This is a genomic window from Pseudomonas sp. R1-18 (assembly GCF_051132095.1).
Taxonomy (GTDB): Bacteria; Pseudomonadota; Gammaproteobacteria; order Pseudomonadales; family Pseudomonadaceae; genus Aquipseudomonas.
Map to the genome: position 1 here is coordinate 3,152,672 of NZ_CP071658.1, position 230,686 is coordinate 3,383,357.

Here is a 230,686-nt window from a genome sequence, read left to right on the forward strand (position 1 = left end):
GACCATGTGGTAGTAGGTCTTTTCCAGAACCGCCTCGCCGGGCAAGTCTTCAGGATCGAGCAGGCTGGGCGGCAACCCCGACGAGTGTCCCGACGGCGTGCGGACTTCCACGACCAGCAATGAATGGGCAGGCTCGGTGTCCGGCAGGATGTCACACACATAGCGCGTACTGGCCCCCTTGCCCCGCACCCCGCGGCGCATGCTGTCCGGTGTGATCAGCCGGGCCGGCACCCGCTTGCTGCTGTCACCGGGAGCCGAACAGACGGCAAGGTGCGCGGGCCCGAGCGCCGTGAAGCTGGCCTGGCTGTGGGGAGGCAGATACACCGCGAATGGCGCGGCGTCCTCGAACACCGAATGGCGATCGCCGACGTTCTCCCAGTTGAATGCGCCCTGTCCGAGCGCTTCTCCATTGATGCGCGCGTGCCCGGTAAGCAGCACTACGCATAGCTCCTTGTCATCGGCGTTGAGCGCGAGCCGCTCGCCGGTTTCCAGACGGTACGCGGCAAACCCGACGTAGGTCAGCAGGTCATCGTGCAGAGCCACGATATCGCGGCCCTTGGGGTTGCTCCTGGTGAGCAGGTTCATGATCAAATCCTCGCCCATCGGGCGGCGGCCGACTGTCGGTGCGAGCCGTGACCGTCTTGCCGCTGCGGATCTGCAAAGCCGGCGTGGGCATGGCTGCGCCTTCCTGTCAGTGAGTGATGTAGGTTCTGACTGCGGCCGCGCGACGATTTCATACCCGGCTGTCGGGTGCGGGCCAACCGAGCCACGGTGATGGCCCGATCCAACCTTTCCTTTTGCAGAATAGATGGTTGCAACACGCCGACGTTGGCTTGACCTGTACAGCACGTCGGAACATTCAAGACAGGCGTTCGAATTCACGGTGCCCGACATGCGGCACAGGCTACCGCCCCACGCGCGCAAGTTTTTTATACAAAACTTGTACAAATTACATGCGAATGTACATATAGTGCCATCATTGCTCAGGACGGGCACGACCTCGAGTGGAGTTCAAGACCAGGGATCCGGACGTTCTATTCGCATTCCCTTCAGCCAGGCCATCATCGTGCTATTCAATTCCGGTAAAAAAGAAATTTCCAGATTGCAGCAAGTCATCGAAGACCAGACCCGGCTGCTGGCTGCCATTGACCGTTCGATGGCCGTCATCGAATTCGACTTGAACGGCATTGTCCTCGACGCCAATGACAATTTTCTGAAAACCATGCGCTACCGCCGGGAGGCCATCATCGGCAAGGAGCACAAGATGTTCTGCCCGGCGAACTATGTGCGCAGCAGCGAATATGACCGGCTCTGGTCGCGCCTCAAGGCTGGGGAATACGTCGCCGAGACCTTTTGCAGAATTGCCGCGGACGGTCGGACGGTATGGTTGGAAGCCAGTTATAACCCGGTGAAGGATGACTCGGGTCGCCCCGTGAAGATCATCAAGTATGCGCTGGACGTGACGGACAGAGTCGAGGCCGACAACGAGGCGCAGAACAAGCTGCAGGCCATCGACCGCGCAATGGGCGTCATCGAATTCGATCTGAACGGCAATGTTCTGTGTGCCAATGACAACCTCACGCGGCTGGTGGGTTACAAGGAAGCGGAACTGGTCGGCAAACATCACCGCATGCTCTGTCCGCCAGACGTGGCCGGCAGCCAGGAGTACGCCGAATTCTGGCGTCGCCTCAACAAGGGCGAGTTCTTCAGCGGCCAGTTCAAACGCATTGACCGAAACGGCCGCGTCATCTGGCTCGAAGCAAGCTACAACCCGGTATATGACGCCAACGGCACGCTGTGGAAAATCATCAAGTTTGCCTCGGACATCACCGCCAGAATCGTCAAGCACGAGCAGGATGCGAGCAGCGCGGCCCAGGCGTATCACATCTCGGTACAGACCCAGAACATCACCGCGCGCGGCACTGAGGTGATTCAACAGGCAGCGTCGGAAATGCGCCAGATCTCGGTGGACATCGAAGACTCTTCACGGATCGTCGCACAGCTGGGCGAGCGCTCCGAGCAGATAACCGCCATCGTCAACACCATCCGCAGCATCGCCGAACAGACCAATCTGCTGGCACTGAACGCCGCCATCGAAGCCGCCCGTGCCGGTGATCAGGGTCGCGGCTTCGCCGTGGTCGCGGATGAAGTGCGCCAACTGGCCGGTCGCACCAGTCGTTCCACTGCGGAGATTTCGGAGATGATCGGCGTGATCCAGAACGAAACGCGTCAGGCCATCGAAAGCATGGACAACACTCGCTCGACAGCTACCCGAGGCGTAGAACTGGCCGATCAGGCCGGCTCGGTGATCGTGCAGATCAGCGAAGGCACCCGCGATGCGGTAGACGCGGTGAAGACCTTCGCTCATCAAGGCCACACAGGCTAGTCACGCATCTGGCTTCCCGCCCGCGCGGAGCGCCCGATCAGGACGCTCCGTGGTGGTGGGAGCCAGCTCCTTCGTTTGCTCGCTGCTGGTTTTTCTGCCCCATCTTCTTGGCGCGTTTTTCCAGCACCAGGTAGACCACCACGGCAATCAGCAGCGGCAGCAGGAAGTAGATCGCCCGGTAGCCGATCAGCGCAGCGAGCATGCTGCCCTTGGAAAACTGATGAGCCATCAGGGTGATGAAAACTGTCTCCAGAACCCCCAGACCTGCCGGAATGTGAGTCACGACCCCGGCGATGCTACTGATCAGCAGCACGCCAAGAACGGCCGGGTAGAAAGCTTCCTTGGGTAGCAGCGTAAAAATCACCAGCGCCATCAGTGACCAGTTCAGCGCGCCCAGGCAGGCCTGTATCAGCGCTTGTTTGAGCGATGGCAGAGCGATTTCCTGATCGCGAATGGTCCACGACCGACGCTTGGAAAACCGACACGCCAGCAGGTAGGCAAAACATGCCGCCAAGAGCGCAAAGCCTATGAGTTGCAGCGTCGTGGTGCCAATCGACCACTCCTTCGGCAATTCGACAAAACGCATGGAAAACACCGAACCCGCCAGCAGCATATAGCCCAGCCAGTTGGTGATCAGGCTCAGGCTGAGGATGCGGGTAATGGTCGATACGTCGAGCCCGAGGCGCGAGTAGAGCCGGTATCGCAACGCGATGCCGCCGACCCAGGAACTCAAGTTGAGGTTGAACGCGTAACACACGAACGTCACAGGAACGATCTGCTTGATCGACAGTTTGTGGCGCGTGTAATAGCGCGCCAGGATGTCGAATCCGCAATAAGTCAGGTAGCTGGCACAGGCAACAGCGCCCGCGATCAGCAGGGTACTGAGCTTGTAGGATTGCAGCGCGTGCTTGACCTCCTGCCAGTCAAGATTCTTGACCAGCATGAACAACAGCACTGGCACGGCGATGAAGAAGAACGCGTTGAATACGCGCTTGGCCCATTTCCACTTGGTACCGTGACCGCGTTGCGCGGATGCATCTGCGACCTGGGTCATGACAGTTTCTCCTGATCCGGCAGCTCGCGCCGGGCTTGTTGCGCCTCGATGACACTGGCTTCGGGTACGACATCGCCAGCGCGGATCGGCTTCAGCCGCATGCCATGCACCGGGAACAACCCGGCGATGGCCGGGAAGTGACGCAGGAAGTGGAAGCACAGAAAGATCATGGGCGCGCGCCACCATTGCCCTCGGGCCGCACCCTTGAGGCTGATCTGAGTGCTGTGCGCTGCGGCCAGATCGCGTAGATGCTCATGCAGGTGCTGGTTCAGCGCGGGGTCGCGGATGAACAGGTTGGCTTCAAGATTGAGCGCCAGACTGAGCGGGTCCAGGTTGCTGGAACCGACGGTGGACCATTCGTTGTCCATCAGCGCGACCTTGCCATGCAACGCCCGCTGTTTGTATTCATGGATGATCACGCCGTCGCGCAGCAGGTAGGTGTAGGTCAGCCGCGAACAGACCCGAACGAACGGCATGTCCGGTTGGCCCTGAAGAATCAGCGTGACCTTGACCCCGCGACGCGACGCATTGCGCAATTCGCGCAGAAAACGATAACTGGGGAAGAAATAGGCATTGGCAATGGTGATCCGGTGATTCGCCTTGCGAATCGCTTCCAGATAGCACTCCTCGATATCGGTGGTGTGCTCGGCGTTGTCCCGTTCGGCCAGCATCATGCGCGCACTGCCCGCGCGGTCGAGCTTGAGTGGAATCGGCTCCAGCTTGGCGCGCACGCCGGCACTGAGCATGCGTAGCGCGCTGCGGTGAATGTCGGCGATGATCGGACCGCGTACCAACACCGCGTAATCCTGCTTGGCGGTCAGACCGGTGTCGGTCATGTGATCAACGCTGTAGTTGATCCCGCCAATGAATCCCAGCTCGCCATCGATCACTACCACCTTGCGGTGCAAGCGACGGAACAGGTTGGTACGCATGCCCATCAGCCGAGGACGCGGGTCGAACAACTGGATCTGCACGCCGGCATCGATCATGGCCCGCACGAATGCCGAACTCAGGTCGGAGGTGCCATAGTCGTCGACGGTCACCACCACCCGCGCGCCATTGTTGGCGGCCTGGATCAGCGCTTTCTGCAGGCCCTCGCCGATACGGTCCTCGAAAATGATGAAGGTCTCGACCAGCACTTCCTTGCGTGCCGCTCGAATGCATTCGAAGACACGGGTGTAGAAATCCTCGCCATTGATCAATAGCTCGACGGAATTACCGTCGACCCACTGTCCCTGTCGGTCGGCATTGTTTGTCATAAGGTCACCTCCACCGCCAGCGGTGCATGATCGGAAAGATGGGACCACGGACGATTGCACAGCACTCTGGGCCGATGAGTCGTCGCGTTGCGTACGTAAATCCGGTCGAGCCGTAATAAAGGCCAGCGCGCCGGAAAGCTTTTGGCTGGTGCGCCAAAGCGCTGGACGAAGACCTCGTGCAGGCCAGTGCCCTGCAGGTACTTGTCAGCACGCTGCCGCCAGTCGTTGAAATCACCAGCAACGATCACCGGCGCGTCGGCAGGCAGACGTGCCATCAGGTCCGCCAGTAACTTGAGCTGTTCGCGACGGTGATTTTCCATCAATCCCAGATGCACACATATCGCATGGACCTCACCAGAATCCGGGACGTCCAGCACGCAATGCAGCAGGCCGCGCTCTTCCGTACCGTGAATGGAAATATCAAGATTTTCGTGACGCAGGATCGTGTACTTGGACAGCACGGCGTTGCCGTGATCGCCTTCCGGATAGACCGCATTGCGGCCGTAGGCGAAGTCGCTCCACATGCTGTCGGCAAGAAACTCGTACTGGGAAATGGTCGGCCAACCCTGGACTCGTGCCGCGTGACTCTGGTGCTCGCCATGTACTTCCTGCAGGAACACCACATCGGCCGAAACGCTTCGCACCGCTTCGCGCAGCTCGGGCAAGATGAAACGGCGATTGAAGATGCCAAAGCCCATGTGCATGTTCATGGTCAGGATATTCATCGAAACACCGGCCGATACCGGCTTGATCTCGCCGACAGGCGTATTGGCACTGGTCAAGACTCGCTCCTTCATCACTGTTCACGTCATATGAAGCCTGCGGCGCGTACAGGTTCCATTACAGCGCGTCGCCCGGGCGCTGGCAGTGCCGCGCCACGCCGAACCTGGCAGCACATCTCGGTCCGTTCGTCATCTGCGCCGGAACTTCGACCCGGCGCGCCATTCCGACTTACCAACAGCGGTTCTATAACAACCGGGGACCAACCCGATGAACCTCAAAACCTGCATTGCCTTGACCAGTTGCCTAAGTTGCACATTTGCCTACGGTGAAGCCTGTGACGTGACGACCCGGCCTGCCAGCCAGCAACTGCCAGTGATCCAGCCCCACACCTGTTACGAATACAAAGGCATCGCGCCAGGCGCCATTGACTGGTCGTGCAGTAACGAGGACAAGGGCGCCACCCCCACCGAGAAACGCAAAGTCGACTCCTGCCCGTCGGGCGCGGTTGCATCATGCACGGCCACTTTGACTCAGGAGACGCTTGCCAACGAGCGCTCGGCGAGCAAGGACTCGGGCCAGAACACCGTGCAAGTGCCGGACGGCGCGCAGTTGATCACCTGGTATTACGAGCTGCAGGAACAGGCGCAGGCGCGAATCGACTGCGAACAGGCAGGCGGCAGGTTCAACTACCCGCTCAAGTGACTCAGCCAGCAGATCACGTTCGAAAGACCATCCGATAACCGTTGTTCCCTTCCGGAGAGCAGTACCATGAAGCAGCTCACTCCACTGTTGCGCTCTACAGCCCTCGCACTGGTCATCGGCATCACCGCCGCCAATGCCTATGCGGTCTCGCCACGAGCTTTCGTTGAAAACGCATCCGAAAAAGGCATGGCCGAGATCGAGAACGGCAAGCTTGCGGTGCAGAAAAGCCAGTCCGCCGATATCAGGAAATTTGCCCAGATGATGATCGATGATCATCAGGCTACCAACGACGAACTCATGCAGCTGGCAAGTCAGCTCAGACTGCCGCCCTCGGACGAAGCGGCCATGATGGACCGGGTCAAGAAAATGGTTCTGGAGTATCGCGAGAGTTCATTCGACAAGGCTTACGCCAATAATCAGGTCAGCGCCCACGAGCAGACAGTCGAGTTGTTCAAGGAGCAGGCCGAAGACCCGGACGTCCCTCCTCTGCAGGAGTTCGCGAAGAAACATCTCCCCAGGCTCGAAGCCCATCTTGAGGAGGCAAAGAAGCTGCAGGCGGCTCATCCTTGAGGATGGCGCTGATACGGGGTCAGCGGTCACATATCGCAATGCGCTCTGCTTGACGCCTGACAGGCAAGCGCTGCGTCACTAGACTAGGTGCGCAGCGCCGGCCCGACGTCGTCTGGAGCCAGGCAAGACCAGAGACAAGGATATCGACCGTGGATTCGCCTCATCTTCAACGCTATAGCCCTAAAGCACGCAGGCTTCACTGGATCATGGCGGTGCTCATCGTGCTCGCCTATGCCCTGATACTCAGCCGCACCCAATTCAGCCGTGGCTCGGATTACCGGATACTGGTCGTGCAGAGTCACTTCTGGGTGGGAATACTCATACTGCTGATGACATTCATGCGGGTGTCCGAGCGCCGCAAACATACGCCCCCAGGCATCACGCCGCCACTGCAAGGCATTCTGCAGAAAGTGGCAACGCTGTCCCATTACGCGCTCTATGCATTCCTTTTCGTTCAGCCCGTGCTCGGGCTGCTCACGGTACTGGTCGAAAAAGGAGCGTTGCCGATTCCGCTGACATCATGGCAAATACCTTCGCCCTTCCAGACTTCGGACCGTGTGGCGGAGTCATTCGAGGATCTGCATAAACTGCTGGCCACGATCTTCTATTACGTGATCGGCCTGCATGTGGTGGCCGCGCTGTGGCATCACTGGATACGCAAGGACAATGCGCTCCAGCGGATGCTCTGACAGCGCCGGCTCAGCCGATCAGTTCGGCGCCGCGTAACGCCTGAAGCGCGGCGAGCCAGCGCGGGTACTGACGATATTCGGTCGAGGCATCTGCCTGTCCGCGCATGCGGGCGATACGCGCCGACGGTTTGACCTTCAATCGTTGCGCGGCGCTGAGCGCCAGCTCGGCCGCGGCGCGGTCATTGCACACCAGCCCCATGTCACAACCGGCAGACAGCGCGGCTTCGATTCGGCTTGCGGCGTCGCCGACCACATGTGCGCCGGCCATGGACAGATCGTCGCTGAAGATCACGCCTTCGAATTTCAGTTCATTGCGCAGAATGTCCTGCAGCCAGCGGCGAGAAAAGCCGGCCGGTTGCGCATCAACCTGCGGGTAGATGACATGTGCGGGCATGACGGCCGCCAACTGCTTGCTCAACCGGGCAAAAGGCACCAGGTCGTGTGCGCGGATCTGCTCCAGACTGCGTTCGTCGGTGGGGATGGCTACGTGGGAGTCAGCTTCCGCCCAGCCGTGTCCGGGGAAGTGCTTGCCGGTTGCGGCCATGCCAGCGGCGTTCATACCCTTGATGAACGCCCCGGCCAACTGCGCGGCGCGCTCCGGATCGCCCTCGAATGCTCGCGTGCCGACCACAGCGCTGCGCTCGTGATCCAGGTCCAGAACGGGAGCAAAGCTCAAATCAAGGCCCACTGCGAGGACTTCAGTCGCCATCAGCCAGCCGCAATGCTCAGCCAGCACAAGCGCGTCCTTTCGATCAGCGATGGCGCGCATCGCCGGCAAACGGACGAACCCCTGACGCAGGCGCTGAACCCGCCCGCCTTCCTGATCCACCGCCAGCAGAAGGTCCGGCCGAATGGCGCGAATTGATGCGCTCAGCTCCCTCACCTGACGGGGATGCTCGATGTTACGGGCAAAAATGATCAGGCCGCCCACCTCGGGCTGGCGCAGTAGCTGACGATCTTCCGCAGTCAACCACGTGCCGGCCACGTCGACCATCAGCGAACCTTGAAGGCCATAACTCATAGATAAACCCTTACACCAGAGGCGAACCAAATGCGCGCATGGTGCTTGATCATGACGCCGGGTGCAATGCGGCTCGGCGAGGCCAGGTCAGGCCTTTGCCACCTGTGGCGCAGCCGGGCTGGTTTTGCTGCGCGGCTTAAGCTGAGCCGTGATCATTGCGCTATCGGTCACGCCGGTCTCGGCGCGCATGCCCGCGGCGAGAAACGGCACCATCAGCCGCATGACCTGCTCGATGGAAGTGTTGACGCCAAAATCGTTCTCGGCGATGGCGCGCAGGGCCTTGATGCCGGACATGCTGAACGCCGCCGCGCCAAGCATGAAATGCACGCGCCAGAACAGTTCTATGGGAGGAATGCGCGGTGCTGCTTCGTTGACCAGAACCATGTAGCGACGGAAAACCTTGCCGTACATGTCTTCCAGATAACGGCGCAAATGGCCCTGGCTCTGGCTGAATGCCAAGCCAAGCAGACGCATGAAAATGGACAGGTCATTGCCACTGCGAGGCTGCACCACCAGAGCCTGCTCGACGAGAATCTCCAGCAGTTCTTCAAGCGAAGGCTTGTGCTCGGGGCGGGCCTGACGGCGTTCCAGCTCACGGTCGAGACTGATACAGAAAGGGCCAAGGAACCGGGAAAACACGGCTTGAATCAGCGCCTTCTTGGAGCCGAAATGGTAATTCACGGCCGCCAGATTGACCGATGCCTTGCTGGTGATCAAACGCAAGGATGTTTCAGCAAAACCTTTCTCCGCGAACAACTGCTCGGCGGCATCAAGGATGCGTTCAACCGTTTCTGACTGTGCCATGGCTCTCTGCCTAACAAACGAACGTTTGAAACATACGTATCAGCCGGGTTGATTGTCAAGCAAACCCGTTCATTTCGTGGCCGTACAGTCACTGTATCAACCGGTGACTGCCGGACTGCAATCACAAGACCGTTATTCCAGACGTCTGCGGCGATTCGGGGTGTGACCGCCCGGCGGCAAAAATGAAAACGTCGATTGCCAATGCGCCTTCACTGTATATAATCCCAGTCACTGTATAAAAAGACAGAGCGCTCGACATGATCAAACTGACGCCACGCCAGGCCGAAATCCTCGGCTTCATCAAACGCTGTCTTGAAGACAACGGCTATCCGCCGACTCGTGCGGAAATTGCCCAGGAACTGGGCTTCAAATCGCCCAATGCCGCGGAAGAACATCTCAAGGCTCTCGCTCGCAAGGGCGCCATCGAAATGACTCCCGGTGCGTCACGCGGCATCCGAATCCCCGGCTTCGAGCCCAAGCCCGACGACAGCAGCCTGCCCGTCATTGGCCGGGTCGCTGCCGGTGCGCCGATTCTGGCTCAGCAGCATATCGAAGAATCCTGCAACATCAATCCGGCGTTTTTTCATCCCAACGCCGACTACCTGCTGCGCGTGCACGGCATGAGCATGAAGGATATCGGCATCCTGGACGGTGATCTACTGGCGGTCCACACCACTCGCGAGGCGCGCAACGGCCAGATCGTGGTAGCTCGCATCGGCGACGAGGTGACGGTCAAGCGCTTCAAGCGTGAGGGAAGCAAGGTGTGGCTGCTGGCTGAGAACAAGGATTTCGCACCTATAGAGGTGGACCTCAAGGACCAGGAATTTGTCATCGAAGGGTTGAGCGTTGGCGTCATTCGTCGCTAAGGAGACGTTTATGCAGTTTCACCAGACACCGCAAGCGCAGTTACCGCTGTTCGAAGCGTTCATGGCTCAGCCAATCGCTCCGATCATCAATGAAATCGCTGAAAATCCCTGGGGTTACGAACCGGATGCGTTCAGCGAGCTGTCGTTTCGCGGTGCGCCGGGGAACTGCCTGAACCTGCTGGCACCCATCCTGCGAGAGTTGAGCGAAGAAGCCGACGCCCGTTGGCTGACGCTTATCGCCCCACCTGCGAGTCTCACCCAGGCGCGGCTGAGAGCAGCCGGAGTGAATCGTGAGCGAATTCTTGTGTTGCAGCCTCGCGGCACGCAAAGCGCGCTGGAGCTGACACGAGAAGCGCTTCGATTGGGCCGTAGCCATACGGTGGTGAGCTGGATCAATCCGCTGACATCCGCTGCGCGCCAGCAGCTGATCAGCGCCGCACGGATCGGGGATGCGCAAAGCCTGAACATCCGGCTGGGCTGAAAGCCCGCCGGGCGTCAGTGCAGAATGCGCGGCCCGGTTTCGTCCTTGTCGATTTCGCCGTCCGCCAGGCGGCCGGCCATTTGCACACCCACGCTCAACATGGCCTTCGCCACTTCAACGTGCTGGCCCTGCATGAATGCTTTGGCATCGTCGGAAAAATCCAGAGTCACGAGTGACCCCTCATCGTCCGCGCGGCGCAGCTCGATACGGCCATCGGGTAATTCGACAATTTCAAGAAAAGAGGTAGGCATCAGGACAGGTACTCCACGAAAGACGAGCATTGTACCAGCCTGTACACGAATTGATCAGAGCTTTTGGGCCAATGAAACCGGGTTTCAGACGAACCTTAACATTCGCTCAGACCTTCGCGGAATCGAACCGCCAGGCTTTTGAGTTGCTGGCGCCAGCTTTCCAATTCGTCACGCGTGAGGCCTGCCTGCGGCGGCTCGTCATCCAGATTGACCGCGACGATCATTGGCTGGGTAACATCGCCTTTGGGCGGCTTGGGCGCACGAGGCGGCTGGAAAAGGGCGTTGTAAGCCGTAAGCAGCTGCGCCAGCCAGGTTTCGCGGTTCTGCGCCAGCTCTACAAGCTCAGCAAGCTCTGGAATCGCGACAGTATCGAGCACGTCCCGATTCAGCAGCATTTCCGCACGAGGCGCGCCCGCCTGCGGCAGGCGATAGAAACCCGCGATCTCGTGGCATAGCCCCAGCAGTGCGCCATACAGATGAAAGAGCGCTGACTCGCGCTCGGCCTGCAATAGCGCCTGAGCATTCATCGCCAGACCTTTTTCAGCCCTGCCCAGCGCGTCAAGGGCAAGCCCGGCGAAATAGATCTTCTGATTGGTACGGGTGTAGAGCTCATGAGCCATGACGAGTCCCTCCAAAGCAAACAGATACAACAACCAGCGTGGAATTTCCGGCCCGCCTGACGAGGCGTCCGACATGAGTGCCGGACGCCTGGCGATCAGCGCTTGTCTTCGACCTTCCAGGTGCCGCCGTCATAGAACGCGCGCCAGCCGGTCGGCTTGCCTTCGACCTCGGTCTGCACATATTGCTCTTTGGTCTTGCGGCTGTAACGGATAACCGCCGGCCGACCGTCCGGATCCTTCTGTGGCGCTTCGCACAGGAAGTGATACTTCGGATCGATCTCAGCTTTGTGCGGCAGAATTTCGATGACCAGCGGCGCACGGGTTTCGCGGTTCTTCGGGAACTGGCTTGCGGCCAGAAACAGCCCTGAAGCGCCATCGCGCAGCACGTAGGTGTCGTCGACCTTGTCGCACTTGAGCTCCGGCATTTTTACCGGATCCATCTTCGGCGGCGCGGCATCACCGCTCTTGAGCAGCTTGCGGGTGTTCTTGCAATCCGGATTGGTGCAACCGAAGAACTTGCCGAAACGGCCGGTCTTGAGCTGCATTTCACTGCCGCACTTGTCGCATTCAAGGCTAGGACCTTCGTAGCCCTTGATGCGGTAAGTGCCCTCTTCGATCTCGTAGCCGGTGCAGTCCGGATTGTTGCCGCAGATATGCAGCTTGTGCTTCTCGTCCAGCAGGTACGCGTCCATCGCGGTGCTGCAGATCGGGCAACGGTGCTTGCCACGCAGCACGCGCGACTCGGACTCGCCTTCATCGTCCTCGGCGATCTCGTCGCCGGGGGTGAGATTGATAGTCGCCTTGCAGCGCTCTTTAGGCGGCAGGCTGTAGCCTGAGCAGCCCAGGAACACGCCGGTCGAAGCCGTACGGATCTGCATCGGACGACCACAGACCTTGCATGGAATGTCGGTCATGACCGGCTGGTTGGCGCGCATGCCACCGTCCGCCGCTTCGGCTACTTCCAGCTTCTTGCGGAAATCACCGTAGAACTCGTCCAGCACGCTTTTCCAGTCACGCTCGCCCTGGGCCACGTCGTCGAGATTTTCTTCCATCCCGGCGGTGAAGCCGTAGTCCATCAGATTGGGGAAGCTTTCGCCCAGACGACCGGTGACGATATCGCCCATCTTTTCCGAATAGAAGCGACGGTTGTGCAGCGCCACATAGCCGCGATCCTGGATGGTCGAAATGATCGCCGCATAGGTCGATGGGCGACCGATGCCACGCTTTTCCATCTCCTTGACCAGGCTGGCTTCGGAATAACGCGCAGGCGGCTTGGTGAAATGCTGGCTAGGATCGAGCTTGACCAGGCTGAGTTTTTCGCCCTGCGCCATGTCCGGCAGTACACCGTCGTCGCCCGGCTTGGTCATCTGCGGCAGTACACGGGTGTAGCCGTCAAATTTGAGGATCCGGCCCTTGGCGCGCAGCTCGAAGTCGCCTGCGGCAACGCTCACGGTGGTCGACAAATACTGGGCAGGCGGCATCTGGCAGGCTACGAACTGACGCCAGATCAGTTCGTAGAGACGCTCGGCATCGCGCTCCATACCCGACAGCTTGGCCGGATCGGTGTTGACGTCGGACGGGCGAATGGCTTCGTGAGCCTCTTGTGCGCCTTCCTTGCTGCTGTAGACGATCGGCGCTTCGGGCAGGTACTTCTTGCCGAACTGCGATTCGATGTAGTCGCGCGCCATGCTGACCGCGTCGGCAGACAGGTTCGTCGAGTCGGTACGCATGTAGGTGATGTAACCCGCTTCATACAAGCGCTGGGCCATCATCATGGTCTTTTTCACGCCGAAGCCCAGGCGGTTGCTCGCGGCCTGCTGCAGGGTTGACGTGATGAACGGCGCGGATGGTTTGCTGCTGGTCGGCTTGTCTTCGCGCTTGACGATGCTGTAGCTGGAGGCTTTCAGCTTGTCGAGGGCAGCCATGGCCTGCGCTTCGTTGAGCGGCTTGAAGGCTTCGCCATTCTCGCGGGCAACCTCGAAACGCACATTGGCGCCCTTGGCAGTGCCCAGGTCGGCGTGAATTTCCCAGTACTCTTCAGGATTGAAGGCGCGGATTTCCCGCTCGCGCTCCACGACCAGCTTCACTGCCACCGACTGTACGCGACCGGCGGACAGACCACGCGCGACCTTCTGCCAGAGCAGCGGCGAAACCATGTAACCTACGACGCGATCCAGGAAACGACGTGCCTGCTGGGCGTTGACCCGCGCAATGTCGAGTTCGCCCGGAGTGGAAAACGCTTCCTGGATGGCTTTTTTGGTGATCTCGTTGAACACCACTCGCTTGTAACGGTTGTCGTCGCCGCCAATGGCCTCGCGCAGGTGCCAGGCGATGGCTTCCCCTTCGCGGTCCAAGTCCGTTGCCAGATAAATGGTGTCGGCATCCTTGGCGAGCTTGCGAAGCTCTTCGATCACCTTCTCCTTGCCGGGAAGGATTTCGTACTTGGCCTTCCAGCCGTGCTCGGGGTCGACACCCATACGCGACACCAGCTGACGCTGCGCCTTTTCCTTGGGGGTCAGTACCGGGCCCTCGCCCGCAGCGGCCTTGCCGCGCTTGGCAGGTTCTTTGGCAGCACTGGCCGAACCGCTGGTGGGCAGGTCTCGGATATGGCCGATACTCGACTTCACCACGTATTGGTTGCCCAAATACTTGTTGATGGTCTTGGCCTTAGCCGGGGATTCCACGATGACCAGCGATTTGCCCATGGATCAGAAAATTCCTGAATACTAGATGAAAGACAGAGTGGAGCTTGTAGAGGCCACGCTATATATAGTGGCTACAAGGTGAGGTCAAGCACGAGCTGTTGTGCGGTGCAGCCTCAAGGCCGGGAAAACAGACTGGCTTCGGCCGTGACCAAAGCAAAGCGCGGGACCTGTTCGCCGTCAACCTCGACGGACTCCAGGAACATGCTCAAAGGCCGGACCCACATGCCGTAATCGCCGTAAAGTGCCTGATAGAACACCACTTCCTCTTCAGTCTCCGAATGCCGGGCGATACTGAATACCCGATACTCGGGGCCTTTATAGTGGCGGTAGACTCCAGGTTGAAGTTGCATGCGGTAGACCTCGGACACAGGTTCAAAAACAAATGGTAAAAAATACCGTTTTCCCAAAATACAAAAGCCGGGGCATCGAGCCCCGGCTTGTGTCACCAGAACCTGTCAGACCCGTTCGAAAACGGTGGCGATGCCCTGACCTAGCCCGATGCACATGGTCGAAACCCCGAGGGTCCCGCCGTTCTGTTTCATTACATTGAGCAAGGTACCGGAAATTCTCGCTCCGGAACACCCGAACGGGTGTCCCAGGGCAATCGCGCCGCCATGCAGGTTAACCTTCTCATTCATCTTGTCGAGCACTTTCAGATCCTTGAGCACTGGCAGGGCCTGTGCGGCGAAGGCTTCGTTGAGCTCGAAGAAGTCGATGTCGGAGATGGACAGGCCTGCGCGCTTGAGCGCCTTCTGGGTGGCCGGAACCGGACCGTAACCCATGATTGCAGGGTCGACGCCGGCCACCGCCATCGAGCGAATCACCGCCATCGGCTGGATGCCGAGGTCCTGAGCACGCTGCGCAGACATCACGATCATGCAGGATGCGCCGTCGGTGATCTGCGAAGACGTACCGGCCGTCACGGTCCCGCCTTTGGGGTTGAAGGCGGGCTTGAGCGCGGCGAGGCTTTCCAGCGTGGTGTCCGGACGAATGGTTTCGTCGTAATCGAAGACTTTCAGGAAGCCGTCTTCGTCGTAACCCTGCATCGGGATGATCTCATCCTTGAACTTGCCTTCCAGCGTTGCCTTGTGAGCAAGCTGGTGGGAGCGCAGGCCGAAAGCGTCCTGCTGTTCGCGGGTGATACCGTGCATCTTGCCGAGCATTTCGGCCGTCAGGCCCATCATGCCCGATGCCTTGGCCGCGTACAGGGACAGGTGCGGATTGGGATCCACGCCATGCATCATGCTGACGTGGCCCATGTGCTCGACGCCGCCGATGACGAACACGTCGCCGTTGCCGGTCATGATTGCCTGGGCTGCGGTGTGCAGCGCGCTCATCGACGAACCGCACAGACGGCTAACGGTCTGCGCAGCCGATGTGTGCGGGATCTGGGTCAGCAACGACGCCATGCGCGCGATGTTCCAGCCCTGCTCCAGGGTCTGGTTCACGCAGCCCCAGATCACGTCTTCGACTTCGGCCGGGTCGACCTTGCTGTTGCGCTCCAGCAGTTTGCTGATCAGGTGCGCCGACATGTCTTCGGCGCGGGTGTTGCGGTGCATGCCGCCTTTGGAGCGGCCCATCGGGGTGCGACCGAAGTCGACAATCACGACGTCTCTTGGATTCAAGCTCATACGTTCATTCCTCAGAAAGGCGCTTAACCGAAGAAGCTCCGGCCTTTTTCAGCCATTTCGCGCAGCTTCGCGGTCGGTTGGTACAAGGCGCCCAGCTCGGCATATTGGTCAGCGAGGGCAACGAATTCGGCGACGCCGATCGAATCGATGTAACGCAGCGCGCCACCACGGAACGGAGGGAAACCGATGCCGTAGATCAGGCCCATGTCGGCTTCGGCGGCGGTTTCGACGATGCCGTCTTCAAGGCAGCGCACAGTCTCCATGCACAGCGGGATCATCATCCAGTTGATGATGTCTTCGTCGGTCACTTCGCGCTGCTCGTAGACGATCGGCTTGAGCACATCGAGCACCGCCGGGTCGTTAACCTTTTTAGGTTTGCCCTTCTTGTCCGTCTCGTAGGAATAGAAGCCTTTGCCGTTCTTCTGACCCAGGCGCTTGGCTTCGTACAGCACATCGATGGCGGAGCGGCGGTCATCCTTCATGCGGTCCGGGAAACCTTCCGCCATGACGTCACGGCCGTGGTGGCCGGTGTCGATACCGACAACGTCCATGAGGTACGCCGGGCCCATCGGCCAGCCGAATTTCTCCATCACTTTGTCGATGCGGACAAAGTCCACACCAGCGCTGACCAGTTTGGCGAAACCGCCGAAATACGGGAACAGCACGCGGTTGACCAGAAAGCCCGGGCAGTCGTTGACCACGATCGGGTTCTTGCCCATCTTCTTGGCGTAGGCCACGGTGGTCGCCACCGCCTCTTCGCTGGATTTCTCGCCGCGAATGACTTCGACCAGCGGCATCATGTGCACCGGGTTGAAGAAGTGCATACCAACGAAGTTTTCCGGGCGCTTGAGCGCCTGCGCCAACAGGCTGATGGAAATGGTCGAGGTGTTGGACGCCAGGATCGTGCCTTCGGCAACCTGGGCTTCGACTTCAGCCAGTACCGCCTGCTTGACCTTGGGGTTCTCAACCACGGCTTCGACCACCAGGTCGACGTTGCCGAAATCGCCGTAGGACAGCGTCGGGCGAATCGCGTTGAGCGCTTCAGCCATCTTCGCCGGGGTCAGACGGCCTTTCTCGACACGGTTACCCAGCAATTTGGACGCTTCGTTGAGGCCCAACTGAATGGCTTCCTCGCGAATGTCCTTCATCAGGATCGGCGTGCCCTTGACCGCTGACTGGTAGGCAATGCCGCCGCCCATGATGCCGGCGCCGAGTACTGCGGCCTGCTTCACATCTCGGGCGACTTCGTCGTAAGCCTTGGCCTTGCGCTTGAGCTCCTGGTCGTTGAGAAACAGACCGATCAGGCTCTGGGCGGCCGAAGTCTTGGCCATCTTCACAAAGCCCGCGGCCTCGATTTCGAGCGCCTTGTCACGGCCGAAATTGGCGGCTTTCTGGATGGTCTTGATGGCTTCAACCGGCGCCGGGTAGTTCGGGCCGGCCTGGCCTGCCACGAAACCCTTGGCCGTCTCGAACGTCATCATCTGCTCGATAGGGTTGAGCTTGAGCTTGTCGAGCTTGGGCTGGCGCTTGGCCTTGAAGTCGAATTCGCCGGAGATGGCACGCTTGATCAGGTCCAGCGCCGCGGCGCGAAGCTTCTCGGGGGCGACCACGGCATCCACCGCGCTGACTTTCAGCGCATCTTCAGCGCTGTTTTCCTTGCCCGAAGCAATCCACTCGATGGCGTTATCGGCGCCGATCAGGCGGGGCAGGCGTACGGTGCCGCCAAAGCCGGGGTACAGGCCAAGCTTGACTTCCGGAAGACCGATTTTGGCGGTGCTGGACATGACCCGGTAATCGGCTGCGAGACACATCTCCAGCCCGCCACCCAGCGCGAGGCCGTTGATGGCGACAACGGTAGGCACGCCCAAGTCTTCGAAATCGCTGAAAATGCGATTGGCTTCCAGGTTGCCCGCCGTCAGTTCGGCTTCCGGCAGCTTGAAATTGTCGACGAACTCGGTGATGTCGGCACCGACGATGAACACGTCCTTGCCGCTGCTGACAATCACACCCTTGACGGACGAATCAGCCTTGAGAGTATCCACGACCTGGCGCAATTCGTTGAGGGTGAGACGGTTGAACTTGTTGACGGACTCACCCTTGAGGTCGAAATTCAATTCGACGATGCCACTTTCAAGAGCCTTAACCGTGATGGCTTTACCTTCGTAAATCATCAACTGATCTCCAGTATGGAAGCTGAACAATACTCACCCGACGTGACCGTCGAATGAGACTACGACGTCGCCGTCGATGAACACGCCAAATCACAAGCACACCCGCCGACGTGGTAGCCAGGATTCTGTCAGAGCCGTCTGACGCCCAAACACTCGATTCATACGGCCGTTTGATTTGGTACGCACACCATCCGGCAAAACCGGATGATTGTCAATTCACCGAAATATCAATAAACACGGTCGACTGCCGTTTGCGCCAGACAAATTGCGAGCGTACGGCCAAGTCTGATTCAGCTTCATTCATGGGAGTGATAATGCCAAGCTGGACCCAAAGCCTGCGCTGGCAGCGCACCGTTAAGGGTCAGCAGGAGAAAAAATCGAGGCGCCGCGCGACAAGACGGAGCAGAGCGTCTAGAGTCAGCGCACTGTGCCCGGCGGCATATCCACGCGCCGCGCGTCTGCGCTGGCTCGGCATTGCACCGTCCAGCGACATTGGTTAACGGCCTGCCTGGCCAACCCCGGCCCGATGTTGCTATCGGGCTTTTTAATGCCCGGGTTTCAGTGGCGAGGCTGCGGAGAAACCATCACGCCAGCGCCTTCAGAACGGCGCTGATCCGGTGCAGCACTTCGGGCTCGCCCTTCTCGGCCCAGTACAGAGCGATCATCTGCGCGTCGGCCTCAACCTTGTAAACGTCGCCCGGCAGACTGTCGAAATGCGCCATAAGAAGCGGATCTTCACACGGCTCGCGCCAGCGATTAAGCCACTTGCCCGGCTCGCTCTGCCAGTACGCCCAACTGGCAGGCTGAGCACTCCGGCGCGGCCGGTGGTACTGCGCGCAAGGGTTCGGCGGCTGTCTGGATAGCCAGTGCGGCCACTCCTGAGGAGCCAGCTGCATAGCCAACCCCATGCGCCGCGCCTCCATACGCAAAGCCATTTTTCCGCTCGCATGACGCGAAGGTCGCAGCCAGACCAATGGGCTCAACATCACACAAATGATTGACAGAACTATCCAGACCGTCATATTTCTTGCCCCCGCCCGCAGGCTGCAAACAACATTACAGAAAACAAAGGCTTGCACGAGGCTCTGCCCAGATGCGCGGGAAAGAGCCATACTCATCACCATCGCAATCCTCCCGGAGGACATCCCCATGTCGTATCAACATATTCTGGTTGCCATTGACCTCACCGAAGAGTGTGACCCGGTCATCCGCCGCGCTCGTGAGTTGGCGCAAGCCAGCGACGCGACACTGTCGATGGTGCATATCGTTGAGCCTATGGCCATGGCCTTCGGCGGCGATGTCCCCATGGATCTTTCGCAACTGCAACAGCAGCAGTTCGATCAGGCCAAGGAAAAGCTGGAGAAGCTCAAGCTCAAATACCCTGACATGAAAGCCGGCGAAAGCCACCTGGTGTATGGCCAGCCGCGTCAGGAAATCCACCAGCTGGCCAAAAACCAGCAATGCGACCTGATCGTGGTGGGCAGCCACGGTCGCCACGGCCTGGCCCTGCTGCTCGGTTCGACCGCCAACGACGTGCTGCATGGCGCACCTTGTGACGTGCTGGCCGTACGCCTGAAAAAACCCGAATAAGCCAGCGTCAACAGCGAAAAGCCCGGGCAGGACCCGGGCTTTTGCTGCAGCGCGAAGACGATTACTCGTCCAGTTCTGCCCAACGCTCCATCAGCGCATCCAGCTCGCCCTGAAGGTTTTCGACCTGGGCCAGCACCGCTGTGGTTTGCTCGGCCGGGCGCTGATAGAAGCCCGGCTCGGCCATTTCAGCGGTCAGCGCGGCCATCTTCGCCTCAACAGCGTCGATCTGACCGGGCAGCGCTTCAAGCTCACGTTGCTGCTTGTAGCTGAGTTTCTTTTTCGCCACGGGCATTTCCTGCGCGGCGACCGGAGCGGCCTGAACCACAGCGCTCGCCAGCTCGGCCTTGCCCGACTTGGTGTCGGTCACGCCCAGCAGACGTGGCGAACCGCCCTGACGCAGCCAGTCCTGATAACCGCCGACGTACTCACGTACCTTGCCTTCCCCTTCGAACACCAGGGTGCTGGTGACGACGTTGTCCAGGAATGCCCGGTCGTGGCTGACCATCAGCACAGTGCCTTTGAAGGTCAGCAGCACTTCTTCCAGCAACTCCAGGGTTTCCACGTCCAGGTCGTTGGTGGGTTCGTCGAGCACCAGCAGGTTCGCCGGCTTGCTGAACAGCTTGGCCAGCAGCAGACGCGCGCGCTCACCACCCGACAGCGCCTTGACCGGCGTGCGCGCACGTTGCGGGCTGAACAGGAAATCGCCCAGGTAGCTCAGAACATGGCGGCTCTGACCGTCGATATCGATGAAATCGCGCCCTTCGGCCACGTTGTCGATCACGGTCTTTTCCAGATCGAGCTGGTGACGCAGCTGGTCGAAGTAGGCAACGTCTAGACGTGTCCCGACCTCGACCTTGCCCGAGGTCGGCTGCAGATTGTCGAGCATCAGTTTGAGCAGCGTCGTCTTGCCGGTGCCGTTCGCGCCCAGCAGACCGATGCGGTCCTCGCGTTGCAGGACCATGGAGAAGTCCTTGATCAGCGTCGGCCCGCCCGGATGCGCGAAGCTGACGTTGTCCAGAACCATCACCTGCTTGCCGGATTTTTCCGCCGTGTCAAGCTGAATGTTGGCCTTGCCGGTGCGCTCGCGCCGTTCGCTACGCTCGACGCGCAGCGCCTTCAGGGCGCGGACGCGGCCTTCGTTACGGGTCCGGCGGGCCTTGATGCCCTGACGAATCCAGACTTCTTCCTGGGCCAGACGCTTGTCGAACAGGGCGTTGGCGGTTTCTTCGGCCGCCAGTGCGGCTTCCTTGTGGACGAGGAAGCTGGCGTAGTCACCGTTCCAGTCAATCAGGCCGCCACGGTCCAGTTCCAGAATGCGTGTTGCCAGGTTCTGCAGGAATGCCCGGTCGTGCGTGATGAACAGCACGGCGCCCTGGAAATCCTTGAGCGCTTCTTCGAGCCAGGCAATAGCGCCGATGTCCAGATGGTTGGTCGGTTCGTCGAGCAGCAGCAGATCGGGCTCGGACACCAGTGCCTGGGCCAGCAGTACGCGACGGCGCCAGCCGCCGGACAATTCGGCCAGAGTCTTGTCGGCCGGCAGCTGCAGGCGGCTCAGAGTGCTTTCGACCAACTGCTGCAGGCGCCAGCCGTCGCGGGCTTCGAGATCCTGCTGCACATGCATCAACTTGTTGAGGTCTTCCTCGGTCACGCAGTTCTGGGCGAGATGGTGATACTCGGCAAGCAGCGCGCCGACGCCGTCCAGGCCCTCGGCGACCACGTCGAACACGCTCCGCCCGTCGGCTACCGGCAATTCCTGCGGCAATTCACCGATCTTCAGACCAGGCGCACGCCACACCGCGCCGTCGTCGGGCTTCTGCACACCTTTGACCAGCTTCAACATGCTGGATTTGCCAGTGCCATTGCGGCCGATGATACACACCCGCTCACCACGGGCGATCTGCCAGGACACCTTGTCCAACAACGGCATGGCGCCGAACGCAAGGGACACATCGCTGAATTTGAGCAGGGTCATGAGCTTCTCCAAAAACCGGGCGCGCATTCTACCCGAGATAGCCATCGAATGTCGGGATTCGTCCATGAGTTGGACGCATGGTGTGCTCCCTTATAACGTTCAATTATTTCGACATGAGTCATGCCGACCGCGAGTGCTTTCACCCCGAGCTGGCAAAAGGCTAAGCTAGCGGCACTTTTCACGACCCCTCTGCCCGGAAGTCTCATGCGCAGTCGTTTGTTCAGCTTCATCTCGTGCCTGCTCCTCTCTGCTTCCGCCGTCCAGTACGCTCACGCGGTCGACATCACCCAACAGCGCAGATATTACGACGAAGCCAAACGCGCTTTGGCCAAAGGCGATTCGGGGCCCTACCGGATGTACAGCGCGGCGCTTGCCGATTACCCGCTGGAGCCCTATCTCAAATACGACGAACTGACCGCGCGTCTGAAAACTGCCAGCAATGCGGAGATCGAGCGCTTTCTCGCCGCACACGGCGACCTGCCACAGGCCAACTGGATGAAATTGCGCTGGCTGCGCTGGCTGGCGGAACGCGGCGACTGGCAGACCTTCAATCGTTATTACGATCCGAAGATGAATTTCCTCGAGCTCGATTGCCTGCACGGTCAGTACCTGCTCAGCAACAACAAGCGCGCCGAAGGCTATGCCAGCGCCGAAAAACTCTGGATGACAGGCAAGACGCTGCCTGCCGCGTGCGACGGCTTCTTCGCGCAGTGGGCAGCGGCCGGCCAGTTGACCGAAGAAAAACGCTGGCAGCGCGCCAAGCTGGCGGCCCAGACGCGCAACTTCGGCCTGGCCAACACGCTGGTCAACAGCCTCAATTCCCTTGCGCCGCAAGGCAAACTGCTGCTGGCCGTCGCGCAAAAGCCCGAAATGGTCGAAAACCCGGGGCAATTCACGCCGGTGGACGAAGCGATGTCCGACGTTGTCGGCCTCGGCCTGCGCCGACTGGCCCGACAGGATCCGCAAAAAGCCCTGTCGATGCTCGACAGTTATGCCGCGACCATGCACTTCTCCCGCGAAGAGCAAGTGGAAATTGCCCGTGAGATCGGCCTGACACTGGCGCGCCGTTATGACGGCCGTGCGCTGGAAGTCATGACCCGGTACGACCCGGATCTGCGTGACAACACGGTGACCGAATGGCGCCTGCGTCTGCTGTTGCGCCTGGGTCGCTGGCAGGACGCCTATGAACTTGCCCGCCGCCTGCCGACCGATCTGGCCGGCACCAATCGCTGGAAGTACTGGGAAGCGCGTGCGCTGGAGCTGGCGCAGCCGGGCAATCCGCTGATTCCGGCACTGTACAAGGACGTCGCCAAAGAGCGCGACTTCTACGGATTTCTGGCGGCGGATCGAACCAAGACCTCCTATTCGCTCAACAACAAGCCGCTGGCGCTCAGTCCTGCGCTGATCAATAAGGTGCGCAATACGCCTGGCGTGCGCCGGGCGCTGGAATTTCACAATCGGGGCGAAATCGTCGACGGTCGTCGCGAATGGTATTACGTCAGCCGCCAGTTCAACCGCGATGAGATGGTCGCCCAGGCCAAGATCGCCTATGACCTGAAGTGGTACTTCCCGGCGATCCGCACCATCAGCCAGGCGCAGTACTGGGACGACCTGGATATCCGCTTCCCGATGGCCCACCGCGACACTCTGGTACGCGAGGCCAAGGTGCGCGGTCTGCATTCGAGCTGGGTGTTTGCCATCACCCGCCAGGAAAGCGCATTCATGGACGATGCTCGTTCGGGCGTGGGCGCCAGCGGTCTGATGCAACTAATGCCGGCCACCGCCAAGGAAACCGCGCGCAAGTTCAGCATTCCGCTGGCCTCCCCGCAGCAAGTACTGGACCCGGACACCAATATCCAGCTGGGTGCCGCGTACCTGAGCACGGTTCACGGTCAGTTCAACGGCAACCGGGTGCTCGCTTCGGCGGCATATAACGCCGGGCCCGGCCGGGTTCGCCAGTGGCTCAAGGGCGCCAATCACCTGGCCTTCGATGTATGGGTGGAAAGCATTCCGTTCGATGAGACGCGCCAGTACGTGCAGAACGTCCTGTCGTATTCAGTCATCTACGGCCAGAAGCTCAACTCGCCGCAGCCGCTGGTGGACTGGCACGAGCGCTTCTTCGACGATCTTTGACGAGCCGGCCTCATCGCCAGCAAGCTGGCTCCCACACAAACCAAGCTGCGCGCGAGACGGCAATGCGGCGCGAACTTGTGGGAGGCAGCTTGCTGGCGATGAGGCAGGTACATCCACCCAGGATTAGCTGGCTGCGGTGCCGCCGTCGCGAGCAAGCTCCCTCCCACGGTTATGCGCCGCGCTGACATCTACTCCAGAACCTCCACCGGCATACCCACTTCCAGCTCCCCTGTCCCGTTGCTCACCACGTTCTGCCCGAACATCACGCCGCCTTCGGCTTCGCGATAAGTCCTGAGGGTGGCGAAAGGTTCGCGGTCTTCGCTGCGCTCGCCGGTAGCGGGATCGATGGTAGTGAGGATGCAACGGGCGCACGGCTTGACCAGACGGAATTCGATTGCACCGATGCGGATACGCTTCCAGCCATCCTCGGCGAAGGCGCCAGCGCCTTCCACCACCAGGTTGGGCCTGAAGCGCAGCATCTCCACTGGTCGTCCGATTCGTGCCGACAGGTCGTCGAGCGAGCCCTGACCGATCAACAGCAAGGGAAACCCGTCGGCGAACGCGACTTTGTCATGCACCGTTCCGTATTGATCAGCCAGCGGGCGGGCACGTGGCAAGGGCGCATGTACGACGCGGACAGGCTTGCCGATGAAGTCAGTGGCCCACTGCGCCGCCTCTTCACCTGCATCCGGCACTTGCCAGGTGTCGCGCCACAACGTCACGCCACGCAAAGTGGATTCTTCGTTGGCCGGCACCGCGACATCCAGCGGCTGCATGCCGGGCGCGGAAAATGTCACGCCGCCCGCGGTGTTCCACAGCACGGATAACCGGGACATCTGCGGCAGGACGCGCTGGGTGAGGAATCGACCGTTGCTGGCATCGACCAGCATCCAGCGGCGATCACCCGCCAGCCCCAGTTCGTCGAACGTCGCGCGCTGAAGTACTTCGGGTTTGCAGGATTTGAGGGGAAAGCGATAGAGGGCGCTGAGACGTAGCATGACCGGTTCCTTGGCGACGCGGACAAACGTGGCATGAGTGCCAGAGCTTATACGAGCCGCCGTCGGTCGGCACCCTTGTTCCGGGAGAGAGTCCGGCAGACGCCAGCTTTCGTCAGCTTGTGACCATCAACAGACGCTCACGCACCACTTCGACCAGTTTGTCCGGCTGGAACTTGGAAAGGAAATTGTCGCAGCCAACCTTCTTGACCATCGATTCGTTGAAGCTGCCGGACAGCGACGTATGCAGCACGATGTACAGCGCACGCAACCGAGGATCGTTACGGATCTCGGTGGTCAGACGGTAGCCATCCATCTCGGGCATTTCGGCGTCGGTAAAGACCATCAGCAGTTTCTGATGCACGTCTTCGCCAGCGTCTGCCCACGACTTGAGCAGATTCAGCGCTTTGAGGCCGTCGCTGGCGACATGCAGCTTGAGACCCAGCTGGGACAGGGTATCGCGCAATTGAGCCAGCGCGACCTTGGAATCATCGACCAGCAACACTTCGCGCCCGCGTGCACGCTCCAGCACCGGGTCTTCGAGTTTTTCGCGGGAAACCTTGGCGTTGTAAGGCACGATTTCCGCAAGTACCTTTTCAACGTCGATGATTTCCACCAACTGGTCATCGACCTTACTGATGGCAGTCAGATAATGCTGACGACCGGCGCTTGCCGGCGGTGGCATGATGGCGTCCCAGTTCATGTTGACGATGCGATCGACGCCGCCTACCAGAAATGCCTGCACCGACCGGTTGTATTCGGTGACGATGATGGTGCTGCCAGGGCCGGGCACCAATGGTCGCATGCCAATGGCCTGGGAAAGATCGATTACCGGCAGTGTCTGGCCGCGCAGATTGACCACGCCGCAAACGAAGGAATGTCGCTGAGGCATCAGGGTCAGCTTGGGCAGCTGCAGCACTTCCTGTACCTTGAACACGTTGATCGCAAAAAGCTGCCGACCCGCAAGGCGAAACATGAGGATTTCCAGGCGATTCTCGCCCACCAGCTGTGTGCGTTGGTCTACTGTGTCGAGAATGCCAGCCATTTTAGCTCCAGAAGCGTTTGATCGGTGAGTCAGCCTTTCCTGTATCGGCTGAAACAGGCCGGACCTTAATGACGAAAATGCCGCCGGCGGTCATTGATATCACATTAACATCATGATCTACTGCTGTCGCATCTCATCGGCGTTTCACCAGCGCCGGCAGTCGCTCTTCTGCGCCGGCAAAGCGTTATGCCTCTAAGGGCAACCCTGAGCGCCCATCAGGGCAGTCCTGATATTCTCCCCAAGTATTTGCCACTATTGTGACGCCATTCTCATTTGCATGAATGGAGTCAGGCTTTTGTCCGCTTTACAGAATCCGCCATCGACCTGCCTTTCAGCACGCCCCGCTTTCCGCGGAGGGCCGGATATTGCCCGGCGAAAGTGCGTGGCAGAGTGTTGCGGACCTGACCAAGAATCGGTTGTCCGCACTGCGCAATATCAGTGTGCCATCAGATTTGTAAATTCAGAAACAACCTACAGACAATCGTTTCAAATCAACGTTAACTGTCAGCCGTTCACCGCTAACGAAACTAACTCGCTGCCCTCGATGCGTGGAGAGAAAGGATGTTGAACAGTAACGATTGGCAGAAGACATACGGCCAGTTCTTGATCGAATCCCAGGCGTTGCTGCACAAATCCGAAGAATGCCTCTCGCACCTGGAACTGATCGGCGACGACGAAGACGCCGTCCGCTGCCTGCTCGCCACCCTTGACCGACTTGCCAGCGAGGCGGACCGGGCCTCCATCGAGTGCATCGCCGATTTCTGCCGCAAGCTGGTCCGGGTGCTGGACGCCAGCGCTTCAGCGGGCAGCCTGTGTCAGGACTCACTGCAGACGCTGCGCAGCTGCCTGACGCTGGTGTCGTGGCAGCTGGAGTTTATCGATCCCAATACCGGCGAGCTGTCCATGGACAGTGAAGAGCAGCAGGAACTGCTGGAAAGGCTGGCCGCCATTTCGGAGCTGAACGACGCTTCTCCGGATTGCGCCCTCAAATAAACCCGTGCGCTTTTTTGTCGCATGGCTAAACGACATCCAGGATGGCGAGGCGTCTACCCGGGGAACCGTGATGGGCAATTCCCTCAAAAGCGCAGTTCCAAAAATCTTTTCAACTCAAACAGCAAGTTATTACATCGAAAGTTAGCCGCGGACTGACCTCAACATTAAGGTAAGATTACGGGCCGGGCTGTAGAGCCCCGGTTTTTCTTGACTTCCTTACATGCAGTCCTTAATTGTCTGGCTGTTTTCACTCAACGACGCAGGCATCTAAGTCGATATCTGCTACAGGACCGACGTGAATATCGTCTGGTCGTTGACAAGACTTTCGGTGGCTTCATCCATTTATGCACGCCAGTACATCGTCTCCAAGGCCCAGGCCATTCAACAGCCGGTGCGCCCAATGGCTCACCGCTGCGCTATGCATTGCGACGTGTCTGGGCAACGTCTCGCTGTTTCTGACCGCCGCGCCCATGTCGATGCCGCTGCTGGCGCTCAATCTGATCACCTGCGCGAGCATCTGGCTCGGACAATGGCGGGCACGGCGCCTGATCGAACTCGAACCGCGGGAGCTGGCCGAGCGGATGCTTGAGGTTCAGGAGACCGAGCGCCATCGGCTGAGCCGCGAGCTGCACGATGACATCGGCCAGATGCTGACCGCCGCCAGAATGCAGAACGACTGGTTACAGCGCCGGCTGCCGGTCGAACTGCATTCCCAGGGCGAACAACTGGGCAGCACTCTTGAAGAAACCCTGAACAAGGTCCGCGACCTGTCGGCCATCCTCAACCCGCGCCAGTTGTCCAGCCTGGGCCTGGAAGCCAGCCTGCGGGCGCATCTGCTGACCACGCTGGCCGACAGCGAAATTCGCTGGAGCCTTGAATGCCAACAACGGTTGACGGGCATCCCCGATGAGATGGCCATTGCGGCCTTTCGTATCACTCAGGAAGCCGTGACCAACATGTTGCGTCATGCCCACGCTCGCAACCTGCTGGTCCGCCTGCAGCGCCTTCCGTCCGGCCTGACCTTGTTCATCAGCGATGACGGAGTCGGCTTCGAGCCGGCCAGCGATCCGGGCAAGGAAGGCCACCGCGGAATCGCCGGCATGACCGAGCGCGTTGCCTTGCTGGGCGGTTCCTGGACTTTGCACAGCAGCCCTGGCAACGGCACCCGCATTGACGTCACGCTTCCCTGGCCCGCTCGCGAGCACGAGCGCGCCACCGCCATTAAGAAGTTCCAATGACCTGCAATCTGTTGCTGATCGATGACCACTCGCTGATCAGGGCCGGTGTGCGCGCCATGGTTTCGGACATCCCGGGCTACGCCGTCGTAGGGGAAGCGGCCGATGCCACCGACCTGCCGAGCCTGGTCGCGCAACTGAGCCCGGATATCATTCTGCTGGACATCAGCATGAAGGAGACCAACGGCCTGGACGCCATGGAAAGCCTGCTCAAGGTCTTTCCCCTGAGCAAGGTTCTGATCCTGTCCATGCACACCGATCCGGACATCATCATGCGTGCCCTGGAAATGGGCGCGCATGGTTACCTGCTCAAGGACGCTACCTCGACGGAGCTGGAACAGGCGCTCAACGCCCTGCGAAACGATGAGCGTTATCTGAGCCCGGCCATCGCGCATACCGTGATCAGCCGGGCATTACGCGGCAACCAGCCAACCCGGCCAGTGTCGGTCGAGCGTTATAACCTGACCGCCCGACAGCTGGAAATCCTGCGGCTTATTGTCCGGGGCAAGTCGACCCGGGAAATCGCCAGCGGCCTGAACCTGAGCATCAAGACTGTCGAGACGCATCGCGCGCAGATCATGAAGCGCCTGCAGATTTTCGACGTCGCGGGACTTGTGCTTTTCTGCGTTCGCGAACGCATCATCAGTCTGGATGACTGAGCTGGCGGGCGCTCCCCAGCACCGGTGAATCCGTTGGCAGATGCAGCAGGAGTGCGGCCGGTCGCGCGGTAAAACGCAGGTCTTCGCCAGTGAGCGGTTCGCCATCCAGGTTGATGTCCAGCCCTTGCGCGGACTTGAGCTCGACCCACGGCAACCGCGCGCGAACGAACATGTTGTCGATGCCGAGCCCGCCTTCGAGCAGGCTCTTGAGCGTGCCGACCACTTCCTGAGGTGCCGGCAGAATACTGACGTCCAGCAGGCCGTCGTCCGCCACGGCGGTAGGACAAAGCACATGACCGCCGCCCGCCTGACGTCCGTTACCGATACCCAATGCCAGCAGATCCCCGCGCCAGTGGAAGTCCGGGCCGTGCAGTTCACCATGCGCGGAATGCAGCTCGCTGAACCGTGTCAAGCCGGTAAACAGATACGCCGCGCCGCCCAGCACTTTTTTCAGGTCCTCGGAAGTGTTGGCCGTGACCTGACTGCCGAATCCGCCGGTCGCCATGTTCAGAAACAGCTTGCCGCCAACCTCGCCAAGGTCGACGGCGGTGGGCTCCAGATCCAGCAGATCCAGGGCCTGCGCCACATCCAGCGGCACCCCGGCCGCGCGGGCGAAGTCATTGGCGGTGCCCAGCGGCAGGATAGTCAGGCTGGCCGATTGATCTCCCCGCGCCACCGCTTCGGCGATATCGCGCAATGTTCCGTCGCCGCCGCCTGCGATGATCTTCCGGTGCCCGGCGGCCAATGCCTCAGTGACCAGGCGTTGCGCGTCGCCGCCTTCCCAGGTGAGCCGCACATCAAGCTCCCAGCCCTGTTCGCGCTTTTCGGCCACGGCCGCCCTGACGTCCTCATTGAGCGACTGCTTGCCGTGCAGAATCAAAATTGCCCTGCGTTGTGTCATGACCCCTCCAGAAGTGGACCCGTATGAAAAGCCGGATGAGCAGCGCTCGTATACCTTTGCGTTGACCGACGATCCTGTCGTGACGCAACAGACTTTCCGTACAGCGCTTGAATCTGACCCCCGGCAAACGAAAAAGGCGTTGGGCCCGGCGAGAATTTTTTTCGACAAGGCGATCGGTACAGGCCCCGTAGAACGGGCCAAAGGCCAGCTTTCCGATCAGACGCCGTCCTGTAAGTCCAGACTAATACGATCCTGGCTCTGCTTGATTCGTTTCATGAGCCTTACTGGTGTCAGCACCCTCGTTTGAGGGCACTTACGCGTAAACCGATGAAATATATTCATTAAGTAGCGGCGCTTGTTAGCTAATACTAGCGAGCGCGAAGCAAAAATACCGCACAAAAAAACTTCAAAGTGACAAATTGCTGACTACGCTTGGCCCAGAAATGAAAAAAGCTGTTTTTTTGACAACTTTGCATTTTTAACGAATGAGTCATAAGTCGATGATGGTGGGCCTGCGTCCTCACGCGACGGCAACCAAAGCGGCCGGCATTCTCTTCGAGCATGCGGTGAAGGAGTACACGTCAAGGCATCGCGTCAAACCGGGCATTACGGGCTGGCGCGGATCCATGGCTTTCGTGGTGAAACAGACACCGTGCAAAAAATCGAAAAGCGCGTCGATTTCGATCTTGTGTACATGGAAAACCGGTCCGTCTGGTTTGACCTCTACATCCTTCTGCGCACTGTTGCGGCAGTGCTCTTAACTCGCGAGGCTTACTGATGAGCAATCTCATCCCCTGCATCATCGCCGGCGGTTCCGGCACCCGGCTCTGGCCGGTCTCTCGTGAAGCCATGCCCAAGCCTTTCATGCGCCTTCCCGATGGCGAAAGCCTGCTGCAGAAAACCTTCAAGCGCGCGGCCGGCCTGCCTGCCGTGGAGCGTCTGCTGACTGTCACCAACCGGGAGGTGTACTTCCGGACCGTGGACGATTACCGGCAGTTGAACAAAGGACGGGTCAAGCTCGACTTCCTGCTTGAGCCCTTCGGCCGCAATACCGCCGCCGCCGTGGCGGCTGCCGCGCTGCATGTCGTCCGGCTGTACGGGGAAGACACCCAGTTGCTGATCCTGCCAGCCGATCACCTGATCGAAAACGTACAGGCTTTTTCCCGCGCCGTTGCAGAAGCGCGGGAGCTGGCGGCTCAAGGCTGGCTGGTCACGTTCGGCATCGTGCCGAACAAGCCGGAAACCGGCTTTGGCTACATCGAAAAAGGCCAGGCCCTCAACGGCCAGACCTATCAGGTCGCCCGTTTCGTCGAGAAGCCGGACCTTGCCAGCGCCCAGGCTTACGTGGACGGCGGCCTGCACCTGTGGAACGCCGGCATGTTTTGCATGCGCGCCGATGCCGTGCTGCGCGAGTTCGAGCTCTGGGCACCGGAGGTGCTGATTGCCGTTCGCACCTGCCTGCAACAGAGCCAGAGCAAGGAAGGCAATCACGAGTTGCAGATCGAGCTCGACAGCGAAGCGTTCGAAGCCGTACCGGATATATCCATCGACTACGCGCTGATGGAGCGCTCCGACAAGGTTGCCGTTGTGCCCTGCGAATTGGGCTGGAGCGACATTGGTTCATGGCAGGCGGTGCGCGAGCTGTCCGGCGCCGACGGCCAGGGCAATCAGTGCAACGGCCAGACCGTGCTGCATGACGTCACCAACTGCTACATCGATTCACCCAAGCGCCTGGTCGGCGGTGTCGGCCTCGACAACCTGATCATCATCGATACGCCCGACGCTCTGCTGATCGCCAATGGCAGCCGGAGCCAGGACGTGAAGCTCATTGCCCAGGAACTCAAACGTCAGGACCACGATGCCTATCGGCTGCACCGCACCGTGACCCGTCCCTGGGGCACCTACACCGTGCTGGAGGAAGGCAAGCGCTTCAAGATCAAGCGCATCGTGGTCCGTCCCAAAGCGTCGCTGTCCCTGCAGATGCACCACCATCGCAGCGAACACTGGATCGTCGTAAGCGGCATGGCGCAAGTCACCAATGGCGATAGCGAATTCACGCTCGACACCAATGAATCGACCTTTATCAAACCTGGCTACACCCACCGCCTGGTCAATCCGGGGGTGATTGACCTGGTGATGATAGAGGTGCAGAGCGGCGAGTACCTGGGCGAAGACGACATCGTGCGCTTCACTGACATCTACGGAAGAGTCCCCGTAGAGGCTGTTAAGAGCTGAGCTGAGCTGGGCGTGGCGCGAGCGCTGGACGAACCCGCGAATCGAGTGGGTCGGGTTCGTGCCGGATCTGCTCGCCCTGCCGCTCTGTCAACGGCGCTCTGCCGGCTTGAAACGCGGTGGTTGGGTGGTAAGCCTGCCGCATGCCGATAATTGGGGTGGTATTAAGCGCGGTATCGGTACCGGGTACGGTGCGGGTGATGACTCGATGCCTACAGCACCAGTTTCTGGCGTTGCGAGCAGATTCGCTTGAGCGTCTGGCGCAGCCAGCGATGCGCCGGGTCCTTGTCGAATCGAGGGTGCCAGGCCTGGCTTACCACCACCTCCTCCAGCGTGAGTGGAATCTCGAACGCGCGCATGCGCAGGCCGAGGCTGGCGACGCCCCAGAGCACGGGTTCCGGCAACGGCAGCAACAGGTCGGAACCTGCAACGCTGAAGATGGCCGAATGGAAGTTCGGCGTGATGAGTGCAATGCGTCGTTCCAGCCCCAACTCGGCCAGTGCTGGGTCGATGGGCCCGCGCGCTCGGCCACGACGCGAAACGCTGACCTGATCGTAGGCCGCAAAACGCTCCGGCGTAATCGGTGCATCGAAGATCGGATGCCCTTCCCGGGCAAGTCCGCAGAAACGCGTGGTGAACAGGTTCTGCAACTTGATCTCCGGCCCGAAGTTGCGCCGCGACGCGACATACAAGTCGATCTGGCCGTCCCGCAGCGCATCGTCGTCGCCGGGGCCTTCAGGTACGAACCGCAGCGTGCAGCCTGGCGCCTCGACGCGAATGGCCTCCAGCACCCGCGCACCGAACGAACCGAAAAAAACGTCATTGGAACGCACATTGAAACAGCGCTCCAGTGTGCCCATGTCCACCTCGTCACGGGCCTGAAACACCTGCGCGGCCTGTTCGACGAGCTCGCGAACCTGTGCCTGCATGGCAAGAGCGCGCGGCGTCGGCACCAGCCCACGCCCGGCGCGTACCAGCACCGGGTCGTCCATCGCTTCGCGGATTCTTGTCAAGGTGCGGCTCATGGCGGCCGGGCTCAGGTGCAGGCGTCGCGCAGCGCCCACCACGCTGCCTTCGTCGAGCAGCGCGTCCAGTGCAATCAGGAGATTCAGATCGGGAAGTTGCATGCGATTACGTGTTCAACCACGCCCTGTATTCGAAGCGCAGAATGATATCGCGACTCGCCTGCTGCGAATCAGTTTGCTGCAATACGCCCGGACTGGCCGTTGCTAAGCGCTTCGAGTGAGCGATCAAACTGTTTCAAGGCATCGAGTTGCAGCGCTCGCTGGTAGTCGATCCGGGCGGCGATCTGCTCGGCGGATTTGCCCTGCATCCAGGCAGCGGTCAGGTCTTCGTTGCCGTAACCTTCGGCCTTGCCGATGAACTGCAGGTCCGCATCATAGAACGTCGCCGAGAAGCGCGCTTCAACCTGCGAGTTACGTTGTGTCAGCAGCCGGTTGTAGGTGTCGAGCATTACCACCACGTCCGGCCTGGCTTGCAGCGCGGCGTCGAGGTTTTCATAAACGGTCACCTTGGCGAAACGCTGGTGCAACGCACCTTCCAGGCGGTTGATGGCCAGCCTGGGGTCCGAGCTGTCGATGAACGCCTGGCGAATACGGTCATCGAGCTGACTGTCCCGCGCGTCCCGCGATGCAACCGCGTGGTACTGCTGCAGATACTGCAGGTTGCTGACAGTGTTTTCGCTGTAAAGCACGGCCACCGACTGCGAAGATCGAAGGGCCGTCGTGCTGTCGGCTACCGGCTTGAGGTGGCAATCCTGTGACTGCGCGGCATAGCCGGGCGCGGCGATAGCGATGCCGCCGATCAACACGGCGACCAGAGCCAACAGATTAGAGATTTTCATCACAGGTCTTCCTTCAGCAGCATCGGGCAATGTGGCTATCCTCCTCTTTCCCGAGGAAAACAGAACTTGCATTCCTTGATGGTGACTATCGACTCAAGCAATGGGTTCAGAAGAATCGACCGGGCGGTCAGTCACCAGGCGCTCACACAGCGCTTCACTTTGTCCAGCGCCCGGCGAAGCGCGTCCGGTTCCGGCGAGCCCAGCGCAAGCCTCAGCGCATGGGGAATGTGCGGCGAAACCGCGAACGGCTCGGCTGTGGAAACCGACACCCGGTCGTCTGCAAGCTGCGCGGCAATGCGGTCGGCCCGGGCATCTTCGGCCAGCGGCAGCCAGAGGAAATAGGACGACGGGTGACGAACCAGCGGCAAGCCCGTCAGCGCCTCACTGGCGATGCGTTGGCGCAGCTGCGCATCCACGCGCTTTTCGGCTTCCAGGCGGGTGACCGTGCCATCGTCGAGCCAGGCGGTGGCGATGGCGGTGAGCACACCCGGCGCATTCCAGGTAGTGGCGCGGATCGCACGCTGCAATGCGGCCATGAAAGCGACAGGCGCGGCGATGAAGCCGACCCGAAGTCCCGTGGCGACGCTCTTGGACAGCCCGGACACGTAGACCGTGCGCTCCGGCGCCAGCACCGCCAACGGCGCCGCTGGCGCGTCGGCGAGGAATGCGTAGGCCGCGTCTTCGATGATCAGCAGGTCGTGTTTCCGGGCTATCGCGACCGTCGCCTCGCGCTGCGCCATGTCCAACACCCAGCCCAGCGGATTATGCAGCGTCGGCATGCTGTAGACCGCCCGCACCCGGCGCTGCCGACAAAGCTGTTCAAGTGCGTCCAGGTTCGGCCCTTCAGGAGTTACGGGAACAGGCAACAGCTCAAGGTGCAGCGACTCGGCCAGTACCTTGAAGCCCGAATAGGTCAAGGCGTCGACCGCCACCACGTCACCCGGTTGCAACAGCGCCATCAAGGTGACAGCCAGTCCGTGCTGGGCACCGCTGACGATCGCCACCTGCTCGGCGTCGACTCGCAGGCCGCGCGCCAACAGATGCCGCGCGACACTGGCCCGCTCGTGCAAGCGCCCGGGATGCGGCTGATAGCGCAGCAAGGCTTCAATGTCGCCCGACGCCGCCAACTGGCGCAGCGCGCCGCGCAGCAGTTCTGCCTGACCGGGCAACGCGGGATAGTTGAAGTTGAGGTCGATCATGTCGGCGGCGGGCGCGATCTGATCGACCCCGTGCCCCGGCGGCAAAGATCTTTCGCGAACAAAGGTGCCCCGCCCGGCTTCGCCGCTCACCAGCCCCATGGCTTCAAGCTCGGCATAAACGCGGGTTGCCGTGACCAGTGCGAAGCCGTGGGTGGCAGCAAGCTGGCGATGCGGCGGCAAACGAGTGCCAGGGCTCAACCGCCCGGCACGAATATCCGCGGCCAGGGAGTCGACCAGCAATTTGTAGCGAGCACGAGGCATAAACACCGTATCCATGACGATTTTTTGATTGTATTGGGCAGCCGCCATACGATGCGCTCTACGCGGGCGCACTGGCAAGCCAGCCGGCTCCCTTTGACGAGTGATGCACATGGAACGAACGGCTCACCTGCAACAACGCGCCGCCACCGGTTGGCTCAACGGACTGATCGGCGTGGTGATTTTCAGCGCCTCGTTGCCGGCAACGCGCGTAGCGGTGATGGAATTCGACCCGCTGTTTCTGACCTTCGCCCGCGCCGCCATAGCGGGATTCGTCGCTCTGCTTGCCTTGGTGCTGCTTGAGCAGAAACGCCCTGCCCGGCAGCACCTGCTGTCGCTAGTGATTGTCGCGGCGGGCGTGGTGCTGGGTTTTCCGCTGCTTACGGCACTGGCGTTGCAACATGTCACCGCCGCGCATTCGATCGTGTTTGTCGGCCTGTTGCCACTGGCGACAGCCGCATTCGGGGTACTGCGCGGCGCGGAACGTCCGCGGCCGGTCTTCTGGCTGTTTTCGGGGCTGGGCAGCCTGCTGGTGGTTGGTTTCGCGGCGTCTCGCGGTCTGACCGCTTCCGTCATCGGAGACAGCCTGATGCTCTTGGCGATAGTCGCCTGTGGACTGGGCTACGCGGAAGGCGCCCGACTGTCGCGAACCCTCGGCGGCTGGCAGGTGATCTGTTGGGCGCTTGTGCTTTCGTTGCCAGTGATGATCACCCTCGCCTGGATCGTTGCCCCGCCTTCGCTGTCGGGCATCAGCACGCCGGCCTGGGTCAGCCTTGGCTACGTGTCGCTGTTCAGCATGCTGATCGGTTTCGTCTTCTGGTATCGCGGCCTTGCCCAAGGCGGCATCGCGGCGGTCGGCCAACTGCAATTGCTGCAACCATTCTTTGGCCTGGCGCTGGCGGCGGCCGTGCTGCACGAGCCAGTCAGCCTCGGCATGCTCGGCGTGACGGCCGGTGTCATCCTTTGCGTCGCTGGCGCGCGAAAATTTGCCTGACTGCATGGCAGATTTCAGGTGACTGGCTTTGCGGATCGTGGCTAGACTTCTGGCAAGCTGAATCGATTAACCCGATCAAGCTTGCCCACAATTCCAAGAAGACTCCACAAGGACAGCCCTGCTCATGAAAACCCTGCCTCTGTTTTTCGGCCTCAGTGCATTGGCCGCTTCCACCCACGCCCTGGCCTGGGACTACGTACTGCTCGACGTCGACAAGGCCGCGCAGAATCAGCAGATCACCAGCCAGCAGCTTGGCGTCAAGACCGGCAAGCCCTTCTCGGTGACCGTTCGCACTTTGCACGGCGGTCGACAGGAAGGCGTCAGTGTCATCGAGATCGACAACGGCACGATGAAACTTTCGGTGGTGGCTACCCGCGGTATGAACGTGCTGCAAGCTTCCGTCGGCGACGTGCGCATGGGCTGGGACTCTCCGGTCAAGGAACTGGTCAACCCGGCGTTCATCGAGCTGAACGGTCGCGGCGGGCTCGGCTGGCTGGAAGGTTTCAATGAGCTGGTGACCCGTTGCGGCTATGAGTGGGTCGGCCATCCCGGCGTCGATAACGGCGAGCTGCTGACCTTGCACGGTCGCGCGGCCAACATTCCGGCCAGCAAGGTGGTCCTGCAGATCGACGAGCAGCCGCCGTACGCGATCCGGCTCAAGGGCGAACTGAAGGAGCAGGCGTTCAAGAAGGTCGATTTTTCGGTGCAGACCGAGTTGGTCACCGAGCCTGGCAGCGCAAGCTTTGTGCTTAACGACACGCTGACCAATAACGGGGATTACCCCAAGGAATATCAGGCGCTGTACCACAGTAACTTCAGCACACCGTTTCTGGAGCAAGGCGCGCGGTTCGAAGCGCCGGTCAAGCAAGTATCGCCGTTCAACGAGAAAGCCCGAGGCGACCTGAGCGACTGGCAGACGTACCGCGCGCCGACTGCCGATTACGACGAAACCGTCTATAACGTCGTGCCCTACGCCGACGCTCAGGGCAAGACGGTCACGGTGCTGCACAACAAGGCAGGCAGCCTCGGCGTGGCGGTCGGCTTCGATACCCGGCAACTGCCGGTATTTTCGTTATGGAAGAACACCGATACCAAGGGCCAGGGTTACGTGACCGGGCTGGAACCGGGCACCAGCTTCTCGTATAACCGTCGCTTCCAGCGGCCGCTGAACCTGGTGCCGACCATCGCGCCCAAGGAGCAGCGTCAGTTCCAGATCAGCTACAGCCTGTTGGCCGACAAGCCCGCGGTGGATCAGGCGCTGGGCCAGATCAGGGACATTCAGGCTGGCCGCCCCACTGAGGTCCGTGAGCAGCCACTGGTCGATCTGACCAAGGAGCCTTGAAATTCCTCGCGGGCAAAATACGATCGAATCTTGCGCGCGCTGCGTTGACCAATACCAAGAGAGCCTGACGAACCTGGAGACTGGTAATGGCCCAAGAATCCAAACGCGAGGACCTTGATCACAAGCCGGAAAATGCTGGCAAGGTGGGCGAGGAGCAGAAGAAACTCAACGAGAAGGGCGAACAGCCGCGTCCGCGCACCTCGCCCGACCCCAAGCAGCCTGAGTAACCCGTGCGCCTGACACTCATGAGTTGTCAGGCGTTCTGCTGGCTGCGCGTGCAACGCACGGGTTGCTTGTGCCGCTGCTCGACGGGCTCCGACACTGCGTCTACTTCCAGCCACCAGGCGTGCCCGCGACTGGGATATTGCAGATAGAACGGCTGGCCCATCAGAGGCGTAGTGATCGACACGTTACGTTCCCACGCCAGCGCCACGATACGGTCGAACGGTTCATGCCAGGCATGCATCGCCAGATCGAACGTGCCGTTGTGGATCGGCAGCAACCAGCGGCCACGCAAGTCAATGTGGGCCTGCAGGGTTTCCTCGGGCTGCATGTGCACGTGCGGCCATTCGACGTTATAGGCTCCGGTTTCCATCAGTGTCAGATCGAACGGCCCGTACTGCTCGCCGATGAGCTTGAAGCCGTCGAAATAGCCGCTGTCGCCACTGAAGAAAATCCGCTGTTCGTCGTCAAGAATCACCCACGACGCCCAGAGCGTCTGGTTACTGTCACGCAATGAGCGACCGGAAAAATGCTGCGACGGCGTGGCGACAAACCGTACGCCCGCCACTTCGGTGGATTGCCACCAGTCCAGCTGCTGTACTTTTTCAGCGGGCACGCCCCAGCCGATCAGCGTATCGCCGACGCCCAGCGGCGCGAGGAAGTGTTCGGTCTTGTCGACCAGCGCGGCGATGGCCGTTCGATCAAGATGGTCGTAATGGTTGTGGGACAGGATCACCGCGGTGATCGGCGGCAGCTGGTCGAGGCTGATCGGCGGCTGGTGAAAGCGTTGTGGGCCGGCCCACTGTACCGGCGAGGCACGCTCGGCGAAAACCGGATCAGTGATCCAGAAGCGGTTGCGCAATTTGAGCAGCACGGTCGAATGACCCAGGCGGTACACAGTATTGTTCGGTGCCGCGAGCAATTGCTGACGCGACAGCGGCTGCACCGGAATCTCACCGGCCGGGCGTGTGTGGCTGGGCTTGTTGAACATCTGGTCCCAGAACACGCCGAGGGTGCGCATCAGGCTCAGCGGCTTCATCGGCGCACGGTTACGGTAGCGGCCCTCGTGACGAGACAAGGTGGGCAAGGAAGATACGTCCGTTCGGGTTTGAGTCGTGGCCATGAGATGCTGCCTCCTGAGATCAGGTAGAAGTTACTTACACTACACGGTGTAGTTTTAAGCTTGCATCATCAGCGCCGACAAGTAAACTACCGAGTGTAATTTTCTCTAAACGCACGTTTGAAGCGAGTCCAATGACCACAGCCATGCGCCTTACCGATCAGAAACGCGAAGCCATCGTGATGGCGGCCATCGCCGAGTTTCGCGACCGGGGTTTCGAGATCACCAGCATGGATCGCATTGCGGCGCGGGCCGAGGTCTCCAAACGTACGGTCTATAACCATTTCCCCAGCAAGGAAGAGCTGTTCGCGGAGATCCTGCAGCGGCTTTGGAGCTGCGCGCCGCCATCGGCAGACGCGCCTTATCGCCCCGACTGTACGCTGCGCGAACAACTGCGCGAATTGCTGTGGCAGAAGATGCGCACGCTTAACGACAGCAGTTTTCTGGACCTGGCTCGCGTGGTCGTGGGCGCGACCGTGCACTCCCCGGAGCGCGCGCAGGCGTGGATGGCGCGCATCAATGAGCGCGAAGAGACATTCACGGTATGGATCCGCGCTGCACAGAAAGACCAGCGCCTGAAGCCCATCGACCCCGGCTTTGCGGCCACCCAGATGCACGCTTTGCTCAAGGCGTTCGCCTTCTGGCCGCAGGTGACGTTCAACGCCGAGCTGCTGAGCGCCGAGGAACAGGAAAAAGTGGTGGAATCGACACTCGACATGTTCCTTGGCTGGTACGAAATCCCGGTGGCGTCCTAAGCCGAAGGCGGTGCCGCGCTGACCCGGCCACGGCACTCGCCAAAGCCGATGGACACCTGCCCTTCCCTGTGGCAGCGCGCACGCAGGATCACTTCATCACCGTCTTCGAGAAAACGGCGTTGTTCGCCACTGGGCAGCGCTACCGTCTGTTTGCCACCCTCGGTCATTTCCAGCAGGCTGCCCAGCTGACCGGCCTGTGGCCCCGACAGTGTGCCGGTGCCGAACAGATCGCCGGGTTGCAGTGCGCAACCGTTGACGCTGTGGTGCGCCACCATCTGCGCCACGGTCCAGTACATGTGCAGGCTGTTGCTCAGCGCCAGCCGGTGCGGCGCCATGTTCGCGCTGCGCATCTGTTCGGTCAGGAGCAGCACTTCAAGCTCGATATCCAGCGCGCCGATACGCTGATCGGCGTCATCGAGCAAATACGCCAACGGCTGCGGATCGCCTTCGGGACGCCCGGGTTGAGCGCTGCGAAACGGTTGCAAGGCTTCGGCGGTTATCACCCAGGGTGAAAGGGTGGTGGCGAAGCTCTTGGACAGAAATGGCCCCAGCGGTTGATATTCCCAGGCCTGGATGTCGCGCGCGGACCAGTCGTTGAGCAGGCAGAAACCTGCAACGTGCTGCTGCGCCTGCCCGATGGCAATGGCTTCGCCGCGGGCGTTGCCCGGTCCGATCCAGACGCCAAGCTCCAGTTCATAATCCAGCCGCTTGCACGGACCGAACACTGGCTCCTGCTCGCCAGCCGGCAACGTCTGGCCATTGGGCCGCGTGACGGCCGAGCCCGATACGCAAAGCGTCGAAGCCCGGCCGTGGTAGCCGATCGGCACATATTTGTAATTGGGCAGTAGCGGGTTGTCCGGACGAAACAGTTTGCCGACGTTCATCGCGTGGTGAATGCCTACATAGAAGTCGGTGTAATCCCCGACCCTTGCCGGGAGGTGCATGCGGCACTCACTCATCGGGTGCAGCAACCCTGCCTGCACGCGCCCGGCGTGCGGGCTGTCCTCATCGAGCAATTGCAGCAGCGCATCGCGCAACGTCTGACGTGCGCCTGCGCCGAGAGCGAAGAAGTCATTGAGCTGCTCGCGGGCGGCAACCGAGGCGATATCCCGGGCATTCCCATTCAGCAGATCCGCTTCGATCACCGCTTGCAGGTCGAGAATCATGTCGCCGATAGCCACCCCGCCACGCGGAGTCGAATCGCCGTGACTGAACACGCCCAGCGGCAGGTTCTGCAACGGAAAGTCCGGGTGGCCATTGGCAGACGCCACCCAACTGCGGCGTTGATGAATCGGCTTCATTGTTGCGCTTCCTTGTTGAACGTTCGGGCCATGCCGTTCCAGCAGCCGTCGTAGTCGGCTTGCAGCTCGGGGCACTCAAGGGCATGACGGCTGGCACGCAGCACTTTGCCGGTCTCGAACATGAATGCCATGGTGTTTTCGATCTTGTGTGGTTTGAGGTCGGCAGCCATCGCCTTGACCGCCGTAGCGTTATCCGGCCCGTGAGCGCTCATGCAGTTGTGCAACGAAACGCCGCCTGGTATGAATCCCTCGGCCTTGGCGTCGTATTCGCCCTCGATCAGGCCCATGAACTCGTTCATCAGGTTGCGGTGGAACCACGGCGGTCGAAAGGTGTTTTCCGCCACCATCCAGCGCGGCGGGAAGATCACGAAGTCGACGTTGGCCTGGCCGTGCACTACACCAGGCGAAGTGAGCACGGTGAAGATCGATGGGTCCGGGTGGTCGTAACTGACCGTGCCCAGGGTGTTGAAACGTCGCAGATCATATTTGTACGGCACGTTGTTGCCGTGCCAGGCGACCACATCGAACGGCGAATGAGGCAGTTGCGTCGCCCACAGCTCACCCAGGAATTTTTGGACCAGTTCAACCGGCTCGGTGCTGTCCTCGTACCAGGCCACCGGAGCCAGAAAATCCCGTGGGTTGGCCAATCCGTTGCTGCCGATCGGTCCCAGATCAGGCAAGCGCAACGCACAACCATGGTTTTCGCAGATGTAGCCACGGGCCGTGGCGTCGAGCAGCTCAATGCGGCATTTCATGCCACGCGGCAACACCGCGATCTCCTGCGGGGCCACATCCAGCCGACCCAGCTCGGTAACGATGCGCAGGCGGCCTTGCTGCGGCACGATCAGCCATTCGCCGTCCGCATTGAAAAATGCCCGCCGCATGGACGTGTTGGCGGCATAGACATAAACGCTGACTCCATCCACCTGCTCCGCCGCGGAGGTCGCGGCGAGCGCCACCAGACCATCGAGCAGATCGGCGGGCTCGGCAGGAACGCTGAAGGCATTCCAGCGCAGGCGGTTGGGTGTGACCGGCCCCTGCTCCATGCCGACAATCTGTCGGCTCATGCGCTGATAGCGAGGATGCGCCGCCGACGGTTGAATCCGGTAGAGCCAGCTGCGCCGCGCTTCGTGGCGTGCCACGGTGAAGGCGGTGCCGGACAACTGTTCGGCATACAGACCCAACGGGTGATTCTGGGGAGAGTTGCGGCCCTGTGGCAGCGCATCGGGCAAGGCTTCACTGCTGAACTGGTTGCCGAACCCGGACTGATAGGCCAAGGGCTCGTGGATTGACTGGCTGGGCATCTCGACCTCTTGTTGTCGTTTGAGGGGCATACCGACAATATTCGTAAACAAATTACGGATAACGTAATTTGAGTTTGGAACCCGGTCAAGCTATAAAGCTCGCCTTTCCTGACACGCGCAATCTGCCATGACCGACGAAATCCACAGCCCTGCCGGTGCCCGCCAGCAGAAGGTCCAGGCCGCCGAAGTAGGCCTGGGCGTCCTCAAGGCTCTCGCCGAACTTGCGCCCTCGACGTCGTTGTCGAGGCTGGCCGAGCATCTGGGCATGCCTGCCAGCAAAGCCCACCGCTATCTGCAGGCGCTGATCGCCAGTGGATTCGCCGAGCAAGACACGGTGACCAATCATTACGGGCTGGGACGTGAAGCCCTGCAGGTCGGCCTTGCCGCACTCGGCAAGCTGGACGTGCTCAAGGTGGCGGCGCCACACCTCGCAGAACTGCGCGACGAGCTCAACCAGACGTGCTTTCTGGCGGTCTGGGGCAACAAAGGTCCCACCGTGGTGTACGTCGAGCCTTCACTGGGAGCAGTGACGCTGGTGACCCAGATCGGCTCGGTTCTGCCGCTGCTTGGCTCTTCTACCGGTCTTGTTTTCGAGAGTTTTTTGGGTGCTGCGCAAACGTCGACGTTGCGCGCCGAAGAAGCCGCTCGCTTCGACGATGCGCAGCGCGATAACGTCGCGCAGCATGTCCGGCAGATCCGCGACGAAGGCGTGCACCAGATCCAGGGATTGCTGATGCCCGGCATCAATGCCGCCTCGGCGCCGTTGTTTGCGATGGGCAGCCAGTTGGTGGGAGTTATAACCGTGGTCGGCTCGGGCGCGGTGCTGACCGATCAGGCTCAGGCGCACGCGGCAAAGCGTTTGCACGCGACCGCGTCGGCAATCACCGAGCGCATGGGCGGCGTGATGCCCGGGCGCTAGCTGCCCGGCTCCACCCCGTTCATATGGACTAAGGCTGCATGCGCTCAGGACTGCGCGGCGGGTGCCACCAGCAGCGTTCGCTCATCGACATCCAGCGTCGCGTGCGTCCCCAGCGGCAACGCCTGATTGAGATCACCATGCCCGACCGGGAGACCGCCCAGCACCGGAATGCCCAGGCCGCTCAGGCGTTCGTTCAGCACATCGGCCGGGCGGATCGAGCCGACCGCGTTGGCAGGCTCGCTGAAATCACCCAGGGCGATGCCCGCCAGCTGCTGAAGAATGCCGCAGTTGAGCAAGTGCGTCAGCAATCGATCAACCCGATAGGCCGCCTCGCCGACGTCCTCGATCAGCAGAATCGCGCCCTTGAGATCCGGCATGAACGGGGTGCCGACGCTGGTGCTCAGAATGCTCAGGTTGCCACCCAGCAGAACCCCTTCCGCCCGCCCGCCGGTTCTGACGCTGACTGTCGACACATCGGCATGAGCGGTGAGCACCACCGGCTCCGCACTCATCAGCACCTGACGCAAGCTGCTGGCGAACAGGCCGCCCCGGCCTAGTTGCGTGGCGACAGGGCCGTGAATGGTCGGCAGCCGGGCGCCGCACCACAGCGCGCCGTGCAGCGCCGTGACGTCGGAAAAACCGGACACCAGTTTGGGATCGCGCCTGACCGCGGCCAGGTCCAGACCCTGAACGATGCGTTGCAAGCCGTATCCGCCGCGGTTGCACAGCACGGCACGAATCTCAGGATCCGCCAGCGCGTGGTTCAGATCGGCCAGACGATCCTCATCGGTGCCGGCGTAGAACGAGTGTCTGCCCAGCGCGTGGGGATAGACCCGTGGTTTGAGCCCCCAGCTCGTGAGTACTTCCACGGCCGCATCAACCCTGGCTGCATCGACCGGACCGGCCGGAGAAACGAGCGCGACGGCGTCACCGGCACGCAGCACCGACGGACGACGTCCGGGTGCATGAGGCTGCGGTGCATGAAGGTTTGGCGGACGGATGGCAGACATAGCGGGACCTGGATTTCGTGATGGGTCAATGTAGAGCACTGACGAAAGCGACTCAAGCCGCAATGTGGCGCCAACATCGGGCGAACCGGCCGTTCATCATTGACCGGTATGCAAACACATTCGCCGCGCCTGTCCGACTTGCCGAGCTGGTCAGTCACGTCTTCAATCAATCCGTCTCCCCTTCGCATCATTCCTTGATTCTTCTCTATTCAGAGGCCTGCCATGACCCGTGTTACCAACCGACGTTTCCTGCTCGCCCGGCGCCCCGTAGGCCACGTTACCCGCGAAGACTTCACCTTTGAGCAAGCATCGGTCGAGGACCTGAGCGACGGGCAAGTCCTGATACGCAACAGCTACCTGTCCCTGGATCCGGCGATGCGGGGCTGGATGAACGAAGGCAAGTCGTACATCGCCCCGGTCGGTCTGGGTGAGGTCATGCGCGCTCTGGGCGTGGGCGAAGTGGTCGAATCGAAACATCCGAACTATGCCGAGGGCGATCATGTGCAGGGCGCCGTCGGCGTGCAGAACTATTTCGCCGGGGAGCCCAAAGGCTTCTACAAAGTGGACCCACAGCTTGCCCCGTTGCCGCTCTACCTTTCCGCACTGGGCATGACCGGCATGACCGCCTACTTTGCGCTGCTGGACGTGGGTGCGCCGAAAAGCGGCGAGACCGTCGTGATCTCAGGCGCGGCCGGTGCGGTCGGCAGCGTCGCCGGGCAGATCGCCAGGCTCAAGGGTTGTCGAGTGGTGGGCATCGCCGGTGGCGAGCAGAAATGCCGGACGCTGACCGACGAACTGGGCTTTGACGCCGTCATCGATTACAAGAACGAAGACGTGCTGGAAGGTTTGAAACGCACGTGCCCCAACGGCGTGAACGTGTATTTCGACAACGTGGGGGGCGACATCCTCGACGCAGTGCTAAGCCGACTGGCGCTGCATGCGCGAGTGGTCATCTGCGGCGCCATTAGCCAGTACAACAACACCACGCCTGTGAAGGGGCCGGCCAACTACCTGTCGTTGCTGGTCAACCGCGCGCGCATGGAAGGCTTCGTCGTGCTCGACCACGCCGCGCGCTTCGCCGCCGCAGGCCAGGAAATCGCCGGCTGGATCGCCGAGGGCAAGCTCAAGAGCCGCGAAGATATCGTCGAAGGCCTGGAAACCTTCCCCGAAACCCTGCACCGGCTGTTCACCGGAGAGAATTTCGGGAAACTGATTCTGAAGGTCTAGCGATGCGATCGCAGGAGCGGACCGCTGCTACAAGCGTTTTACGCCAGGTCGGCGACGACTGCTGCCAGGGCCTTGGCCGGATCGGCGGCCTGGCTGATCGGACGGCCGATCACCAGATAATCGGAACCGGCATCCAGCGCCTGACGCGGGGTCAGAATGCGGCGTTGGTCGTCCTGGGCGCTGCCCGCCGGACGGATGCCCGGGGTGACCAGTTGCAGGGATGGATGGGCGGCCTTCAATGCACGGGCTTCAAGCGCCGAGCACACCAGGCCGTCCATACCGGCCTTTTCAGCCAGTGCGGCCAGACGCAGTACCTGCTCCTGCGGGTCGATATCCAGACCGATGCCGGCCAGATCTTCGCGTTCCATGCTGGTCAGCACGGTGACGCCGATCAACAGGGGCTGTGGACCGCTGCGCTGGTCCAGTACTTCACGACAGGCCGCCATCATGCGCAGGCCACCGGAGCAATGCACGTTGACCATCCACACGCCCATCTCCGCAGCCGCCTTGACCGCCATCGCCGTAGTGTTGGGAATGTCGTGGAATTTGAGGTCCAGGAAAACTTCGAAGCCCTTGTCGCGCAGGGTCTCGACGATGTCCGACGCACAGCTGGTGAACAGCTCCTTGCCGACCTTGACGCGGCACAACTTGGGGTCGAGCTGGTCGGCCAGCCTAAGGGCGGCGTCACGGGTCGGGAAATCCAGGGCGACGATGACAGGAGTCTGGCAGGCGGACATGAGCATGTTCTCAGGTAAGTCGAAATCGGCGCGCATTGTAGCCGAACCTTTCAGCCGACGGGACCCGGTGATCGCTAATTGCGCAAACCGGACTTCGCGCTGCACGCCACAGGCCCACCTCGGCACTTCGCTGCACCAAAGCCGCACAGGCTGGCGCCCGGCCTGGCGCCATCGTTCTCTGTGCGACCTCATCGGCACCATTACGACCCGCCCCGCGGCAATGGCATGCCGTCTGCAAGCCATCCGCAGGATGCTGTTTCGACGACCTCAGGAAGAACATGATGAGCACTCAACTCAAGCCGACACTGGGAACGCTTCATTTGTGGGGAATTGCGGTAGGGCTGGTCATATCCGGCGAATACTTCGGCTGGAGCTACGGCTGGGGTGTTGCCGGAACGCTGGGGTTCATGGTGACCGCTCTGATGGTCGCCACGATGTACACCTGCTTCATTTTCAGCTTTACCGAACTGACGACCGCCATCCCGCACGCCGGCGGCCCATTTGCCTACAGCCGACGCGCTTTCGGTGAAAAAGGCGGTCTGATTGCCGGGATGGCGACGCTGATCGAATTCGTCTTCGCGCCGCCCGCCATCGCTCTGGCCATCGGCGCTTACCTGAACGTGCAGTTTCCGACGCTCGACCCCAAGCACGCCGCCGTCGGCGCGTACATCGTGTTCATGACGCTCAATATTCTGGGAGTCAAACTGGCAGCCACCTTCGAGCTTGTCGTCTGCGTCCTGGCCGTGGCCGAATTGCTGGTATTCATGGGCGTTGTGGCACCGGCGTTCAGCTTCAGCACGTTCGCCCTCAACGGCTGGGCGGGCGCGGACACCTTCGGGCCCGGCGCGATTGCCGGAATGTTCGCGGCAATTCCCTTCGCGATCTGGTTCTTTCTGGCCATCGAAGGTGCGGCGATGGCTGCCGAAGAAGCCAAAGACCCGAAGCGCACGATTCCCAAAGCCTACATCAGCGGCATTCTCACGCTGGTGGTGCTGGCGCTTGGCGTGATGTTGTTCGCCGGTGGCGTGGGCGACTGGCGGACCCTATCCAACATCAATGACCCACTGCCGCAGGCGATGAAAGCGGTTGTAGGAGACAGCTCTGGCTGGCTGCATATGCTGGTCTGGATCGGCCTGTTCGGACTGGTCGCCAGCTTTCACGGGATCATCCTCGGCTACTCGCGGCAGTTCTTCGCGCTGGCCCGCGCCGGTTACCTGCCCGCTTCGCTGGCGCGGCTCTCGCGCTTCCAGACCCCGCACCGGGCCATCATCGCCGGGGGACTGATCGGCATCGCCGCGATCTACAGCGATGGTCTGGTCAACCTCGGCGGCATGACGCTGACAGCAGCGATGATCACCATGGCCGTATTCGGCGCCATCGTGATGTACATCATGAGCATGCTCAGCCTGTTTCGGTTGCGTAAAACCGAACCGGGCCTTGAACGCTCATTCCGCGCTCCGGGCTATCCGGCGGTGCCCGGTATCGCGCTGTTGCTGGCGGTGGTATGCCTGGTGGCGATGGTCTGGTTCAACCCGCTGATCAGCCTGATCTTCCTGATCTTCATGGCCGTCGGATTCGTGTATTTCACACTGACGGCAAGGTCGCGCGCCGCCGCGCCGGCAGACGCGATGCTCACCGGTGTGTGATGTCCGGTGCTTGCTGAAACAGGCGTGGGCACGGGCTTGAAGCGGCGCGTACACTTGAACCATTGGGTGGCGCCGCTGCTCAAACCGGTATCACAACAAGGAGCGCACTATGCCCTGGTATGCCTGGTTAATTCTGCTGGTTGCAATCGGCTCGATCGTCGGCGGTTTGATGATGTTGCGCGATACTGCGAAAAAACTGCCGCTGACCGAAGAACAACTCAAGCGCGTCCATGAGCGCAATGCCGAGATGGACGCCAAGGAAGCCAAGGACCGCTGATTCAGGACAGGCGGCGGCCACGCCGCCTGCTCCCCTTCAACTGCCGGCAGGCGCTAGCGGCTGCGGCAATACTTCGATGTGCAACGGCTGAAAAATTCTGCTCAGCGCACCCTCTTCGCGCAATGTCTGCAAGATCCGGCTGAAATGCCTGGCGTCGATAGGCGCGCCCGGGCGCAGCAATGCGTATTGCCGGTAGGTCTGATCCACCCGATCAGACACCAGAAACTGGCGGGCGTCGTTACGATGGCGGGCGGCGAAGTCGATCAGATAGGAACGTGTAACCGGCGCAACATCAGCACGTCCGCGAACGACCATCATCAGGTTGCTGTCGTGGGAATAGGTCAGCGTCACCTTGAATTTTTCCGCCAGGTACCTGGGGTCGGTATTGAAATCGGCGAAGGCATAGTGATAGCCGCTGAACAGCGCCAGGCGTTTGTCCGACAGATCATCGAAATAATCCTGCTCGCGGCCTTCGGCGCGCCGGGCGACGAACACTTCGGCATCTTCCAGCCCCATGTCGACCTTGTTGTAGGCAATGTCCGCCCAACCCCATTCCGGATTCTCGAAGATCGCCATGTCGATGCGGCCCTGAACGAAGTCCCGATACCGGCGCGGTACTGACGTGGGCACCATAACGAACTGAAAATCCTCCTGCGCGGCATTCAGAGCCTCCACCAGCTTGACCAGCAGCCCACTGTCGTCGCCCTTTTCCGGCCGCACCACGTAGGGAGGGAAATGCACGGCTCCGATTTTCACCACCTGCGCCGCCAGCGCCTGGGAACCGGACCACGCGGAAACGACCAGCAGAGTGCCCAGACAAGCGACGCGTTTCAGACCATTGGCTATCAACAGGTACTTCTTCATACAACACGGCATCGCTTAAAACGCTACACGCTATGCAATTTCCGCAGGATAGACAACTGGCAAAAAGGCTTAGGGCCAGTATTTCGCCATCGCAGCGAGCCCGCAGCCTCTCCAGCGTTCAAGGCACCAATGGCCGGAACCGGGGTCGATGTAGCTGCTGCCTGTCGCTGTCGCACGGGCGCAAGCAGCGGGCGTATCCGGGCGAAAGTGGCTACGCTCCATTCATTCAACGCTCAAAGGAAGCCCAAGAATGCCCCATTGGCTGGTGATTGACCTGGAGGCCACTACCGAGGAAGGCGGGTGGCCGGTCGCGGAAATGGAAGTCATCGAAATCGGCGCGACGCTGGTCAACCAGGACGGCCGCGAGCTGGATCACTTCGAGCGCTTCGTACGGCCGTTACGCAGGCCGCTGCTGACCCAGTTCTGCAAGGAACTGACCCATATCAGCCAGAGCAACATCGATAGCGCGGCGCCCATGACTACCGTCTGGCCACAATTCGAGCGCTGGTTGAGTCATCATCGGACGCGGGTGGTGGGATGGGCCAGCTGGGGTGACTACGACCGTCGACAGCTGCTCGAAGAATGGCGTCAGCACCAATTGGACAGCGCCCTGTCCAGCATGCCGTACGTGAACCTCAAACAGCGTTTCGCCCAGGCGCGGCAATTGCAGCGTCCATTGGGTCTCAATGGCGCGCTGCAACTGGCCGGCATGCAATTCAGCGGGCAGCAGCACCGGGCGCTGGTCGACGCACGCAACACCGCGCGCCTGCTGCCACTGACCCTTCCCGGCTGAACGCCTGCGGTTGAGCGCTTGCGGCAAAAACGGGCAGTGCCGGTCAGTGGCGTAATGCGGGTGACGGAAATGGATGCCTTGGGCATACTGGGCGGCCCCTTTTCAGCCCCTTTATCAAGGAATCATCCATGTTCAAGGTAAACGAGTATTTCGACGGCACCGTCAAATCCATCGCTTTCAGCCAGACCGAAGGTCAAGCCACCATTGGCGTGATGGCCGCTGGCGAATATGAGTTCGGCACTGCGCAGCGCGAAATCATGCACGTGATCTCCGGTGAGCTGGCAGTCCGACTGCCAGGCAGCGAAACCTGGGAAACCTACGCCACCGGCAGCCGCTTCGACGTGCCGGCCAACAGCAAATTCCAGCTCAAGGTCAGCGTCGACACCGCTTATCTGTGTGAATACCGATAAGCCTCTGTTGTCCGCGCTACTCGCCCTGAGCATGTCGCAATCAGGGCGAGTCATCCCGATCTGGCGCGCTACCCGATGTCTGCCGTGCTACCCGCCTTGTCCATCCGCGCATTGAATTGCAGCGCCGCCAGCCTGGCATAGAGCGGGTTGTTGGCGATCAGCTGTGCATGGGTGCCGACCGCTACCAGACGGCCCTGATCGATCACCGCAATGCGATCCGCGTTCTGCACCGTGGCCAGCCGATGGGCGATGACCAGCGTGGTGCGGCCTTTCATCAGATCCGGCAGCGCCTGCTGAATCAGGTGCTCGCTCTGTGCATCCAGCGCGCTGGTCGCCTCATCCAGCAGCAGAATCGGCGCGTCGACCAGCAAAGCCCTGGCAATTGCGAGACGTTGACGCTGGCCACCGGATAGCCCCGCGCCGCCCTCGCCCAGTCTTGTCTGATACCCGTCAGCCATTTGCAGGATGAATTCGTGAGCGTGGGCAATCCGCGCTGCCGCCTCGACCTGCTCGAAGGTCGCGTCCGGGTTGCCATAGCGGATGTTGTCCTCGACGCTGCCAATGAACAGTGCGGGGTTTTGTGCAACCTGCGCAAAACAGCGGCGCAGGTCCTGCGGGTCCAGCTGATCAATCGGCGTGTCGTCCACAAGAATGCGGCCCTGTTGCGGATCGTAAAAACGCAGCAGCAGATCGAACAGTGTCGATTTGCCGGCTCCGGACGGCCCCACCAGCGCGAGTGTTTCGCCGGCTGCAACGGTCAGGGTCAGCTCATCCACGGCGTTATGGTCAGGACGCGAAGCATAGGCAAAGCTGACATCCTCGAAGGTCAGGCGCCCGCTGACACGCGGCGGCAGAGTCACGCGATTATCGCGAGGCGCGGTGATCTCGCTGCGCGCCGCGAGCAGCTCGCTGATCCTCTCGGCCGCCCCCGCCGCCCGCTGCAACTCGCCGATGACCTCGCTCAGGGTGCCGAACGCCATGCCGACAATCAGCGCGTAGAACACAAAGGCTGCCAGCTCGCCGCTGGTGATTGTGCCGTTGATCACATCCATGCCGCCAACCCACAGCATTGCTGCCACCGCGCCCAGAACCAGCACGATCACCAGCGTGATCAGCCACGAGCGCTGCAGAATCCGCTTGCGCGCAGTGTCGAAAGCCTGCTCGGCGGTAGCGGCGAAATGTGCCTTGTCCTGCTGTTGATGGTTATAGGCCTGCACGGTCTTGATCTGCCCGAGCGCCTGCGCCACATAACTGCCCACATCGGCGATGCGGTCCTGGCTCTCCCTGGACAGACTGCGCACCCGGCGACCGAACATCAGGATCGGGGCAATGATCAGCGGCAGAGCGACCACCACTATGCTGGTCAGCTTGGGGTTGGTAATGAACAGCAGCACGATGCCGCCTATCACCATCAGGGCATTGCGCAGAAACATTGACAGCGATGAACCAATCACCGACTGCAGCAGCGTGGTGTCGGCGGTCAGCCGCGACTGGATTTCCGAACTGCGGTTGCTCTCATAAAAACCGGGGTGCAAGTCGATCAGGTGATCGAAGACTTTCTTGCGCAGGTCGGCCACCACCCGCTCGCCAATCCAGGACACCAGATAAAAGCGTGCGAAGGTGCCCAGCGCCAGGCCGACGATCAGCAGCATGAACACTCCGATCGAGCGTTCGAGCAGCTCCGCCGACCGGGTCATGAAACCCTGGTCCACCATCATCCTCACGCCCTGCCCGATGGACAGCGTGATCCCGGCGGTCACGACAAGGGCCAGCAAGGCGCCAAGGGCTTGCCAGCGATAAGGCGAAATGAAGCTCCACGCCAGACGAACCGCCTGGCGCTGCCGACGGGAAAAGACCGAAATCATCAAAAAAGCTACCTGCCTGTCGGTAAATGCTTGAGTCGCCAAGCCTACACCTGTACTCATCTGGAATCTGCGCGCAGATGTTCCGTCTGGACAATGAACTTTCCCAAGCGCAGTCGGGTCAGGTGTTATCGCCCAATGACAGCAGTAAGGTGGAGCGACGTCCTTGGGACGCCCGCTGGTTCCACCGCTTGTCTGTCGGGCTGACTTGCGTACGAGCGGTTGAGAAATGTCACGGCACAGTCATCGAGCGCGGGTAATTTCAAAGTGCACCTGAGGAAAGGAGAAGAACCATGAGCCTGCAAGAGCATAGCAATGCCGTCGAGATCGTTCGGGCCACGCCCAACCTGCCGGTTGGCGGTGCGGTGCTGGATCAGGAAGGACGTGAAATCCTGATCACCGAAGAGATGGTGCAGACCGCTTGCCAAGAGTGCGACAAGCAATGGGTCACCCCTGAAAAACAAAACTGAGTAACTCCGGCTTTTGAAACCCGACCCTGGCGTCGGGTTTTTTCTGCCTGCCGATTCGCTCAGACCAGCTCTGCGCCCAGCGCCAGCACCAGTTGGCGCAGCTGTGGAGCCTCGCCTTCCAGCCCGACTTTCAAGCCCTGAATTTCCCGACGCGGCGGGTAATGCTTGCGCAGCGCATCGAAGGCCAGGCGTTGAGCCTGGGTATCACCCACCAGGCTGCGGCGGAAATCCGCGTCATCGCGCCGCGGATCGTAGACGCCACGGCACAGCATGTTCAGCGCCCAGGTCGGGTCTGTCTCGGCATCCAGTATGACTTGCGCGAGCCATGGCCGGGGCAGCAGGTCCTCAAGAAGGATCGAGGCTGGCTGGCCGAGAAACGCGCACAGCGCCTGATAGATCTGCGCGGTCCCCCGCTGGCGTCCGTCCAGACTGTAGCCGGCAATGTGCGGCGTGCCGATCACACACAGATCGGCCAGGGCCATGTTGACTTGCGGCTCGCCTTCCCAGACGTCGAGCACCGCTTGAAGGTCTTCGCGTTCGAGCAGCACGTCGTGCAGCGCCGCGTTGTCGACCACCGCGCCGCGGCTGGCGTTGATCAGCCACGTGCCCTGGCGCAACTGACCCAGGCGCGTTGCATCAAACAGATGATGTGTCCGCTGCGCGCCCGAACGGGTCAGCGGGGTATGAAGACTGATCACGTCGCAGCGCTGCACGATTTCGTCGAGGCTGACGAAGTCGCCGCCCTCGGCTGCCTGTCGCGGCGGGTCGCAGACCAGCACGCTCCAGCCCAGCGCCTTGAGCACCTCGACCAGCCGCCCGCCAACCTGGCCGGCGCCCACGATGCCATAAGTGCGCTGGCGCAGATCGACACCTTCGATTTCCGCCAGCGTCAGCAGGCTGCCGAGCACATAGTCGACCACGCCCCGCGCGTTGCAACCGGGCGCGCTGGACCACCGGATACCCGCCTCGTGCAGATATTCCAGATCCAGATGATCAGTGCCGATGGTGCAGGTGCCGACAAAACGCACCGGGCTGCCTTCAAGCATGGCGGCGGTGACCGGCGTCACAGAACGCACCAGCAGAATATCGGCGTCCGCTACCGCCGCACGGTCGATGGACCGCCCCGGCAGGCGGCGAATCTCGCCGAAGTGGGAGAAAAAGGCATCGAGCAGCGGGATGTTTTCGTCGGCGACGATTCGCATGGGATGTACTCGGTAGTGCTGCGTGAGGGTGTCTGTACGTGGTCTTGGAAGTGGCCCGAAAGACTTTAGTCGGCCTTTTTGCGGATCCAGTACAAAAACGTCGAACCGTCGGCTTGCTGCTCGATCAGTTCATGGCCAAGAAACACACAGAACTTGGGAATGTCTCGCTGAGTCGACGGGTCGGTGGCGATGACCTTGAGCAGACCGCCGCCGTGCAGGTCACGCACCTTCTGGTGAAGCATCATCACCGGTTCCGGGCAGTTGAGCCCGCTGGCGTCCAGAACGGCGTCGACGGGCAGATTTTCGATGGATTCAGACATGTGGCACCTCAGAAAGCTGGCAGGCATTGTTACCCATATTGGAGAACACGCCAAATGCCGCGGGGTGCCGATGTTGAGGTTGCGGGAGCAGCCCTAGCCTTTTTTCTGGCTCCTGGCCGCATCCAGTCGACGCAAGTGGCAGGTGACTTCCTCGCGGTCGTGGTACAGCTGTTTACAACCGATCGAGACACGAACACCGCGCTCCTTGAAGCCTTCTTCTATCCGGTCGAGCAAACGACGCACTTCGGCGTAGCGCTGTTTCATCGGCAGCTTGAGGTTGACCACCGCCTCGCGGCACAGGCCCTCGCCCAGCCAGCTCTCCAGCAGCGCGGCACTTCGGGCTGGTTTCTCGACGATGTCGCAGACCATCCAGTCCACCGGCTGGCGGGGTTTATAGGTAAAGCCGTCGGCCATCAGGTGCTGCACCAGGCCGGTGTCCATCAGGCTTTCGGCCATCGGGCCGTTGTCGATGGCGGTGACCAGCATGCCGCGGCGCACCAGCTGATACGTCCAGCCGCCGGGCGCCGCACCGAGGTCGACGCCGGTCATGTCGCCGGACAGCCGCTCGTCCCACTGATCGCGAGGGATGAAGTGGTGCCAGGCCTCTTCCAGCTTGAGGGTCGAGCGGCTAGGCGCTTCGCGAGGAAATTTCAAACGTGGAATGCCCATAGGCCACATCGCAGAATTGCCGGCATCGGCGAGCCCGAGAAACACTTCGCGTCCGCTTTTGAACGTCAGCAGCAGGCGCGGCCTGAGCGGGTCATCCACCAGCTTGCCGGCCTGGGTCAGCGCCTTGCGCAGCGGTGCCTCGAACTTCTTGCAGAAATTGGACAGTTCCTTGCCTTCATTGGTGTCGACCACTTCCAGCCAGAGGCTGCCGCACACGGGAAAGCCCGTCAGCCGCTCCAGAATCACGCTGATACGGTCGGTTTCCGGCAGCTCGACAAAGGTCCCACGTGCCCACTGTCGCGGGAAAATCAGGCCGGCAAAACGCTGCCCGCTCATCAGCCGCTCGGCGCCATCCGGCTCACTGCAGACAAATTCCGCACAGGCCGTGTCCGGCCGGGCCTTGGCATAACCGGCTACGTCGAGGCGCGCAGCCACATCGGCGATTTCCGAGCACACCTCACCCTCGAAACCGGGTCGGCAGTGCATAAACAGCGTATTCATGGGGACTCCTGGGCAACGGCGACGCAGGCTTGACCCCGCAGATTCAAAAGCCGCGCATGATACCGAAATCAGGAACCACTGGCTCGGCCTGACAGTCCACTAGGCTGAAACCTCCAACGGCGCCCTCGACCTGATGTTTGCCGGCGCCTGATGCATGAAGCCTGCACACATTCCAAAAGGAGCCGTTCATGCCTTCCCTCGATAGCCTGAAAAGTCTCAAGACTCTCCAGATCGACAACCACACTTACCACTATTTCAGCCTGCCCGAAGCGGCGAAGACCCTTGGCGATCTTGACCGCCTGCCAATGTCGCTCAAGGTGTTGCTGGAAAATCTGCTGCGCTGGGAAGACGACAAGACCGTCACCGGCGCAGACCTCAAAGCCCTCGCCGGCTGGCTCGACGAACGCCGTTCCGACCGCGAGATCCAGTACCGCCCCGCGCGCGTACTGATGCAGGATTTCACCGGCGTACCGGCCGTGGTGGATCTGGCGGCGATGCGCGCCGCCGTGGCCAAGGCCGGCGGCGACCCGCAGCGGATCAACCCGCTTTCGCCCGTTGATCTGGTGATCGACCATTCGGTAATGGTAGACCGGTCCGGCGATCAGAAAGCATTCGGCGAAAACGTCGATATCGAGATGCAGCGCAATGGCGAGCGCTACGCGTTTCTGCGCTGGGGCCAGAGCGCTTTCGACAATTTCAGCGTGGTGCCGCCCGGCACGGGCATCTGCCACCAGGTAAATCTTGAGTACCTGGGCCGTACGGTCTGGACCCGGGAGGAAGACGGGCGCACTTACGCTTTCCCCGACACGCTGGTCGGCACCGATTCGCACACCACGATGATCAATGGCCTGGGCGTGCTCGGCTGGGGCGTCGGCGGCATCGAGGCCGAGGCGGCGATGCTCGGCCAGCCGGTGTCGATGCTGGTGCCCGAAGTCATCGGCTTCAAACTCACCGGCAAACTGCGCGAAGGCATCACCGCCACCGACCTCGTACTCACCGTGACCCAGATGCTGCGCAAGAAAGGCGTGGTCGGAAAATTCGTCGAGTTCTATGGCGACGGCCTGGCCGAACTGCCGTTGGCCGACCGCGCTACCATCGCCAACATGGCGCCCGAATATGGCGCTACCTGCGGGTTTTTCCCGGTCGACGACGTGACGCTGGACTACCTGCGCCTGTCCGGTCGCCCTGCGGAAACCGTGAAGCTGGTCGAAGCTTACTGCAAAGCCCAGGGCCTGTGGCGACTGCCCGGCCAGGAACCGGTGTTTACTGACAGCCTGGATCTGGACATGGGTTCGGTTGAGTCCAGCCTCGCCGGCCCCAAGCGGCCGCAGGACCGCGTGCCGTTGCCGGCGGTGGCTCAGGCTTTCGAAGACTTTCTCGGCCTGCAGGTCAAACCGGCCAAGGTCGAAGAAGGTCGGCTGGAAAGCGAAGGCGGTGGCGGCGTGGCCGTCGGCAATGAAGCGCAGGTCGACGGCGAAACGACCTACGAGTACAACGGCCAGAAATATCCCCTGCGCGACGGCGACGTGGTGATTGCCGCGATCACTTCCTGCACCAACACCTCCAACCCCAACGTGATGATGGCGGCGGGTCTGGTGGCCAAGAAAGCCGTGGAGAAAGGCCTGACCCGCAAGCCATGGGTGAAGAGTTCGCTCGCGCCGGGCTCAAAGGTGGTCACCGACTACTATCAGGCCGCCGGCCTGACCCAATACCTCGACGCGCTGGGGTTCGATCTGGTGGGTTACGGCTGCACGACCTGCATCGGCAACTCCGGCCCGTTGCTCGAACCGATCGAGACGGCCATTCAGCAGTCGGATCTGACGGTGGCATCGGTGCTGTCGGGCAACCGCAACTTCGAGGGGCGCGTGCATCCATTGGTCAAGACCAACTGGCTGGCTTCGCCGCCGCTGGTGGTGGCCTATGCGCTGGCCGGCACCGTTCGCCTGGATATCAGCAGCGAACCGCTGGGCCAGGGCTCGGATGGTCAGCCGGTATACCTGCGCGACATCTGGCCGAGTCAGAAGGAAATCGCCGAGGCCGTCGAGAAGGTCAATACCGGCATGTTCCACAAGGAGTACGCCGAGGTCTTCGCCGGTGACGAACAATGGCAAGCCATCGAGGTGCCGCAGGCCGCTACTTACGTGTGGCAGGAGGACTCCACCTATATTCAGCATCCGCCGTTCTTCGAAGACATTGCCGGACCGCTGCCAGTGATCGAGGACATTCGTGGCGCGCGCGTGCTGGCGATGTTGGGAGATTCGGTCACCACCGACCATATTTCCCCTGCGGGCAACATCAAATCCGACAGCCCGGCCGGCCGCTACCTGCGGGGCAAAGGTGTGGAGGCGAAGGACTTCAACTCCTACGGCTCACGCCGGGGAAACCATGAAGTGATGATGCGCGGCACTTTCGCCAACATCCGTATTCGCAACGAGATGCTGGGCGGCGAAGAAGGCGGCTACACCTTGCACGTGCCCACCAACAAGAAACTGTCGATCTACGACGCGGCCATGCAATACCAGACCGAAGGCACGCCGCTGGTGATTATCGCAGGTCAGGAATACGGCACCGGTTCCAGTCGCGACTGGGCGGCCAAGGGCACCAACCTGCTGGGCGTGAAAGCGGTGATCGCCGAAAGCTTCGAGCGTATCCATCGCTCCAATCTGGTCGGCATGGGCGTGTTGCCGCTGCAGTTTACCGGCGGGCAAAGCCGCAAAACTCTGGGCCTTACCGGTCGCGAAACACTGGCCATCAGCGGCCTGACCGACAGTGACATACGGCCGGGCATGCCGCTGCAGCTGGAGATCACACGGGAGGATGGCAGCCAGCAACAGGTCGAACTGCTGTGCCGCATCGACACCCTCAACGAGGTCGAATACTTCAAGTCAGGCGGCATCCTGCACTACGTGCTGCGCCAGCTGATTGCCTGAAATCAGCGAGGCGTCCACCGCGCCATGCAGCCCGTCCGGCCAGCGCCGCACGGGCTGCCCTTCCTGATCGAGAGGCTCAAGCACGAGCCTTTCAGAGCGTTTGCCTACTCCACGCCCGGGCTCTGCGCATTGATATCCGTCAAGGACATTGCCGCCGATTTGCCCCGGGGCGCTTAATAAATGACTGCACCGGCCGATACTCAGCGAAAGCCTCCTGCACCGAAGGACCCATTACCCATGCGTAACAACCAGCCCATCACTCAACGTGAGCGGACATTTCCTGCAGCACAGCGCCTGATTTCAACTACCGATACCAAAGGCGTGATCAGCTACTGCAACGACGCCTTTCAGGAAATCAGTGGTTATACCCATGAAGAACTGGTGGGTGCCGCGCACAACCTGGTGCGTCACCCGGACGTGCCTTCGGCGGTCTTCGCGCACATGTGGACAACGCTCAAGAGCGGTCTGCCGTGGATGGGCATCGTCAAGAACCGTTGCAAGAATGGCGACCATTACTGGGTCAACGCTTACGTCACGCCGATGCTGGACAACGGCAAGGTCGTGGGTTTCGAGTCCGTGCGGGTCAAGCCGACCGCCGAACAGATTCGGCGCGCAGAGGCACTGTATGCCCGCTTGAACAAAGGCCAGGCTGCCGTGCCGAACCGCGACAAATGGTTGCCGGTGTTGCAGGACTGGCTCCCGTTCATCATGGTGAGCCAGCTGAGTTTTCTGATCGGTGTGTGGCTCAACAGCGAGTGGGGCTTCGCATTGGCTGCGGCGCTGTCGGTGCCGCTGGGTCTGCTGGGCCTGACCTGGCAGCAACGTGGCACCAAGCGCCTGCTGCGCCTGGCCGAACAGACCACCTCCGACCCGCTGATCGCACAGATGTACACCGACAGCCGCGGACCGCAGGCACGTCTTGAAATGTCGATCCTCAGCCAGGAAGCACGCCTGAAAACCTGCCTGACCCGTCTGCAGGACACCGCCGAACATTTGAACAGCCAGGCTCGCCAGTCCAACTCGCTGGCCAACGCCAGTTCGAACGGTCTGGAGCGCCAGCGGGTAGAAACCGAACAGGTCGCCGCGGCGATCAACGAAATGGCAGCCACCACACAGGAAGTCGCCAGCCACGTGCAGCGCGCCGCCGACGCTACCCAACAGGCCAACGAACTGACCCGTCGTGGTCGCGACATCGCCGGCGAAACGCGCGCCGCGATTCAGCTGCTGTCGACCGCGGTGGGTGAAACCGGCCTGACGGTTACGCAACTGGCCAAGGACAGCGATGAAATCGGCGGCGTGGTCGACGTGATCAAAGGCATTGCCGATCAGACCAACCTGCTGGCGCTCAACGCCGCCATCGAAGCGGCCCGTGCCGGCGAGATGGGTCGCGGCTTCGCGGTCGTGGCCGATGAAGTTCGCCAGCTGGCGCAACGCACCACCGAGTCCACCGGCCAGATCCACGGGCTGATCGCCAAACTGCAACAGACCGCCAACAACGCCGTGCAGACCATGAACAACGGTCATCGCCAGGCCGAAGAAGGCGTCGCCCGGGTTCTGGAAGCCGACCAGGCGCTGGTAGGCATCAGCGAAGCCGTTGCCAACATCACCGACATGACCACCCAGATCGCCACCGCCACCGAAGAACAGAGCGCAGTGGCCGAAGAGATCAACCGCAACATCGCCAACATCGCCGACCTGGCCGACAAGACCTCGGATCAGGCCAATCGCTCGGCGATATTGAGTGCTGAACTGACGGATACTGCCAATTCGCAGTATTCACTGGTGGAGCGGTTTAATCGGTAGGTTTTGATTGGCTGGGAAAGAACCCTGACAGGCTTTGGTTTGTTGGGGTTTTTTGTTGCTCGAAATTAATAGACCTGGCTCAGCGCACCCTAAGTTCCCACATCGGCATCTCTATCCCATGAAGGAAATTTCCCAAGCAGCTAAATACGCCTTCTAACAGGATCGTTTGGCGTTGACTAAAGCTTTGTTGTGCGGTTACGTGAAGTTGGGCGTGAAAGACAAATAACTGGAAACGTTCCAGCTGAACGCCCCACTCTAACGATCAACAGAACAACTAAAGAAGACTATGATTCCGGAGAACATCATGAACAAAACTAACAACCAAAGAGATCCTCTTGTACCTCAGGTTCCGGCGGCAAACCCCGAAGATGGCCTGCTACCTGTTTCAGCGTTGGCAACCCCACTTCAAGTCAACATAGTGGCAGATCAAAGCATGCGACCCGGCGATTACTTACAACTAAAGCTGAATGACAGGACATACAGCCGCAGAACTATTAAAGAAGGTGAAAATCCAGGGGACATAATCACGATGTGGCTGGATCAAAAACTGCTCCTGATCGAAGGAAACTATGACTTGGGATTCGCCTTTATTAACGCCGAAAATGGCGTCGAGACGTGGTCCCAAGCTGTAACTATCGTTGTAGACCGCACTGCCCCCGGCGCAACGCTCCTGGCACCAGCCATCTTCCCCCATATCACTTTCGGCGACGTGCTCCATGGCACCATCCCCGGCTACGCAGGCATGGAGCCCGGCGACGTGATCCAGATGCTCTGCAACGGCGTCGAGGGGCCTGCGCTGGTCATCAGCCCCGATCACCTGACGAAGCACCCGATCCAGATCACCTTCGAGCGTCCTTTTCTGGACAGCCTGAACAGTGAATCCGTCCGCGTCAGCTACCACGTAACCGACCGCGCGGGTAACCGATCCATCGACGCTCAAGCGGTGGACCTGACCTACCAACGCTCCATGCCCGCCAACTAGCATTCTTTCGAATAGCACAGTGAGTGTCCGCCACGCATTCGCGTGACGGACATTCATTAGAATTGTGAGTGAATCTTCCTATACCTGAGTAGGCAAAATCCGAGACCTCTAAAAAAGGACAGTTATTGTACTGCCGCGTAGTCCGGCTCCTACATACTATTTCAAGAAGTTCGATTGCCATTTATTGACCCTGCATATGTTCACCCCTGTATTTACAGGGCTTTTCGTCCCGAAAAAGCCATTAACGGACTACAGACCGAAATACTTGGAAATATCCTTGCCAGCACTTTCTTCCGATTCGCGCCCGACTTGACTCCGCGCAGTTTCCTCTTTGTAATATTTCTCGTGAACTAACCCGGCGGCTACACCGCGCAGCTCAGTTCAAAATTTATCTAATAATCAAGAGCGAAAGATGGAACGAGAATTCCCAAACAACAAATCCGCAAGCGCTTGCAATTCTGGCAATCCATCTGAAACGACGTCTGGAGAACAAGAACCATTGTTTAAGAAATGCATCACCAATACAGGCGCGGTCGTAGCGCCAGGAGGCGCACCACTGGATATCTCGTCAGATCTGAAAGCCCCGGTGCTGCCCAACTCGAATCCGGCCGCCATCAGTTATGAACAAGCCCATGCGGGCGTCACGATTCACATCCCTGGATCACCGCATATGCGCTGTGGCGACGTCATCGTGTTCTACTGGGGCTTGCATAAATCGGTGTCGCATCTGTATCAGGACGCGAACAATGCCAGCGTGGTACGTGTTCTGTGCATCACCTATAACTTTCTGCCCCATGCGCAATACGGGCTCGTCGATCTGTACTACGAGGTCCACCGCTGCGACAGGGTCATTGGCAGGTCGCCGACCTTGCGGGTGACCGTCAACTATTTCAACCCGACCACGCCAAAGCAGAGACAGCGTAAACGCTCGGTCAGCCGCCGTTATCCAGGCAGCTAAGCGAAAGGCCCCCGATGAGTCATCATCGGGGGCCCGGTTTAGTGCCGCCTTTTCTTATTCTGGCCAAGTGTCAGAAAGCGAACCGCAACCCGACATTCGCGCCCCACGGCTGCTCAACGCGCTTGCCTTTCATGTAATCGAAATCAGCATGCACCTGCACCCGCTCCGAGAGCGACACCGATACCCCGGCCCCCAACTCGGCGCGCGTACCGAACAGGCTGTTGTCGAACCTGTTGTCATTCACTTGCACGTCATTATTGCGGGAAAACTCCTGGGCCATGGCGACCCGCACATAAGGCTGCAACACCCCGCCATCCTTGAGCGGAATGTTTCGACCGGCCGAGGTACCGACCTTGCCCAATACGGACCGGGTATGCTGATTCTTCGCCTCCAGGCCATTGTTCAGCCGATAGTCCTCCCCCTGAATCACGACCGTGGACAACTGCGCAAAGGGCTCCAGGAAGTAGTCGTCGGCCAGCTTGATATGGCGGCCGAACTCCAGCGAACCACCGATGCCCGTGTTGGTGTAATCGCCTTTGGCTTTGCTTGCGTCGCTCATGGCCACGTCCGCCTTGTTACGGAAGCGGTTGAGTTTCAGCACAGCGTCCAGGTAATAACCGTCCTCCAGCAACCAGGTGCCGTAGGCGCCGACATAGTAGCTGTTGACCTCGCCTTTCGTGCCATGGCTCAGGTCCAGATCGGACTTGCTGTAACCACCCAGCACACCGAACAGCAACTGCCCGCTGCTGACATCGACAGGCGCGTCGGCCCCCAGCGACAAGCCGCTGGTCTGTTGCCGATAATCGATTCCGTCGCCGGTGGTGGCATTGAGCCGATTGCCATAGGCACGCATCCAGCCACCGCTGGTCCCGCCATTTCGGATCTCGCCCATCCGCGTACGCAGCGTCGACAGTTCGCTCTTCCAGATCGAAGGCGCGGCGTTATACAGCGCCAACGCAGTGTTGGTGGACGGACTGGTGGTCCTGCCATCGCCGACGATAAACCAGTCATTGCCCTGCTGTTCCAGCAGATAAGAGTACGCTCCAAGGTCTACACGGCCACCGATCAGGCTGAACTGCGCATCGCCGCCTTCCGTGTGCACGATCTTGAGCGGCTGCATGTCCGGTGAAACCACTTCCACACCGGTATTACGCACCCGCAGTCCGAAGTCGCCGTTGGCCTCACCGTCGACCTTCAACAGATCTCCAACGCCCTGGTCCAGGTCGACTCGCATGCCGAAGGTGCCACTGCCGGACAGCTCGCCCAGCAACAAGGTATGGAAGCCTGCTTCACTGAAACGGACACCGCCACCGTCCATAGAGAGCGACTTGACGGCATGGTCACCTATCATCTGCCATTGCGCGCCAGAATTGATGGCTAGCGTATTGCTATTGATGATGTCGCCGGTGAGTTGAGCGTTATTCTGCAGGATGACATTGAGGATGCTGACATCATCGGCGACGAGGTTGCCACTCAACACACTGTTGTCGACGGTAAAGCGAGTCTTCGTTGTCTCGACGCTTTCCAGCAGATTGCCGTTACCCGTTCGGAGAGTCGAATGATTGGCGATCTCTATATCCGCCTCATAAGGTTTGCCACCAGGAGCCTCGACTTTTATAGCTGCACCTTCTGTGCCTTCGATGACCGACCCATTGACATACAAGCGGCCGTGGGAAGTGTCTGCCTCTCCCGAGGTGGGGGCGGTAAACTGCATGGAAACTCCATTTACCGAGCCGTTGACATAGCTGCCAGCGAGCACATTGCCCACGCCACCAAAGATACCCATGCCCCAGTCGTATTTACCGAATGTACCTCCTGATACCGTCGTATTGCTCAAGGTGGCCGAACCTCCCGTGACATGCAACCCGCTACGTGGCGCTGTCAACTGGCTGTCGACGATCGTAGCCGTGGAGCCCGCGTCGACGAGAACCGCGATTCCGTTGCCATCGTTGCTTATCGTCGAATCAGCAATCTGCAAATCACTATGTCCCTGAGCATAGATGCCGGTTCTGACCACAGTGTTGCTGGTCAACACGGCTGTAGACGAATCTAGAAAAAGGTGTCCGATTGAGGCCCCTTCCGATTTGAGGGTGGAATGATCGATCACTCTGTAGGACCGCTCGGGCGTCGAGCCATTGATTGGCAAGGTTTGCCCGTGACCGACCTCGATCGTAGGCACATCTCCCCAATCTTCCACCCCCATGTCTGTCGCCGCTAATTGTTCAGCTGCTGCGGACATACTGCTGATGCACAGCAACGCCCCCATCCGGACTGCAGCTTTCTTTCCAAATAATTCGATCAACACTATAAAAACCCCTCCGAGTATGAGGGGCCCTATTTTGCTCAACCCAGCAACTTAGACGTGTTGGTGCCATCCCTCGCCCCGTAGTTAACTTCTGAAATTTAACCAGATATTTCCTACAAATAAATCCGCGCCTTTCACCCGCACCCAGACAGCCCACCTGGAACCTAAAACGGTGTTGACAAGCGGTAAATAAATCTATTACGTCCGCAGCAGGTAGAAAAAATTCCTGCCATACAAGCGAAATATTTTATACGGGGTCAGACGCCTTCCGGAAAGTCAGGCCCTGCCTGAAAACGTTATCTTTTGATAGCATTGGAGAACCATCATGACAAAACGCTACGCACACTTCAGCGCCTATAGCCCACAGGAAGAAGCAGCTCTTGAACTCGAAAAGCCTTACGTCCCATTGGCGGATGAAACTGACGGGCTTATCAAAACCATCGACCTGACTTCCGATGTAAGGGTGGAGTTCCCGGTCTGGGACTCGGCGCAAGAGAACGATACCTATCAGCTTTTACTCAATCAAATTCCGATTGGCGTCGAAAAAAAACTGATCACCGTTCCCCCCGTCGGCACCATTCTGACTCTCGACATACCGGTCGATACGGAACTTAAAGTGGATGGTCAATATGTTCTCGGCTATAAGGTATTTACCAGTCCTGGAAACAACACCCTTCTATCATTCGAAACAATTATTCAGGTTGATCGAACTCCTCCCGGAGCGCACCAACTTGGGTATATGGATTTTCCGGACGAGGCCAAGGACGGACTCACCGCAGAAGAACTGCGGAACATGGGCGATGTACTCCATGGGAGGATTTTCGGTTACTCCGGTTTGCGGAAGGGCGACGTCATCAAGACTTACTGGGGAGCGGTGCCTGGACCCGAGATCGAAATCGACGGCGATGAAGACGAGAGTTCACCCATTGAGGTGCCGTTCACCAAGGCATTCCTCACCAGCCTCGACAGCCCGGCAGGTGCGACGTTCTACACCGTGACCGACCGTGCGGGAAATGTATCGGCAGAGTCAAGCAAGGTTACCATCCCGCTGTTCCTTACCGAAGTAACCCCTGGTCTCCCGGCCCCCGTTGTAGACGACAATGACGGCGTGATCGACTACGTAGAGGCTAACGCCGGTGTTCAGGTCAAGATACCCACCTCCACTTTTGTGGAGGAAGGCGACGAGATCTTGCTGTACTGGGGCGCTGAGAAGCTTGGGCCTGTTCCTGTGGATCCCGCAGACATCGGTCAGCCGTTCATTCTTGTCTTCGATGTTCCATTCCCGATCATAGAGTCGGCTGGGAACGGCCTGCGTCAGCTCAAATACGAGGTTATCCGGGACGGCCAGCTGGCCGGAGTTTCCGACGACCTTGATCTGACGGTCAATATCGAGCTGCCTGTACCGGGAACGCTGGACAAGCCTACCGTCCGCGGCGGTAGTGGTACACCGAGCAACGAAGACAACTTCATTGATGAAAATGACTTCGAGCTTAACGCCACAGTGATTATCAACTGGAACCCGAACTTTAAGGCCTCTCAGACTGTTACCGTATTCTGGGGCGGACAGGAAGTTCTGGCTCAGCCCTATATCATTACCAACTCCGACGTGGTCGCAGGGCGCCCGCTTTTACTGACCGCGTTGAGTAGCAAGTTCAAGCCCGTCGGAACGGGTAACGACATTCGTGTTTATTACACCGTAACCGTACTGGGCAATCCAAACACATCGACATCACTGGAGCAATCCATTGTTGTGCGCTCGAAAGACGAACTGCCAGGTGGTCCGGATGGACCGGATGCTCCGGAATTTGCGGCGCTGAATGAAAACGGCTCTATCAATGTTGAGAACGGCGCTAATGGCGCACCGGTTTTTATCAAACCCTATATCAATATCGCGGCCGACCAGGTCATTGTTTTCACTTATGAAGCGTACGACCGTCTTGTGGGCGGCGTGAAGAAATTTGAATGGACACATACATCCCCCGCGTTGACTGAGGACAATGTCATCAACGGCTATGAGTTGACTGTCCCGAGGCCAATTCTCGACAGCCATTACTTTGGCCATGCCGAAGCGACCTTCCAGGTTCGTAGTGTAAACGGCCAGGGGAACTCCAAGCGCGCAAGCGTTTATGTCGACATGCGAACCACACAAATCCGCAAATTCTGAATCTGTGGCGGGGTTCGCCCCGCCACTCAATTAAATTGAGGACTGAAAAATGAGCTCAGCAAAATCAGTTAACGGACTGCCGGAACCTTTTGTGCTTAGTTATAACAGCCAAGGTGTCGGCGATATTGATGTCGCCGACCCGTCTAAGCTTCTGGAAGTTCTGGTTGGGCCTATTGATGTAAGCCAGCGTGATCGTATTGACCTTTTTTGGGGCGCAAAGGATGACCCTGTCGACAGCTATATTCACTCTCCGGATGCACCCGATACCAATGGCATATTCTCGCTCTATGTGAATACCCGCTGGATCAAGCCCGGTATGCCTGCGGTCAGATACACCTACACACGTTATCCGGCAGGAGTACCGGAGCACTCACCGGTCAAAAACGTAATAGTCAAACTCTCCATCCCCGGCGGCCGGGATCCAGACCCCGCAAGCCCGTATGAAAACGAGAAGCTGCGCTTACCTGTCATCACTCCGCCCGGAGTGATTACATCGCCCGACGGCGTATCAGTCACTATCCATCCATGGGAAAACATGAGGGAAGGGGATCTTCTGTCCGTGTACTGGCACGGCATCGCGATTAATTGTCCTGCGTTGACTTCGGCGCAGATCGGTCGGCCGGTCGTGGTGACTGTCTCCAGGGACATCATTATCGAGGCGGGTGACTCCGATAACATTGTGGTGCGCTATGACATCAGGGATGTGGTCAACAACTGGTCCAGGTTCTCGTTACCCGCTTACGTCGAGGTCGAGGCCGGCAACTCCAGTCTGCCGGCACCCGTCGCCCCTCAGGCACCTGAGATGCAATTGGACCTGGACAAGCTGGCGGGTGCAGATGTGCAGGGCCTCGTGCTGGCCCATCCAGATATCACGCCCGGTGACATGATCAACTTCGTCGTTGAACGCACGACGGCTGAGGGCATCACGCTGCCGCCGTATACCGCTTCGAAGGTCGTTCAAGTGCCTGGAAGCTTCGTTGAGTTCCTGCTACCCAACGCGCAGTTCCAGGCAGTTGCCCAAGGCCGGGTACGCTTGAAATACACAGTCAGTAAAAGCTCTGGACCGAGCCTGCGCTCAAAGAGCCTGCCGCTGGCCGTCAGGGGTCAGGCTCAGCAACTGGCTTTACCTGTCATCCCGCAGGCCATGAATGGATTGCTTGATCCAACGCTTCACAATGTAGTGACGCAGGTCCCGCCCTACTATTTCATGGCCGCTGGCAACGATGTCACGCTGGTGTGGATGGGCAAGACGGCATCGGGCGCGACCGTCATGCACGAAGAGCGCAAGACTCTCAATCAGGATGACGTTGGTAAAACCGTCAATTATCTGATTCCGGATGAAAAGCTCCGAGTGCTGGCGGGCGGTTCGCTTGAGGTCTATTACACCATCACTACATACGCCAAAGCCTTCTTCAAATCACCGGTATTGAAGCTGTTGGTAGACAACGACCACAATGCCCCGCTCCCCCGCCCCCGCATCAAAGAAGCCAACGGCGACACCCTTGACCCGATCAACGCCCCGAACGGTGCGACGGTGATCATTGACGCCAGCGCCAACCTGCGTGCCGGAGAACGGGTGTTCACCATCTGGCAGGGACCCAAGGGTTATGGCGACAAGGACCAGATCGTTACCGATGCCCAGGCAGGCAAGACCCTGGAGGTGGTCTTCGCGCCGTCGCTGGTCACCGATAACGCTGGCGAGGTCGTGCATGTGGTTTACGCGGTGTACCGTCTCAACGGTCCGATGCAGCGGTCGGAGGCCATCGACGTCACTGTCGTCGACAAGCCCCTGGACCTGCCAGCACCACGTATGGATACGGTCGGGGCCGACGGCGTGCTGACCCCGTCGCTCATTCCGGATTCCGGCGCGACGGTGCGGGTGAGTTATCCGGGCATGGGTCCCCAGGACAGCGTGGTGGTGCAGTGGCGCGGAGCTTCCGTGCATGACACGCCTGCGCAAACGCCCGGCGGTAGCGAACTGCTGTTTACGCTGCCCAAGGCGTTGATCGTCGCGACGGCGGGCGCTGCGGCGAGTGTCCTCTATACCGTGACGCGCGGCGGTGCAGTGACCGCTTCGCCAGCACTACCCCTTACGGTCAAGGCGGGCATGAGCTTCGACACCTCGCCGGTCGCGCTGGGAGGCAAGGTGTATCTGCTGCCGGGAACGCCGGATATCCTGCCACAGTTCCCCGACGGCACCACGATTCGGCGTGTCGCCAGTGGCGGCCAGACGCCCTACACCTACGCATCGAGCAACACGCTGGTCGCGCAGGTGGATCACACCGGTTTGACCTCAGTGCGCGGTAATGGCAAGGCGATCATTTCGGCAACCGATGCGCTGGGCGAAAGCAAAAGCTATGAGGTGACCGTGACCGGCGTCATTCATTGCCTGGGTATGGGCAAAGGCAGCTACGCGCAGGTGGCGGCGGCCGCGGCGAGCAAAGGTGCGCGAATGCCGTCGATCTACGAGCTCAAGGAGATCTACGACGCGTATGGCAGTCGCTGGCCGATGGGCAACGGCAATTACTGGTCCTCGACTGTCGCGGCCGTAAGCCTGATCGGTCTGACCTGGTACTACGTGAAAAATCTGGTCACAGGCAAGGACTTCAAATTGATGCATCACAATGTCAGCCTTGGCGTCGCTCTCCGCTAGCCGGCGGATGGCGGTTCAAGGATCCATGCATGCATCTGTGCCTGCATCTACCAAAGGGAGCGTCGCCCGGAAGGCGTGACGCTTCCCTTTTCTCATGCGTGTCTCCATGCGTGCCTTGCGCAAGGGTGCACAGCCAACCTGTTTCGAAGCCCCAAGAGCCAGACCATGCGCCACCCCGTCATCCCCACCAAACGCTATGTCCGTCTGCCGCCATGCGAAGGTACGTTCCAGGCGCAGGTCAATGGCCGGCCCCTGATCATCTCCTCGCTGATAGGCAAACTGACACTGCGCCCGGAGCTTGCGCATACGCCAAACCACTGGATATGGAAAGTCATTGCCGACGGCAAGGTCGGCCACAAGCGCACCAGCATCGGTCTGTTTTTCGATCACGACCTCAGACCCGGTTCGCACAACCTGATCGGTCATGACCGAATCAAAGTGGTCTACAACGAAACGCCGCACTGGCAGAGTGTGATCTACCATTCGGCGCATTTTCAGAGCGGCGTTTTCACGTTGCACGAGGCGGACCCCAAGACCCAGCGGCTGCGGGGAGAATTCAGCTTCAGTATTTCGGCCGTCGACTTCGAGGTCACCGACGGCGTGTTCGAGGTGCAATGTCAGTGACTCACGCGCCAAGGAATTCGGCGATGCTGCGGGCACAGGCCTGCAGACATTGGGCATGACTGACACCTGCGCTTTTGAGTGGCTTGAGGTCGTGATTGGCGGTGGGAATCCAGTGCAGCCTGATCGCGGCCGATAGCTCGTAACCTTCGACTTCTTCCCGGGCTCCCAATGCATCGCGCTCACCCTGAGCAATCAGGGCGGGCGTTTTCAGGTCCTTCAGGTGCGCAACCCGGGTTTTCTCCGGTTTGCCTGCCGGATGAAAGGGATACCCCAGACACACCAGTGCATCAGCATGCAGCTCTTCGGCGATCAGGCTCGCCATCCGCCCGCCCATCGACTTGCCGCCAATGGCCAGACGGCCAGCGACATGAGGTCGCAGCCGAGCATAGGTTTCGCGCCAGCAATCGAGCAGTTGTGCCTGCTGATTGGGAGGCCGTTTGTTGCCTCCGGTGCGGCGCTGGGCCATATAGGGAAACTCGAAGCGCATCACGCTCACTCCTTCTGCCGCGAGGTGTTGCGCCATGTCGTTCATGAACTCGCTGTCCATCGGCGCGCCTGCGCCGTGCGCCAGAATCAGTGTCACTGGCTCGCGCCCTTCAATCACCCGCCCAGCCGACCACAGCCAGCCGTTGTCCTGAGCCAGTTGTACGCATTGACCCCCGTCAATACCGGGCTGTTGACCATTGCTCATGCTTGCCTCGCTTCTGATGAATCTGCCACGAACCCGGAACCATAACCGCGTGCCAGTGGCCCCCGACCAAGCTGGATGGGAAACACACTTCAATGAACACAACTCATAGCCCCGCCTATAACTATCAGGTGGTCCGCCAGTTCGCCATTATGACGGTGTTCTGGGGGATTGTCGGGATGGGACTTGGCGTTTTCCTGGCCGCGCAGCTGGTCTGGCCGGAACTCAATTTCGATCTGCCATGGACAAGCTTCGGCCGCCTGCGCCCGCTGCATACCAATGCGGTGATTTTCGCCTTCGGCGGCTGCGCGCTGTTTGCCAGCTCGTACTATTCGGTGCAGCGCACCTGCCAGACCCGCCTGTTCCTGCCGAAGCTGGCCGCGTTCACGTTCTGGGGCTGGCAACTGGTGATCGTGCTGGCCGCCATTACTCTGCCGCTGGGCTACACCACATCCAAGGAATACGCCGAACTGGAATGGCCCATCGACATCCTGATCGCCGTGGTCTGGGTCGCCTATGCCGTCGTGTTCTTCGGCACCCTCGCCCGCCGCACCACCCGACACATCTACGTCGGCAACTGGTTCTTCGGCGCATTCATCCTGACCGTGGCGCTGCTGCATATCGTCAACAACCTGGAACTGCCGGTCAGCCTGACAAAGTCGTACTCGCTGTACGCGGGCGCGACCGACGCGATGGTGCAATGGTGGTATGGCCATAACGCGGTAGGTTTTTTTCTGACCGCAGGCTTTCTGGGGATGATGTATTACTTCGTGCCCAAGCAGGCCGAACGTCCGGTGTACTCCTATCGGCTATCCATCGTTCACTTCTGGGCGCTGATCACCCTCTATATCTGGGCCGGCCCGCACCACCTGCACTACACCGCGCTGCCCGACTGGGCGCAGTCGCTGGGCATGGTCATGTCGCTGATTCTGCTGGCGCCCAGCTGGGGCGGGATGATCAACGGGATGATGACGCTGTCGGGCGCGTGGCATAAATTGCGCAGCGACCCGATCCTGCGCTTTCTCGTCGTATCGCTGGCGTTCTACGGCATGTCGACGTTCGAGGGGCCGATGATGGCCATCAAGACCGTCAACGCCCTTTCCCACTACACCGACTGGACCATCGGCCATGTGCATGCCGGCGCTCTGGGCTGGGTGGCGATGATCTCCATCGGCGCGTTGTACCACATGATCCCGAAAGTCTTCGGTCGCCCGCAGATGCACAGCATCGGCCTGATCAACGCGCACTTCTGGCTCGCCACCATCGGCACCGTCTTGTACATCGCTTCGATGTGGGTCAACGGCATAACCCAAGGCCTGATGTGGCGAGCGATCAACGACGACGGCACCCTGACCTACTCCTTCGTCGAAGCCCTGCAGGCCAGCCATCCCGGCTTTATCGTGCGGCTGGCCGGCGGCGCCGTTTTCCTGCTGGGCATGCTGCTGATGGCCTGGAATACCTGGCGTACCGTGCGGGCGTCCAGCGCCGCCAAACTGAACGCTGCCGCGCAGATGGCCTGAGGAGCTGACCATGAATCACGAAGTCATCGAAAAAAACGTGACGTTGCTGATGATCCTGATGGTGCTCGCCGTCAGCGTCGGCGGCCTGACCCAGATCGTGCCGCTGTTCTTTCAGGACGTCACTAATACGCCGGTCGAAGGCATGCAGCCATACACCGCGCTGCAACTCGAAGGCCGCGACATTTATATCCGTGAAGGCTGCGTGGGCTGCCACTCGCAGATGGTGCGACCGTTTCGCGCCGAAACCGAACGCTACGGGCACTACTCGGTAGCCGGCGAAAGTGTCTGGGACCATCCCTTCCTGTGGGGTTCCAAGCGCACCGGCCCGGACCTGGCCCGGGTTGGCGCGCGCTACTCGGACGACTGGCACCGCGCCCATTTGTACAACCCGCGCAACGTGGTGCCTGAATCGAAAATGCCCGCGTACCCATGGCTGGTCAGCGCCCAGGTAGACAGCAGCAACACGCAGACCAAGCTGCGCGCAATGCGCACGCTTGGCGTGCCGTACACCCAGGCCGACATCGACGGCGCCGTCGCCAGCCTCAAGGGCAAGACCGAAATGGACGCGCTGGTCGCCTACCTGCAAGTGCTTGGCACTTCCATCAAGAGCAAGAGGTAACGCCATGGACATTGGAGACCTGCGCGGCCTGGGCACGCTGATCGTGGCAATCGCTTTCCTGGGGATGTCCCTCTGGGTATCGAGCAGCAAGCGCAACGCGGATTTCGCCGAAGCACGCATGGCGCCGTTTGCCGACGAGCCGCAGGCAACTGCCAGCGAGCCGCAAAAACAACCGCAACAACCTGCCATGCGGAGCAGCCGGTCATGACCACTTTCTGGAGTATCTACATCAGTGCGCTGACACTTGGCAGCCTCGTCGGGCTGACCTGGCTGCTGATCGGCACGCGCAAGGGCGAGACCAAGGGCAGCACCGATCAGACCATGGGCCACAGCTTCGACGGCATCGAGGAGTACGATAATCCGCTGCCGCAGTGGTGGTTCATATTGTTCGCCGCCACGTTGGTATTTGCCGTCGGCTACCTGCTGCTCTACCCGGGGCTGGGTAACTGGAAGGGCCTCCTGCCCGGTTACCAGAACGGCTGGACCGGCGCTCATGAATGGGAAAAGGAAATGGCCCGTGCCGACGCGAAGTTCGGGCCGATCTTCGCACGCTATGCGGCCATGCCGGTGGAACAGGTCGCCACGGACCCGCAGGCACTGAAGATGGGCGCCCGTCTGTTCGCTTCGAATTGCTCGGTGTGTCATGGCTCGGACGCCAAGGGCGGTTACGGCTTCCCCAATCTCACCGATGCCAACTGGCGCTGGGGCGGTCAGGCCGACACGATCAAGGCCACGATCATGGCCGGGCGCGTCGCCGCCATGCCGGCCTGGGGGCCGGTGATCGGGGAAGAAGGTGTCAAGAACGTTGCCGCTTACGTGCGCGGCAGCCTGGCACGTCTGCCGTTGCCGACGCAGCACGACGCGGACCTTGCCGCCGGACAGCAAGTGTTCAGTTCCACTTGCGTAGCCTGTCATGGTTCCACAGGTACCGGTGTCGCGGCGATGGGTGCACCTGACCTCACACAGCCGGGTGGTTACATCTACGGCACCAGCCTTGCGCAACTGCAACAGACCATTCGTCTTGGTCGCCAGGGTCATATGCCTGCTCAGGCCAATTTGTTGGGCAATGACAAGGTGCAAGTGCTGGCCGCCTATGTGTACAGCCTTTCTAGGAGTCCTGATCAACTCCTCGAAGCGGAAATGCCGTCACAGTAATATGCAGCTTCGGTGGTACCTGCCAGATTCCGCACCCCGCAACGGGGTGCGAAATCTTTTCAGCGCCCGCGACGAAGTGTCGCACCCTCCATGCTTCTGTCTTCCCACACCGGTCTTTCGCGACTAAGCTTCCGGACAGTGGACTGGCTATCGCTGGTCACAGGCCGAATAACCGAAAGACGTGTCCCACGCCCGCGCCGGCGCTATCGAGCAGGCCTCAATTGCCTGCCGGATTCGCGCCTGCACGTTGCCGATGGTCGACACCCCGGTGCCTCGTTTGCCAGGCCTGCCCCCGCTTTTCGGTCCGCTGTGACACAAGCCTGACGAAGACGCAGGCGCAGCACGTGTCACAAGGGCCGCAGCAACACGACCGGTGACAGCATCGCCCTGCTTGCGCAGGGCTGTGGATCTTGTGTCCTGCCGGTGCCTGCGTCCGGGTTTACCAACAAAAATAACCTGACTGTGGAACCCGACATGAGCACTGCAACCAGCCCTATCGCGTACAACTACAGGGTCGTCCGCCAGTTCGCCATCATGACGGTGGTCTGGGGAATCGTGGGCATGATGCTGGGCGTTTTCATCGCCTGCCAACTGGTCTGGCCCGAGCTGAATTTCGATCTGGAATGGACCACCTTCGGACGCCTGCGACCCCTGCACACCAACCTGGTGATCTTCGCCTTCGGCGGCTGCGCGCTGTTCGGCACCTCCTATTATGTGGTGCAGCGAACCTGCCAGGCCCGCCTGATCTCCGACCGCATGGCGGCCTTCACATTCTGGGGATGGCAGGCAGTGATTCTCAGCGCGATCATTACCCTGCCGATGGGCTACACCACCACCAAGGAGTACGCCGAACTCGAATGGCCCATCGCGATCCTGCTGGCCATCGTATGGATCACCTACGGCGCTGTGTTTTTCGGCACCATCGTCAAGCGCAAGACCAGACACATCTACGTCGGCAACTGGTTCTACGGCGCATTCATCGTCGTCACCGCCATGCTGCACATCGTCAACCACATGTCACTGCCGGTCAGCCTGTTCAAATCCTACTCGGCCTATTCCGGTGCGACGGACGCCATGATCCAGTGGTGGTACGGCCATAACGCCGTAGGCTTTTTCCTGACCACCGGGTTTCTCGGGATGATGTACTACTTCGTGCCCAAGCAGGCCGAGCGGCCGATCTATTCGTATCGGTTGTCCATCGTTCACTTCTGGGCGCTGATTACCCTGTACATCTGGGCAGGTCCGCACCATCTGCATTACACCGCGCTGCCGGACTGGGCGCAGTCGCTGGGCATGGTCATGTCGATCATCCTGCTGGCGCCGAGCTGGGGCGGGATGATCAACGGCATGATGACGCTCTCGGGTGCCTGGCATAAGTTGCGCACCGACCCGATCCTGAGGTTCCTGGTGGTCTCGCTCGCCTTCTACGGAATGTCGACCTTCGAGGGGCCGATGATGGCGATCAAGACGGTGAACTCGCTGTCGCACTACACCGACTGGACCATCGGCCACGTGCATGCCGGCGCGCTGGGCTGGGTGGCGATGATTTCCATCGGCGCGGTGTATCACATGATCCCGAAGGTATTCGGTCGCCCGCAGATGCACAGCATCGGCCTGATCAACGCGCACTTCTGGCTCGCCACCATCGGCACCGTACTGTACATCGCCTCGATGTGGGTCAACGGCATCACTCAAGGCCTGATGTGGCGGGCAATCAACGACGACGGCACGCTGACGTATTCATTTGTCGAAGCGTTGCAGGCCAGCCACGCGGGCTTCGTCGTCCGGGCTATCGGCGGCGCGTTTTTCACCAGTGGCATGCTGTTGATGGCGTGGAATGTGGGGCGCACCGTGCTGGCCTCCGATCCGGTGGCCGCTGAGGAAGCGGCGCAGATCGCCACTGTGGGAGCGCATGGATGAAACATGAAGCGCTCGAACGCAATATCGGCCTGCTGGCGTTCTTCATGGTCATCGCGGTCAGCGTCGGCGGTCTGACCCAGATCGTGCCGCTGTTCTTCCAGGACGTGACCACGCGGCCGATCGAAGGCATGAAGCCGCGCACCGCGCTGGAAGTCGAAGGCCGTGACGTGTACATCGCCAACGGTTGCGTGAGCTGCCATTCGCAGATGATCCGCCCGTTCCGCGCCGAGACCGAGCGCTACGGGCATTATTCGGTGGCCGGCGAAAGCGTCTGGGATCACCCGTTTCTGTGGGGCTCCAAGCGCACTGGTCCGGACCTGGCGCGAGTTGGCGGTCGATACTCGGATGACTGGCATCGCGCCCACCTCTACAACCCGCGCAATGTGGTGCCCGAATCCAAGATGCCGGCTTACCCCTTCCTGGTCGAAAAGGTTCTGGACGGCAAGCAGACCGCGAAGAAGCTCGAAGTGCTGCGCTCGCTCGGCACGCCTTATACCGACGAAGACATCGCCGGCGCTGCCGCTGCCGTCAGCGGCAAGACTGAAATGGATGCTCTGGTCGCCTATCTGCAGGGCCTGGGCACGCTGATCAAAAGCAAACGGTGACCGGCATGGACATTGGAACGATTCGGGGCCTGGGCACGCTGATAGTGATGGTGGCCTTCATTGGTCTGGCGCTCTGGGTATTCAGCCCCAGACGCAAGGCCGAGTTCGACGACGCGACCATGCTGCCGTTCGCCGACGACCCTGAAGCAGCGCGCAAGATCCAGAAACATAAAGCGCAGCAACAGACCAAGGATTCCGGGAGCGACCAGCCATGAGCACCTTCTGGAGCCTGTATGTCACGGTTCTGACCCTGGGCACTATCATCGCCCTGACCTGGCTGCTGCTCGCCACCCAGAAAGGCCAGCGCAAAGAGTCGACCGAAGAAACGGTCGGGCACTCCTTCGACGGGATCGAGGAGTACGACAACCCGCTGCCCCGATGGTGGTTCATGCTGTTCATCGGCACCATCATATTCGCCCTGGGCTATCTGGCGTTGTATCCAGGGCTGGGCGACTGGCGCGGATTGCTGCCGGGCTACGCCTACGTCGATCGCGAAAAGCAGACGCCGTTCGCCGACGGGCAGACCGGCTGGACCGGTGTTCATGAGTGGGAAAAGGAAATGGCCCGCGCGGAGGCCCGGTTCGGGCCGATTTTCGCCCGCTACGCGGCAATGCCCATCGAGGACGTCGCGCAGGACCCGCAGGCCCTGAAAATGGGCGGCCGGCTGTTCGCCTCCAACTGCTCGGTCTGCCATGGCTCGGACGCCAAGGGCGCCTACGGCTTCCCTAACCTGACCGACGATTACTGGCGCTGGGGCGGCGAAGCGCAGGCGATCAAGACCACCATCCTGGGCGGACGCCACGCGGTCATGCCGGCATGGGGCGAAGTGCTGGGCGAGCAAGGTGTTCGTGACGTATCGGCATTTGTGCTGACGCGCATGGACGGTCGCAAACTGCCAGCGGATGCCAAGGCCGACCCGGCCGCCGGACAGAAGATCTTCGCCGCCAACTGCGTGGCCTGTCACGGCGCCGACAGCAAGGGCACCGTCGCCATGGGCGCTCCGGACCTGACGCTGCCGGCGGCGTACATCTACGGCTCAAGCTTCGCGCAACTGCAGCAGACGATTCGCTACGGTCGCCAGGGCCAGATGCCTGCTCAGGAGGCTATGCAAGGCAATGACAAGGTGCATCTGCTGGCCGCGTACGTTTATAGCCTTTCGCATAAGGAAGAGCCTGCCGAGACGGAGTGACTGGCGGGACGCGCTGAAACACCATTCGAACTCCGGCGGACGCCGCTGTCATGTGCTGATGAATTTTCCGACTTGTAGCCACGTTGCTACACGCCTAGACTTTGCGAATTGCTGACTTCGCCACGCTCCGCCCTGAAGCAGGTGCCAAGCCAACGTCGAAGTCGAAGTCGAAGTCAGCGTCGTCAGCCAAGGAGGATTGCCACATGACCGTTACCTACACCAGCCGCGAATTCAATCAGGACACCAGCGGTGCCAAAAAGGCCGCGGCCGAAGGTCCTGTGTTCATCACAGATCGGGGCCGTCCGGCTTATGTGTTGCTCAGCATCGAGGATTATCGTCAGCTGACCGACCAGAATGTGAGTCTGGCCGACCTGCTGGCCATGCCCTCCGGCCCCGACATTGAGTTCGAACCGACACGCGCGAATATCGTCGCTCGTCCGGTGGATCTCTACTGATGTTCCTGCTGGACACCAACGTCATCTCCGAACTCAGAAAGCGTAACGCCGACAGCCACGTGGTGAGGTGGGCCAAAGCCCACTCACCTTCCTGCATGTTCATATCGGCCATTACCCTCATGGAGCTGGAAACCGGTGTGCTGCGAATCGAGCGCCGCGACCGGGCTCAGGGCGCGTTACTCAGGACATGGCTGGACCACCATGTGTCAAAGGCTTTCGCCGGACGCATCCTGGCCGTGGACGCCGTTGTCGCGCGACGTTGCGCTCAGTTGCACATCCCCGATCCGCGCAGCGACACCGACGCGTTGATTGCGGCCACCGCGCTTGTTCACGGCATGACGGTCGTGACCCGCAATGTGGCTGACTTTCAACACTGCAAGGTTCCGCTGCTGAACCCATGGGTCAGCCGGCTCAACGAAGAACCGGCAAGCTACGCGGCCACGCTTGACTGAGAACCGGCCATAATTAGCGTGTCCATTGACCCAGATCACCTGAACGACATGTCGTCAGGACTCAAAGCGGCCAAAGGTCGCACCGTGAGGTATAACGCCGGGCGTATCATGAACTGCACAAGACAAAGATTCTGACCCCGGCCGGCAGGTACTGGCCGGGGCATATTTCCACTGCCGTGGGACGCACCGATGAGCAATCAGATTCCGGTACACAACATCACCCCGCCTGCCAAAAAAGATGGTGAGATCGTCGACCTTTACGCCCCTCGCGAAAAGATCTACACCCGCGCGTTCACGGGGCTGTTCCGCAATCTGCGCATGGTCGGCGGGGCGCTGCTGTTCGTGATCTATTTCGGCACGGTCTGGCTGAACTGGGGCGGGCATCAGGCGGTGTGGTGGAACCTGCCGGAACGCAAGTTCTACATCTTCGGCGCGACATTCTGGCCGCAGGATTTCATTCTGCTGTCGGGCATCCTCATCGTTGCCGCGTTCGGCCTGTTTTTCATTACCGTTTACGCGGGCCGCGTATGGTGCGGCTACACCTGCCCGCAAAGCGTATGGACATGGATATTCATGTGGTGCGAGAAGGTCACCGAAGGTGATCGCAACCAGCGCATCAAGCTCGACAATGCGCCGCCCAGCGCCGACAAGATCCTTCGCAAGACCGCCAAGCACAGCCTGTGGCTGTTGATCGGCTTTGCCACCGGGCTGACATTCGTTGGTTACTTTTCCCCTATCCGCCAACTGTGCATCGAGCTGTTCACAGGGCAGGCGGATGGCTGGGCGTATTTCTGGGTCGCGTTCTTCACCCTTGCCACTTATGGCAATGCGGGCTGGCTGCGCGAACAGGTCTGCGTCTACATGTGCCCGTACGCGCGGTTTCAGAGCGTGATGTTCGACAAGGACACCCTGATCGTTTCCTACGACCCGCGCCGTGGCGAGCGGCGTGGTCCGCGCAAGAAGGATGCCGATTACAAGGCTCAGGGGCTGGGCGACTGCATCGATTGCACCATGTGTGTCCAGGTCTGTCCGACCGGCATCGACATTCGCGACGGCCTGCAAGTGGAATGCATCGGTTGCGCGGCGTGCGTCGACGCCTGCGACAACATCATGGACAAGATGAACTACCCGCGCGGCCTGATCAGCTACACCACCGAACACAACCTGTCAGGCCAGGTCACCCGCAAGTTGCGCCCGCGCCTGATTGGCTATGCGCTGGTGCTGCTGCTGATGATCGGGCTGCTGGCCGCTGCCTTTGTAAGTCGCTCACTGGTCGGTTTCGATGTCACCAAGGACCGCGTGCTTTACCGGGAAAATGCCGAAGGCCGGATCGAGAACGTCTACAGCCTCAAAGTGATGAACAAGGATCAGGCCGACCACACCTACATTCTGGAGGCTCGCGGGCTGCCCGATCTGAAACTGCAGGGACGGCGAGAATTCAGGGTGGCGGCCGGCGATATTTTCAGCATGCCGGTGGAGCTGTCCAGCGCCCCGGAAAAACTGCCATCGAGCACCAACGAAGTCACCTTTATCCTGCGGGATGTCGATGACGCCGACACTCACATCGAAGCCCGCAGCCGATTCATCGGCCCGCAGCTGCGCTAGAAACAGGCCGGAAAACGCTCATGAACGCTGCGACCGCTTCAAGCCCCTGGTACAGACACCTCTGGCCATGGATCCTGATCGGGATCCTGACCTGCTCGGTGACCCTGAGCCTGACGATGGTGGCTATCGCCATCAACAACCCGGACAATCTGGTCAATGACAACTATTACGAAGCCGGCAAGGGCATCAATCGCTCGCTGAATCGCGAGCTGCTGGCCGAGACCCTGCAACTGCGCGCGCGGGTGCATCTGGACGAGCTGACCGGTGAAGCCGAGCTGCGTCTGAGCGGCAGCAGCCGGCCCGAACGACTGGAAATGAACCTGATCTCACCGACCCAGCCGGACAAGGATCGCCGGGTATTTCTGACCCGGAGCAGCTCCGACACCGCGCGCTACATCGGCCAGCTTCAGGACAGGGTTGAAGGCCGACGCTTCATCGAAATCCTCGGCGTAGAGGGTGCTCAGACCTGGCGACTGTTCGAGGAAGAGCAGATCCGCCACGGCGTTGACCTGAGCCTGGGCGACGAGCCGTTGCAAGGCGCGCAAGGTCCCGGTCGATGACCGCCGATGCCGGACCGGCATTCCTACTTCTGGAAGTTTCCTATTCGCAATGACCACTCCCGTCCCCTGCTATCACTGCGCCCTGCCCGTTCCGCCCGGCAGCCGGTTCACAGCCCTCGTACTCGGGGAAACCCGCGAGCTGTGCTGCCCAGGGTGCCAGGCCGTCGCCCAGGCCATTGTCGCCGGAGGTCTGGAAAGCTATTACAGCCATCGGGGCGAACGCTCGACCAATCCGCAGCAGTTGCCGTCGCAACTGCTTGATGAGCAGCAGCTGTACGACCGCCCGGATGTGCAGTCGACATTCGTGCGGCGAGAAGGCACGCAGTCGGAAACCACACTGTTGATCGAGGGCATCAGTTGCGCCGCCTGCGGCTGGCTGATCGAGCGCCATTTGCAGCGCCTGCCGGCCATGAGCGAGGCGCAACTGAACCTGTCCAACCAGCGCCTGCACGTCCGCTGGGACCAGAGCCGGCTGCCGTTGAGCCAGCTGCTCAAGGAGCTGCGCAGAATCGGCTACGCCGCGCATCCCTGGCAGGCCGACCGCGCCAGCGAGCAACTGGCCGCGGACAATCGCCTGGCGCTACGCCAGCTGGGCGTGGCCGGTCTGCTGTGGTTCCAGGCCATGATGGCGACCATGGCGACCTGGCCGGAATTCAACATCGACCTCAGCGCCGAAATGCACATCATCCTGCGCTGGGTTGCGCTGTTTCTGACCACGCCCATCGTCTTCTACAGTTGCGCGCCGTTCTTCCGAGGGGCGATGCGGGACTTGCGCAGCCGCCATCTGACCATGGATGTTTCGGTCTCGCTGGCGATCGGCCTCGCGTACCTCGCGGGGATCTGGACCGCAGTTACTGGCAGGGGTGAGTTGTATTTCGATGCCGTCGGCATGTTCGCACTGTTTCTGCTCGCCGGTCGTTATCTGGAACGTCGCGCACGGGCGCGCACCGCAGCTGCCACGGCACAGCTGGTCAACCTGCTGCCAGCCTCCTGCCTGCGTCTGAATGAACAAGGCCAGAGCGAGCGCATCCTGTTGCGCGAACTGCGGCTGGATGACCTGATCCTGGTCCAGCCCGGCGCTGTGATTCCCGCCGATGGCCGGATTGTCCAGGGGCGGTCGAGCATCGACGAGTCCCTGTTGACTGGCGAATACCTGCCACAAGTCCGCAATACAGGCGACACGGTCACCGCTGGCACCTTGAATATCGAAAGTGCGCTGACAATCCGCGTCCGCGCGCTGGGCCATGACACGCGTCTGTCAGCCATTGTGCGACTCCTGGACCGGGCCCAGACCCAGAAGCCGAGGCTGGCGCAAATCGCCGACCGCGCCGCGCAATGGTTCCTTTTGTTCTCGCTGCTGGCGGCGGCGCTGATCGGCGCGCTGTGGTGGTATCTGGATGCAGGCCGCGCGTTCTGGGTCGTGCTTGCAATGTTGGTCGCCACCTGCCCGTGCGCCCTTTCGCTCGCCACGCCGACCGCACTCACCGCCGCGACCGGTACCTTGCACCGGCTCGGCCTGTTGCTGACCCGAGGGCATGTGCTCGAAGGCTTGAACCGGATCGACACGGTGATCTTCGACAAGACCGGCACCCTGACCGAGGGCCGCCTGACATTGCGCAGCATCCAGGTGCTTGGGGATCTGAACGCCGACCGCTGCCTGGCGCTGGCAGCCGCGCTGGAAAACCGCTCCGAACATCCCATTGCCCAGGCGTTCGGCCGCGCGCCGATAGCAGCCGAAGAAGTGACCAGCACGCCGGGGTCGGGGCTGACCGGTTGGGTCGATGGCCAACAGGTGCGCATCGGCGAACCTGGTTTTGTCTGCGACCTGAGCGCCAGTGATATTCCACCAATGCCTGCCGACAGGCTCGGTCAATGGCTACTGCTCGGCGACCAACGAGGCCCGCTGGCATGGCTGGTACTGGATGACCGACTGCGCGTTGACGCCGCGCCCCTGGTGCGGGCCTGCCAGGAACGCGGCTGGAAAACCCTGCTGCTGTCCGGCGACAGCTCTCCGATGGTGGTCCATGTCGCCGAGCACTTAGGCATCGACGAAGCCCGCGGCGGTCTGCGCCCGGCCGACAAGCTGGCCTGCCTGCAGCGGCTGCACCAACAAGGACGAAAAGTGTTGATGCTCGGTGATGGGGTCAACGACGTGCCGGTGCTGGCGGCGGCGGACATCAGCGTGGCGATGGGTTCGGCCACTGATCTGGCCAAGACCAACGCGGACGCCGTGCTGCTTTCCAACCGTCTCGACGCCTTGGTCGCGGCCTTCAGTCTGGCGAGGCGCACGCGGCGCGTGATCATTGAAAATCTGCTGTGGGCCGGGCTGTACAACGGCCTCATGTTGCCGTTCGCGGCGCTGGGCTGGGTGACGCCAGTCTGGGCCGCCGTCGGCATGTCCGTCAGTTCGCTGATCGTCGTGCTCAACGCCTTGCGCCTGACACGCCAGCCAGAGCCGGCGGCTTCGCCCGGCACCCGACTGATGCTCCCGGAGGTCCAATGCCCGCGCTCTACATTATGATTCCCGCGGCGCTGCTGCTGGTGGCAATCGCGATCTATGTCTTCTTCTGGGCGGTGGACAGCGGTCAGTACGACGACCTCGAAGGGCCCGCGCACAGCATTCTGTTCGACGATCAGGACCCCCGACACCAGGCCGCCGTGGACGAAACCGCGGGCAAGTCAAAAGACGACGAGGCCAGGCCCAATGCTTGAGCCTGGCGCCCTGCCCGACCTGCCGTGTTCTGCAACCGGCATTCAGACGTCGTGTTGCCATGCTTGAGCTTGCCCCGCAGTTGTTATCGGCGTTCATCCTCGGCCTGCTCGGCGGTGGCCACTGCCTGGGCATGTGTGGCGGGTTGATGGGGGCGCTGACCCTGGCGATTCCGCTGGAACAGCGCGGTCGCCGCCTGCGGTTATTGCTGGCCTACAACCTGGGCCGGGTGCTCAGTTACGCCGCGACCGGCCTGCTGATCGGCGTGCTGGGCTGGGCGGTTGCCAGCAGCCCCGGGGCAACGGGTCTGCGCGTGGCTGCTGCGTTGTTGTTGATTGCCATGGGTTTCTACCTCGCCGGATGGTGGAGCGGCCTGACCCGCATCGAGCAGTTGGGCCGCGGCCTCTGGCGTCTGATCCAGCCGGTCGCCGGGCGTCTGCTGCCGGTGTCGACGGTGCCGCGGGCCCTGCTGCTTGGCGGACTCTGGGGCTGGCTGCCTTGCGGTCTGGTGTACAGCACGCTGCTCTGGGCCGCCAGCCAGGGCAACGCTGTGCACAGCGGGTTGCTGATGCTGGCGTTCGGGCTCGGCACCTGGCCGATCTTGCTGGCAACCGGCCTTGCAGCCGAACGCAGCACTGCCCTGCTGCGTAAACGCGGCGTCCGCATGGCAGGCGGTTTGCTGGTGATCCTGTTTGGTTTGTGGACGCTGCCGGGGCCGCATCAGCACATGCTGACAGGTCACTGATCTCTTTTGCCGACTGCGCAACTTCTTGCACAGCAGTTGGGCCGATTTCTCCCCCCTCTAACCCTCACACGCCTCGGTTTCCCTAGCCTCCACAGCCCGTGCGCAACAATTTGCGCGGGTTGCGCAAGCTCTTGCGCGGTTTTTGCGGGTTTCACGCGAAAAAAACGCTGTTTTCAGAACACCAAAATTCTATCCGTCTGATTTAAAAGCTTTTTTATTTTCTGGCTCGCTTATTGAAATGCACAGATAACCGAAGGGCGGCCTCGCCTCGTGTTTCAGCAGCCAGCAAAGAGCTTATGTCCAGACAGTTTTCCTCACCCGATCAGTCACCGTTTCGCCTGTTCATCACAGGCGCCGAAAGCGAATTGCAGGTTCTGGCATTCACCGGTCACGAAGCGCTCAATCAGCCCTATTCGTTTGAACTGGATCTGGTCAGCAAAAACCACAAGCTGGATCTCGAAGCCTTGCTGCATCAGCTGGCGTTTCTGCAGACCTGCGAGCAAGCGACTGGGTTTCACGGGCAGATCTACAGCATTGCCCGTAGGGAGAGCGGGCCACGGCTCACCCGCTATCGGTTGACACTGCGTCCACGCCTCGCTTATCTGGCGCACCGCATCAACCAGCGAATTTTCCAGCACAAGACCGTTGCCCAGATCATCGCGCTGGTGCTCAAAGACCACGGCATCCTCGCCGATGCTTACGTGTTTCATCTGCCCAAACCCTATCCTGTACGCGATTACTGCGTTCAGTACGACGAGTCGGACCTGCAATTCATCCAGCGCTTGTGCGAAGAAGAAGGCATTCATTACCACTTCCAGCACAGCAGCGACCGCCATTTGCTGGTGTTCGGCGACAACCAGACAGTCTTTCGCAAGCTTGCGCCGACCCCCTTCCATCCCAGGGTTGGCATGGTTGCCCAAGAGCCCACCGTCAGCCATTTCGGCGTGCGCCTGACGACTCGCACGGGTCGTGTGACCCGGCGTGACCATGACTTTGCCCATCCCCACTTCGCGCTGCAGAGCGAGGCGCGCAGCAGTGCCAAACCTGACCTTGAGGATTATGACTACCCCGGCCATTTCACGAGCCGCACGCGCGGCGAGCATCTCGCCACTCGGGCGCTCGAACGCCATCGCAGCGACTTTCTGCTTGCTGACGGCCAGAGCGACCAGCCCGCGCTGGTCACCGGCCACTTTCTTGAGCTGACCGGGCACGCTGTCGATGTGTGGAACGATCTTTGGTTGCTCACCGAAATCCATCACGAAGGCAGGCAACCACAGGTTGCGGAGGAACAGACCGACTTCGAGCCCGATGTTGCCAACACCTTGGAGCAGGGTTACCGCAACCGGTTTTCGGCGACGCCCTGGGATGTGGCGCACCGCCCGCCGCTCAAGCATCCAAAGCCCAAGGTCCTGGGCGCACAAAATGCAGTGGTCACCGGGCCAAAAGACGAAGAAATCCACTGCGACGCGCATGGCCGGGTCAAGGTGCAATTCTTCTGGGATCGGGACGGCCAGCGCGACGAGCACAGCAGCTGCTGGGTACGCGTGGCATCCAATTGGGCCGGGCAACAGCTGGGAAGCATCGCCCTGCCCAGGGTCGGCATGGAAGTGCTGGTCAGCTTTCTGGAAAGCGATCCCGACCAGCCGCTGATCACCGGCTGCCTCTATAACGGCGTCAACCGCCCCCCTTACAAATTGCCGGACCTGAAGGCTCTGACCACCCTCCACAGCAAGGAGTACCGGGGCAGCCGCAGCAGCGAGCTGCTTATCGATGACTCTACCAATCAGATCAGCATCGCACTTCGCAGCGACCATGGCGCGAGCGCCATCAGCCTTGGTTACCTCACCCACCCACGATCCTCGGGCGGCGAGCCGAGGGGCCAGGGTATTGAATTGCGCACGGATCTTCACGGTGCGATTCGAGCCGGCGCGGGTCTGCTGATCACCACCGAGCCGCGCTTCAATGCGGCGAAGCATCACCTCGATCTACCCGAGACCACCGAGCGCCTGGCAACGGCGTGCGACCAGCAGGACGGTATCGCCATGGAGGCTCGCCACTGCCTGGCACAGGACAGCGGCGATCAGGATGAAGTCGCTAAGGCGCTGCATTCCCAGCATCAAGACATCGCAGGCATCGGCGCGAACCACTCGGGCGGCGGTCATTTCCCGGAGTTCCGCGCGCCGCATCTGGTCGTAGCCAGCCCCGCCGGCATTGCACTCACTGCATCCGGTTCAAGCCATATCGCAACCGGCGAACATCTGGCGCTGAGCAGCACCGGCCACACCAGCCTGTCTGTGGGCAAACGCTTGTTGGCCAGTGCCAGCCGCGGCATGCGCCTGTTCGTGCAGAGCATGGGCTGGCGTCTGGTGGCGGCGTCAGGCGATATCGACATCCGGGCGTTGAAAGACAGCATCAACCTGCTCGCCAGGCTCAACGTCACCGTCAGTGCGGATCGAATCACCCTGTCAGCCAAGACTGAACTGGTCATCCAGGGCGGCGGCAGTTCCACCACCTGGAACGCTGGCGGCATCACTCAGGCGACGGCTGGCCCGCACACCGTTCATGCGGCGAACCACGTCTGGACGGGCGTCAAAAGCACCACGGCTTCGTTCCCGGAACCGCCCGAACCCGGCCAAGGCGCGCTGGAGCTGTTCAACCGTTACGCGAGTCAGCGCGGCATCAACGCTGGCGCTTTCGAGGTGACCGACGCACTGGGTATGCGCCACACAGGCACGCTCGACGCCAAGGGTTTCGCAAGGGTAGCGGGCGCAGCTCCAGGGCCGGCGCAGGTGATTTTCGGCGGTGACCCGTCGGACACGTGGTCGCCGAGCAGCCAGGTTGCGTCCAGCGCCTGGCCGCCAGCGCTGCCGGACGCCGGCGATATCCCAACGGTCGTGCGGCCATTGATCGACAGAGCGCTCAACAGCGCCCGGCCTACCAAAGACTTCGCTCAGCTTGCAACGCCCTCCTTCCCCGACGCCTTGAACACCCCTGCCCTGCCGACCGGCGAGAAAAATCGATGACTGCAGATGTAACCGCTGTTCCGCCCTCCGAACCTCAAATCGCCATCGTCCCGCTGAACCTGATCAGCATGGACGACGTGGGCGCGGGCGCCGCCCGATTCGAGGCTTGGCTCGATGAGGTCAGCGGCGGCTGGGTCAACCTCGAACGGATCCAGCTGGTCGCCGGTGCCTTGCCGGTGGTGGGCAACATCATGGCGCTGGTCGATGCGCTGGGCGATCTTGCCAGCCTGGCTGAGGCCGGGCCTGAAGACCTGCTGCTGTGGGCGAGCCTGGGCATTAACCTGATCGGCGTGCTGCCGCTGCCGCCCGCCACCGCCGCGGCCCGCATGAGCCTGCGGCCGATGCTGGCGCTGGTGCGTCAGGAACTGGCACGCAATCCCAAGGGGCTGCTCAGTGATGTGCTGATCCAGATCCTGATCGGCCATCTGAATGCCACCCAGGTCGGCGAGCTGGACGATTTTGTCCAGCAGGCGCAGAAACGGATCGGCCCGCTGCTGGACGAAGCGGCCGATCTGGGCGGCCAGATGCTCAACGAGATCGCCGACGGGCTGGTCAAAGCGGTGGACGGCCAGCTCGATGCGCAGGGCAATCGCAATCAGGCCTTCCGGCTCGCCAGCGAGGCCACCGACCAGCTGCTGCACAACCCCAGCACCTCCATCAGCAACATCTTCTCGGCGGTCGGTCAGGCCTATGTGGCGGCCGGTAAAGGTCTCGCCAATCAGGCCAGCCAGCTGCTGCCCGACCAGGCCAGACCGGCCATCGCCCGTCAGGCCCAGGCACTGCGCGACCTAGTGCCGGAGCTCAAAGCCCGAATGGCGGTGCTCAAGGATGTGAGCGGCAAGCACTCGATTGCCGGGCTGGTGCAGGCCATCGCCACGGCGGTTGCCGCGCGCAAGGGGCGTTTGAAAAATGGTCAGGCCACCCAGGTCAAACCGGACACGACCAGCCAGGCCCGACGCGAAGCCCCGGAAGGCCAGCTGGGCGTGGTTGGCCAGCAGAAGCCCGCGACTGGCCGCGCCAGGGACGACAAGAACTGCGCCTGCGCCAGCACCGCGAACCGCATCAACTTCGCCCTGGGCTCGGAATCCTTCAGCCATCGCGACTTCAGCCTGCCCGGCCCGTTTGCGCTGGACTGGACGCGCACCTACGACTCGCGCCTGAGCGCCTACGACACGGGCTGGCTGGGCGCGCGCTGGATCACGCCGTTCACCGCGCGCATCGAGCGGGTCAAGGACCGGCTGACCTTTCACGATGCCGACGGACGCAGCCATGCCTGGCCCCTGCCCAGGGCGGGCGGGTTCCACTTCGACGCCATCGAGTACCTGACGCTGATCCACGTCGATGACGACCAGTTGGTGCTGTGCCGGGGCCAGGACCGCCGCGAAACCTACCTGCGCCACGGCGAGCATTACCTGCTGAGCCAGGTGGTGCTGAGCAACGGCGCCGGCCTGCTGCTGCGCCACGAACATCGCCACGGCGACCAGGCGCTACTGTCGGACCTGATCACTTTTCAGGACGACCTGACCCAGCTGCATCGCCACCTGCAGACCACGGTCGACGAGCAGGGTCGGCTGACCGGCGTCTGGGAGCTTCACGACGGCGCGCCGCGGCGCTCGCTGTGCGCCTACCGCTACGACGACGCGGGTGACCTGACCCATGCCGAAGACGAACACGGCGCGAGCCGGGAATACCGCTACCACCGGCACCTGATCACCCGCTACACCGACCGCACCGGACGCGGCCTGAACCTGCAATGGCAGGGCGACGACGCCGACGCCAGAGCGGTGCGCGAATGGGCCGACGACGGCAGCTTCGACACCCGCCTGCGCTGGGACGCCCACATCCGCCTGACCGTGGTTACCGATGCGCTGGGCCAGGAAACCTGGCACTACTACGACCAGTCGGGCTACACCTACCGCGTGCGTCACCCGGACGGCCGTTCCGAGTGGCTGTTCCGTGACAGCGCCAAAAACGTGGTGCGCCATGTGCATCCGGACGGCAGTACCGATCGCTATCGATTCGATGAACGCAGCAACCTGCTGCAGCACATTCGCGCCGACCACAGCCAGGTGCATTACGCCTACGACGATCAGGACCGGCTGATCAAGACCCTGGATGCCGAAGGCGGCCTGTGGCTGCGCAGCTACGACGCGCGCGGCCATCTGCAGGAAACTGTCGACCCGCTGGGCCATACCACGCGTTACCGCAACAATCCGGCCGGACTGCCGGTCAGCGTCGAGGACGCCAAGGGCAACAGCAAAAGCCTGGAATACAACCCCGCCGGGCAGCTGCTGGCCTACACCGACTGCTCGGGCAAACGCAGCCGGTGGGACTACGACGAGCGCGGCCAGGCGGTGGCCTTTACCGACGCGCTGGGGCAGACAACCCGTTACGAGTACCAGGCCGGACAGCTGTGCAAGGTCACTCACCCGGACCGGAGCGAGGAATCGCTGCAGCACGACGCCGAAGGCCGGCTGCTGACGCACGTCGACCCGCTGGGGCGGCGCACGCGCTGGTTCTACAACGACGCGGGCCTGCTGGCCGAGCGGATCGACGCGGCGCATCAGCTACTGCGCTACCACTGGGACCGGCTGGGGCGGCTGGTCGCGCTGGACAACGAAAACCAGCGGCGCAGCGCCTTTCGCTACGACCCGGTGGGCCGCCTGCTGCAGGAAACCGGTTTTGACGGGCGGGTCACCGCTTACCGCTACGAGGAGCAGACCGGCACGCTGGCGGCGGTGGTCGACGGCCAGCGCACGGTCGAGGTGCGTTTCGATCCGGCGGGCCGTCTGATCGAGCGCCACGCGCAGTCAGGCAGCCAATCGCAACGGGAAACCTTCGCCTACGACGGCAACGGGCGGCTGGTGAAGGCCGACAACAGCCAGAGCACCCTGCAGTGGTTTTACGATTCGGCCGGCAACCTGCAGCGCGAGCATCAGTATTACCTGGATGTCGGCAAACCAATGGTCGCGGTGTGGGAGCACGAGTACGACCCGCTCAACCAGCGCATCGCCACGTTGCGCCCCGACGGGCACCGGGTCAGCTGGCTGACCTACGGCAGCGGGCACCTGCAGGCGCTGCGCCTGGACGCGCACGATCTGGTCGGCTACGAGCGCGACGACCTGCACCGCGAAGTCGCCCGCCATCAAGGCAACCACCTGCGCCAGACCCAGAGCTGGGACCCGGCCGGACGTCTGCAGGAGCAGTGGCTGGGCGGCGACGCCGGGCGTTTCAGCCTCAAGCGCGTCTACCGCTATGACGACGCCAGCCAGCTGACCGACCTGGACGACAGCCGGCGCGGTGGCCTGAGCTACCAGTACGACCCGGTCGGTCGGCTGCTGGCCGCGCAGAGCCGGCTGGGCAAGGAGACGTTCAGCTTCGACCCGGCCGGCAACCTGCTCGACCCGCTGGCCTACACCCGACGCACGCTGGAGCAGACCCATGTGCAGGAGCGCCTGCTGGACAACGTCGTGCGCGACTACGCCGGCCAGCACTACGAGTACGACCAGCGCGGCAACCAGATCAGCCGCTGGCACAACGGTCGGCGCAGCCGCCTGACCTGGGACCTGTTCGACCGGCTGGTGGGGTACGTCGATGACCGGCTGAGCATCGAATACGTCTACGACCCGCTGGGCCGGCGCCTGTACAAACAGTCCAGACCGCACCACCGGCCGGACCCGGCCGCGGGGTCCGGCTGGAACCTCAGGGAGCTGCGCCGCAAGGAACGCGAGCTGGGCTGCAACTTCTTTTTCTACGGCTGGGACGGCGACCAGCTGGCGTTCGAAAGCACCCCGCAGCGCCGCGAAGGCGACGCCGGTCGCACCGTGCACTACGTGTACGAACCGGGCACCTTCGTGCCCGTGGCCCAGGCCATCCGGCATCAGCCGATCAAACTGCGCACCCGGCCGGACTACACCCGCGGCACCCGCTACGCCTTCGACCGCGACCCGCTGTGGCGCCCCATCGCCGAGCCCCCGCCATTCGACGCCCTCGCCTGGTACCACTGCGACGCCCTGGGCACGCCACTGGAACTCACCGACCCCGACGGCCAGCTCGCCTGGAGCGCGGACTACCAGGCCTGGGGCCAGGTCCGCGAGCAGCGCAGCGCATGGGCCGACCGGCACCTGCTGACCAACCCGCTGCGTTTTCAGGGCCAGTACCACGACGCAGAAACCGGCCTGCACTACAACCGCCATCGGTACTATGATCCGCAGGTGGGCCGGTTCATCTCCCAGGACCCGATCGGATTGCTAGGCGGGATGAACCTGTATGCCTATGCGCCGAATCCGGTGGGGTGGGTTGATCCGTTTGGGTTGAGTGCTGATTGTAAGTGTGGGGTCGGCGGGCATTTCATAGGTAAAAATCAACCGCGCGATTTCGACGCCTCACCTAACTCCATCTATACAAAAACAGATCAAAAAGGGGAATTTGCTGTTCAGAACACTATATATGATCAAAATGGCAGTGCCATAGGGCAGGTTGACTTTAAGAGACACGGCAAAGGAGCTCCATCCGGTCATGGTCATGTCATAGACCCACCTGGTGATTTGGCGAGCGCACACGGCAAAGGCGCAGTCCATATACCTCCAAACCAAGTCCCCTCGGAATGGAGCGTAATCCCCCCAGGTCTGAAGCCTTCACAACCCATAGGAAAATGAGATGAACGACTCAATCGAATACGTTAAAAAAATTTTTGACGACTACCATAGATTCGATGACGGATTGATACTTTCGTTTGGACACGTACGTAAACCAAGCGAAAGACTATCCGCAGAGATGGTCTTCCATGCCAGAAACCAAAGTCTGGACGGAGATATCTGGCGGAATATCAAGATTATTGTCAGGGACGTCAAAGAGTTTCATTCCCATGTAATGGGCAATGAAAGCTATTCTATATGCGCAGGGGTAAAGCTTTTAAAATTCGGGGACGTCTGGTGCATCGATATTGATGGAGTTTATGATAACAATATGGACCCCCAAACGATGGAGGATATCAGGAGGTTTGGGCGGTGCTACGTAACTGGACGTACGGTTGAGGTATATGAGCTCGATGACTGAAGAGCACACGCTGCGCCATTGAGGACGAAATTTGTTTTTTTGCAGACCGCTCTTTACTTCCTTATGGCGGAGAAAGTTAGCACTGTCAACGTAGCTGTACTTGCATCAATGACGCGCTAACTGAGCCCCAACGCGCTGGGCATTCATACCGTCACATGTACAACTACGCGCCCTGAATTTTACGCGGCCATGTCACATCAAATGTAGGTCGCAACATTCCGAGAATTAACCATGCCTCAACCCACCGAATCGATACAAAAGATTTTTGAAGACTACCACCGATTTGATGATGGTTTGATTGTTTCGTTCGAGTACTTCTACCCAGAGGGAGGTGCGCTTGCGGTTAAGATTATGTTCTACGCTCGGAACCACAGTCTCAATGACAACGTGTGGCGGAACGTGCGGATCATCATGCATGACGTGAAAGAGCTAAACGTAAAGGTCAGAGGCAATCAGTTTCAGTCGATTAGCTCCGGAGTGAAACTACTGAGATTTGAGGACGTATGGTGCATCGACGTTGATGGCGTTTTCACGGATGACGAGGATCCCGCGACACTTGAAGAGGTTCGCGAGCTTGGTCTTTGCTATGTGGTTGGTAATGACATTGAAGCATATGAACTAGACCATTAATCCAGGAAACAAAATCTGGCAAACTTATTCCTAAAAGCTGAGGACATAAGCTATAGAATGATTACTAACAAAGAGATGGACGACATCGACACCCTTGAAGCCATGTTGCTTAAAAACAACATTTCATTGGAAAGCATTAGGGATCACTTTGCGGCCCTAGTGTCAAACACGATTGACCGAATAGTGAAGACCGACAAGGATACCAATGAAGCACTACGCCGTCTAAAAGAAAGCCTGACTAATATAAATAATTTAAGAGCGGCAGGAAACACCGGGAAAATCCCCGCGCAGGAATTTGAGGAAGTGTGGAATATCGAGAGGCATTACCGAACATCAAATCCTCCGGTGGCGGGATTAGCCCGCTGCGTGATCCAGTGCTTAGCAGGCTATGAAACATGGAACGAAAACAACCAAGGCGATCTCACCCCACTGTTCTATCTATATTTCGACATAAAAAAGATAAATTCAGAAATTAAAGGCGAATTTATCAACCACTTCTGCAAATTAATTATCTGAGCGCAATTGCGCCCTCCCCGGAACGTATAGTTTCACGAGCATCCCAAAATAGGGGCAACCAGTAAAAGCTCACGTGTAGCGCGAGCGTAAATTGGGAATCCAACAATCCCTGACAAGAAAAATACGAAAGAGCGCGCGAATGAGATTTAAAATATTTTGCTATAGAGATCGCTTTGAAAACTTTAAGAATATCGCATCTGAGAGGACTGGAAAATTCCCTGCTAAACCGACAGACGATTCCGCGCGGCTGATATGACGTATTTTTTAGTGAGCTGAAGGAGTTGATAGGAAAATCGGGTGAGCTGATCTTCTTCAATCACTCTCAGATTCCATATCTGAGAAAACGCTTTGGAAAAAATAATGTTTTAGCATCCAATGGCATGCGCACTGCGAATGTGGATCAGTTTTAAATTCGGACCGTTCGATTCACAACAAAGGTAGATGGTAAATTCACATTCTCCGAGAACACCATTGGTTGGCTCATTGAACACGGCTGGAGTAAACCCAGGAAATGAAATTCTCAGACATACAGAAAAAAATAATCTCTAAAGAGCCTTACAACGATGCAAATATTTTCGTAGAGGAATACGAGAGCTTTGAAGAGATACCGCTGGCATCTCGTTATAGTCGACTTAAAAAATTCAGAAAAGAGCTGGGAGATGAGGGCGTCCACGACCTTTTAATCAGTCTCTCTATTTTTCTTCTCAATACGGCATTAATTGTGTCAGGACAGAAGGCAAAAAAGGATATTCTGTACGCCATTACATTTACAGACTTTGACTATTGTGCTGGAGATGGATTTATTATCCCCAGCATATTTATATATCCAGACGGGCGCGCAAAAGGCTTTCTTGAAAAAATCCGCTTGCGCAGCGCAGAGTCGTCCAACGAGATAAATACAATAAAGCGCATGTTTGAGAGAAATGGAGCTGCAGATGGATTTGATTTTCTTGAAAGCAGATTTCACGATTCGGCGTGTAATGAAGAAATTATCAGAGTCTTTGTCATACCCAAAAAACGCATGATGGAATAAACAGCCCAACGAGTCTGCTCATAGGCTGCAATAAGACAGAAAATTCGTAAAGCGCGTTCTTCGCCCCTCGCGGTATGCGTAAGCTTTACCACCGGATGATTTAACAGTACTGAGTTCGGCTACTACCAGCCCCCTACATTGAAAGCGAAATCGGCAGCATGAAAAACTTCTCAATCCATGGCACCGAAACCGGAAGCCAGATCTCCAGGCGGCTGGACGAAATCGTAGTTTGCGGCAGTCCGGATACTATCCGAGACCTGGGACTATTCCTGATCACCGCCGCTTACGAGATATCAAAAAATGAACCAGACCACATTCACCTGCAAGATACGATCACGCGTTTTTCCTATAGAAGGCATACCGATGTAATTGTCATGCGAGCAACGGCTCGCCCGAAAAATATCTGACTAATTGCAAGCCCTGTTATCAGTCAGGCGAGTCGGCTTCGTAGCCATCCAATCAAAGTCGCCCCACCCCACAAGAAAACCAACCATGAAAAACATCATCCGCCTCCACGACTCCACCACCCACGGGGGCGTCGTCACGGAAGCCTTCTCGGATACAGACCTCAACGGCCAGCCCATGGCGGGCGTGGGTCATATGGTGTTTTGTCCGTTGTGTAAGGGCAGTTTTGCGATTGTGCAAGGCAGTGCGACGTTCACTGTCGACGGGCGCGCTGTCGCGCTGGAGGGTATGAGCACGTTGTGCGGTGCCACGCTGATTGCCAGCGGCGCGAATGCCGTAGCGGCGGGCTGATAGCGGCGGACGAGCGGACGCTGCTCGTTTGACGCGCATCAAGGTAGGCGCCGCCCGCGCGCCCTAGACTCCGCGCATTGCCAGCCTATCCGGGAATGCCCGCATGCTTGACGCCATCCGTTGGGATTCAGATCTGATCCGCCGTTATGACCTGGCAGGGCCTCGTTATACGTCCTACCCCACTGCGGTCCAGTTTCATACGCAGGTCGGAGGATTCGACCTGCTTCAAGCCCTGCGTGAAAGTCGCAAAGCGCTGCGGCCGTTGTCGTTGTACGTACACGTCCCGTTTTGCGCGAACATTTGTTACTACTGCGCTTGTAACAAAGTGATCACCAAGGACCGAGGACGTGCGCAGGCTTACCTGCGACGGCTGGAGCAGGAAATTCAGATGCTGCCCTGTCACCTGGCGCCCGGCCAGACTGTTGAGCAGCTGCATTTCGGTGGCGGGACGCCTACGTTTCTGAGCCATGACGAGCTGCGCTATTTGATGGCACAGCTGCGCAGTCATTTTAGTCTGCTGGACGATGACTCGGGCGACTACGGCATCGAGATCGACCCGCGCGAGGCAGACTGGTCGACCATGGGGCTGCTGCGCGAGTTGGGTTTCAACCGCGTGAGCCTTGGCGTGCAGGATCTGGACCCCGCCGTGCAACGGGCGGTCAATCGGCTGCAGAGCCTCGAAGAGACCCGCGCCATTGTCGAGGCCGCCCGCACGTTGCAGTTTCGCTCGGTGAACGTTGACCTGATCTACGGCTTGCCCAGGCAGACTCGCGAAGGCTTTGCGCGGACGGTAGCGGAGATCATCAATCTGCAGCCTGGCCGGCTTTCCGTCTTCAATTATGCGCACCTGCCCGAGCGCTTCATGCCGCAACGTCGTATCGAAAGCGCGGATCTGCCGGCACCGCACGTGAAGCTGGAGATGCTTCAGGACACGATCGAGCAACTGACCAAAGCGGGCTACCGCTACATCGGCATGGACCATTTCGCCCTGCCCGACGACGAGTTGGCTGTCGCCCAGGAAGAGCTGACCTTGCAGCGCAATTTTCAGGGCTACACCACGCATGGCCACTGCGACCTGATCGGATTGGGCGTTTCGGCGATCAGCCAGATCGGTGATCTCTACAGCCAGAACAGCAGCGACCTTGCCGAGTACCAGGCGTTGCTGTCGAGCGAGCAACCGGCCACGCGACGAGGCTTGGTGTGCTCGGCAGATGACCGGATTCGCCGGGCGGTCATCCAGCAACTGATCTGCCACTTCGAGCTGGCTTTCGAGGAAATCCAGCAGACGTTCTCGATCGACTTCAAGACTTATTTCGCAGAGGCGTGGCCCGAACTGGAGCGGATGGCGACAGATCGACTCATCGAGCTGAGCGATACGCATATCAGGGTGCTGCCCGCCGGCCGCTTGCTGGTGCGTTCAGTGTGCATGGTGTTCGACGCCTATCTGGCTCAGCAGAATCGGCAGCGGTTTTCGCGAGTGATCTGACCCGTTACATTTTGGCCATGACCAGAATGCCCGCCTTGATCTTGTCGCTATCGCTGGCCTGCAATTGATTCATCAGCACCGAAAGATCAGCGGTCGAGTTACTCACCTGCCGCTGCAACATGCCCAATACCGTCTGCAAAGCCGTGGCCTGCGTCTGACGTTCGTCATAGGTCAGGCTCTTGTCGCTCAGCACTTTCCGGATTTTCTCCATGGTTTCCTCGATTCGGCGTTGCAGCTCACGCACCGCCTTGAGGATCTTCTGCACGGATTGGGGAAGCCCGCTTTGCTCGATGTCGGCGTTGCGCGACGAGGCTGAAGCGGCGGCCTTGCCGGCACTCGATAAGTTGACCTGCACAGCCGGCGTGCTGGCCGATACACCAGGTTCTAAAACGGGGTCGGTAGAGCTGGCAGAAGACGCGGAAACCGCCGTCCGCACTGTAATGCCGCTGAAAATAGGTCCTGATAGTGACATGAGCGAAGCATCCTGCGACGTTTAATCAATAAACAGGCTATCGACCGCCCCCCGTGTTCCTTGATGTCGCACGCGCCCTTCGCTGCTGGCCGAAGCCACTGCGTGTGAGTTACCCTTACGACCTATGTGTGATTTCCCACAAGGAATTAAGTGATGTCCGAGCCAGTCAAGCTGCGTGCTCATTCACAGGCTCATTGCAAGGACTGCAGCCTTGCACCGCTCTGCCTGCCTCTGTCCTTGAATCTTGAGGACATGGAGGCCCTTGATCAGATCGTCAAACGCGGTCGCCCGCTGAAAAAGGGCGAGTTCCTGTTTCGTCAGGGCGATACGTTCGAGTCGGTATACGCGGTCCGCTCCGGTGCGTTGAAGACTTTCAGCATCAGCGACAGTGGCGAAGAACAGCTCACCGGCTTTCATCTGCCGAGCGAACTGGTGGGCATGTCCGGAATGGACGCCGAGGCATATCCGGTTTCAGCGCAGGCGCTGGAAACCACTTCAGTCTGCGAAATCCCGTTCGAGCGTCTGGACGAGTTGTCCGTGCAGTTACCCCAACTGCGTCGCCAGCTCATGCGCGTCATGAGCCGGGAAATCCGCGACGATCAACAAATGATGCTGCTGTTGTCCAAGAAGACCGCCGATGAGCGCATTGCCACGTTTCTGGTCAACCTCTCGGCTCGTTTCCGGGCGCGCGGGTTCTCGGCCAATCAGTTCCGCTTGAGCATGTCGCGCAACGAAATCGGCAATTATCTGGGCCTGGCGGTCGAAACCGTTTCGCGCGTGTTCACTCGCTTCCAGCAGAACGACCTGATCGCCGCCGAAGGCAAAGAAATCCATATCCTGGACCCGATTCAGCTGTGCGCGCTGGCCGGTGGCGCCATGGAAAGCTGAAAACGTGCGATCCAGGGCCGGTCGGCTTAAACTGTCGGCCAAACTTGCCCCGGATCACTCCCGATGATTTCTGATGAAATGAGCTTCAAATCCCTGATTCGCCCGGTCGTGGACTTTCCCAAGGCCGGCGTGATCTTCCGCGACATTACCCCCCTCTTCCAGTCGCCCAAGGCGACGCGTCAGGTAATCGACAGTTTTGTACAGCGTTATATCGAAGCTGACTTCAGCCACATCGGTGTCATGGATGCCCGCGGTTTTCTGATCGGTTCGGTCGTGGCCTATGAGCTGAACAAGCCACTGGTCCTGTTCCGCAAGCAGGGCAAGCTGCCGGCGGACGTATTGTGCGAAGCCTACAAGACCGAATACGGCGAAGCGTTTCTGGAAGTCCATGCGGACAGCCTGTGCGACGGCGACTCGGTGGTGATGTTCGATGACCTGATCGCCACGGGCGGCACGTTGATCGCAGCTGCCAGCCTGATCCGCCGTATGGGCGCTCATATCCATGAAGCGGCGGCCATCATCGACCTGCCGGAACTGGGCGGCTCGCAGCGCCTGAATGAACTGAGCATTCCGACGTTCTGCCTGACCCGTTTTGCGCTGGACGAGCAATAAGTCGAGGGCGCCGCTTGCCTCAGGCGTGGCGGCGCAGATTACATCCAGCCACCTGACCGATTACAACGCGATAGGTTTACGACCGGCGAACGAGTGCGCCAGCGTGCCGCCGTCGACCAGATCCAGCTCGCCACCCAGCGGTACGCCGTGGGCGATGCGCGAAGCGACCAGACCTTTATCGTTGAGCAACTGAGCGATGTAATGCGCGGTGGCCTCGCCTTCAACCGTTGGGTTGGTCGCCAGAATCACCTCGGTGAAGGTGCCCTGCTCGGCGATGCGTTCCATCAGCTGCGGAATGCCGATGGCTTCAGGGCCAAGCCCGTCTAGCGGCGACAGGTGGCCCTTGAGCACGAAGTAGCGACCGCGATAGCCGGTCTGTTCAATGGCGTACACGTCGGTCGGGCCTTCGACCACGCACAGCAGCGTGTCGTCGCGACGCGGGTCGGCACACTGCGGACAAAGGTCTTCTTCGGTGAGGGTGCGGCAGGATCGGCAGTGTCCTACGCCTTCCATCGCTTGGCCCAACGCCAATGCCAGACGCGAGCCGCCGCTGCGGTCACGCTCCAACAGCTGCAAGGCCATGCGCTGCGCGGTTTTCTGACCAACGCCTGGCAGCACGCGAAAGGCATCGATCAATTGGCGAATCAGAGGGCTGAAGCTCATTGGAGAAAAATCCGACGTAAACACAAGACGCGGTTTATACCCGCGCCTTGCTGCAAGCGTCAATTCAGGCTTTTGAATATCGAAGCTTTGCAGATCATGCTTTGAAAGCTATCGCTTCGAAAACTGTAGCTTCGAAAACCGTAGCCTCGAAAACTATAGCTTCGAAAACTATAGCTTCGAAACTTCAACCACCAGCTTGCCGAAGTTATGGCCTTCCAGCAGGCCGATAAAGGCTTCAGGCGCGGCTTCAAGCCCTTGCACCACGTCTTCGCGGAACTTGATCCGCCCCTCTTTGACCAGCGGTGTCATGGCCTCCATGAACTCGCCGCGGCGCGAGCCGTAGGCCTCGAACACGATAAAACCCTTCATCAACGCGCGTTTGGTCAGTAGCGTGCGCAGCAGCAGCGGCAACTTGTCGGGCCCTTCGGCGTCGCCCTGGGCATTGTACTGTGCAATCACACCGCAAACCGGAATTCGCGCTCCGGCGTTGAGCAACGGCAGCACTGCGTCAAATACCTTGCCGCCCACCAGTTCGAAATAAACGTCGATGCCCTGACCGCACGCTTGTGCCAGTTCTTCGGCAAAGCCCTCGCGCTTGTGGTCGATGCAGGCATCGAAGCCCAGTTCATCCACCACGTATCGGCACTTTTCCGCGCCGCCGGCAATGCCCACTACCCGCAGGCCGTTGAGTTTGGCCACCTGTCCGACCACCGAACCCACTGCGCCCGATGCCGCTGCAACCACCAGCGTCTCCCCGGCCTTGGGCTGGCCGATATCCATCAGGCCCATGTACGCAGTCATCCCGGGCATGCCGAGCACGCCTACTGCCATCGACGGGCTGGGCAGGTCAGCCGGGACTTTCAGCAATCCGGAGCCGTCATTGATGCTATGGGTCTGCCAGCCGGTCTGGCCAACCACCAGCTCGCCGGTCTTGAAATCGGGGTGACGTGATTGCTCGACCACGCTGACCGCGCCGCCTTCCATGACTGCGTCGATTTCGACCGGGTCGGCGTAGGATGGCGCGTCACTCATGCGTCCACGCATGTAAGGGTCAAGTGACAGGTAGAGCGTACGCAGTTGGACCTCACCATCCTGCAGATCCGGCAGCGCCTCTCGTTCCAGCCGGAAGTTTTCCGGCGTCGGCCTGCCTTGCGGGCGAGAGGCCAGGACGATTCGCTGGTTTAGGATCAATTCTGCATTCATCGTTCAGACTCCTGAAGCCTTGGGGTATGAAAAGCAGACAGTCAGGCCCTTTGAGCGTTCGGTTGGATGTGGGTCGTAGCGCCTCACGCCGGCCAGAAGAAAACGTTCGACACAAATGGCAGGCAAAAAAATGCCAGGCACCGGGCCTGGCATCGGGACACTGCAAACGCGATCAGAACGGCAGTTTCATGCCCGGCGGCAACTGCATGCCAGCGGTCATGCTGGCGGTCTTTTCCTGGCTGGCCTGTTCGATCTTGCGGACAGCGTCATTGACGGCCGCGGCGATCAGATCTTCCAGCACTTCCTTGTCTTCCTGCATCAGGCTGTCATCAAGGTTGATGCGCTTGACGTCGTGACGACCGGTCATCACTACGCTGACCAGGCCTGCGCCTGATTGGCCGGTGACTTCCGCGTTGGCCAGCTCTTCCTGCATCTTGGCCATTTTTTCCTGCATTTGCTGGGCCTGCTTCATCAGGCCAGCCATGCCACCTTTCATCATGGGATATCTCCTCGAAAATGGATGGTTCGTTTGCGCGGCGCCATCAGCGCCGAGCCATCAGTTAATGGGTCTGCGCTACCGGTGCGTTCACAGGGGCAGCGTCCACGGGCTTAATCGTATCCTCGCGGATCACCGCACCAAACTGCTGCAACATCTGCTGGATGAACGGGTCCGCATGAATCGACGCTTCGGCCTCTCGCTGTCGCTCTGCCCTGAAGCGAGCCGCGGCCTGAGCAGGGGTTTCCTGTTCAGGTTTGATCAGCTCGATACGCAAATTGATCGTACGACCGTGCAGCTGGTTCAATGCATCGTTGAGCCGGCGCTGCTGGGTCGAGTTGAACAGCGCACTGTGCGCCGGGTCCAGGTGCAACAGCCAGCTATCGCCGTCGGCTTCGATCAACGTGCAGTTGGCGGCAATACTGCCGGTCATCCCCGAGATAGGCAATTTCGGAAACATTTCCAGCCACTCGGCCGCCAGGCCGGTGGCAGGCATGGCAGCCGGCATCGGCTCCGGCTCCATGGGTTCTTCATCACTGACGCTGTCATGGGCCAGTTCATCCAGGTAGCTGTAGGACGCCGGATCGATATCCACGTCCGGCTCTACGTAATCGTCGTCCGGCGGCGGCTCGTCATCGCCATGCATCGGCCCCGAAAGCCGGCTGGCGTCCGGCACGGATTCAAGCATGGCCGGGGTCACCTGTTGCTCGACGGCAGGCGCAGGCGTTCCCGTTTCGGGTGCGTCGGGCACCGGGCTGGCCGGGGCTGGCGCGGGCATAGGCGTCAGCTCGGGTTGTTCGGCGACGGTATCGAGCACCGGTTCAGGCACTTGCGGCACCACCGGCGCGGCAGCCTGCGCCAGCTCGGGCTCGGGCTCGGTCTGTGGTTCGGTCAGGGCCTGCGCTGGAGCCTGAACAGCGGGCGTTCTTGGCTCGTTCCAGGGCAGATCGATTTCTTCGACAGGTTCAGCCTGCGCAACCGTTGCCGGAGCCGGTTCGGCAACAGGCGCAGCGGTTACGGATGCAATGGGCGCCACCGATGCAACCGGTGCCGCACCGGCCACCGCAGCCAGGGAATCAGCCGTGGCCTGGCTGATCCCCGCTGGCTTTAGTGGCTGTTTCGGTGCGTCGACCGTGTCGGCTGGCCGGAAGGCCAGCATGCGCAGCAGCACCATCTCGAAACCGCCGCGCGGTTCGGGCGCCAGTGGCAAATCGCGGCGACCGATCAATCCCATCTGGTAATAGAACTGCACGTCTTCCGCGGGTAGCGCCTGAGCGAGCGCAAGCACACGGTCGCGGTTGCCATGCCCGTTGTCGACGCCTTCAGGCATTGCCTGGGCAATTGCCACGCGGTGCAGCACGTTGAGGATTTCCGACAGCACGCCGTTCCAGTCCGGGCCCTGCTCGGCGAGATGCCGTACGGCCTCAAGCACTCCGCGCGCGTCGCCTTCGAGCAGCGCGGTCAGTACGTCGAACACCTGACCGTGGTCCAGCGTGCCGAGCATGGCGCGCACATCCGCGGCCATGACCTTGCCCTCGCCAAAGGCGATGGCCTGATCGGTCAGGCTCATCGCGTCACGCATCGAACCGTCGGCAGCGCGGCCCAGCAACCAGAGCGCGTCGTCTTCGAACGGCACGTTCTCGACCCCGAGGACATGGGTCAAGTGCTCGACGACGCGCTCCGGCGTCATGTTTTTCAGCGAGAACTGCAGGCAGCGCGAAAGGATGGTCGCCGGCAGTTTCTGCGGATCGGTGGTGGCGAGGATGAATTTGACGTAGGGCGGCGGCTCTTCAAGCGTCTTGAGCAATGCGTTGAACGAGTGGCTGGAGAGCATGTGCACTTCGTCGATCAGGTAGACCTTGAAGCGTCCGCGACTGGGCGCGTACTGCACGTTGTCCAGCAGTTCGCGAGTGTCCTCGACCTTGGTACGACTCGCGGCGTCGATCTCGATCAGGTCGACGAAACGGCCCTCATCGATCTCCTGGCAGACCGAGCAGGTGCCGCACGGCGTGGACGTGATGCCTGTTTCGCAGTTCAGGCACTTGGCGATGATTCGCGCGATGGTGGTCTTGCCGACACCCCGGGTGCCGGTGAACAGGTAGGCGTGATGCAGGCGCTGGCTGTCCAGCGCATTGATCAAGGCTTTCAGCACATGCGTCTGGCCGACCATTTCGCGGAACGAGCGCGGACGCCATTTACGTGCAAGAACCTGATAACTCATTGAAAACCGTCGCGACTGGAAACCGGAAGACCGCTAATGCTAGCGGAGCAGGGGCAAAAAAGCATCTGGTGTCCTTCTGTTATCGGGTCAGAGGCCGCAAAAGCCCGCTTTGATCGCCAAGTCAAAGCGTCCGGCGCGGAAAAAAGGCGATACAGCCAAAAAAGTTACAACCAGTCGACTTTTCCTACAGTATCTGTAACGAAGCTGAATTGACCCGCTTATCGTTTTTGTATTCCTTACAAGACTCCAATCAACTTGCAAGGAAGCAAGAACATGAACACAGCAACATCAACCGCTGCCCCGCGACTCAAAGACCGTGAAACCACCGACCTGATCGTCGTGCACTGTTCCGCCACCGGCCCTGCAGCCGACATCGGCGTCGCGCAGATCACCCAGTGGCACAAGCAGCGCGGCTTCGATACCGTCGGCTATCACTATGTGATCCGCCGCAACGGCACTCTGGAAACAGGGCGCCGCGAAAGCGAGATCGGTGCACATGTGCGCGGCCACAATGCGAATTCCATCGGTGTCTGCCTCGCCGGTGGCGTGGACGCCAAGGGAAAGCCCGAGAACAACTTCACCCCTGCCCAGTTCTCGACGCTCGAAACCCTCTTGGGTGAACTCAAAGGCCGCTACCCCCACGCCCGCATCCTCGGCCACCGCGACCTGTCCCCGGACAAGAACAGTGACGGCAGGATCACCCCGGATGAATTCATCAAGGCATGTCCGTCATTTGATGTAACGCAATGGCTGGCCCAGCGGGAGGCGCTGTTGTCATAACAGGCATGCGTCAAACAGACGCGGCGGCGGATTGCAGATGCAGTCTGTTGTCGCGTTTGGGTGACTTACGGAAAAAGCGAATAAACGAGGCGAGGCCGGTTCTGCTCGATGCAAGATCGAACGGCTGAAGCATGAAAGGAGATGTGTATTGGCTGCATCACCGGGGCGGTGATGGATGACGTGGACGTCACCGGCAAAAGAAGGATGTCTGGGAGAGTTCGTCAGGTGGCAACCCCACCAGCCACACCCCGGCACACAATGTCACCGCTACGGCTGCTCCCTTCCAGGCCTGACCGGGTTCACGGCTGATCGTTGCGGGGGGACCGATGGGGTCACCATAACGATGCCCGCCAGTTGGCGAGCCGCGCCATTGTACCGGTCTGACGCGAAGTTACAACCGTTGATGTCGATAAAAAATCTGAAGAAGCTCAAGCACTTGTGCGCAAGGGCCGGGGCGCGCTGCGGATGCAGCAATACAGATTGTTCAGACGCGCTTGCGCTCGCCCTGTAATCTCTTGCGCTTATGACACAGCCAGGAGGTTGCCATGCAGACTCGATTGGTCGGCTATCAGGAGCTCAACGAAACCCAACGTCGCCAGCTTGAACAGCTGGAAGTGCCAAGCGAGCAGCAGGCGTTCTGCGGCGATATTCATTCGGCACTCAACACTTTGCTGGTGCGACCAAGCCCGAACATACAGGGCTTCGTGCTGCTCGCGGACGAAGTACCGGCCGGGTTCTTCATGCTCAAGCGCGAAGATTGCCTGCCGCACTGGGCGCAAGCCGGCGCAGCGACTTTGCACGCGTTACAGATTGATCATCGCTTGCAGGGCAAAGGCTTGGGCAAAGCCTGCCTGAAGGCCCTGCCTGCGGCGGTTCGCGAAACCTGGCCGGAGATTGATCAGCTGATGCTGTCAGTAGACACCGATAACCTGCCCGCCATGAATCTCTATGCAAGCCACGGCTGGGACGACACGGGCGAGGCTTATTTCGGCCGCATCGGCTTCGAACGACGGATGGCGTTGCGGGTGTAGATCCTCACTGTGGGACCGGATCGGGCGGCGCTCGGCTTGTCCGCGAAGAGGCCGGCACAGGCGCAACAGGTGTGTCGTCTGACATGACGCATCGCGGACAAGTCCGCTCCTACACGTACCCGGCTGTGGGCGCGGACAGGGCGGCGCTCCGCTCGTCAGAGAGTGATGACAAACAGGTGGCTCCCACAGGCCGAGAGAAACTCATGAGGCCTGTAATACCTCATCCGCCTTGCCGCCCGCACTCTGGATAACCAAGTGGATGAAGTGCAGCTTGGTAATCACCGTCGGGGGCAGCGCGAACGGGTAGAAATCCGGCTGGCCCATGCTGCGGGACAATTCATTGAGCATGCCTGCCAGTTCGATCCAGGCGTTGACGAACGAGAGGAAGGCCGGGCCGCCCGGGTGGTGCGGGTCGTACAGCGTCTCCAGCGGGAACGGCTGGTAATCCAGCTCCATTTCGCGGGCACTCATGCCAAAACCCAGCGCGGTGTCGACCGCATCCATCATGTGCAGGTAATGAGCCCAGGTTTCGGCCCAGTCTTCCCAAGGGTGCATGGTGGCGTAAGCGCTGACGAAGTTCTCTTGCCAGTCCTGCGGCGCACCGTGCTGGTAATGGTGGTCCAGAGCGTCCGCGTAGCTGGCTCGCTCATCGCCGAACAAGGTGCGAAACCGCTCCTGCCAGGACGTATCGGCAATCAGCCGGTCCCAGTAGTAATGCCCCACTTCATGCCGGAAATGACCGAGCAGCGTTCGGTAAGGCTCATGCATCTGGATGCGCACCGCCTCACGATGAGCGTCGTCGGCTTCTTCGATATTCAGGGTAATCAGGCCGTTGGCATGGCCGGTTGTGGGCGGCTTGCCCTCAAGGTCGACCCCGATGAAATCGAAGGCCAGGCCCGTCTGCTCGTCGACGGTTTTGGGGATGACTTCAAGGCCCAGTGAGATCAGTTGCGCAACCAGACGCCGCTTGGCCGTCTCCACCTTGCGCCAGCGTTCGGGGTTCTCCGGTACGGACAGATCGGGAATGGTCCGGTTCAGGCTGCACGCGACGCAGAACTCGCCGTTGTTGTGCGCAGGGAACAGCCAGTTGCAGGCCGCCGCAGTACTGAGGTTGGCACAGCGCCGATAAAGCGCACCGTCGGCCTCTTCACTGACACGCCAGGTGCCCGGCTCGCCGGCGGGCTCCAGCGCAACGACCCGCGCCTGCTCCGGCAGGTAGCCCAACGGCGCTGCGCAGGCCAGACACTGAGTATTCTGGAAGAACACGGATTGCCCGCAGCGGCAGGCCCAGACCTTGCTGTTGCGCTTCGTTTCAGCGATAAAAGGTGCGGCGATGCGCGAACTCAGTTGCTCGAAAAAGCGATACATGGCGGTCTCCCGGTGGGCCGTGCAGTGACTAGATCACACCCGGTGCCGGGAGGTTCCGCGAGTCGGTGCCGGAAACCGGCACTGACCCTTATCGCAGATGAGCGGTTCAGTCCACGCTGATGCCGTGTTCGCCCAAACGCTTGAGAAAGGCCTCTTCGTCCAGCACCGGCAAGCCCAATTCATTGGCCTTGGCCAGCTTGGACCCCGCGCCCGGCCCGGCGACCACCGTGTGCGTCTTGGCCGATACCGAGCCTGAGACCTTGGCCCCGAGACTTTCGAGTTTTTCCTTGGCGACATCCCGACTCATGATTTCCAGCGAGCCCGTCAGCACCCAGGTCTGCCCGGCCAGCGGCAAGCCTTCGACCTGCTTGCGCTCGCTGCGCCAGTGCATGCCGAACTCCATCAACTGGGCTTCGATGGCCCGCGCGCGGTCCGCATTGCCAGGCACATCAAAAAATGCCCGTACCGCGCCGGCCTGCCTTTCGGACAACGCCTGTCGCATGTCGAGCCAGTCGGCGCCGATGATCCGCTCCAGCGTGCCGAATTTATCCGCGAGTTTCTGCGCCGACCCTGGCCCCACCGAAGAAATATTCAGCTTGTCGATCAGGCTGCCCAGCGTGGCGCTGGCCGCGAATTCCGCACTCAGCTCGCCCTCGTCCTGCAAACGCAGACCGCATTCACCCAGCAGCGCATTGATCACGTTCTGGTTGTGTTCGTCCTCGAAGAACGCGTGAATCTCGTGCGCCACCTCAAGGCCGATATCCGGCAGGTAGGTCAGCACCTCGGGCAGTGCCTGCTGCACACGGGCAAGCGATGCCAGAGAACGGGCCAGCACCTTGGCCGTCTCCTCACCCACATCGGGGATTCCGAGTGCGTAAATGAACCTAGCCAGGCTTGGCGTGCGGCTGTCGGCGATGGCCTCCAGCAGCTTATTGGTGGAGATCTTTGCAAAGCCCTCCAGCTCGATGATTTGCTCATATTCGAGCTTGTACAGGTCGGCCGGGGAGCCGATGAGCTTTTCGTCCACCAGCTGCTCGATGGTCTTGTCGCCAAGGCCTTCGATGTCCATTGCCCGGCGCGACACGTAATGGATGATCGCCTGCTTGAGCTGCGCGCCACAGGCCAGCCGCCCGATGCAGCGATACACCGCGCCTTCGCTGACCGTTTCCTTGCCCTTGCTGCGCCTGATCAGCTGGGTGCGCTCGACGTGCGAGCCACACACCGGGCAGGTCTGCGGAATCTCCACGGCACGCGCGTTGTCCGGACGACGCTCGGTGACCACCTGCACCACCTGCGGAATCACGTCCCCCGCGCGGCGGATGATCACGGTGTCGCCGACCATCAGCCCCAGCCGCGCTACCTCGTCCATATTGTGCAAGGTGGCGTTGGCAACCGTGACGCCAGCCACCTTGACCGGCTTGAGCCTCGCCACCGGCGTAACCGCGCCGGTGCGGCCGACCTGGAATTCGACATCCAGCAGTTCGGTCAGCTCTTCGAGCGCCGGGAATTTGTGCGCGATGGCCCAGCGAGGTTCACGGGCACGGAACCCCAGCTCACGCTGAGCCGCCAGACTGTTGACCTTGAACACCACGCCGTCGATCTCGTAGCTCAGGGACAGACGACGCTCACCGATATCGCGATAGTAATCCAGGCATTCTTCGATGCCGTCGGCGAGCTTGAGCTCGCGACTGACCGGCACTCCCCACTTCTTGAGCTGTTCCAGAACGCCCACATGGGTGTCGGCGATTTCCTCGGAAACCTGGCCAAGCCCGTAGCAGCAGAATTCCAGCGGGCGGTTGGCGGTGATCTTCGAGTCCAGTTGACGCAGGCTGCCGGCGGCGGCGTTGCGCGGGTTGGCGAAGGTCTTGCCGCCGACTTCGAGCTGGCTGGCGTTGAGCCGCTCGAAACCTGCCTTGGACATGAACACTTCGCCGCGCACTTCCAGCACCTGCGGCCAGCCCGTGCCATGCAGTTTGAGCGGGATGTTGCGCACCGTGCGCACGTTGACGCTGATGTCTTCGCCAGTCGTGCCGTCCCCGCGCGTGGCGCCTCGCACCAGCGCCCCGTCGCGATACAGAAGACTGACTGCCAGACCGTCAAGCTTGGGCTCGCAGCTGTACTGCACCCGCTGACCGTCACCGAGCAGATCACCCGCCGGCAAGTCGAGCCCTTCTGTCACGCGTCGGCCGAATTCACGAAGGTCGGTTTCTTCGAATGCATTGCCGAGGCTGAGCATCGGCAGTTCATGACGCACCTGGGTGAAGGCCGACAGCGCCGCGCTGCCAACACGCTGGGTAGGCGAGTCGGGGGTAACCAGATGAGGATTGTCCGCTTCGAGCGCCTTGAGCTCCTTGAACAGGCGGTCGTATTCGGCGTCCGGGATGCTGGGTTCGTCCAGCACGTGGTAGCGGTAGTTGTGCTGATCCAGCTCGGCACGCAATTCCAGAATTCGAGTTTCGACGGCCTTCATACGGGGTATCTCTCAGAAGCAAAAAAGCAGCCGTCAGATTGTGCAAAAACTGCTGCGCTCGCAACGTTCTCGCACAGCCTGAGCGGCTGCTCAATGTGTTTGTTTGGCTCGGGAGCCGCCGCCAGGAGCGCCAGCTCCCGAGCGGACGGCTTCACCATCCAGTGGCGATCAGCGGCGTTGGGTCAGAGCGCGACGCTCAAATTCGACGATACGCTGGCGGTAATGTTCAATGGTCTGCGCGGTCATCACACTGCGCTGATCATCCTTGAGCTCGCCGTTGAGCTCATGAGCCAGCTTGCGCGCTGCCGCAACCATCACGTCGAACGCCTGCTTCGGATGGCGCGGGCCTGGCAGCCCCAGGAAGAAGCTTACGGCACGGGTGCTGAAATGGTCGATGTCGTCCAGATCGAACACGCCCGGCTTGACGGCGTTGGCCATCGAGAACAGGACTTCGCCGTTGCCGGCCATGCTCTCGTGGCGGTGGAAAATGTCCATTTCGCCAAAACGCAGACCGCTTTCCAGAATGTTCTGCAACAGGGCCGGGCCCTTGAAACCGCTTTCGTCGCGGGAGATCACGCTGATGACCAGCACTTCCTCGACCGGGGCCAGGTCCTTGTCTTCGGTGATGCGCTGGTTCGGCCTGTCGGCCGTGACGTCGTCGTCGCGACCGGCGAACAGGCTCGGGCCGTCGGCGTCCAGATTCATGTCACCCTGCTGCGGCTCGTCCTTGCGCTTCTTGTCGCTGGCATTGCGTTTGCCCTCACGAGGCGTGGCACTCATCGACGGCAGATCCTGCTCGTCGAGTTGCGGTTCCTTGTGCGTGTCCAGGACACGGGGCGGACCGAGCAATTCTGCCGAGGATGTCTCTTCCTCGTCCGGCAGATTGGAGAAGCTTCGGTCGAGCCTGAATTTCAATTTCCCCTTGCCGCCGCGCATACGGCGCCAGCCGTCGAAGAGAATACCGGCAATGACAATGATGCCGATGACGATCAGCCACTCGCGCAGACCGATTTCCATGTAATCCAGTGCCTCTAATGAAGAATTCTGAAAATAAGGGCCTAAACCCCTTTAATACGTGGTGCCAAGTCTATGTTCTGACTGGCATTTTGCCCACGGGAAAATAAAAAGTGGTCACTAAACTAGCACGACCAAAGGTAACTTTACACCGTCTGTTACACCTGTTTGGTGTTGAAGTTGATATGTACCGCACGGTTGTCACCTCTTCGCTCGATCGCGGCCATGATTTGCCCGACCGACGACTGCTCTGGCCTAGGCATCGACCAGCGCCATGGCCTCCTCAACGTCGACCGCAACCAGACGTGAACAGCCCGGCTCATGCATGGTGACACCCATCAGCTGGTCGGCCATTTCCATGGCGATCTTGTTGTGGGTGATATAGATGAACTGCACTGTCTGGGACATTTCCTTGACCAGTCGGGCATATCGTCCGACGTTGGCGTCGTCCAGTGGTGCGTCGACTTCATCGAGCATGCAGAACGGCGCCGGGTTGAGTTTGAAGATGGCGAACACCAGGGCCAATGCCGTCAGTGCTTTTTCTCCGCCGGACAGCAAATGAATGGTGCTGTTCTTTTTGCCGGGCGGGCGAGCCATGATTGTCACCCCAGTATCGAGTAGATCTTCGCCCGTCAGTTCCAAATAAGCCGAACCGCCACCGAAAACTTTTGGGAAAAGTGCCTGGATTCCGCTGTTTATCTGATCGAAGGTCTCCTTGAAGCGATTACGGGTTTCCTTGTCGATCTTGCGGATCACGTTCTCCAGAGTATCGAGCGCCTCGACCAGATCGGCATCCTGAGCATCCAGATAACGTTTACGTTCGGACTGCTGCTGATACTCATCGATCGCCGCCAGGTTTATCGCACCCAGGCGCTGGATGCGCGCGGCAATGTTTTCCAATTGTTGCTCGGCGTCCTTTTCGTTCGCGTCGGCGGTCAACGTCGCCAGCACGCCATGCAGGTCGTAGCCGTCTTCGTGCAACTGGTCGTGCAAGGTCTTGCGCCTTACAGTCAGCGCCTGCCATTCGAGACGCTGCTGCTCCAGCTGGCCGCGCAACAGCTGCGATTGCTGCTCGGCCTGGGTACGGCGCTTCTCGGCATCGCGCAGTTCGCGGTCGGCGTCTTCCAGAGCCATCTTGGCGATGCGCATTTCGTCATCGACTGCCATGCGCTTTTCCAGCAGCTCTTCGAGCTTGAGGCGCAGCTCTTCCAGAGGCGCCTCGCCCTCTTCCAGGTTCAGGCTCAGCTGTTCACGCTTTTCAGTCAGACGCTCCGACTGCATTTGCAGACGCTCAAGCGCCTGACGCGTCGAGTCGTACTGAGCCTTGATCGAACCCAGACGCACGGCCAACTGATGGCTGCGATCCTTGTGCAGACGCGCATCCTGACGCACCCGGTCCAGGCGCTCGCGCAGGCTGTCGCGCTGTGCCTGCAGCACCTCGCGCTGTTCGGTGTCCTGGGCCATGGCGTCCAGCGCATCCTGCAATTGCAGGCGCGACTCCCCCAGTTCTTCATGCTCGATGGCGCGCTGCTCGGCCAGTTCGGCGAGTTCTTCATCCAGCCGGCTGCGGCGCAGGGTGAGCTGTTCGACCTTGGCGCGGGCGGCGGACAGCTGAGCATTGAGTTCGCTCTGTTGACGAGCCTGATCCTGCAGCTGCCGACGCAGCTGCTCACGTGCTTCTTCCTGCCGCGTCTGTTGCTCGCGCAGTGTCAGCAGTTGTTCGTCGAGGCCTGCCAGTGTCGCCTCGCGCTCGTCACGCTCAAGGCTCAGCGCATTGAGTTCCTGCGCCCGAGCCAGCACGCCGCTCTGCGCTTCGCTGGCCCGACGCACCCGCAGAAAATGCTGCCCGACCCAGTAACCGTCACGACTGATCAGGCTTTGCCCGGCACCCAGTCGAGCGCGCTGTGCCAGGGCATCGTCGAGGGTTTCGACCGGCAGCACCTGGCCGAGCCAGGCTGACAGGTCGACGTGGCTCTGCACCTTGTCAAGCAGGCTGCCCGGCAGACGCGCGGTATCAGGCGCGCTGGTAAACAGGCGCAGGTCGCCCTGCTGAAAACCGGCCAGATCCAGCCTGGCGAAGTCATCCACCAGCACGGCCTGCAGGTCTGCACCGAGCACGGTTTCCACCGCCAGCTCCCAACCGGGCTCGACACTCAGGCCTTCGGCCAGACGCGGGCGTTCGGTCAACTGCTGATCGCGCAGCCATTCGGCGGTTCCGGTGTCCGGGTCCAGCGCAGCCTGTTGCAAAGCTTCAAGCGATGCCAGTCGACCATTAAGGCGTTGCAGGTCGCCCTGGGCCTGCTGCTGTAACTGGCCAGCGCGCTGCAGATCCTGGCGCAGCTGTTCAAGACGTTCGACGGTCTGCTCTTCGGCGATCTGTAGTTCTTCAAGCGCAAGCTCGCGTGTCGCGAGATCTTCACTAAGCGCCAGAATCGCTTCTTCTTCGGGTGCCTGGGCCAGCAACTGACGCTCTTCACCCAGACGACGCTGGCGCTCGGCGAGCCGTTCCATGCTCTGTTCGAGTTGCTGGATGCGCGACTGCTGCACTTGCGCCTGACGCTGCGGCTCGGCCGACTGCTGGTTGAACAGGTCCCACTTTTCCTGCCAGCCTTGCATCTGTGTTTCGGCTTCTTCCAGCGCAATGGCCGATTCCTCCGCTGCGGCGCTGGTCATTTCCTGCTCCGGCTCAAGCATTTCCAGCTCTTCGCCAAGTGTCGCCAGCAGCGTGGTGTCATGGCCCAGATGCGATTCGGTTTCCTGCCGCGCGCGCTCGGCTTCGCGCAGGTCGTCCTGCAGCTGGCGCAGGCGCTGCTGGCCGTGCTGGATGCTCTGCTCCACACGAGCGATATCACCGCCCACCGAATAGAAGCGGCCTTGCACCAGATTGAAGCGTTCGGACAGATCGTGGTGCCCGTCGCGCAGCCGTTCGATGCTGGCGTCGGCATTGCGCTGGTCTGCCACCAACGCCTCGAACCCGACTTCCTGGTTGCTGATCACCGCTTCGCGTTGCGCTACCTGCTCGTTGAGCGCCTGCCAGCGCAACGCGGAAAGCTGGGCCTTGAGCTGGCGCTCTTCGGCTTTGTATTCCTGGTACTTCTCGGCGGCCTGGGCTTGTCGATGCAAGCGTTCGAGCTGGCGCTCCAGCTCTTCGCGCAGGTCGGTCAGGCGCGCCAGATTCTCATGAGTGCGGCGGATGCGATTTTCGGTTTCCCGACGGCGCTCCTTGTACTTGGAGATGCCCGCCGCTTCTTCGATGAAGTTGCGCAGATCCTCGGGCTTGGCTTCGATCAGCTTGGAGATCATGCCCTGCTCGATGATCGAGTAGCTGCGCGGCCCCAGGCCCGTTCCAAGGAAGATGTCAGTGATGTCACGACGTCGGCACTTGGTGCCATTGAGGTAATAACTGTTCTGACTGTCGCGGGTGACCTTGCGGCGAATGGATATCTCCGCGTAGGCAGCATATTCGCCCACCAGGGTGCCGTCGGAATTGTCGAACACCAGCTCGATGCTCGCCTGACTGACCGGTTTACGGCTGGTCGAGCCATTGAAGATAACGTCGGTCATCGACTCGCCGCGCAGGTTCTTGGCCGAGCTTTCGCCCATGACCCAGCGCACCGCGTCGATGATGTTGGACTTTCCGCAACCGTTGGGGCCGACGACCGCCGCCATGTTGCTGGGGAAGTTCACCGTGGTGGGGTCGACGAAGGACTTGAACCCCGCCAGCTTGATGCACTTCAGACGCATCGTTTCAGCCCGCAGTCATTGCGGCCAGCACCAGCTGACAGCTGCGCTGGCCGTAATTGACAAGCACCGTACGGATCCTGGCCGGGTCACGTGCCAGCACCGCTTCGAGCAACTGGTCGAACAACGCCAGGTAGTCGCTCATTTCCGCCTTGCGTTCGTCGAGCGCCAGAAAGTAACTGCGGCTCATGGACGGCTGAAGGTTCTCGACGGTCTCCTGGAGATAGGGATTGTCGGCAAACGGATAGGCGGCGCGCATGACGTTGAAGCTTTCTTCGACGAACGCCTTGACGTCCTGATTCTCGTAGCTCGCCTGGAGGCGACGCTGGATATCGAGGAACGGCACCAGGTCCTCCTGGGTCTGCCAGCGGTTGGCCACGGCGATGGCGAGCAGAATGTACAGTTCGCTCATCAGCGCGCACAGGCTGGTGACGTTGTGGGCGTTGAGCACCGTAACCTGGGCGCCACGGCGCGGCAGAATCGCTACCAGATGGCGACGTTCCAGAATCAGCAGCGCCTCGCGGACCGAACCGCGACTTACGTTCAGGGCCTGTGTGACCTTCTGTTCCTGGATGCGCTCTCCAGGCTTGAGTTCGCCGCGGATGATGCGGTCGGCAAGGTGTTGAGCGATTTGCTCGGCGAGGCTATCCGGGGCCTTGAACGTCATGACTTTCCTTCGCGAACAGGTTCGACATACAAGCGGCGGAGTGTATCGCAACCGATACCTGTGGCGCAGGGCCATAACAGCGAAACTGGCACGAAATAAGCAGAATTTTATCCACTGATGTTACGAACGGTCAGACCGAATAACAGCGGTAGCGGACTCGTCTGCGAACACGTCCATGCAGATTTCCGCCATTCCTGACCCACGAGTCAGAAACCCGTTGACCCATCGACCAGAGCTGCTAGATTCAGCAGAGGTCCCAGACCCACCACGAGGACATAGCGCCGTGATCCAGTTTCTTTTGAACCAGGAGCTCAAGACCGAGCACGCGCTGGATCCGAACATGACGGTCCTCAACTATTTGCGCGAGCGCGTCGGCAGGCCGGGCACCAAGGAGGGCTGCGCCAGTGGCGATTGCGGTGCTTGCACGGTCGTGGTCGGCGAGCTCGTTGACGACGAAAGCGGCCCGCAGCTGCGCTATCGCAGCCTCAATGCCTGCCTGACCTTCGTCGCGTCGCTGCACGGCAAACAACTGATCAGCGTCGAAGACCTCAAGCATCAGGGCCAGTTGCACAGCGTGCAACAGGCGATGGTCGACTGCCACGGCTCGCAGTGCGGTTTCTGCACACCCGGCTTCGTGATGTCGTTGTTCGCCCTGCAAAAGAACAGTGACGCCGCGGATCTTCAGCGCAGCCAGGAAGCTCTGGCCGGCAATCTGTGCCGCTGCACGGGCTATCGACCGATCCTTGCGGCCGCCGAACAGGCCTGCAATCAGCACCCGCCCGATCAGTTCGACGAGCGCCAGACCCTGACCATCGGCCGCTTGCGCGCCATCACGCCTTCTTCCACCGGCGAACTCGACGATGGCACCAGACGCTGCCTGGTGCCGCTGACCGTCAGCGATCTGGCCGAGCTGTTCATCGCCCAGCCGGACGCGCGCCTGCTGGCAGGCGGCACCGATCTGGCGCTTGAGGTGACTCAATCGCACCGGCCGATTCCCGCGATGATTTACGTCGGCCACGTTGCCGACATGAAGCGCATCGAGCATTTCGAGGATCGCCTGGAGATCGGCGCTGCCGTGGCGCTGACAGACTGCTATGCCGCACTGGCGGCGCATTACCCGGACTTCGGCGAGCTGCTGCACCGATTCGCGTCTTTGCAGATACGCAACCAGGGCACGCTGGGCGGCAACATCGGCAATGCCTCGCCCATCGGCGACTCGCCGCCGTTGCTCATTGCGCTGGGCGCGCGACTGGTGCTGCGGCGCGGCGACGAGCACCGCGAGCTGGCGCTGGAAGACTACTTCATCGACTACCGGATCACTGCGCGCCAGCAAGGCGAGTTCATCGAGAAAATCCTCGTGCCGATCCCTGCGGCGGGCAGCGTGTTTCGCGCCTACAAACTCTCCAAGCGACTGGACGATGACATCTCCGCCGTCTGTGCCGCCTTCAACCTGAAAATCGAAGCGGGCGTCATTGCTGACCCACGAGTGGCCTTCGGCGGCATGGCTGCGATTCCACGTCGCGCCGCCGCGTGTGAGCGGGCATTGCTCGGCGCGCCGCTGACCAGCGTCACGGTCGAGCGGGCCTGCGCGGCGCTGACCGATGATTTCACGCCGCTGTCGGACTTTCGCGCCAGCAAGGAGTACCGTCTACTGAGCGCACAGAACCTGCTGCGCAAATGCTTCATCGAACTGCAGACGCCCCATATTCCAACGCGGGTGACTCATCATGTCTGACCACCAACCGCCTCTCACCCACGCCGAGCGAGTCGCCCTGTTCCAGCAAGGCCTGGCCACCGGCGTGGGCCGCAGCGTCAAGCATGACAGCGCCGACAAACACGTCAGCGGCGAGGCCGTGTACATCGATGACCGGCTGGAATTCCCCAATCAACTGCACGTCTACGCGCGGCTTTCGGACCGCGCGCACGCACGGATCGTCAGTGTCGATACGGCGCCGTGCATGGCCTTCGACGGCGTGCGGATCGCCATTACCCACCAAGACATCCCAGGTTTGAAGGACATCGGCCCGTTGTTGCCCGGCGATCCATTGCTGGCCATCGACAAGGTCGAGTACGTGGGCCAGCCGGTGCTCGCGGTTGCCGCTCGCGATCTGGAAACCGCGCGTAAGGCGGCGATGGCCGCGGTCATCGTCTATGAAGACCTGGAACCGGTGCTGGACGTGGTGCAGGCGCTGCGCCAGAAACACTTTGTGCTCGACAGCCACACGCATCGGCGCGGCGATTCGGCCGCTGCGCTGCAAACCGCGCCGCATCGCTTGCAAGGCCAGTTACATATCGGCGGGCAGGAACACTTTTATCTGGAGACCCAGATCGCCTCGGTGATGCCGACCGAAGATGGCGGCATGATTGTCTACAGCTCGACCCAGAACCCGACTGAAGTGCAAAAGCTGGTAGCGGAAGTGCTGGACGTGCCGATGAACCGGATCGTCGTCGACATGCGCCGCATGGGTGGCGGTTTCGGCGGCAAGGAAACCCAGGCCGCGGGCCCCGCCTGCCTGTGCGCAGTGGTGGCCCGCCTGACCGGCCAGCCGACCAAGATGCGCCTGCAACGCGCCGAAGACATGCTGATGACCGGCAAGCGTCACCCCTTCTACATTGAATACGACGTGGGTTTCGACGACAGCGGCAGGCTGCATGGCATCGAGCTGGATCTGGCCGGCAATTGCGGCTATTCGCCCGACCTGTCGGCGTCCATCGTCGACCGGGCGATGTTCCACGCCGACAACGCGTATTACCTGGGCGAGGCCACCATCAACGGCCATCGCTGCAAGACCAACACCGCGTCCAATACCGCTTATCGCGGTTTCGGCGGGCCGCAGGGCATGGTCGCTATCGAAGAAGTCATGGACCGCATCGCCCGTTATCTGGGCCAGGACCCACTGGCGGTGCGCAAGCGCAATTACTACGGCAAAACCGAGCGCAATGTCACCCACTATTACCAGACCGTGGAGCACAACCTGCTCGACGAGATGACCGCCGAGCTGGGACAGAGTTGTGATTACGCCGAACGGCGCGAAGCGATACGGGCGTTCAATGCCGCCAGCCCGATCCTTAAGAAAGGCCTGGCGCTGACCCCGGTCAAGTTCGGCATCTCGTTCACCGCCAGCTTCCTCAATCAGGCCGGCGCGCTGATTCACATCTATACCGACGGCAGCATCCACCTCAATCATGGCGGCACGGAAATGGGTCAGGGTCTGAACGTCAAGGTCGCGCAGGTGGTCGCCGAGGTGTTTCAGGTCGACATCGAGCGTATCCAGATCACCGCGACCAACACTGACAAGGTGCCCAATACCTCGCCGACGGCGGCTTCCAGCGGCACTGACTTGAACGGCAAGGCCGCGCAGAATGCCGCGGAAACCATCAAGCAGAGGCTGGTGGAATTTGCCGCCCGGCATTTTCAGGTAACCGAGAGCGAAATCGAATTTCGCAACGGCCACATCCGCGCGGGCGAGCACATGCTGACGTTCGCCGAGCTGGCGCAGCTGGCGTGGGTGGGTCAGGTGTCGCTGTCCAGCACGGGCTATTACAAGACGCCGAAGATTTTCTACGACCGCAGCCAGGCCCGTGGTCGCCCGTTCTATTACTACGCATTTGGCGCGGCGTGCGCCGAGGTGCTGGTCGACACCCTGACCGGCGAATACAAGATGCTGCGCACCGATATCCTGCACGACGTTGGCGCATCGCTGAACCCGGCCATCGACATGGGCCAGGTGGAAGGCGGCTATCTGCAAGGCATGGGCTGGCTGACCACTGAAGAACTGGTGTGGGACGCCAAGGGCAAACTGCTGACCAGCGGGCCGGCGTCCTACAAGATCCCGACCGTGGCCGACATGCCCGGCGACCTGCGTGTGAAACTTGTAGAGAACCGCAAGAACCCGGAAGACACAGTGTTCCACTCCAAGGCCGTGGGCGAACCGCCGTTCATGCTTGGCATTGCCGCCTGGTGCGCGATCAAGGATGCCGTGGCGAGTCTGGGGGATTATCGTCATCAGCCGGAGATCAATGCGCCGGCAACCCCGGAAAAGGTGTTGTGGGGATGTGAACGGATTCGGCAATCAGCCCGCAGGAGCGCGCTTGCCCGCGACGATGGCATTACTGACGGCATCCAAGCTGCGGATGTACCGGCTCCTTCGCGCGCAAGCGCGCTCGTGCAGGCGGGTGAGTCGTGAATAACTGGATCAACGCCCTGGCCGATTTGCAGGCCCGCGGCGAGCCTTGCGTGCTGGTGACGATCATCGAGGAGCTGGGCTCGACGCCGCGCAATGCCGGTTCGAAGATGGTGGTGGCTGTCGACCGGATCTACGACACCATCGGTGGCGGCCACCTTGAATTCAAGGCCATGGAAATCGCTCGGGAAATGCTCGCCAGCGGCCAGCCGGATACCCGGCTGAAACGCTTCAGCCTTGGCGCAAGCCTGGGCCAGTGCTGCGGTGGCGTGAACGTTCTGCTGTTCGAGCCGATGGGCCGACCGCAGGCGCGGATTGCCGTGTTCGGGGCCGGCCATGTCGGCCGCGCGCTGGTGCCGCTGCTGGCCGGCCTGCCCTGTCAGGTGCGCTGGATCGACTCACGGGCAGAAGAATTTCCCGATCAGCTTCCCGACGGCGTACTGAAAATCGTCAGCGAGGAACCCGTCGACGAAGTCGCAGAACTGCCCGCCGGCACTTACTGCATCGTCATGACCCACAACCACGCGCTGGACCTCGAACTGTCCAGTGCCATTCTAAAACGCAATGACTTCGGTTACTTCGGCCTGATCGGCTCCAGGACCAAACGCATGAAATTCGAGCACCGACTGCGTGAGCGCGGCCTGGAGCCTGCGTTGATTCAGCGCATGCGGTGCCCGATGGGTCTGGCCGAGGTCAAGGGCAAGCTGCCAGCCGAGATTGCGGTGTCTATCGCCGCCGAAATCATCGCTACCTATAATTCCAGTTTCGGCCAGGGTCGATCCCGGGCCGAACCGATCGCCAGATTGCTGCCTGCTTCCCGACGCAGCCAGCCGCAATGAGAGTCTTATGAGTTCAGTCCCACGCCGTACCGCCTACCGCGCCTCCATCGTTTACAGCATCGCCGACCCGGCCGAAGTCGCCATCGAAGAGTCCTACCGCTATTTTGCCGACGGCCTGCTGGTGGTCGAGGACGGGATCATTCAGGCCGTTGGCGATGCGGCTCAATTGCTCGGCACGCTGGACGCTGACGTGGCAGTGGTCGAATACCCGGACGCGCTGATTACCCCCGGCTTCATCGACACCCACATCCACCTGCCGCAGACCGGCATGATCGGCGCCTACGGCGAGCAGTTGCTCGACTGGCTCAACACCTACACCTTCCCCTGCGAACGCCAGTTCGAGGATCCGGCGCACTGCGCCGAGGTCGCCGATATCTTTCTCGCCGAGCTGCTGCGCAACGGCACTACCACCGCGCTGGTGTTCGGCAGCGTTCACCAGCAGTCCGTGGAAGCGCTGTTCAGCGCGGCCGAGCGTCTGAACCTGCGGCTGATCGCCGGCAAGGTGATGATGGATCGCAACGCACCGGATTATCTGGTCGATACACCGGAATCGGGCTACGCCGACAGCAAGGCGCTGATCGAGCGCTGGCATGGCAAGGGTCGCTTGAGCTACGCAGTGACGCCGCGCTTTGCGCCGACCAGTTCGCCTGAGCAGCTTGCGCTGGCCGGTCAGCTGTTGAGCGAATTCCCCGGCCTGTACATGCAGACGCACATCAGCGAAAACCTGCAGGAGATCGAGTGGGTCAAGGCACTGTTCCCGGAGCGCAAGCATTATCTGGATGTGTACGACCATTTCCAGCTACTCGGCGAGCGTTCGGTGTTCGCCCATGGTGTGCACCTGTGCGACGACCAGTGCGCGCGCCTTGCGCAAGCCGGTTCGGCGATTGCGTTCTGTCCGACGTCGAATCTGTTTCTGGGCAGCGGGTTGTTTGACCTGCCGAAAGCCGAGCGACACAAGGTCAACGTTGGCCTGGGCACCGATGTCGGCGGCGGCACCAGTTTCTCGATCCTGCAGACGCTGAACGAAGCCTACAAGGTGATGCAGTTGCAAGGCGCTCGGCTGACGCCGTTCAAGTCCCTGTACCTGGCGACCCTGGGCGGCGCCCGGGCGCTGCGTCTGGAAGACAAGGTCGGCAGTTTCAAACCGGGTAACGAGGCCGACTTCGTGGTGCTTGATTACAACGCCACTCCGTTGCTGTCGTACCGGCTCAAGCAGGCCAAAGGCATCGAGGAAATTCTTTTCGTGCTGATGACCCTGGGCGACGACCGCACCGTGGCGCAAACCTATTCAGCGGGAAGGCTGGTGCACCAGCGGACATAACACCGCTGTCGCGGCTGGCGATGTTCTGTGTCTCGCAGGCCGCTTCGCCAGCAAGCTGGCTCCTACATTAATCGTGTGCGTTGTTCTCTTTGTGAGAGCCAGCTTGCTGGTGTGCGCTGCTGTTGCTGTGGGAGCCAGCTTGCTGGCGATGAGGCCGGTTGCTTCACTGCAGTTTCAGCGATCGCAACACCGCTGTGGCCAGCAAGGCTGGTAGCTCAACTGCCCCGATAGGTCGAATAACTGTAAGGCGAGATCAGCAAGGGGACGTGGTAATGGGATTGAGCAGCGTCGATGCCGAAGCGCAAGACCACCACGTCGAGAAAAGCCGGCTCGGGGCTGACGGTGCCCTGCCCCCGAAAATAATCCCCGGCCAGAAAGTGCAACTGATACACGCCGGAACGGAATTGTTCGCCGTCGAGCAGCGGTGCGTCGCAGCGACCGTCGCTGTTGGTCACGGCCTGGGTCACCCTTTCCAGCCGCTCGCCATCGACCCGGTAGAGTTCGACCTGCAGGCCTGCGCCCGGGCAGCCGTTTGCGGTATCCAGTACATGTGTGGTCAAGCGTCCCATTTTCAGCGCCCATTCGAGAAAATTGTGTCGAAACGCACCATAAAAGTGCCCAGCGATGCACGTGCCGGATCGATTAAGACACTTTTCAAAAACGCTGTACACCCGCAGCACCGAAGCAGCGGATATCGCAAAGATTCTCAGCGATAACCTGACTGGTCAGGCAAGTTTCTTGCAGATACGCCTCTGGGCCAAATGAGGACACCCATCGTGACCGCTGACTACCCACGTGACCTGATTGGTTATGGCAGCAACCCGCCGCACCCGCGCTGGCCGGGGGAGGCGCGCATCGCGTTGTCGTTCGTGCTCAATTATGAGGAAGGCGGCGAGCGCAATATCCTGCACGGCGACAGCGAGTCGGAGGCGTTTCTGTCGGAAATGGTCGCGGCGCAACCCTTGCAGGGCCAGCGCAACCTGAGCATGGAATCGCTTTACGAGTACGGCAGCCGCGCCGGTGTCTGGCGCATTCTGCGGCTGTTCCGGCAATTCGATATTCCGCTGACCGTCTTCGCCGTTGCCATGGCCGCACAGCGGCATCCGGATGTGATCCGCGCCATGGTCGCCGACGGCCATGAAATCTGCAGCCACGGCTATCGCTGGATCGATTACCAGAACATCCCCGAGGAACAGGAGCGCGAGCACCTGTGCGAAGCCGTCCGCATCCTTACGGAAATCACTGGCACGCGTCCGCTGGGCTGGTACACCGGTCGCACCGGGCCGAACACCCGCCGTCTGGTCATGGAAGACGGCGGCTTTCTCTATGACAGCGACACTTATGACGATGACCTGCCCTACTGGGAACCGGCCACTCCCACTGGCACGCCGCATCTGGTGATTCCTTACACGCTGGATACCAACGACATGCGTTTCACCCAGGTGCAAGGATTCAACAACGGCGAGCAGTTCTTTCACTATTTGAAGGACGCGTTCGATGTGCTTTATGCAGAAGGCGTCGAGGCGCCGAAGATGCTGTCCATCGGCCTGCATTGCCGACTGATCGGGCGCCCGGCCAGGCTCGCGGCGCTCAAGCGTTTCGTCGAATACGCCAAGGGCCATGAACGGGTCTGGTTTACCCGCCGGGTCGATATCGCCCGTCACTGGCACACGCATCATCCGCACGCCGCAGGAGCCGCTCGATGAACCGCGTTGCACCGTCTTCCCTCAGCCGTGCAGCATTCGTCGAAACCTTCGCCGATATCTACGAGCATTCGCCGTGGGTTGCCGAGCAGGCCTATGACCTGGGGCCGGTCTGCGATCTGGACGATATCGAAAAGCTGCATGAGCGCATGAGCCGGGTGCTGCTGAACGCTACGCCCGAGCAGCAACTGGCACTGATCAAGGCCCACCCGGACCTGGCCGGCAAGGCTGCCGTGCGTGGCGAGCTGACCCAGGCCAGCACCGGCGAGCAGGCCGGCGCCGGTATTCATCTATGCACTGCCGATGAGTTCCAGCGTTTCAACGAGCTGAACCACGCCTACAAGGCCAGGTTCGGCTTTCCGTTCATCATGGCCGTCAAGGGCAGCGACCGGCACCGGATTCTGGCGGCGTTCGAAACGCGCATCCACAACACGCCGCAGGCCGAATTTGCCTGCGCCCTGGCCGAAATCACTAAGATCGCGCTGTTCCGCTTACAGGCACTGCAAGCGGACGCACTCATTTCCCGTCAACAAGGCAGCCAAGAAGAATGAAAGAGTACGCCGCACCTTTCGAGAAGTTCGTCAATCTGGCCGATGCGCGCCTGGGTACCAGGATACTTTCCGTCACTGACGACTGGTTTGCCGACGCCAACCGTCTGTTTCAGCCGACACCCGCGGTCTGGAAAGAAGGCGTGTTCGATGACAACGGCAAATGGATGGATGGCTGGGAGTCCCGCCGCAAACGCTTCGAAGGTTTCGACACGGCGGTGATCCGCCTGGGCGTGGCTGGGGTGATTAAAGGCGTGGATATCGACACGTCATTTTTCACCGGCAACTATCCGCCGTCCGCTTCTCTGGAAGCCTGCTTCCTGGCTGAAGGCGACCCGGATCAGGACACGGTCTGGACCGAGATACTGCCGTCGGTGGAATTGCAGGGCAACAGCCATCACTACCACCAGATCAGTAGCGAGCAGCCGTTCAGCCACCTGCGTTTCAACATCTACCCGGACGGCGGTGTGGCGCGCCTGCGGGTGCATGGCATGCCTTATCGCGACTGGTCGAAGGTCGACCCCCAGGAACAGATTGACCTGGCGTCCGCCCTCAACGGCGGGCGTTCGATTGCCTGCTCCGACGAGCACTACGGCAGCATGAGCAACATTCTCAACCCCGGTCGTGGCGTGAACATGGGCGACGGTTGGGAAACCGCGCGTCGCCGCACACCGGGCAACGACTGGGTGATCGTCGCGCTGGGCCAGCCGGGCGAGGTCGAGAAAGTGATCGTCGATACGCTGCACTTCAAGGGCAACTATCCCGACAGCTGCTCGATCCAGGGCGCGTTCGTCAAGGGCGGCACTGACAGCCAGATCGAAACCCAGAGCCTGTTCTGGCGCGAACTGCTGCCCAGCCAGAAACTGAGCATGCACGCCGAACACGAGTTCGCCGAGCAGATCAAGGCCATCGGCCCGATCACCCACATCCGCCTGAACGTGTTTCCCGATGGCGGCGTGAGCCGGTTGCGGGTGTTGGGCAAGATCGAACGCTGAATGCCCTGAAATATGACGCCTGTGGGAGGGAGCTTGCTCGCGACGGCATCAGTCCGGCCACCTCCAGCGGCGACTGACATACCGCAGTCGCGAGCAAGCTCCCTCCCACGCAATGCCAGCCAACCGTTGTTTGACACAGGAAACAGAAGCCCGATGCACAGGCTAGCCATCCAACCGCTGACCAAAGATGCCTTCGCGCCGTTCGGTGACGTGATCGAAACCGACGGCAGCGCGCATTTCATGATCAACAACGGGTCGACCCAGCGTTTTCATCGGCTGGCCGAGGTCGAGACCGTGCTGCCGGACGACAAGGCGATCATCAGCATCTTCCGCGCCCAGGCGCTGCCGATGCCATTGACCATCACCATGCTGGAGCGGCATCCGCTTGGCAGTCAGGCGTTCATGCCATTGCTGGGCAACCCGTTTCTGGTGGTCGTCGCGCTGCCTGCGGATACACCGGACGCCGGGGCGACCCGCGCGTTTCTGGCCGATGGCCGCCAGGGCGTCAACTATCACGCGGGCGTGTGGCATCACCCCGTGCTGGCGCTCGCCCCGCAGGACGATTTCCTGGTGATCGACCGCAGCGGCACGGGCAATAACTGCGACGAATACTTTTTCGACGAGCGCCAGTGGATGGTGCTCGACCCAACGCGCCCCGGAATAGCCGGTATCGCAAGATGTAACAGGTAGAAGGAATTCAGCGTGCAGGCACAATGGATGGAATGGCTGAATCTGGTGACCCGCTGGATTCACATGATTGTCGGCGTCGCCTGGATCGGCGCCTCGTTCTACTTCGTCTGGCTGGAAAACAACCTCAACCGCAGCAACCCGCGTGACGGTCTGTCCGGGGATCTGTGGGCAATTCACGGCGGCGGCATTTATCACCTGGAAAAGTACAAGCTCGCGCCGCCGGCCATGCCCGAGAATCTGCACTGGTTCAAATGGGAAGCCTACTCCACCTGGTTGTCCGGCGTGGCGCTGCTGTGCGTGGTGTTCTATGCCAACCCGACGCTGTATCTGCTGGCGCCAGGCAGCACCCTGAGCGGCGCCGAAGGGGTTGCCATCGGCCTGGGCTCCTTGTTTGTCGGCTGGTTTGTCTACAGCCTGCTTTGCGACTCGGCGCTGGGCAAGCGGCCGGCGCTGCTCGGGCTGATCCTGTTTGTGCTGCTGGTCGCCGCGGCGTACGGCTTCAGCACGGTGTTCAGCGGCCGTGGCGCCTATCTGCATGTCGGGGCAATCATGGGCACCATCATGGTTGGCAACGTGTTCCGCATCATCATGCCCGCCCAGCGTGCGCTGGTGGCGGCCATCGCCGAAAACCGCACGCCGGACCCGAGCCTGCCCGCCAAGGGCCTGCTGCGTTCGCGCCACAACAATTACTTCACGCTGCCGGTGCTGTTCATCATGATCAGCAACCATTTCCCCAGCACTTACGGCAGCCGTTACAACTGGCTGATCCTCGCGGGCATTGCCTTGCTCGCGGTGCTGGTGCGGCATTACTTCAACACCCGTCACGACAGCCACCGCTTCGCCTGGACCCTGCCGGTGGCGGCGCTCGGCATGCTGTGCCTGGCCTACGTCAGCGGTCCGGCGCAGCCGCCCGCCCCTGCGTCGGCACAGATTCAGTATCAACCGCTGCCGGGCACGGCCGTAGGCGGCTATCGCGCGGACGAGAAACGACCCGAACCGGTCAAGGCGGATTCGCAACCTGCCGATCCGGCAGTTTCCAGCGTCGACTTCGACCAGGTGCGCCAGGTGGTCCAGCAGCGCTGCACGGTCTGCCATTCCGCCACGCCCACCAGCCCGCTGTTCAGCGTCGCGCCCGCCGGCGTGATGTTCGACACGCCCGAGCAGATCCGCCAACAAGCAGCGCGCATTCAGGCGCAAGCGGTTGCCTCGCAGATCATGCCGTTGGGCAATATCACTCAGATGACGTCTCAGGAGCGCGAATTGCTCGGCGCCTGGATCGATCAACACGGCAACGGTCAGCCGTAACTCTTTCCGCGCCCTCTAGTGCGCCAGCCCTCGGCCTTGACGCCCTGTGCTGGAGCACTTGAGCCGAACGCGACGAGCCAGTATCCTCCGTCGCCGCTGTCGATCCGGGAACGTACCTCGCGTTCATGAACTGGATCGACCGGTTGATTCAACTATTGACCGGTAATGCACACGCCTTGATCAAAACCTTTCCGGAATGCGCCGTTTCGCGGACGGCCGAGGAAAGATTTTGTCCGGAAAACAGCAATTGGCGCAGCTCTTGCTATCAGCAGGATAGTTGACCGAACAGACAATTTATTACAAAGGGACAAGCGCCAGACAAAGAGCGCCCTCCCCGACCTTATCGCTACCAAGGGAGCACCGCATGAAACGTACTTATTCCAGCTTGTTGTTGGCGGGGAGTCTGCTGGCAGCCGGGCCGGCGCTGGCCGAAGGCCTTTTTCAATGGCAGAGCAACAGCCTGACTTACCTCAACGGCCGGGACTTTACGGTCAACCCGCACATTCAACAGACGTTCACCTTCGAGCATGCGGATGCCTGGAAGTACGGTGACAACTTTGTCTTCGTCGACAAAATCTTCTACAACGGCAAACCCGATGCGACTTCGGGCAACAACACCTATTACGGTGAAGTGTCTCCGCGCCTGTCGCTTGGCAAGATCTTCGGACAGAAGTTCGAGTTTGGCCCGATCTCCGACGTGCTGATTGCCGCAACTTACGAGTTTGGCGAAGGCGACAACGAGTCGTATCTGATCGGCCCGGGCTTTGACTTGAATATTCCCGGTTTCGATTACTTCCAGCTCAACTTCTATCAGCGGCATACCGAAGGCAGTCGTGCGGGCGATAACGTCTGGCAGATCACTCCGGTCTGGTCTTACACCATTCCGGTGGGCAAGTCGGACATCCTGATCGACGGCTTCATCGACTGGGTCGTGGACAACGACAGCAACTCACGCGGCGACTACCACGCCAACTTCCACTTCAACCCTCAGATCAAGTACGACCTGGGCAAGGCACTGAGCCTTCAGGACCGTCAGCTGTATGTCGGTATCGAATACGACTACTGGAGCGACAAGTACGGTATCAAGGACACAGCAGCCTTCGACACCAACCAGAACACCGCCAGCCTGCTGGTAAAAGTGTTTTTCTGAGTCGGCCCGTAGAACTAAACCGCGTGTCTAGTCCTGAAATAGGTTTACACCTGTTTCACCCCAACGCCCGATGCATCGCATCGGGCGTTTTGTATTTCAAAGACAGGTGCGGACGCTCGTGGTTGTAGATCGATACCGACTCGCTCACCATCTTCTTCGCCTGAGTTAAATCCTGTGGTCGCTGGAGCAAAAGCTCCGTCTTCAATATCCCGTTGACCCGCTCTGCCAGGGCGTTTTGATAGCAGTCATAGCCGTCCGTCATCGAACACCTGATGCCGTGTTTCGCGTGGAGTTGCTGGTATATTCCCGAGCAATACTGGCTGCCTCTGTCCGAGTGGTGAACCAGTGGCTGCACGGTTTGACGCTGGCTCACCGCCCGGCGCAGCGCCTGCGCGACCGACTCGGTGTGCAGGCTTTCATGAACGTGGTAGCCCACGATCTTCCGCGAAAATGCATCCGTCACAAGACTCAAATAGGCCACACCTTCCTGAGTGGGCAGATAGGTGATGTCAGCCACCCAGACCTGTTCCGGGCCGCTGGGAACAACCTGATCAGGCCCCGGCTTGAGCAGGTTCGGATGGCGTCGAAAGCGATGATGACTGTCGGTTGTTTTGTGATACGCCCGCTTGCGAGTTACCAATAAACGCCGTGCACGCAGAATCGCAAACAGCCGGTCTCGGCCCACTTGCAGTTCAAGTTGAGGCTGGCAATGCAGCAAGTGATGCAACTTTCGGGTGCCCAAACGCGGCTGCCGCTGACGTTTTTGCTGAACAAAATCGGCAACCTTCTGATCCAGCTCCAGACGAGCAGCGTAGGCGCGATTGCGTTTGTAGTAAGCCTGTCGGCTTATTCCCATGAACTGGCAAGCCCTGCTGATGCTCAGGTTTTTGATTCGTTTTTGCGCGAGGACTTGCCGGGACGCTTTTTTACGACAGAGAGACCGTAGTCATTCTTCAAGACGTCCACGACCGCCTCGAAAAACTGCGCTTTCTGGTTGGACAGCGCCAACTGCTCTTCAAGCTCTTTGATGCGTTGCTCCGGCGTCAATGGTCGGTTTTTGTCGGGCATAGACCCCATCCTCGGCGAGCCAATGTATGTGCCAGGGCTCCAATCCTGCCGACCGTGCTTGCGTAACCACGTCAGAACGGTCGTTTTGCCTTGAATCCCGTAGCGCTCCTGAGCCTCTTTATAACTCAGCTCGCCTTTTTCGACTTGGTCGACGACCGACAATTTAAAGGTCAGTGTGTAGTCGCGCTGACTACGCCTTTTTGCTGATTTCATTACGCCCTCCTGAAAAACGGATCAGAAGGTGTAAACCTTATTCAGGACGGGACAGCGGAAGAAAAAAGGGGCGCCCATTCGGCGCCCCTTTTTCGTATCGGGTTGCTCGTGAATCAAGCCCTGGCGGTTTTCCACATCTTGCTTGCCAACGTGAACACCAGCACCAGCAGGCCACCGGCGATGATCCCCGCAACCGCATCGAGCAGCGTCGGAATGACCACGGCCAGCGCGCCGACCGCGCCGGCAGCCGCCTCGGTCACGCCGTCAACCAAGTGGTGCAGGAACGGCATACCGTGAACCAGAATGCCGCCGCCGACCATGAACATCGCCGCAGTCCCCAGGATGGACAGGACTTTCATCAGAACCGGCGCCAGCCAAAGCAGGCCGTTGCCCATGGCCTGGGAAAACGAGCTGGACTTTTTCTTCAGGTACAGGCCCAGGTCATCGAGCTTGACGATACCCGCCACCAGCCCGTAAACGCCCACCGTAATCAGCAAGGCGACGATTACCAGCACGCCGACCTGATCCATGAAGGGGCGCGCCGATACCACGCCCAGCGCCAGGACAATGATTTCCGCCGAAAGAATGAAATCGGTCCGGATCGCGCCTTTGACGCGTTCCTTCTCGAACGCCACCATATCAACCGTCGTATCGGCCGCGGCCTTCTTGCGTTCGGCATGCTCGGCTTCGGTTTCCGGATGCAGCCACTTATGGGCAATCTTTTCGAAACCTTCGAAGCACAGGAACGCACCGCCGATCATCAACAGCGGAGTGATCAGCCAGGGAACAAAGGCGCTGATCAACAGCGCCGCCGGTACCAGGATGGCCTTGTTAAGCAACGAGCCCTTGGCTACCGCCCAGACGACCGGGAGTTCGCGATCGGCTGTAACGCCCGTGACTTGCTGGGCATTGAGCGCCAGATCGTCGCCCAGTACACCGGCGGTCTTCTTGGTCGCAAGCGCCACGTCGTCGAGCAGCGTTGCAATGTCATCCAGCAGAGTCAGCAAACTTCCAGCGGCCAAAATAGATTTCCTTGAGCAAGAGATGAAACACAACAGCGCGTATTGAATCACAGCCTGCGGTCATTGGCGTGACAAGGGGTTTGACCGGCCCGATGCTGAAATGTTTGGTGTTCTCTGCGGGAATTGGCCTGCCAGAAATGGAACTGCCTGCAGGAGCGGACTTGTCCGCGAAGAAGCCGATACATTCGCACCAGATAGGTCATCCGGGCATGAGACTTGGCGGACAAGCGGAACGCCGCCGGTCCGCTCTCACAGGGCGATTGCCCGCGATTGAGCCTGCCGTCGGCCCGGTGCTACCATGTGCCACCGCCGTGCAGGCAAGGGAACAACCGGGTCATGAGCAGTATTCGCGAGCGCAATAAAGAACTCATTCTGCGCGCCGCCAGCGAAGAATTCGCCGATAAAGGGTTTGCCGCCACCAAGACTGGTGATATTGCCGCCAAGGCCGGGCTGCCCAAACCCAACGTCTATTACTACTTCAAGTCCAAGGAAAACCTGTACCGCGAGGTACTGGAGAGCATCATCGAGCCTATTCTGCGAGCCTCGGCACCCTTCGACGCCCAGGGCGTGCCGGCCGAGGTGCTGAGCGGCTACATCCGGGCCAAGATACGGATTTCCCGCGATCTGCCGTTCGCCTCCAAGGTGTTCGCCAGCGAGATCATGCACGGCGCTCCGCACCTCACGCCCCAGCAGGTCGAACAGCTCAACGCTCAGGCCCTGCACAACATCAAATGCATTCAGGCCTGGATCGACAGCGGGCAGATCGCCCCGCTAGACCCTCATCACCTGATGTTCACCATCTGGGCGGCAACCCAGACCTACGCCGACTTTGACTGGCAGATCTCCACGGTCACCGGCAAGGAGCGGCTGGACGACGCCGACTACGAGGCCGCGACCCGGACGATCCTGCGTCTGGTGCTCAAAGGCTGCGAGCCCGACTGAAAAAACCCGAACCGCAGAAAGCAAAAAACCCGCCGAAGCGGGTCGTTTTGCGAACATGACCATTCCAACATCCTGTCGGCTGCCTCCTGGCAATGGTCGATCCTCCCTGATCACCGCAACGATCCTTCGCTGCAGCTGTTGAATTGGATCCTACGCCCGCCCCAACGCTCACACCATAGGCAAAAGCCTGCGTTGCTGTAAGCCATCACCTACAGAATGAGACGCGTGTAAAAAAACGTGACTCGGGGCTCAGGTTTGGTCATGGTGCGCCGAGACGCTGTAGAGAAGAACAAGAAACGGCGCACAGCCGCTCTGCCATTGGCAAAAACAAAAATAACGACATTGGGGTGAAGAACATGAAAATGCGCAGTTTGTCCATCAGCCGGCGGCTATGGCTGATTCTTATCGTTTCTGTGCTGATGCTCTTCGTCCTGGCTGCGGCCATGCTCAAGCAGATCCATGACGACCTGTATCTGGCCAAGGCGGAAAAGACCATGCATGTGGTGCAGACCGTCAGCGGCGTGCTGTCCTACTATCAGGGTCTGGAAGCGGCCGGAACCATGACCCGCGAGGCTGCCCAGCAGCAGGCGCTCAAGGAAATCCGCGTACTGCGTTACGACCAGGGCGACTATCTGTGGATCAATGACCTGCGACCGGTCATGGTCATGCACCCCACCAATCCCAAACTGGAAGGCCAGGACCTGTCGGGCATCCGGGATCCGGACGGGTTTGCAGTCTTCAATGAAATGGTCACCGTCGCCAAAAGTCAGGGCGCCGGGCTGGTCGATTATCGCTGGCCCAAGCCCGGCGCCAGCGAACCGGTAAAGAAAACTTCGTACGTTCAGCTATTCCAGCCCTGGGGCTGGATTCTCGGCTCGGGTGTCTACGTCGATGACGTGGCCGCAGAGTTCCGCCAGCAAATGATCAATGCGCTGATGTACAGCGCCGGCATCGTGCTGATCCTGTTCGTCCTGCTGACGCTGATCGTGCGCAGCATCGTGTTGCCGCTACGTATGACGGTCCAGGCCATGGCTGACATTTCCAGTGGCGAAAGTGACCTGACCCGCACACTGGAAACCGAAGGCAACGATGAAGTGGCCGAACTGGCCCGGCATTTCAACGCTTTCGTCGCCAAGTTGCGCAGCGTGGTCGGCCAGTTGCAGACCTCCGCGGTGGGGCTGGCGCAAGCCTCCAGCGAACTGGGCCACAATGCCGAACAGGCTCAGGCGCGCAGTCAGCAGCAGTCGCAGCAGATGGATCTGGTGGCCACCGCAGTCAACGAGGTGACTTACGGCGTGCAGGACGTGGCGAAGAACGCCGAGCATGCGGCCAGCGAAATGCGCGACGCCGAGTCCCAGGCGCAGCAGGGCCAGGTCAACATCGACAACAGCCTGCGTCAGATCGAACACCTTTCCGGGACCATCGGTCAGGCGGTCGAGGTCATGCACACGCTGGCCAGCGAAAGCACGCAGATCGGCAGTGTGCTCGAAGTGATCAGCTCGATCGCCGAGCAGACCAACCTGCTGGCGCTCAACGCGGCGATTGAAGCCGCGCGCGCCGGTGAACAGGGTCGGGGCTTTGCGGTGGTGGCCGATGAAGTGCGCCTGCTGGCCCAGCGCACCCAGAAATCCACGGCGGAAATCCAGGGCATGATCGAGCGCCTGCAACGCCACTCGGACGCCGCCGTCAAAGTGATCGGTGACAGCAGTCGCTCGTCGCAGCTGACCATCGAACAGGCCAATCAGGCCGGGCAGAGCCTGACGTCGATCAGCCAGGCCTTGCGCAACCTCAACAGTCTGAATGCGTCAATCGCCAGCGCTACCCTGCAGCAATCGCACGTGGTGGACGACATCAACCAGAACGTGACCCAGGCCGCGCAGCTGTCGCAAAGCACCGCGCTCGCGGCGGAACAGTCGACCGGCGCCAGCCAGCACCTGCGCGGCCTGAGCGAACAGCTCAATGGCCTGCTCAAGCAATTTCGCGTCTAGCGAGCCCACACCGACAGCCTGCACGGAACCTCGTGCAGGCCTTGTTGCCAGAGCCCTGTCTACATAACTGCATCCACTTAATTGCGGGGGGGTCACATGCGCACACTGGAACTGGCCGGCAAGACCGTGCCGGTGCTGGGACAGGGCACCTGGCATATGGGCGAAAAAGCCCAGCAGCGTTCAGCCGAAATCGCCGGATTGTGCCGGGGCATCGAACAGGGCCTGACCCTGATCGACACCGCCGAAATGTATGCCGACGGCGGCGCCGAAGAAATCGTCGGCCAGGCGATAGCCGGGCAACGCGACAAGGTCTTCATCGTCAGCAAGGTTTATCCGCATAACGCGAGCCTCAAAGGGATGCAGGCGTCCTGCGAAGCCAGCCTGCGGCGGATGAACACCGATTATATCGACCTCTACTTGCTGCACTGGCCGGGGCAACATCCGCTGTCGGAAACCGTTGAAGCGTTCGAGCGTTTGCGCGAAGCCGGTAAGATCGGGAGCTGGGGCGTGTCCAACTTCGATGTCTCGGACATGATGGAGCTCGACAACCCGGCATGCGCGACCAATCAGGTCTTGTACAACCCCGAGCAGCGCGGCATCGAGTTCGACCTGTTGCCGTGGGCGGCGAACCGCCACCTGCCGCTCATGGCCTACTGCCCGATTGGCCAGGCCGGTGATCTGTTGTATCACCCGGCGCTTCAGGAAGTTGCCCAGCGCCACAATGCAACGCCGGCGCAGATCTGCCTGGCGTGGGTTCTGCGCCAGGACAATATGATTGCGATTCCCAAGGCGACGGATCCGGAGCACATCCGGCTCAATGTGGCGGCGATGCAGATTGCGTTGAGTGCGCAGGACCTCGCCGACCTCGACCGCGCCTGGCCCGCGCCCACGCGCAAGATGCCGTTGGCGATGGTTTAGTCCACATTTTTCAGCGATATCTGGTAGGAGGCAGCAACTGTCTGCAATCTCGCAAACGTCCTGCGGCGATACATCGTGCTCGCGGCGAGGACATGTGGGAGGCAGCTCGCTGGCGATGAAAGCGATGCGGTCTCCTGAACCTGTCCGGTCGCCAGTTTCTACTGCCGCTGCGCGCCAGATCGCGACCAAGGTCGCTCCCACAGACAATGCAGCGACCATGACCTGTGGGAGTGGACTTGTCCTGGGCGGCAATCCGACGATCTGGCGCGCAGCAGCAGCAAAAACTGCCGCTCGATTACGTCCTCATTTCCCCGCCGGATCCGGCGGCACAGCGCCCTCCCCGCTGGTGTCAATACTGACCACCACCGACATGCCGGGCCGCAGGCGGTCCAGATTTGGCTGGTCGGGATCGACAATGATGCGCACCGGAATACGTTGGGAGATTTTCACGAAGTTACCGGTCGCGTTGTCCGCCGGCATTACGCTGAACTCCGAACCAGTGGCTGGCGATATGCGCTGCACGCGGCCGTGCATCTTGTAATGGTTCAGCGCATCAACGGTGAAGCTCACCGGCTGGCCCAGGCGTACATCGGCCATCTGGGTTTCCTTCATGTTGGCGACAATCCACAACCGGTCAGGCACCAGCGCCATGAGCTGCGCGCCGGAGTTGACGTACGCACCCAAGCGCACGCCGATCTGCCCCAGTTGTCCGTCGCGCGGGGCGACGATGCGGGTGTTGTCCAGGTCGATGCGCGCCAGTTCGATGGCCGCCTCGGCATTGGCCACTGAGGCTTCGAGTGAGCCGCGGTTGACGATCACCGTCCGCAGGTCTTCCTTGGCAATCAGTACCGCCGCCCTCGCCTGGGCAACGGCGGCGCTTGCCTGGGCGTCCGCGGCGAGCGCCACGTCCAGTTCGCTTTTGGATATCGACCCGTCGGGGACCAGCGCCTGGCTGCGGCGCAAGTCGGCGGCGCTCTTGCGGCTCTGGGCGATGCTGTTATGCAGCTCGGCCTCACGTTGCCCGATGGTTGCCTCGGCACTGCGGCGCTGTTGCAGGTTGTTGGCCAGTGAAGCCTTCTGCATCGCCAACTGCGCGACAGCCTGCTCCAGCCGCTGCCGATAGATGCGGTCATCGAGGCGCACCAGCAAGTCACCCGCCTTGACGAACTGGAAGTCCTGCACTGGCACTTCGTGCACGTAACCGCTCAGTTGCGGCCCGATGACCGTAGTCTGACCGTGCACCTGAGCGTTCTCGGTACTTTCGATCGGGCTGCCGAACGGCGGCAGTTGCCAGGCATAGAGCACGACCAGAACGCCGATCAGCGCGACGCCGCCAAAAATCATCGACGAGATGACTCGCTTGCGAGTCGAGCGTGGCTGGCTGGTAACCGGCGCCTTGAGCGGCGCTGGCGGCGGGCCGTCCGCGCGATGTGGTTGTTCGCCGCTGGCGGCATCTCGGGTTGGCTGGTTGTCAGGGGTTTTGGGATCAGTCATGAAGGTTGGGCGCCGCTTTGAGGTACGGAGGGCGGAGCCGCGGGCGCCACAGGCGCAAGCGGCAAAGGCTGGGTGGTCATTTTGAGCCAGAGCACCCGCACTGAAATCCAGATCATGGTCAGCACGGCAATCAAGGCAATCAGCATGAATACGTCGTTATAGGCCAGTACGTTGGCTTCGCGCGTAGCCGAGGTCGCCAGCGCGCGCACGCCTTGCGTGTTGCGCAGCGCCGGATCGGCGATCGTCGCGTTGTAGCTGGCGCTGTAGCTCTGCACCCGCGCCTGGACCAGGGGATTGGTCAAGGTCAGATGTTCAACGATGTGGCTGGAGTGAAATTTCTCGCGCACGATCTGAAAGGTGCCTAATACCGCCGACCCGATCAGCCCGCCCAGGTTCTGGGTAATCCCGAACAGCACGGAGAAGCTGATCATGTTGCGCGGGTTGGCCAGTACGCCGCTGATGCCGAGCACCAGGGTCGGGCCAAGGAAAAAAGTGCCGCCGAAGGCCAGCAGGAACTGGCTGAAGTACAGGTTTGACTGACGCGTCAGGTTAGTCGAACCGCTGTCCATCCACGCTCCGACTGCCATCATCGCGAGGGAAATCAGCAGCGGCTTGATCAGGTGCGCCGGGTTGATGGTGAGCGCGCTGGTCGCCAGCCCGGCAATGCTGCCCAGCAGCATCACCAGATAGAGCGTATGCAACTGCTGGCTGCCCATGTTCAGCATTTGCAAGAAACCTACTGCGCCTGTCGATTGTTCCGACATCACGATACGAAACAGCATCACCGCCAGCCCAAGGCGCAGAATCGAGCCGCTGCCCAGCCAGCGCGTGATCAACAATGGGTTGGTGCGATTGTGCTCGATGGCCAGTCCGGCGCAGATCAGCACGATAGAGCCCGCCGAGGCCAGCCCGATCCATGGCGCTTCCAGCCACCACTCGATGCGCCCAAGCGACAGCACGGCACACAGCAGCGCGACGCCGGTGGCCAGCAATGTGAAGGTCAGAAAGTCGAGTTTTTCGAAAGCCTTGAAACGGTCGCCGGGCGGAAGCTTGAGGATCAGTACGCAACCGAGCGAAAGCAGCGCCATGCCCAGCTCGAACAGGTACAGGCCGCGCCATTCGGCAATCTGCAGCAGATCCTCGGAGACCAGCCGCGCCAATGGTGTCGCCAGTTGCGACATGCCCAGCCCCAGCACCATTGCCTTGACCCGCCATTTCTGCGGAAACGCCTGGATCATGTAATACAGGCCGAGCGTGGTGAGCGCAGCGCCCACCATCCCGTGGGCGGCGCGCACGGCAATGGCGGACCCGATGTCATTGACGAACAGGTGCGCCAGCGTCACCAGCACATACAGCACCAGGAACAGCTCGGTGAAAGTGCGCAGCCCGAACTGCTGGCGAAATTTCACCAGCAGCAGGTTCATAGACACGTTGGTCATGATGTACGCGGCGGGCAGCCAGGCAATGTCCTGTGACGTGGCGCCAAGCGCGCCTTGCAGGTAAGGCAGGTTGGCGACAACCAGCGCGTTGCCGAGCCCGCCTGTCAGCGCGACGATCACTCCGATAATTGCGAACGCCCATCTGCGCCTCGTGGAATGCAGAGGCGTGGAAGGCGAGCCCGGCATTACCGGGCGCTCGTGGGGCGCCCATTGGCGTGGCGCGTATTTGTCAGTCATGCATGGAACCCAAGGAAGTCCCTTGTGTGACATCAGTGTCCATCAGAATACTCGTCAAGTTCTTGCTGAATCGGCACAAGCCCGTCGGCACCGGCTGCGTGGGCCGCTCCGTTGCACTACCTGTCCAGCTTAAACGCAGTTTTGCATTGCACATTTGCACTGCTAGGATCAGCTCGGTATTGCGAAAAGAAAAACAAGAACCAGCGAACATGAACAAGGAGTTCAGCATGAGTTCACAGGTTTCATCCGCCCTCTCGCTCCGCCCGCAGCCCAACACCGCTACTCTGCTGATCGAAGTCCGCAACCATATTGGTCATCTCACGCTCAACCGCCCGACCGGCCTGAATGCGCTGGATCTGACGATGGTTCGCGCCATGGCACGCCAGCTCGACCTCTGGTCTGAAGATGACGGGGTGTACGCCGTGGTGTTGCGCGGCGCGGGTGACAAGGCGTTCTGTGCCGGAGGTGACATCCGGGCGCTGTATCAGGCCTGGCATGCCGGGCAAAGCGAAGCGGACGGTGAACCCCTGCACGAACAGTTCTTCCGCGAAGAGTATGCGCTGGACCTGTCGATCCACCGTTATCGCAAACCTGTCGTGGCGCTGATGGACGGTCTGGTGCTGGGCGGCGGCATGGGTCTGGCGCAAGGCGCAGAGCTACGAGTGGTCACCGAACGCACTCGGCTGGGGATGCCGGAAGTCGCCATCGGTTACTTCCCGGATGTCGGCGGCAGTCACTTCCTGTCGCGGGTGCCGGGCGAACTGGGTACTTACCTGGCGCTGAGCGGCGTGCAGATCGGTGGTGCCGACGCCTTGTACTGCGGACTGGCGGACTGGGCCGTGGACAGCTCCCTGCTCGGCCGTCTGGATCACATGCTCGACCACCTGAAATGGAAATCTTCCCCGCTCAAGGACCTGCAAGGCGCGCTCGCGAAGCTGGGGCGCCAGCACCTGCCTTCGCCGCCGCTGGAGCGCCTGCGTCCGGCCATCGATCATTTCTTTGCACAGCCCGACATCACGAGCATCATTGAACAGCTCGAACAGGTGACGGTCGCAGACTCGCGCCAGTGGGCGCTGGAGACCGCCAGACGCATGCGCGGCCACTCGCCGCTGTCGCTGGCGGTGACGCTGGAGATGCTCAAACGTGGCCGACACCTGCCGCTGCAGGCCTGTTTTGCAATGGAACTGCATCTGGACCGGCAGTGGTTCAAACGCGGCGACTTTCTCGAAGGCGTGCGCGCGATGATCATCGACAAAGACAAGAAGCCGTGTTGGAAACATGCCGGTTCGCAGGACGTCAGCCCTGCCGAAGTGGAAAGTTTCTTCAGCGGCCTGGAGGCATGACCATGCAAGACATCGAACTCAACGAAGAACAGGTAATGATCCGCGACATGGCTCGCGATTTCGCCCGCAACGAGCTCGCGCCGCATGCCCAGGCCTGGGAAAAAGCCGGCTGGATCGACGATGCACTGGTCGCCAAGATGGGTGAACTGGGCCTGCTGGGCATGATTGTCCCGGAACAATGGGGCGGAACCTACGTCGATTACGTCGCTTACGCCCTGGCCGTGGAAGAAGTGTCGGCCGCCGATGCGGCGACCGGCACGCTCATGAGCGTTCACAGCTCCGTTGGCTGCGGGCCGATCCTCAACTACGGCAGCGAAGAACAGAAACACGCGTGGCTGGAAAAACTGGCCAGCGGCCGGGCCATCGGCTGTTTCTGCCTGACCGAACCCCACGCCGGCTCCGAGGCGCACAATCTGCGCACCCGCGCCGAATTGCAGGGGGACGAATGGGTCATCAACGGCGCCAAGCAGTTCGTCAGTAATGGCAGCCGTGCGCAACTGGCCATCGTATTCGCGGTCACCGATCCTCATCTGGGCAAGAAAGGCCTGTCGGCGTTTCTGGTGCCGACGGATAACCCCGGTTTCATCGTGGACAGGCGCGAGCACAAGATGGGCATTCGCGCGTCGGACACCTGTGCCGTTACGCTGAACAACTGCCGCGTGCCGGCGGCCAGCCTGCTCGGCGAGCGCGGCAAAGGACTGGCCATTGCTCTGTCAAACCTCGAAGGCGGCCGCATCGGTATTGCCGCCCAGGCGTTGGGCATCGCTCGCGCAGCCTTCGAAGCCGCACTGGCATACGCCCGCGAGCGAGTGCAGTTCGACAAGCCGATCATCGAACATCAGAGCATCGCCAACCTGCTGGCCGACATGCACACCCGCATCAACGCGACCCGCCTGCTGGTCCTGCACGCGGCACGTCTGCGCAGCGCCGGCCTTCCCTGTCTGTCGGAAGCCTCGCAGGCCAAGCTGTTCGCCTCGGAAATGGCCGAGCGGGTCTGCTCCAAGGCGATACAGATTCACGGCGGCTACGGTTATCTGGAAGACTACCCGGTCGAACGCTACTACCGGGACGCGCGCATCACCCAGATCTACGAAGGCTCCAGCGAAATTCAGCGGCTGCTGATCGCGCGCGAACTGCGCAACTACTCCTTGTAAAGGCCTGTGTAACGGGGCTTGTGAACAAAGCGCCCGGCAAACCCTGCCGGGGCGCTGTCGTTCAGCGCCTCGGCCTTGGTCTGAAACGCTCGCGCCCCAGCAACGTCACCAGCAGCGCGACGGTGTCGGCGTTGCTCATCATCACCGCCGCCCGCTTGTGCGGATCGGTGTAGAACACGTCGCGCGCGTGCTCCAGCGTGCTGGTGCCGGTGAGGCGCAGGATCGTCTTTTTGCCATCTCCGTCATGGTGCCTCAGGTCGCGCCAGATCCCCTCCTCCACCTGTTTGAACAACCTGGTTCGGTCGGTGTTGTACGACAGCACTTGTTGCTGCTGCTCGATCAGCTCGTTCTTCACCTGCATTCGGTAGGCAGTCGTGTCCTCAAGCAGATCGAAATAGGGAGCGAAGGACCCCACGTACGCGATGTCTTCGGTATTGAGAACCTGATGAGTCAACTCGTGGAGCAGAACGGCCGCCTGATAGTGCGTGGCAAACCTGAACGATCGCAGGCTGTTGACTCGCGTCTTGAGCCGGTACACAGGTATGCGGAAGAATTTCTCGGTCAGAAAAATCCGGTTTTGCGGGTCCTGCATGAAGGTGAACGCGGTGGACGGCTCATGCCAGCGCCGATTGGTACCGACTACGTAGCGCTGCGAATCCTCCGGTGACAGGGACGGGTCCATCAGGCTCTCGTAGAGCTTTGTGATTGCGTCCCTGAGCGAGTCATACAGCACCGCGCTGGGGGCATGCATCGAGAAAAAATTGGCGATCAGAAGCTGAGCCCGCGGGTCGATTGTATTGACCGGCGCGCGCGGGGCCAGGTTATCCAGACAGTTTTCCAGGTAGAGACGCGCCTGCGTATGGGCGGCCAGTATGGATTCGGCCCAGGCTCGGGACACCCGACGTATTTCCTCCATGCCCTTGGCCTCTACTACAAGTACATCGTCGACTTCGCGCTCTATCAGGGTCCCTTTCAAACGGCTGACGTAGCCCCCGCCGCCCTTGAGTCCGCCCTGCAAGTCCAGGGTCCATTTCTGATTCTCGTCCAGTTTGACGGCAGGCCCTCGCCGGTCCTCGCTGATGATGAACCAGCTACCCTGGCCCGGCTCGCGCTCGACCTCATAGACCGCGCCGCTGATCGCCACGTAAATCCGCTGGTTTTCATCATTGTGGTAAGTGTTCGATAGCTGGTTTCTGCGCAGGGCATTGAGCGCGACGTCACGGACTTCGAACGCACGCAGCCGGTTGCGCAGTTCCGGAGTCAGCGCGTCGTTGCTCCAGGAGAACTCCAGACTGGAAATGATCTCCAGAACAGGCGTTTCAAGAGTTGTCTCGCCAGCGTGCTCCTCAGCGCTCGCATGCCGCGTGGTAATCAGCATGCTCACCGCCGCGGTGAACTCCGAAAGCGCCTTCCCCCAATGGCGTTTACCGGCGGCTGTCGCGGAGGCGCTGAACAGGTCCCGGCTTTGCCAGATGCCGACCAGCGCCCCGAGCCGGCCCGGCAGAAAGGCAAGCATCTGCTCCGCTCCCAGACCGAACAGGTAACGCCAGGAGGTGCGCCATTCCTGATCATTGGTGGTCATCGCCTGGCGGATGCGCCACGGAAAGCTGGCCAGCATGCCCTTGAACAGCAGCTCCAGCGCGTTGCCTTCGTAGGGTTCGATTTTGATGGTCACAGGCTTGGGCCGATACAGCGGAACGTCGAACGAGGATTCGGTACTGAAAGTCAGATGCGGCTCCTGGAAGCCGCCATGGTCATAAATCCTGCGCTCACGTTCGTCGATGCGTTCGAGCAGGTAAGTCTGAAGCGTGCTGGAGGTGCGAATGTCCTGTAAAAGCGCTTCCTTGTTCGGGTATTCCCGGAAAACCGACGTTTCGAGCAACGAGTAAAGCACCCAGGGGCCGGTGCTCTGGTCGCTGGGGGCGATGACATAGGTGCCGAGCACGGTGGCCGGTGCCCAGCCGGACTCTTGTGGAGACAAGCGCAGCGGACTGATCGTCGCGTACTGCCCGCCAACCGGCAGCCGCGCCAGCCCGTCGGGCATCTCCAGTATCGAACCGATCAGGCGATAGGCATCGATGCCGAGCTGATTCTGGAGACGCATCATGAGCGCCCGGAGCATGTCGAACGCAGGCATTTGCTCGGCAAAGCGCTTCTGCCGCTCGCTCATATTGGGGTCGCTCTGCTGCAAAGCTGCGTCCAGCACCCGTAGATAGTTGTCGGCAACCTCGAGTTCGCGCACCAGCCTGCGCAGGTACTGCGGCGTCAATAGTGGGCTGGGCGTGGAACCGTCAGCCATCTGGACAGACAGCACACCGTCCTGCACGGCGAAGAAACGGTTAAGGGCAAAGTCGGTGAGTGCTTCAGTCGCGGACGCGGACGCCGCGGGTATGCCTTGCGGTACCTGCCCCGGCGCCACGGGAGCCGGTATGTAGCGGGTCAAGGTCACTCTGACGCTGTCGGGATCCAGTCCGAGATCGGGAAAATCCACCCTTAGCCGTTCGATGACTTGCTGGCGGGAATACTCACGTCCGGTCGGAATGCTGAACAGAAAGTCTTCCTGAAGACCGCATGCGGCGTAAAACCTTTGCAGCGCGGCCAGTAGCCTGGATTGATCCAGCGCAGGGGCCTGGCTGACCCAGTCGGGCAGCAGGGTAGTATCGACGATGGACCGGATGGCCACTCGCAGTTCACTGAGAATCTGCCGATTGGCATCCTCGCGCTCAGAGGACTCCAGCAAGTTGACCAGCACGTCGGATCTGAGACGCCAGGCGGCTGCATCCCGATAGGCACAGATCGTGTTCACGGCCTGACGCTGTGCCTCAAGGGACTGCAAGCCCTGGATGAAATGACCTTCGATAAGGCCGAGCACGACACGGACCACGGGCGCACTGTTGCGCTCCAGATAGTCCTGCAGCCGCGTAGTGTCCTCGTCCGATATCAGGTTGAGTACTTGCTCGCTCTGATCCACCCGGACCAGGCGGGCCGCCAGCTGGGTCTCGATAACCCGCAAGGAGCTGAAGTCACCGATCCCGACACCGGGTGCCCACATCAGGTAACGGGTCGGCTTGCCGGGATGGAACAGTACAAAGGCATTATTCAACACGACAGGGGCTTGCCCGGGATCGAAGCTCAACCCGACGGCATATGTCTGCACCTGATCGTGGCCTGGCCATTCGCGCAGGGCGGCTACCGGCCGGTCGAGCACCTGCTGAAGCATGTCCAGCGCCGGGCCTGTGATTTTACCCACGCGCTGCTGGATCGCGACGTCCAGACGCAAGGCATCCTCACGGACCCGACAGGCAATGGCTTTTGGCGAAACCTGTCGGTCCGCACGGCGTAGCGGTGTCGCGTAAAACCGACGAAGCTGCTGTTCGTAACGCGCCGGGAAGTCGCTCACGATCCGTTGCAGTATCTGCCTGAGCAGACTGGCCGGAAGTTTTTCCACGACCTGGTATTGCCCCCCGGCCATGCCTCGCTGGACCACCCAGTCATCGGGAACGTCGAACCGCACGGCCCCGCTGAGGGTTCCCAGCGCGAATGACAGCAGGCGCGTAGCGGGCAACACGCCATCTGGTCCGATCCACAGCGACCGTGCGTCAAGCCGCGACTCGACGGCTACCGCCAGGTAGCGGTTCAGTTCGCGATACAGGTAATCGTCACCACTTGGGTGGAGGCCGGACACCTGGTTGACCAGCGCCTCCAGACTGTTGACCCGGTCGGCCCAGGTATCGGCGGGTCCGGGCAAGTCGGTCCTGGGCGGGCGCGTCGTGGACCCGGCTCGACTCCAGGTCTGCTCGAAGTCGCCCGCTTCAGCTTTCCAGCGCCATGAGTCGTCGAGACTGAGCAGCCGATAGTCCAGCAGCGCGCGGATGTCCAGCGCGTCGTCGACCCGCACCGCCGCCTGATCGTAGCGTATCGATGGCAAGCCAAGCACATGGCGCAGATTACGTTGCTGCAGATCGATAATGTCGTCCATATGCGTGTCGAAAACGGGATAAGCGACCTCCTGGAAGCGAAATTCCGGAACGCCTTGCACCGCGTTGAGGACCGCCCGGTCAACCACGCTGGCATGAATGAGCAGCGCCTCGCGCGCGCGTACCTCCGTAAAATACGTGCTCAGCTCGCTGCGATTGTTGAGCCGGGCGAAACCTTGAGCCGAAGAGAACAGGTACAGCCCCGCACGCTCGCCGTCCGCGCACTCAAGAAGCAGCAACCCCGCCAGCTTTACCTCCGGATGGCTCTCGACGATCACTGCGATGCGCTCGGCCTTGATCCGGTACGAATCACCAGGCACGGCCGATGCAAGCAGCAACTGACGCAAACGACGGTATTCCAGTTCGCTGAGCAGGCCGTTGGCGAGGTTTCTCAACAGGCCCTGACGGAACGTCTCGGCCAGGGCCTCTGCGGCCACCCGGCGCATCGTCCATCCCTCATCCCGATCCGCCGTCCAGTAATCGGACAGCAGCCGTTCGTAGGTACCGGCGAGCTGGGCGCTGGTGCCGCTCAATGCCTGAAGGTACCTGTGGCTGCCGGGCTGATCGAGAACGGCGCCCTGGCTGTCGAGAAACTGCCGGACCAGACCGCTCTGCAGGCGCTCCTCGACATGCAGCTCATACGCGGCCTCTGCCAGAGTCTGAGTCGCCAGCACCAGTGACGTCGGCACTATGCTCAGCGATGCTCTTGGGTTGACGATCTGCACCAGGTGGGTAAATACGTCGACGGTCGGGTGCGGCAGGGTTGCATCGAGTCTGTCCTGCAGCGCCTGGCCGACTGCCGTCTGCAGCGTGGGCATGCCGTGCAGCTTTTCGGCCAGCGTCTCCAGATGCGCCGCCTGCTGTTCCACAATCATTCGCATGCGCCGAGTGAACAGCGGGGCTTCGACCAGCTCGACGTCAATTTCGCGCCGGGTCGCGGTGATCTCGGGATACCTCTGCCTCAGCGCGATCAACAGAGACAGGCGGTTATCGAATGTTTCGACGCCGAGCAGGACGGTGCTCAGATAAACCGGGGCGGCAAGGTCGGTGGGGTCGCTGATGATGAACGCACCTGCCAGCTCGGCGGTGGCCGGCGGCTGATCACCGATCAGCAGGCGGTCTACCCTGGGAAGAGCCGCGGTACTCTGACGGCCGTCGGCCAGCGCGCGCAGCCATTGACCGGCGGCATGAGTGATGCGCGAGGCGCCTGCTGCTTCGATAACGTCCTGGACAAACCGCTGGCGCAGCGACTCGTCGAAAAAATAGGGAGCTGATGTTGCGGGCATTTACCGTTTCCTTTCCTGATGGATCACGACGCAGCCACGGAACTGCGTCGTGCAAGTCTGGAAACAGCTTATTTAATGCGTGTACGAGGTTGCGTTACATATTGCAAGGGTCGTCGATCAGCTATCCGCGAACTTGCGATTCTTCTCCACCCACGCCGCGAAAGCATTGATGAAGCCTTGCAGGAAGGGTCGGGTTTTTTCGGAAAGCCGGCCCTGCTCGTCGAAGAACGAGCCGGCATTGCCCATATAGGATTCAGGCTGCTGGAGACACGGCACGTCAAGAAACACCAGCGACTGGCGCAGATGATGGTTGGCGCCAAAGCCGCCGATGGCACCTGGTGAAGCGCTGATGACCGCGCCCGGCTTGCCGCTGAAAGCGCTCTTGCCATAAGGCCGCGACCCGACGTCGATGGCGTTTTTCAACGCCCCCGGAACTGAACGGTTGTACTCGGGAGTGACGAACAGCAGGCCGTCGGCAGAGCCGAGCCTTTCCCGAAAAGTGGCGTAGGCTGATGGTGGCGAGGCGCCGTCGATGTCTTCGTTATAAAGCGGCAGGTCGCCGATTTCGACGATTTGCAAATCGAGACTGGCCGGGGCGAGGTCTTTGAGGGCAAGGGCGATTTTGCGATTGATGGAGTCTTTGCGCAGACTGCCGACCAGCACTGCAATGGAATAAACCTGGGTCATGGGGCTCACCGTAAGCGGGATCGAGAACAGACAGTTATAGATCAGTTACGGGTTATAGACGCAGGGCCCTGCAGTTTATTGCACGGCTGTGCTGCGTTTTGTGCCGCAACGGCCAGGAGTATTTTTGCACTACGGCAAACTCTGCGGGCAAACGGCGGTCTACAAGCCCGAATGCACGCCGTCGGCACGGGCGGCATCGGGGCAAAACAAGCGGTTATTTTCAGAGGTTACAAAGCAAATGGCTTCAGTACGCGTCGGACAGTTTCATGCAAGAGATGCGGAAGGCCGTGTCTACCCGGTGCATGTTTTTCAGGAATCACCCTCCAGGGACGCTGACGACCAGGAGCCGGTGACCACGTATCGCCTGGCGATTGGCGATCGGGTAACTCACCTGGGCGGAGACGACTTCGAGCTGGCGCAAACCGGTGTGCGGATGACGCGTATTCCGTGATGCCTTGAGCGATGCTCGCCAGACGAGCGTCGGTTCAGACCTTGGGGAAGATCAGGTACCAGAAAATCGCCGTCTCGCGGGTCTGCGGGTCCAGACCGCGGTAACGCAAGTGATCGACGCCGCCGACCACGAATCCGCAGCGCTCGTACAGCCTGCACGCGGCCAGATTGTTGTTCTGGGTTTCCAGCATTACGCCCGGCAGGTCGCGCTTGCGCGCCCAGAACAATGCCACTTCCACCAGTACGCGAGCCACTCCGTTGCGACGCGCCGACTCGTCGACAGCCAGCTCGTCGACATGCGCAAAGCCATTCCAGTGAGTGCTCAGCACCACATGCCCGACCGGCCGATCATCCAGCCAGGCAACCAGTACGGTGCTGTCCGCGGCATCGCGGTAATCGCAGAACTCCTGAGAATCGATGCCGTAGTTCTTGCGGTAAGGCTCGACCGGTTCCACCGGCCATGACGCCACGCTCTCACCTATCAGAACCTGCGCGTAGCCGGTGACCGGAAACGTGAACTCGCTGTTGAGGATGTAATCCTCGAAACACTCGTCCGCTACCCGAATGCTCAGGGCTGGATTGGGCACGCTCATTGGCGGGCTCATGCGCGGATCCTGAGCAGTTGGCACCAGCCGTCAGGACGCCGCTGCTTCACGAGCTTCCTGCAACTGCACCCACAGCGCCGGTGCGCCTGCGGCCTTGGCGATGGCGGCCATGCGGGCTTCGTGTTCGGCCAGCTCGCTTTCCGAAGCGCGGATCACCCGGCAAGGTTGGCGATTGGCAGGCAAGCGACGGATTTCGCTGCCGCGCTGGCCCGCTCCCTCGCCCGAACCGTTTCCGTCGGTAGCGTTGCCCGCCAGCGACAGGCTGGTCTGGCCACCGGTCATCGCCAGATAGACGTCGGCCAGAATCTCGGAGTCGAGCAACGCGCCGTGCAGTTCGCGGCCCGAGTTGTCGACGCCATAGCGCTTGCAGAGCGCATCAAGGCTGTTGCGCTGCCCCGGATGCCGCTCACGCGCCATCATCAGGGTGTCGAGCACCGAGCAATGCTGGGTGATGTCAGCCTTGTCGTGGGCGCCGATCAACGCGAATTCATTATTGATGAATCCAACGTCGAACGCCGCGTTATGAATGATCAGCTGAGCGCCTTTGATGAACTCGAAGAATTCATCGGCGACTTCGGCAAAACGCGGCTTGCCGACGAGAAACTCGTTGGTGATGCCGTGAACGCCGATTGCACCCTCATCGCTTTCACGATCCGGTTGCAGGTAAACGTGAAAATGCCGCCCGGTCAGGCGGCGTCCGATCAGCTCGACACAACCGATCTCGATGATGCGGTGTCCGTCGGTCACCGGCATACCGGTGGTTTCGGTATCGAGAACGATCGATCTGTTATCTGTGTTTTGCAATGCCATTGACTGTTGCCTCGTGTGCAGGCGGCAATATTAGCACGGCGGGCAGCGTGCCTCAGCCGAGCCTGATGCCGCGCACTTCATCCACACCGCGGTTGGCAAGCTGGTCCGCGCGCTCGTTGCCGGCATGCCCGATGTGTCCGCGGACCCACTGCCATGTCACGTTATGACGGTTGACCTGTTCGTCCAGCAGCTTCCAGAGGTCCGCGTTCTTGACCGGCTCTCTGGCGGCGGTCTTCCAGCCGCGTTTCTTCCAGTTGGCCATCCACTCGGTAACGCCTTTCATCACGTACTGGGAGTCGGTAACCAGCGTCACGTCGCATGGACGCTTGAGTTCTTCCAGGCCGCGAATGGCGCCGGTCAGCTCCATGCGGTTATTGGTGGTGTTGGCTTCACCGCCCCACAGTTCCTTTTCGACGCCCTTGCACACCAGCAAGGCGCCCCAGCCGCCGGGGCCGGGGTTGCCTTTGCAGGCGCCGTCGGTAAAGAGTTCAACGCTATCGCTCATTGCAGACTATCCAGATTCGAGAGGCTTCATCGCGCGGCATGCGCAGGCTCAGGGCTTCTGGCTTTGTCGACTGACCTTGGCCATTGGCAGCGGGATCAGCTTGCCCATCGGCTCGCGACGCACCTGACGCAGCGGCCGCAACCCGACCACCAGTTTGCGCGCGACCAAAAGATAAAATCCGCCGCCGGGGCTCTGCCGACCGTCGCCCAGGCTTTCGAGCCCGGCCAGCCGTGCCTGCCATGCTGCTGAAGCGAGGGGCGGACGATAGCATCCGAAGCGGCGTTTCTCCAGCGCGAAACCCAGCAGGTTGAGCCAGTCCGCAACGCGTGAAGGTGAGATACAGCGCGCCTTGCGCAGCGCATCGCGCGCGAACACATGGCGCAATCCCCAGGCGCTCCAGGGATTGATCCCAATGATCAGAAGATGCCCGCCAGGCCGTACGCTGCTCGCCGCTTCGCGCAACAGACCATGGGGCGACAGGCAGAAGTCCAGGCCATGTTGCAGCACCACCACGTCAGCGGCGTGCTCGCTCAACGGCCATGCCTGCTCGTCACAGACGATTTCCACGCCAGGCAAAGGCGCCCCGAGGCGGACGTTGCGCTGGACCTGGGGGGCAACCGGCGGACTGTCCGCCGAAGGGCCGTAATGCACCAGATAACCGCCGAAATAACGCCCCAGTTCATCTTCCAGAACCTTGCGTTCCTCGGCCAGCAGCAACTGGCCCAGCGGACCGGACAGCCACTCGCGGGCCTCGCGGACCAGGGCAAGCCATTCAGGATCGGCCTGTGCGAACGCTTCGTCGGTCATGTGTGTCTCCTCCAGGGGTGCTCGCATACATCCGGCTCAGCGCCTAAGATGCACCATTGTCTTCCGCTATGCGAACTGCGCCATGATACAGATCCACGCTCTTCACGCTTTCAGCGACAACTACATCTGGTTGTTACAGGACCTTTCGGCCCTGACCTGCGCTGTGGTCGACCCCGGTGACGCGGCACCGGTGCTGGCCTGGCTGGAAGAACATCCGGGCTGGCGCATGACGGATATTCTGATCACCCATCACCATCACGACCACGTCGGCGGTGTAGCGCAGATCAAGCAGGTCACTGGCGCGCGCGTCTGCGGGCCGGCACATGAAACCATCCCGGCGCGCGATGTGGCGCTGGTCGACAACGACCGGGTCAGCGTGCTCGGACTGGATTTCACTGTGCATGCCGTGCCAGGTCATACGCTCGGCCATATCGCTTTCTATCACGACGACGCCGCCCGGCCTGTGCTTTTCTGCGGAGACACGCTGTTCGCCGCCGGTTGCGGCCGCCTGTTCGAGGGCACGCCGCAACAAATGCACACGTCTCTGGAACGGCTGGCCGCCCTGCCCGACGCGACGCTGGTCTACTGCGCGCATGAATACACCCTGAGCAACCTGCGTTTTGCCCACGCGGTCGAGCCGGAAAACACAGACATCGCCGAGCGGCTGGCGCAGGTGACCCAATGGCGCGCCGAAAACCGTATCAGCCTTCCCTCCAATCTAGCTCTGGAGAGACGCACCAACCCATTCCTGCGCACCCATGAAACATCCGTTAAAGAAAAAATGGACGAACGGACTGGCAGCACTCACGCCTCGCAGACAGAGGTGTTTGCCACCTTGCGAGCCTGGAAAGATAAATTCTGAGACGACAATCAAACAGCAACAAAATTCTGAAAGGTTGACCATCGGCAGGCTGCTTTCTAGAATCGCCCGACATTTTCGCCTGGATACACCCCCCAGACAATGTCGTCATCTATTGATAAGCCCTACAGTCCGGACGCATTGACTCGGTTGGCCCAGGCCGTTGCAGTCGCTGCCACCGCGCTGCTGGCAGGCTGCCAGACCACCGCCCAAGTCGAACCGAGCGCCACGCACCGCGCGCCCAATCTGGCAGCCGCAGTCAAGCAGAAACCGATATTTCTGACCCACAAGCCAAGCCCCGAAGCGCCGCCCCAGGACGTCTGGGAGCGCATGCGCCAGGGCTTTCAGCTGCAGCAGGGCAACGATCAGAACCCGCGCATCGACCAGCAGCGCCTGTGGTTCGCCAACAACCCTTCGTTTCTGGAAAACGCAGGCGAGCGTGGCAGCCTCTACATGCACTACATCGTCGAGCGCCTGGAAGAACGCAACATGCCACTGGAGCTGGCCCTGCTCCCGGTGATCGAAAGCGCCTACAACCCGATGGCGATTTCCCGCAGCAAGGCGGTCGGCCTCTGGCAGTTCATTCCTTCCACCGGGCGCTACTTCAACCTGCGCCAGACCAATTTCTATGACGGCCGTCGCGATATCCAGGCGTCCACCGTGGCGGCACTGGATTACCTGACCCGCCTGCACGACATGTTCAACGGCGACTGGCTGCTGGCACTGGCGGCCTACAACGCCGGTGAAGGCACGGTCAGCCGCGCCATCGAACGCAACGACAAGCTCAACCTGCCCACCGACTACTGGAACCTGCCTCTGCCGCAGGAAACCCGTGACTACGTGCCCAAGCTGCTGGCGCTGTCCCAGGTGGTGCTGTCGCCCGAGGCTTATGGCGTCAACCTCAACCCGATCGCCAACGAACCCTATTTCGAGGTGGTCGAGCTCAACAAGCGCGTTGACCTGGCCAAGGTTGCAAGCGCGGCCAACATTGACGAAGACGAGCTGATTCAGCTCAACCCCGCCTTCAAGAAACGTCTGACCATCGACGGCCCGCAGCATCTGCTGGTACCAACGTCCAAGGCGCAGATGCTGACCGCCAGCCTGTCGACCATGAAACAGGAAGAGCTGGTGGCTTGGCAGCCTTATCGCGTGCGTCGAGGCGACACGCTGGAAAGTCTGGCCAGCCGTTATCAGGTGTCGGTCAGCTCGCTCAAGGGCAATAACAAGCTGGCCGGTAATCGTCTGAAGGTCGGTCAGGCGCTGAGTATTCCGGTCAGGCCGGGTGTCACTCCGTCGCAGCCGGTGTTCGAAACCCTGGCCAGCACTGACAAGCCGGCCCGCAGCCGTAATTACAAGGTGCGCAGCGGCGACAACCTGACCAGCATCGCCAAGAGCAACAAGGTGGCGGTCGAGGACCTGCAGCGCTGGAACAAGCTGTCCGGCCACAGCCTCAAGGTCGGCCAGACCCTGGTGATGGAAGACAACACCAAGGCTGCGACATCTACCGCCAGCGCCAAGGGCGAAGGCAAATCGATGCAGTACAAGATTCAGAAAGGTGACTCGATGTATCTGGTCGCCAAGCGCTTCAACGTCGAGATGCAACATCTCAAGCGCTGGAATCCACGCACCGGCAAGGCCTTGAAACCCGGCCAGACCCTGACGGTTTATCTGCCGCACTGATCGAATCGGCCACCCGCTCTCCGGTGGCCTGACTGCCTTGGCCCTGACCGTCTTGCCGACGGTCTTTTTCCAATCGGGACAAGCTGTTACTGTTAGTGACCCTGAGCCCAAGCCGCCTGGATCGTGATACGACCCTTCCTTTTCATCGTCAGTCTGGGCTTGAGCTTCTGCGCCGACGCAGCCATTACCGAAAGTCATGGTTATGCGCAATTCGGCGTCCTCAAGTACCCGGCCAGCTTCACTCACTTCGACTGGGTCAATCCCGAGGCGCCGAAGGGTGGCACCCTGCGAATGATGGCGTTCGGCACCTTCGACACGCTCAACCCCTACACCTTCAAAGGCAGCAGCCCGGCGTCGACCGGCAATTTCCTGCAATACGGCGTCAGTGAGCTCAACGAGCCGCTGATGGTCGGGACGGGCCAATACGACCCTTCCGGCGACGAGCCCACTTCCAGTTATGGCCTGGTGGCCCAGAGCGTCGAGTACGCCGAGGATCGCAGCTGGGTGGTGTTCAATATCCGTCCCCAGGCACGCTTCCACGATGGCAAGCCGATGACCGCCTACGATGTGGCGTTTTCCTATCGGACCCTGCTCAAGGACGGCCATCCCCAGTACCGAACCGCCCTGCAGGAAGTGCAGCGCGTCGACATCCTCGACCGTCACCGGATTCGCTTCGTCTTCAAGCGCTCCGGCAACCCTTTGCTGATTCTCCGTCTGGGCGAACTGCCGGTACTGCCGCAGCATTACTGGAAGGACCGCGATTTCAAGGCCACCACCTTCGAGCCGCCGCTGGGCAGCGGGCCCTATCGCATCACGCGGGTACGACCGGGCCGCCAGCTGCTGTTCGAGCGGGTCAAGGATTACTGGGGCAAGGATTTGCCGGTCAACCGTGGCAAGTACAACTTCGACCGGGTCGAGGTGGATTTCTATCGCGACAGCAACGTCGCCTTCGAAGCCTTCAAGGCCGGCGAGTTCGACATCTACATCGAGCATCAGGCCAAGAACTGGGCAAACGGTTACGGTTTCCCGGCGGTGGCCAACGGGCAGGTCATCAAGGCGCAGATTCCGCACCGGATTCCGACCCAGACCCAGGGTCTGTTCATGAACACCCGACGCGCCGCGTTTGCCGATATCAGGGTTCGCGAGGCGCTGGGCCTGCTGTTCAATTTCGAGTGGACCAATCGCACGCTGTTCAGCGATGCCTACGCTCGCTCGCTCAGTTACTACCCCAATAGTGAATTCTCCTCGACCGGCGTGCCGACCGGGCGAGAGTGGCTGTTGCTGGCACCCTATCGTGAGCAGTTGCCGCCAGACCTGTTCACTCAGCCGTATACGCCGCCGAAAACCGACGGTGGTGGTATCCCGCGTGAGACGCTGCGCAAGGCGCTTGGCCTGCTCGGCGCAGCCGGCTGGACACTGTCCAGTCAGGGTCTGCTGGATGCCAACCGGCAGCCGTTGCGATTCGAGATCCTGCTGGTCAATCCCAATCTTGAACGCATCTTCCAGCCGTACATCGAAGACCTGCGCCGCGTCGGTATCCAGGCCGGGCTGCGCACCGTCGACCGGGCCCAATACAAGCAGCGCCTGGACCGTTTCGACTTCGACATGATCCTCACGACCCTGCCGCAGACGCTGAGCCCCGGCCTGGAGCAATGGCAGTACTTCCATTCCAGCCAGGCGTCGATCAACGGCAGCAAGAACTACGCAGGTATCGCCAACCCGGTGGTTGACGGCCTGCTCAACACATTGCTGACCGCGCAGACCCGCGATGAGCAGGTTGCAGCGACTCGCGCGCTGGACCGTGTCCTGCTTGCGCAGCACTACAGCATCCCGAACTGGTACCTGAACAATCATCGCCTGGCTTATCGCAACCGATTCGCCATGGTCACTACCCCGCCCTACACCCTGGGCTTGCGTGCGTGGTGGCTCAAGACTCCGGAGAAAAACCGATGACCCCTTTGCACTCTCTGCTAGGCGGCCTGTTGCTGGCCGGCATGGCCTTCAGCGTTCAGGCGGCTCCGCAACACGCCATCACGCTGTATGACGAAGCACCCAAATACCCGGCCGACTTCAAGCACTTCGATTATGTGAACCCCGACGCCCCCAAGGGCGGAACCCTGCGCCAGGCAGGCTCCGGTGGTTTCGACAGTTTCAACCCGTTCATAAACAAAGGCGTGCCGGCCGAGGACATCGGCCTGATTTACGACACTCTGGCGCGTTCAAGCCTGGACGAGCCGTTCACCGAATATGGTCTGATCGCCGGCAAGATCGAGAAAGCCCCCGACAACAGCTGGGTGCGTTTTTACCTGCGCCCCGAAGCACGCTTCCACGATGGCCATCCGATCCGCGCTGAAGATGTCGAATTCAGCTTCAAGACGCTGATGGAACACGGCGCCCCCATGTATCGCGGCTATTACGCCGATGTCGACCAGGTGGTCGTCGAAGATCCGCTACGGGTGCTGTTCAGATTCAAGCGCACCGACAACCGCGAGATGCCGCTGATTCTGGGTCAGTTGCCTGTGCTGCCCAAGCACTTCTGGGCGACCCGCGAGTTCGACAAGGGCAACCTGGACTTCCCGCTGGGCAGCGGGCCTTACAAGATTGCCAGCGCCGAAGCGGGCCGCTCGGTGCGTTACGAGCGGGTCAAGGATTACTGGGGTAAAGACCTGGCGATCAACAAGGGCTCCTATAACTTCGACGAACTGGTCTACGACTATTACCGGGATAACACCGTCGCGCTGGAAGCTGGCAAGGCCGGACAATTCGACTACTGGCTGGAGACCAGCGCCAAGAACTGGGCGACGGCCTACAACACGCCTGCCGTCAGAGACGGTCGCCTGATCAAGGAAGAGCTGCCCAACGGCAACCCGACCGGCATGCAAGGCTTTATCTTCAACATGCGCAAGCTGGTTTTCCAGGACGTGCGAGTACGCGAAGCGCTGACGTTGCTGCTGGATTTCGAATGGACCAACAAGCAGCTGTTCAACGGTTCCTACACCCGTACCCGCAGCTACTTTGAAAACTCCGAAATGGCGTCGAGCGGACTGCCCTCGGCCGAAGAACTGAAGATCCTCGAACCGCTGCGCGGCAAGATTCCGGATCGGGTGTTTACCGAGCCATTCGAGCTGCCGGTCACCGACGGCAGCGGCATGATCCGCCCCCAGCAACGTCGCGCCTTTCAGTTGCTGCAAGAGGCGGGCTGGAAAGTCGTCGACGACAAGATGCTCGACGCTCAGGGCAAGCCGGTGAAGATCGAATTCCTGCTGGCCCAGACCGAGTTCGAACGGGTGCTGCTGCCGTTCAAGCGCAACCTGAGCGATCTGGGCATCGAGCTGGTGATCCGTCGCTCTGACGTCTCGCAGTACATCAACCGGCTGCGCTCGCGTGATTACGACATGATTGTCAGCGGTTTTCCGCAGTCGGCTTCGCCGGGCAACGAACAGCGTGTGTACTTCGACTCTTCCAGCGCCGACAACCCCGGCAGCCGCAATTTCATGGGCCTCAAGGATCCGGCTGTGGACGCGTTGGTCAGCGGCCTGATCAACGCGGACTCGCGCCAGAGCCTGATCAACCATACCAGGGCGCTGGACCGCGTTTTGCTGTGGGGTTTTTACGTCGTGCCCAACTGGCACATCAAGACCTGGCGCATCGCCTACTGGAATCACATCGCCCATCCCAAAGCCCAGGACAAAGCGCTGTCCGACATCGGTCTCATGACCTGGTGGGCGAGACCCGACGTCAGGCCGGTCACGCCGGTGGCGGTTCCCGATCAAGCTGAACCCGCGAGCAACGCGAGCACGGAGCAATAACAATGCTGGCTTATATCCTCCGGCGCCTGCTGCTGATCATCCCGACACTGCTGGGCATCCTCATCATCAACTTCATCATTGTCCAGGCCGCTCCCGGGGGGCCGGTCGAGCAGATGATCGCCAAGATCGAAGGCTTCGACGGTGCCACCAGCCGCATCGCTGGCGGCGGCGCCGAGGTGGCGGTCGCCGGCTCCAACTATCGGGGCGCGCAGGGCCTGGACCCGGCGTTGATCAAGGAAATCGAGCGGATGTACGGCTTCGACAAGTCGCCGCCCGAGCGCCTGTGGCTGATGGTCAAGAACTACGCACAGCTGGATTTCGGCGACAGCTTCTTTCGCGACGCGAAGGTGATCGACCTGATCATCGAGAAGATGCCGGTGTCCATCTCGCTGGGGTTGTGGAGCACGCTGATCATGTATCTGGTGTCGATCCCGCTGGGCATCGCCAAGGCTACCCGCCACGGCAGCGCGTTCGACGTCTGGACCAGCTCGGCGATCATCGTCGGCTATGCCATTCCGGCGTTCCTGTTCGCGATTCTGCTCATCGTGCTGTTTGCGGGTGGCAGTTACCTGAACTGGTTCCCCCTGCGCGGTCTGACCTCCAACAACTTCGACGAGCTGAGCACGCTGGGCAAAGTGCTCGATTACTTCTGGCACCTGGTGCTGCCGGTGACCGCGCTGGTAATCGGCAACTTCGCCACCATGACCCTGTTGACCAAGAACAGCTTTCTCGACGAGATCGGCAAGCAGTACGTGGTGACCGCCAAGGCCAAGGGCCTTTCCAACAACCGGGTGCTGTACGGCCATGTCTTCCGCAATGCCATGCTGCTGGTCATCGCAGGCTTTCCGTCGGCCTTCATCAGTATCTTTTTCACAGGCTCCCTGCTGGTCGAAGTGATCTTCTCGCTGGACGGGCTGGGGCTGATGAGCTTCGAGGCGGCAATCAACCGCGATTACCCGGTGGTGTTCGGCACCCTGTTCATCTTTACCCTGCTGGGTCTGGTCGTGAAGCTGATCGGCGACATCACTTACACGCTGGTAGACCCGCGCATCGACTTTGAAAGCAGGAAGCATTGATATGAAGCTGTCCCCTCTCAATCGCCGTCGGTTCGAGCGTTTCAAGGCCAACAAGCGCGGCTGGTGGTCGCTGTGGCTGTTTCTGATCCTGTTCGTCCTCAGCCTGGGCGCCGAACTGATCGCCAATGACAAGCCGCTGGCGGTGCGCTATGACGGCAGCTGGTACTTCCCGGTCTTCGAGCGCTACCCGGAAACCACCTTTGGCGGTGAATTCCCGCTGGAGGCGAACTACAAGAGCCCGTACATAAAGGAGCTGCTGGCGGCCAAAGGCGGCTGGACGCTGTGGGCGCCGATCCCGTTCAGCTATGAAAGCATCAACTACGACCTCAAGGTGCCGGCACCCGCGCCGCCCTCGCGGGAAAATCTGCTGGGCACCGACGATCAGGGCCGCGACGTGCTGGCGCGAGTGATCTACGGTTTCAGGATTTCAGTGCTGTTCGCTCTGACGCTGACCGTACTGAGCTCGATCATCGGCGTCATCGCCGGTGCGCTGCAGGGCTTTTACGGCGGCTGGGTCGACCTGCTGGGTCAGCGCTTCCTGGAGATCTGGTCCGGACTGCCGGTGCTTTATCTGCTGATCATCCTCGCCAGTTTCGTGCAGCCCAATTTCTGGTGGCTGCTGGGCATCATGCTGCTGTTTTCGTGGATGAGCCTGGTGGATGTGGTGCGTGCCGAGTTCCTGCGCGGCCGAAATCTGGAGTACGTGCGCGCGGCGCGGGCGCTGGGCATGCAGAATGGCGCGATCATGTTCCGCCATATTCTGCCCAACGCCATGGTGTCGACCATGACCTTCATGCCGTTCATCCTGACCGGCGCCATCGGTACCCTTACCGCGCTGGATTTCCTGGGCTTCGGCCTGCCCGCCGGCTCGCCTTCGCTTGGCGAACTGGTCGCCCAGGGCAAGGCCAACCTCCAGGCGCCGTGGCTCGGGATCAGCGCTTTCGCCGTATTGGCGTTGATGCTGACCCTGCTGGTGTTCATCGGCGAGTCCGCCCGCGATGCTTTCGACCCAAGGAAATGAGATGAACGATGACAATCTGATCGAAATCCGCGATCTGGCGGTCGAGTTCGTGGCCGGCGACTCGCGCCAGCGCGTGGTCGAGAACATCAGTTTCGACATCAGGCGCGGCGAGACCCTGGCACTGGTCGGCGAAAGCGGCTCCGGCAAATCAGTCACTGCGCACTCGATCCTGCGCCTGTTGCCCTACCCGGCCGCCAGCCATCCGCAAGGCACCATCCATTACGCAGGTCAGGACCTGCTGAAGATGGACGAGAAGAAACTGCGTTCGATCCGTGGCAACCGGATCGCCATGATCTTCCAGGAGCCGATGACTTCGCTCAACCCGCTGCACTCGGTGGAGAAACAGATCAACGAGGTGCTCGGCCTGCACAAAGGCCTCACCGGGCAGGCCGCCACCGAACGCACGCTGGAGCTGCTTGAGCTGGTCGGCATCCCCGAGCCGCGCAAACGTCTCAAAGCCCTGCCCCACGAGCTGTCGGGCGGCCAGCGTCAGCGCGTCATGATCGCCATGGCCCTGGCCAACGAGCCTGAACTGCTGATCGCCGACGAGCCGACCACCGCGCTGGACGTCACGGTGCAGCTTAAAATCCTCGAATTACTCAAGCATCTGCAGGCCCGACTGGGCATGGCACTGCTGTTGATCAGCCACGATTTGAACGTTGTGAGGCAAATAGCCCATCGCGTATGTGTCATGCAGCGAGGTTGCATCGTCGAACAAGCATCGTGCGAGCAGCTGTTCCGATCACCACAGCATCCGTACACCCGGATTCTGCTCGGTGCCGAGCCCAGCGGCGGTCCTTCGACCAACCCCGCTGGCGCTCCGCTGCTGGAAGTCGAGGACCTGAAAGTCTGGTTCCCGATCAAGAAGGGCCTGCTCAAGCGCACCGTCGATCACGTGAAAGCGGTCGATGGCATCCGCTTCAGCCTGCCCAAGGGGCAGACGCTCGGCATCGTCGGTGAGAGTGGATCGGGCAAATCGACGTTGGGTCTGGCTATCCTCAGGCTCATCGGCAGCCAGGGAACCATACGGTTTCAGGGTGAGCCGCTAGACTGCCTGTCGCAACAGCAGATCCGGCCGTTGCGCCGGCAGATGCAAGTGGTGTTTCAGGACCCTTTCGGTAGCCTGAGCCCACGTATGTCGGTAGGGGAAATCGTCGGCGAAGGCCTGCGAATCCATCGCATGGGAACCGCTGCGGAGCAGGAAGCAGCGATTATCGAAGCACTCAGGGAGGTAGGCCTGGATCCGGACACCCGGCATCGCTACCCCCACGAGTTTTCGGGTGGGCAACGGCAGCGTATCGCCATTGCCCGGGCACTGGTGCTGAAGCCGGCGCTGATACTTCTGGATGAGCCCACTTCGGCGCTCGACCGGACCGTACAGCGCCAGGTGGTCGAGCTGCTACGCTCGCTGCAAACCAAGTACAACCTGACGTATTTGTTCATCAGCCATGACCTGGCTGTGGTCAAAGCGCTGAGCCACCAGCTGATGGTGGTCAAGCAAGGCCAAGTGGTCGAACAGGGTGCGGCGCAGGCTGTCTTTGCCGCACCGCAACATCCTTATACACAGCAGCTGCTGGAGGCCGCCTTTTTGGCGCCGGTAGCTGTCGATTAACCTGAAGAGGAACAACACATGGGTTTTCTCGCCGGTAAGCGCGTCCTGATCGTCGGTGTCGCCAGTAAACTGTCCATCGCATCCGGCATCGCTGCCGCCATGCATCGTGAAGGTGCGGAGCTTGCTTTCACCTACCAGAACGACAAGCTCAAGGGCCGTGTCGAAGAATTCGCCGCTGGCTGGGGCTCGGGCCCCGAGCTGTGCTTCCCTTGCGACGTTGCCAGCGATGAAGAGATCAACAAGGTCTTCGAAGAACTGAGCAAGAAGTGGGACGGCCTGGACGTGATCGTCCACTCGGTCGGCTTTGCACCGGGCGACCAGCTCGACGGCGACTTCACCGAAGCCACCACCCGTGAAGGTTTCCGCATCGCTCACGACATCAGCGCCTACAGCTTCGTAGCTCTGGCCAAAGCCGGTCGCGAGATGATGAAAGGCCGCAATGGCAGCCTGCTGACCCTGTCGTACCTGGGCGCCGAGCGCACCATGCCCAACTACAACGTCATGGGCATGGCCAAGGCCAGTCTGGAAGCCGGTGTGCGTTACCTGGCTGGCAGCCTGGGTCCGGAAGGCACTCGCGTCAACGCCGTTTCGGCAGGCCCGATCCGCACTCTGGCCGCTTCCGGCATCAAGAACTTCCGCAAGATGCTGGCAGCCAACGAAGCGCAAACCCCGCTGCGTCGCAACGTCACCATCGAAGAAGTCGGCAACGCCGGCGCCTTCCTGTGCTCCGACCTGGCGTCGGGCATCAGCGGTGAAATCATGTACGTCGACGGCGGTTTCAACACCACCGCGATGGGCAACATCGAAGAGTAATAGCTACAGTGCTACACGAAAGGCCGCTCACTGAGCGGCCTTTTTACTGCGTGATAACTGGTGGGAGCGGACTTGTCCGCGAAAACGCCGGCACTTCCACAACGTATGCGTCGAACGTTCGGCCGTCTTCGCGGCTGAAGCCGCTCCCACAGTTCGGCTCCTCGCGAGCAAAAAAAGGCCGCTCAATGAGCGGCCTTTTTTCGAAGCGGGATCGAGATTCAGTACTTCTCGATCTTCGCCTTGGTTTCCAGCTCGGCGCGGTAGGCAGCGAAATCCTGCTGACCGGCACGTGAAGCGAGGAAGCGACGGTACTGGGTCTTCTCGGCGTCGGTCGGCGCGGCCGCCTGGTTGACACCGTTCAGGCGCACAATCACGAAGCTGCCATCTGCCGCGGTGACGCTGGCGTACTCCGGCTTGTCCTTGCCTTCCGGCTTGGGCATGCGGAACAACGCCTGCAGCACGGTAGGCTCTACGCCTTCCTGATTGCGAGTAACCGCTTCCAGCACTTTCCAGTCGCGACCTTCCTGTTTGGCCGCCAATGGGATCTTGCCTTCGCGCAGACCGGCAAGCAACGCCTCGCCTTTGGCTTTCGCCGCAGCACTGGCGTGGTCCTTGACCAGCTGCGCGCGGATGGCAGCGGCAACGGTCTCAAGCGGCAATTGCTGCGGTTGCAGATGTTCCTTGGAGCGCACAACCACGACCGTTTCCGGGTCCAGCTCCAGCGTGTTGCTGTTGGAGCCTTCCTCAAGCACTTCCGGGCTGAACGCCGCCTGGATCACCGCACGATTGGCCGTCAGACCCTCGCCGCCTTCCCGACCGAACGGCGCGGTGGTCTGAACCTTGAGGCCCAGCTCCTGAGCCGGTTGGGCCAGATCCGAAGATTCGAACGCCGAATCTTCAAGCTGCTTGGTAGCCTCAACGAACTTCTGCTCGACCTGCTGGGATTTCAGGTCATTGGTGAGCTTGTCCTTGAGACTGGCGAGCGTCGGCACCGATGGAGCCTCCACGCCCAGCAGTTTGATCAGGTGCCAACCGTAATCGCTACGCACCGGCTGCGAAACCTGGTCCGTGTTCAACGCATACAGCGCCTCTTCAAAGGCCGGGTCGTAAACGCCCTTGCCGGCGTAGCCCAGATCACCGCCCTTGTTGGCCGAGCCTGGATCCTGTGAGAACTCCTTGGCAAGCGCGGCGAAATCCTCGCCCTTGGCCAGACGCTGCTGCACTTCTTCCAGTTTGGCCTTGGCCTGGTTCTCGTCCAGCTTGTCGTTCACTTCGATCAGGATGTGCGCGGCACGACGCTGTTCGGACAGGTTGGCGATTTCCTTCTGATACGCCGCCTGCAAGTCCTCGTCCTTGACCTGCACCTTGTCGAAGAAGGCGGACTTCTTCAATTCGACGTATTCAAGAACGACCTGCTCAGGGCTCATGAACTCCTTGGCGTGCTGGTCGTAGTGAGCCTTGACCTCATCGTCGGTCACCTTGACTGCCGCCGGGTCGGCCGGCAGCGTCAGGGTGGCGAAGTCGCGGGTCTGTTTTTCGAGACGGGCAAAGGCTTCCACCTGCGCATCGGTCACGAAAGCACTGCCTGCGACACCGGCGCGAACCTGGCCGATCAGCATTTCCTGGCCAAGCATCTGGCGGAACTGCATGCGGGTATAGCCCAGTTGGCGAATAACCTGGTCAAAGCGGTCAGCGCTGAACTTGCCATCAACCTGGAACTCAGGCGTCTGCAGCAGTTGCTGGTCCAGCGAGGCGTCGGAAAAAGCGAAGCCGGCATCATGTGCGCCTTGCAACAACAGCTTGCGGTCGATCAGCCCCTTGAGGGCCGATTCACGCAGCAGCTTCTCGTCGAGCATGGCAGGATCGAAATCCTTGCCCAACTGCTGCGACAGCTGCTGAGCGAGCTGACGGCGCTGCATGTCCACGGCCTGGCTCAACTCGTTCTGAGTGACCTCTTCGCCGTTGACCTCAGCCGCGTTCTGCTTGTTGCTCGTCGCGGTGAACATCGCCTCGATGCCGGTGAAGGCCATCAGCGCGATGATGATCCCGATGATTGTCTTGGCAATCCAGCCTTGTGAATTGTCCCTGATGTTCTGCAGCATTGCGTCCCCCAAAACGGTTGAACTGACTAACCAACCGCGGAGCGTGGGTAGAAAGCGGATAGAAGAAAGGCGCATCCGAGGATGCGCCTTCTCGTAACTGACGGAGCGGAAGGGCTCGTTCCCTTCGGCATTGCAACCAAGCGCCGCATTGCTGCTCCGCTACCGGCACGGACCTGATCCGAACCGGCGGGCAAGGCTTGAAGAAGCTTAGTTTACGGCTTCTTTCAGGGCTTTACCGGCTTTGAAGCCTGGTTTCTTCGCAGCAGCGATTTCCAGCGTCTTGCCAGTCTGAGGATTGCGACCAATGCGAGCAGGACGGTCAGTAACGGAGAACGTACCAAAGCCAACCAATACAACAGAGTCGCCAGCCTTCAGAGCGCCAGTGACGGATTCGATCACTGCGTCCAGCGCGCGGCCAGCAGCAGCTTTCGGGATATCAGCAGATGCAGCGATAGCATCAATCAGTTCCGACTTGTTCACTCTAAGTCCCCTTATCTCTATATTGAGTATGTTTCTAAGTTTTAGGTGTTAAGCAAAACGAGCGCTGGGAGGCTTGCCGGTACTTGCTTGAAAGAGCCGCTTTATAACAAGGGCTCTAAAAAGCTGTCAAGGAAGCCTCACTCAGTCTTAATGCGTGCTAATTCTTTCCTTAGAGTCAGACTCGCGTTTTTCATCCTTCGCAACCATCTCCGGAGCCACATCGGGCAAGGGCTCCGGCGCGTATTGCAGCGCAATTTGCAGGACTTCGTCAATCCATTTAACAGGCTTGATCTCAAGATCCTGCTTGATATTGTCGGGAATTTCCTTCAAATCACGTACGTTTTCTTCAGGAATGATCACCGTCTTGATACCACCACGGTGTGCGGCAAGAAGTTTTTCCTTCAAGCCACCAATCGCCAATACCTGTCCGCGAAGGGTAATTTCACCTGTCATTGCCACGTCGGCGCGCACCGGAATCTGAGTCAGCGCCGATACCAGTGCGGTACACATGCCGACGCCCGCGCTCGGACCATCCTTGGGTGTCGCGCCTTCCGGCATGTGGATGTGCGTGTCGCGCTTCTCGTGGAAATCCGGGGCGATGCCCAGGCTTTTCGCGCGGCTGCGCACTACCGTCAGCGCGGCCGTGATCGACTCGACCATCACATCGCCCAGCGAACCGGTCTTGATCAGCGTGCCTTTGCCCGGTACTACCGCCGCCTCGATGGTCAGCAATTCGCCACCCACCTGAGTCCAGGCCAGACCGGTCACCTGGCCGATCTGATCCTGCTGCTCGGCCAGGCCGTAGCGGAATTTGCGCACGCCGAGGAAGTGCTCAAGCATGTCTGCCGTGACACGAATTGCAAAACGTTTTTCCAGCGCATGCTCTTTGACCGCCTTGCGGCAGACCTTGGCGATCTGGCGTTCAAGCCCGCGCACACCCGCTTCGCGTGTGTAATAGCGGATGATGTCGCGGATCGCGTCGTCGTCAAATTCGATTTCGCCCTTCTTCAGGCCGTTGGCCTGGATCTGCTTGGGCGACAGGTATTTGATGGCGATGTTGATCTTTTCGTCTTCGGTGTAACCAGGCAGCCGGATGACTTCCATGCGGTCGAGCAGCGCCGGTGGAATATTCATCGAGTTCGACGTACACAGGAACATCACGTCCGACAGGTCGTAATCGACTTCAAGGTAATGGTCGTTGAAGTTGTGGTTCTGCTCCGGATCCAGCACTTCAAGCAGTGCCGACGCCGGATCGCCACGCATGTCGCTGCCCATCTTGTCGATTTCATCGAGCAGGAAGAGCGGGTTGCGCACGCCAACCTTGGTCATCTTTTGAATCAATCTTCCCGGCATCGAACCGATGTAAGTCCGGCGGTGACCGCGAATTTCCGCTTCATCACGCACGCCACCCAAGGCCATGCGCACGAACTTGCGGTTGGTCGCGTTGGCGATCGATTCTGCCAGCGAGGTCTTGCCCACACCCGGAGGACCCACCAGGCACAGCACGGGACCGCGAATCTTTTTCACGCGCTTCTGCACGGCGAGGTACTCAAGGATGCGTTCCTTGACCTCTTCCAGACCATAGTGATCGGCGTCCAGAATCGCCTCGGCACGCGCCAGATCCAGGCGAACCTTGCTCTGCGCTTTCCATGGCACCTGAACCAGCCAGTCGATGTACGAACGCACCACCGTGGCTTCAGCCGACATGGGCGACATCTGCTTGAGCTTGTTCAGCTCGGCGGTGGCCTTGGCCAGGGCGTCTTTCGGCAGCCCGGCGGCATCGATGCGCTTTTTCAGCTCTTCGACTTCGTTGTGGCCTTCGTCGCCGTCGCCGAGTTCTTTCTGAATGGCCTTCATCTGCTCATTCAGATAGTACTCGCGCTGGCTGCGCTCCATTTGCTTCTTGACCCGCCCACGGATGCGCTTCTCGACCTGCAGCAGGTCGATCTCGGCGTCCAGCAGTGCCAGCACGTGCTCGACACGCGCAGGCAGGTCGATAATTTCGAGGATGTCCTGCTTCTGCTCGATTTTCAGCGCCATGTGCGCCGCCATGGTATCGACCAGACGACCCGGCTCGTCGATGCTGTTGAGCGAGGACAGGACTTCGGCAGGGACCTTCTTGCCCAGCTGGACATACTGCTCGAACTGCGCCAGCAGGCTGCGTACGAAGACTTCGGACTCACGGTCCGGGGCGTCGGTTTCCTCTATCAGCGCAACTTCGGCGCGATAGTGACCGTCCACCTCGATGAAACGTTCGACCGAGCCACGCTGCTCGCCTTCGACCAGCACCTTGACGGTGCCATCGGGCAACTTGAGCAGCTGCAGTACGGTTGCAATGGTGCCGACGCTATACAGGGCCTTTTCGCCCGGATCATCGTCGGCCGGGTTTCTCTGCGCGAGCAACAGAATCTGTTTATCACCCGTCATCGCCGCCTCAAGGGCTTCGATAGACTTCTCGCGCCCCACGAACAGCGGGATAACCATGTGCGGATAAACCACGACATCACGCAATGGCAAGAGAGGCAATTCAATGGTGGTCTTCATGATTTCGCCTCGACGGCGGCCAATCGGCCGTGAACAGATGGAATAAGCGTGAAGCCAAGATGGGGGCAGCGGTCAAAAAAAACAAGCCTTGGCGCGCCGGCGCCCGAATAACTGTAGTAAGGAAGCGATACAGGTCTCGGCCCTGAAATGCAAAAGGGGACCCTGAGGGCCCCCTTCTGTGTCTCTCGGCACATAGGAACGGCGAAGCCGGTTATGCGTCGGGAGCGACCTTGGCAGGCGGCTCGCTGTTTTCGTAGATCAACAGCGGCTTGGACGTGCCTTCGATCACGCTCTCGTCGATCACCACCTTGCTCACGTCACTTTGCGACGGGATCTCGTACATGGTGTCGAGCAGCACGCCTTCCAGAATGGAGCGCAGGCCGCGGGCACCGGTCTTGCGCTCCAGCGCACGACGGGCAACCGATTTCAGCGCATCGGTGCGGAATTCGAGGTCCACACCTTCCATCTCGAACAGCTTGGCGTATTGCTTGGTCAGCGCGTTCTTCGGCTCGGTGAGAATCTGCATCAACGCAGCCTCATCCAGCTCGTCCAGCGTTGCCAGAACCGGCAGCCGTCCCACGAACTCCGGGATCAGACCGAACTTGACCAGATCGTCAGGCTCGACCTCACGCAGGGATTCGCCAACCTTCTTGCCCTCTTCCTTGCTGCGGACTTCGGCGTTGAAGCCGATGCCACCGCGAGTGGAACGGTTCTGGATGACTTTCTCCAGGCCCGAAAATGCACCACCGCAGATGAACAGGATATTGCGCGTGTCCACTTGCAGGAATTCCTGCTGTGGATGCTTGCGTCCGCCTTGCGGAGGAACGGAAGCCACGGTTCCTTCGATCAGCTTCAGCAGTGCCTGCTGTACGCCTTCGCCGGACACGTCACGGGTAATGGAAGGGTTGTCGGATTTGCGCGAGATCTTGTCGATCTCGTCGATGTAGACGATACCCATCTGGGCCTTCTCTACGTCGTAATCACATTTCTGCAACAGCTTCTGAATGATGTTTTCCACGTCTTCGCCAACATAACCGGCTTCGGTCAGGGTCGTGGCGTCGGCGATGGTGAACGGCACATTGAGCAGGCGCGCCAGTGTTTCGGCGAGCAGCGTCTTGCCGGAGCCCGTAGGGCCGATCAGCAGGATGTTGCTCTTGCCCAGTTCAACTTCGTCGTTTTTCTTGTCACGCTGGTTCAAACGCTTGTAGTGGTTGTACACCGCTACTGCGAGAACCTTCTTGGCACGTTCCTGACCAATGACGTACTGATCAAGGATGCCGCTGATTTCTTTAGGCGAAGGCAATTTATGCGCACTGCTTTCGGCCTGGGCTTCCTGCACCTCCTCGCGGATGATGTCGTTGCACAGGTCGACGCACTCGTCGCAGATAAAGACCGAGGGGCCGGCAATCAATTTGCGTACTTCATGCTGGCTTTTGCCACAGAAGGAGCAATAGAGCAGTTTGCCGTTGTCCTCGCCGTTGCGGGTGTCAGTCATTCGATCGATCCAATCCGGTAGGCTTGCAACACAAGATGAAGGCTAACGCGGGCTTTTTCAAGTCCGCAGGCGGCAGGTTATGCCAACCGCCCACATTTGCGCCGCTTAAGCAGGCATTTGACGCTTGTTGATTACCGAGTCGATCAGGCCGTATTCCGCCGCACGCTCAGCGCTCATGAAATTGTCACGCTCGGTGTCGCGCTCGATGGTTTCAAGGCTCTGACCGGTGTGATGCGCCAGCAGGGAGTTGAGGCGGTGACGAATATGCAGGATTTCCTTGGCATGAATGTCGATATCCGACGCCTGCCCCTGGAAACCGCCCAGTGGCTGGTGAATCATCATGCGCGAGTTAGGCAGGCAGTGACGCTTGCCTTCGGCACCACCGGCCAACAGGAACGCGCCCATGCTGCAGGCCTGGCCGATGCAGATGGTGGATACGTCCGGCTTGATGAATTGCATGGTGTCGTAGATCGACATCCCCGCAGTCACCGAACCGCCTGGGGAGTTGATGTAGAGATGGATATCCTTGTCCGGGTTTTCCGCTTCCAGGAACAGCAATTGCGCCGCGATGAGGTTGGCCATGTAGTCTTCAACCGGCCCGACCATGAAAATCACGCGCTCCTTGAGGAGACGCGAGTAGATGTCATAGGCGCGCTCGCCGCGGGCGGACTGCTCGATAACCATCGGGACCAGGCCGCCAGCGGCCTGGATGTCAGAGTTCTGCTGAATATAAGAATTGCGGGACATGTCCTGCATTCACTCCCAAATAGTCGAGTCTTGAATACGCACAAGCCAGCGCGAAGGCTGGCTTGTGGGTGTTTTCGAACGAAAAGAGAAATCAGTCGGCTTTTGGAGCTTCCACCGGCTTGACCGCTTCTTCGTAGGAGACCGATTTGTCGGTCACGCTAGCTTTCTGCAAAACAGTATCTACAACTTGCTCTTCGAGCACAACAGAACGCACTTCGTTCATTTGCTGCTCGTTCTTGTAGTACCAGGCCACAACCTGCTCCGGCTCCTGGTAGGCGGAAGCCATTTCCTGGATCAGATCACGAACGCGAGCGTCGTCTGGCTTGAGGTCGAACTGCTTGACGACTTCAGCAACGATCAGGCCCAGCTCGACGCGGCGCTTGGCCTGCTCTTCGAACAGCTCTGCCGGCAGCTGGTCTGGCTTGATGTTGCCGCCGAACTGCTGAACAGCCTGAACGCGCAGACGGTTGACTTCGTTTTCCAGCAGCGCTTTCGGCACTTCGATCGGGTTGGCGGCCAGCAGACCGTCCATGACCTGGTTCTTGACCTTGGTCTTGATGGCCTGACGCAGCTCACGCTCCATGTTCTTGCGAACTTCGGCGCGGAAACCGTCGATACCGGTTTCCTTGATGCCGAACTGCTTGAAGAACTCTTCGTTCAGCTCAGGCAGCTTGGGCTCGGAAACGCTGTTGACGGTAACGGTGAACTCGGCGGCTTTGCCAGCCAGCTCCAGGTTCTGGTAGTCCTCTGGGAAGGTCACGTTCAGAACGCGCTCTTCACCGGCCTTGGCGCCAACCAGACCGTCTTCGAAACCAGGGATCATGCGGCCGGAGCCCAGAACCAGCTGGGTGCCGGTGGCGGAGCCGCCCGCGAAGACTTCGCCGTCGACCTTGCCCACGAAATCGATGTTCAGCTGGTCTTCGTTCTGGGCGGCACGCTCGGCCACTTCAAAACGAACGTTCTGCTTGCGCAGCACTTCCAGCATGTTGTCCAGGTCGCTTTCCGCCACTTCGGCAGACAGACGCTCTACGGAGATGGACTCGAAGCCCGCGACGGTGAACTCAGGGAATACTTCGAAAGTCGCGACGTATTCCAGGTCCTTGCCCTTTTCGAAGGACTTGGGCTCTACGGCAGGTGCGCCGGCCGGGTTCAGCTTCTGCTCGACCACGGCTTCGTAGAAGGTTGCCTGGATCAGGTCGCCCAGTGCTTCCTGACGTGCGCCATCTTCATAACGCTGGCGGATCACGCTCATAGGCACCTTGCCTGGGCGGAAGCCCGGGATCTTGGCTTTACGTGCGGTCTGCTGCAGACGCTTGTTGACTTCAGTCTCGATGCGTTCGGCAGGCACGCCAATGGTCATGCGGCGCTCAAGAGCGGAAGTGTTTTCAACAGAAACTTGCATGGATATTCCTCGTTGCACAGACGTTAGCCGGCGTTTCCGACCCCAGAATCAAGGGCATGCATTCTAGAGGGTCAAACTCAAGAAGTCACCCTACTGAAAAAGGGCAAGTTAAGAGGACGGAACCGGGTCGTCGACAGGAGCGGCGAAAACATACTTTGTCTTGCCGCCGAGGCGTCTGGCACAGGCTATATAAAGGAAGCGCCTGCGCCGGACCACTACCGGCTCCATCCACGTAGCGCGCCCCGCTCGACCGACGGCGCAAACCGTCGGATCAGCGAGACGATATTTTCAATGCGCTGAAACAAAAAAAGCCGCTCTAGGCGGCTTCTTCGCGTAACGAGAGTGATACCACTCAGGCTACTTACACATCTTGGTGCGGACGGAGAGACTCGAACTCTCACACCTTTCGGCGCTGGAACCTAAATCCAGTGTGTCTACCAATTCCACCACATCCGCGTTACAAGCTTTTAAAGCAAAGGCGCCAGATCATAAAATCTGGCGCCTTTCCGAATATGGGGTGGACGATGGGGATCGAACCCACGACAACAGGAGTCACAATCCTGTGCTCTACCAACTGAGCTACGCCCACCATATTGCATGTAACCGTACAACTTACTTGCTGTGCCAAAGCTGCCTTGAGTGGCGCACCCGGCAGGACTCGAACCTGCGACCATCCGCTTAGAAGGCGGATGCTCTATCCAGCTGAGCTACGGGCACTTATATAATCTGCATTCACAAACGATCACAAATTAAAAGGCTTTCAATCACACCGAGCCGATTTGCAACTCTGCCTGACCTAATCAACCAGTGCTAGCTTAACCAGTGCTGGGCTCTGCCCGGCAAGTGCGACGAATCTTATAGACGACCCTGAAGGTCGTCAACTCTTTTTTAAAAAAAATTCAGCTAGATAAAGGAGTTAGCTGATTATGCGAGCCAAGCGCCTTTGCCCTCGCGTCAGGTCATGCGAGAATGCGCGCTCATTTTATTTCCTCTCGATGGTTAATAACGCGTCATGACTGCACAACTTATCGACGGCAAAGCGATCGCCGCCAGCCTGCGCCAGCAGATCGCCAAACGTGTCGCCGAACGTCGCGAGCAAGGCCTGCGCACGCCGGGCCTCGCGGTGATTCTGGTGGGCAGCGATCCCGCGTCCCAGGTCTACGTTTCGCACAAACGCAAGGACTGCGAGGAAGTCGGCTTCATTTCCCAGGCCCATGACCTGCCCGCCGAGACAACCCAGGCTGCGCTCACTGAGTTGATCGACCGCCTGAACGACGATGCCAACATCGACGGCATCCTGCTGCAGCTGCCACTGCCCGCGCACCTCGACGCTTCCCTGTTGCTGGAGCGCATCCGCCCCGATAAGGACGTGGACGGTTTCCACCCTTATAACGTCGGCCGTCTGGCCCAGCGCATCCCGCTGCTGCGTCCGTGCACGCCGAAAGGGATCATGTCGCTGCTGGAAAGCACCGGAGTGGATCTCTACGGGCTTGATGCCGTGGTCGTCGGCGCTTCGAACATCGTCGGCCGCCCGATGGCGATGGAGCTGCTGCTGGCCGGTTGCACAGTGACCGTGACCCACCGCTTCACGAAGGATCTGGCCGGTCATGTCGGCCGCGCCGATCTGGTTGTGGTCGCGGCAGGCAAACCCGGTCTGGTCAAAGGCGAGTGGATCAAGCCTGGCGCGATTGTCATCGACGTCGGCATCAACCGCCAGGACGACGGCAAGCTGGTTGGTGATGTGGTGTACGAAACCGCCCTGCCCCGCGCCGGCTGGATCACGCCGGTTCCGGGCGGCGTAGGCCCGATGACCCGTGCCTGCCTGCTGGAAAACACCCTTTATGCGGCGGAAAGCCTGCACGGCTGATCGACTCGCGTATAAACAGAACGGCACCCTCGGGTGCCGTTTTGCATTGCGCGCTGCTGCTTGCCTGCTTGCTACTTGCGGGCCGCTTCCCAGCTTTTCAGCAGCTCGGTGTAGTTCACGGTTTCGCCTTTCGGTTTCTCGTTGGCCAGCTTGCGCTGCGGCGCCGCCCAGCCTGCAGGGCTCGCCTCGCCCTTCTTGTACCACTCCTCGGCGGTGGTTTCCGGGTTGAGTTTTGGCGCACAGCCGGTCTTCTCTTGCGCCTTGGATCGTTCCAGACGCATCAGAATCGCATCCTGATCCTTGGCCAGACCGTCGAGCGCCTGTTGAGCGGTCTTCTCGCCGGTAACAGCTTCAGCCACGTGGCTCCACCACAATTGCGCCAGTTTCGGGTAGTCCGGCACGTTGGTGCCGGTTGGCGACCATTGAACCCGTGCCGGGCTGCGATAAAACTCCACCAGCCCGCCCAGCTTGGGTGCCAGCGCGGTCATTTCCTTGGAGTTGATATCCGATTCGCGAATAGGAGTGAGGCCGACGATGGTCTTTTTCAGCGAAACGGTCTTCGAGGTTACGAACTGCGCATACAGCCAGGCTGCCAGGCGCTGCTTTTCCGGGGTCGAGTAGAGGAACGTCCACGAACCCACATCCTGATAGCCCAGCTTCATGCCGTCTTTCCAGTACGGCCCTTTTGGCGACGGCGCCATGCGCCACTTCGGCGTGCCATCGGCGTTCATGACCGGCAGCCCCGGCCTGGTCATGTCGGCGGTGAATGCTGTGTACCAGAAGATCTGTTGCGCGACGCTGCCCTGGGACGGCACCGGCCCCGACTCGGAGAATGTCATGCCCGCCGCTTCAGGTGGCGCGTAGGCTTTGAGCCAGTCGATGTATTTCTGGGTGGCGAAGACCGCGGCCGGGCCGTTGGTGTCGCCGCCGCGGGTAACGCTCGACCCGACCGGATGGCAATTCTCGGCCCTAATACCCCACTCGTCCACGGGCAGGCCGTTGGGCAGACCTTTGTCGCCGCCGCCAGCCATGGAGAACCAGGCGTCGGTGAACCGCCAGCCCAGCGACGGATCTTTCTTGCCGTAGTCCATATGGCCGTAGACGCGCTTGCCGTCGATCTGCTTGACGTCTTCGCTGAAGAATTTGGCGATGTCTTCATAAGCGGACCAGTTGACCGGCACGCCAAGCTCGTAACCGTACTTGGCCTTGAATTTCTCTTTCAGATCCGCTCGCTCGAACCAGTCGGCGCGGAACCAGTACAGGTTGGCGAACTGTTGGTCCGGCAGCTGATAGACCTTGCCATCCGGCGCGGTGGTGAACGACAGACCGATAAAGTCTTTAAGGTCCAGCGTAGGAGACGTCACCTTCTTGCCGCTCTCGCTTTCCATCAGCTCGGTCAGCGATTGCGCCTTGCCATAACGGAAGTGCGTGCCGATGAGATCCGAATCGTTGACCCAGCCATCGTAAATATTCTTGTCCGACTGCATCTGGGTCTGGATCTTCTCGATCACGTCACCTTCCTGCACCAGGTCGTGGGTCAGTTTGATGCCGGTGATTTCCGAGAAGGCCCGCGCCAGGGTCTTGGATTCATATTCGTGGGTGGTCAGGGTTTCCGATACAACCTTGATGTTCATGCCACGAAATGGCTCGGCGGCCTTGATGAACCACTCCAGCTCCGCCAGTTGCTGCTCCGGGGACAGGGTCGAAGGCTTGAATTCCGCGTCGATCCATTTTTTGGCGGCATCCTGATAGGCGTCCGCCCATGCCGTCACGCTCAATCCACTGCACGCCAGCATCGAAGCCAACGCCACGCTATGTCTCAGCTTGTTGTTTTTGTAGAACATAGACACCTCCAGATGATTATTACGTCGCCTTCTTCCCACTCTGCTTTGCACCATGGCCTGGCCGAAAACCAGACACTCGGGCTACCCCCAACGCATCACCACTAACAGCCACACCAACGACAACAGCGAGGCGACCCACAGATTCCAGTCGGTCACACCAATGACCAAAAGATGAACATAGGCACTGCTCAACAGGCCGATGAACAAGCGGTCGCCGCGCGTCGTCGCGATCGGCAGAAATCCGCGCCGCTCGACACATGCCGAGCTGAGTTCCCAGATCGTCATGCCCGCCAGCAACAGGGCCACGGCCCCGAAGAACGCCGCCGTTATCGGCGTCCACGCCATCCATTCCATTTTCCGCCTCCTCAGACGCGGCCAAGGGCGAAGCCCTTGACCACATGATTGCGCACGAACCAGATCACCAGCATGCCCGGCAGGATGGTCAGCACCCCCGCCGCCGCCAGCACGCCCCAGTCGATGCCGGATGCCGACACCGTGCGGGTCATTACCGCGGCAATGGGCTTGGCGTTGACCGACGTGAGCGTGCGCGCCAGCAGTAGCTCGACCCAGGAAAACATGAAGCAGAAGAACGCCGTGACGCCGATCCCCGAGCCAATCAGCGGCACGAAAATCTTCACGAAAAACCGTGGGAAGCTATAGCCATCGATATAAGCGGTTTCGTCGATCTCCTTGGGAACCCCCGACATGAAACCTTCGAGAATCCACACGGCCAGCGGTACGTTGAACAGGCAATGCGCCAGTGCCACGGCGATGTGCGTATCGAACAGACCGATCGACGAATACAGCTGAAAGAACGGCAGCAGGAACACGGCGGGTGGCGCCATCCGGTTGGTGAGCAGCCAGAAAAACAGATGCTTGTCGCCCAGAAAACGGTAACGGGAGAAAGCATAGGCCGCCGGCAGCGCCACCGTCAGGGAAATGACCGTGTTGAGGCACACGTAATACAGCGAGTTGATATAGCCGCTGTACCAGCTGGGATCGGTGAAAATCACCCGGTAGTTGGCCAGGGTGAAAGTCTCCGGCCAGAGCGTGAGCCCGCCGAGAATCTCGGTGTTGCTCTTGAAGGACATGTTCAGCAGCCAGTAGATGGGCACCAGCAGGAACAGGATGTAGATCAGCAACGGCACCGCCTTGCGCGCGTTCATGGTCGATCCTCACTTGTTCTCGTTATGGGTCATGGCGGTGTAGAACACCCATGACACCAACAGGATGATCAGGAAATACACCAGCGAAAACGCCGCCGCCGGGCCCAGATCGAATTGGCCCACCGCCATCTGCGTGAGCGTCTGACTCAGGAAGGTCGTGGCGTTGCCCGGTCCGCCGCCCGTCAGCACGAAGGGCTCGGTGTAGATCATGAAACTGTCCATGAAGCGCAGCATGACGGCGATCAACAGCACGCTTTTCATCTTCGGCAGCTGGATATGCCGGAACACCGCCCATGCCGAGGCCCGGTCGATGCGCGCGGCCTGGTAATAGACGTCAGGGATGGCCCGCAGCCCCGAGTAACACAACAGCGCGACCAGCGACGTCCAGTGCCAGACATCCATGACCAGCACCGTGACCCAGGCGTCCATGGTGTTGGCGGCGTAGTTGTAACTGATGCCCAGACTGTTCAGCCCCCAGCCCAGCAGGCCGATGTCGGCTCGGCCGAAGATCTGCCAGATGGTGCCGACAACGTTCCACGGGATCAGCAATGGCAGGGTCATGATGATCAGGCACAGCGACGACCAGCGGCCCTTGGTCGGCATGGTCAGCGCAATGGCGATCCCCAGCGGGATCTCGATCAACAGCACGCAGCCCGAATAGATGAACTGGCGCAGCAGCGAGTCGTGCAGGCGCGGGTCCTGCAGCACCTGGCGGTACCAGTCGGCGCCGACGAAATAGCGGTTGGTCTGGTCGAAGATGTCCTGCACCGAGTAGTTGACCACGGTCATCATCGGCACGATGGCGCTGAACGCCACCAGCAGAAACACTGGCAGTACCAGCCACCATGCCTTGTTGTTCTGGACCTTGTTCATGCCTCACCTCGTTCGTGACCCGGTTCGAGCAGGTAGTCGTCGGCGTACAGCATCAGCCACTGTGCCGGGAAACTGATCCAGGCCTGGCCCTGCGGCACCGGCTTGTCTTCGGGCAATCGCACCTTGAGGGGCTGGCCTTGCAGCGAGAGCGTGAGGATCTTGTAGGTGCCAAGGTCCTCGACATGCACGACGTCGGCACACATGGCTTCTTCATAGGGCCCGTCCCAGACGTGGACGAACTCGGGACGGATGCCGATCTTCAGCGTTTCAAAAGAGGTTCGGGCAATCAGCTGACGCATCAGGCTGGACATTGGAATCTGGACATTGCCAAAGCCGACACCCTCTCCCTGGGCCTTGACCTCCATGAGATTCATGCCAGGGCTGCCGATGAAGTAGCCGACGAAGGTGTGCAGCGGTTTTTCGAAGAGTTCGCGGGGCGTGCCGAACTGGACGATCTGGCCGCCATACATCACAGCGATCTTGTCGGCGAAGGTCGAGGCCTCCAGCTGATCGTGAGTGACGTAAACCATGGTGATATTGAATTGCTCGTGAATCTGCTTGAGCTTGCGACGCAATTTCCACTTTAGGTGCGGGTCGATCACCGTCAGCGGCTCGTCGAAGAGGATGGCCGACACATCATCGCGGACCAGCCCGCGCCCCATGGAAACCTTCTGCTTTTCGTCGGCGGTCAGGTTGCGCGCCTTTTTCTTGAGCAGCGGCTGCAAGTCCAGCACCTCGGCGATTTCCTGGACCTTGGTGCGAATCTTCGCCTCGTCCATGCCCTGATTGCGCAGCGGGAAGGCCAGGTTGTCGAACACCGTCATGGTGTCGTAGACCACTGGAAACTGGAAAACCTGGGCGATGTTGCGGCGCTCCGGGGTCAGTTCGTTGACCACCCGGGAGTCGAACAGCACTTGCCCCTGAGACGGGCTCAGCAAGCCGGAAATGATGTTGAGCAAGGTTGACTTGCCGCAGCCCGACGGCCCCAGCAGCGCATAGGCACCGCCCTGCTCCCAGATATGGCTCATCTCGCGGATGGCGTAGTCATCCGGCCCGGGGTTGGCGCTGTAGCTGTGCGCCAGGTTCTGCAAACGAATCTCGGCCATCAGGCAACCCTCGCGATGCGCAGACCGGGCGCCTGGATCAGGCCGCCCTGCTGGTTGAAGACAAACAGCTTGTGCGTCGGGATGTAGACCCGGATGGCCGCGTCGACGTCATAGCCGTGCACGCCCGGCAAGTGCAGCACCAGCGAGAACAGCTCATTGCGCACATGCAGGAAGGTTTCCGAACCACTGATTTCCGCCAGTTCGACGGTAACCGCCAGTTCCAGATCGTCATCGTTGGACGGCACCAGGCTCAGGTGGCTGGGGCGCACGCCGAAGCGGTAATCGCCGTCGCCGATAGTGCGCAGGTCGGCGTTGAGCGGGAAGTGCACGAAATTGGCAAAACTGACCTCGTTGCCATCAATGCGTCCGGGGATCAGATTGATCGGCGGCTCTGAGAACAGCTCGGCGGCCAGCACCGTACTGGGCTTGTGATAGACCTCGGAGGTCTTGCCGCTCTGCACCACCCGCCCTTCGTGCAGGATGGTGGTCGTGCCGCCCAGCGCCAGCGCCTCGTTCGGCTCGGTGGTGGCGTAGATGGCGATGGTGTGACGCGCGGCGAACAGCGTGCGCATTTCCTGACGCAGTTCCTCGCGAAGCTTGTAGTCAAGGTTGACCAGTGGCTCATCGAACAGAATCAGTTCCGCGTCCTTGACCAGCGCGCGGGCCATTGCCGTGCGCTGCTGCTGGCCGCCGGACAGTTCAAGCGGATAGCGCTGCAAGAACTTCTCGATGCGCAGCATCTTCGCGGTCTCGTGCACGCGGCTCTGTATCTGCTGCTTGTCCATGCCGGCCTGCCGCAGTGGCGAGGCAATGTTCTCGTACACCGTCATGCTCGGGTAATTGATGAACTGCTGGTAGACCATCGACACATTGCGCAGCCGCACCGGGCGTTGCGTCACGTCTACGCCGTTCATCAGCACCCTGCCGCTGTCGGGCTTGTCCAGCCCGGCCATCAGGCGCATCAGGCTGGTCTTGCCCGACAGGGTCCGCCCCAACAGGACATTGAATGATCCGGGTTCAAAGCTCAGGGATGCGTCGTCGATCCAGATTTGGCCGTCGACCGTGCGGCTGACGTGCTCCAGCGTTAGAGACATGGCGTGCCCTTTGTCATTGTTTTTCGGGTTGCTCGCCAGGTGTATTAGCGACAAGCGTGCCAAACCGCCAGTGCAGCCGCCAAAGCGCGGATTAGAGCGGTGCCTGTCTGCCGTCCGCCCGGGCGGCCTTCAGAGCTGAACAAAAATGAACAGAAAACGCTGAACACTTGAACAATCTGAACATTGACTTTGAACAATACTGAACGACACTGGATGAACGCTGCGGGCAGGGATGGCCACGTACGCAAGCCCCATGGCAATGAAAAAAAAATAATAACAACAGGTCCACAGGCACCCTCATGGCACATTCCAGCGCTCCGCTCTCTCACGATCTGATCATTCGGGATTCATGGACCCGTTGCCGCGACTTCGGCCTCGACCACCAGACCCGACCGTCATTCGGCCAACTGCCCGGCGCTCAGGTCTCGCAGCTGCTGGAGCGACATCAGTCGCTGGTGCAGACCACGCATCAGGAAGTGTTGCCTTACTACGAGAACATCCTGAGCAACTCCAATTGCCTGATCCTGCTGGCTGACCGCCACGGCCAGCTGCTCAAATCCTGGGGCACCCAGCGTTTCGTCGAACCGTCCCGGACGCAGGGTTTTCTCGCCGGCGCGAGCTGGAGCGAGCGCGGCACCGGCACCAACGCAATCGGCACAGCCCTGGCGTGCGAGCAGGCCATTCATATCGAGCCGGACGAGCACTTCCTCAAGGCCAACCGTTTCATGACCGGCTCGGCGTCACCGATCTTCGACGCAGAGCGGCGTCTGATTGCCGTGCTGGACGTCTCCAGCGACAGTTTCCTGCCGCCTTCGCATACCCTGGGCATGGTCAAGATGATGAGTCAGTCGGTGGAAAACCGCTTGATTCTCGACCAGTTCCACGACAGTCATTTTCAGCTGACTTTCAACACCGGCCTGAACAACCTGGACAGTCAGTGGGCAGGCCTGCTTATTTTCGACGAGAGCGGCCGGATCCTCTGCGCCAATCGCCGTGCCGATACGCTACTGGGCGTCGCGCCCGCCGGGGTCAATATCGAAGCCCTGTTTCGCTGCCCGGTCGCGCATCTGCTGAGTGAAACCGAAGGCCGGCCGTTTGCGCTGCACGCGCTGGGCAACAACCGTTTTCAATGCCTGCTAAAACGCCCCAGACGCAAACCTGTGCAACTGCATGCGATCACCTCGACTCAGCAGCATACGGCACCGGGGGCGGTGCATTTCGAGAGTATTGATCTGGGCGATGAAAGGGTCGGCAAGGCGGTGCGTCAGGCGCGGCGTCTGCTGGAAAAGGACATTCCGCTGCTGATCCACGGCGAAACCGGCGTCGGCAAGGAAGTCTTCGTCAAAGCACTGCACCGCTCCAGTTCGCGGGCTGAACAGCCGTTGATTGCTGTCAACTGCGCAGCCATTCCCGCCGAGCTGGTGGAATCCGAACTGTTCGGTTACGCCAAGGGCGCATTCACCGGCGCTCATCACAAAGGCAGCATCGGCCTAATCCGCAAGGCTGATCAGGGGACACTGTTTCTCGACGAGATCGGTGACATGCCGATGCCGGTTCAGGCCCGCTTGCTCAGGGTATTGCAGGAACGTTGCGTGCAGCCGCTGGGCAGCAGCGAACAATACCCGGTCGACATTCGTGTGGTATCGGCGACCAACCGCTGCCTGCGCGATGAGGTGCGCATCGGACAGTTTCGCCAGGACCTCTACTACCGCATAAGCGGGTTGAACATCGAACTGCCGCCGTTGCGCGAGCGCACCGACAAACGCGCCTTGATCCAGCAGCTATGGGAGCGGCATCGCGACGCCCACCAGCGCGCCGGGTTCAGCGCACAGGTGCTGGCGCTTTTCGAAAATCATCCGTGGCCGGGCAACCTGCGCCAGCTCAACAGTGTGATCCAGGTTGCGCTGGCTTTGGCGGACGATCAGCCGATAGACGTGGAGCATCTGCCAGAAGATTTTCTGCTGGACTTGCGAGAACCGCGCAAAGCGCCGGTAGCGGCGATCACGGAGCGGTTGTCGTCGAACGACGACCTGAGCGACCTGCTGCAGGCCGCTGGCGGGAATATTTCACAGTTGGCAAAGCGGCTCGGAGTGAGCCGCAATACCTTGTACAAAAGACTGCGAGAGCAGCAAAAGAGCTGAACGAGCAGTCGCGAGCAAGCTCCCTCCCACAGGATTTGTGTCGACCCTGTAGGAGCGAGCTTGCTCGCGAAGATATCTCTCGGACGATGCATCTACTGCGGATGTACCGGCCTCTTCGCCAGCAAGCTGGCTCCCACAAGTACAGCGCCGCTTTGGTGGGAGCCAGCTTGCTGGCGATCTGATCAATCCGCCAACCGCCAGGTCGTGTCGCCCTTGCCGTCTTCCAGTACCACGCCCATGGCCGTGATCCGGTCGCGGATGCGGTCGGATTCGGCCCAGTCTTTCGCGGCACGGGCGGCAAGACGCGCCTGGATCAGCGCTTCGACTTCAGCGGCGTCAACGCGCCCTTCCGCACCGGCGCGCAGGAAATCATCCGCTTCCAGCTGCAATACACCCAGCACGCTGGCCAGTTGCTTCAAGCGCGCCGCCAGACCAGCCGCGGCCGCAGGATCGGCTTCGCGCAGGCGATTGATCTCGCGAACCATCTCGAACAGCACGGCGCAGGCTTCCGGTGTACCGAAGTCGTCGTTCATGGCGGTGGAAAAACGCTCCACGAACGCTTCGCCCCCGGCAGGCTCGGCCTCGGGCAGGCCTTTGAGCGCGTGATAGAAACGCTCCAGTGCCGCCTTCGACTCCCGCAGACTGTCTTCCGAATAATTGATCGCGCTGCGGTAATGGCTTGACACCAACAGGTAGCGCACCACTTCCGGATGGTATTTCTCCAGCACGTCACGAATGGTGAAGAAGTTGTTCAACGACTTGGACATCTTCTCGCCATTGATACGGATCATGCCGCAGTGCATCCAGGCGTTGGCGTAGGTCTTGCCGGTGGCCGCTTCGCTCTGGGCGATCTCGTTCTCGTGGTGCGGGAACTCCAGATCGCTGCCGCCGCCATGAATGTCGAAAGTCTCGCCCAGGCAGCAGGTCGACATCACCGAGCACTCGATATGCCAGCCCGGACGCCCGGCGCCCCACGGCGAATCCCAGCTCGGCTCGCCCGGCTTGGCGCCCTTCCAGAGCACGAAGTCCAGCGGATCTTCCTTGGACTCGTCCACTTCGATCCGCGCGCCAATGCGCAGGTCTTCGATCTTCTTGCGCGACAGCTTGCCGTAGCCCATGAACTTGCCGACGCGGTAATACACGTCGCCGTTGCCCGGCGCGTAAGCAAAACCCTTGTCGATCAGGGTCTGGATCATCGAATGCATGCCGGGAATGTAGTCCGTGGCCCGCGGCTCGATGTCCGGCTTGAGGATGTTGAGGCGCGCCTCGTCCTCGTGCATCGCATCGATCATCCGCGCGGTCAGTGCGTCAAAGGACTCACCGTTATCCCGCGCACGGTTGATGATCTTGTCGTCGATGTCGGTGATGTTACGAACGTAGGTCAGGTCATACCCGCTGAAACGCAACCAGCGGGTCACCAGGTCGAACGCCACCATGCTGCGGCCATGCCCAAGGTGGCAGTAGTCATACACGGTCATCCCGCAGACGTACATGCGCACGTTGTTGCCGTCCAGCGGCTTGAAGACTTCTTTGCTCTTGGTGAGCGTGTTGTAGATGGAAAGCACGTGTGCCCCTTAAGTCCAGGAGTCCCGCAGTGTCACGGTGCGGTTGAAAACCGGTCGACCAGGCTTGGTGTCCTTGACGTCGGCGCAGAAGTAACCTTCACGCTCGAACTGGAACCTGTCTTCCGGCTGCGCTTGCGCCAGCGAAGGTTCGGCACGACAACCGGTCAGCACCTGCAGGGAATCAGGGTTGATGTTTTCCAGGAACGTCGCGCCATCTTCGGCCTTGTCAGGCGTCGGCGAGCAGAACAGGCGGTCGTACAGACGCACTTCGCATTCCACGCTGGCGGCGGCCGGAACCCAGTGGATCACGCCCTTGACCTTGCGGCCTTCAGGATTCTTGCCCAGGGTGTCGGGGTCATACGAGCAGCGCAGCTCGACGATATTGCCGTCGGCGTCCTTGATCGCTTCGTCGGCACGGATCACATAGCTGCCACGCAGGCGCACTTCGCCGTTGGGCTCAAGACGCTTGTAGCCTTTTGGCGGCTCTTCCATGTAATCGTCGCGGTCGATGTACAGCTCGCGCTCGAACGGCAGCGCGCGCATGCCCAGGTCTTCCTTCGGATGACGCGGCAGTTCGAGGTTCTCGACCTGGCCTTCCGGGTAGTTGGTGATCACGACTTTCAGCGGGCGAAGCACGCACATGGCGCGCGGTGCGTTGCGGTCCAGGTCGTCACGGATGCTGAATTCGAGCATCGCGAAGTCCACCACGCCGTCGGAGCGGTTGGTGCCGACCATCTCACAGAAGTTACGGATCGAGGCCGGCGTATAGCCGCGACGACGGAAGCCCGACAGCGTCGACATGCGCGGGTCGTCCCAACCGTTGACGTGCTTCTCGTCGACCAGCTGCTTGAGCTTGCGCTTGCTGGTCACGGTGTAGCTCAGATTCAGTCGCGAGAATTCATACTGGCGCGGCTTGCACGGCACCGGCAGGTTGTCCAGGAACCAGTCATAGAGCGGACGGTGGCCTTCGAACTCCAGCGTACAGATCGAGTGCGTGATGCCTTCGATGGCATCGGACTGACCGTGGGTGAAGTCATAGTTGGGATAGATGCACCACTTGTCGCCGGTCTGGTGGTGATGGGCATGGCGAATGCGATACAGGATCGGATCGCGCAGGTTCATGTTTGGCGATGCCATGTCGATCTTGGCGCGCAGCACGCGGGCGCCATCTTCGAACTCACCGGCTTTCATGCGGGCGAACAGGTCCAGGTTTTCCTCGACGCTGCGCTCGCGGAACGGGCTGTTCTTGCCAGGCTCGGTCAGGCTGCCACGGTATTCGCGAGCCTGCTCCGGGGTGAGATCGTCGACATAGGCCTTGCCCGACTTGATCAGCTCGACCGCCCAGTCATGCAACTGGTCGAAATACTGCGAGGCATAGCGCACTTCGCCGGCCCATTCGAAGCCCAGCCATTTGACATCGCTCATGATCGCGTCGATGTATTCCTGGTCTTCCTTGGCCGGGTTGGTGTCGTCGAAACGCAGATGCGTAGCGCCACCGAACTCATTGGCCAGCCCGAAGTTCACGCAGATCGACTTGGCATGCCCGATGTGCAGGTACCCGTTGGGCTCCGGCGGAAAGCGGGTCACGATCCGGGTGTGCTTGCCAGAGTCCAGGTCAGCCTGCACGATGGGTCGCAGAAAGTTGGTCGGGACGACAGGGCCTGCCTTTGAATTCGCAGCGGGTTCTGGAGTGGGCTTGCTCATAGGATCCTTGGACAATCAGGTGCGTGGCCAGGGTAGGCCGACTAAATCAAAGCGCTTATCATAGCCGAAGCTGTCAAGGCCCTGACAACAGAGTGCGCATCCAACGGTATAAAAGCTGCAAAAACCGCGAAATATGTAACCTGCCCTGTAAACTGCACGTCAGGGTGTTTATCACGCCCCCTTTCATGAAGCCATAAAGAGCGACTTCGATATGTCCAAAGTAAAATTGACCACCAATCACGGCGACATCGTTCTGCAGCTGAACGCAGAAAAGGCGCCGCTGACCGTAGCCAACTTCATCGAATACGTTAATGCCGGCCATTACGAAAACACCATTTTTCACCGGGTCATCGGTAACTTCATGATCCAGGGCGGCGGTTTCGAGCCGGGCATGAAAGAAAAGAAGGACAAGCGCCCGAGCATCCAGAACGAAGCCAACAACGGCCTGCCGAACAAGAAGTACAGCATCGCGATGGCACGCACCATGGAACCGCATTCGGCATCCGCCCAGTTCTTCATCAACGTGGCCGACAACACCTTCCTGAACCACACCGCGCCGACCACTCAGGGCTGGGGTTATGCCGTGTTTGGTGAAGTGATCGAAGGCACCGATGTGGTCGACAAGATCAAAGGCGTCTCGACAGGCAGCAACTCTGGCCACCAGGATGTTCCAAAGGAAGACGTGATCATCGAGAAAGCCGAGATCATTGAGTGATTCTACTGATCTCCGACCTGCACCTTGAGGAAGGACGTCCGGACATTACCCGGGCGTTTCTGGATTTACTCGACGGCCGCGCCCGCACGGCCGAAGCGCTGTATATCCTCGGAGACTTTTTCGAAGTCTGGATCGGCGACGATGCCATGTCGCCGTTCCAGGCCTCGATCTGCCAGGCCCTGCGCGCCCTGAGCGACAGCGGCACACGAATTTTTCTGATGCACGGCAACCGTGACTTCATGATCGGCAAGGCCTTTTGCAAGGCAGCCGGTTGTACGCTGCTGCCCGACCCCAGCGTCGTGCAACTCAACGGCGAGCCGGTATTGTTGATGCACGGCGACAGCCTGTGTACTCGAGACGAGGGTTACATCCGGATGCGCCGCTACCTGCGCAATCCGCTGACTCTCTGGATCCTGCGCCACCTGCCACTGCGCACCCGGCACAAGCTGGCGCGCAAGCTGCGCAACGAAAGTCGCGCACAAACGCGGATGAAATCCAACGACATCGTCGACGTCACGCCCGAAGAAGTGCCGCGCGTCATGCGCCAATTCGGCGTCCACACCTTGATCCACGGGCACACCCACCGTCCTGCAATCCACAAGCTGCAGATCGGCGACCAGGCCGGCCGCCGCATCGTGTTGGGTGACTGGGACCGTCAAGGCTGGGCGCTGCAAGTGGACGAGCACGGTTTTGCGCTGGGGTCGTTCGATTTCGTGCCGGAGCCGGTCAAGCTGCTGAGCTGAGCGGATCGAATAGAGATTCCTGTGGCAGGGAGCTTGCTCGCGACCCTGGTGGCTCAGGCTCTGAAAGGTGACTGCCCCCCCGCAGTCGCGAGCAAGCTCCCTCCCACACCATTACCCACTTTTTGAGCAAGTGATTCTGCCCGGCCGCTTCTTCCATCAATGCCCGCCACCACCCGGTGGACCCGCCTTGGCGGCGAACGGCGGTTTTGCCAGCCAGACCAACAAAATCAGCCCCATGAACACCCAGCCCAGCATGTGGAAGTAATCCACCGTGGACATCATGTAGGCCTGTCCATTCAGGGTCTGCTCCAGCTGCGCGTAAGCCTGCGGGCTGGCGCCGCCGAGGCTGTTCAACGCTTCGAGGGTCGTCGGGTCGAAAGTGCTGATGTTCTCGCTCAGGTACGCATGATGCTGATCGGCACGGCGGATCCAGATCCAGGTGGTCAGCGAGGCAGCAAAACTGCCGCCCAGCGTACGCAGGAAAGTGGCAAGACCGGAACCGTCGGCGATCTGGTCCGGTGGCAGATCGGACAGCAATATGCTTAGCGTCGGCATGAAGAACAGTGCGACGCCGATGCCCATGAACATCTGCACCATGGCTACGTGCTGGAAATCCACCTCATTGGTGAAACCGGCGCGCATGAAGCAGCTCAGACCCATCGCCAGAAACGCGAGCCCGGCGAGAATCCGCAGGTCGAAACGATGCGCGTATTTGCCCACGAACGGTGACATCAGCACCGGCAGAATGCCGATCGGCGCTACCGCGAGCCCGGCCCAGGTCGCCGTATAGCCCATCTGCGTCTGTAGCCATTGCGGCAGCAGCAGGTTGATGCCGAAGAACCCGGAATAGCCACCGATCAGTACAAAGGTGCCGATACGGAAGTTGCGATAGGCAAACAGCCGCAGGTTAACGATCGGATGTTTGTCGGTCAGCTCCCAGATCACGAACACCGCCAGCGCGACCAGCGAGATCAACGAGCCGATGACGATGAAGTTGGATTCGAACCAGTCCATGTCATTGCCCTTGTCGAGCACCACTTGCAGCGCGCCTACCCCGATGATGAGTGCTATCAGGCCGACATAGTCCATCGGCTGGCGACTGGTTTTCACCGGCCGCTTGGCCATCTGGGTGCGCACCACCAGTACGGCGAACAGACCGATCGGGATATTAATGAAGAAGATCCACGGCCAGCTGTAACTGTCGGTGATCCAGCCGCCGAGAATCGGCCCGGCAATGGGCGCGACGACCGTCACCATCGCCAGCAGCGCGAGGGCCATGCCCCTTTTGGCGGGCGGGTAGATCGCGATAAGCAGCGTCTGCGTCATCGGGTAGAGCGGCCCGGCAACCACGCCTTGCAGCACCCGAAAGCCCACCAGCTCGGGCATCGACTGCGAAATGCCGCACAGAAACGAGGCCAGTACGAAAAGCATTGTCGCCCAGAGAAACAGCTTCACCTCGCCGAAACGGCGACTGAGCCAGCCGGTCAGTGGCAACGCGATGGCATTACTGACGGCAAATGAGGTGATCACCCAGGTGCCCTGCTCGGAGCTGACGCCCAGATTGCCGGAAATGGTCGGCAAGGCAACGTTGGCGATGGTGGTGTCGAGCACCTGCATGAAAGTCGCCAGCGACAGGCCGATGGTGCAAAGCAGCATGCTGGGCGGAGTGAATGAAGCGGGAGCGTTGTTACTCATCGCGAATCCTTTGGCACTCTGAAAACGCCCCGACCCAAGGGCCGAGGCTTGCGGATTGGCGAATCAGCGCCTGGCGGTAGTGGTCTTGCCGCCGGCCGCGCTGTTGTCATGGATCAACCGCGCGATCAGCGCATCGGCTTGTGCCAGTTGTCCGGCATAGATATCGGTGCTGAACGTCGCCTGACGAGGCGGTTGCTGGGCAAGCACCGGGCCGCTCTGGTCGTGCAGATTGACGTCGACGGTCGTGGACAGGCCCACCCGCAGTGGATGCTGCGCCAGTTCGTCAGCATTGATATGCACGCGGACCGGTACGCGCTGGACGATCTTGATCCAGTTGCCGGTCGCGTTCTGTGCCGGCAGAAGTGCGAACGCGCTGCCAGTGCCCGCGCCCAGACTGTCGATGGTGCCGCTGTATTTCACATCGCCGCCGTACAGGTCAGTGGTGATCTCCACCGGCTGGCCGATGCGCATCTTGCCCAGCTGGGTTTCCTTGAAGTTGGCGTCGATCCACAGCTGATCGAGCGGAATCACTGCCATGGTCGCGGTGCCCGGCTGAACGCGCTGACCCAGCTGCACGCTGCGCTTGGCCACATAACCGGTGACCGGGGCCAGCAGCGTGGTGCGCGCATTGGCCAGATAAGCCTGGCGCAACTGTGCGGCAGCGGCCTTCACATCCGGATGCGACGACACTTCGGTGTCATCCACCAGCGCGACATTGCTGGCCAGCTGCTGCTGGATGTGGGTAAGAGCGCTCTGCGCGCTGGTCAGATCGTCCTTGGCGTGGGACAGCTCTTCCTGAGAGATCGCCCCGCTCGCCGCCAGGTTGCGACGCCGGCTGTAGTTGTCCTGCGCCTTCTGCACCTCGGCGCGCTGCGCGGCCAGTTGCGCCTTGATCCCATCAACGTTGCTGTAAAGCCCGCGCACCTGGCGCACGACCTTGCCCAGGTTCGCTTCGGCGCTTTGCAGCCCGACTTCGGCATCGCTGGGATCGAATTCAAGCAGCACCTGCCCTTCACGGACCAGGTCGCCATCATCGGCGGCGATGCTGATTACGGTGCCAGTGGTCAGCGGCGTGATTTCCACGACGTTGCCGTTCACGTACGCGTCGTCGGTGCTTTCGCTCCATTGACCGTAGAGTTCGTGCCAGGCCCAGACGGCCAGGCCGCCGACGATCACGAGCAGCGCCAGGCCAAGAAGCAGGAACTTGCGTTTACCCGACTGCGGGTTTTTCTGGTCGGGTGCGGATTGGGTTTCAGGAGCGGCAGTAGCCATGACAATTACCTTGTGGTCAATGACGCAGTTGAAGGGTGAGCCGACTCGGCCGCGGCCAGAGGCTGGTCGTCTTGCGAGTCAGAGCCTTGAAAGCCGCCGCCCAGGGCTTGCATCAACTGGATCGACAGATCGATTCGTTCAGCGTTGAGGTCAGCCAGTTGGCGTTGTGATTGCAACAGTTGCTGTTCGGTGGTCAGCACGTCCAGGTAGTTGCCGATGCCCGAGCCGTAACGCTGGGTCGCGGTCGCGAACGACTGCTCGATGACATCGGTAGCGTGCTGACGGGCCTGGATCTGGCCATCGATATCGCGCAACTGGCCGATGTTGTCGCTGACATCGCCCAACGCTCGCACCAGCGTCTTGTTGTACTGCGCCACCGCCAGGTCATAGTCGGCGTCGCGGGCGTCGAGATCGGCGCGTAAACGTCCGCCGTCGAACAGCGGCAGCGAAACCGTCGGCTTGATATTGAAGAAACGGCTGGCGGAACCGAACATCGCATCGCCCAGCAGCGACTCGGCACCGGCGGAGGCGCTGAGGTTCAGGTTGGGATAGAAACGGGTTTTGCTGGCATCGATGCTGCGACGTGCCGCCTCGACGCGCCAGCGTGCGGCGATCAGATCCGGCCGACGGCCCAGCAACTCGGCTGGCAACGAAGACGGCAGCGCCACGGCAGCAGGTTTCAATACATTGGGCCGAGCCAATGCCTCGCCTCGGTCCGGCCCTTTACCCACCAGAACCGCCAGGGCGATCTGCGCGCTGCGCAGGCGCTTTTGCGCGTCGAGCATCTGCTCTTGCGCCCCGGCCTCCAGGCTTTCGGTCTGCTGGAACTGATACTTGCTGTCGATGCCGGACTTGAGGCGGCTGCTGCCCAATTCAAGCATCTGTCGGGTGCGCTTGAGGTCTTCGGCCGCCAGATCGTGGACGATGTAAGCCTGGCCCAGATCGCTGTAGGCGCGGGCGACGTCGGCGGCCAGGGTCAATTGCGCGGCCTGCTGATCGATCTCGGCTGCGCGGGCCTGACCCAGCGCCGCTTCCCAGGTGGCGCGCTCGCCGCCCCAGAGATCAAAGCTGTAATCGAAGTTGACGCCCAGGCTGCGCAGTGTGCTGTAGCGACCGCCCACGCCGAGCGGGTCCTGATCCCGGGCCAGCCGCGAACGGCTGACACTGGCGCTGGCGTCGGCACGCGGCATGCGTGATGCGTCGGCCGCATAGGCGGCAGCCATGGCCTGATGGGTCCGGGCGCTGGCGACCTGCATGTCCGGGCTGTCGCGCAAGGCCTCAGCGACCAGACTGTCGAGCTGCGAATCGCCCAGGCTCTTCCACCAGTCGGCCGCAGGCCAGGCGGCGCTCGACAGGCTCACACCGCTCAGGCTCTTTTGCGCCTGAAGGCTCTGCGCATCGACGCTGTGACCCTGGGTTTCGAGCCCACTGTAATTGGCACAACCGGCCAGGCTGAGCGCCACGGCGAGCAGGCTTGTGCGAACGTGCAATGTCGTACCGTTCATTTCGTACTCTTGGTGGTGCTCTTGGGGATAAAGCTCAAACGCGTAAGGGTGATGTGATCGTCCGCCGCGACCAGCACCTTGGTCAGAATCCGTTGCAGGGTTTCCACTTCCTCGGCGTCCAGCGCAGCGAAGGTGTCGTTCATCGCATCGGCGCCTATCTGCGGCAGCAGATCGGTCAGCTTGCGACCCTGCGGCGTCAGCTCAAGGTGCACCTGACGCCGATCGGTTTCCGAACGGGTCCGCACGACCAGCCCTTTCTGCTCAAGACGGTCCAGCATGCGTGTCATCGAACCGCTGTCCAGCGACAAGTGCCGACACACTTCCACCGGCGTATCCGCCGCGAACTGGGCAACGATAATCAGCACCTTGAACTGCGCCGAAGTCACGTCATGCGGCTCCAGATACTTGTCCAGCATCCGGTCCTTCAGGCCGTTGGTGCGGCCGACCAACAGCCCCATGAGGCTGGAGTCGAAATTGTCGGGACTGAAATGTTTCAAAGTCTCACCCATAAAGCTGCCTAGGCAGTGATTACAAAATGTTACTGCCTAAGCAGCAAAAGTCAAAACGTTTTGTTAGCGTGCTTGCTAAATGCCCTGACAGACGCACAAAAAAACGACCGCCGAGGCGGTCGTTGTTATGCAGCGTGGGACGTCAGGCGGCGATGGGAACGCCACTATGGAAGCGACGGATCAATCCGTGCTCGCGGGACGGCCACGTATCTCGATCGGCCCCGCCAGCCAGCCGCCCCTCGATCGAGGGAGCGCTCCTGCGATGATTCTCGCTATCAATCTCTGGCAATGATGAAGTTCAGGACTTTCTCCGGCACAAAGACGATTTTACTGACAGGAGAAGATAACCACTTCACGAATTTTTCATCCGACCTGACTATTTCTTCGAGTGCAACCTTGTCCCTGGCGACCGCCTCGGGAACATCAATCAGAAATCTGGTTTTCCCATCAGTCGCAATCTGCATCGAAACGACTTTGCTGTCTGCTCGCCTGAAAATCACTTCAGGGTAAGAGCAAGATAATAAGGAAGTCTTCTGGCCTAACGCGCCTTCCCAAAGCTCGGACGTTACAAAGGGAGCATAGGGATGAAGCACCAATACAAGCTTCTTCAGAACCTCAGAATTATGAATACCTGTTCTGGTCAACTGGTTTACACAACTCATCATTGCGGCGATTGCCGCATTGAAGGCAAACGCCTCCGTCCGTTGACGGACGATCATTATGAGGTCATCAACCAATGCGGCCGCCGAAGCCGACGGTGGCTCCTGGGAGACAATCAATTTGCCAGAAGAATCGTAAAACAGCCTCCAGAGACGTGCCAGAAATCTATGAGGCCCTTCAATCGTCTCTGTGGACCATGTGATCATGTGATCTATCGGTCCTAAAAACATTTGGTGCAAGCGAAAGCAGTCTGTCCCGTACTGATCGATAATATCGTCCGGGTTAACAACGTTATGCTTCGATTTTGACATCTTCTCGGTGATACGGGCACAGAAGAACTTGGCATCACTGAGTTCAAACTCAGAGGTAGAAAAATGAGTACGCCACTGGCGAAGCTTTGTGATATCGACCGTATTGTCTTCAGAAACCATCTGAACATCGATGTGCACCGGTTGCACTCCGCGCTCTCCGACAAGATCAGCTGAAATAAAATTACCAGAGATGATATCGCGGTAGATCACAGCCGAAACCCCCAGAATCATTCCCTGGCAAATGAGGCGGGTAAACGGTTCCGAAAAATCTATCTCCCCCAGATCATAAAGAAAGTTGGTAAAGAAGCGCGCGTATATCAAATGGCCTGTTGCATGCTCGACGCCACCAACGTACAGATCCACCGAATTCCAATAGGAAGTCTGTTCAGCACCGGCAAAGCGTTGGCCGTTGTGAGGGTCGGTATACCTTAGGAAATACCAGCTGGACGCCGCCCAGCCTGGCATTGTCGTTGTCTCAAGCTGATAACCCTCGTATCGCCAGTCAGCCAGCCGAGCCAAGGGAGCGTCGGCTGCAGAGGTCGGGGTAAATGTACTGACGTCCGGCAGTAAAAGAGGCAGATCCTCCTCATTGACAGGTCTGGCGATTCCTTCTGAGTCGTAATAAACGGGGATAGGTTCACCCCAGTAACGTTGCCGTCCGAACGTCGCATCACGCAATTTGTATGTGGACGAGCGTGTCCTCCCAAGCGGAGCTTCTGTTGTCGGGGAGGCATACGCAGACTCAATAAAAAGCCCGTCAATTTTACCAATCCAGTTTTTCTGGATGGTTTTGACTGACTCTGGCCAATCGAGATCAGCCAGTCCGTCCAGCAGCCGGTCAGCGTAGGCCGTGACTCTCAAAAACCACTGATTCATTCTCTTCCTGACAACCGGATGACCGCCTCGCTCGGATAAACCGTTTATCGCCTCATCATTGGCCAGCACGGTTCCTAGCGCGGGGCACCAATTCACATCCGCCTCAGCCTTGAACGCCATTCTGAAGTTCATCAGAAAGGTCTCTTGCTCTGCACTTGAATACCGACGCCAAGTCACTGGATCGATCTTCGTGAAATCTTCTGAACAAGCAGCCTGCAAACCTGTGGCCCCGTGCTGCGTGAGAATTTCGACGAGCTCGCTGATTGGTCTTGCTCTCTTCAGCCGGGTATCAAACCAAGAGTTGAACAACCTCAGGAAAATCCACTGCGTCCAGCGGTAGTAATTCGGATCAGACGTGACTATCTCGCGATCCACGTCCACGCAGAGCCCTAACCTCGTCAACTGACCTTTGAATTTAGCTATATTCTGGGCCGTGGTGACCGAGGGGTGCTGACCAGTTTCAATCGCAAACTGCTCCGCAGGCAGCCCGAACGAATCAAAGCCCATAGGATGAAGCACATTGAACCCTGACATCGTTTTATAACGACTAAATATGTCGGTAGCGATGTAACCGCGCGGATGGCCGACGTGTAAGCCAGCACCTGACGGGTAGGGAAACATGTCGAGGCAGTAGTACTTAGGCCTGGAAGCATCAGCTTTGACTCTGAATGCACCCTCATGCAACCAGCGCTCAGACCATTTAGCCTCAAACTCTTTAAATTTATCATCAAACATTGGAAGCGCTCAAAAAACAGGGATAATAATCATACCGCGCCTTAACGCAACACGAATTAAACAATGAGTGGAATAATCAAAGGTCTTCTTAAACATTCATCATTTCTACGCTTAACGTTCCATCCCAGCTAGCCACCATTAACCACCTCAAGAAATACATCTAGATACGCTAGCTCAGCTTCGCATGCGCGCAAATCGACCAAACCCATACGCGACGTCTCTATTAATTCCTTCGCCACACTAGCGACCTTGTACTTGCCTGCCACATTTGCTGCAAGCCCGACTCTTGCTGCATCCATATATAATCTGTCCAAAGATAAATAATCTATAAAGTTCAAGAGATGCTGGGATCTCTCCAGCGCCTGGTCGGAATAGAAGAGCCCTCTCCAGAAAGCCGCCAAGGCCGCTGCATATGCGGGCGAGCAGGTGTCAGCAGACCTTAACTCAATGACATTTTTTAGCCGGGCCTCTGGGTAGAGCGTGCTTAGATGTAATACCCAATCATCGATATTAGCTTCATAACCGCCATATCCAAACCTCATAAAATCCGAGAACGTCATGCAGCCCGGTTTTATAACCGAGCCATTTCTAACTATGTAGAACAACCGCCTATTGCAAGCCCACCGGGTGTACGTGCTAAAGATACCCTCATCACTATTAATATTCAGCAAAAACTGCGGCACCCCGCAGCGAGCCTCGGGGAAATCTCGCCACATTCGCATTCTTGAGCTTTTCCAACCTGTAGTTACATTGCCTACCACAGCAGAGTTTCCGCAAATAGCAACAATAAATGGTTGCGCCAACGCGCCCAAAGAAAGACACTTCTCAGCATGCAATTCTGAGAAATAATCCAGCGAAACTTGCATCGACGCTGTAATCTTTTGAGATGAGCTACCTGCCGCCGCCTCGCATAAAATAGGCATGATGGCTTGGTATCTGGCACTCGGAATGACCTCTACTTGGCTGGCTTTATCGACAGGATTACACCCTATCGCAAGTACATCGACATCGAGTTTCGCACAAATCTGTTTCAAGGCCGCTAGAAACGCCAGAAGCTCTTTATGCACGTCAATAGCAGTAAGGCTAGCCGTTCCTGAAAACTCTATTTGGCCTCCAGGCTCAAGCGATACACGCACAGATTCTTTTGTTAACCCGATCAATAGCGCACCGTCGTAAACGGCCTGGTACCCGATTTTGGTAAAAGCTAAAAGTATCTCCGCAATGCCATTGCCCCCCCAGTAAGACAGTTGCATACTACGGGCGCGATCAATCAGGATAAGCTCGTACTCTAAGCCAACCTTCCCAGACAATAACGGCTTGACATGCCCTGCGAAATATTCTTTTAAATTTCCTATATCAAGGATACGCGATTCTGAAATGCCAATTGGTTCGTTGCGCATACGAAGCCTCTCCGTCACTTAGGAAAGCAACTCATTCAAAGCCGAGACAAAACAATCAATTTCTGACTTATTGTTGTACATGTGAAGAGACGCCCGCAGACCTCCTTTTAGCCCTAGACTTTGATACAAAGGTTGATTACACTGAAACCCAACATTTACGGCGATGCCATGAACATCAGAAAGCAACACGGACAATGTTTGCAAATCAATAGCACCGGCGACATTGAAAGTAACGATAGGCACCCGTATTTTACTGAAAAGAAAAGGGAGCTCAATAAACTTACACTTGCTTAGTTCATCGCGCAAATAAGCGTCCAACCCCTTATTCTGTAACTGGATGGTAGATAGACCTATTGAATCGACGAAGTCGATCGCAGCGCCAGTTCCGATGACGCCCTCTATGTTTGGTGTGCCCGCTTCAAATCTTGCCAACCCAGATTTATACCTCACGTGCTCGTTACCAACCTGATCGACCATACCCCCGCCAAATCTGAAGTTTCTTACTAATGGCTGAGCCTCATGCCGTATGTACAGCCCACCCACGCCCGAAGGAGCAAATACTTTGTGTGGAGAAAACACAAGAAAATCACATCCTATCGATCGCGTATCGACTGGGATATGCCCGACGGTTTGTGCACAATCGACCAGCGTAAGAGCGCCATACATCCTGGCCAACTTACAGATTTCCGCCACAGGCTGCACGTTCCCCGTTATATTGGACGCATGACAGACCGCGACAAGCCTCGCTGGGGTTCTAAGTAACTCCTCCAAATGATTCAAATCCAGTAGCCCTTCGGAGTCCAGCCGAACTATGTGGAGATCAGCCTTTTCCAGCCAAGGAAGTAAATTGGAATGGTGTTCAAGCTCAGAGACAATAACTCTATCGCCTTTCCCTAGCCCCAGCCCGCTACTGATTAGATTTACGCTATCCGTACAATTATGCGTAAACAGCAATTCTAGCGGAGAACAACCGATAAACTCCGAAATTCGGTCACGGCTATGCTCAAACTCAGCCGTCACATACTCTGCGTGCTTATGCCTAGACCGCCCGACGTTAGATATCTGACGATATATCTGTGCTACCGTTTGGATCACGGAGTTGGGTTTCAACGCCGTAGAAGCATTATCGAAATATACCAGTTCATCTGAGTTTAGCTGTGGGAAATCAGCCCTGCCTATGCCAGTTGTCAAAGCTTTGCAGTAACTCAAACCATCCATATCAAGCACTCCGAAAAGTAAAAAATTTTCCAGATTGCTCGGGCTGCAATATTTCTACTTTCTGCAAAATCACTTGCTTGTCACAGAACAGCTGATTGAGAAATTGAAAATTCTCGTCGGGACTACACCCACTTGAGTGTGGTTCCGTTTCCACGTATAGAAACACGATCCTGTCGCCACGCTTCTCTAACCTATAGAACTTTGGTTGCCAAGCGCACTCTGATATAAGCTTGTCAAAGGTATAAGGTGTTATGTACCTTTGATCGTCAGAAAAAATCTGTGCATCTGCCCATCTTCCATGGGGGCGAGCAATGGCCATTTGCTCACTGGCCCTTACTACACCTCCGGCCTGAGGAACTTCGAGCGTTTCTATCAGATCCCCTGTCCGGTAGCGGAGAAACGGCATTAGCGGGTTTTTCCAAGACGTGATCACTAGCTCGTATATACGCCCTTTTGGATAGACCGGTGAAAGCTCAACAATGCTTGCGTGGGGGCATCTATTGTAGGATCCTGCGGCATCCTGCATGAAAAGGACGCCTAACTCTGAAGAACCAAACATATCGAGCAGTTTTCTGCCGAAAAAAGTCTCGATCCTTGTTCTGCAGTAGCTGGTAAGAAACTCATACGCAGAAACAATTGTTTCTGGGATATACGGCAGTTCCACCTGAAATCTTACTAGCTTATCGATAAAAATTGTCAAATAGCTTGGATTCACCTGCAGCACCTTCGGTTTAAACTCGTTCAACTCGGCCGCGATTCGCTGGATATCTATCTCGGTCCAGTCGTGGGGATTCTGTTTAGCATTCAGATATAGCGTACGTCCAGATAGTCGCATCTCGACACTCGTATCAGCTATTCCGCAACTTCCGCCTGAGCAGAAAACGGTGGCCAGTATTGCTTTACGGTCGCTAGCAAAATCAAACCCCTTCAACTCAGAGTTAGATGAATACGCGTCCTCATATTCGCGATCCCACCATCCGCTTGCCCTTATCAAGGTAAGTCTTTCCCCAGAGGAACCGGAGGTGCTTGCATACTCAACACTTTTTCGCTCAAGGGCGTTACTCATTTTTTTTGTTCTGAAAGCTTCGGGAAACTGCCTGATTATCGACGTTTTCTCAAGGTAAGGAATTCCCGTTGGCTCTCCCCCTTTAAGGAATATTTCAATCAACTTTTCGTGGCCCTTGTAGATAGGCACATCAAACAATCTAAACATCGCGGCCTCCTAACATCACTGAATTCACATACGCTTTCCAAATATTATTCAAAACGCGTTGATTTCGAAGCCCTTTCTCGAAGTGGCCCTGCAACCCTAGAACAAATCTATCTCCGTCCTGGCTCTCAATTGCCTCCACTACCCCGTCCTCGGAGTGAGCACACGCGACCAGCTCCCGACCTAACCGTTCAACTCCCTGATGATGAATACTAGAAATCACGGTGGTAGATACTTTTAAAATCTCAGACAGCCGTGAGCCTTCCACGATTTCTATTGAGTGGTAATTTATCCAACCGTCTTTGTCGATGCTGTGGCTGACTTCTCCGTTTTCTGGCAAATGCTGCTGCAATGTTCCCCCCTCGGCAACATTGATGATCTGCATGCCACGACAAATACCCAGCACAGGTCGTCGGTTGGCCAAAGCGGCTCTGTAAAGCGCGATTTCTAAACGGTCCCTTTCACAATCAAAACTTGATAAAGTATCTGTCTCAAGGCCGGGCTGGACGCCTGCAATTGTCGCGCCATCATTCATTCCGGCTTTATAAATTTCAGGGGCAATATCCCTCCCTGGGCTTAAAACCAGTCCGTCGACGCGCTTTACAACTTCATCCACATGATCCAGCATCACTCCGTTTGGTAGCAAAACAGGAACGCAGCCCAAACCGACCAGAATATCCAAAATAGTGTTTGATGAGTAAGTTAGGTACTGAGACTTAGAATAGTTCAGCGCGACATGACTTCTACTGGTCGTAACCAATATATGTGGGACCCGGATCATAGGCTACGGCCTGCACTTGAAAGTATATGCTCGGCGATAGCGTTAATTTTGGCGTGATCATATGAGTAAGAAGGGTCTGCCTTTTCCGGTGCCATCCGCGTGCCAGCCATCATCGCGGACTCGACAAAAATACCTAAGCTCGGATTAACTTCCAGAATATAGGTCCTTGCGTCTTTTACGCTTTTGACCATATCTATAATCGTACCGGTGACGCGTGTTTTTTCTGCAACTGCTAATGCGAGGGCGATCTCCCCGCTGATATCTGCAGGTGTCATTACCCCACCTGCAGATATATTAGTTTTATACGAATGCCTTTTCCGCCGACTGTAACCGCCTAAAACCTTTCCGTTAAAAACCTCAACCCGGATATCGCTATCGCCAAATTCTATATATTGCTCGAGATACATATTGGATGCGTAATGACCCGCGGCACCTAGAAAATCCATAAACTGTTCGCAGTCGTCAAATTTTATGATTCCTTTTGCTCCATGTCCTCTTCGAGGCTTTACGAGCACTGATTTCCAATCGCTAAATACCTTCCGCACGATGCGCTCATCCGTATCGCTTCCAATTAACATCGATTCGGGCACAGAGAACCCTAATCGGCGCAGAAGGTTATTTGTCGCGAATTTATCCTGACAAGCCGCAAAATCCGCGTAGTTATTCAGCACTCGTACCCCGCTGTCCTCAAGGGCCTTCAGTACGTCCAACTGATGGTCCGACTGATCGTCGGCGTTCATATGAAATAAACAGTCGAATTTTGAAAGATTTATTCCTTCCTTTGTGAACACCAAGCCATTGAAGACGTAGCAGGATCGCAGATCGACTTCAGAAAACACCTCTGCACCGCAATTCTCCAACCTGGCTCTCAAAAGATTCTGAGGAATCAGTCCGTTATCGTTTCGATACATCCAAAGAGCTACTTTTAATTTTTGTTCTGCAGCTTTCATAACGATGTCACCTAGGTTATTATTTTTGGCCCAGCAACTGGGGCCATTTAAATGCAGCTTCTTTAGAGTTACACCCCTCACAGACTTTCATTTTTCCTAGTACTTTGGCCCGTTGTCGAGCCACGTCCTTTAATTTTAGATGCGAGATATTCCCCATTAATGATTTATGCCCAAAATCTTGAAAGCACCCTAAAATCTCCCCGCGATACCCTATGCTTATGCTGCCGTCCCCGACCAAGCAAAACTCGTGGTTTACGGTCCAGGATCGCAACAGGTGGACGAAATAGGTCAGTCGGCTATTATGGGATGAATACTCGCTTTCTGAGGCGTTCAAACCCCAATCCTTTATTAGATTGCGGCGCACTGCATGTTCTTGGCTCACAGTCAAAGCCCCACCCCGATTCCAGAGCGGAAAAAGATTCAGCGTTTTCAACCCCAACGATCTCAAGTGCCTCACTGTCTGAGGAAGAGAGTCATAGATGACCGGTCCTCCCGTTAAATGAACAATTACTTTTTTTGGTGCAGCCTCTGCCAACGCAGCTACGTTCTTCCAAATCTTGTGGTAATCCAGACCAACATGTACTTTCCGGAATATGCTTTCGTCGATAGAGCTGACCGACAGCCTGATCAGATCTACCTCGCTCTCAAGTGCGTCCAGATTTTTTTGGGTCAGTGTCACTCCTGTTGTTGTTACTGCGGTGGTAACTGACGATGACCTCATCACCTTCAACAGTTCGTTAAACTCCGGATGTATGGTTGGCTCCCCCCTTCCAGCAAGATCCAGCTCCCATACGAAGCTCGGATCTACCTGCTGCACTATTCGGGACATAGTTTCAACCGTCATGAAACCATGATCTTTGATTTCTGATCTTGGGCACATAGTGCACGAGGCTGGACAAGAAGGAGTGGCCTCGACGTTTATCAATACCTTTCGCATTTGCACATACTCTCTTCATTACAAGAACGGGCATCTGGCACAACGTAAAATATTGCAAGCAGAATGAGTCACTTCTCTGGAAAAGGCTCACAGTAGAATCCGAAAGCTGGCAAAGGCCGGCACAGAATTAATATAGTCTGTGATGCGAATTACGTTTTATCCAAGGCTTTATGAACTATTTCAAGGTGTTTGGAAGACGTGTTCATACCTTCTCGCCACGGGGAAATCTCCCACACCATTGTAGTATTAGTCCTACGTAGCTAGATTCATAACTAGCTCTCTCCTGGCCTCCGTCAATTACGCTGCGAAACGCGCTCCCAGACGCAAACCGGAAAACATGGACTTTAAAAAATTGAGCCGCTAAGCATTATTCTCTACCGAAAGACGACTACCTGAAATAGGCGGGGCGAGAATGGCGGGAGGTCTATATGCGCGTACGCAGAGCGCGCATGATTGGTACGCGCTCTGCATAGAGGGATTCAGATATCAAAGTCTGGGGCGGGCATCGTCCTATCGGGATTTTTTGTCTTCGGACGTGCTGGGCAAGAGCGGCCGATTGCGAACCAACGATGCAGAACGATGCAGATCAGGCGGGAACGCCACTGTGGAAGCGGAAGTCTTCATCGGGACTTTCGATCAGCTCGCGCTCGGCCAGACGCACTTCTTCGATCTTGGCGTCCACATCAGCCTTGTCGCCGTAGGTGTAGGCCAGTTTCAGATAATCCTGGAAATGGCGCGACTCGGACTTGAGCAGCCCGCCGTAGAACTTGGCCAGTTCTTCATCCAGATGCGGAACCAATGCCGCGAAGCGTTCGCAGGAGCGGGCCTCGACGATGGCGCCGACGATCAGCGCGTCGGTCAGGCGATACGGGTTGTGGTTACGCACCAGTTTGCGCAGCGACCCGGCATAGCGCGCCGAGCTGATGTTGGCCATGGGGATCTGGCGTTTTTTGATGATGCTGATGACTTGCTCAAAGTGGCGCAGCTCTTCGCGGGCCAGGCGCGACATCTTGCTCAACAGGTCGAACTTGTCGTTGTACTGAAACATGAACTGGAACGCCGCCCCGGCCGCCTTCTTTTCATTGTTCGCATGATCGATCAGCAATACGTCCAGATTGCGCAGCGCGGCCTGGACCCAGCTATCGGGAGTGCGGCACAGCAGAAAAGCTTCGATTTCAGGGATCGGGTACATAGGCTCACAGATGACCGAGGGCAAAGCGCTGCATTATACGAGCGCCCCGGTCGGCCCGCGACCTATAAACGCTAACGCGCTCGCCTGATCGCCGGCGCGACGCTGGCGCAATTGCATCTGCTGGTCTGCACGCGCGAGCCGATCCACGATCTGTTGCTCGAAGACTTGCGAGCGGACCTGCAGGAAGAGGGTTTCGTCGCCAGCATCGAGCAAGACTGGGATGAGTCGGCGCACAAAACCATCATCAAAGCGCAGCAGGCGCGACGTGCTGATCTGGTGATCAAGCAGCACCTGCCTGACAATCCGCTGAAGCGGTGCTCGACTCGCTGGAGAGTGATGTGCTGGTGCTCAAGACCGACGAGATTATTCAGGATGTGGAGCAAAGGCGCCGTTCGTGATTGCCTGATGGCGGCAGACAGGGTTTGAGTGCGATCCGATGTGCTGCCGCTGCGCGGCAGATCGTCGGGATGCCGCCCACAACAAGCTAGCTCCTACATTAGCTGCCCCATATCTGTGGGACATGATCGCGGGCAGACAGGGTTTAAGTGCGATCCGATATTGCTGCCGCTGCGCGACAGATCGCCAGCAAGCTGGCTCCTACATCGCCGGACCAGATCTGTGGGAGCTAGCTTGCTGTGGGCGGCACCCCGACGATCTGGCGCGCAGCGGCAGTAAAATCTGTTTATCCGGTACCTCAGGCTGTCGCGGTGCAGCATTTACGCCACGGACCATAGTCAGTCCAGCAACGCATCCCTTAAAAAGCTGGGCGCGATGTAGCGCTGATAATGGGCTTCGGAGAGCAGAAAGAACTCCCGGTCGATGGCGTCACGCAGTTCGGGCAGGGTCCAGTAGCGGAATTCCGGCAACAGCACGAAGCCATAGGCCTCGACCTGGCTGATGACCCGCGCGCCGCGCGCGATCAGTTGATACGCCCAGCAATATTCGGATTGTTGAGGCACGAAACGGATCTTGCGCTGGACCAGCTGCATGCGCAGCTTCTCGGCATCGAACACCTCCAGCTTGGCGGTCATCACCTGTACCAGCAGTTTTTCAAGACGCAGCCAGACCGCACGTTTCTCGTCTTCGTTGTAACCGTTCCAATGGATCACTTCGTGATGGAAACGCTTGCAGCCACGGCAGACCAGGTCTCCGTAAACAGTGGAGCAAAGGCCGACGCAGGGGGTTTTGATGAGTTGATCAGGCATGGCTGGACGGACAACGGCAGGCGAAACAAGCAGCCATGTTAGCCCTTTGTCTAACGAGGGTCACCCCCGAACATCATCGGTTCAACTTACCTTTGGCGCAGATTTGCCGTAGAATCAGCGAGCCTTTTAAGGCGCCAATGTCCGTTAGAAGCTGTTTTCAAAGCGTCACGAGCACAGTCAAGTTAATCCGGCAGTACGGCGCCGACAGGCCATTCCCTCATCAAGAATGGCCGTGTCGGCCGACCCTCCCCCCGTCCTGCAGGCGTAAAACTTTGAAAACAGCTTCTGTAAGGAATCACCGATGCCCTGCCGACAACGCTCAAAAGCCTTGCGTGGACACGAGTGATTTCTGGATGAGCGTCCCGGACACCCATTTGGGACCACTGATGAGGGTAATACTGTGCTTGAAGCCTACCGTAAACACATCGAAGAGCGTGCCGCCCAGGGCATCGTGCCCCAGCCGCTTAACGCCGAACAAACCGCAGGTCTGATCGAACTGCTGAAGAATCCCCCGGCTGGCGAAGAAGCTTTCCTTGTCGACCTGATCACCAATCGCGTTCCACCAGGCGTTGACGAAGCTGCCTACGTCAAGGCCGGTTTCCTGTCCGCCCTGGCCAAGGGCGAAGTCAATTCTCCTCTGATCGACAAGAAGCGCGCGACCGAGTTGCTGGGCACCATGCAAGGTGGCTACAACATCGTGACCCTCGTTGAGCTGCTCGACGACGCAGAGCTGGCGCCCGTCGCCGCCGAACAGCTCAAGCACACTCTGCTGATGTTCGATGCTTTCCATGACGTGGCCGAAAAAGCCAAGAACGGCAACGCCCATGCCCAGGCCGTGATGCAGTCCTGGGCCGACGGCGAGTGGTTCAAGAAGCGCCCGGTTCTGGCCGACAAGATCAGCCTGCGCGTATTCAAGGTCACCGGCGAAACCAATACCGACGACCTGTCCCCTGCTCCAGATGCCTGGTCGCGTCCCGATATCCCGCTGCACGCACTGGCCATGCTGAAAATGGCTCGCGAGGGCATCGTTCCGGACGTGCAGGGCTCCATCGGTCCGATGAAGCAGATCGAAGAAATGCGCGGCCAGGGTTTCCCGATCGCCTACGTCGGTGACGTGGTCGGTACCGGTTCGTCGCGTAAATCGGCGACCAATTCGGTGCTGTGGTTCTTCGGTGACGACGTTCCGTACGTGCCGAACAAGCGCGCCGGTGGCTTCTGCTTCGGCAGCAAGATCGCGCCGATTTTCTACAACACCATGGAAGACGCCGGCGCCCTGCCGATCGAATTCGATGTGTCGAACATCAACATGGGCGACGTGATCGACGTCTATCCGCATGCCGGCAAGGTCTGCAAGCACGACAGCGATGAAGTCATCACCACCTTCGAACTGAAGACCCCGGTGCTGCTCGACGAAGTCCGCGCTGGTGGCCGTATTCCGCTGATCATCGGTCGTGGCCTGACCGGCAAGGCTCGCGCCGAGCTGGGCCTGCCGCCGTCGGATCTGTTCAAGACCCCGGATCAGCCTGCCGAAAGCAACAAGGGCTACACCCTGGCTCAGAAGATGGTCGGCAAGGCATGCGGCGTCGAAGGTATCCGTCCGGGCACCTACTGCGAACCGAAGATGACCACCGTCGGTTCCCAGGACACCACCGGCCCGATGACCCGCGACGAGCTGAAAGACCTGGCTTGCCTGGGCTTCTCCACCGATCTGGTCATGCAGTCCTTCTGCCACACCGCGGCCTATCCGAAGCCGATCGACGTCAAGACTCACCACACGCTGCCTGATTTCATCATGACCCGTGGCGGTGTTTCCCTGCGTCCTGGCGACGGCATCATCCACAGCTGGCTGAACCGAATGCTGCTGCCTGACACCGTCGGCACCGGCGGCGACTCGCACACTCGCTTCCCGATCGGCATCTCCTTCCCGGCCGGTTCCGGTCTGGTTGCGTTCGCCGCGGCCACCGGCGTCATGCCGCTGGACATGCCCGAGTCGATCCTGGTTCGCTTCAAGGGCAAGCTGCAGCCTGGCATCACCCTGCGCGATCTGGTTCACGCGATTCCGTACTACGCGATTCAGAAAGGCCTGCTGACTGTCGAGAAGAAAGGCAAGAAGAACGCCTTCTCCGGCCGCATCCTGGAAATCGAAGGTCTGGAAACCCTGACCGTCGAGCAAGCCTTCGAACTGTCCGACGCATCGGCAGAACGTTCGGCTGCGGGTTGCACCATCAAGCTGTCCAAAGAGTCGATTGCCGAGTACCTGAAGTCCAACATCACCCTGCTGCGCTGGATGATCGAACAGGGTTACGGTGATCCACGTACGCTGGAGCGCCGTGCTCAGGCGATGGAAGCCTGGGTCGCCAATCCGGAACTGCTGGAAGCCGACAAGGACGCCGAATACGCCGAGATCATCGAGATCGACCTGGCGGACGTCAAAGAGCCTGTGCTCTGCGCGCCGAACGACCCGGACGACGCTCGCTTGCTGTCCTCGGTTCAGGGCGAGAAGATCGACGAAGTGTTCATCGGTTCCTGTATGACCAACATCGGCCACTTCCGCGCTGCGGGCAAGTTGCTGGATCAGGTCAAGGGCCAGCTGCCGACTCGTCTGTGGCTGTCGCCGCCAACCAAGATGGACGCTCATCAGCTGACCGAAGAAGGCTACTACGGCATCTACGGCAAAGCTGGCGCGCGCATGGAAATGCCGGGTTGCTCGCTGTGCATGGGTAACCAGGCACGCGTCGAACCGAACTCCACCGTGGTGTCGACTTCGACCCGTAACTTCCCGAACCGTCTGGGCGACGGCGCGAACGTCTACCTGGCCTCGGCCGAGCTGGCGTCCGTTGCTTCGATCCTGGGTCGCCTGCCGACCGTCGAGGAATACATGGGCTACGCCAACCAGATCGATACCATGGCGGCGGACGTTTACCGCTACCTGAGCTTCGATCAGATCGCCGAGTTCCGTGAAGCCGCTGCGAACGCCAACATCCCGGTCGTTCAAGCTTAATCGCGAAACCAAGCGTCATAAAAAACCCCGCCTTGTGCGGGGTTTTTTATTGCAGCGACTATTCCGCTCCTTGACACCAGCTTGCGCTACCTATCACTTGCGCCAGTAGACACGCCATGAACGGCGACGTCCAATCGCAACGCAGGCGGCTTGTCAGTCCGTGCGGATTACGGGCCCGCCAGGCTTGCATGAATCACTGAGCATTGAGGCTCATCCAAGTAACCGCAGGGAGCGGACCACCATGAAAACAAGACTTTCAACAGCTGCGTGCGGTGCGCTGTTGTTCGTGGCTTCCATGTCCAGCCATGCCTTCAATGGACCCGAACTGGCCGAACGCCTGAATGACCGATACAAGGACGTCGCAGCACAATGCGCCGATCAGACGCCTGCTTATAGATGCAGCGGTCTGCTGATTCGCGGGTTCGATCGGGAGCGGTCTATCGCATTCTGGCTACACGATGCGACGGCAATGAGACTGGGCGCCGAATCGTTCGTTTTCCTGCGTGCGGACCTCAGCACCCGCAAACTGCCTTTCACCAACGCAGTGGTGTTTGCAGAGCCAGACGATACCCCTGACCAACCGCCAGAACTTGACCCGCTCTGCGCCTACCCGTTCGATGTCGACCCAGGCATCGAATGGCTTCAACACGGCTGCAGCGCGCCCACCCACGAACAACCACTCCAAGGCGTCTCTGGCTCTTGCCCTTCAACCGTTACGGATGTGGCAGGCTGGATAGCCCACTTCAACAGCCAGCAAAATGAGAGGAATCGGCAGTGCTCGCTCGATGCGCAAAGCACTAACTTGTTCAACGTCAGCCTTCAGGCACACGAAGGCGTAGACGGCGAGCTGGCGAGCCTGTCCAATCGGATCATGATCAGGAACTGGGACTACGCCGCTCCCGATACCTTGCCCGTACAAGCGCTTGTCTATGAAAAGGCCGTCAAAGGAGCGCTGTCTGGGGCTCAACGGGATCAGCTGGACTATCAAAAAGCCACAGGCCAGTGGCTACCCATCCTGCAGATGGGTCTGACGGATCCGAGAAGCAGTCCGTTTTCATTCCATGAGGCGGACCAGCTCAACGCTGGATACGAGATGGCGGCGAAGCTCAACAGCCGCTACGTGAACACTCTCGCCATCTGCAAGGATGGAAAAGCGGCGTTCTACTGCAACGGAATACTTCTCAGAGGCGTCTGGGCCTCTGAGAAGTATGATTCGTGGGATCCGAGTCCTGGCTCCATCATCAATAACGGCGTGTCGTTTTCCTTTCTGCGCAAGGATCTGCACATTGGTGTGATGTTCGGATTCGTCGGATTGATTTTCAAGGAGTCGAGTGCGCCGACAGCGGCACCGATTACGGTACGCTGCGCCTATCCGTTCGAGGCAGGCACGAGCGGATCACCGGAACCGTGCACTTTCCAGGGCGTATGCGAGCTGTTAGGGATCGACAGCGCACAGGCCTGGTGGCGAAGTAATCGCCGGTGCGCGTTCACGAACAGTGCCCAACAGTTCAAAACCTCGACCGATATTCGCCATTCGTTTGTAAGCCCCGGATACAACGAAATCATGGTTGCTGCCTGGCAACCCGGCACACCAGACCGGATCCCGCTGGAAGCGCTGGTTCACAGAGCCAACCTGCCCGACGGGTCCAGCCTCCAGCAGGCGCAGTACATTCAGCGTCGGTTCCTTCTACACACCGGAAAGTTCCTGCCGCTCTTGAACATGGATCAGACAGATCCTGACCAACCAATATTTTCCTACGATCCGGCTTTGCAGAATCAACCGGGCAGCCCGGACAGCCGAGAAATGAAAGACGGGATTCCTGTTCACCTCAACGAGCAGGAAAAAGCCGACCGCAAGCCTGCGGCCGATTAGGCTCGCGGCCAACAGAAAAGGCCCCGCATCTCGCGATGCGGGGCCTGCGTTCAACACCGGATCAATCTTACACTCCGACAGCCTGCCCGCTCATGGCCAGATCCAGCAGTTCGCGGTTGGCTACGGCGTACATCGCGTAGTCGGTTCCGCTCGCCGCCCGCAGGTCGACCAGCATGGCGCGCCAGCGTTCGACCATCAGCGCGTGCTGTTCGAGCCACAGCGCCAGACGCTCTTCCACTTCCGACGGGCCGTCCGGCATCTGCAGGACCGACACGGTAATCGCCCGCTGCTGCCAGTCGATATCGTCGCGGAACGCTTCGCGGGCCAGTGCCTGCCAGTTGTTTTCAACCGGCAGGTTGCTGATCTGTTGCAGGTACCAGGTCAGGTCCAGCGCGCTGCCAACGGCGAAGTAGGCCTTGGCCACGTCGGCCGCGTTCTGGCCGGTAACGTCCGACGCCTCGATGATCGGCAACAGCGTGTACAAGTGGCTGGTGCCCGCAACCATGCGCGCCAGCAACTCCGGCACGCCGGCTTCGACGTAAGCCTGGTACCGCGCTTGCCAGACTTCGCGGGTCGGGCCTTCCAGCAGCTCGTCGAGCTTGAGCCCCAGCGCCGCAATGTGCGGGCCGAAGTGCGCGACATCACGGCCGGCGTCCAGCTCGTTGCGACGGCTGCGCAGGAACCAGCGGGTTGCGCGACGGCCCAGACGCATCAGTTCGTCCATCAGCGACAGCTGAATCTCGGCCGGGACCTTGTAGTCCAGCGCCTCGATCTGCCGGAACCAGTGCGGCAGGTGGAAAATGTCGCGCACGATCACATAGGCACCGGCGACGCTCGCCGCGCTCATGCCAGTCGACTCTTTGAGCCGCTGCACGAAGGTGATGCCCATGTGGTTGACCAGGTCGTTGGCGATCTGGGTGCTGACAATCTCGCGCTTGAGGCGATGGCCGCGCATGGCGGTAGCGTATTTGGCGCCCAGCGAAGGCGGGAACGCGGTTTCCATGTCACGCGCCAGATAGTCGTCATCCGGCACGCGGGATTCGAGCAGCGCTTCGTTCAGATCGATCTTGCTGTACGAAATCAGCACCGACAGTTCCGCGCGGCTCAGGCCCTGGCCCAGCGCGACCCGCTCGGCAATCTGGTCTTCACCCGGCAGGAACTCGATGGCGCGATCCAGCTTGCCGCGTGCCTCCAGATCGTTCATCAAGCGCTTGTATTCGGCGATCCGGTCATAGGCGCGACGGGCAGCCAGGGACAACGCCTGAGTCTGCTTGTAGTTGTTGCCCAACACCAGGTTGCCGACTTCGTCGGTCATGCTTTCCAACAGCTGGTTGCGCTGTTTCTCGGTCATGTCACCAGCCTGCACCACTTCGTTGAGCAGGATCTTGATGTTCACTTCATGGTCGGAGCAGTCCACGCCGGCCGCGTTGTCGATGAAGTCGGTGTTGGTCGCGCCGCCATTGAGGCCGAATTCAACACGACCCAGTTGGGTCATGCCCAGGTTGCCGCCCTCACCCACCACCTTGCAGCGCAGCTCGTTGCCGTTGACGCGATGCGCGTCGTTGGCCTTGTCGCCCACGTCTGCATGGCTTTCCTGGCTGGATTTGACGTAAGTGCCGATGCCGCCGTTCCACAACAGATCGACCGGCGCCTTGAGTAGTGCGTTGAGCAGCTCGGTCGGCGTCAGCTTGTCAGCCTTGATGTCGAAGCGCTCTTTCATCTGCGCAGTGATGGCGATGCTCTTCGCGCTGCGCGGGAAAATGCCGCCACCCTCGGACATGATGCTGGTGTCGTAATCGGTCCAGGCCGAACGCGGCAGGTTGAACAGCCGCTGGCGCTCGGCAAAACTGGTGGCCGGGTCCGGATTCGGGTCGATGAAGATATGCAGGTGGTTGAATGCCGCCACCAGCTGCAACTTGTCCGACATCAACAGGCCGTTACCGAACACGTCACCGGCCATGTCACCAATGCCGACCACGCTGATGCTGTCCTGCTGGACGTTGATCTCGCGCTCGCGGAAGTGACGCTGCACGCCAACCCATGCACCTTTGGCGGTGATGCCCATCTTCTTGTGGTCGTAACCGGCCGAACCACCAGAGGCGAATGCGTCGCCGAGCCAGAAGCCATAGTCGATGGCAATGCTGTTGGCGATGTCGGAAAAGGTCGCGGTGCCCTTGTCGGCTGCAACCACCAGGTACGGGTCGTCGTCATCATGACGAACCACGTTGGTCGGCGGCACGAGCACGCCTTCCTTGAGGTTGTCGGTGATGTCGAGCAGCCCGGAAATGAAGATGCGATAGCAGGCGACGCCTTCGGCATGGATATCGTCGCGGCTGCCGCCCAGCGGCAGGCGACGCGGCAGGAAGCCGCCCTTGGCACCGACCGGCACGATTACCGAGTTCTTCACGTGTTGAGCCTTCACCAGGCCCAGCACCTCGGTACGGTAATCTTCTTCGCGATCCGACCAGCGCAACCCGCCGCGCGCCACGTTGCCGAAGCGCAGATGCACACCTTCGACCCGCGGCGAGTACACGAAAATCTCGAACTTGGGTACCGGCTTGGGCAGCTCGGGGATCAGACGCGGGCTGAACTTGAAGCTGAAGTAGCTCTTGCTCTGGCCATTGGCATCAGGCTGATAGAAGTTGGTACGCAGAGTCGCCTTGATCAGGTCCAGATAGCGACGCAGGATGCGGTCTTCGTTGAGAACCTGAACGTCGTCGAGCGCGGTCAGGATCGCCTGTTCCAGACGCAGTTGCTTGTCGTCCAGGTCATCGGAGCCCAGCTTGCGGGCCAGATAGAAGCGGGTCTTGAACAGCCGCGTCAGCTCGCGGGCGATGTCGGTGTGGTTGTTCAGGGTGTTGGCTATATAACCCAGGTCAAAGCCCAGGCGGATCTGCTTCATGTAGCGGGCGTAAGCACGCAGCAGCGCCACGTCGCGCCATGGCAGGCCGGCGGTCAGAACCAGACGGTTGAACGCATCGTTTTCGGCGTCGCCGCTGACGATGTGGACGAACGCGTCCTGCAACGTGTCGTTGAGCTGCTGGATATCAAGCTTGAGGCCTTCACTGTAGGAGAAGGCGAAATCGTGAATCCAGAATTCGCGACCATTGGCGTGGTGCAGACGATAAGGGAACTCGCCGAGCACACGCAGGCCGAGGTTCTCCAGGATCGGCAGCACGTCGGACAGCGCCAGCGGCGTGTCGGCGTGATACAGCTTGCAGTGCAGCTGTTGACGGCCACCCGCCAGCGGCTGATAGAAGCTCATGACCAGCGGATTGCTGTCGCTCAGGCTCAGCAGATGTTGCAGGTCGACCACCGCCGAGTGCGCCGCGAAGCGCTCGCGGTAACCGGCCGGGAAACCTTTCGGGAAGTCGGCCAGCACGTTGGTGCCATGACCTTCGCCGAAGCTTTCCACCACCAGGCTTGCGTAGTCGTCCTTCCACGAGCGACAGGCCTGGATGACTTCGTTTTCCAGTTGCTGCGGGTCGATCTCCAGATTGACCTTGGGGTCGACGCGCAGGATGAGCTGCACCCGCGCCAGCACCGATTCGGAGAAGAAGGTCCAGAACTCACAGTCGCTGGCCTTTAGGCGCTCCATCAGCACTTGCTGGATCTTCTGGCGCACTTCGGTGGAATACACGTCGCGCGGTACATAAGCCAGGCAGTAGCAGAAGCGGCCATACGGGTCTTTGCGCAGGAAAACGCGGATTTTGTTGCGTTCCTGGATCTGCACGATCGACATCACGGTGCTGAACAGCTCGTCCACCGGAGTCTGGAACAGGTCGTCACGCGGCAGCACTTCGACTACCTGCGCCAGTTCCTTGCCCAGGTGAGCCTTGGCGTCGAAACCGGAGCGGCGCTCGATTTCCTCGACCTTGCGACGGATGTAAGGAATCTGCCGCACGCTCTCGCCGTACACCGACGAGGTGTAGAGGCCCATGAAACGGCATTCCTTGACGACATTGCCGGAGGCATCGATTTTGCGAATCGACACGAAATCCGGGTAGGCCGGGCGGTGAACGCGGCTCGGCTGGGCAGCCTTGGCGAACGACAGCAGAGTCGGCTCTTTGAGGTAATTCACCGCATAGTCTTCGATATGCAGTTCTTCGGAGGTGAGACCTGGGCGCAGCAGTTTGGCCAGACCCAGGAACGACGACTCGTCGTATACCATCTGGCCGCCGTCGGCGCTGGTTTGTACTTCGAATTCTTCGTAGCCCAGGAAGGTGAAGTGGTTGTCCACCAGCCATTGCAGGAAGGTCTTGATCTCAGCCTTTTCCTGCTCGGCTACCGGATATTCGCCGGTGTCGATGTCGGAAAGCAGCTGATGCAGACGCGCCTTCATCGGCTCGAAATCTTCGACCGCGGCCCGCACTTCGCCCAGCACCTGCTGCAGCTCGCGCGCCAGCACGTTCAACTCGCTGGCGTTGGCGCAGCGGTCGATCTCCAGATACATCAGCGATTCCTGCGAAATCCCCTCGCCGGCGGTGCCCTTGGGCAGCAGCTCCAGCAGCTCGCCGCCGCTTCCGCGACGCACGCTCAGTACGGTGGTCTGCAAGGTGTGGATGCTGTAGCCACGGCGATTGAGCTCGGTACGGACCGAGTCGACCAGAAACGGCAGGTCATGATGCAGCACTTCGACGGCGGTGTGAGTCGATTGCCATCCGTGACGCTCGTAATCGGGGTTGTAGACCCGAACCTGCGGGCTGGAGTGCTCGAAACGTTCGAGCAGCCGCCAGGCCGACAAGGTGCAGCCTGCCAGGTCGGAGAGGCGACGCTGGGTCAGCTCGTCCATGGAGATGATGCCGAAGAATTGCTCGGCGAACAGCGCCACTTGTGGCAGTGCCTGTTCGCTGATGTGCTGAGCCAGTGCCGCTTGCAGTTGGTGCTGGAAGTCGGACTTGCTGGCTGCGGTGAAGAACGCCATCTTTGGTACTCCGCTTTGGCTTTTATTGGAGAGGCTTGGAGCAGGTGCTTCGACCGGGCCGTGCCAATGCATCCATCTGCCATGGGCACGAGCTCATCGAGTGTAAAGCTAAAGAACTAACGCCGGGTGTGTCCGGGTAGTCACATTTGAAATTCCGGGATAACTGTAGGAAAAGGCAACGCGCTTCAACGGCGCTGCCGCGACCGTTCATCCGCTACGCAGCTTAACGAGAGCGGCACCCTCACTACTTACGAGGCTGCGACATATTCGGTCATCGGCTTGCAGGCAGGCGAGGCGCTGCAACCAACAACGCTCAGCAAAAAAGATCCGGCGGTGGCAGAATCCCTGCCTGCCCCCTGCTCTGGAATATCACCATGCAAATCAAGACTGCGCTGTTGCTCGCCAATCCTTGCGACGACGAGAACGACGACATGGCGCTGCTCTGCTGCCATGACGAAAACAACGAGCTGTTCTCCCTGGCGCGGTTTCCGGACGAAGACGAAGTCGAGGTCACCGTGTGCGATGACACGGTTTACGTCACCAGCCTGAAGGTGTCGCTGAGCGCCACGCAGCTGGTCGTGGAGATCTCGGCCGAGGATGCAAACGCTCTGGGTGGCGATACCCGGTACGAGATCCTGCACAGCACCTCGGGCGACGATCTGACGGAAGTGAACGCTACCCTGCGAGTCCTGCTGGCGGGTGTCGGAACCCTTGAAAGCGATTTCAGCGAATAAGCCGGGTCGCTTCATCCTCCTCCACGGCTCTGACCAGTGTCTCAACGTCTGCGTTGAACACTCCGCCGCCATCTACTGCCAAATACCTGACGTGCAGGATGATATCGGTCAACGAATCCAGAACGGCGTTCTGCCGTTCTGATTCATGGCGCGGAAAGCTCAGCAACCAGCGGGAAACCGCGCCGGTCCCTTCGAACGGAAAGTAGCGCTCGTCGCCGAAATCCAGCATGAACATGCCGTGGTCATCGACCCCGCCGGAAATGCCGATCTGTTGATTGGCTCGCGGGTTGAACACAATGTGGGTCGGATCGATGTCATCCGCCGGTTCCGGCAGCTCGCCAGCTTCCTTGTACAGGTAACGTACGCCGCGAATGTCGGGACTGAGCAGCACACTGCTCGATTGTTGCGCCAACAACACCCGGACATCTTCGTAGGGCCCCAGCACCGCGGGTATGGAAACGGACACGCGCACCAACTGGCGCAAGTAGTGGCCCGGATAATCCTTGTCGAACAGCGAAGCCGGCAGGTCGAAACCGATTGCGCCCGTCGTGCGCAGCTCCTTCATCACCGCCTCCCAGCCAGTCAAACGGGGCACCTGCTCCAGAGCGTCAGCGCCAGGGTCGTAATGCTTGAGCAGCGCTTTCAGGGAAATGGTCTTGTTCAATTCAAGACGCCGTTCGTGCCGTGAGAGAAACGCCGACTCCATTTGCAGCAATCCCAGCTTGAGCATTTCCCCTGCGGTCAGGCCGTGACGATTATCTGCCCAGGCATTGACGGGAATGAACCGGGTGTCACGGTCGCCGACCTCATACTGCCAACAGGCTTCGGTGCCCAGGCACATCGACAAAACCACGTCATAGGCCTGGAAGTATAGAGTGGACATTTGCCCAAGCAGCCACTGATACAACGCGGGCCCCGTCGTACGGCTTTTCAGGAAGGTGTAGTACGCCTGCGCCTGCTCCTGGGCTTTGGTCGCTTGATCAAGGCTGGTCTTCGCGGCCGTTATGGCAATGTCTTGCACTTCGATCTGCAGATCCATGGCTTCCAGATCCTGCTCGGCCTGGCGGGCCAGGAATTGCCATTCAACGCGACGACGGCGGTATTGCTCGCTCATCAGATTGCGTTCTGCATTTCTGGAGAGAATCAAAGAGGCGGTCTGGAGAGTCGCTGCGGCGGCAAAACCTGCAGACGACCAACGACTACCTCCGCTGGCGGTACCAAATATGGTTGGAGCCAAATCGGCCAGATACGCCGGAACCGTCACGGCCATTGCGGCGGCATCAATACACATGGACTGGTACTGCCTATGCAGCGCATTTTTTTCCTCCCAGCTCACATCCTCCTTTTCCAACTGTCGGTAATAAAACTTACGAGATTCGATCGCAGCCCGACTTCCCGCTAGTGCCTCGCAGGATTTCACCGCCTGCTCGATCATCTGCGACTGCAATGTTTCGGTAAAAGCGGACAACTCCAGGACGTGAGCCTGCTGCAGTTCCTCCTGATCCGCGCGATCCCGCAGTTCCATGTAACCGCGCAACTGCTCGCCATAGCGGATCAAGGTTTCGACAGCATTCTGTACCCGCGGCAACATGGCCCTGAAGCGATACGGCGGAATGATCGCCAAAGAGCCCAGCCGCCGCTGACCACTGCCGCCGCACGCTGCCTGGGCGCGGAGCAAATCGGTCGGATTGGCCGCTGGCGCATACAGCGGCAGAGAAAGCGGCTTGCCGTCCAGGCTCAGATTGTGACGCAGGTTGTACAGCCTCAGCGCCAGCTTTTCCCACAGGTCAAGCAGGCGGGCATTGACCGGCAGGCGAAACCAGGGCGCATCCAGCAAGTGCAGCCACAGTTGCCCCTCGGTACGGCTGGGGACGTCATGCTCCAGCACCTCAAGCCCGAAGGCTTCGAAATCGGCGAACACGCTTTCATCTTGAGCTGCGGCCTCTTGCAGCGTCATCGGCGTCCAGCGGCTGATGCTTCGCCCCATGGACAGCGGCCCCAACAACGACCCCGCCCGCGCATACAGCAGTTGCGCGTGATTGAGCGTGTCTCGGGTCAGTTGTCGGTAAAGCATGTCGCCGTGAGCGATCAGATTGTTCAGATAGGCAACGAAGATCGCCTTGCGGTAGTGAGACGGCGCACCGTAGGCGATGGCATCGGGATCGCCCAGCCCGCCCCACTCATAGGCCGGATCATCCGCAAAGGTCAAGGGCCGACTCGTCCAGTACGAATGATCGGCTACCGGCGGCGGATAGAGCGGCGCAATGCGCTCCAGAGGATTGAACAGATAGTGAAGCCAGTTTTCTGCCTGAAGGTAATTGAACTCGGTGTGCAGCCGGTGGGCAACCAGATGCGGCACATGAAAGAACAACTCCCAGAAATAGCGCCCATTGGCGCCTTTGAAGTCCAGCGGCACTGACACACCATCCGGCTCAGGCGGCTCCTGGGTATGCTGAACCTCCCAGCTCAGCACGCTGCTCAGTGAACGCTCGGCTTTCTTGACCAGCTCACTGGCGAACGTGGTGTTCATCCGGACGTAGCGCAAGGATGGTATTTCAAGCGCGGCAAGATCCAGGAACTGTCCGCCTTCCTGGCTGGAAACAATAAGGGGAACCGGTATGGATTTCATGGCCCTCCTGATGGTGAATTCGTTGTATCCAAATCCGGAGCCTTCGGGCAATGCACCGAAATACAGAGTCATGACTGGATCCATGCCGGTCCATGCCATCTGCTCTACGGGCGTCCTGGCGTCTCCATTGAGCACTAAAGTGCTCGACACTCGGGGTTGGGAAATCCAGATATCACATCCAACCTCTGCAGGCGCCCAGGTCTCGCTGTAAAAGTTGCTTGAATTCGCCAAGGGTAACGGGCCGCCCGGCATCTCCAGAACAAAACCGGCCCCTCCCAAAACTTCATCTTCTGTAAGCGTCGGAAATTCTTCAGGATCGATTGGCAGGACCCATGTAGCCTGCCACATATTATTGAAACCCGTAGACGAACTCTCTCCAAAATCTTCAGGCGCAAAACCCTGAACTTCATTTCCGTTCCAACTCAAAACGCCCTTCGCCTCGGGAGGAACAGAGTCGGTTCCGGCAAATAGGGTTATTTTCATTTGGAGTTTTTCATGCCCACCCTCCACTAAAACTCGATACTGACAATTATCCACTACCCTCCAGCTGAAAAGACTGACAGAGAACTGGCTGCGGCGATGACGCTTTTCTCTACAGCTGCCTTGGACTTCCAGTAAGCACTCCGCTTCAGAGCTGCGCAGTACAGCGTCAAGCTCAAGCGACTGATTGATGCCGCCTGGCGCTATATCATTAGCCCCGTCCCGATTCCAGACAACACTCTCCAGTTCCCACTCGCTACTCGCGGTACCGTATTTCCCGGTCAAAGGGTACTGGCCCCGGGCAGGATTACTGCCTAGCAGGCTGGTAGCGACGGCGTAGTACTGCTCCTCTTCAGCAGAATCCACCGTAATTCTATTAAAGAACCTGTCATACACTCGCACGAATCGCTCCGCGTCAAACGGCTCGAACGCTCCGGCCAGACTCGCTTTATATTGAAAGCAGACCACCAGGCGTGGCTCACCGACAAAACGCGCGTCCATTACCGCAACCAGCGTGAAGCGTCCTGCCTGCGGGCTGATGTCAGTCAAAGCATCAAGGCTCTGCTTGTCGGTCAAGCCCTCGTAGAGCAGCGTAGGCGGTGACCAGCTGTCTGATATTTGTTTATAAGACATTTTTGCGCGATAAAAATACTTTCCGGTCTTCTGCCCGGAATCATCGACTTCCGGCTGTCCTGATTCGACCCAGACGAAATGCAAGCGACCTTCTACCACGACCGGACGCACGTGCTGTACTTTAGTATCACAGGCCACGTCTATAGTCTTCCACTCACTCCAGGCTGAAGGTAATACCTGTGTGCTGTCCTCCCGCAGATCCATCTTCGCCACGCGCCAGTAATAGCCGAACGGTTCAACGTTCTGCCGACCCACGAAATAGTAATTGGCTTGTCTGAAATCCTGCCCATCGATATAACAGGCGACCACTTTGAGATTACTGACAATTTCAAAGTTATCCAGATAGGTTTTCAGCGCTGCCCTTACGCTATCTTCATTGATCCGGCTTTGCCCCAGCTCCGATTCGAATGTCTGGAACTGGCTGGTCTTGTTAAGGCGAAGCGTGGGGTCAATATAGTTTTCGGGATAATCTTCTATCATCTGGTAACCCGCCCAAACGCTGTATTCGCTCATCCCCTCACGCCAGAGTTTCAAGCGCTCATCGTCGAACCCGCCCGCGTATCCCGGCTCCATGCCGTTATAGATAGCGTTGATGTACTGCTGAATGCTGGCGATCCCCTGCGCAACGCGACTGGTTTCGACCTCGCCGCTCACCTGATTGTCGATCAGCATGTATTCATATAAATCCTCCGGCGTTGTCAAGCCAAGAGGTGCAGAGGTGTCATCCGAAGGAACCACTTGTCCAAGGTAATAGCTCACCAGGGCGTCACGGCGCTGTTCTTCTAACGCGGGTATTATCTTACCGGTCATTTGCACTGCCTCCATTCGTTGCAAACCATGGGTCCGGGCGGCTGGTATACCGGCCCAGAAGAGCGGACCATCAAGGCATCGTGCCAAAGACTACGAACCGCTAACCCCTTTAATCTGTAATACAGCAACCAGAACAACCTCTGCTCAGCACCCCCTCCATCCCAAGCAAACCACTGTTCTTGACCGCAAGGCAGGACTGGCAGAACAAATACTCCCAATATCGTCCTGCCTTACCGCGAGGTAACAAAACCACCAGCTTGCTTGAACTACTGATCAGTCCAAGGCATGCTGACCCTGCCAGGAGTTGGCTTTATCACAAGATATCCATTCAAAAGCGTTACACCGGAACACCATACTTGGTCGTCAACTACCAGACCCGCAGCATCCGGTTCATTAATGAAACCTTGCATAAGCCCCCACTCATGGATACTGACTGGAATTGAAAGGTTCCAATCCTTGTTTTCAGCATTAAAATCCAGCATCACGGAAAAATCTGCTGGAACATCCATCGGAGACGAATAACCGGGATCGCAATTCATTAAGAGTATCTGTCCTGAAGTCGACATTCTGCGGATATAAACACTGCTCATTCTGCAGATCCAGCCGACCTTGTAAACCCTCGTTAGTGTTTTCGGTAGACGCCCGCTTAATGTGATCTCGATATCACCATACGCACCGGTATTAAAATCCACGATGATTGGGAATCGCGTCCCCTCCAACGAAGATATTTTCGCCTGCCCAGCGCCGCTGATACGCGCCAACGCTGACGCCACATAGTCAAGTGAAAACTCGACTCCGTGGAGAGCATCTCCTCCAGGCCCTACGACTTTTACGAGCAGACTCTGATTTTTCTTACGTCCTAACAGGTTCGGGTAATCCGGATCAAAGTCACCCTCCAATGCCACTTCAAATTCGCACGGGGGCATTGCAAAAACCGGAAATTCAACGGAAGCGCCCATACCAGTAACAATAGATTTAACAACGTGATTTCCCATAGGGAACCTTGAACTGAACCTGGCCAATCCATCAGCATCCGTCTGGACAGTAGCTTCAAGTGAGTCATTAACTCGCCATTCGACCGGAAAACGGCGCACAGGTACATTTCCGGCCTTCAGCCACACCGAAAAGACCATGGCATCCGCACTACCGACGAGGAACTCCTCACCGCTTGCTTCAAACCGGTCAATGACAACCTCAGGGTGAATTGTCGTCTGCGCACTGTCCTTGTCAACGACCGGATCGCCGGCACTGGCTGTCACGACAACGCTGCCTTCGCTAGCCGCCTTGAACCGTGCAGAGGCAACTCCGCGGTCATCGGTGGTGCTCGTTGTTTCAAGTAAACCGCCAGCATCGTCGGCCCAAGTGATTTCCTGGCCAGCCACTGGGGTACCATCCAGTTCCACCAGGCTGCACACCACCTCCGTTTCCTGTCCCGTCACAACGGTGTTGTTGAACCGCACGTACTGGAAGTAAGGAATGCTTAGGAATTCAACCTCGATGAAATCCCAGTCACGACCATTTTTATAATATGCAGTGGCCTGTGATTTACCCGCAGGTCGGCTACGTAACTCGGCTTCAGTCGTGCCTTGCTCGTCTGTGTAGGTTTGAAACCGTCTGAACTCTCCAAGCGTTGCGGTCCACTCGACAATACGGTCGATACCCTTGTTGCCGTAAGCATCCTCCAAGGTTGCGCTGAAGCGGATTGCCTCTAGGTTATTGGCAAGCGCTGTCGAGGGCGAGTATTCGCCTTCAATGAAGCGCAGCGAAGTTTCATCACAGTCGATAGTCACCACCGGAGCAATCAGCCGCTCGCCAAGGCCGTACTCCGCAACCACATGAGCGATCCCCATCGCCTGACCGCTATGCAGTTTCACACTAGCCTGCCCTTGCGCGTCGGTGACGCTGATGCTGCTCTCCAAATCTCCCAAGTCCGTCGTCCAGCTGACTGTCACGTCGCTTAGTGGCTCGTCCATGAGATCCTGCAAAGTGATGGTAAAGATCGCTACGTCAGTCTCCCGTTGCGCCACCAGGTAATCCGGCGCCACGGTAATCACACTGGAGTGACTTTGACCTACTTCGCCAATACTCCTGTTGGAAGGCGATTCGGTCAGGCTGCTCAGCGCCAATGCCGCAGCCCTGCGATAAAGTCCGATGGGGGTTGTTGGCGTCAGTTCATGGAGCGCCAGCGAAGCATTCGCGTCGAGCCCGGTATGTTTTGCCAGCAACGATGCCTGGGCCAGCACGTTGAATTCGGGAAGCGTAAAAAGGACGCCTGTTTCAGGGTTCAACCGGTCGGAAACCGCAATCACGTCACGTACCCCCCACCGCAAAAAAGCTGCAAGCTTGCCGGCCGCACTGTCGCGGATCAGACGTTTGTCTCCTTCCGTAGCCCCGTCCCAAAGGGTGTTTATCAACCTGAAATAGTCGAGCAGCATGTCTTCGCTTTGCTCGCTGAGTCGTAGCGCACTGGCGTACTGGGTCAAGAAATAAACCGCTCGCAGGGAAAGTCCGGCGTCTGACAGCCCGAACCATTCAGGATGCTCGACATGGTGGGTAATCAGTGCGAGGCTTAACGTCAGGTGGTCACTGAGCGCTGCGCGTTTGGACAGAGCAACCAGTACCAGCAGCACCTCATCACCGATGGCTACGCTTGCCGATGCGTCCGCCCCGTAAACCCGTAACACTTCCAGAAGCAGCTGGTAACGGTTGCCGTCACTCCAGAACAGCAAGGCCTTGGCCTGGTCCGCCGAGGTATTCAGATAAGCTGCCAGACCTTCCATCAGCAGCGCTTCCTGGGCGCCTCTTGCGCGCATGATCATATTGGTTATCTTTTTATGCAGCTCTTCGACGGGAAGTCCTGATGACTCCAGTGCGAGCAAGACCTCACTGCTGACGGCTTTCTCGAATGAGTCCTCCGTTTCATCCTTCAGGTACTTCACCAAACCTCTGGCGGCAGGATTCGCGGTACCTGGATCGACAACGCGTGCCAGCGCTGTGTACCAGTCGATCGGCTCCTCAAAGTAAACCGGCACGCCTCGATCATCGGTCTTCGATTTCAGCAAAGATTCGGGCGCGCCAGCCTCGGCAAAACTGTTGTCATTGATAAGCGCAGAGTTCAGCCGCGAGTGAATCCGTTGCAAAAGCCCGTGTTCGGTATCAGTCGCCACGGGCCGGGTCAGGGCCGGCATTACCAGATCGCACAGGTGGGCCACGGTCCAGTTGCTGTCCTGCAACCACGCTGCGCAATCCACTAGAGCATGAATGACACTCAGCGTGTCAGTGCTGGCGGAAGCGTGATACGTCGCGATCTGCGGGATGCCGGCCAGCCTGGACGTCAGCTGACTGCCACCCCCGTCCAGCAGCTCCAGGAGCGCCAGCGCTTCGATGGTAGTGAGTCCCAGATAGCGAGGCAGCCTGACCAGACGATAGAACGCCGACACCGTCTCCCTGTCCCAGCACAGGGGCTGGCTTGCCCACGACTGCTCCACGACCTTGGCGACAAAGCGATACATTTCGTAGGTCATGCCCAGAGCGGCGCAGAGGTGATCGATTTTTTGCCGCTCGTCTTCGCTCCTGGGGGTTACCACGAAAGGAGAACCATCGAGTATCAAAGGGATGGAAAACATGGCCTGGCTGTTGAACACCCGATCAAACTGCGAAGGTGTCTTGCCGCGGGCGTAAACGGACAGTCCGTAGAGCATCGCCGCAAAGTCTTCGGCGGGTACGTCATAAAGGGTGCGAACCCGCTGGAATAGCCCGATTGCGCGCAGCGTGTCCTGGGTGATGAGGTGCGAAACGGGGGCGACCTGTCGACGTATTACGTTCGCCGCGCGCTGCTCCGCTTGATGAGAAGCGGCAAGCAACTGATCCACCTGGTCGAACGGCAACTGCAACCACCCGGCCAGTCGGATCATGCGATTCATTCGGTCGAAGCGGTCCATGCTGGTATCGATCAGGCGATGCACAGGAGCACCGTCCTCCTCTGATGACTCGATGCTCATTGCAGGACTGACGCCGGCATTGATATAGATCGAACCATACACAGCGCCATCGACCGCAACCTCGGCCTCGGGGTTTGTGACGTTGTTCGACAAGGACGGCGCGTATGGCCCTACCGAGAGCAGCGAATCGAGCTGGTCGGTGGTCAGTCCGGTTCTCAGGCAGAACGTCTGGGTATCTGTCAGTGCGAGGATGTCATCGGTGCCATAGTTGCCTTTGAAGAAGTTGATCGCCAACGGCGGGCTTTCAACCTTGCCGTTTCGCGGATTGATTCTTCGAGGACACTTTGTCTCGCCAGCATCTCCTGCTCCGGCAGCATACGGGGATTCGACCAACAAGCCTTGCTGCACAGGCCCCAGGCCACTGTCCTGAATCAGGGCAATGTCCGACAACAGCGAGTGCACACCCGGTTCCTTGAAATACGGATAGGCCGGGTCGATTGCCCGGATCGGGTCGCCGGGCAGCCGCTCACGGCGGTTGAGCACATAGTTGATCTGCTGTTGATACCGCTCGTATGGCAACGAAAAGGGGTAGCGCACCTCCAGCATGGCGTCATCGACCGACTTATGCGGCAGGCTGATGCCGTCAAGGTACGCGCGGATCGATTTTTCGAGAATCTCGTTGACCAGCACCAGCGTCGGCTCGACCCGATTGAGCGCTGTGTGATCCAACAGCAATGAGGCCAGGTCGGGACGACGGGTCGCCAAAGGGATGGTTCGATCCGTGTCGCCCATCCTTTCGACGACCTCCACTTCCCGGTACAGGTCGGCCAGATAAGCGACCGGCGATGTGTTCGCCTCGATGGCGTCCGGCGGGCAATGACTGGCCCAGTCGGGGTTGAACATGTCGCTGTAGGTAGGAGTGTCCAGCAAACCCAGCACGCCGTTGTCCCTGCGTACCGTCTTGCGAATCGCTGCTGTCAGCCGCTGTTCGCGAAAACGTCGCGCAACCGCCGCACTCATGGCAATCGACGCGGCTCGCAATTCGCGGGCGGTGGAGATGTGCAGCAGAGGGTCCGATTCCAGCAACTGCGACATCTTCCCGGTGGCGATACTGAATACCGAGGGAAAGGCCGCGGTGATAGCGGCTCGTGCGGATGGGGATTGAGTCTGAAACCTGCTCAACAGAATATCCATGGCGCGATTCGCCTGGACAAGCGTTCCGGCTTCCTTTTTCATGCTGGCAACGTACCTGTGCATTTCATCCGTGAAATGGCCACGACCAGAGACCGCTTTCAGAAGTGAAGCAGGTTACAGTGAGCTACCCGGATGAAAGTGACGAGCGGAAACCTCAGGTGTACCGGTCATTCAGGACGATGAAGATCGCCGGGGGTCCGTCCGGGAGTCCGGCTGACAACCTCGCACAAATCACCTGCCCGCAGAATGTTCACCGCCAGACTTCAAGAGCAGAGTTCAGGGGTCCATATGCTTCCCGTCTTCGACGCCCATTGCCACATCATCGACCCCGGATTTCCGCTCATACCCAACGATGGCTACCTGCCCGAGCCCTTCACGGTCCCGGACTATCTGGCGCAGGCCACGCCCTTGGGGGTGGCTGGCGGCGCCGTGGTGTCGGGTTCGTTTCAGGGGTTCGATCAGGGCTATCTGCTCGATGCGCTGCATCGATTGGGGCCTGCATTCGTCGGCGTGACCCAACTGCCGGCCAGCGTGACTGACGCCGAACTCCAGGCGCTGGACGCCGCCGGTGTCCGGGGCCTGCGCTTCAACCTGCGGCGCGGCGGCTCGGAACAGCTGGACCAACTGGAGTTTCTTGCCCGTCGCGTGCATGAGCAGGTCGGCTGGCATGCCGAGTTTTACATCGACTCTCGGGAATTGCCGCAGATCGAGAGCCGACTGCTGCAACTGCCCGCCATCAGCATCGATCATCTGGGGCTCAGCGGGGAGGGTCTGCCGGCAGTACTGCGGCTGGCGGAGCGCGGCGCGCGCATCAAGGCCTGCGGCTTCGGACGAGTCGACTTCCCCGTGGCACAAGCGCTGCGCAGTATCGACGCCGCCAATCCGGCGGCACTGATGTTCGGCACCGACCTGCCTTCGACCCGCGCGCCGCGCCCGTTCGACGCGCAGGATGTCGTGCTGCTGACCGATGCCCTGGGCGAAGCCGGCGCCCGGCGCGCATTATGGGATAACGCCGCGCGCTTCTATCGACTGTCTTGAGCGGGACGGTTGGGGAGCGCCGGATCATGCTTCCTACAAGAAATCTACAAAACTTGTCGGACAATTCCCAAAATTCCGCGATACAGGTCCTGAAATCCACAAAATCACCCGGTGTCATTAGTGGATCGTACTCGGATGGATTAAAGTATCGCCCCCAGCCGAGCAGTCGTCCGACTCGCCTGATTACCTGCCAGGAACCGTTATCGATGGAACATCGTGAAGCGTTGATCGCGCTGCGAACATTTCTCTCAACGCAAATCCTCGGCCAGGAAAAGCTGATCGAACGTCTTCTCATCGCGCTGCTTGCCGACGGCCATATGCTTGTCGAAGGCGCGCCGGGGCTGGCCAAGACCAAGGCCATCAAGGAGCTGGCCGAGGGCATCGAAGCGCAGTTCCATCGCATCCAGTTCACCCCCGACCTGCTGCCCGCCGACATCACCGGTACGGAAATCTATCGTCCGGAAACCGGCAGCTTCGTGTTCCAGCAGGGTCCGATCTTCCACAATCTGGTGCTGGCCGACGAGATCAACCGCGCTCCGGCCAAAGTCCAGTCAGCGCTGCTTGAAGCCATGGCCGAGCGCCAGGTGAGCATCGGGCGTAGTACCTATGACCTGTCGCCGCTGTTTCTGGTCATGGCGACCCAGAACCCTATCGAGCAGGAAGGCACATACCCGTTGCCGGAGGCGCAGCTCGACCGGTTTCTGATGCACGTCAAGATCGGGTTCCCGGACGCAGCCGTAGAACGCAAGATTCTCCAGCAGGCCCGCGGAGAAGCCCTCAACGGCGAAACCAAGCCGGAACGCCGCGTCAGCCAACAGGCCATCTTCGCAGCGCGCAAGGAAATCCTCGGCCTGTACATGGCCGACGCGGTGGAGGAATACCTGGTGCAACTGGTCATGGCCACCCGCACGCCCGCCAAGTTCGACCCGGAACTGGCCGAGTGGATCGGCTACGGCGCCAGCCCCCGGGGTTCGATTTCCCTGGACCGCTGCGCCCGCGCTCACGCGTGGCTGGCGGGACGCGATTTCGTGAGCCCGGAAGATATCCAGGCTGTGTTGTTCGACGTGCTGCGCCATCGCATCATCCTTTCCTTCGAGGCCGAAGCCGCGGGGATCGATCAAGACCGCGTCGTCCAGCGAATCCTTGATGTCGTCGCCGTCGCCTGACGCCATGCAGCCCTACCTGATTTCACAGCATGGCATTCGGGTCAGCCTTTCCGAGCTGATCGAAATGCGCCATCGCGTGCGCGAAGTGCAGCTGTTTTCCTCACCGGGCCGCCGCAGCCCGCTGATTGGTCTGCATCATTCGAAGTTGCGTGGCCGCGGTGTGGATTTCGATCAGGTACGGGTTTATCAGGCTGGCGACGACGTGCGCAGCATCGACTGGCGCGTCACGGCGCGGACTCAGGAGCCGCACACCAAGCTGTTCCATGAAGAACGGGAACGGCCGATCTTCATTCTGGTTGAGCAGAGCCGACGACTGTTCTTCGGTTCGGGCCAGATGTTCAAGTCGGTGCTCGCCGCCCAGGCGGCCGCGCTGATTGGCTGGGCGGCACTGGAGCATAACGACCGGGTCGGCGGGCTGGTGTTCGGTGACAACGAGCATTACGAGATCAAGCCGCGGCGCAGCAAACAGAGCCTGTTGCAGTTGCTCAACCGGCTGGTGCGGGTCAACCAGTCGCTGCACACCGAAATTGCCGCCGAGCGCGACGCGTTCGGCACGGCCCTGCGCCGCGCCCGCGAAGTATTGCGTCCCGGCAGTCTGGTAATCGTGCTGTGCGACGAGCGCGCGCTGACCGAAGGCGCGGAGCAACAATTGAGTCTGTTGTCACGGCACTGCGACCTGCTCTTGCTGCCGTTGTCCGACCCGCTGGACCGCGCCCTGCCCGCCGCTGGCCTGCTGCGTTTTGCCGAACGCGATGCGCAGCTGGAGCTCGACACCCTCGACCCTGAGCTGCGCAAACACTATCGAGCCATGGGCGAAGCGCGCAGTGCGCGATGGGAACTGCTGGCGCAGAAGCTGCGGGTGCTGTTGATGCCGCTCCACACCCAACTGGGGCTGGTAGAGCAACTGCGCGACTATCTCAATGCGCAGCGGCCGGGAAGCAGCAAATGAATCCACTGGATCAACTGCAGCCGCTGATCCTGCCGGCGCCGGTCGACTGGTGGCCGCTCGCGCCGGGCTGGTGGCTGTTTCTGCTGTTGATACCTGCGCTCGGCTGGGGCATCTGGCGGCTGCGCACCGTGCTGCCGGTCAAGGCTCGCGAGCGGAGCAGCGAACAGGCCCTCGATCCGGTACGTATCGCGGCCCTGGCAGAACTGGCCAGTTTGCCCAAACCCTACGACGGCGCGCCCGCCGGCGCGTGGCTGCAACAGATCAACGGGCTGCTCAAGCGTCTGTGCCGCAATCACTACCCGCACAGTCAGAGCCACACGCTCAACGGGCGCAAATGGCTGGCCTTCCTCGATAACCGCTGCCCGGCCGCCGGCCTGACGCGCTGGATGATTCTGGTGGAAGGCGCCTACAAACCGGAATGCAGGCTGGACGACAAGGCCATCGCCGGCCTGACTCAAGCGGTCGACACCTGGATTCGCAAGCATGTTTGAACTGGTCTGGCCGGGGGTCTTCGCCCTGCTCCCGCTGCCGTGGGTGCTGCGCTGGCTGCTGCCGGTGGCCGATAACGGCGAGGCCGCGCTCAAGGTCAGCTTTCTCACCGAACTCGAAGGGCTGAGCGGTCGCCGGGCCAAGGCTCATCTGCCGGCCTGGCGCCAACGCGCGCCGTTCCTGCTGATCTGGCTGTTGCTGCTGATCGCCGCAGCCCGCCCGCAATGGCTGGGCGAGCCGCTGCCCGTCGCCGCCAGCGGTCGGGACCTGCTGGTGGCGGTAGACGTGTCCGGTTCGATGGACTATCCGGACATGCAGTGGAAGAGCGACGAAGTCAGTCGACTGGTGCTGGTGCAACATTTGCTGGGTGACTTTCTGGAAGGCCGCGAGGGTGACCGCGTGGGCCTGATCCTGTTTGGCAGCCAGGCGTTCGTTCAGGCGCCGCTGACCTTTGACCGCCGAACCGTGCGGGTCTGGCTGGATGAAGCGAGGATCGGCATCGCCGGCAAGAACACCGCTATCGGCGACGCCATAGGGCTGGCAATCAAACGCCTGCGGTTGCGTCCGGCGCACAGCCGGGTGCTGGTGCTGGTCACCGACGGGGCCAACAACGGCGGGCAGATCGACCCGATCACCGCTGCCCGGCTGGCCGCTGAGGAAGGCGTGCGCGTTTACACCGTAGGCATCGGTTCAGACCCGGACAAGAGCGGCCTGCAAGGCTTGCTTGGTCTCAATCCCAGCCTGGATCTGGACGAGCCGACGCTCAGACAGATTGCCGAAGTGAGCGGCGGCCAGTATTTCCGGGCGCGCAACGGCGATCAGCTGGAGCAGATTCGTGTCGCCCTCGACGCTCTGGAACCTGTCGCCCAGCAACCGACTCAGGCACGGCCGGCCATCGTGCTCTACCACTGGCCGCTCGCCGGTGCGCTGCTGCTCAGCCTGATGCTGGTGGTACGCGAGCTCTGGCCCGGCCATGCCCTGGCGCGTGCGATCACCCGCCTGCGCACGCTGCCCTGGCGCGAAACGTTGTATCGCCTGAGGAAGCCAAGATGATCGCCCTCTGGCCGCATTGGTTCCGCCCCTGGTGGCTGTTGATCATGCCGCTGCTGGTCGTCCTGCTCTGGCGTCTCTGGCACCGGCAGAAACGTACCGGTCGCTGGCAGCTGATCCTGCCCACCGCTTTTCACTCGGTATTGCTGGATGGCGGCCGCGGTGGCAACAGCAAGTTGCCCTGGGTTGCGCTCGGTCTGGCGTGGGCTCTGGCCCTGCTCGCCCTGCTCGGGCCAAGCTGGCAGCGTGTCGAGCAGGTCAGCCAGAAACCGGTCGACCCGCTGGTGGTCCTGCTGGAGCTGACGCCACAGATGCTGGCCACCGACACACCGCCGACGCGACTTGAACAGGCCCGGCGCAAGCTGCTGGACCTGTTGCAACTGCGCAGCGACTCGCAGACGGCGATCATCGTCTATGCCGGCAGCGCGCACACGCTGGTGCCGCTCTCCGATGATCTGGTCACCAGCCACAATCTGCTGGAAGCCATCAAACCATCGATCATGCCCCTGGCCGGGCAACGCGCAGACCTGGCCGTCGGCAAAGCTCTGGATCTGCTCAAGCAGGGCGGGCTTGGCCAAGGCCGTATCCTGCTGATCGCCTCGGCACTCAACGACGCGGAACGTCAGGGGATTCGCCAGTTGCTGCGAGGAGATTCGCCGCCCCTGCTGATGCTCGGCATCGGCACTGCAGAAGGCGCGCCGGTGACCGAGGAAAACGGCAGCCTGCTCAAGGACGAACAGGGCGCGATTCTGGTGCCACGCCTGGACAGCAGCAGCCTCAATGATTTCGCCGAACAGATCGGCGGCAGCTATCGGCAAGCCAGATCCGACGATGATGACCTGCGTAGCCTCGGCCTGCTGGCCAGTCCGCAACAGGTGCGCAGCGAAGGCCGAATGGTGCAGCTCGATACCTGGGCCGATCAGGGTCACTGGTTCCTGCTGCCCTTGCTGCTCATTGCGGCGTGCGCCGGACGACGCGGCTGGCTATTCTGTCTGCCGTTGCTGCTGATGGTCCCGCAACAGAGTCAGGCATTTGAATTCCAGGACTTGTGGCTGCGTCCCGATCAGCAGGGTCAACGGTTGCTGGAGCAGCATCGACCGGCCGAAGCGGCGCAACGTTTCGAAGATCCGCGCTGGAAAGGCATCGCATTGTTTGAGGCCGGCGACTATGCGACCGCCGCTCAGCGCTTCGCCGAGGGCGATACCGCAGCCGATCACTACAATCGCGCCACCGCTCTTGCGCGCAGCGGTGAACTGCAAGCTGCCCTCGACGCTTATGATCAGGCACTGGAGCGTCAGCCCGACTTCCCCGCCGCGCAATACAATCGCGAGTTGGTCCAGGGCCTCGTCGATCAGGACGGCGGCCCGCAAGACGACGAGAACGACGCCGCGCCAGCCGAGGATAATGATGAAGAAGCGGACAGCACACCGCCGAGTCAGGCTCAGTCCTCGTCGGAGGGCGACGAGCAGGCATCCGAATCCGGCGAACAGACCAGCAGCGAAGGCCCTCCCACCGAGTCAGCCGGTCGTACCGCGGACGGCGAATCACTGGACGATGAACAGACAACCCGCCCGCCGATCCAGCCCGCCGACAGTCAGCTGACCGGGGAACGACGGCAGGAGCTGGAACAGTGGCTGAGAAAGATCCCGGACGATCCGGGTGAACTGCTGCGGCGCAAATTCCGCTATGAACAGCAACATCAGGAAAAGACCCGATGAGTCGCGCGTACACCTTCATGACCGGCCTGCTGTTGGGGCTGTTCGCTCTGTCGATTCAGGCGGCCGATCTGACTGCCAGCGTCGACCGCACGCGCCTGATCGCCGGCGAAACGGTCGAGCTGACCCTTGAAACCAGCGACTTCACCCAGTTCGGCAAACCCGATCTGAGCGTGCTGGATGCCGATTTCGAAGTCCGTGATTCCCGGCAGCTGAACCGTCTGACCACACTGGATGGCACCACGGAAGCCACGACCCGCTGGATCATCACACTGCTGCCGCGCAAAACCGGCAGCGTGGTCATTCCGCCCCTGCAACTGGGCGAACTCAAAAGCGAGCCGGTGACATTACAGGTGGTTCAGGGCGGGAGCCCGGATGCGGAAACGGCACTGGCGCCGATCTTCATCGAAGCCACACTGGACCACGACACCGCGTACGTTCAGGCGCAGGCCGTGCTGACGCTGCGCATCTACCACTCGGTTTCGCTGTTCGATGACAGCAGCCTTTCACCGTTGCAGATCCCCGACGCCCGGATCGAGAAACTGGGCGACTCGCGCACTTATGAAAAGCTGATCAATGGCGTGCGGCACGGCGTGATTGAAATGCGGTATGCCATCTATCCACAGCAAAGCGGCGTGCTGATGATCCCGGCCCAGGTATTCACCGCCACGCTGGTCCAGACACCCGGTGAAAATCCCCAGCAGAACGCCAACCCGTTCGGCCCGCAACCGGGCAAGCTGATGCGCGTCAGCTCTGCGCAGGTGCCGCTGACCGTCAAGCCGCGTCCGGCCGATTATCCGGCCAACGTGCCATGGCTGCCTGCGCGCAGCCTCACGCTTGAAGAAAGCTGGAGCCCGGAGCCTGGCAATACGCAGGTCGGGGACTCGCTCACCCGCACGTTGATCCTCAAGGCCGAAGGGCAAGCCGGATCGCAGCTGCCGCCGTTGCCACCCACAGAGGTAGCGGGACTGCGCCGCTACCCTGACCAGCCGCAGCTGAACAATCTGGCCAGCGAACGCGGTCTGATCGGCACCCGGGAAGAGCGCGAGGCACTGGTGCCGAACCGCGCCGGGGCCATTGAATTACCGGCTGTTGAAGTGACCTGGTGGAATACCCGCGAAGACCATCTGGAGCACACCAGCCTCCCCGCGCGAACCCTGCAGATCAACACCAACCCGGGGCTGGCCGTTGATGCGCCGGTCGACAGCGACCTGGGGCTGGCGGGGCCCGGCGCACCCGTGTGGCCGTGGCAGATGAGCACGCTGTTCTTTGCCTTTACCACGCTGGTGGTCTCGATTCTCTGGTGGCGAGCCCGCGGACAGCCGGCCGTGGCCCGCGCAGCCCAGGCCGGACCGAGCCCGCGCACCGTGCTGGACGACCTCAAGCGCGCCTGTCAGGCTAACGACCCGCACGCCACCCGGCAGGCGCTGGATGCCTGGGCGCGTCAGCAACCCGAAACCCTGGCCGACATGGCTGCCCGTTTCGTGCCGCTTTCGGATGCGCTGGACGGCCTGAACGGTGCGTTGTACAGCGAAACCGGCCAGCTGTGGCTGGGTGAAGACCTGTGGCGCGCCATTCGCACCCTCCCTGCCGCCGTGCACATTCATGATCAAACCGGTGACGCCGGACTGCCTCCGTTGTATCCAAAGTGATGTACTCGCAGGAGCAGCGTTACAGGTTTTTGCGCGAGGGATTGCAGGATGGCTGCGTTCACCGGCCCTCGGTTTCATAACAAGGTACTTCAATGCGTCTGTTCCACACCTCCGACTGGCACCTGGGTCAGAACCTCCACGGCCAGGAGCGGGATTTCGAGCACGCCTGCTTCCTGACCTGGCTGCTGGCACGACTGGCCGAGCGGCAACCTGATGTGTTGCTGATCGCCGGGGATATCTTCGATACGGTCAACCCGCCGGTCAAAGCCCAGGAGCGCCTTTACGATTTCATCGTTCAGGCCCATGAACGGCAACCGTTGCTGACCATCGTAATGATCGCCGGCAACCATGATTCCGGCTCGCGCATCGAGCTGCCCGCGCCGCTGATGCGGCGCCTGCGCACCCATGCGCTGGGCCGGGTGATGTGGCTGGACGACGGAACCCTGGATGCCGAACGCCTGTTACTGCCGTTGCCCGATGCCAACGGCGATATCCAGGCCTGGTGCCTGGCATTGCCGTTCCTGCGCCCGGCTGAAGTTACCGGCGCGGCACTGGGTGATGATTACCTGCGCGGCATCGGCCGGGTTCATGAGCTGTTGATCGAAGCGGCCAACCGCAAGCGTCAGCCGGGCCAGGCACTGATCGCCGTCAGCCATGCGCACATGGCTGGTGGCTCGGTGTCCGAAGACTCCGAACGCAGCCTGATCATCGGCAACGCCGAAGCGTTGCCCGCTAGCCTGTTCGGGCCAAGCATCACTTACGTCGCTCTGGGCCATCTGCACAAACCACAACGCGTCAACGGCGAAGAGCGTATCCGCTACAGCGGATCGCCGATTCCGCTGTCGTTTTCGGAAATCGGCTATCAGCACCAGATTCTCGAAATCAACTGCGACGGCGAACAGCTGACCAGTGTCGAGACGTGCCTGATTCCGCGCGCGGTCAACCTGCAACGGCTGGGCCCTGCCCCGCTGGCGGAACTGCTATTGCAACTCAGGGAACTGCCGGACATCGATCTGCTGGCCGACCCCGATCGCCAGCCATGGCTGGAGGTACGCGTGCGTCTGGACGAGCCGCAGCCGGACCTGCGCAACCAGATCGAGACCGCGTTGCAAGGCAAGGCGGTTCGACTGGTGCGTATCGGTGCCGAGTACGCCGGCAAGGGCAGCGACAGCGCAGACGATGAGCAGGCCCTGATCGAACTGGACCAGCTCAGCCCTCAGGAGCTTTTCAGCCGCGCGTGGCTGGACAACTACGGCACCGAGGTGGATGAGCAGACGCTGAGCGACTTCGCCACACTGCTGCGTGATGTTCAGCAGGAGAATGAGCAACCATGAAAATCCTCGCCATTCGCCTGAAAAACCTGGCTTCGCTGGCCGGACCGTTCGAGCTGGATTTCACTGCAGAGCCGCTGGCCAGCGCTGGCCTGTTCGCCATCACCGGGCCGACCGGCGCGGGCAAGAGCACCCTGCTCGACGCTCTGTGCCTGGCCTTGTTTGGCGCCATCCCGCGCTTGAGCAATATCGGTCAGTCCAGAGTGCCGGACGTCGATGGCGACATCACCACCAGCGATCCGCGCACCTTGCTGCGCCGGGGCACCGGCAGCGGCTACGCGGAAGTGGACTTCATCGGTATCGATCAGCGTCGTTACCGCGCCCGTTGGGAAACCAACCGCGCCCGCGATAACGCCGCAAAGAAACTCCAAGCCAGCCGTCAGACACTGACTGATCTGGACAGCGAGCAGATCCTGAGCAACCAGAGCAAACGCGAATTCGAGCAACTGATCGAGGCCCGGCTGGGTCTGAATTTCGAGCAGTTCACCCGCGCGGTAATGCTTGCCCAGAGCGAGTTCAGCGCGTTCCTCAAAGCCGATGACAAGGAACGCAGCGAGCTGCTGGAGAAGCTGACCAACACGGCGATCTACAGCCAGTTGGGGCGCCGCGCCTACAGCAAGAGCAAGGAAAGCGAAGAGGCATTGAAGACGCTGAGGGATCAGGCGGGCAATATCGTGCCACTGGAACCGCAACAGCGCGCCGAACTTGAGCAGGCCATGGAAGCCGCGCAACAACAGCTCAAACTGCATCAGGCGCAACAGCGCCAGCTGGAACTGCGCCAGCAGTGGTTCACCGAGCTGGACCGATTGCAGGATGAACAGCTCGCCGCAAGCGAAACCCTGAACCGCGCTCAGCAGAACCGGGACGAACAGAGCGGCGAGCGCCAGACCCTGGGCCAACTGGAACGGCTCGGGCCGCACCGCCATCGTTTCACCCGGCGTCTCGCCCTTCAGGCGCAGCTGACACCGCTGGCCGGGAGGATCCGCGAGCATCAGCAGCAACAACGTGCGTTGCTGGACCAGCAAGGCCAGCTTGAAGCACAGCGCGCCGCAGCCCAGGCCGGGCTGGTTGACGCGCAACGCAACCACGCCGACGCGCGGCCGCTGTTGCAACAGGCCTTTGACATGCAGAACACCCTGAGCCGGCTGGTTCAGGAACTCGCCAGGCAGACGGACCTGCATCGACAGGCCGGGCAGCAGAGCAGTGAAGGACAGGCGCGCCTGCAAACCCTGCTCGATCAGCAGCTTCAAGTCGAACAACGCCTTGAACGCATCGCGCAGCAGCTGGCGCGCAGTGAAGAACTGGCCCCACTGGCCCAGGGCTGGAGCGCGTGGCGCGACCGTTTGAAATCCCTGACGCTGACGGCCAATCGTCTCAAGCTTGGACAAAACGAGCTGCCCGCCTTGCAGCAACGTGCCGCCGACGCCGACCGCGAGCTGGTCGAACAGCGCGGCGCACTGGAGCTGCTGTACCGCGAAGCCGACTGCGAAGTCGATGCTGTGACCGAACAAGTGCAGATTCTCGGCAGCCTGCTGCAGGACAACCGCAAACAGCAACGCGCTTACGAAGACCTGGCCCGGCTCTGGGCCAGCCAACAGGACATCGATCGACAACTGCTCGCGCTGGGGCAGCAACAACACGATGCCCGGGTGGAGCGCGAACAGCTCACGGCTGAAGGCATCCGGGTTCGCGACGAACTCAAGATCGCCGAACAGACCCTGACGGTGACCCGCCAGTTGCTCGAACGCCAGCGTCTGGCCCGTAGCGCCAGTGTTGAAGAGCTGCGCGGTCAGCTGCAGGATGACCAGCCCTGCCCGGTCTGCGGTAGCATCGAGCATCCCTGGCACAAGCCCGAAGCCATGCTGGAAAGCCTGGCCCGCCACGACGAGGACGAACAGGCCGACGCTTCCAGAGCGGTGGATGTGCTCAAAGAGCAGTACACCCAGCTGCGCGAGCAGGTCGGCGGCGTCATCGCGCGCCAGAAAGAGCTGTTGCGCCAGCATGAACAACTGACCCTGCAACAGCAGGCGCTGGCACCCGACCTCCAGGCCCACCCCTTCGCCCAAAAACTGCTGGACCGCGACCCGGCGCAGCGCGATGCGTGGCTGAGTACGCAACTGAGCCAGCTGGGCGAAGTCATCAGTCATGACGAACAGCGTCAGCAGGCACTGCTCACCCTGCAAAAAGACGCGGCGCGCCTGCAGCAACAATTGCGGGCCGCCCAGGAAACCAGCCAGAGCGCAGCGGTCCAGGTTGCCGACCAGCTCAAACAGATGGCCGTCGACCGGGAGCGTCTGGACGAGGAACTGACCGGGCTGGCGTCGCTTGTATCGCCGAAAATGCTCGACGGGCTGCGTAACGATACGTCGGTCACGGCCATGCGGCTTGAGCAGCAGGTCACCGAACGCCTCGACCAGCTGGAGCAGCAAGCCGAAGAACAGAAAGAGCACCGCGAGCGCCAGCCCAGGATCGAGAAAGAACAGCTCGAACAGCGCGGTCGTCAAGAGCGCCAGGCCGAGCTTCAACAACAAGTCACCACTCTGGCCAATCAACAGCAAGCCAGCCAGCAAGTGCTCAGCGAACTGCTGCGCGGCCACGTCGACGCCGAGCACTGGCAAACGGCACTGGAGCAGGCGGTTGAGCAGGCCCGTGACGCGGAAGGCGCGGTCGGCAAGGCTTTGCAGGATGTACAGGCGCAATTGATCCAGCTGGCTGCGGAACTCAAGTCCGACACCCAGCAGCAACATACGCTGCAAGAG

The 230,686-nt window shown here is 60.1% G+C and carries 179 protein-coding genes, 3 tRNA genes, 1 other RNA gene and 6 pseudogenes (2 of these 189 cut by a window edge); 101 read left to right on the plus strand and 88 right to left on the minus strand.

Annotated features, from left to right (window positions below; genetic code table 11):
* Positions 1–585 carry the 5' portion of a 5-deoxy-glucuronate isomerase gene (gene iolB / locus J3P77_RS14485; protein WP_434677298.1) on the minus strand. It extends 225 nt beyond the left edge of the window, so 585 of the gene's 810 nt are visible here — the first part of the coding sequence; it begins with the start codon at positions 583–585; the stop codon falls past the left edge of the window.
* 571 nt (positions 586–1,156) lie between these two features.
* On the opposite strand from iolB, the pseudogene J3P77_RS14490 reads away from it, so the two are divergent.
* Both J3P77_RS14490 and J3P77_RS14495 read left to right on the plus strand, forming a co-directional pair.
* Positions 1,157–1,780, plus strand: a pseudogene (locus J3P77_RS14490) (PAS domain-containing protein); the annotation flags it as partial.
* A gap of 168 nt (positions 1,781–1,948) precedes the next feature.
* Positions 1,949–2,386 (plus strand): annotated as a pseudogene (locus J3P77_RS14495) (methyl-accepting chemotaxis protein); the annotation flags it as partial.
* Between the two features lie 37 nt (positions 2,387–2,423).
* On the opposite strand, the gene J3P77_RS14500 reads toward J3P77_RS14495, so the two are convergent.
* The 3 genes from J3P77_RS14500 to J3P77_RS14510 are packed head-to-tail and all read right to left on the minus strand — an operon-like array spanning position 2,424 to position 5,481.
* Complete coding sequence (locus J3P77_RS14500; protein ID WP_434677299.1) at positions 2,424–3,440, minus strand: lysylphosphatidylglycerol synthase domain-containing protein; 1,017 nt, start codon at positions 3,438–3,440, stop codon at positions 2,424–2,426.
* The gene (clsB, locus tag J3P77_RS14505; RefSeq protein WP_434677300.1) at positions 3,437–4,699 is read right to left on the minus strand and encodes a cardiolipin synthase ClsB; all 1,263 of its coding nucleotides are present in this window, start codon (positions 4,697–4,699) and stop codon (positions 3,437–3,439) included. The genes J3P77_RS14500 and clsB overlap by 4 nt, the downstream gene beginning before the upstream one ends.
* Entirely contained in the window at positions 4,696–5,481 is a 786-nt protein-coding gene (locus J3P77_RS14510; RefSeq protein WP_434677301.1) for an endonuclease/exonuclease/phosphatase family protein, read from the minus strand. Before J3P77_RS14510 ends, clsB begins: the two co-directional genes overlap by 4 nt.
* Before the next feature lie 208 nt (positions 5,482–5,689).
* Between J3P77_RS14510 and J3P77_RS14515 the strand changes: the two genes are divergently transcribed.
* The 3 genes from J3P77_RS14515 to J3P77_RS14525 all read left to right on the plus strand — a co-directional run bounded on the left by J3P77_RS14515 (position 5,690) and on the right by J3P77_RS14525 (position 7,383).
* Positions 5,690–6,124 (plus strand): hypothetical protein, encoded by a 435-nt coding sequence (locus J3P77_RS14515; RefSeq protein WP_434677302.1) that lies wholly within the window; start codon positions 5,690–5,692, stop codon positions 6,122–6,124.
* 66 nt (positions 6,125–6,190) lie between these two features.
* The gene (locus J3P77_RS14520; protein ID WP_434677303.1) at positions 6,191–6,694 is read left to right on the plus strand and encodes a DUF4142 domain-containing protein; all 504 of its coding nucleotides are present in this window, start codon (positions 6,191–6,193) and stop codon (positions 6,692–6,694) included.
* Between the two features lie 149 nt (positions 6,695–6,843).
* The gene (locus tag J3P77_RS14525) at positions 6,844–7,383 is read left to right on the plus strand and encodes a cytochrome b (protein ID WP_434677304.1); all 540 of its coding nucleotides are present in this window, start codon (positions 6,844–6,846) and stop codon (positions 7,381–7,383) included.
* Between the two features lie 10 nt (positions 7,384–7,393).
* Here J3P77_RS14525 and nagZ read toward each other — a convergent pair whose 3' ends face one another.
* Together nagZ and J3P77_RS14535 are read right to left on the minus strand one after the other, a co-directional pair.
* Positions 7,394–8,404: a beta-N-acetylhexosaminidase gene (gene nagZ, locus J3P77_RS14530; RefSeq protein WP_434677305.1), complete on the minus strand. Its 1,011-nt coding sequence runs from the start codon at positions 8,402–8,404 to the stop codon at positions 7,394–7,396.
* Between the two features lie 87 nt (positions 8,405–8,491).
* The gene (locus tag J3P77_RS14535; RefSeq protein WP_434677306.1) at positions 8,492–9,208 is read right to left on the minus strand and encodes a TetR family transcriptional regulator; all 717 of its coding nucleotides are present in this window, start codon (positions 9,206–9,208) and stop codon (positions 8,492–8,494) included.
* 257 nt (positions 9,209–9,465) lie between these two features.
* Between J3P77_RS14535 and lexA the strand changes: the two genes are divergently transcribed.
* Positions 9,466–10,074: a transcriptional repressor LexA gene (gene lexA / locus J3P77_RS14540; RefSeq protein ID WP_434677307.1), complete on the plus strand. Its 609-nt coding sequence runs from the start codon at positions 9,466–9,468 to the stop codon at positions 10,072–10,074.
* A gap of 10 nt (positions 10,075–10,084) precedes the next feature.
* On the plus strand, positions 10,085–10,555 hold the full coding sequence (gene sulA / locus J3P77_RS14545; protein WP_434677308.1) for an SOS-induced cell division inhibitor SulA: 471 nt from the start codon (positions 10,085–10,087) through the stop codon (positions 10,553–10,555).
* Between the two features lie 14 nt (positions 10,556–10,569).
* On the opposite strand, the gene J3P77_RS14550 is transcribed toward sulA, so the two are convergent.
* From J3P77_RS14550 to J3P77_RS14580, 7 genes are all read right to left on the minus strand, one after another.
* Complete coding sequence (locus J3P77_RS14550; RefSeq protein ID WP_434677309.1) at positions 10,570–10,806, minus strand: hypothetical protein; 237 nt, start codon at positions 10,804–10,806, stop codon at positions 10,570–10,572.
* 95 nt (positions 10,807–10,901) lie between these two features.
* The gene (locus tag J3P77_RS14555; RefSeq protein ID WP_434677310.1) at positions 10,902–11,426 is read right to left on the minus strand and encodes a DUF6586 family protein; all 525 of its coding nucleotides are present in this window, start codon (positions 11,424–11,426) and stop codon (positions 10,902–10,904) included.
* 95 nt (positions 11,427–11,521) lie between these two features.
* Positions 11,522–14,131 (minus strand): type I DNA topoisomerase, encoded by a 2,610-nt coding sequence (gene topA, locus J3P77_RS14560; protein WP_434677311.1) that lies wholly within the window; start codon positions 14,129–14,131, stop codon positions 11,522–11,524.
* A 113-nt stretch (positions 14,132–14,244) separates the two neighbouring features.
* Positions 14,245–14,481, minus strand: coding sequence for a DUF1653 domain-containing protein (locus tag J3P77_RS14565; RefSeq protein ID WP_434677312.1), 237 nt, complete (start codon positions 14,479–14,481; stop codon positions 14,245–14,247).
* A gap of 105 nt (positions 14,482–14,586) precedes the next feature.
* The gene (fadA, locus tag J3P77_RS14570) at positions 14,587–15,762 is read right to left on the minus strand and encodes an acetyl-CoA C-acyltransferase FadA (protein ID WP_434677313.1); all 1,176 of its coding nucleotides are present in this window, start codon (positions 15,760–15,762) and stop codon (positions 14,587–14,589) included.
* A 23-nt stretch (positions 15,763–15,785) separates the two neighbouring features.
* Complete coding sequence (gene fadB, locus J3P77_RS14575; protein ID WP_434677314.1) at positions 15,786–17,933, minus strand: fatty acid oxidation complex subunit alpha FadB; 2,148 nt, start codon at positions 17,931–17,933, stop codon at positions 15,786–15,788.
* Between the two features lie 584 nt (positions 17,934–18,517).
* The gene (locus J3P77_RS14580) at positions 18,518–18,955 is read right to left on the minus strand and encodes a hypothetical protein (protein ID WP_434682020.1); all 438 of its coding nucleotides are present in this window, start codon (positions 18,953–18,955) and stop codon (positions 18,518–18,520) included.
* A 127-nt stretch (positions 18,956–19,082) separates the two neighbouring features.
* Between J3P77_RS14580 and J3P77_RS14585 the strand changes: the two genes are divergently transcribed.
* Positions 19,083–19,523, plus strand: a complete 441-nt coding sequence (locus J3P77_RS14585) for a universal stress protein (protein WP_434677315.1) — start codon at positions 19,083–19,085, stop codon at positions 19,521–19,523.
* Between the two features lie 61 nt (positions 19,524–19,584).
* Here J3P77_RS14585 and J3P77_RS14590 read toward each other — a convergent pair whose 3' ends face one another.
* Positions 19,585–21,495: an ATP-binding cassette domain-containing protein gene (locus J3P77_RS14590; RefSeq protein WP_434677316.1), complete on the minus strand. Its 1,911-nt coding sequence runs from the start codon at positions 21,493–21,495 to the stop codon at positions 19,585–19,587.
* 204 nt (positions 21,496–21,699) lie between these two features.
* On the opposite strand from J3P77_RS14590, the gene J3P77_RS14595 reads away from it, so the two are divergent.
* The gene (locus tag J3P77_RS14595; protein ID WP_434677317.1) at positions 21,700–23,628 is read left to right on the plus strand and encodes a transglycosylase SLT domain-containing protein; all 1,929 of its coding nucleotides are present in this window, start codon (positions 21,700–21,702) and stop codon (positions 23,626–23,628) included.
* Between the two features lie 188 nt (positions 23,629–23,816).
* On the opposite strand, the gene J3P77_RS14600 is transcribed toward J3P77_RS14595, so the two are convergent.
* Positions 23,817–24,626, minus strand: coding sequence for an MOSC domain-containing protein (locus J3P77_RS14600; protein WP_434677318.1), 810 nt, complete (start codon positions 24,624–24,626; stop codon positions 23,817–23,819).
* Between the two features lie 112 nt (positions 24,627–24,738).
* On the minus strand, positions 24,739–25,668 hold the full coding sequence (locus tag J3P77_RS14605; RefSeq protein ID WP_434677319.1) for a chemotaxis protein CheV: 930 nt from the start codon (positions 25,666–25,668) through the stop codon (positions 24,739–24,741).
* 561 nt (positions 25,669–26,229) lie between these two features.
* Between J3P77_RS14605 and J3P77_RS14610 the strand changes: the two genes are divergently transcribed.
* The 3 genes from J3P77_RS14610 to J3P77_RS14620 all read left to right on the plus strand — a co-directional run bounded on the left by J3P77_RS14610 (position 26,230) and on the right by J3P77_RS14620 (position 28,555).
* On the plus strand, positions 26,230–26,661 hold the full coding sequence (locus J3P77_RS14610; protein WP_434677320.1) for a hypothetical protein: 432 nt from the start codon (positions 26,230–26,232) through the stop codon (positions 26,659–26,661).
* Positions 26,662–27,005: 344 nt separating this feature from the next.
* Positions 27,006–27,899, plus strand: coding sequence for a sensor histidine kinase (locus tag J3P77_RS14615; protein WP_434677321.1), 894 nt, complete (start codon positions 27,006–27,008; stop codon positions 27,897–27,899).
* Complete coding sequence (locus J3P77_RS14620) at positions 27,896–28,555, plus strand: response regulator (RefSeq protein ID WP_434677322.1); 660 nt, start codon at positions 27,896–27,898, stop codon at positions 28,553–28,555. The genes J3P77_RS14615 and J3P77_RS14620 overlap by 4 nt, the downstream gene beginning before the upstream one ends.
* On the opposite strand, the gene yegS is transcribed toward J3P77_RS14620, so the two are convergent.
* Positions 28,539–29,456, minus strand: coding sequence for a lipid kinase YegS (gene yegS, locus J3P77_RS14625; protein WP_434677323.1), 918 nt, complete (start codon positions 29,454–29,456; stop codon positions 28,539–28,541). The two genes, J3P77_RS14620 and yegS, sit on opposite strands and share 17 nt — an antisense overlap.
* A 503-nt stretch (positions 29,457–29,959) precedes the next feature.
* Here yegS and J3P77_RS14630 point away from each other — a divergent pair.
* A pseudogene (locus J3P77_RS14630) lies at positions 29,960–30,234 on the plus strand (sugar transferase); the annotation flags it as partial.
* A complete protein-coding gene (locus tag J3P77_RS14635) occupies positions 30,234–31,691 on the plus strand; it encodes a mannose-1-phosphate guanylyltransferase/mannose-6-phosphate isomerase (protein WP_434677324.1) in 1,458 nt (485 codons plus the stop codon). The pseudogene J3P77_RS14630 and the gene J3P77_RS14635, both read left to right, overlap by 1 nt.
* A gap of 209 nt (positions 31,692–31,900) precedes the next feature.
* On the opposite strand, the gene J3P77_RS14640 is transcribed toward J3P77_RS14635, so the two are convergent.
* The 3 genes from J3P77_RS14640 to J3P77_RS14650 form a co-directional block, all read right to left on the minus strand.
* Positions 31,901–32,815: a LysR family transcriptional regulator gene (locus J3P77_RS14640; protein ID WP_434677325.1), complete on the minus strand. Its 915-nt coding sequence runs from the start codon at positions 32,813–32,815 to the stop codon at positions 31,901–31,903.
* 68 nt (positions 32,816–32,883) lie between these two features.
* The gene (locus J3P77_RS14645) at positions 32,884–33,552 is read right to left on the minus strand and encodes an ATPase (protein WP_434677326.1); all 669 of its coding nucleotides are present in this window, start codon (positions 33,550–33,552) and stop codon (positions 32,884–32,886) included.
* A gap of 131 nt (positions 33,553–33,683) precedes the next feature.
* On the minus strand, positions 33,684–35,012 hold the full coding sequence (locus J3P77_RS14650) for a PLP-dependent aminotransferase family protein (RefSeq protein ID WP_434677327.1): 1,329 nt from the start codon (positions 35,010–35,012) through the stop codon (positions 33,684–33,686).
* Positions 35,013–35,121: 109 nt separating this feature from the next.
* Here J3P77_RS14650 and J3P77_RS14655 point away from each other — a divergent pair, with 109 nt between their 5' ends.
* The 3 genes from J3P77_RS14655 to J3P77_RS14665 all read left to right on the plus strand — a co-directional run bounded on the left by J3P77_RS14655 (position 35,122) and on the right by J3P77_RS14665 (position 37,572).
* Positions 35,122–36,003 (plus strand): DMT family transporter, encoded by an 882-nt coding sequence (locus J3P77_RS14655; RefSeq protein WP_434677328.1) that lies wholly within the window; start codon positions 35,122–35,124, stop codon positions 36,001–36,003.
* A 124-nt stretch (positions 36,004–36,127) separates the two neighbouring features.
* Entirely contained in the window at positions 36,128–37,345 is a 1,218-nt protein-coding gene (locus J3P77_RS14660) for an aldose 1-epimerase family protein (RefSeq protein ID WP_434677329.1), read from the plus strand.
* A gap of 86 nt (positions 37,346–37,431) precedes the next feature.
* On the plus strand, positions 37,432–37,572 hold the full coding sequence (locus J3P77_RS14665; RefSeq protein WP_434677330.1) for a hypothetical protein: 141 nt from the start codon (positions 37,432–37,434) through the stop codon (positions 37,570–37,572).
* A 26-nt stretch (positions 37,573–37,598) separates the two neighbouring features.
* Here the strand turns inward: J3P77_RS14665 and J3P77_RS14670 are convergent, their stop codons facing one another.
* Positions 37,599–38,690, minus strand: a complete 1,092-nt coding sequence (locus J3P77_RS14670) for an MBL fold metallo-hydrolase (protein WP_434677331.1) — start codon at positions 38,688–38,690, stop codon at positions 37,599–37,601.
* A gap of 131 nt (positions 38,691–38,821) precedes the next feature.
* On the opposite strand from J3P77_RS14670, the gene J3P77_RS14675 reads away from it, so the two are divergent.
* Positions 38,822–39,442 (plus strand): TetR/AcrR family transcriptional regulator, encoded by a 621-nt coding sequence (locus J3P77_RS14675; protein WP_434677332.1) that lies wholly within the window; start codon positions 38,822–38,824, stop codon positions 39,440–39,442.
* Here J3P77_RS14675 and fahA read toward each other — a convergent pair.
* Together fahA and hmgA are read right to left on the minus strand one after the other, a co-directional pair.
* Complete coding sequence (gene fahA, locus J3P77_RS14680; protein ID WP_434677333.1) at positions 39,439–40,743, minus strand: fumarylacetoacetase; 1,305 nt, start codon at positions 40,741–40,743, stop codon at positions 39,439–39,441. The genes J3P77_RS14675 and fahA overlap by 4 nt on opposite strands.
* Positions 40,740–42,047 (minus strand): homogentisate 1,2-dioxygenase, encoded by a 1,308-nt coding sequence (gene hmgA / locus J3P77_RS14685; protein ID WP_434677334.1) that lies wholly within the window; start codon positions 42,045–42,047, stop codon positions 40,740–40,742. The genes fahA and hmgA overlap by 4 nt, the downstream gene beginning before the upstream one ends.
* Positions 42,048–42,174: 127 nt before the next feature.
* Between hmgA and J3P77_RS14690 the strand changes: the two genes are divergently transcribed.
* The gene (locus tag J3P77_RS14690; RefSeq protein WP_434677335.1) at positions 42,175–42,966 is read left to right on the plus strand and encodes an IclR family transcriptional regulator; all 792 of its coding nucleotides are present in this window, start codon (positions 42,175–42,177) and stop codon (positions 42,964–42,966) included.
* Positions 42,967–43,010: 44 nt separating this feature from the next.
* Here the strand turns inward: J3P77_RS14690 and J3P77_RS14695 are convergent, their stop codons facing one another.
* Positions 43,011–43,976 (minus strand): S66 peptidase family protein, encoded by a 966-nt coding sequence (locus J3P77_RS14695; protein ID WP_434677336.1) that lies wholly within the window; start codon positions 43,974–43,976, stop codon positions 43,011–43,013.
* Between the two features lie 222 nt (positions 43,977–44,198).
* Between J3P77_RS14695 and J3P77_RS14700 the strand changes: the two genes are divergently transcribed.
* Complete coding sequence (locus tag J3P77_RS14700) at positions 44,199–45,203, plus strand: NADP-dependent oxidoreductase (protein WP_434677337.1); 1,005 nt, start codon at positions 44,199–44,201, stop codon at positions 45,201–45,203.
* A 38-nt stretch (positions 45,204–45,241) separates the two neighbouring features.
* Here J3P77_RS14700 and pyrF read toward each other — a convergent pair whose 3' ends face one another.
* A complete protein-coding gene (pyrF, locus tag J3P77_RS14705) occupies positions 45,242–45,940 on the minus strand; it encodes an orotidine-5'-phosphate decarboxylase (RefSeq protein WP_434682021.1) in 699 nt (232 codons plus the stop codon).
* A 281-nt stretch (positions 45,941–46,221) separates the two neighbouring features.
* Between pyrF and eat the strand changes: the two genes are divergently transcribed.
* Complete coding sequence (eat, locus tag J3P77_RS14710; RefSeq protein ID WP_434682022.1) at positions 46,222–47,586, plus strand: ethanolamine permease; 1,365 nt, start codon at positions 46,222–46,224, stop codon at positions 47,584–47,586.
* 109 nt (positions 47,587–47,695) lie between these two features.
* Entirely contained in the window at positions 47,696–47,863 is a 168-nt protein-coding gene (locus J3P77_RS14715) for a DUF2897 family protein (protein ID WP_002552826.1), read from the plus strand.
* Positions 47,864–47,899: 36 nt separating this feature from the next.
* On the opposite strand, the gene J3P77_RS14720 is transcribed toward J3P77_RS14715, so the two are convergent.
* On the minus strand, positions 47,900–48,739 hold the full coding sequence (locus J3P77_RS14720) for a substrate-binding periplasmic protein (RefSeq protein WP_434677338.1): 840 nt from the start codon (positions 48,737–48,739) through the stop codon (positions 47,900–47,902).
* A gap of 238 nt (positions 48,740–48,977) precedes the next feature.
* Here J3P77_RS14720 and J3P77_RS14725 point away from each other — a divergent pair, with 238 nt between their 5' ends.
* The gene (locus tag J3P77_RS14725; RefSeq protein WP_434677339.1) at positions 48,978–49,520 is read left to right on the plus strand and encodes an exonuclease domain-containing protein; all 543 of its coding nucleotides are present in this window, start codon (positions 48,978–48,980) and stop codon (positions 49,518–49,520) included.
* Between the two features lie 128 nt (positions 49,521–49,648).
* Positions 49,649–49,930 carry a pyrimidine/purine nucleoside phosphorylase gene (locus J3P77_RS14730; RefSeq protein ID WP_434677340.1) on the plus strand — a complete coding sequence of 94 codons (282 nt, stop codon included), beginning with the start codon at positions 49,649–49,651 and terminating at the stop codon, positions 49,928–49,930.
* Positions 49,931–49,998: 68 nt separating this feature from the next.
* On the opposite strand, the gene J3P77_RS14735 is transcribed toward J3P77_RS14730, so the two are convergent.
* Positions 49,999–51,795: an ABC transporter transmembrane domain-containing protein gene (locus tag J3P77_RS14735; protein ID WP_434677341.1), complete on the minus strand. Its 1,797-nt coding sequence runs from the start codon at positions 51,793–51,795 to the stop codon at positions 49,999–50,001.
* Between the two features lie 290 nt (positions 51,796–52,085).
* Here J3P77_RS14735 and J3P77_RS14740 point away from each other — a divergent pair, with 290 nt between their 5' ends.
* On the plus strand, positions 52,086–52,262 hold the full coding sequence (locus tag J3P77_RS14740; protein ID WP_434677342.1) for a PA1571 family protein: 177 nt from the start codon (positions 52,086–52,088) through the stop codon (positions 52,260–52,262).
* A gap of 59 nt (positions 52,263–52,321) precedes the next feature.
* Here the strand turns inward: J3P77_RS14740 and pdxB are convergent, their stop codons facing one another.
* From pdxB to rlmM, 3 genes are all read right to left on the minus strand, one after another.
* Positions 52,322–53,464: a 4-phosphoerythronate dehydrogenase PdxB gene (gene pdxB, locus J3P77_RS14745; protein WP_434677343.1), complete on the minus strand. Its 1,143-nt coding sequence runs from the start codon at positions 53,462–53,464 to the stop codon at positions 52,322–52,324.
* Between the two features lie 65 nt (positions 53,465–53,529).
* A complete protein-coding gene (gene tusA, locus J3P77_RS14750; RefSeq protein ID WP_434677344.1) occupies positions 53,530–53,784 on the minus strand; it encodes a sulfurtransferase TusA in 255 nt (84 codons plus the stop codon).
* 93 nt (positions 53,785–53,877) lie between these two features.
* Positions 53,878–54,954, minus strand: a complete 1,077-nt coding sequence (gene rlmM, locus J3P77_RS14755; RefSeq protein WP_434677345.1) for a 23S rRNA (cytidine(2498)-2'-O)-methyltransferase RlmM — start codon at positions 54,952–54,954, stop codon at positions 53,878–53,880.
* A 188-nt stretch (positions 54,955–55,142) separates the two neighbouring features.
* On the opposite strand from rlmM, the gene acnA reads away from it, so the two are divergent.
* The 4 genes from acnA to J3P77_RS14775 all read left to right on the plus strand — a co-directional run bounded on the left by acnA (position 55,143) and on the right by J3P77_RS14775 (position 61,627).
* Positions 55,143–57,884: an aconitate hydratase AcnA gene (acnA, locus tag J3P77_RS14760; protein WP_434677346.1), complete on the plus strand. Its 2,742-nt coding sequence runs from the start codon at positions 55,143–55,145 to the stop codon at positions 57,882–57,884.
* A gap of 237 nt (positions 57,885–58,121) precedes the next feature.
* A complete protein-coding gene (locus tag J3P77_RS14765) occupies positions 58,122–59,687 on the plus strand; it encodes a methyl-accepting chemotaxis protein (protein WP_434677347.1) in 1,566 nt (521 codons plus the stop codon).
* Between the two features lie 304 nt (positions 59,688–59,991).
* Positions 59,992–60,669, plus strand: a complete 678-nt coding sequence (locus J3P77_RS14770; protein WP_434677348.1) for a hypothetical protein — start codon at positions 59,992–59,994, stop codon at positions 60,667–60,669.
* A 412-nt stretch (positions 60,670–61,081) separates the two neighbouring features.
* A complete protein-coding gene (locus J3P77_RS14775) occupies positions 61,082–61,627 on the plus strand; it encodes a hypothetical protein (protein WP_434677349.1) in 546 nt (181 codons plus the stop codon).
* A gap of 70 nt (positions 61,628–61,697) precedes the next feature.
* Here the strand turns inward: J3P77_RS14775 and J3P77_RS14780 are convergent, their stop codons facing one another.
* Positions 61,698–63,830, minus strand: a complete 2,133-nt coding sequence (locus J3P77_RS14780) for an autotransporter outer membrane beta-barrel domain-containing protein (RefSeq protein ID WP_434682025.1) — start codon at positions 63,828–63,830, stop codon at positions 61,698–61,700.
* A gap of 427 nt (positions 63,831–64,257) precedes the next feature.
* On the opposite strand from J3P77_RS14780, the gene J3P77_RS14785 reads away from it, so the two are divergent.
* The 3 genes from J3P77_RS14785 to J3P77_RS14795 all read left to right on the plus strand — a co-directional run bounded on the left by J3P77_RS14785 (position 64,258) and on the right by J3P77_RS14795 (position 69,373).
* Complete coding sequence (locus J3P77_RS14785) at positions 64,258–66,096, plus strand: hypothetical protein (RefSeq protein WP_434677350.1); 1,839 nt, start codon at positions 64,258–64,260, stop codon at positions 66,094–66,096.
* 49 nt (positions 66,097–66,145) lie between these two features.
* Positions 66,146–68,749 (plus strand): hypothetical protein, encoded by a 2,604-nt coding sequence (locus tag J3P77_RS14790; RefSeq protein WP_434677351.1) that lies wholly within the window; start codon positions 66,146–66,148, stop codon positions 68,747–68,749.
* A gap of 165 nt (positions 68,750–68,914) precedes the next feature.
* On the plus strand, positions 68,915–69,373 hold the full coding sequence (locus J3P77_RS14795) for a hypothetical protein (protein ID WP_434677352.1): 459 nt from the start codon (positions 68,915–68,917) through the stop codon (positions 69,371–69,373).
* Between the two features lies 1 nt (position 69,374).
* Here the strand turns inward: J3P77_RS14795 and J3P77_RS14800 are convergent, their stop codons facing one another.
* Positions 69,375–70,064: an alpha/beta family hydrolase gene (locus J3P77_RS14800; RefSeq protein ID WP_434677353.1), complete on the minus strand. Its 690-nt coding sequence runs from the start codon at positions 70,062–70,064 to the stop codon at positions 69,375–69,377.
* Between the two features lie 92 nt (positions 70,065–70,156).
* On the opposite strand from J3P77_RS14800, the gene ccoN (J3P77_RS14805) reads away from it, so the two are divergent.
* The 24 genes from ccoN (J3P77_RS14805) (at position 70,157) to hemN (ending at position 96,098) form a co-directional block, all read left to right on the plus strand.
* On the plus strand, positions 70,157–71,581 hold the full coding sequence (gene ccoN / locus J3P77_RS14805; protein WP_434677354.1) for a cytochrome-c oxidase, cbb3-type subunit I: 1,425 nt from the start codon (positions 70,157–70,159) through the stop codon (positions 71,579–71,581).
* A 10-nt stretch (positions 71,582–71,591) separates the two neighbouring features.
* Entirely contained in the window at positions 71,592–72,200 is a 609-nt protein-coding gene (ccoO, locus tag J3P77_RS14810) for a cytochrome-c oxidase, cbb3-type subunit II (RefSeq protein WP_434677355.1), read from the plus strand.
* Between the two features lie 4 nt (positions 72,201–72,204).
* Positions 72,205–72,408, plus strand: a complete 204-nt coding sequence (locus tag J3P77_RS14815) for a cbb3-type cytochrome oxidase subunit 3 (protein ID WP_434677356.1) — start codon at positions 72,205–72,207, stop codon at positions 72,406–72,408.
* Positions 72,405–73,355, plus strand: coding sequence for a cytochrome-c oxidase, cbb3-type subunit III (gene ccoP / locus J3P77_RS14820; RefSeq protein ID WP_434677357.1), 951 nt, complete (start codon positions 72,405–72,407; stop codon positions 73,353–73,355). The genes J3P77_RS14815 and ccoP (J3P77_RS14820) overlap by 4 nt, the downstream gene beginning before the upstream one ends.
* A gap of 474 nt (positions 73,356–73,829) precedes the next feature.
* Positions 73,830–75,275, plus strand: a complete 1,446-nt coding sequence (gene ccoN, locus J3P77_RS14825; RefSeq protein WP_434677358.1) for a cytochrome-c oxidase, cbb3-type subunit I — start codon at positions 73,830–73,832, stop codon at positions 75,273–75,275.
* Complete coding sequence (ccoO, locus tag J3P77_RS14830) at positions 75,272–75,880, plus strand: cytochrome-c oxidase, cbb3-type subunit II (RefSeq protein WP_434677359.1); 609 nt, start codon at positions 75,272–75,274, stop codon at positions 75,878–75,880. Before ccoN (J3P77_RS14825) ends, ccoO (J3P77_RS14830) begins: the two co-directional genes overlap by 4 nt.
* 5 nt (positions 75,881–75,885) lie before the next feature.
* Positions 75,886–76,095, plus strand: coding sequence for a cbb3-type cytochrome oxidase subunit 3 (locus tag J3P77_RS14835; protein ID WP_434677360.1), 210 nt, complete (start codon positions 75,886–75,888; stop codon positions 76,093–76,095).
* The gene (gene ccoP, locus J3P77_RS14840) at positions 76,092–77,069 is read left to right on the plus strand and encodes a cytochrome-c oxidase, cbb3-type subunit III (protein WP_434677361.1); all 978 of its coding nucleotides are present in this window, start codon (positions 76,092–76,094) and stop codon (positions 77,067–77,069) included. Before J3P77_RS14835 ends, ccoP (J3P77_RS14840) begins: the two co-directional genes overlap by 4 nt.
* A 203-nt stretch (positions 77,070–77,272) precedes the next feature.
* On the plus strand, positions 77,273–77,524 hold the full coding sequence (locus J3P77_RS14845) for a type II toxin-antitoxin system Phd/YefM family antitoxin (protein ID WP_434677362.1): 252 nt from the start codon (positions 77,273–77,275) through the stop codon (positions 77,522–77,524).
* Positions 77,524–77,976 carry a type II toxin-antitoxin system VapC family toxin gene (locus J3P77_RS14850; protein ID WP_434677363.1) on the plus strand — a complete coding sequence of 151 codons (453 nt, stop codon included), beginning with the start codon at positions 77,524–77,526 and terminating at the stop codon, positions 77,974–77,976. The genes J3P77_RS14845 and J3P77_RS14850 overlap by 1 nt, the downstream gene beginning before the upstream one ends.
* A gap of 189 nt (positions 77,977–78,165) precedes the next feature.
* Positions 78,166–79,581, plus strand: coding sequence for a cytochrome c oxidase accessory protein CcoG (gene ccoG, locus J3P77_RS14855; RefSeq protein ID WP_434677364.1), 1,416 nt, complete (start codon positions 78,166–78,168; stop codon positions 79,579–79,581).
* A gap of 20 nt (positions 79,582–79,601) precedes the next feature.
* Complete coding sequence (locus tag J3P77_RS14860) at positions 79,602–80,141, plus strand: FixH family protein (RefSeq protein ID WP_434677365.1); 540 nt, start codon at positions 79,602–79,604, stop codon at positions 80,139–80,141.
* Between the two features lie 49 nt (positions 80,142–80,190).
* Complete coding sequence (locus J3P77_RS14865) at positions 80,191–82,662, plus strand: heavy metal translocating P-type ATPase (RefSeq protein WP_434677366.1); 2,472 nt, start codon at positions 80,191–80,193, stop codon at positions 82,660–82,662.
* Entirely contained in the window at positions 82,641–82,853 is a 213-nt protein-coding gene (gene ccoS, locus J3P77_RS14870) for a cbb3-type cytochrome oxidase assembly protein CcoS (protein ID WP_434677367.1), read from the plus strand. Before J3P77_RS14865 ends, ccoS begins: the two co-directional genes overlap by 22 nt.
* A gap of 59 nt (positions 82,854–82,912) precedes the next feature.
* Positions 82,913–83,596: a sulfite exporter TauE/SafE family protein gene (locus J3P77_RS14875; protein ID WP_434677368.1), complete on the plus strand. Its 684-nt coding sequence runs from the start codon at positions 82,913–82,915 to the stop codon at positions 83,594–83,596.
* A gap of 296 nt (positions 83,597–83,892) precedes the next feature.
* Positions 83,893–86,619 carry a type VI secretion system tip protein TssI/VgrG gene (gene tssI / locus J3P77_RS14880; RefSeq protein ID WP_434677369.1) on the plus strand — a complete coding sequence of 909 codons (2,727 nt, stop codon included), beginning with the start codon at positions 83,893–83,895 and terminating at the stop codon, positions 86,617–86,619.
* Positions 86,616–91,277 (plus strand): RHS repeat-associated core domain-containing protein, encoded by a 4,662-nt coding sequence (locus tag J3P77_RS14885; protein ID WP_434677370.1) that lies wholly within the window; start codon positions 86,616–86,618, stop codon positions 91,275–91,277. Before tssI ends, J3P77_RS14885 begins: the two co-directional genes overlap by 4 nt.
* A 1-nt stretch (position 91,278) precedes the next feature.
* The gene (locus tag J3P77_RS14890; RefSeq protein WP_434677371.1) at positions 91,279–91,677 is read left to right on the plus strand and encodes a hypothetical protein; all 399 of its coding nucleotides are present in this window, start codon (positions 91,279–91,281) and stop codon (positions 91,675–91,677) included.
* A 231-nt stretch (positions 91,678–91,908) separates the two neighbouring features.
* Positions 91,909–92,307, plus strand: coding sequence for a hypothetical protein (locus tag J3P77_RS14895; protein WP_434677372.1), 399 nt, complete (start codon positions 91,909–91,911; stop codon positions 92,305–92,307).
* Positions 92,308–92,364: 57 nt separating this feature from the next.
* Complete coding sequence (locus J3P77_RS14900) at positions 92,365–92,823, plus strand: hypothetical protein (protein WP_434677373.1); 459 nt, start codon at positions 92,365–92,367, stop codon at positions 92,821–92,823.
* A gap of 511 nt (positions 92,824–93,334) precedes the next feature.
* Complete coding sequence (locus J3P77_RS14905; RefSeq protein WP_434677374.1) at positions 93,335–93,856, plus strand: Imm15 family immunity protein; 522 nt, start codon at positions 93,335–93,337, stop codon at positions 93,854–93,856.
* Positions 93,857–94,014: 158 nt separating this feature from the next.
* The gene (locus J3P77_RS14910) at positions 94,015–94,263 is read left to right on the plus strand and encodes an Imm32 family immunity protein (RefSeq protein ID WP_434677375.1); all 249 of its coding nucleotides are present in this window, start codon (positions 94,015–94,017) and stop codon (positions 94,261–94,263) included.
* A gap of 85 nt (positions 94,264–94,348) precedes the next feature.
* Positions 94,349–94,612 carry a PAAR domain-containing protein gene (locus tag J3P77_RS14915; protein WP_434677376.1) on the plus strand — a complete coding sequence of 88 codons (264 nt, stop codon included), beginning with the start codon at positions 94,349–94,351 and terminating at the stop codon, positions 94,610–94,612.
* Between the two features lie 103 nt (positions 94,613–94,715).
* Positions 94,716–96,098, plus strand: a complete 1,383-nt coding sequence (hemN, locus tag J3P77_RS14920; RefSeq protein ID WP_434677377.1) for an oxygen-independent coproporphyrinogen III oxidase — start codon at positions 94,716–94,718, stop codon at positions 96,096–96,098.
* Between the two features lie 4 nt (positions 96,099–96,102).
* Here hemN and J3P77_RS14925 read toward each other — a convergent pair whose 3' ends face one another.
* Positions 96,103–96,570 carry a chemotaxis protein gene (locus tag J3P77_RS14925; RefSeq protein ID WP_434677378.1) on the minus strand — a complete coding sequence of 156 codons (468 nt, stop codon included), beginning with the start codon at positions 96,568–96,570 and terminating at the stop codon, positions 96,103–96,105.
* A 153-nt stretch (positions 96,571–96,723) separates the two neighbouring features.
* Here J3P77_RS14925 and fnr point away from each other — a divergent pair, with 153 nt between their 5' ends.
* The gene (fnr, locus tag J3P77_RS14930; protein WP_434677379.1) at positions 96,724–97,458 is read left to right on the plus strand and encodes a fumarate/nitrate reduction transcriptional regulator Fnr; all 735 of its coding nucleotides are present in this window, start codon (positions 96,724–96,726) and stop codon (positions 97,456–97,458) included.
* A gap of 63 nt (positions 97,459–97,521) precedes the next feature.
* Positions 97,522–98,070, plus strand: a complete 549-nt coding sequence (locus J3P77_RS14935) for an adenine phosphoribosyltransferase (protein WP_434677380.1) — start codon at positions 97,522–97,524, stop codon at positions 98,068–98,070.
* A 60-nt stretch (positions 98,071–98,130) separates the two neighbouring features.
* Here J3P77_RS14935 and recR read toward each other — a convergent pair whose 3' ends face one another.
* The 4 genes from recR to dnaX form a co-directional block, all read right to left on the minus strand.
* A complete protein-coding gene (recR, locus tag J3P77_RS14940) occupies positions 98,131–98,733 on the minus strand; it encodes a recombination mediator RecR (RefSeq protein WP_434677381.1) in 603 nt (200 codons plus the stop codon).
* A 168-nt stretch (positions 98,734–98,901) separates the two neighbouring features.
* Positions 98,902–99,936 carry an NADP-dependent oxidoreductase gene (locus J3P77_RS14945; RefSeq protein WP_434677382.1) on the minus strand — a complete coding sequence of 345 codons (1,035 nt, stop codon included), beginning with the start codon at positions 99,934–99,936 and terminating at the stop codon, positions 98,902–98,904.
* Between the two features lie 172 nt (positions 99,937–100,108).
* Entirely contained in the window at positions 100,109–100,435 is a 327-nt protein-coding gene (locus J3P77_RS14950; protein WP_004886053.1) for a YbaB/EbfC family nucleoid-associated protein, read from the minus strand.
* A 61-nt stretch (positions 100,436–100,496) separates the two neighbouring features.
* Positions 100,497–102,653: a DNA polymerase III subunit gamma/tau gene (gene dnaX, locus J3P77_RS14955; protein WP_434677383.1), complete on the minus strand. Its 2,157-nt coding sequence runs from the start codon at positions 102,651–102,653 to the stop codon at positions 100,497–100,499.
* A 273-nt stretch (positions 102,654–102,926) separates the two neighbouring features.
* Between dnaX and J3P77_RS14960 the strand changes: the two genes are divergently transcribed.
* Positions 102,927–103,433 carry an N-acetylmuramoyl-L-alanine amidase gene (locus J3P77_RS14960; protein WP_434677384.1) on the plus strand — a complete coding sequence of 169 codons (507 nt, stop codon included), beginning with the start codon at positions 102,927–102,929 and terminating at the stop codon, positions 103,431–103,433.
* Positions 103,434–103,665: 232 nt separating this feature from the next.
* Here J3P77_RS14960 and ffs read toward each other — a convergent pair.
* Positions 103,666–103,762: signal recognition particle sRNA small type (gene ffs / locus J3P77_RS14965), an RNA gene on the minus strand.
* 216 nt (positions 103,763–103,978) lie between these two features.
* Here ffs and J3P77_RS14970 point away from each other — a divergent pair.
* Complete coding sequence (locus tag J3P77_RS14970; RefSeq protein WP_434677385.1) at positions 103,979–104,464, plus strand: GNAT family N-acetyltransferase; 486 nt, start codon at positions 103,979–103,981, stop codon at positions 104,462–104,464.
* A 201-nt stretch (positions 104,465–104,665) separates the two neighbouring features.
* Here the strand turns inward: J3P77_RS14970 and J3P77_RS14975 are convergent, their stop codons facing one another.
* From J3P77_RS14975 to J3P77_RS14995, 5 genes are all read right to left on the minus strand, one after another.
* Positions 104,666–105,832, minus strand: coding sequence for a zinc-binding metallopeptidase family protein (locus J3P77_RS14975; RefSeq protein ID WP_434677386.1), 1,167 nt, complete (start codon positions 105,830–105,832; stop codon positions 104,666–104,668).
* Between the two features lie 106 nt (positions 105,833–105,938).
* Entirely contained in the window at positions 105,939–108,302 is a 2,364-nt protein-coding gene (gene ligA / locus J3P77_RS14980) for an NAD-dependent DNA ligase LigA (RefSeq protein WP_434677387.1), read from the minus strand.
* 168 nt (positions 108,303–108,470) lie between these two features.
* Complete coding sequence (gene zipA / locus J3P77_RS14985) at positions 108,471–109,319, minus strand: cell division protein ZipA (RefSeq protein ID WP_434677388.1); 849 nt, start codon at positions 109,317–109,319, stop codon at positions 108,471–108,473.
* Positions 109,320–109,571: 252 nt separating this feature from the next.
* Positions 109,572–113,060, minus strand: a complete 3,489-nt coding sequence (smc, locus tag J3P77_RS14990) for a chromosome segregation protein SMC (RefSeq protein WP_434677389.1) — start codon at positions 113,058–113,060, stop codon at positions 109,572–109,574.
* A 4-nt stretch (positions 113,061–113,064) separates the two neighbouring features.
* Positions 113,065–113,724: a GntR family transcriptional regulator gene (locus tag J3P77_RS14995; RefSeq protein ID WP_434677390.1), complete on the minus strand. Its 660-nt coding sequence runs from the start codon at positions 113,722–113,724 to the stop codon at positions 113,065–113,067.
* 283 nt (positions 113,725–114,007) lie between these two features.
* Between J3P77_RS14995 and xdhA the strand changes: the two genes are divergently transcribed.
* The 4 genes from xdhA to guaD are packed head-to-tail and all read left to right on the plus strand — an operon-like array spanning position 114,008 to position 120,068.
* A complete protein-coding gene (xdhA, locus tag J3P77_RS15000; protein WP_434677391.1) occupies positions 114,008–115,459 on the plus strand; it encodes a xanthine dehydrogenase small subunit in 1,452 nt (483 codons plus the stop codon).
* Positions 115,452–117,911, plus strand: coding sequence for a xanthine dehydrogenase molybdopterin binding subunit (xdhB, locus tag J3P77_RS15005; protein WP_434677392.1), 2,460 nt, complete (start codon positions 115,452–115,454; stop codon positions 117,909–117,911). Before xdhA ends, xdhB begins: the two co-directional genes overlap by 8 nt.
* Positions 117,908–118,747, plus strand: a complete 840-nt coding sequence (xdhC, locus tag J3P77_RS15010; RefSeq protein ID WP_434677393.1) for a xanthine dehydrogenase accessory protein XdhC — start codon at positions 117,908–117,910, stop codon at positions 118,745–118,747. Before xdhB ends, xdhC begins: the two co-directional genes overlap by 4 nt.
* A 7-nt stretch (positions 118,748–118,754) precedes the next feature.
* Positions 118,755–120,068: a guanine deaminase gene (guaD, locus tag J3P77_RS15015; protein ID WP_434677394.1), complete on the plus strand. Its 1,314-nt coding sequence runs from the start codon at positions 118,755–118,757 to the stop codon at positions 120,066–120,068.
* A 215-nt stretch (positions 120,069–120,283) separates the two neighbouring features.
* Here the strand turns inward: guaD and uraH are convergent, their stop codons facing one another.
* Positions 120,284–120,637: a hydroxyisourate hydrolase gene (uraH, locus tag J3P77_RS15020; RefSeq protein WP_434677395.1), complete on the minus strand. Its 354-nt coding sequence runs from the start codon at positions 120,635–120,637 to the stop codon at positions 120,284–120,286.
* A gap of 207 nt (positions 120,638–120,844) precedes the next feature.
* Here uraH and puuE point away from each other — a divergent pair, with 207 nt between their 5' ends.
* From puuE to J3P77_RS15050, 6 genes are all read left to right on the plus strand, one after another.
* Positions 120,845–121,774: an allantoinase PuuE gene (puuE, locus tag J3P77_RS15025; RefSeq protein WP_434677396.1), complete on the plus strand. Its 930-nt coding sequence runs from the start codon at positions 120,845–120,847 to the stop codon at positions 121,772–121,774.
* A complete protein-coding gene (gene uraD / locus J3P77_RS15030) occupies positions 121,771–122,322 on the plus strand; it encodes a 2-oxo-4-hydroxy-4-carboxy-5-ureidoimidazoline decarboxylase (RefSeq protein WP_434677397.1) in 552 nt (183 codons plus the stop codon). Before puuE ends, uraD begins: the two co-directional genes overlap by 4 nt.
* A complete protein-coding gene (alc, locus tag J3P77_RS15035; protein WP_434677398.1) occupies positions 122,319–123,314 on the plus strand; it encodes an allantoicase in 996 nt (331 codons plus the stop codon). The genes uraD and alc overlap by 4 nt, the downstream gene beginning before the upstream one ends.
* A gap of 153 nt (positions 123,315–123,467) precedes the next feature.
* A complete protein-coding gene (locus J3P77_RS15040) occupies positions 123,468–124,004 on the plus strand; it encodes an ureidoglycolate lyase (protein WP_434677399.1) in 537 nt (178 codons plus the stop codon).
* Between the two features lie 12 nt (positions 124,005–124,016).
* Positions 124,017–125,309: a urate hydroxylase PuuD gene (locus J3P77_RS15045; protein WP_434677400.1), complete on the plus strand. Its 1,293-nt coding sequence runs from the start codon at positions 124,017–124,019 to the stop codon at positions 125,307–125,309.
* A 364-nt stretch (positions 125,310–125,673) separates the two neighbouring features.
* On the plus strand, positions 125,674–126,459 hold the full coding sequence (locus J3P77_RS15050; protein WP_434677401.1) for an outer membrane protein OmpK: 786 nt from the start codon (positions 125,674–125,676) through the stop codon (positions 126,457–126,459).
* Positions 126,460–126,486: 27 nt separating this feature from the next.
* On the opposite strand, the pseudogene J3P77_RS15055 reads toward J3P77_RS15050, so the two are convergent.
* Both J3P77_RS15055 and J3P77_RS15060 read right to left on the minus strand, forming a co-directional pair.
* Positions 126,487–127,740, minus strand: a pseudogene (locus J3P77_RS15055) (IS3 family transposase).
* A gap of 113 nt (positions 127,741–127,853) precedes the next feature.
* Positions 127,854–128,762, minus strand: coding sequence for a DUF808 domain-containing protein (locus J3P77_RS15060; RefSeq protein WP_434677402.1), 909 nt, complete (start codon positions 128,760–128,762; stop codon positions 127,854–127,856).
* Positions 128,763–129,098: 336 nt separating this feature from the next.
* Here J3P77_RS15060 and J3P77_RS15065 point away from each other — a divergent pair, with 336 nt between their 5' ends.
* The 3 genes from J3P77_RS15065 (at position 129,099) to J3P77_RS15075 (ending at position 132,610) form a co-directional block, all read left to right on the plus strand.
* A complete protein-coding gene (locus tag J3P77_RS15065) occupies positions 129,099–129,704 on the plus strand; it encodes a TetR/AcrR family transcriptional regulator (RefSeq protein ID WP_434677403.1) in 606 nt (201 codons plus the stop codon).
* Between the two features lie 356 nt (positions 129,705–130,060).
* Positions 130,061–131,692 carry a methyl-accepting chemotaxis protein gene (locus J3P77_RS15070; RefSeq protein WP_434677404.1) on the plus strand — a complete coding sequence of 544 codons (1,632 nt, stop codon included), beginning with the start codon at positions 130,061–130,063 and terminating at the stop codon, positions 131,690–131,692.
* A 96-nt stretch (positions 131,693–131,788) separates the two neighbouring features.
* On the plus strand, positions 131,789–132,610 hold the full coding sequence (locus J3P77_RS15075) for an aldo/keto reductase (protein WP_434677405.1): 822 nt from the start codon (positions 131,789–131,791) through the stop codon (positions 132,608–132,610).
* 303 nt (positions 132,611–132,913) lie between these two features.
* Here the strand turns inward: J3P77_RS15075 and J3P77_RS15080 are convergent, their stop codons facing one another.
* Positions 132,914–134,104 (minus strand): HlyD family secretion protein, encoded by a 1,191-nt coding sequence (locus J3P77_RS15080; RefSeq protein WP_434677406.1) that lies wholly within the window; start codon positions 134,102–134,104, stop codon positions 132,914–132,916.
* Positions 134,101–135,780, minus strand: coding sequence for an MFS transporter (locus tag J3P77_RS15085; RefSeq protein WP_434677407.1), 1,680 nt, complete (start codon positions 135,778–135,780; stop codon positions 134,101–134,103). Before J3P77_RS15085 ends, J3P77_RS15080 begins: the two co-directional genes overlap by 4 nt.
* Positions 135,781–136,007: 227 nt before the next feature.
* Between J3P77_RS15085 and J3P77_RS15090 the strand changes: the two genes are divergently transcribed.
* Positions 136,008–137,123, plus strand: coding sequence for an enoyl-CoA hydratase/isomerase family protein (locus J3P77_RS15090; protein WP_434677408.1), 1,116 nt, complete (start codon positions 136,008–136,010; stop codon positions 137,121–137,123).
* A 2-nt stretch (positions 137,124–137,125) separates the two neighbouring features.
* Positions 137,126–138,277, plus strand: a complete 1,152-nt coding sequence (locus J3P77_RS15095; RefSeq protein WP_434677409.1) for an acyl-CoA dehydrogenase family protein — start codon at positions 137,126–137,128, stop codon at positions 138,275–138,277.
* Between the two features lie 61 nt (positions 138,278–138,338).
* On the opposite strand, the gene J3P77_RS15100 is transcribed toward J3P77_RS15095, so the two are convergent.
* Both J3P77_RS15100 and J3P77_RS15105 read right to left on the minus strand, forming a co-directional pair.
* Complete coding sequence (locus J3P77_RS15100) at positions 138,339–143,540, minus strand: dermonecrotic toxin domain-containing protein (protein ID WP_434677410.1); 5,202 nt, start codon at positions 143,538–143,540, stop codon at positions 138,339–138,341.
* A 117-nt stretch (positions 143,541–143,657) separates the two neighbouring features.
* A complete protein-coding gene (locus tag J3P77_RS15105; RefSeq protein ID WP_434677411.1) occupies positions 143,658–144,227 on the minus strand; it encodes an NADPH-dependent FMN reductase in 570 nt (189 codons plus the stop codon).
* A gap of 238 nt (positions 144,228–144,465) precedes the next feature.
* Between J3P77_RS15105 and J3P77_RS15110 the strand changes: the two genes are divergently transcribed.
* Positions 144,466–144,678: a hypothetical protein gene (locus J3P77_RS15110; RefSeq protein WP_434677412.1), complete on the plus strand. Its 213-nt coding sequence runs from the start codon at positions 144,466–144,468 to the stop codon at positions 144,676–144,678.
* Between the two features lie 34 nt (positions 144,679–144,712).
* Here J3P77_RS15110 and J3P77_RS15115 read toward each other — a convergent pair whose 3' ends face one another.
* Genes J3P77_RS15115 through J3P77_RS15130 form a run of 4 tightly spaced genes read right to left on the minus strand, consistent with a single transcriptional unit; the run spans position 144,713 to position 147,404 of the window.
* Positions 144,713–145,270, minus strand: coding sequence for a GNAT family N-acetyltransferase (locus J3P77_RS15115; RefSeq protein WP_434682027.1), 558 nt, complete (start codon positions 145,268–145,270; stop codon positions 144,713–144,715).
* 42 nt (positions 145,271–145,312) lie between these two features.
* Positions 145,313–146,092, minus strand: a complete 780-nt coding sequence (gene dnaQ, locus J3P77_RS15120; RefSeq protein WP_434677413.1) for a DNA polymerase III subunit epsilon — start codon at positions 146,090–146,092, stop codon at positions 145,313–145,315.
* A gap of 52 nt (positions 146,093–146,144) precedes the next feature.
* Positions 146,145–146,597, minus strand: coding sequence for a ribonuclease HI (gene rnhA, locus J3P77_RS15125; RefSeq protein WP_434677414.1), 453 nt, complete (start codon positions 146,595–146,597; stop codon positions 146,145–146,147).
* 48 nt (positions 146,598–146,645) lie between these two features.
* Positions 146,646–147,404, minus strand: a complete 759-nt coding sequence (locus J3P77_RS15130; RefSeq protein WP_434677415.1) for a class I SAM-dependent methyltransferase — start codon at positions 147,402–147,404, stop codon at positions 146,646–146,648.
* 82 nt (positions 147,405–147,486) lie between these two features.
* Between J3P77_RS15130 and gloB the strand changes: the two genes are divergently transcribed.
* The 8 genes from gloB (at position 147,487) to fabI (ending at position 158,274) form a co-directional block, all read left to right on the plus strand.
* Positions 147,487–148,266, plus strand: a complete 780-nt coding sequence (gloB, locus tag J3P77_RS15135) for a hydroxyacylglutathione hydrolase (protein WP_434677416.1) — start codon at positions 147,487–147,489, stop codon at positions 148,264–148,266.
* A gap of 99 nt (positions 148,267–148,365) precedes the next feature.
* Positions 148,366–149,943, plus strand: coding sequence for a LysM peptidoglycan-binding domain-containing protein (locus J3P77_RS15140; RefSeq protein ID WP_434677417.1), 1,578 nt, complete (start codon positions 148,366–148,368; stop codon positions 149,941–149,943).
* Between the two features lie 123 nt (positions 149,944–150,066).
* On the plus strand, positions 150,067–151,896 hold the full coding sequence (locus J3P77_RS15145; RefSeq protein WP_434677418.1) for an extracellular solute-binding protein: 1,830 nt from the start codon (positions 150,067–150,069) through the stop codon (positions 151,894–151,896).
* Positions 151,893–153,752, plus strand: coding sequence for an extracellular solute-binding protein (locus J3P77_RS15150; RefSeq protein ID WP_434677419.1), 1,860 nt, complete (start codon positions 151,893–151,895; stop codon positions 153,750–153,752). The genes J3P77_RS15145 and J3P77_RS15150 overlap by 4 nt, the downstream gene beginning before the upstream one ends.
* A 2-nt stretch (positions 153,753–153,754) precedes the next feature.
* The gene (locus J3P77_RS15155; RefSeq protein ID WP_434677420.1) at positions 153,755–154,828 is read left to right on the plus strand and encodes a microcin C ABC transporter permease YejB; all 1,074 of its coding nucleotides are present in this window, start codon (positions 153,755–153,757) and stop codon (positions 154,826–154,828) included.
* 1 nt (position 154,829) lies between these two features.
* Positions 154,830–155,849 carry an ABC transporter permease gene (locus J3P77_RS15160; RefSeq protein ID WP_434677421.1) on the plus strand — a complete coding sequence of 340 codons (1,020 nt, stop codon included), beginning with the start codon at positions 154,830–154,832 and terminating at the stop codon, positions 155,847–155,849.
* A 1-nt stretch (position 155,850) separates the two neighbouring features.
* Positions 155,851–157,461: an ABC transporter ATP-binding protein gene (locus J3P77_RS15165; protein WP_434677422.1), complete on the plus strand. Its 1,611-nt coding sequence runs from the start codon at positions 155,851–155,853 to the stop codon at positions 157,459–157,461.
* Positions 157,462–157,479: 18 nt separating this feature from the next.
* On the plus strand, positions 157,480–158,274 hold the full coding sequence (fabI, locus tag J3P77_RS15170; protein ID WP_434677423.1) for an enoyl-ACP reductase FabI: 795 nt from the start codon (positions 157,480–157,482) through the stop codon (positions 158,272–158,274).
* A gap of 218 nt (positions 158,275–158,492) precedes the next feature.
* Here fabI and J3P77_RS15175 read toward each other — a convergent pair whose 3' ends face one another.
* The 9 genes from J3P77_RS15175 to J3P77_RS15215 all read right to left on the minus strand — a co-directional run bounded on the left by J3P77_RS15175 (position 158,493) and on the right by J3P77_RS15215 (position 167,761).
* Positions 158,493–160,376, minus strand: a complete 1,884-nt coding sequence (locus J3P77_RS15175; RefSeq protein ID WP_434677424.1) for a SurA N-terminal domain-containing protein — start codon at positions 160,374–160,376, stop codon at positions 158,493–158,495.
* Between the two features lie 207 nt (positions 160,377–160,583).
* Positions 160,584–160,856 (minus strand): HU family DNA-binding protein, encoded by a 273-nt coding sequence (locus tag J3P77_RS15180; RefSeq protein ID WP_002552737.1) that lies wholly within the window; start codon positions 160,854–160,856, stop codon positions 160,584–160,586.
* 147 nt (positions 160,857–161,003) lie between these two features.
* A complete protein-coding gene (gene lon / locus J3P77_RS15185) occupies positions 161,004–163,400 on the minus strand; it encodes an endopeptidase La (RefSeq protein ID WP_434677425.1) in 2,397 nt (798 codons plus the stop codon).
* Between the two features lie 211 nt (positions 163,401–163,611).
* Positions 163,612–164,895 carry an ATP-dependent Clp protease ATP-binding subunit ClpX gene (gene clpX / locus J3P77_RS15190; RefSeq protein ID WP_434677426.1) on the minus strand — a complete coding sequence of 428 codons (1,284 nt, stop codon included), beginning with the start codon at positions 164,893–164,895 and terminating at the stop codon, positions 163,612–163,614.
* 105 nt (positions 164,896–165,000) lie between these two features.
* Complete coding sequence (clpP, locus tag J3P77_RS15195) at positions 165,001–165,642, minus strand: ATP-dependent Clp endopeptidase proteolytic subunit ClpP (protein WP_002552734.1); 642 nt, start codon at positions 165,640–165,642, stop codon at positions 165,001–165,003.
* Between the two features lie 91 nt (positions 165,643–165,733).
* Entirely contained in the window at positions 165,734–167,044 is a 1,311-nt protein-coding gene (gene tig, locus J3P77_RS15200; RefSeq protein WP_434677427.1) for a trigger factor, read from the minus strand.
* A gap of 371 nt (positions 167,045–167,415) precedes the next feature.
* Positions 167,416–167,500: transfer RNA gene (locus tag J3P77_RS15205), tRNA-Leu, on the minus strand.
* A gap of 57 nt (positions 167,501–167,557) precedes the next feature.
* Positions 167,558–167,633, minus strand: a tRNA-His gene (locus J3P77_RS15210).
* Between the two features lie 51 nt (positions 167,634–167,684).
* Positions 167,685–167,761: transfer RNA gene (locus tag J3P77_RS15215), tRNA-Arg, on the minus strand.
* A gap of 295 nt (positions 167,762–168,056) precedes the next feature.
* Between J3P77_RS15215 and folD the strand changes: the two genes are divergently transcribed.
* On the plus strand, positions 168,057–168,911 hold the full coding sequence (gene folD, locus J3P77_RS15220) for a bifunctional methylenetetrahydrofolate dehydrogenase/methenyltetrahydrofolate cyclohydrolase FolD (RefSeq protein WP_434677428.1): 855 nt from the start codon (positions 168,057–168,059) through the stop codon (positions 168,909–168,911).
* A gap of 71 nt (positions 168,912–168,982) precedes the next feature.
* Here folD and J3P77_RS15225 read toward each other — a convergent pair whose 3' ends face one another.
* From J3P77_RS15225 to J3P77_RS15250, 6 genes are all read right to left on the minus strand, one after another.
* Positions 168,983–170,755: an ABC transporter substrate-binding protein gene (locus J3P77_RS15225; protein ID WP_434677429.1), complete on the minus strand. Its 1,773-nt coding sequence runs from the start codon at positions 170,753–170,755 to the stop codon at positions 168,983–168,985.
* An 81-nt stretch (positions 170,756–170,836) separates the two neighbouring features.
* The gene (locus tag J3P77_RS15230) at positions 170,837–171,109 is read right to left on the minus strand and encodes a DUF2160 domain-containing protein (protein WP_434677430.1); all 273 of its coding nucleotides are present in this window, start codon (positions 171,107–171,109) and stop codon (positions 170,837–170,839) included.
* 11 nt (positions 171,110–171,120) lie between these two features.
* Entirely contained in the window at positions 171,121–171,921 is an 801-nt protein-coding gene (locus J3P77_RS15235; RefSeq protein ID WP_434677431.1) for a carbohydrate ABC transporter permease, read from the minus strand.
* Between the two features lie 9 nt (positions 171,922–171,930).
* Positions 171,931–172,794: a carbohydrate ABC transporter permease gene (locus J3P77_RS15240; RefSeq protein ID WP_434677432.1), complete on the minus strand. Its 864-nt coding sequence runs from the start codon at positions 172,792–172,794 to the stop codon at positions 171,931–171,933.
* The gene (locus J3P77_RS15245; RefSeq protein ID WP_434677433.1) at positions 172,791–173,900 is read right to left on the minus strand and encodes an ABC transporter ATP-binding protein; all 1,110 of its coding nucleotides are present in this window, start codon (positions 173,898–173,900) and stop codon (positions 172,791–172,793) included. Before J3P77_RS15245 ends, J3P77_RS15240 begins: the two co-directional genes overlap by 4 nt.
* Positions 173,900–174,994, minus strand: coding sequence for an ABC transporter ATP-binding protein (locus J3P77_RS15250; RefSeq protein ID WP_434677434.1), 1,095 nt, complete (start codon positions 174,992–174,994; stop codon positions 173,900–173,902). Before J3P77_RS15250 ends, J3P77_RS15245 begins: the two co-directional genes overlap by 1 nt.
* Before the next feature lie 299 nt (positions 174,995–175,293).
* Between J3P77_RS15250 and J3P77_RS15255 the strand changes: the two genes are divergently transcribed.
* The gene (locus J3P77_RS15255) at positions 175,294–177,135 is read left to right on the plus strand and encodes a sigma-54-dependent Fis family transcriptional regulator (RefSeq protein ID WP_434677435.1); all 1,842 of its coding nucleotides are present in this window, start codon (positions 175,294–175,296) and stop codon (positions 177,133–177,135) included.
* A 182-nt stretch (positions 177,136–177,317) separates the two neighbouring features.
* On the opposite strand, the gene cysS is transcribed toward J3P77_RS15255, so the two are convergent.
* Together cysS and J3P77_RS15265 are read right to left on the minus strand one after the other, a co-directional pair.
* The gene (cysS, locus tag J3P77_RS15260) at positions 177,318–178,700 is read right to left on the minus strand and encodes a cysteine--tRNA ligase (RefSeq protein WP_434677436.1); all 1,383 of its coding nucleotides are present in this window, start codon (positions 178,698–178,700) and stop codon (positions 177,318–177,320) included.
* 9 nt (positions 178,701–178,709) lie between these two features.
* Positions 178,710–180,404, minus strand: a complete 1,695-nt coding sequence (locus tag J3P77_RS15265) for a glutamine--tRNA ligase/YqeY domain fusion protein (RefSeq protein WP_434677437.1) — start codon at positions 180,402–180,404, stop codon at positions 178,710–178,712.
* 211 nt (positions 180,405–180,615) lie between these two features.
* On the opposite strand from J3P77_RS15265, the gene J3P77_RS15270 reads away from it, so the two are divergent.
* Positions 180,616–181,119 carry a peptidylprolyl isomerase gene (locus J3P77_RS15270; RefSeq protein WP_434677438.1) on the plus strand — a complete coding sequence of 168 codons (504 nt, stop codon included), beginning with the start codon at positions 180,616–180,618 and terminating at the stop codon, positions 181,117–181,119.
* Entirely contained in the window at positions 181,116–181,862 is a 747-nt protein-coding gene (gene lpxH, locus J3P77_RS15275) for a UDP-2,3-diacylglucosamine diphosphatase (RefSeq protein WP_434677439.1), read from the plus strand. Before J3P77_RS15270 ends, lpxH begins: the two co-directional genes overlap by 4 nt.
* A 156-nt stretch (positions 181,863–182,018) precedes the next feature.
* Here the strand turns inward: lpxH and J3P77_RS15280 are convergent, their stop codons facing one another.
* The 14 genes from J3P77_RS15280 to J3P77_RS15345 form a co-directional block, all read right to left on the minus strand.
* The gene (locus tag J3P77_RS15280) at positions 182,019–183,557 is read right to left on the minus strand and encodes a DHA2 family efflux MFS transporter permease subunit (protein ID WP_434677440.1); all 1,539 of its coding nucleotides are present in this window, start codon (positions 183,555–183,557) and stop codon (positions 182,019–182,021) included.
* 63 nt (positions 183,558–183,620) lie between these two features.
* The gene (locus J3P77_RS15285) at positions 183,621–184,829 is read right to left on the minus strand and encodes an efflux RND transporter periplasmic adaptor subunit (RefSeq protein WP_434677441.1); all 1,209 of its coding nucleotides are present in this window, start codon (positions 184,827–184,829) and stop codon (positions 183,621–183,623) included.
* Between the two features lie 5 nt (positions 184,830–184,834).
* The gene (locus tag J3P77_RS15290) at positions 184,835–186,334 is read right to left on the minus strand and encodes an efflux transporter outer membrane subunit (protein ID WP_434677442.1); all 1,500 of its coding nucleotides are present in this window, start codon (positions 186,332–186,334) and stop codon (positions 184,835–184,837) included.
* Complete coding sequence (locus J3P77_RS15295) at positions 186,331–186,831, minus strand: MarR family winged helix-turn-helix transcriptional regulator (protein WP_434682028.1); 501 nt, start codon at positions 186,829–186,831, stop codon at positions 186,331–186,333. The genes J3P77_RS15290 and J3P77_RS15295 overlap by 4 nt, the downstream gene beginning before the upstream one ends.
* 287 nt (positions 186,832–187,118) lie before the next feature.
* Positions 187,119–189,425 carry a class I tRNA ligase family protein gene (locus tag J3P77_RS15300; protein ID WP_434677443.1) on the minus strand — a complete coding sequence of 769 codons (2,307 nt, stop codon included), beginning with the start codon at positions 189,423–189,425 and terminating at the stop codon, positions 187,119–187,121.
* Between the two features lie 128 nt (positions 189,426–189,553).
* Positions 189,554–190,825 (minus strand): glutamate-cysteine ligase family protein, encoded by a 1,272-nt coding sequence (locus J3P77_RS15305; RefSeq protein ID WP_434677444.1) that lies wholly within the window; start codon positions 190,823–190,825, stop codon positions 189,554–189,556.
* Between the two features lie 18 nt (positions 190,826–190,843).
* The gene (locus J3P77_RS15310; RefSeq protein ID WP_434677445.1) at positions 190,844–192,043 is read right to left on the minus strand and encodes an aminotransferase class V-fold PLP-dependent enzyme; all 1,200 of its coding nucleotides are present in this window, start codon (positions 192,041–192,043) and stop codon (positions 190,844–190,846) included.
* A 1-nt stretch (position 192,044) separates the two neighbouring features.
* Positions 192,045–193,256, minus strand: coding sequence for a hypothetical protein (locus tag J3P77_RS15315; RefSeq protein WP_434677446.1), 1,212 nt, complete (start codon positions 193,254–193,256; stop codon positions 192,045–192,047).
* Positions 193,249–194,034, minus strand: coding sequence for a gamma-glutamyl-gamma-aminobutyrate hydrolase family protein (locus J3P77_RS15320; RefSeq protein ID WP_434677447.1), 786 nt, complete (start codon positions 194,032–194,034; stop codon positions 193,249–193,251). The genes J3P77_RS15315 and J3P77_RS15320 overlap by 8 nt, the downstream gene beginning before the upstream one ends.
* Entirely contained in the window at positions 194,031–194,984 is a 954-nt protein-coding gene (locus J3P77_RS15325) for an ATP-grasp domain-containing protein (RefSeq protein ID WP_434677448.1), read from the minus strand. Before J3P77_RS15325 ends, J3P77_RS15320 begins: the two co-directional genes overlap by 4 nt.
* Before the next feature lie 19 nt (positions 194,985–195,003).
* Entirely contained in the window at positions 195,004–195,921 is a 918-nt protein-coding gene (locus J3P77_RS15330) for a radical SAM/SPASM domain-containing protein (protein ID WP_434677449.1), read from the minus strand.
* A 586-nt stretch (positions 195,922–196,507) separates the two neighbouring features.
* The gene (locus J3P77_RS15335; protein WP_434677450.1) at positions 196,508–197,113 is read right to left on the minus strand and encodes a tRNA-(ms[2]io[6]A)-hydroxylase; all 606 of its coding nucleotides are present in this window, start codon (positions 197,111–197,113) and stop codon (positions 196,508–196,510) included.
* A gap of 33 nt (positions 197,114–197,146) precedes the next feature.
* Entirely contained in the window at positions 197,147–197,404 is a 258-nt protein-coding gene (locus J3P77_RS15340) for a hypothetical protein (RefSeq protein ID WP_434677451.1), read from the minus strand.
* A 443-nt stretch (positions 197,405–197,847) separates the two neighbouring features.
* Positions 197,848–198,318, minus strand: a complete 471-nt coding sequence (locus J3P77_RS15345; protein WP_434677452.1) for a DUF1289 domain-containing protein — start codon at positions 198,316–198,318, stop codon at positions 197,848–197,850.
* 400 nt (positions 198,319–198,718) lie between these two features.
* Here J3P77_RS15345 and acnB point away from each other — a divergent pair, with 400 nt between their 5' ends.
* Both acnB and J3P77_RS15355 read left to right on the plus strand, forming a co-directional pair.
* Entirely contained in the window at positions 198,719–201,319 is a 2,601-nt protein-coding gene (acnB, locus tag J3P77_RS15350) for a bifunctional aconitate hydratase 2/2-methylisocitrate dehydratase (protein WP_434677453.1), read from the plus strand.
* A gap of 241 nt (positions 201,320–201,560) precedes the next feature.
* Complete coding sequence (locus tag J3P77_RS15355) at positions 201,561–203,192, plus strand: hypothetical protein (protein WP_434677454.1); 1,632 nt, start codon at positions 201,561–201,563, stop codon at positions 203,190–203,192.
* A 67-nt stretch (positions 203,193–203,259) separates the two neighbouring features.
* Here the strand turns inward: J3P77_RS15355 and J3P77_RS15360 are convergent, their stop codons facing one another.
* Positions 203,260–208,116 (minus strand): NAD-glutamate dehydrogenase, encoded by a 4,857-nt coding sequence (locus J3P77_RS15360; protein ID WP_434677455.1) that lies wholly within the window; start codon positions 208,114–208,116, stop codon positions 203,260–203,262.
* A gap of 374 nt (positions 208,117–208,490) precedes the next feature.
* Here J3P77_RS15360 and J3P77_RS15365 point away from each other — a divergent pair, with 374 nt between their 5' ends.
* A complete protein-coding gene (locus J3P77_RS15365) occupies positions 208,491–208,850 on the plus strand; it encodes a hypothetical protein (RefSeq protein WP_434677456.1) in 360 nt (119 codons plus the stop codon).
* Here the strand turns inward: J3P77_RS15365 and J3P77_RS15370 are convergent.
* Together J3P77_RS15370 and J3P77_RS15375 are read right to left on the minus strand one after the other, a co-directional pair.
* The gene (locus tag J3P77_RS15370; protein ID WP_434677457.1) at positions 208,840–213,402 is read right to left on the minus strand and encodes a neuraminidase-like domain-containing protein; all 4,563 of its coding nucleotides are present in this window, start codon (positions 213,400–213,402) and stop codon (positions 208,840–208,842) included. The genes J3P77_RS15365 and J3P77_RS15370 overlap by 11 nt on opposite strands.
* Positions 213,403–213,668: 266 nt before the next feature.
* Positions 213,669–218,579 carry a Tc toxin subunit A gene (locus tag J3P77_RS15375; protein WP_434677458.1) on the minus strand — a complete coding sequence of 1,637 codons (4,911 nt, stop codon included), beginning with the start codon at positions 218,577–218,579 and terminating at the stop codon, positions 213,669–213,671.
* Between the two features lie 246 nt (positions 218,580–218,825).
* On the opposite strand from J3P77_RS15375, the gene J3P77_RS15380 reads away from it, so the two are divergent.
* The 10 genes and pseudogenes from J3P77_RS15380 to J3P77_RS15425 form a co-directional block, all read left to right on the plus strand.
* Positions 218,826–219,575, plus strand: coding sequence for an amidohydrolase family protein (locus tag J3P77_RS15380; RefSeq protein ID WP_434677459.1), 750 nt, complete (start codon positions 218,826–218,828; stop codon positions 219,573–219,575).
* A 206-nt stretch (positions 219,576–219,781) separates the two neighbouring features.
* Complete coding sequence (locus J3P77_RS15385; protein ID WP_434677460.1) at positions 219,782–220,741, plus strand: AAA family ATPase; 960 nt, start codon at positions 219,782–219,784, stop codon at positions 220,739–220,741.
* Positions 220,742–220,745: 4 nt separating this feature from the next.
* Entirely contained in the window at positions 220,746–221,690 is a 945-nt protein-coding gene (locus tag J3P77_RS15390; RefSeq protein ID WP_434682030.1) for a DUF58 domain-containing protein, read from the plus strand.
* The gene (locus J3P77_RS15395; RefSeq protein WP_434677461.1) at positions 221,687–222,181 is read left to right on the plus strand and encodes a DUF4381 domain-containing protein; all 495 of its coding nucleotides are present in this window, start codon (positions 221,687–221,689) and stop codon (positions 222,179–222,181) included. The genes J3P77_RS15390 and J3P77_RS15395 overlap by 4 nt, the downstream gene beginning before the upstream one ends.
* A complete protein-coding gene (locus J3P77_RS15400; RefSeq protein WP_434677462.1) occupies positions 222,174–223,232 on the plus strand; it encodes a vWA domain-containing protein in 1,059 nt (352 codons plus the stop codon). The genes J3P77_RS15395 and J3P77_RS15400 overlap by 8 nt, the downstream gene beginning before the upstream one ends.
* A pseudogene (locus J3P77_RS15405) lies at positions 223,229–224,585 on the plus strand (VWA domain-containing protein); the annotation flags it as partial. The gene J3P77_RS15400 and the pseudogene J3P77_RS15405, both read left to right, overlap by 4 nt.
* 182 nt (positions 224,586–224,767) lie before the next feature.
* A pseudogene (locus tag J3P77_RS15410) lies at positions 224,768–224,947 on the plus strand (hypothetical protein); the annotation flags it as partial.
* The gene (locus tag J3P77_RS15415; protein WP_434677463.1) at positions 224,944–226,596 is read left to right on the plus strand and encodes a BatD family protein; all 1,653 of its coding nucleotides are present in this window, start codon (positions 224,944–224,946) and stop codon (positions 226,594–226,596) included. The pseudogene J3P77_RS15410 and the gene J3P77_RS15415, both read left to right, overlap by 4 nt.
* 92 nt (positions 226,597–226,688) lie before the next feature.
* Positions 226,689–227,930 (plus strand): exonuclease SbcCD subunit D C-terminal domain-containing protein, encoded by a 1,242-nt coding sequence (locus tag J3P77_RS15420; RefSeq protein ID WP_434677464.1) that lies wholly within the window; start codon positions 226,689–226,691, stop codon positions 227,928–227,930.
* Positions 227,927–230,686 carry the 5' portion of an AAA family ATPase gene (locus J3P77_RS15425; protein ID WP_434677465.1) on the plus strand. Its footprint extends 885 nt past the window's final position, so only the first 2,760 of its 3,645 coding nucleotides appear in the window; its start codon is at positions 227,927–227,929; the stop codon falls past the right edge of the window. The genes J3P77_RS15420 and J3P77_RS15425 overlap by 4 nt, the downstream gene beginning before the upstream one ends.

Excerpts from the sequence above, each read along its gene's own strand:
- J3P77_RS15285 (WP_434677441.1), bottom strand. The coding sequence starts at position 184,829 with ATGGCTACTGCCGCTCCTGAAACCCAATCCGCACCCGACCAGAAAAAC.
- J3P77_RS14885 (WP_434677370.1), top strand. The coding sequence starts at position 86,616 with ATGACTGCAGATGTAACCGCTGTTCCGCCCTCCGAACCTCAAATCGCC.
- J3P77_RS14905 (WP_434677374.1), top strand. The coding sequence starts at position 93,335 with ATGAAATTCTCAGACATACAGAAAAAAATAATCTCTAAAGAGCCTTAC.
- J3P77_RS14915 (WP_434677376.1), top strand. The coding sequence starts at position 94,349 with ATGAAAAACATCATCCGCCTCCACGACTCCACCACCCACGGGGGCGTC.
- J3P77_RS15335 (WP_434677450.1), bottom strand. The coding sequence starts at position 197,113 with ATGTACCCGATCCCTGAAATCGAAGCTTTTCTGCTGTGCCGCACTCCC.
- J3P77_RS15265 (WP_434677437.1), bottom strand. The coding sequence starts at position 180,404 with ATGAGCAAGCCCACTCCAGAACCCGCTGCGAATTCAAAGGCAGGCCCT.
- J3P77_RS14795 (WP_434677352.1), top strand. The coding sequence starts at position 68,915 with ATGCGCCACCCCGTCATCCCCACCAAACGCTATGTCCGTCTGCCGCCA.
- J3P77_RS15345 (WP_434677452.1), bottom strand. The coding sequence starts at position 198,318 with ATGCCTGATCAACTCATCAAAACCCCCTGCGTCGGCCTTTGCTCCACT.
- J3P77_RS14895 (WP_434677372.1), top strand. The coding sequence starts at position 91,909 with ATGCCTCAACCCACCGAATCGATACAAAAGATTTTTGAAGACTACCAC.
- J3P77_RS15175 (WP_434677424.1), bottom strand. The coding sequence starts at position 160,376 with ATGCTGCAGAACATCAGGGACAATTCACAAGGCTGGATTGCCAAGACA.
- ccoS (WP_434677367.1), top strand. The coding sequence starts at position 82,641 with ATGCCCGCGCTCTACATTATGATTCCCGCGGCGCTGCTGCTGGTGGCA.
- J3P77_RS14945 (WP_434677382.1), bottom strand. The coding sequence starts at position 99,936 with ATGAATGCAGAATTGATCCTAAACCAGCGAATCGTCCTGGCCTCTCGC.
- J3P77_RS14650 (WP_434677327.1), bottom strand. The coding sequence starts at position 35,012 with ATGCCTCGTGCTCGCTACAAATTGCTGGTCGACTCCCTGGCCGCGGAT.
- J3P77_RS14815 (WP_434677356.1), top strand. The coding sequence starts at position 72,205 with ATGGACATTGGAGACCTGCGCGGCCTGGGCACGCTGATCGTGGCAATC.
- J3P77_RS15390 (WP_434682030.1), top strand. The coding sequence starts at position 220,746 with ATGCAGCCCTACCTGATTTCACAGCATGGCATTCGGGTCAGCCTTTCC.
- J3P77_RS14675 (WP_434677332.1), top strand. The coding sequence starts at position 38,822 with ATGACCACAGCCATGCGCCTTACCGATCAGAAACGCGAAGCCATCGTG.
- nagZ (WP_434677305.1), bottom strand. The coding sequence starts at position 8,404 with ATGAGTTATGGCCTTCAAGGTTCGCTGATGGTCGACGTGGCCGGCACG.
- fnr (WP_434677379.1), top strand. The coding sequence starts at position 96,724 with ATGTCCGAGCCAGTCAAGCTGCGTGCTCATTCACAGGCTCATTGCAAG.
- ccoP (WP_434677361.1), top strand. The coding sequence starts at position 76,092 with ATGAGCACCTTCTGGAGCCTGTATGTCACGGTTCTGACCCTGGGCACT.
- recR (WP_434677381.1), bottom strand. The coding sequence starts at position 98,733 with ATGAGCTTCAGCCCTCTGATTCGCCAATTGATCGATGCCTTTCGCGTG.
- J3P77_RS15140 (WP_434677417.1), top strand. The coding sequence starts at position 148,366 with ATGTCGTCATCTATTGATAAGCCCTACAGTCCGGACGCATTGACTCGG.
- J3P77_RS14585 (WP_434677315.1), top strand. The coding sequence starts at position 19,083 with ATGTCGTATCAACATATTCTGGTTGCCATTGACCTCACCGAAGAGTGT.
- J3P77_RS14845 (WP_434677362.1), top strand. The coding sequence starts at position 77,273 with ATGACCGTTACCTACACCAGCCGCGAATTCAATCAGGACACCAGCGGT.
- J3P77_RS14695 (WP_434677336.1), bottom strand. The coding sequence starts at position 43,976 with ATGTCTGCCATCCGTCCGCCAAACCTTCATGCACCGCAGCCTCATGCA.
- sulA (WP_434677308.1), top strand. The coding sequence starts at position 10,085 with ATGCAGTTTCACCAGACACCGCAAGCGCAGTTACCGCTGTTCGAAGCG.
- J3P77_RS14645 (WP_434677326.1), bottom strand. The coding sequence starts at position 33,552 with ATGAAAATCTCTAATCTGTTGGCTCTGGTCGCCGTGTTGATCGGCGGC.
- J3P77_RS15385 (WP_434677460.1), top strand. The coding sequence starts at position 219,782 with ATGGAACATCGTGAAGCGTTGATCGCGCTGCGAACATTTCTCTCAACG.
- J3P77_RS15115 (WP_434682027.1), bottom strand. The coding sequence starts at position 145,270 with ATGAGCGTGCCCAATCCAGCCCTGAGCATTCGGGTAGCGGACGAGTGT.
- J3P77_RS14580 (WP_434682020.1), bottom strand. The coding sequence starts at position 18,955 with ATGACGGTCTGGATAGTTCTGTCAATCATTTGTGTGATGTTGAGCCCA.
- hmgA (WP_434677334.1), bottom strand. The coding sequence starts at position 42,047 with ATGCCCAGCCAGTCAATCCACGAGCCCTTGGCCTATCAGTCCGGGTTC.
- J3P77_RS14720 (WP_434677338.1), bottom strand. The coding sequence starts at position 48,739 with ATGCCGTGTTGTATGAAGAAGTACCTGTTGATAGCCAATGGTCTGAAA.
- clsB (WP_434677300.1), bottom strand. The coding sequence starts at position 4,699 with ATGACAAACAATGCCGACCGACAGGGACAGTGGGTCGACGGTAATTCC.
- J3P77_RS15400 (WP_434677462.1), top strand. The coding sequence starts at position 222,174 with ATGTTTGAACTGGTCTGGCCGGGGGTCTTCGCCCTGCTCCCGCTGCCG.
- J3P77_RS14725 (WP_434677339.1), top strand. The coding sequence starts at position 48,978 with ATGCCCCATTGGCTGGTGATTGACCTGGAGGCCACTACCGAGGAAGGC.
- J3P77_RS14590 (WP_434677316.1), bottom strand. The coding sequence starts at position 21,495 with ATGACCCTGCTCAAATTCAGCGATGTGTCCCTTGCGTTCGGCGCCATG.
- tig (WP_434677427.1), bottom strand. The coding sequence starts at position 167,044 with ATGCAAGTTTCTGTTGAAAACACTTCCGCTCTTGAGCGCCGCATGACC.
- J3P77_RS14565 (WP_434677312.1), bottom strand. The coding sequence starts at position 14,481 with ATGCAACTTCAACCTGGAGTCTACCGCCACTATAAAGGCCCCGAGTAT.
- J3P77_RS14730 (WP_434677340.1), top strand. The coding sequence starts at position 49,649 with ATGTTCAAGGTAAACGAGTATTTCGACGGCACCGTCAAATCCATCGCT.
- J3P77_RS15080 (WP_434677406.1), bottom strand. The coding sequence starts at position 134,104 with ATGACTGATCCCAAAACCCCTGACAACCAGCCAACCCGAGATGCCGCC.
- J3P77_RS15395 (WP_434677461.1), top strand. The coding sequence starts at position 221,687 with ATGAATCCACTGGATCAACTGCAGCCGCTGATCCTGCCGGCGCCGGTC.
- J3P77_RS14925 (WP_434677378.1), bottom strand. The coding sequence starts at position 96,570 with ATGTCACTATCAGGACCTATTTTCAGCGGCATTACAGTGCGGACGGCG.
- J3P77_RS15370 (WP_434677457.1), bottom strand. The coding sequence starts at position 213,402 with ATGACCGGTAAGATAATACCCGCGTTAGAAGAACAGCGCCGTGACGCC.
- tusA (WP_434677344.1), bottom strand. The coding sequence starts at position 53,784 with ATGTCTGAATCCATCGAAAATCTGCCCGTCGACGCCGTTCTGGACGCC.
- J3P77_RS14790 (WP_434677351.1), top strand. The coding sequence starts at position 66,146 with ATGAGCTCAGCAAAATCAGTTAACGGACTGCCGGAACCTTTTGTGCTT.
- J3P77_RS15150 (WP_434677419.1), top strand. The coding sequence starts at position 151,893 with ATGACCCCTTTGCACTCTCTGCTAGGCGGCCTGTTGCTGGCCGGCATG.
- xdhB (WP_434677392.1), top strand. The coding sequence starts at position 115,452 with ATGTCTGACCACCAACCGCCTCTCACCCACGCCGAGCGAGTCGCCCTG.
- J3P77_RS14600 (WP_434677318.1), bottom strand. The coding sequence starts at position 24,626 with ATGCTACGTCTCAGCGCCCTCTATCGCTTTCCCCTCAAATCCTGCAAA.
- J3P77_RS15065 (WP_434677403.1), top strand. The coding sequence starts at position 129,099 with ATGAGCAGTATTCGCGAGCGCAATAAAGAACTCATTCTGCGCGCCGCC.
- fabI (WP_434677423.1), top strand. The coding sequence starts at position 157,480 with ATGGGTTTTCTCGCCGGTAAGCGCGTCCTGATCGTCGGTGTCGCCAGT.
- ccoN (WP_434677354.1), top strand. The coding sequence starts at position 70,157 with ATGAACACAACTCATAGCCCCGCCTATAACTATCAGGTGGTCCGCCAG.
- J3P77_RS15110 (WP_434677412.1), top strand. The coding sequence starts at position 144,466 with ATGGCTTCAGTACGCGTCGGACAGTTTCATGCAAGAGATGCGGAAGGC.
- J3P77_RS14665 (WP_434677330.1), top strand. The coding sequence starts at position 37,432 with ATGGCCCAAGAATCCAAACGCGAGGACCTTGATCACAAGCCGGAAAAT.
- J3P77_RS15300 (WP_434677443.1), bottom strand. The coding sequence starts at position 189,425 with ATGTTTGATGATAAATTTAAAGAGTTTGAGGCTAAATGGTCTGAGCGC.
- J3P77_RS15130 (WP_434677415.1), bottom strand. The coding sequence starts at position 147,404 with ATGACCGACGAAGCGTTCGCACAGGCCGATCCTGAATGGCTTGCCCTG.
- J3P77_RS14865 (WP_434677366.1), top strand. The coding sequence starts at position 80,191 with ATGACCACTCCCGTCCCCTGCTATCACTGCGCCCTGCCCGTTCCGCCC.
- J3P77_RS15325 (WP_434677448.1), bottom strand. The coding sequence starts at position 194,984 with ATGAAAGCTGCAGAACAAAAATTAAAAGTAGCTCTTTGGATGTATCGA.
- J3P77_RS15040 (WP_434677399.1), top strand. The coding sequence starts at position 123,468 with ATGCACAGGCTAGCCATCCAACCGCTGACCAAAGATGCCTTCGCGCCG.
- J3P77_RS15070 (WP_434677404.1), top strand. The coding sequence starts at position 130,061 with ATGAAAATGCGCAGTTTGTCCATCAGCCGGCGGCTATGGCTGATTCTT.
- J3P77_RS14700 (WP_434677337.1), top strand. The coding sequence starts at position 44,199 with ATGACCCGTGTTACCAACCGACGTTTCCTGCTCGCCCGGCGCCCCGTA.
- J3P77_RS14910 (WP_434677375.1), top strand. The coding sequence starts at position 94,015 with ATGAAAAACTTCTCAATCCATGGCACCGAAACCGGAAGCCAGATCTCC.
- J3P77_RS14775 (WP_434677349.1), top strand. The coding sequence starts at position 61,082 with ATGGAACGAGAATTCCCAAACAACAAATCCGCAAGCGCTTGCAATTCT.
- J3P77_RS15090 (WP_434677408.1), top strand. The coding sequence starts at position 136,008 with ATGAGTTCACAGGTTTCATCCGCCCTCTCGCTCCGCCCGCAGCCCAAC.
- J3P77_RS15290 (WP_434677442.1), bottom strand. The coding sequence starts at position 186,334 with ATGAACGGTACGACATTGCACGTTCGCACAAGCCTGCTCGCCGTGGCG.
- smc (WP_434677389.1), bottom strand. The coding sequence starts at position 113,060 with ATGCGTCTGAAGTGCATCAAGCTGGCGGGGTTCAAGTCCTTCGTCGAC.
- J3P77_RS14615 (WP_434677321.1), top strand. The coding sequence starts at position 27,006 with ATGCACGCCAGTACATCGTCTCCAAGGCCCAGGCCATTCAACAGCCGG.
- J3P77_RS14535 (WP_434677306.1), bottom strand. The coding sequence starts at position 9,208 with ATGGCACAGTCAGAAACGGTTGAACGCATCCTTGATGCCGCCGAGCAG.
- J3P77_RS15085 (WP_434677407.1), bottom strand. The coding sequence starts at position 135,780 with ATGACTGACAAATACGCGCCACGCCAATGGGCGCCCCACGAGCGCCCG.
- rlmM (WP_434677345.1), bottom strand. The coding sequence starts at position 54,954 with ATGAATACGCTGTTTATGCACTGCCGACCCGGTTTCGAGGGTGAGGTG.
- hemN (WP_434677377.1), top strand. The coding sequence starts at position 94,716 with ATGCTTGACGCCATCCGTTGGGATTCAGATCTGATCCGCCGTTATGAC.
- rnhA (WP_434677414.1), bottom strand. The coding sequence starts at position 146,597 with ATGAGCGATAGCGTTGAACTCTTTACCGACGGCGCCTGCAAAGGCAAC.
- J3P77_RS14875 (WP_434677368.1), top strand. The coding sequence starts at position 82,913 with ATGCTTGAGCTTGCCCCGCAGTTGTTATCGGCGTTCATCCTCGGCCTG.
- J3P77_RS15230 (WP_434677430.1), bottom strand. The coding sequence starts at position 171,109 with ATGGAATGGATGGCGTGGACGCCGATAACGGCGGCGTTCTTCGGGGCC.
- ccoG (WP_434677364.1), top strand. The coding sequence starts at position 78,166 with ATGAGCAATCAGATTCCGGTACACAACATCACCCCGCCTGCCAAAAAA.
- J3P77_RS14735 (WP_434677341.1), bottom strand. The coding sequence starts at position 51,795 with ATGATTTCGGTCTTTTCCCGTCGGCAGCGCCAGGCGGTTCGTCTGGCG.
- J3P77_RS14610 (WP_434677320.1), top strand. The coding sequence starts at position 26,230 with ATGTTGAACAGTAACGATTGGCAGAAGACATACGGCCAGTTCTTGATC.
- pyrF (WP_434682021.1), bottom strand. The coding sequence starts at position 45,940 with ATGTCCGCCTGCCAGACTCCTGTCATCGTCGCCCTGGATTTCCCGACC.
- J3P77_RS15415 (WP_434677463.1), top strand. The coding sequence starts at position 224,944 with ATGAGTCGCGCGTACACCTTCATGACCGGCCTGCTGTTGGGGCTGTTC.
- eat (WP_434682022.1), top strand. The coding sequence starts at position 46,222 with ATGAGCACTCAACTCAAGCCGACACTGGGAACGCTTCATTTGTGGGGA.
- J3P77_RS14515 (WP_434677302.1), top strand. The coding sequence starts at position 5,690 with ATGAACCTCAAAACCTGCATTGCCTTGACCAGTTGCCTAAGTTGCACA.
- lon (WP_434677425.1), bottom strand. The coding sequence starts at position 163,400 with ATGAAGACCACCATTGAATTGCCTCTCTTGCCATTGCGTGATGTCGTG.
- J3P77_RS14555 (WP_434677310.1), bottom strand. The coding sequence starts at position 11,426 with ATGGCTCATGAGCTCTACACCCGTACCAATCAGAAGATCTATTTCGCC.
- J3P77_RS15280 (WP_434677440.1), bottom strand. The coding sequence starts at position 183,557 with ATGAGTAACAACGCTCCCGCTTCATTCACTCCGCCCAGCATGCTGCTT.
- J3P77_RS14620 (WP_434677322.1), top strand. The coding sequence starts at position 27,896 with ATGACCTGCAATCTGTTGCTGATCGATGACCACTCGCTGATCAGGGCC.
- J3P77_RS15355 (WP_434677454.1), top strand. The coding sequence starts at position 201,561 with ATGAAAACAAGACTTTCAACAGCTGCGTGCGGTGCGCTGTTGTTCGTG.
- J3P77_RS14975 (WP_434677386.1), bottom strand. The coding sequence starts at position 105,832 with ATGTATCGCTTTTTCGAGCAACTGAGTTCGCGCATCGCCGCACCTTTT.
- J3P77_RS14935 (WP_434677380.1), top strand. The coding sequence starts at position 97,522 with ATGATTTCTGATGAAATGAGCTTCAAATCCCTGATTCGCCCGGTCGTG.
- folD (WP_434677428.1), top strand. The coding sequence starts at position 168,057 with ATGACTGCACAACTTATCGACGGCAAAGCGATCGCCGCCAGCCTGCGC.
- J3P77_RS14890 (WP_434677371.1), top strand. The coding sequence starts at position 91,279 with ATGAACGACTCAATCGAATACGTTAAAAAAATTTTTGACGACTACCAT.
- J3P77_RS14670 (WP_434677331.1), bottom strand. The coding sequence starts at position 38,690 with ATGGCCACGACTCAAACCCGAACGGACGTATCTTCCTTGCCCACCTTG.
- J3P77_RS15360 (WP_434677455.1), bottom strand. The coding sequence starts at position 208,116 with ATGGCGTTCTTCACCGCAGCCAGCAAGTCCGACTTCCAGCACCAACTG.
- clpX (WP_434677426.1), bottom strand. The coding sequence starts at position 164,895 with ATGACTGACACCCGCAACGGCGAGGACAACGGCAAACTGCTCTATTGC.
- acnA (WP_434677346.1), top strand. The coding sequence starts at position 55,143 with ATGCCTTCCCTCGATAGCCTGAAAAGTCTCAAGACTCTCCAGATCGAC.
- J3P77_RS15160 (WP_434677421.1), top strand. The coding sequence starts at position 154,830 with ATGAAGCTGTCCCCTCTCAATCGCCGTCGGTTCGAGCGTTTCAAGGCC.
- uraH (WP_434677395.1), bottom strand. The coding sequence starts at position 120,637 with ATGGGACGCTTGACCACACATGTACTGGATACCGCAAACGGCTGCCCG.
- J3P77_RS15155 (WP_434677420.1), top strand. The coding sequence starts at position 153,755 with ATGCTGGCTTATATCCTCCGGCGCCTGCTGCTGATCATCCCGACACTG.
- topA (WP_434677311.1), bottom strand. The coding sequence starts at position 14,131 with ATGGGCAAATCGCTGGTCATCGTGGAATCCCCGGCTAAGGCCAAGACC.
- zipA (WP_434677388.1), bottom strand. The coding sequence starts at position 109,319 with ATGGAAATCGGTCTGCGCGAGTGGCTGATCGTCATCGGCATCATTGTC.
- J3P77_RS15105 (WP_434677411.1), bottom strand. The coding sequence starts at position 144,227 with ATGACCCAGGTTTATTCCATTGCAGTGCTGGTCGGCAGTCTGCGCAAA.
- J3P77_RS15330 (WP_434677449.1), bottom strand. The coding sequence starts at position 195,921 with ATGCGAAAGGTATTGATAAACGTCGAGGCCACTCCTTCTTGTCCAGCC.
- J3P77_RS14715 (WP_002552826.1), top strand. The coding sequence starts at position 47,696 with ATGCCCTGGTATGCCTGGTTAATTCTGCTGGTTGCAATCGGCTCGATC.
- J3P77_RS14740 (WP_434677342.1), top strand. The coding sequence starts at position 52,086 with ATGAGCCTGCAAGAGCATAGCAATGCCGTCGAGATCGTTCGGGCCACG.
- J3P77_RS15240 (WP_434677432.1), bottom strand. The coding sequence starts at position 172,794 with ATGAACAAGGTCCAGAACAACAAGGCATGGTGGCTGGTACTGCCAGTG.
- clpP (WP_002552734.1), bottom strand. The coding sequence starts at position 165,642 with ATGTCCCGCAATTCTTATATTCAGCAGAACTCTGACATCCAGGCCGCT.
- uraD (WP_434677397.1), top strand. The coding sequence starts at position 121,771 with ATGAACCGCGTTGCACCGTCTTCCCTCAGCCGTGCAGCATTCGTCGAA.
- ligA (WP_434677387.1), bottom strand. The coding sequence starts at position 108,302 with ATGAAGGCCGTCGAAACTCGAATTCTGGAATTGCGTGCCGAGCTGGAT.
- J3P77_RS14860 (WP_434677365.1), top strand. The coding sequence starts at position 79,602 with ATGAACGCTGCGACCGCTTCAAGCCCCTGGTACAGACACCTCTGGCCA.
- J3P77_RS15250 (WP_434677434.1), bottom strand. The coding sequence starts at position 174,994 with ATGTCTCTAACGCTGGAGCACGTCAGCCGCACGGTCGACGGCCAAATC.
- J3P77_RS15245 (WP_434677433.1), bottom strand. The coding sequence starts at position 173,900 with ATGGCCGAGATTCGTTTGCAGAACCTGGCGCACAGCTACAGCGCCAAC.
- J3P77_RS15100 (WP_434677410.1), bottom strand. The coding sequence starts at position 143,540 with ATGCCCGCAACATCAGCTCCCTATTTTTTCGACGAGTCGCTGCGCCAG.
- ccoP (WP_434677357.1), top strand. The coding sequence starts at position 72,405 with ATGACCACTTTCTGGAGTATCTACATCAGTGCGCTGACACTTGGCAGC.
- J3P77_RS15315 (WP_434677446.1), bottom strand. The coding sequence starts at position 193,256 with ATGTTTAGATTGTTTGATGTGCCTATCTACAAGGGCCACGAAAAGTTG.
- fadA (WP_434677313.1), bottom strand. The coding sequence starts at position 15,762 with ATGAGCTTGAATCCAAGAGACGTCGTGATTGTCGACTTCGGTCGCACC.
- J3P77_RS15255 (WP_434677435.1), top strand. The coding sequence starts at position 175,294 with ATGGCACATTCCAGCGCTCCGCTCTCTCACGATCTGATCATTCGGGAT.
- yegS (WP_434677323.1), bottom strand. The coding sequence starts at position 29,456 with ATGACACAACGCAGGGCAATTTTGATTCTGCACGGCAAGCAGTCGCTC.
- J3P77_RS15270 (WP_434677438.1), top strand. The coding sequence starts at position 180,616 with ATGTCCAAAGTAAAATTGACCACCAATCACGGCGACATCGTTCTGCAG.
- J3P77_RS14785 (WP_434677350.1), top strand. The coding sequence starts at position 64,258 with ATGACAAAACGCTACGCACACTTCAGCGCCTATAGCCCACAGGAAGAA.
- J3P77_RS14550 (WP_434677309.1), bottom strand. The coding sequence starts at position 10,806 with ATGCCTACCTCTTTTCTTGAAATTGTCGAATTACCCGATGGCCGTATC.
- dnaX (WP_434677383.1), bottom strand. The coding sequence starts at position 102,653 with ATGAGTTATCAGGTTCTTGCACGTAAATGGCGTCCGCGCTCGTTCCGC.
- J3P77_RS14850 (WP_434677363.1), top strand. The coding sequence starts at position 77,524 with ATGTTCCTGCTGGACACCAACGTCATCTCCGAACTCAGAAAGCGTAAC.
- J3P77_RS15380 (WP_434677459.1), top strand. The coding sequence starts at position 218,826 with ATGCTTCCCGTCTTCGACGCCCATTGCCACATCATCGACCCCGGATTT.
- J3P77_RS14635 (WP_434677324.1), top strand. The coding sequence starts at position 30,234 with ATGAGCAATCTCATCCCCTGCATCATCGCCGGCGGTTCCGGCACCCGG.
- J3P77_RS14660 (WP_434677329.1), top strand. The coding sequence starts at position 36,128 with ATGAAAACCCTGCCTCTGTTTTTCGGCCTCAGTGCATTGGCCGCTTCC.
- J3P77_RS15310 (WP_434677445.1), bottom strand. The coding sequence starts at position 192,043 with ATGGATGGTTTGAGTTACTGCAAAGCTTTGACAACTGGCATAGGCAGG.
- J3P77_RS14500 (WP_434677299.1), bottom strand. The coding sequence starts at position 3,440 with ATGACCCAGGTCGCAGATGCATCCGCGCAACGCGGTCACGGTACCAAG.
- J3P77_RS15365 (WP_434677456.1), top strand. The coding sequence starts at position 208,491 with ATGCAAATCAAGACTGCGCTGTTGCTCGCCAATCCTTGCGACGACGAG.
- J3P77_RS14595 (WP_434677317.1), top strand. The coding sequence starts at position 21,700 with ATGCGCAGTCGTTTGTTCAGCTTCATCTCGTGCCTGCTCCTCTCTGCT.
- ccoO (WP_434677355.1), top strand. The coding sequence starts at position 71,592 with ATGAATCACGAAGTCATCGAAAAAAACGTGACGTTGCTGATGATCCTG.
- guaD (WP_434677394.1), top strand. The coding sequence starts at position 118,755 with ATGAGTTCAGTCCCACGCCGTACCGCCTACCGCGCCTCCATCGTTTAC.
- J3P77_RS14780 (WP_434682025.1), bottom strand. The coding sequence starts at position 63,830 with ATGGGGGTGGAAGATTGGGGAGATGTGCCTACGATCGAGGTCGGTCAC.
- alc (WP_434677398.1), top strand. The coding sequence starts at position 122,319 with ATGAAAGAGTACGCCGCACCTTTCGAGAAGTTCGTCAATCTGGCCGAT.
- J3P77_RS14950 (WP_004886053.1), bottom strand. The coding sequence starts at position 100,435 with ATGATGAAAGGTGGCATGGCTGGCCTGATGAAGCAGGCCCAGCAAATG.
- ccoN (WP_434677358.1), top strand. The coding sequence starts at position 73,830 with ATGAGCACTGCAACCAGCCCTATCGCGTACAACTACAGGGTCGTCCGC.
- J3P77_RS15165 (WP_434677422.1), top strand. The coding sequence starts at position 155,851 with ATGAACGATGACAATCTGATCGAAATCCGCGATCTGGCGGTCGAGTTC.
- tssI (WP_434677369.1), top strand. The coding sequence starts at position 83,893 with ATGTCCAGACAGTTTTCCTCACCCGATCAGTCACCGTTTCGCCTGTTC.
- pdxB (WP_434677343.1), bottom strand. The coding sequence starts at position 53,464 with ATGCGAATCGTCGCCGACGAAAACATCCCGCTGCTCGATGCCTTTTTC.
- J3P77_RS15050 (WP_434677401.1), top strand. The coding sequence starts at position 125,674 with ATGAAACGTACTTATTCCAGCTTGTTGTTGGCGGGGAGTCTGCTGGCA.
- J3P77_RS15075 (WP_434677405.1), top strand. The coding sequence starts at position 131,789 with ATGCGCACACTGGAACTGGCCGGCAAGACCGTGCCGGTGCTGGGACAG.
- J3P77_RS14800 (WP_434677353.1), bottom strand. The coding sequence starts at position 70,064 with ATGAGCAATGGTCAACAGCCCGGTATTGACGGGGGTCAATGCGTACAA.
- J3P77_RS14655 (WP_434677328.1), top strand. The coding sequence starts at position 35,122 with ATGGAACGAACGGCTCACCTGCAACAACGCGCCGCCACCGGTTGGCTC.
- J3P77_RS14900 (WP_434677373.1), top strand. The coding sequence starts at position 92,365 with ATGATTACTAACAAAGAGATGGACGACATCGACACCCTTGAAGCCATG.
- J3P77_RS15305 (WP_434677444.1), bottom strand. The coding sequence starts at position 190,825 with ATGCGCAACGAACCAATTGGCATTTCAGAATCGCGTATCCTTGATATA.
- J3P77_RS14970 (WP_434677385.1), top strand. The coding sequence starts at position 103,979 with ATGCAGACTCGATTGGTCGGCTATCAGGAGCTCAACGAAACCCAACGT.
- J3P77_RS15225 (WP_434677429.1), bottom strand. The coding sequence starts at position 170,755 with ATGTTCTACAAAAACAACAAGCTGAGACATAGCGTGGCGTTGGCTTCG.
- J3P77_RS14640 (WP_434677325.1), bottom strand. The coding sequence starts at position 32,815 with ATGCAACTTCCCGATCTGAATCTCCTGATTGCACTGGACGCGCTGCTC.
- J3P77_RS14995 (WP_434677390.1), bottom strand. The coding sequence starts at position 113,724 with ATGACGTTCAAGGCCCCGGATAGCCTCGCCGAGCAAATCGCTCAACAC.
- J3P77_RS14520 (WP_434677303.1), top strand. The coding sequence starts at position 6,191 with ATGAAGCAGCTCACTCCACTGTTGCGCTCTACAGCCCTCGCACTGGTC.
- fahA (WP_434677333.1), bottom strand. The coding sequence starts at position 40,743 with ATGAAGCCGATTCATCAACGCCGCAGTTGGGTGGCGTCTGCCAATGGC.
- J3P77_RS14835 (WP_434677360.1), top strand. The coding sequence starts at position 75,886 with ATGGACATTGGAACGATTCGGGGCCTGGGCACGCTGATAGTGATGGTG.
- dnaQ (WP_434677413.1), bottom strand. The coding sequence starts at position 146,092 with ATGGCATTGCAAAACACAGATAACAGATCGATCGTTCTCGATACCGAA.
- J3P77_RS15320 (WP_434677447.1), bottom strand. The coding sequence starts at position 194,034 with ATGATCCGGGTCCCACATATATTGGTTACGACCAGTAGAAGTCATGTC.
- ccoO (WP_434677359.1), top strand. The coding sequence starts at position 75,272 with ATGAAACATGAAGCGCTCGAACGCAATATCGGCCTGCTGGCGTTCTTC.
- J3P77_RS14765 (WP_434677347.1), top strand. The coding sequence starts at position 58,122 with ATGCGTAACAACCAGCCCATCACTCAACGTGAGCGGACATTTCCTGCA.
- J3P77_RS15095 (WP_434677409.1), top strand. The coding sequence starts at position 137,126 with ATGCAAGACATCGAACTCAACGAAGAACAGGTAATGATCCGCGACATG.
- J3P77_RS15235 (WP_434677431.1), bottom strand. The coding sequence starts at position 171,921 with ATGAACGCGCGCAAGGCGGTGCCGTTGCTGATCTACATCCTGTTCCTG.
- J3P77_RS15375 (WP_434677458.1), bottom strand. The coding sequence starts at position 218,579 with ATGAAAAAGGAAGCCGGAACGCTTGTCCAGGCGAATCGCGCCATGGAT.
- J3P77_RS15420 (WP_434677464.1), top strand. The coding sequence starts at position 226,689 with ATGCGTCTGTTCCACACCTCCGACTGGCACCTGGGTCAGAACCTCCAC.
- J3P77_RS14690 (WP_434677335.1), top strand. The coding sequence starts at position 42,175 with ATGACCGACGAAATCCACAGCCCTGCCGGTGCCCGCCAGCAGAAGGTC.
- J3P77_RS14770 (WP_434677348.1), top strand. The coding sequence starts at position 59,992 with ATGAACAAAACTAACAACCAAAGAGATCCTCTTGTACCTCAGGTTCCG.
- gloB (WP_434677416.1), top strand. The coding sequence starts at position 147,487 with ATGATACAGATCCACGCTCTTCACGCTTTCAGCGACAACTACATCTGG.
- fadB (WP_434677314.1), bottom strand. The coding sequence starts at position 17,933 with ATGATTTACGAAGGTAAAGCCATCACGGTTAAGGCTCTTGAAAGTGGC.
- J3P77_RS14605 (WP_434677319.1), bottom strand. The coding sequence starts at position 25,668 with ATGGCTGGCATTCTCGACACAGTAGACCAACGCACACAGCTGGTGGGC.
- lexA (WP_434677307.1), top strand. The coding sequence starts at position 9,466 with ATGATCAAACTGACGCCACGCCAGGCCGAAATCCTCGGCTTCATCAAA.
- J3P77_RS14960 (WP_434677384.1), top strand. The coding sequence starts at position 102,927 with ATGAACACAGCAACATCAACCGCTGCCCCGCGACTCAAAGACCGTGAA.